This window comes from Cognatundibacterium crateris (assembly GCF_010078235.1).
Taxonomy (GTDB): domain Bacteria; phylum Pseudomonadota; class Gammaproteobacteria; order Burkholderiales; family Burkholderiaceae_D; genus Undibacterium; species Undibacterium crateris.
The window spans coordinates 459,799-628,440 of the sequence record NZ_JAABOS010000002.1 but is presented as its reverse complement, the minus strand read 5'-3'; the positions used below and the strand labels follow the sequence as shown (position 1 = coordinate 628,440).

165 protein-coding genes, 12 tRNA genes and 2 pseudogenes (1 of these 179 only partly in view) are annotated in these 168,642 nt (G+C 49.2%); 133 read left to right on the top strand and 46 right to left on the bottom strand.

Annotated features, from left to right (window positions below):
- Nucleotides 1-537: 537 nt before the first annotated feature.
- Nucleotides 538-999, bottom strand: coding sequence for a hypothetical protein (locus tag EYB48_RS06170; RefSeq protein ID WP_162019409.1), 462 nt, complete (start codon nt 997-999; stop codon nt 538-540).
- A gap of 419 nt (nt 1,000-1,418) precedes the next feature.
- Nucleotides 1,419-2,612 carry a tyrosine-type recombinase/integrase gene (locus tag EYB48_RS06165; RefSeq protein ID WP_162019408.1) on the bottom strand — a complete coding sequence of 398 codons (1,194 nt, stop codon included), beginning with the start codon at nt 2,610-2,612 and terminating at the stop codon, nt 1,419-1,421.
- A gap of 621 nt (nt 2,613-3,233) precedes the next feature.
- On the opposite strand from EYB48_RS06165, the gene EYB48_RS06160 reads away from it, so the two are divergent.
- From EYB48_RS06160 to EYB48_RS06150, 3 genes are all read left to right on the top strand, one after another.
- The gene (locus EYB48_RS06160) at nt 3,234-5,108 is read left to right on the top strand and encodes a potassium transporter Kup (protein ID WP_162019407.1); all 1,875 of its coding nucleotides are present in this window, start codon (nt 3,234-3,236) and stop codon (nt 5,106-5,108) included.
- A gap of 57 nt (nt 5,109-5,165) precedes the next feature.
- A tRNA-Arg gene (locus tag EYB48_RS06155) sits at nt 5,166-5,242 on the top strand.
- Nucleotides 5,243-5,397: 155 nt separating this feature from the next.
- Nucleotides 5,398-5,474, top strand: a tRNA-Arg gene (locus EYB48_RS06150).
- A 94-nt stretch (nt 5,475-5,568) separates the two neighbouring features.
- On the opposite strand, the gene EYB48_RS06145 is transcribed toward EYB48_RS06150, so the two are convergent.
- A complete protein-coding gene (locus EYB48_RS06145) occupies nt 5,569-5,973 on the bottom strand; it encodes a thioredoxin family protein (protein WP_162019406.1) in 405 nt (134 codons plus the stop codon).
- 83 nt (nt 5,974-6,056) lie between these two features.
- On the opposite strand from EYB48_RS06145, the gene tsaB reads away from it, so the two are divergent.
- The 4 genes from tsaB to EYB48_RS06125 are packed head-to-tail and all read left to right on the top strand — an operon-like array spanning nt 6,057 to nt 9,053.
- On the top strand, nt 6,057-6,749 hold the full coding sequence (tsaB, locus tag EYB48_RS06140; RefSeq protein ID WP_162019405.1) for a tRNA (adenosine(37)-N6)-threonylcarbamoyltransferase complex dimerization subunit type 1 TsaB: 693 nt from the start codon (nt 6,057-6,059) through the stop codon (nt 6,747-6,749).
- On the top strand, nt 6,742-7,209 hold the full coding sequence (gene rimI / locus EYB48_RS06135; RefSeq protein WP_162019404.1) for a ribosomal protein S18-alanine N-acetyltransferase: 468 nt from the start codon (nt 6,742-6,744) through the stop codon (nt 7,207-7,209). The genes tsaB and rimI overlap by 8 nt, the downstream gene beginning before the upstream one ends.
- Nucleotides 7,206-8,063: a uracil-DNA glycosylase gene (locus EYB48_RS06130; RefSeq protein WP_162019403.1), complete on the top strand. Its 858-nt coding sequence runs from the start codon at nt 7,206-7,208 to the stop codon at nt 8,061-8,063. Before rimI ends, EYB48_RS06130 begins: the two co-directional genes overlap by 4 nt.
- Nucleotides 8,064-9,053 carry a DUF1853 family protein gene (locus EYB48_RS06125; RefSeq protein ID WP_162019402.1) on the top strand — a complete coding sequence of 330 codons (990 nt, stop codon included), beginning with the start codon at nt 8,064-8,066 and terminating at the stop codon, nt 9,051-9,053.
- 59 nt (nt 9,054-9,112) lie between these two features.
- Here the strand turns inward: EYB48_RS06125 and lplT are convergent, their stop codons facing one another.
- Nucleotides 9,113-10,375: a lysophospholipid transporter LplT gene (gene lplT / locus EYB48_RS06120; RefSeq protein WP_162019401.1), complete on the bottom strand. Its 1,263-nt coding sequence runs from the start codon at nt 10,373-10,375 to the stop codon at nt 9,113-9,115.
- Between the two features lie 148 nt (nt 10,376-10,523).
- Between lplT and radA the strand changes: the two genes are divergently transcribed.
- Nucleotides 10,524-11,900 (top strand): DNA repair protein RadA, encoded by a 1,377-nt coding sequence (gene radA / locus EYB48_RS06115; RefSeq protein WP_162019400.1) that lies wholly within the window; start codon nt 10,524-10,526, stop codon nt 11,898-11,900.
- Nucleotides 11,901-11,927: 27 nt separating this feature from the next.
- Here radA and hpnE read toward each other — a convergent pair whose 3' ends face one another.
- Together hpnE and hpnD are read right to left on the bottom strand one after the other, a co-directional pair.
- Complete coding sequence (gene hpnE / locus EYB48_RS06110; protein ID WP_162019399.1) at nt 11,928-13,268, bottom strand: hydroxysqualene dehydroxylase HpnE; 1,341 nt, start codon at nt 13,266-13,268, stop codon at nt 11,928-11,930.
- Nucleotides 13,261-14,094, bottom strand: a complete 834-nt coding sequence (hpnD, locus tag EYB48_RS06105; RefSeq protein WP_162019398.1) for a presqualene diphosphate synthase HpnD — start codon at nt 14,092-14,094, stop codon at nt 13,261-13,263. Before hpnD ends, hpnE begins: the two co-directional genes overlap by 8 nt.
- A gap of 258 nt (nt 14,095-14,352) precedes the next feature.
- Between hpnD and EYB48_RS06100 the strand changes: the two genes are divergently transcribed.
- A complete protein-coding gene (locus EYB48_RS06100) occupies nt 14,353-15,231 on the top strand; it encodes a hypothetical protein (RefSeq protein ID WP_162019397.1) in 879 nt (292 codons plus the stop codon).
- Between the two features lie 94 nt (nt 15,232-15,325).
- Here the strand turns inward: EYB48_RS06100 and EYB48_RS06095 are convergent, their stop codons facing one another.
- The 3 genes from EYB48_RS06095 to hpnC form a co-directional block, all read right to left on the bottom strand.
- Complete coding sequence (locus EYB48_RS06095; RefSeq protein ID WP_162019396.1) at nt 15,326-16,069, bottom strand: M24 family metallopeptidase; 744 nt, start codon at nt 16,067-16,069, stop codon at nt 15,326-15,328.
- The gene (locus EYB48_RS06090; RefSeq protein WP_162019395.1) at nt 16,050-16,247 is read right to left on the bottom strand and encodes a hypothetical protein; all 198 of its coding nucleotides are present in this window, start codon (nt 16,245-16,247) and stop codon (nt 16,050-16,052) included. The genes EYB48_RS06095 and EYB48_RS06090 overlap by 20 nt, the downstream gene beginning before the upstream one ends.
- A 119-nt stretch (nt 16,248-16,366) precedes the next feature.
- Nucleotides 16,367-17,176, bottom strand: coding sequence for a squalene synthase HpnC (gene hpnC / locus EYB48_RS06085; protein ID WP_162019394.1), 810 nt, complete (start codon nt 17,174-17,176; stop codon nt 16,367-16,369).
- 263 nt (nt 17,177-17,439) lie between these two features.
- On the opposite strand from hpnC, the gene EYB48_RS06080 reads away from it, so the two are divergent.
- The 7 genes from EYB48_RS06080 (at nt 17,440) to lon (ending at nt 28,010) form a co-directional block, all read left to right on the top strand.
- Complete coding sequence (locus EYB48_RS06080) at nt 17,440-18,486, top strand: efflux RND transporter periplasmic adaptor subunit (RefSeq protein WP_328823269.1); 1,047 nt, start codon at nt 17,440-17,442, stop codon at nt 18,484-18,486.
- Nucleotides 18,483-21,572 carry an efflux RND transporter permease subunit gene (locus EYB48_RS06075; RefSeq protein WP_162019392.1) on the top strand — a complete coding sequence of 1,030 codons (3,090 nt, stop codon included), beginning with the start codon at nt 18,483-18,485 and terminating at the stop codon, nt 21,570-21,572. The genes EYB48_RS06080 and EYB48_RS06075 overlap by 4 nt, the downstream gene beginning before the upstream one ends.
- 256 nt (nt 21,573-21,828) lie before the next feature.
- Nucleotides 21,829-21,915: transfer RNA gene (locus EYB48_RS06070), tRNA-Leu, on the top strand.
- Between the two features lie 28 nt (nt 21,916-21,943).
- On the top strand, nt 21,944-23,293 hold the full coding sequence (gene tig / locus EYB48_RS06065) for a trigger factor (protein WP_162019391.1): 1,350 nt from the start codon (nt 21,944-21,946) through the stop codon (nt 23,291-23,293).
- A 16-nt stretch (nt 23,294-23,309) separates the two neighbouring features.
- On the top strand, nt 23,310-23,936 hold the full coding sequence (clpP, locus tag EYB48_RS06060; protein WP_162019390.1) for an ATP-dependent Clp endopeptidase proteolytic subunit ClpP: 627 nt from the start codon (nt 23,310-23,312) through the stop codon (nt 23,934-23,936).
- Nucleotides 23,937-24,111: 175 nt separating this feature from the next.
- Nucleotides 24,112-25,377, top strand: coding sequence for an ATP-dependent Clp protease ATP-binding subunit ClpX (clpX, locus tag EYB48_RS06055; protein ID WP_162019389.1), 1,266 nt, complete (start codon nt 24,112-24,114; stop codon nt 25,375-25,377).
- Nucleotides 25,378-25,604: 227 nt separating this feature from the next.
- Nucleotides 25,605-28,010 carry an endopeptidase La gene (gene lon, locus EYB48_RS06050; RefSeq protein ID WP_162019388.1) on the top strand — a complete coding sequence of 802 codons (2,406 nt, stop codon included), beginning with the start codon at nt 25,605-25,607 and terminating at the stop codon, nt 28,008-28,010.
- Nucleotides 28,011-28,111: 101 nt separating this feature from the next.
- Here lon and lexA read toward each other — a convergent pair whose 3' ends face one another.
- Nucleotides 28,112-28,771 (bottom strand): transcriptional repressor LexA, encoded by a 660-nt coding sequence (lexA, locus tag EYB48_RS06045; protein ID WP_162019387.1) that lies wholly within the window; start codon nt 28,769-28,771, stop codon nt 28,112-28,114.
- Between the two features lie 242 nt (nt 28,772-29,013).
- On the opposite strand from lexA, the gene rpsF reads away from it, so the two are divergent.
- From rpsF to EYB48_RS06010, 7 genes are all read left to right on the top strand, one after another.
- Nucleotides 29,014-29,382 carry a 30S ribosomal protein S6 gene (rpsF, locus tag EYB48_RS06040; protein ID WP_162019386.1) on the top strand — a complete coding sequence of 123 codons (369 nt, stop codon included), beginning with the start codon at nt 29,014-29,016 and terminating at the stop codon, nt 29,380-29,382.
- Nucleotides 29,383-29,415: 33 nt separating this feature from the next.
- Nucleotides 29,416-29,715 carry a primosomal replication protein N gene (gene priB, locus EYB48_RS06035; RefSeq protein WP_162019385.1) on the top strand — a complete coding sequence of 100 codons (300 nt, stop codon included), beginning with the start codon at nt 29,416-29,418 and terminating at the stop codon, nt 29,713-29,715.
- Between the two features lie 9 nt (nt 29,716-29,724).
- A complete protein-coding gene (gene rpsR, locus EYB48_RS06030; protein WP_162019384.1) occupies nt 29,725-30,009 on the top strand; it encodes a 30S ribosomal protein S18 in 285 nt (94 codons plus the stop codon).
- 27 nt (nt 30,010-30,036) lie between these two features.
- Complete coding sequence (gene rplI / locus EYB48_RS06025; protein WP_162019383.1) at nt 30,037-30,489, top strand: 50S ribosomal protein L9; 453 nt, start codon at nt 30,037-30,039, stop codon at nt 30,487-30,489.
- A 159-nt stretch (nt 30,490-30,648) separates the two neighbouring features.
- Nucleotides 30,649-32,040 (top strand): replicative DNA helicase, encoded by a 1,392-nt coding sequence (locus EYB48_RS06020; RefSeq protein ID WP_162019451.1) that lies wholly within the window; start codon nt 30,649-30,651, stop codon nt 32,038-32,040.
- Nucleotides 32,041-32,154: 114 nt separating this feature from the next.
- On the top strand, nt 32,155-32,781 hold the full coding sequence (locus EYB48_RS06015) for a DUF47 domain-containing protein (protein WP_162019382.1): 627 nt from the start codon (nt 32,155-32,157) through the stop codon (nt 32,779-32,781).
- Nucleotides 32,782-32,896: 115 nt separating this feature from the next.
- Nucleotides 32,897-33,907 carry an inorganic phosphate transporter gene (locus EYB48_RS06010; protein WP_162019381.1) on the top strand — a complete coding sequence of 337 codons (1,011 nt, stop codon included), beginning with the start codon at nt 32,897-32,899 and terminating at the stop codon, nt 33,905-33,907.
- 59 nt (nt 33,908-33,966) lie between these two features.
- Here EYB48_RS06010 and EYB48_RS06005 read toward each other — a convergent pair whose 3' ends face one another.
- The 3 genes from EYB48_RS06005 to EYB48_RS05995 all read right to left on the bottom strand — a co-directional run bounded on the left by EYB48_RS06005 (nt 33,967) and on the right by EYB48_RS05995 (nt 38,490).
- Nucleotides 33,967-34,725 (bottom strand): LytR/AlgR family response regulator transcription factor, encoded by a 759-nt coding sequence (locus EYB48_RS06005; RefSeq protein WP_162019380.1) that lies wholly within the window; start codon nt 34,723-34,725, stop codon nt 33,967-33,969.
- A gap of 7 nt (nt 34,726-34,732) precedes the next feature.
- A complete protein-coding gene (locus tag EYB48_RS06000; RefSeq protein ID WP_162019379.1) occupies nt 34,733-36,037 on the bottom strand; it encodes a sensor histidine kinase in 1,305 nt (434 codons plus the stop codon).
- Nucleotides 36,038-36,216: 179 nt separating this feature from the next.
- A complete protein-coding gene (locus EYB48_RS05995) occupies nt 36,217-38,490 on the bottom strand; it encodes a bifunctional diguanylate cyclase/phosphodiesterase (RefSeq protein ID WP_235934920.1) in 2,274 nt (757 codons plus the stop codon).
- A 274-nt stretch (nt 38,491-38,764) separates the two neighbouring features.
- On the opposite strand from EYB48_RS05995, the gene aroC reads away from it, so the two are divergent.
- The 26 genes from aroC to EYB48_RS05860 all read left to right on the top strand — a co-directional run bounded on the left by aroC (nt 38,765) and on the right by EYB48_RS05860 (nt 60,631).
- Nucleotides 38,765-39,838, top strand: a complete 1,074-nt coding sequence (gene aroC / locus EYB48_RS05990; RefSeq protein ID WP_162019378.1) for a chorismate synthase — start codon at nt 38,765-38,767, stop codon at nt 39,836-39,838.
- Nucleotides 39,839-40,254: 416 nt separating this feature from the next.
- Nucleotides 40,255-41,658 (top strand): 3-isopropylmalate dehydratase large subunit, encoded by a 1,404-nt coding sequence (leuC, locus tag EYB48_RS05985; protein WP_162019377.1) that lies wholly within the window; start codon nt 40,255-40,257, stop codon nt 41,656-41,658.
- Between the two features lie 28 nt (nt 41,659-41,686).
- A complete protein-coding gene (locus EYB48_RS05980; protein WP_162019376.1) occupies nt 41,687-41,809 on the top strand; it encodes an entericidin A/B family lipoprotein in 123 nt (40 codons plus the stop codon).
- A 23-nt stretch (nt 41,810-41,832) separates the two neighbouring features.
- Nucleotides 41,833-42,480 (top strand): 3-isopropylmalate dehydratase small subunit, encoded by a 648-nt coding sequence (leuD, locus tag EYB48_RS05975; RefSeq protein ID WP_162019375.1) that lies wholly within the window; start codon nt 41,833-41,835, stop codon nt 42,478-42,480.
- A 93-nt stretch (nt 42,481-42,573) separates the two neighbouring features.
- A complete protein-coding gene (gene leuB, locus EYB48_RS05970) occupies nt 42,574-43,647 on the top strand; it encodes a 3-isopropylmalate dehydrogenase (protein ID WP_162019374.1) in 1,074 nt (357 codons plus the stop codon).
- Nucleotides 43,648-43,702: 55 nt separating this feature from the next.
- Nucleotides 43,703-44,830 carry an aspartate-semialdehyde dehydrogenase gene (asd, locus tag EYB48_RS05965; protein WP_162019373.1) on the top strand — a complete coding sequence of 376 codons (1,128 nt, stop codon included), beginning with the start codon at nt 43,703-43,705 and terminating at the stop codon, nt 44,828-44,830.
- A gap of 297 nt (nt 44,831-45,127) precedes the next feature.
- A complete protein-coding gene (locus EYB48_RS05960) occupies nt 45,128-47,959 on the top strand; it encodes a motility hub landmark protein FimV (protein WP_235934917.1) in 2,832 nt (943 codons plus the stop codon).
- Between the two features lie 84 nt (nt 47,960-48,043).
- Complete coding sequence (truA, locus tag EYB48_RS05955; RefSeq protein WP_162019372.1) at nt 48,044-48,862, top strand: tRNA pseudouridine(38-40) synthase TruA; 819 nt, start codon at nt 48,044-48,046, stop codon at nt 48,860-48,862.
- Between the two features lie 165 nt (nt 48,863-49,027).
- Nucleotides 49,028-50,821: a translation elongation factor 4 gene (gene lepA / locus EYB48_RS05950; protein WP_162019371.1), complete on the top strand. Its 1,794-nt coding sequence runs from the start codon at nt 49,028-49,030 to the stop codon at nt 50,819-50,821.
- On the top strand, nt 50,818-51,723 hold the full coding sequence (gene lepB / locus EYB48_RS05945; protein WP_162019370.1) for a signal peptidase I: 906 nt from the start codon (nt 50,818-50,820) through the stop codon (nt 51,721-51,723). Before lepA ends, lepB begins: the two co-directional genes overlap by 4 nt.
- A 75-nt stretch (nt 51,724-51,798) precedes the next feature.
- Nucleotides 51,799-52,194, top strand: coding sequence for a DUF4845 domain-containing protein (locus tag EYB48_RS05940; RefSeq protein WP_162019369.1), 396 nt, complete (start codon nt 51,799-51,801; stop codon nt 52,192-52,194).
- A 12-nt stretch (nt 52,195-52,206) separates the two neighbouring features.
- Nucleotides 52,207-53,052, top strand: coding sequence for a ribonuclease III (rnc, locus tag EYB48_RS05935; RefSeq protein ID WP_162019368.1), 846 nt, complete (start codon nt 52,207-52,209; stop codon nt 53,050-53,052).
- 8 nt (nt 53,053-53,060) lie between these two features.
- Nucleotides 53,061-53,963, top strand: coding sequence for a GTPase Era (gene era, locus EYB48_RS05930; RefSeq protein WP_162019367.1), 903 nt, complete (start codon nt 53,061-53,063; stop codon nt 53,961-53,963).
- A gap of 18 nt (nt 53,964-53,981) precedes the next feature.
- Nucleotides 53,982-54,812 carry a DNA repair protein RecO gene (gene recO / locus EYB48_RS05925; protein WP_162019366.1) on the top strand — a complete coding sequence of 277 codons (831 nt, stop codon included), beginning with the start codon at nt 53,982-53,984 and terminating at the stop codon, nt 54,810-54,812.
- Nucleotides 54,809-55,459, top strand: a complete 651-nt coding sequence (locus EYB48_RS05920) for a hypothetical protein (RefSeq protein ID WP_162019365.1) — start codon at nt 54,809-54,811, stop codon at nt 55,457-55,459. Before recO ends, EYB48_RS05920 begins: the two co-directional genes overlap by 4 nt.
- The gene (gene acpS / locus EYB48_RS05915; protein WP_162019364.1) at nt 55,456-55,851 is read left to right on the top strand and encodes a holo-ACP synthase; all 396 of its coding nucleotides are present in this window, start codon (nt 55,456-55,458) and stop codon (nt 55,849-55,851) included. Before EYB48_RS05920 ends, acpS begins: the two co-directional genes overlap by 4 nt.
- Before the next feature lie 61 nt (nt 55,852-55,912).
- Nucleotides 55,913-57,787: an excinuclease ABC subunit UvrC gene (gene uvrC, locus EYB48_RS05910; RefSeq protein ID WP_162019363.1), complete on the top strand. Its 1,875-nt coding sequence runs from the start codon at nt 55,913-55,915 to the stop codon at nt 57,785-57,787.
- A 119-nt stretch (nt 57,788-57,906) separates the two neighbouring features.
- Nucleotides 57,907-58,497 (top strand): CDP-diacylglycerol--glycerol-3-phosphate 3-phosphatidyltransferase, encoded by a 591-nt coding sequence (pgsA, locus tag EYB48_RS05905; RefSeq protein ID WP_162019362.1) that lies wholly within the window; start codon nt 57,907-57,909, stop codon nt 58,495-58,497.
- A 50-nt stretch (nt 58,498-58,547) separates the two neighbouring features.
- Nucleotides 58,548-58,623, top strand: a tRNA-Gly gene (locus EYB48_RS05900).
- Nucleotides 58,624-58,652: 29 nt separating this feature from the next.
- Nucleotides 58,653-58,728, top strand: a tRNA-Gly gene (locus EYB48_RS05895).
- A 29-nt stretch (nt 58,729-58,757) separates the two neighbouring features.
- Nucleotides 58,758-58,833 (top strand) — tRNA-Gly (locus EYB48_RS05890).
- A 29-nt stretch (nt 58,834-58,862) separates the two neighbouring features.
- Nucleotides 58,863-58,938: transfer RNA gene (locus tag EYB48_RS05885), tRNA-Gly, on the top strand.
- A 29-nt stretch (nt 58,939-58,967) separates the two neighbouring features.
- Nucleotides 58,968-59,043: transfer RNA gene (locus tag EYB48_RS05880), tRNA-Gly, on the top strand.
- A gap of 29 nt (nt 59,044-59,072) precedes the next feature.
- Nucleotides 59,073-59,148: transfer RNA gene (locus tag EYB48_RS05875), tRNA-Gly, on the top strand.
- Between the two features lie 82 nt (nt 59,149-59,230).
- Nucleotides 59,231-59,304, top strand: a tRNA-Cys gene (locus EYB48_RS05865).
- 166 nt (nt 59,305-59,470) lie between these two features.
- Nucleotides 59,471-60,631 (top strand): site-specific integrase, encoded by a 1,161-nt coding sequence (locus EYB48_RS05860; protein ID WP_162019361.1) that lies wholly within the window; start codon nt 59,471-59,473, stop codon nt 60,629-60,631.
- A 495-nt stretch (nt 60,632-61,126) separates the two neighbouring features.
- Here EYB48_RS05860 and EYB48_RS05855 read toward each other — a convergent pair whose 3' ends face one another.
- A complete protein-coding gene (locus EYB48_RS05855) occupies nt 61,127-61,489 on the bottom strand; it encodes a hypothetical protein (RefSeq protein WP_162019360.1) in 363 nt (120 codons plus the stop codon).
- A 90-nt stretch (nt 61,490-61,579) separates the two neighbouring features.
- The gene (locus EYB48_RS05850) at nt 61,580-61,993 is read right to left on the bottom strand and encodes a helix-turn-helix domain-containing protein (RefSeq protein WP_162019359.1); all 414 of its coding nucleotides are present in this window, start codon (nt 61,991-61,993) and stop codon (nt 61,580-61,582) included.
- Between the two features lie 644 nt (nt 61,994-62,637).
- On the opposite strand from EYB48_RS05850, the gene EYB48_RS05845 reads away from it, so the two are divergent.
- Nucleotides 62,638-63,078: a hypothetical protein gene (locus tag EYB48_RS05845; protein WP_162019358.1), complete on the top strand. Its 441-nt coding sequence runs from the start codon at nt 62,638-62,640 to the stop codon at nt 63,076-63,078.
- Nucleotides 63,079-63,174: 96 nt separating this feature from the next.
- Here the strand turns inward: EYB48_RS05845 and ssb are convergent, their stop codons facing one another.
- From ssb to EYB48_RS05820, 5 genes are all read right to left on the bottom strand, one after another.
- Entirely contained in the window at nt 63,175-63,651 is a 477-nt protein-coding gene (ssb, locus tag EYB48_RS05840; protein ID WP_162019357.1) for a single-stranded DNA-binding protein, read from the bottom strand.
- Between the two features lie 73 nt (nt 63,652-63,724).
- Nucleotides 63,725-65,491 carry a hypothetical protein gene (locus EYB48_RS05835; RefSeq protein WP_162019356.1) on the bottom strand — a complete coding sequence of 589 codons (1,767 nt, stop codon included), beginning with the start codon at nt 65,489-65,491 and terminating at the stop codon, nt 63,725-63,727.
- Nucleotides 65,492-65,562: 71 nt separating this feature from the next.
- Nucleotides 65,563-66,786 (bottom strand): hypothetical protein, encoded by a 1,224-nt coding sequence (locus tag EYB48_RS05830; RefSeq protein ID WP_162019355.1) that lies wholly within the window; start codon nt 66,784-66,786, stop codon nt 65,563-65,565.
- 33 nt (nt 66,787-66,819) lie between these two features.
- Nucleotides 66,820-67,641, bottom strand: a complete 822-nt coding sequence (locus EYB48_RS05825; RefSeq protein ID WP_162019354.1) for a RecB family exonuclease — start codon at nt 67,639-67,641, stop codon at nt 66,820-66,822.
- A 124-nt stretch (nt 67,642-67,765) separates the two neighbouring features.
- Nucleotides 67,766-68,161 (bottom strand): helix-turn-helix domain-containing protein, encoded by a 396-nt coding sequence (locus tag EYB48_RS05820; protein ID WP_162019353.1) that lies wholly within the window; start codon nt 68,159-68,161, stop codon nt 67,766-67,768.
- 245 nt (nt 68,162-68,406) lie between these two features.
- Between EYB48_RS05820 and EYB48_RS05815 the strand changes: the two genes are divergently transcribed.
- From EYB48_RS05815 to EYB48_RS05605, 45 genes are all read left to right on the top strand, one after another.
- Nucleotides 68,407-68,685, top strand: coding sequence for a hypothetical protein (locus EYB48_RS05815; protein WP_162019352.1), 279 nt, complete (start codon nt 68,407-68,409; stop codon nt 68,683-68,685).
- 7 nt (nt 68,686-68,692) lie between these two features.
- Nucleotides 68,693-68,938, top strand: coding sequence for a hypothetical protein (locus EYB48_RS05810; RefSeq protein ID WP_162019351.1), 246 nt, complete (start codon nt 68,693-68,695; stop codon nt 68,936-68,938).
- A gap of 390 nt (nt 68,939-69,328) precedes the next feature.
- Entirely contained in the window at nt 69,329-70,105 is a 777-nt protein-coding gene (locus EYB48_RS05805; RefSeq protein ID WP_162019350.1) for a hypothetical protein, read from the top strand.
- Nucleotides 70,105-70,887: a hypothetical protein gene (locus EYB48_RS05800; protein ID WP_162019349.1), complete on the top strand. Its 783-nt coding sequence runs from the start codon at nt 70,105-70,107 to the stop codon at nt 70,885-70,887. The genes EYB48_RS05805 and EYB48_RS05800 overlap by 1 nt, the downstream gene beginning before the upstream one ends.
- Nucleotides 70,887-71,123: a DUF7696 family protein gene (locus EYB48_RS19575; protein ID WP_456243315.1), complete on the top strand. Its 237-nt coding sequence runs from the start codon at nt 70,887-70,889 to the stop codon at nt 71,121-71,123. Before EYB48_RS05800 ends, EYB48_RS19575 begins: the two co-directional genes overlap by 1 nt.
- Nucleotides 71,124-71,209: 86 nt before the next feature.
- Nucleotides 71,210-71,653 (top strand): hypothetical protein, encoded by a 444-nt coding sequence (locus EYB48_RS05795; RefSeq protein WP_202927680.1) that lies wholly within the window; start codon nt 71,210-71,212, stop codon nt 71,651-71,653.
- A gap of 70 nt (nt 71,654-71,723) precedes the next feature.
- On the top strand, nt 71,724-72,152 hold the full coding sequence (locus EYB48_RS05790; protein WP_162019348.1) for a hypothetical protein: 429 nt from the start codon (nt 71,724-71,726) through the stop codon (nt 72,150-72,152).
- Nucleotides 72,149-72,784: a beta clamp domain-containing protein gene (locus tag EYB48_RS05785; protein ID WP_162019347.1), complete on the top strand. Its 636-nt coding sequence runs from the start codon at nt 72,149-72,151 to the stop codon at nt 72,782-72,784. The genes EYB48_RS05790 and EYB48_RS05785 overlap by 4 nt, the downstream gene beginning before the upstream one ends.
- 15 nt (nt 72,785-72,799) lie before the next feature.
- Complete coding sequence (locus EYB48_RS05780; protein WP_202927679.1) at nt 72,800-73,546, top strand: phage antirepressor KilAC domain-containing protein; 747 nt, start codon at nt 72,800-72,802, stop codon at nt 73,544-73,546.
- A 53-nt stretch (nt 73,547-73,599) separates the two neighbouring features.
- Nucleotides 73,600-74,766, top strand: coding sequence for a DNA-methyltransferase (locus EYB48_RS05775; RefSeq protein WP_162019346.1), 1,167 nt, complete (start codon nt 73,600-73,602; stop codon nt 74,764-74,766).
- Between the two features lie 183 nt (nt 74,767-74,949).
- Nucleotides 74,950-75,246, top strand: a complete 297-nt coding sequence (locus EYB48_RS19515; RefSeq protein ID WP_235934915.1) for a hypothetical protein — start codon at nt 74,950-74,952, stop codon at nt 75,244-75,246.
- A 54-nt stretch (nt 75,247-75,300) separates the two neighbouring features.
- Nucleotides 75,301-75,693 carry a Ref family recombination enhancement nuclease gene (locus EYB48_RS19510; RefSeq protein WP_202927678.1) on the top strand — a complete coding sequence of 131 codons (393 nt, stop codon included), beginning with the start codon at nt 75,301-75,303 and terminating at the stop codon, nt 75,691-75,693.
- Nucleotides 75,694-76,377 (top strand): helix-turn-helix domain-containing protein, encoded by a 684-nt coding sequence (locus EYB48_RS05760; RefSeq protein WP_162019344.1) that lies wholly within the window; start codon nt 75,694-75,696, stop codon nt 76,375-76,377.
- Nucleotides 76,378-76,719: 342 nt separating this feature from the next.
- Complete coding sequence (locus EYB48_RS05755; protein ID WP_162019343.1) at nt 76,720-77,436, top strand: terminase small subunit; 717 nt, start codon at nt 76,720-76,722, stop codon at nt 77,434-77,436.
- A gap of 101 nt (nt 77,437-77,537) precedes the next feature.
- Nucleotides 77,538-78,965 (top strand): hypothetical protein, encoded by a 1,428-nt coding sequence (locus EYB48_RS05750; RefSeq protein ID WP_162019342.1) that lies wholly within the window; start codon nt 77,538-77,540, stop codon nt 78,963-78,965.
- 101 nt (nt 78,966-79,066) lie between these two features.
- Nucleotides 79,067-79,390: a hypothetical protein gene (locus EYB48_RS05745; protein WP_162019341.1), complete on the top strand. Its 324-nt coding sequence runs from the start codon at nt 79,067-79,069 to the stop codon at nt 79,388-79,390.
- Nucleotides 79,391-79,595: 205 nt separating this feature from the next.
- Nucleotides 79,596-80,024 (top strand): hypothetical protein, encoded by a 429-nt coding sequence (locus EYB48_RS05740; protein ID WP_162019340.1) that lies wholly within the window; start codon nt 79,596-79,598, stop codon nt 80,022-80,024.
- 7 nt (nt 80,025-80,031) lie between these two features.
- Nucleotides 80,032-80,922, top strand: a complete 891-nt coding sequence (locus EYB48_RS05735; protein WP_162019339.1) for a hypothetical protein — start codon at nt 80,032-80,034, stop codon at nt 80,920-80,922.
- Complete coding sequence (locus tag EYB48_RS05730) at nt 80,919-81,371, top strand: hypothetical protein (RefSeq protein ID WP_162019338.1); 453 nt, start codon at nt 80,919-80,921, stop codon at nt 81,369-81,371. The genes EYB48_RS05735 and EYB48_RS05730 overlap by 4 nt, the downstream gene beginning before the upstream one ends.
- Nucleotides 81,368-81,901, top strand: coding sequence for a hypothetical protein (locus EYB48_RS05725; protein ID WP_162019337.1), 534 nt, complete (start codon nt 81,368-81,370; stop codon nt 81,899-81,901). The genes EYB48_RS05730 and EYB48_RS05725 overlap by 4 nt, the downstream gene beginning before the upstream one ends.
- On the top strand, nt 81,898-82,116 hold the full coding sequence (locus tag EYB48_RS05720) for a hypothetical protein (RefSeq protein ID WP_162019336.1): 219 nt from the start codon (nt 81,898-81,900) through the stop codon (nt 82,114-82,116). The genes EYB48_RS05725 and EYB48_RS05720 overlap by 4 nt, the downstream gene beginning before the upstream one ends.
- Nucleotides 82,113-82,766, top strand: a complete 654-nt coding sequence (locus EYB48_RS05715) for an ASCH domain-containing protein (RefSeq protein WP_162019335.1) — start codon at nt 82,113-82,115, stop codon at nt 82,764-82,766. The genes EYB48_RS05720 and EYB48_RS05715 overlap by 4 nt, the downstream gene beginning before the upstream one ends.
- Entirely contained in the window at nt 82,763-83,080 is a 318-nt protein-coding gene (locus tag EYB48_RS05710) for a hypothetical protein (protein ID WP_162019334.1), read from the top strand. The genes EYB48_RS05715 and EYB48_RS05710 overlap by 4 nt, the downstream gene beginning before the upstream one ends.
- The gene (locus EYB48_RS05705; protein ID WP_162019333.1) at nt 83,077-83,649 is read left to right on the top strand and encodes a Lar family restriction alleviation protein; all 573 of its coding nucleotides are present in this window, start codon (nt 83,077-83,079) and stop codon (nt 83,647-83,649) included. The genes EYB48_RS05710 and EYB48_RS05705 overlap by 4 nt, the downstream gene beginning before the upstream one ends.
- Nucleotides 83,646-84,179 (top strand): hypothetical protein, encoded by a 534-nt coding sequence (locus EYB48_RS05700; protein WP_162019332.1) that lies wholly within the window; start codon nt 83,646-83,648, stop codon nt 84,177-84,179. Before EYB48_RS05705 ends, EYB48_RS05700 begins: the two co-directional genes overlap by 4 nt.
- 19 nt (nt 84,180-84,198) lie before the next feature.
- Nucleotides 84,199-84,474: a hypothetical protein gene (locus EYB48_RS05695; RefSeq protein WP_162019331.1), complete on the top strand. Its 276-nt coding sequence runs from the start codon at nt 84,199-84,201 to the stop codon at nt 84,472-84,474.
- Nucleotides 84,475-84,479: 5 nt separating this feature from the next.
- Nucleotides 84,480-84,710 (top strand): hypothetical protein, encoded by a 231-nt coding sequence (locus tag EYB48_RS05690; protein WP_162019330.1) that lies wholly within the window; start codon nt 84,480-84,482, stop codon nt 84,708-84,710.
- Entirely contained in the window at nt 84,707-84,931 is a 225-nt protein-coding gene (locus tag EYB48_RS05685) for a hypothetical protein (protein ID WP_162019329.1), read from the top strand. The genes EYB48_RS05690 and EYB48_RS05685 overlap by 4 nt, the downstream gene beginning before the upstream one ends.
- A gap of 90 nt (nt 84,932-85,021) precedes the next feature.
- Nucleotides 85,022-85,366: a hypothetical protein gene (locus EYB48_RS05680; RefSeq protein ID WP_162019328.1), complete on the top strand. Its 345-nt coding sequence runs from the start codon at nt 85,022-85,024 to the stop codon at nt 85,364-85,366.
- A gap of 216 nt (nt 85,367-85,582) precedes the next feature.
- Complete coding sequence (locus EYB48_RS05675) at nt 85,583-85,990, top strand: hypothetical protein (RefSeq protein WP_162019327.1); 408 nt, start codon at nt 85,583-85,585, stop codon at nt 85,988-85,990.
- Nucleotides 85,991-86,970: 980 nt separating this feature from the next.
- A complete protein-coding gene (locus EYB48_RS19360; RefSeq protein WP_268895117.1) occupies nt 86,971-87,096 on the top strand; it encodes a hypothetical protein in 126 nt (41 codons plus the stop codon).
- 35 nt (nt 87,097-87,131) lie between these two features.
- Nucleotides 87,132-87,626 carry a hypothetical protein gene (locus EYB48_RS05670; RefSeq protein ID WP_162019326.1) on the top strand — a complete coding sequence of 165 codons (495 nt, stop codon included), beginning with the start codon at nt 87,132-87,134 and terminating at the stop codon, nt 87,624-87,626.
- Between the two features lie 477 nt (nt 87,627-88,103).
- Nucleotides 88,104-88,427, top strand: coding sequence for a hypothetical protein (locus EYB48_RS05665; protein ID WP_162019325.1), 324 nt, complete (start codon nt 88,104-88,106; stop codon nt 88,425-88,427).
- Complete coding sequence (locus EYB48_RS05660; protein ID WP_162019324.1) at nt 88,428-89,861, top strand: hypothetical protein; 1,434 nt, start codon at nt 88,428-88,430, stop codon at nt 89,859-89,861.
- Complete coding sequence (locus tag EYB48_RS05655) at nt 89,862-90,515, top strand: hypothetical protein (protein ID WP_162019323.1); 654 nt, start codon at nt 89,862-89,864, stop codon at nt 90,513-90,515. It begins immediately after the preceding gene.
- Between the two features lie 17 nt (nt 90,516-90,532).
- Nucleotides 90,533-91,393, top strand: a complete 861-nt coding sequence (locus tag EYB48_RS05650) for a hypothetical protein (protein ID WP_162019322.1) — start codon at nt 90,533-90,535, stop codon at nt 91,391-91,393.
- A gap of 9 nt (nt 91,394-91,402) precedes the next feature.
- Nucleotides 91,403-92,143, top strand: coding sequence for a hypothetical protein (locus EYB48_RS05645; RefSeq protein WP_162019321.1), 741 nt, complete (start codon nt 91,403-91,405; stop codon nt 92,141-92,143).
- Nucleotides 92,140-92,607 carry a hypothetical protein gene (locus EYB48_RS05640; RefSeq protein WP_162019320.1) on the top strand — a complete coding sequence of 156 codons (468 nt, stop codon included), beginning with the start codon at nt 92,140-92,142 and terminating at the stop codon, nt 92,605-92,607. Before EYB48_RS05645 ends, EYB48_RS05640 begins: the two co-directional genes overlap by 4 nt.
- A 77-nt stretch (nt 92,608-92,684) precedes the next feature.
- Nucleotides 92,685-97,394, top strand: a complete 4,710-nt coding sequence (locus tag EYB48_RS05635) for a phage tail-collar fiber domain-containing protein (RefSeq protein ID WP_162019319.1) — start codon at nt 92,685-92,687, stop codon at nt 97,392-97,394.
- A 231-nt stretch (nt 97,395-97,625) separates the two neighbouring features.
- Nucleotides 97,626-97,946, top strand: coding sequence for a hypothetical protein (locus EYB48_RS05630; protein WP_162019318.1), 321 nt, complete (start codon nt 97,626-97,628; stop codon nt 97,944-97,946).
- A gap of 89 nt (nt 97,947-98,035) precedes the next feature.
- Complete coding sequence (locus EYB48_RS05625; protein ID WP_162019317.1) at nt 98,036-98,212, top strand: hypothetical protein; 177 nt, start codon at nt 98,036-98,038, stop codon at nt 98,210-98,212.
- Nucleotides 98,196-98,507, top strand: coding sequence for a hypothetical protein (locus EYB48_RS05620; protein ID WP_162019316.1), 312 nt, complete (start codon nt 98,196-98,198; stop codon nt 98,505-98,507). The genes EYB48_RS05625 and EYB48_RS05620 overlap by 17 nt, the downstream gene beginning before the upstream one ends.
- 8 nt (nt 98,508-98,515) lie before the next feature.
- Complete coding sequence (locus EYB48_RS05615) at nt 98,516-98,824, top strand: hypothetical protein (RefSeq protein WP_162019315.1); 309 nt, start codon at nt 98,516-98,518, stop codon at nt 98,822-98,824.
- Nucleotides 98,824-99,840: a hypothetical protein gene (locus EYB48_RS05610; protein WP_162019314.1), complete on the top strand. Its 1,017-nt coding sequence runs from the start codon at nt 98,824-98,826 to the stop codon at nt 99,838-99,840. Before EYB48_RS05615 ends, EYB48_RS05610 begins: the two co-directional genes overlap by 1 nt.
- A gap of 3 nt (nt 99,841-99,843) precedes the next feature.
- The gene (locus tag EYB48_RS05605; protein ID WP_162019313.1) at nt 99,844-100,350 is read left to right on the top strand and encodes a hypothetical protein; all 507 of its coding nucleotides are present in this window, start codon (nt 99,844-99,846) and stop codon (nt 100,348-100,350) included.
- Here EYB48_RS05605 and EYB48_RS05600 read toward each other — a convergent pair whose 3' ends face one another.
- From EYB48_RS05600 to EYB48_RS05590, 3 genes are all read right to left on the bottom strand, one after another.
- Nucleotides 100,351-100,716, bottom strand: coding sequence for a hypothetical protein (locus tag EYB48_RS05600; RefSeq protein ID WP_162019312.1), 366 nt, complete (start codon nt 100,714-100,716; stop codon nt 100,351-100,353).
- Nucleotides 100,717-100,734: 18 nt separating this feature from the next.
- Nucleotides 100,735-101,031 (bottom strand): hypothetical protein, encoded by a 297-nt coding sequence (locus EYB48_RS05595; RefSeq protein WP_162019311.1) that lies wholly within the window; start codon nt 101,029-101,031, stop codon nt 100,735-100,737.
- A 132-nt stretch (nt 101,032-101,163) separates the two neighbouring features.
- Entirely contained in the window at nt 101,164-101,433 is a 270-nt protein-coding gene (locus EYB48_RS05590) for a hypothetical protein (RefSeq protein WP_162019310.1), read from the bottom strand.
- Nucleotides 101,434-101,685: 252 nt separating this feature from the next.
- Here EYB48_RS05590 and EYB48_RS05585 point away from each other — a divergent pair, with 252 nt between their 5' ends.
- From EYB48_RS05585 to EYB48_RS05570, 4 genes are all read left to right on the top strand, one after another.
- Nucleotides 101,686-102,585 (top strand): LysR family transcriptional regulator, encoded by a 900-nt coding sequence (locus tag EYB48_RS05585; protein WP_162019309.1) that lies wholly within the window; start codon nt 101,686-101,688, stop codon nt 102,583-102,585.
- An 82-nt stretch (nt 102,586-102,667) separates the two neighbouring features.
- Entirely contained in the window at nt 102,668-106,288 is a 3,621-nt protein-coding gene (locus tag EYB48_RS05580) for a defense against restriction DarA-related protein (RefSeq protein ID WP_162019308.1), read from the top strand.
- A gap of 5 nt (nt 106,289-106,293) precedes the next feature.
- The gene (locus EYB48_RS05575) at nt 106,294-113,022 is read left to right on the top strand and encodes an SNF2-related protein (RefSeq protein WP_162019307.1); all 6,729 of its coding nucleotides are present in this window, start codon (nt 106,294-106,296) and stop codon (nt 113,020-113,022) included.
- An 8-nt stretch (nt 113,023-113,030) separates the two neighbouring features.
- Nucleotides 113,031-113,459 carry a hypothetical protein gene (locus EYB48_RS05570; protein ID WP_162019306.1) on the top strand — a complete coding sequence of 143 codons (429 nt, stop codon included), beginning with the start codon at nt 113,031-113,033 and terminating at the stop codon, nt 113,457-113,459.
- 53 nt (nt 113,460-113,512) lie between these two features.
- Here the strand turns inward: EYB48_RS05570 and EYB48_RS05565 are convergent, their stop codons facing one another.
- Nucleotides 113,513-113,899 carry a hypothetical protein gene (locus EYB48_RS05565; protein WP_162019305.1) on the bottom strand — a complete coding sequence of 129 codons (387 nt, stop codon included), beginning with the start codon at nt 113,897-113,899 and terminating at the stop codon, nt 113,513-113,515.
- Nucleotides 113,900-113,960: 61 nt separating this feature from the next.
- The gene (locus tag EYB48_RS05560; protein ID WP_162019304.1) at nt 113,961-114,209 is read right to left on the bottom strand and encodes a hypothetical protein; all 249 of its coding nucleotides are present in this window, start codon (nt 114,207-114,209) and stop codon (nt 113,961-113,963) included.
- Between the two features lie 176 nt (nt 114,210-114,385).
- Between EYB48_RS05560 and EYB48_RS05555 the strand changes: the two genes are divergently transcribed.
- Genes EYB48_RS05555 through EYB48_RS05545 form a run of 3 tightly spaced genes read left to right on the top strand, consistent with a single transcriptional unit; the run spans nt 114,386 to nt 120,098 of the window.
- Nucleotides 114,386-115,939 carry a hypothetical protein gene (locus tag EYB48_RS05555; protein WP_162019303.1) on the top strand — a complete coding sequence of 518 codons (1,554 nt, stop codon included), beginning with the start codon at nt 114,386-114,388 and terminating at the stop codon, nt 115,937-115,939.
- Nucleotides 115,940-115,941: 2 nt separating this feature from the next.
- Nucleotides 115,942-116,778 carry a hypothetical protein gene (locus EYB48_RS05550; RefSeq protein WP_162019302.1) on the top strand — a complete coding sequence of 279 codons (837 nt, stop codon included), beginning with the start codon at nt 115,942-115,944 and terminating at the stop codon, nt 116,776-116,778.
- Between the two features lie 2 nt (nt 116,779-116,780).
- A complete protein-coding gene (locus tag EYB48_RS05545) occupies nt 116,781-120,098 on the top strand; it encodes a VgrG-related protein (protein WP_162019301.1) in 3,318 nt (1,105 codons plus the stop codon).
- 123 nt (nt 120,099-120,221) lie between these two features.
- On the opposite strand, the gene EYB48_RS05540 is transcribed toward EYB48_RS05545, so the two are convergent.
- Entirely contained in the window at nt 120,222-120,515 is a 294-nt protein-coding gene (locus EYB48_RS05540; RefSeq protein ID WP_162019300.1) for a lysozyme inhibitor LprI family protein, read from the bottom strand.
- Nucleotides 120,516-121,123: 608 nt separating this feature from the next.
- Between EYB48_RS05540 and EYB48_RS05535 the strand changes: the two genes are divergently transcribed.
- The 17 genes from EYB48_RS05535 to EYB48_RS05455 all read left to right on the top strand — a co-directional run bounded on the left by EYB48_RS05535 (nt 121,124) and on the right by EYB48_RS05455 (nt 134,582).
- On the top strand, nt 121,124-122,053 hold the full coding sequence (locus EYB48_RS05535) for a Rha family transcriptional regulator (RefSeq protein WP_162019299.1): 930 nt from the start codon (nt 121,124-121,126) through the stop codon (nt 122,051-122,053).
- A 151-nt stretch (nt 122,054-122,204) separates the two neighbouring features.
- Nucleotides 122,205-122,702 carry a hypothetical protein gene (locus EYB48_RS05530; protein ID WP_162019298.1) on the top strand — a complete coding sequence of 166 codons (498 nt, stop codon included), beginning with the start codon at nt 122,205-122,207 and terminating at the stop codon, nt 122,700-122,702.
- Nucleotides 122,703-122,710: 8 nt separating this feature from the next.
- Entirely contained in the window at nt 122,711-123,163 is a 453-nt protein-coding gene (locus EYB48_RS05525) for a hypothetical protein (RefSeq protein WP_162019297.1), read from the top strand.
- 3 nt (nt 123,164-123,166) lie between these two features.
- The gene (locus tag EYB48_RS05520) at nt 123,167-124,060 is read left to right on the top strand and encodes a hypothetical protein (protein WP_162019296.1); all 894 of its coding nucleotides are present in this window, start codon (nt 123,167-123,169) and stop codon (nt 124,058-124,060) included.
- Between the two features lie 56 nt (nt 124,061-124,116).
- Nucleotides 124,117-124,689 (top strand): hypothetical protein, encoded by a 573-nt coding sequence (locus EYB48_RS05515; protein ID WP_162019295.1) that lies wholly within the window; start codon nt 124,117-124,119, stop codon nt 124,687-124,689.
- Between the two features lie 9 nt (nt 124,690-124,698).
- Nucleotides 124,699-125,190, top strand: a complete 492-nt coding sequence (locus tag EYB48_RS05510) for a defense against restriction DarA-related protein (protein ID WP_162019294.1) — start codon at nt 124,699-124,701, stop codon at nt 125,188-125,190.
- A 324-nt stretch (nt 125,191-125,514) separates the two neighbouring features.
- Nucleotides 125,515-127,176, top strand: a complete 1,662-nt coding sequence (locus EYB48_RS05505; RefSeq protein WP_162019293.1) for a hypothetical protein — start codon at nt 125,515-125,517, stop codon at nt 127,174-127,176.
- 71 nt (nt 127,177-127,247) lie between these two features.
- Complete coding sequence (locus EYB48_RS05500; protein WP_162018859.1) at nt 127,248-127,841, top strand: hypothetical protein; 594 nt, start codon at nt 127,248-127,250, stop codon at nt 127,839-127,841.
- Between the two features lie 28 nt (nt 127,842-127,869).
- Complete coding sequence (locus EYB48_RS05495) at nt 127,870-129,480, top strand: hypothetical protein (RefSeq protein ID WP_162019292.1); 1,611 nt, start codon at nt 127,870-127,872, stop codon at nt 129,478-129,480.
- A gap of 51 nt (nt 129,481-129,531) precedes the next feature.
- The gene (locus EYB48_RS05490) at nt 129,532-130,341 is read left to right on the top strand and encodes a hypothetical protein (RefSeq protein WP_202927677.1); all 810 of its coding nucleotides are present in this window, start codon (nt 129,532-129,534) and stop codon (nt 130,339-130,341) included.
- A gap of 123 nt (nt 130,342-130,464) precedes the next feature.
- Nucleotides 130,465-131,235: a hypothetical protein gene (locus tag EYB48_RS05485; protein ID WP_162019291.1), complete on the top strand. Its 771-nt coding sequence runs from the start codon at nt 130,465-130,467 to the stop codon at nt 131,233-131,235.
- A gap of 2 nt (nt 131,236-131,237) precedes the next feature.
- Nucleotides 131,238-132,008, top strand: coding sequence for a hypothetical protein (locus EYB48_RS05480; RefSeq protein ID WP_162019290.1), 771 nt, complete (start codon nt 131,238-131,240; stop codon nt 132,006-132,008).
- Nucleotides 132,009-132,245: 237 nt separating this feature from the next.
- Nucleotides 132,246-132,533 (top strand): hypothetical protein, encoded by a 288-nt coding sequence (locus tag EYB48_RS05475; protein WP_162019289.1) that lies wholly within the window; start codon nt 132,246-132,248, stop codon nt 132,531-132,533.
- Nucleotides 132,533-133,009: a hypothetical protein gene (locus EYB48_RS05470; RefSeq protein ID WP_162019288.1), complete on the top strand. Its 477-nt coding sequence runs from the start codon at nt 132,533-132,535 to the stop codon at nt 133,007-133,009. Before EYB48_RS05475 ends, EYB48_RS05470 begins: the two co-directional genes overlap by 1 nt.
- 25 nt (nt 133,010-133,034) lie before the next feature.
- Nucleotides 133,035-133,391, top strand: coding sequence for a hypothetical protein (locus tag EYB48_RS05465; protein ID WP_162019287.1), 357 nt, complete (start codon nt 133,035-133,037; stop codon nt 133,389-133,391).
- Nucleotide 133,392: 1 nt separating this feature from the next.
- Nucleotides 133,393-134,073 carry a hypothetical protein gene (locus tag EYB48_RS05460; protein WP_162019286.1) on the top strand — a complete coding sequence of 227 codons (681 nt, stop codon included), beginning with the start codon at nt 133,393-133,395 and terminating at the stop codon, nt 134,071-134,073.
- Nucleotides 134,070-134,582: a hypothetical protein gene (locus tag EYB48_RS05455; RefSeq protein ID WP_162019285.1), complete on the top strand. Its 513-nt coding sequence runs from the start codon at nt 134,070-134,072 to the stop codon at nt 134,580-134,582. The genes EYB48_RS05460 and EYB48_RS05455 overlap by 4 nt, the downstream gene beginning before the upstream one ends.
- Before the next feature lie 96 nt (nt 134,583-134,678).
- Here the strand turns inward: EYB48_RS05455 and EYB48_RS05450 are convergent, their stop codons facing one another.
- The 11 genes and pseudogenes from EYB48_RS05450 to EYB48_RS05400 all read right to left on the bottom strand — a co-directional run.
- Nucleotides 134,679-135,134: an MreC domain-containing protein gene (locus EYB48_RS05450; protein WP_162019284.1), complete on the bottom strand. Its 456-nt coding sequence runs from the start codon at nt 135,132-135,134 to the stop codon at nt 134,679-134,681.
- A complete protein-coding gene (locus tag EYB48_RS05445; protein ID WP_162019283.1) occupies nt 135,131-135,334 on the bottom strand; it encodes a hypothetical protein in 204 nt (67 codons plus the stop codon). Before EYB48_RS05445 ends, EYB48_RS05450 begins: the two co-directional genes overlap by 4 nt.
- Before the next feature lie 728 nt (nt 135,335-136,062).
- On the bottom strand, nt 136,063-136,557 hold the full coding sequence (locus tag EYB48_RS05440) for an HD domain-containing protein (protein ID WP_162019282.1): 495 nt from the start codon (nt 136,555-136,557) through the stop codon (nt 136,063-136,065).
- A complete protein-coding gene (locus EYB48_RS05435) occupies nt 136,554-137,036 on the bottom strand; it encodes a hypothetical protein (RefSeq protein WP_162019281.1) in 483 nt (160 codons plus the stop codon). The genes EYB48_RS05440 and EYB48_RS05435 overlap by 4 nt, the downstream gene beginning before the upstream one ends.
- A complete protein-coding gene (locus EYB48_RS05430; RefSeq protein ID WP_162019280.1) occupies nt 137,033-137,740 on the bottom strand; it encodes a hypothetical protein in 708 nt (235 codons plus the stop codon). Before EYB48_RS05430 ends, EYB48_RS05435 begins: the two co-directional genes overlap by 4 nt.
- A complete protein-coding gene (locus EYB48_RS19055; RefSeq protein WP_202927676.1) occupies nt 137,733-138,383 on the bottom strand; it encodes a hypothetical protein in 651 nt (216 codons plus the stop codon). Before EYB48_RS19055 ends, EYB48_RS05430 begins: the two co-directional genes overlap by 8 nt.
- Entirely contained in the window at nt 138,380-138,889 is a 510-nt protein-coding gene (locus tag EYB48_RS05420; protein ID WP_162019279.1) for a hypothetical protein, read from the bottom strand. Before EYB48_RS05420 ends, EYB48_RS19055 begins: the two co-directional genes overlap by 4 nt.
- Nucleotides 138,886-139,293 (bottom strand): hypothetical protein, encoded by a 408-nt coding sequence (locus EYB48_RS05415; protein ID WP_162019278.1) that lies wholly within the window; start codon nt 139,291-139,293, stop codon nt 138,886-138,888. The genes EYB48_RS05420 and EYB48_RS05415 overlap by 4 nt, the downstream gene beginning before the upstream one ends.
- Nucleotides 139,290-141,167 (bottom strand): DNA cytosine methyltransferase, encoded by a 1,878-nt coding sequence (locus tag EYB48_RS05410; RefSeq protein ID WP_162019277.1) that lies wholly within the window; start codon nt 141,165-141,167, stop codon nt 139,290-139,292. The genes EYB48_RS05415 and EYB48_RS05410 overlap by 4 nt, the downstream gene beginning before the upstream one ends.
- Nucleotides 141,164-141,433 (bottom strand): hypothetical protein, encoded by a 270-nt coding sequence (locus EYB48_RS05405; protein ID WP_162019276.1) that lies wholly within the window; start codon nt 141,431-141,433, stop codon nt 141,164-141,166. The genes EYB48_RS05410 and EYB48_RS05405 overlap by 4 nt, the downstream gene beginning before the upstream one ends.
- A 1-nt stretch (nt 141,434) precedes the next feature.
- Nucleotides 141,435-142,049 (bottom strand): annotated as a pseudogene (locus EYB48_RS05400) (recombination-associated protein RdgC); the annotation flags it as partial.
- A 192-nt stretch (nt 142,050-142,241) separates the two neighbouring features.
- Here EYB48_RS05400 and EYB48_RS05395 point away from each other — a divergent pair.
- A tRNA-Val gene (locus EYB48_RS05395) sits at nt 142,242-142,317 on the top strand.
- Nucleotides 142,318-142,355: 38 nt separating this feature from the next.
- Nucleotides 142,356-142,432, top strand: a tRNA-Asp gene (locus EYB48_RS05390).
- A 547-nt stretch (nt 142,433-142,979) separates the two neighbouring features.
- On the opposite strand, the pseudogene EYB48_RS05385 reads toward EYB48_RS05390, so the two are convergent.
- A pseudogene (locus EYB48_RS05385) lies at nt 142,980-143,892 on the bottom strand (recombination-associated protein RdgC).
- 59 nt (nt 143,893-143,951) lie between these two features.
- Between EYB48_RS05385 and EYB48_RS05380 the strand changes: the two are divergent.
- The 4 genes from EYB48_RS05380 to EYB48_RS05365 all read left to right on the top strand — a co-directional run bounded on the left by EYB48_RS05380 (nt 143,952) and on the right by EYB48_RS05365 (nt 147,972).
- Nucleotides 143,952-144,596 (top strand): DUF6622 family protein, encoded by a 645-nt coding sequence (locus EYB48_RS05380; RefSeq protein WP_328823272.1) that lies wholly within the window; start codon nt 143,952-143,954, stop codon nt 144,594-144,596.
- Between the two features lie 91 nt (nt 144,597-144,687).
- A complete protein-coding gene (gene argS, locus EYB48_RS05375; RefSeq protein ID WP_162019273.1) occupies nt 144,688-146,400 on the top strand; it encodes an arginine--tRNA ligase in 1,713 nt (570 codons plus the stop codon).
- A gap of 97 nt (nt 146,401-146,497) precedes the next feature.
- Complete coding sequence (locus tag EYB48_RS05370; RefSeq protein ID WP_162019272.1) at nt 146,498-147,136, top strand: SPOR domain-containing protein; 639 nt, start codon at nt 146,498-146,500, stop codon at nt 147,134-147,136.
- A gap of 80 nt (nt 147,137-147,216) precedes the next feature.
- Nucleotides 147,217-147,972, top strand: coding sequence for a thiol:disulfide interchange protein DsbA/DsbL (locus EYB48_RS05365; protein ID WP_162019271.1), 756 nt, complete (start codon nt 147,217-147,219; stop codon nt 147,970-147,972).
- Between the two features lie 132 nt (nt 147,973-148,104).
- Here the strand turns inward: EYB48_RS05365 and EYB48_RS05360 are convergent, their stop codons facing one another.
- Nucleotides 148,105-148,647 (bottom strand): carboxymuconolactone decarboxylase family protein, encoded by a 543-nt coding sequence (locus EYB48_RS05360; RefSeq protein ID WP_162019270.1) that lies wholly within the window; start codon nt 148,645-148,647, stop codon nt 148,105-148,107.
- Between the two features lie 140 nt (nt 148,648-148,787).
- Between EYB48_RS05360 and EYB48_RS05355 the strand changes: the two genes are divergently transcribed.
- From EYB48_RS05355 to EYB48_RS05340, 4 genes are all read left to right on the top strand, one after another.
- Entirely contained in the window at nt 148,788-149,666 is an 879-nt protein-coding gene (locus tag EYB48_RS05355; protein ID WP_162019269.1) for an AraC family transcriptional regulator, read from the top strand.
- Between the two features lie 108 nt (nt 149,667-149,774).
- On the top strand, nt 149,775-150,569 hold the full coding sequence (locus EYB48_RS05350; protein WP_162019268.1) for an SDR family oxidoreductase: 795 nt from the start codon (nt 149,775-149,777) through the stop codon (nt 150,567-150,569).
- Complete coding sequence (locus EYB48_RS05345; RefSeq protein ID WP_162019267.1) at nt 150,566-151,363, top strand: helical backbone metal receptor; 798 nt, start codon at nt 150,566-150,568, stop codon at nt 151,361-151,363. The genes EYB48_RS05350 and EYB48_RS05345 overlap by 4 nt, the downstream gene beginning before the upstream one ends.
- A 246-nt stretch (nt 151,364-151,609) precedes the next feature.
- On the top strand, nt 151,610-154,000 hold the full coding sequence (locus EYB48_RS05340; RefSeq protein ID WP_162019266.1) for a TonB-dependent receptor plug domain-containing protein: 2,391 nt from the start codon (nt 151,610-151,612) through the stop codon (nt 153,998-154,000).
- Nucleotides 154,001-154,134: 134 nt separating this feature from the next.
- Here EYB48_RS05340 and EYB48_RS05335 read toward each other — a convergent pair whose 3' ends face one another.
- The 3 genes from EYB48_RS05335 to EYB48_RS19505 form a co-directional block, all read right to left on the bottom strand.
- Entirely contained in the window at nt 154,135-154,551 is a 417-nt protein-coding gene (locus EYB48_RS05335) for a response regulator (RefSeq protein WP_162019265.1), read from the bottom strand.
- A 68-nt stretch (nt 154,552-154,619) separates the two neighbouring features.
- Complete coding sequence (locus EYB48_RS05330) at nt 154,620-159,431, bottom strand: response regulator (protein WP_162019264.1); 4,812 nt, start codon at nt 159,429-159,431, stop codon at nt 154,620-154,622.
- 69 nt (nt 159,432-159,500) lie between these two features.
- Nucleotides 159,501-160,163 (bottom strand): methyl-accepting chemotaxis protein, encoded by a 663-nt coding sequence (locus tag EYB48_RS19505; protein ID WP_235934939.1) that lies wholly within the window; start codon nt 160,161-160,163, stop codon nt 159,501-159,503.
- A 1,012-nt stretch (nt 160,164-161,175) separates the two neighbouring features.
- Between EYB48_RS19505 and EYB48_RS05320 the strand changes: the two genes are divergently transcribed.
- From EYB48_RS05320 to EYB48_RS05310, 3 genes are read left to right on the top strand one after another with little or no spacing between them, the layout of a single operon-like run.
- Nucleotides 161,176-161,796, top strand: a complete 621-nt coding sequence (locus EYB48_RS05320) for a hypothetical protein (RefSeq protein ID WP_162019262.1) — start codon at nt 161,176-161,178, stop codon at nt 161,794-161,796.
- An 18-nt stretch (nt 161,797-161,814) separates the two neighbouring features.
- On the top strand, nt 161,815-162,414 hold the full coding sequence (locus EYB48_RS05315) for a GNAT family N-acetyltransferase (protein ID WP_162019261.1): 600 nt from the start codon (nt 161,815-161,817) through the stop codon (nt 162,412-162,414).
- Nucleotides 162,401-162,700, top strand: coding sequence for a helix-hairpin-helix domain-containing protein (locus tag EYB48_RS05310; protein WP_162019260.1), 300 nt, complete (start codon nt 162,401-162,403; stop codon nt 162,698-162,700). The genes EYB48_RS05315 and EYB48_RS05310 overlap by 14 nt, the downstream gene beginning before the upstream one ends.
- Here EYB48_RS05310 and EYB48_RS05305 read toward each other — a convergent pair.
- Nucleotides 162,697-164,586 carry a glycoside hydrolase family 13 protein gene (locus tag EYB48_RS05305; RefSeq protein ID WP_202927675.1) on the bottom strand — a complete coding sequence of 630 codons (1,890 nt, stop codon included), beginning with the start codon at nt 164,584-164,586 and terminating at the stop codon, nt 162,697-162,699. The genes EYB48_RS05310 and EYB48_RS05305 overlap by 4 nt on opposite strands.
- Before the next feature lie 457 nt (nt 164,587-165,043).
- On the opposite strand from EYB48_RS05305, the gene EYB48_RS05300 reads away from it, so the two are divergent.
- Nucleotides 165,044-166,135 (top strand): catalase family protein, encoded by a 1,092-nt coding sequence (locus EYB48_RS05300; RefSeq protein ID WP_202927674.1) that lies wholly within the window; start codon nt 165,044-165,046, stop codon nt 166,133-166,135.
- On the opposite strand, the gene EYB48_RS05295 is transcribed toward EYB48_RS05300, so the two are convergent.
- The 3 genes in view from EYB48_RS05295 to EYB48_RS05285 are tightly spaced (at most 21 nt apart) and all read right to left on the bottom strand, a layout consistent with a single transcriptional unit that may run on beyond the window.
- The gene (locus EYB48_RS05295; RefSeq protein WP_162019259.1) at nt 166,119-167,741 is read right to left on the bottom strand and encodes a Dyp-type peroxidase; all 1,623 of its coding nucleotides are present in this window, start codon (nt 167,739-167,741) and stop codon (nt 166,119-166,121) included. The two genes, EYB48_RS05300 and EYB48_RS05295, sit on opposite strands and share 17 nt — an antisense overlap.
- Nucleotides 167,742-167,762: 21 nt before the next feature.
- Nucleotides 167,763-168,464 (bottom strand): hypothetical protein, encoded by a 702-nt coding sequence (locus tag EYB48_RS05290; RefSeq protein ID WP_162019258.1) that lies wholly within the window; start codon nt 168,462-168,464, stop codon nt 167,763-167,765.
- Nucleotides 168,457-168,642, bottom strand: the 3' portion of a protein-coding gene (locus tag EYB48_RS05285) for a hypothetical protein (RefSeq protein WP_162019257.1). The gene runs 483 nt beyond the window's last position; 186 of the gene's 669 nt are visible here — the last part of the coding sequence; its start codon lies off the right edge, out of view — the gene reads right to left on this strand; the stop codon is at nt 168,457-168,459. Before EYB48_RS05285 ends, EYB48_RS05290 begins: the two co-directional genes overlap by 8 nt.

Genomic DNA, 168,642 nt, shown 5'->3' with positions numbered 1-168,642 from the left:
AGACTCTACATCTTTATCGTACTAATTTGGGGGGGGTAGGTCAAAGGGGGAAAGTCCCCCTAAATTTAACGATGGAACACTTCAACCTGATTGTGAACAATTATTTTGGCGTATTGAGGCTGCTACGTGGGAGGAGGCAATGGCAATTTATCATCTACGTCAAGGTTGGGAAGCATATAAACCTGATGGAAATGCTTCACCTTGAGGTTCCCTCGATATTTCGTCTGCCATCAGTGCCAAAGCGCATATTGGGTGAATTCAGCTAGCACTTTAATCAATCTGCTAGCACCATGAGTATGGCCGATGATCAACGGTTATAAAAAGGCCGCCTAGCCTTAAAAATAATGCCAACTTGTAAAGTTGGGCGTTGAAATGGGCAAAAGGAAATAGGCTGTCAGTAATTTTCTTGGGTTAAAAATAAGGTGAAGCAGCCTGAAAATTCGCAATCAAAATGATGTGCCTAAAGTGGAGCAAACTGGTGCTACGCCGCTTTAGAGCGCAGTATCCAGAGAGCGATGGGGGAAGTTGAAAGCAACGTTAGGTATCGTGCACTTCATGGGCGCGGGCATCGATTTCGAATGGAGCATTGTGGTACCCAACCGTAACAATTTGCTGAAGGTAAGTTGGGAGAAATGCTGCAATTGAACCAGCCTGCTCATACTGAAACGCATGGCGAAACTCATGGGACAGAAGCCATTTAGTGCGATGTCCATGACATATATAGATCCCGTAACCAAAAGTCATGCCGATCATATTTGGCCCGAGGAGTCCAGTTGCGAGGGCTGCATGCTGCAACACTGGGTCTTCCGGCAGAGGAAGCTGTGGGACTTCAGCGACGCGAATAAGTTCTGGGTGCATTACTCCTACACCTCGAGCTACGGAAAGCAGAGCGTCATTTAGGGGCTGGCCAATTTTTCCAATTGAAGAGCTTTGAGCCTCAGCCCAAGCAATGGCTTTTGGAATTAGTAACGGTAGAGCTGAACGAAGATCATATGTCATGGTTATGTCTAACTCGTAAGTTCAATGGCTATCGAAGGCGTCCCGCTGGAGTGAATTGTTAGGAGTGTTTTTTTTTTGCAAAAAAAGAAAGCTATTTATTTACTCTGTTTAGGCTTAGAAGGCTTGAGAGCGTGTGTATTGCCAGGAGTTTCTTTATTGTCTCGTCGACGTTGATCAGGCTTGCCTGTCGATTTGGCAATCGGTTTTGGTCCAGGCTTAATTGCCATAACACTCTCCTTAAATTTACGGTACATGGCATGGCATGGAAACGAAGTACCATGTTAGCTAACGTTTAGAATATACAGATGCAGGTTTATCTCGATTTGCGAAAAGTATATATTAAATGATAATAATCTATAAATCAATGCATTGGTTAAGTAGCGTAGCCTGCAACAAGGCAGGCTATCGTCATAGCTATCTTAACTGAGAATAAATTGTGACCAAGCCTCCATCATTGGTCGTCGTTGTTCCAGTAAATCCGTCCGGTGATAAGCTGCTTCCACCTTGTTTTGTACCGTATGTGCCAGTGAGCGTTCCGCCAGATCGCGTGGATATCCCTGTTCACTACACCAGTCCCTAAAGCTCGAGCGAAACCCGTGAGCGGTGGCAAAGCGGTCTGCAGTATCGCTTTTTGCCTCGACCCTGCGCAAGAAACTGGTCAGTGTCATGTCTGAGAGTTCCTTTTGATCGCGCGGTGAAGGAAACACCAGTTGCTCATGTCGACCATGTTGATTTCTAAGAATCGTCATTGCACGTTCTGACAAAGGAACACGATGCGGTAGCTGGGCTTTCATACGTTCTGACGGGATGCTCCATATTGCATTTGCCCAGTCGACTTCAGCCCAGGTCATGCCGCGTACTTCACCAGAGCGTGCTGCTGTCAGAATCAGAAATTCCAACATAGGGCGCGTGACATCATAACGTCCCTCTGTATGCAATTCAGCTTTCACAAAAGCAGGTATCTCTTTCCAAGGCATCGCTGGCTGATGCTGGGTACGAACGGCTTTTGAGGGCTGCTGTGGAAGTAAATGATCCACGACATCTACAGGATTAGAACTACAAAATCCATGTGCCCAACCCCAGGCCATCGTTGCGTGGAGTCTCTGTTTTAATCGACCGGCTGTTTCAGCTTTACTCAGCCATATTGGGCGTAGTGTATCTGCGATATGTCGTGGTTGAATCTGGTCAAGTGGAAATTTTCCCAGTTTGGGAATTGCGTATTGGGTTAGCGTGTTAATCCACTGTTGACCATGTTTCTTGTTTTTCCATCCGGGCAGTAACTCTGAATGGAGAGTAATCACAGCCTCGTGGAAGGTGGGAATCACTAATTTCTGAGCCTCTATAGCTTTTTCTTCGAGCGGGTCGATACCTTGGGCAAGCTTTTCTCTTAAGGCAGCGGCCGCTTTTCCGACTTGTGCGATTCCTACATCAGGATAGCTGCCCAATCCGGCATTTCGTCGTTTTCCTGTAATTGGGCTGACATAACGTAAGACCCATTTTCCGCAGCCTTTCGTTTTTGCAGGGATTAATGACAACCCTGTTATGCCGCCATGGGGAAGGGCGGGAGAGTCAGGCTTGATGTTTCGTGCTTTAGCATCGGTGAGTATCGCCATAATGAGTCTTTGTCCTCAATTAATAGTTACCAATCAGTATGCCATCTGGTATGCCATTTTGTGTTGGAATAGGGAAGATTGGGTTGGAATGCATTGGAAAGTAAAAATGTTTAAGTGTATGATTTTTATAGGTAAAATTGGAATTTATTGGAAAGTGTTGGACAGTTTTATAGCGGCCACCGTCTCCGCCAGTGATTCGTAAAAATGCCCGCTAATGCGGGCATTTTTATTTGCATTGCTGGTTCTCTTCTTTTTTCATCATCTTAAATTCCCCCTATCTTCATCTTGCTCTGGGTATTGAGTAATTCGCACAGAGTTAAGCCCGGCATTGCCAACTGCCGTTGAATTCATTGCGATTGCAAATCCTCAGGAATGTATTGTTGCGCTCAGCATGATGCGTGATGATGGTCTGAATCTCTGCTTATTTCTGGCTCAGTGCTGATGCGGTGCTTGCATCCTGATCTGGCCTGGGCCTCAGACTGCTTGCCGGATGTAAATGTAAAGTTTATTTCTTGAAGTGTTGCGTAAATATTTCATATATTTGTTTTTTTATTCTGTACTATTGAATTTCAAACCGGAATCACCTATTGTGCAATGCACCAATAATTACAAGGTACGCAATTGGAAAATCAACACGCAAAAAGCAGCATGGCAGGATTGACGCTGGCTGCAATCGGTATTGTTTATGGTGACATTGGCACCAGCCCGCTGTACACGATGAAAGAGATGTTCTCCAAAGAGCATGGAATTCCCCTCACTGAAGCGAATCTGTATGGTGTGGTCTCCCTGATTTTGTGGGGACTCATCATCATCGTTGCACTGAAATATGTGACTCTGATCTTGCGAGCGGATAACCGCGGCGAAGGCGGTATCATGGCCTTGACGGCGATGGCACTGGAGTCAGTTGGTAAGCAATCGAAATGGCATTTCACTCTCTTTGTGTTGGGCTTGTTCGGTGCAGCTTTGTTCTATGGAGATGGGGTGATTACCCCTGCAATTTCCGTGCTCTCTGCAATAGAGGGGCTGGAGGTGGCGACGCCCGCATTTCAGCCGTTTGTGGTGCCGATCACGCTGGTTGTGCTGATTTTGCTGTATGCGGTTCAGTACAAAGGAACTGCTGGGATAGGTAAATGGTTCGGACCTGTCATGGTCATCTGGTTTGCTGCATTGGCGGCGATGGGCGTGTACAACATCCTCAAGATGCCACAGATACTGGCTGCATTGAATCCTGTCTATGCGCTGCATTTCATGGGCAATTATCATCTGGCTTTCCCGGCGCTGGCTGCTGTTGTGTTGGCATTTACCGGTGCGGAGGCCTTGTATGCAGACATGGGACATTTCGGGCGTCAGCCGATACGCTTCGCCTGGTTTATTGCGGTATTTCCAGCGCTGGCTTTAAATTATCTGGGGCAGGGTGCTTTGTTGTTGTCCAATCCTGCAGCAGCTGAAAACCCGTTTTATCAACAATTGGGTTCCTGGAGTATCTACCCTCTGGTGGCTTTGTCAGCAGTTGCTACGGTGATTGCCTCTCAGGCGACGATTTCTGGTACTTTCTCCATGACTAAGCAGGCAATTTCTCTCGGAATTTTGCCACGCATGGAAATCATGCATACATCCGCAAGAGAAATCGGTCAGATTTATATTCCAGCCGTGAATTGGATGCAGTTAATTGTCGTGGTTGCTGCGGTGGTGGGTTTTGGATCTTCCTCAAATCTCGCATCGGCCTATGGTATTGCGGTAACTGGCACGATGTTGGTGACTTCGCTACTGACATTTTTTGTGATTCGCTACGGCTGGAAATACAATTTATTACTGTGCATCCTTGCCACTGGCTTTTTCCTGTTCATCGATTTGGCCTTGTTCTCGGCGAATGCACTTAAGTTCTTCCATGGTGGCTGGTTCCCGGTGGTGTTGGGTATCGTGATGTTCACGGTGATGGTGACTTGGAAGCGTGGCCGCGAGCTCGTGTTTGATAATCTGAAAAAGCACGCAATCCCGCTCGAAGAATTTTTGCAATCCTTATTCGTCTCTCCGCCAACGCGGGTGTATGGCACGGCTGTGTTCCTCCGTGGTGAGGCAGATGGTGTGCCACATGCCTTGTTGCACAATCTCTCGCACAACAAAATTCTGCATGAGCGCGTGGTGTTCCTGACCCTGTATAACCGTGAAATCCCTTGGGTGCCGTTTTCTGAGCGTGTGAAGGTTTCCAGTCTGGGCAATGCCTGCTATCAGGTCGATGTATTCTATGGCTTCAAAAATGAACCCGATATTCCTGCTGCGCTGGAATTGTGTGCTCAGCATGGTTTAACGTTCGAGCCTATGGAAACTTCGTACTTCATCTCCCGTCAGACGATTATTTCCAGTCCTGGTAGTGGCATGGCGGCATGGCGTGAGGGCTTGTTTGTGGCGATGTCACGCAATGCGCGTGATGCAGCGGATTACTATCAAATCCCAAGTAATCGCGTTATCGAAGTGGGCGCGCAGGTCGAAATCTAAATTAGTTGGCGCAAAGACTTACTTTCTGCAGGGGTCTTTGCTATAATCTCAGCTTGCGCGGCTGTAGCTCAGCTGGATAGAGTACTTGGCTACGAACCAAGGGGTCGTGGGTTCGATTCCTGCCAGCCGCACCAGATTCAAGGGACTAGATGCAAATCTAGTCCCTTTTTTCGTTGTGCCGCTCAAAGCGATGACGGCTTTATGCCTGAGTGATGTGCCGGATTTTGCGCAAGATTAGGAATCTGGGGCTAGTAATTTTGTATGGCATCGTGCTATACTCTTTGTCTTCGCGGCTGTAGCTCAGCTGGATAGAGTACTTGGCTACGAACCAAGGGGTCGTGGGTTCGATTCCTGCCAGCCGCACCAGATTCAAGGGACTAGATGCAAATCTAGTCCCTTTTTTCGTTTTTGGAGCGAATTAAGCGCCCATCCCTCAGGTGAAGGAATAGGCTGGAAATGCTTACTGCTGATCCAGTATCAATTGCCTGAGATCCCAGTTGTCTGGCGCGTTTTGATTCAGTGAGCTACGCTTGAACGATCTGACCTGGCCGGCTTGCAGTTCGCTGGCTATAGAATTCAGCAGACGGTGCAGTTGCGTGGTGTCTGGCAGCATAGTGCCCAGAAATTCCACATTGCTGTCTAGTTGTATCAGCAGGGTGGGGAAGTTTTCAATCTCGACCTCATCCACCAAGTGCGCTTCGTCTTCGATATCTATCCATGCAAAGCATTTATCGGGGTGTTTTTTTGCCAGTTCATCAAACTGCTCGCGATAGGCATTGCAGGTATCGCACCAGGCTGCGCACAAACAGGCAACCAGCCAGCGCGATTGTTGAAGTTGGGTTTGTAAATCCTTGAGTTCTTGCATGAGTATGGTTTCGCGGGATAAATCGAGGGCAGCGCAGGCTGGAAATTTCCACCTCCACCGCCCGGACACAGTAAAATAAGCGTATGACTACGATTTTAGCAATAGAAACCTCAACAGAGTTTGCGTCAGCCGCAATTATCAGCGCGCGTGGCCGCTTTATCCGTGAATTATCGGGCGTAGAAACGCATTCGAAAGGCATCATACCCGCTTTACAGAGTTTGCTGGCGGAAGCCGGTGTGCAACTCAGTGAATGCGATGCACTGGCTTTCGGTTGCGGGCCAGGTGCTTTCACCGGAATCCGTACCGCTTGCGGCATTATTCAGGGTATGGCCTATGCGGCCGATTTGCCTGTGTTGCCAGTGGTTAGTTTGCGTGCCATGGCACAGGCAGCGGCCAGCCACGCACCAGACAGCGAGCTGGTTTGCTTGCTGGATGCGCGTATGGGCGAGAACTACTGGGCGCAATATCGCAACGTAAATGGCGCGCTGAGTGAGACCGCTCAGCCTGAACTGTTGCGCCTGGAAGAGGGTGAATTGTTGCAGCGTTGCGCGTCTTTGAGGGCGGTAACGGTGGTAACTGGTAACGGTGTTTCAGTACCCGATGATTTCCCTTATCCGGTGTTGTCTGTGATGCCGCATGCGCGTGAAGTCGCAGAACTGGCATTGCAGGATTTTATGCAGGGACTGGCTCAGCCTGCCTCGCAGGCACAACCTTTGTATCTGCGCAATAAAATTGCGCTTACTACGGCTGAGCGCGCACTGAAAGGCCATGTCTGAGATGGCGCAACAATTTGCCGTTTCCAGACTGACTCTGGCCGATGTGGATGGTCTGCTGCCGATAGAGCAGCAGTTATACAGCCATCCCTGGACGCGTGGAAATTTCACCGATTCGTTTACCAGTGGATATGACGCATTTTGCCTGCGTGATCCGGATGCCGGTGTCATTGCGTATTGTGTGGTGATGGCTGTGGTCGATGAATTACATCTGTTGAATATAACGGTCGCAAGTTCTTTCCAAGGCCAGGGCCTGGCGCGTCAGTTGCTGGATCATGTTTTCAGTCATGCAGCGCAGTCTGGAATGGAATCCGTATTGCTGGAAGTCCGGGTCAGTAATCTGCGTGCCATTCAGGTTTATCAGCAGGCTGGCTTTGTCGAGATAGGGCGCAGAAAGGCTTATTATCCGGCGCAGTCCAACACCCGCGAAGATGCGATCGTTATGCGAAGGAGTCAGGGATGAGTGCGGCCAGCTCGCTGTTGCAGGTAAAGTTTTTGAATGAAATGGGCCTAGGTCCAGTTTGGTTCCCGCTCGATGTTAACGCTGCGGTGCAGGAGGGGCAAGCGTTGGCAGATCAAGCTCACTGTCAGGAGCCGATGCCGGATGCTTTACCAGCTTTGATCGCAACTTCTGCACCCCTCAACGCCAACGTGGAAGCTGATGCAGAATTTGTAGCAGGCCTGCCGCAATCTGCAACGCTTCCTGAGCTTGTAGTTGCTCCTGCACAGACAGTGTCGCCAATGCAGATGGGCTGGGCTGAACTGCAGCAGACTGTTGCAGCTTGTCGCGCTTGTGGCTTGTGTGAAGGTCGTCAGCAAACGGTGTTTGGTGTTGGTGACCAGCGTGCGCCCTGGTTATTTGTCGGTGAAGGTCCGGGTTACAACGAAAATATTCAGGGTCAACCCTTTGTCGGCGCTGCCGGCCAATTGCTGGACAATATGCTGAAAGCGTTAGGTGTACAGCGAGGACAACGTGCCTACATCGCAAACGTTGTCAAATGCAGACCGACCGATGATGCTGGCAAGGACAGACCGCCTAGTGCAGAAGAGATTGCAGCCTGTCTGCCTTATTTACAGCGCCAGATTGCGCTGATACAGCCTCAGGTCATTGTGGCGCTGGGAAAAACTGCTGCAGTCGCTCTGTTGGGGCTGGATATGAATACGCCGGTAGCACAGTTACGTGGCAGGCAGCATGTGTTTGAAGGAATACCGCTGATCGCAACCTATCATCCCGCCTATTTACTCAGAAAGCCGCTGGATAAAAGTAAGGCCTGGCAAGACTTATGCATGGCAATGCAAGTCATGCAGCAGAATTGAATGACCGCGCTCACTTTTCAGCAGACTTTTCACGCAGAATGGGGAGATGTGAGTGATCCGGATCTGCGTGCCTTGATCTGGTTGCTGACTTCCCCGCATTTGCTGAGCGTGGATGCATGCTGGCATGGCGCAGATGTGCGTGCGGTTTTTTTGTCGGAACGGGATGTGCGGGCTGACATACGGCACATTCTGAGCGCAGCTCAGGCTTTCAAGAGTTTGCTCGCCGGGCATAAGGCGACACGACGCTTGGGCTTGTATGCGGAAAATTTGCTACACGCCTATTTTCAATTGATGTATCCGGGCACTCAGCGTGGCCTGCAGATCCATGATGCGCAAGGCAGAACACTAGGGGAGTTTGATTTTCTGATTCCTGAGCAAGCGCGCTGGACGCACTGTGAGCTGGCCACCAAATTCTATTTATTTCATCCTGCTACAGCAGATAGCAGCGGGCAGAAGCCGGATGTTTATGATTATCTGGGGCCCAATCTGGCAGATAGTCTGGGTGCCAAAATGCATAAGATTATTCACAGTCAGATGCGACTCGGGCAGCAGCCTCAGGCCTTGGAGAGGCTGGGGCGGGTGCCTGATCAGGTCAGCGCTCTGATTAAAGGCTGGTTGTTTTATCGCGAGGCAGATAATCAGCATTTGCCGCAAGTCAGGGGTGTGGCAGCAGATCATTGCAAAGGGAAAATCTGGACCTTAGAGGAATTGCGCCAGCAAGCGGATTGGGAAGGCTGTCTGCTCGATCGCCTGGAATGGCTGGCGCCTGCCGGAGTCGATGCTGCGCGATCTGTCCGTGCTGTGGATTTGATAGGGGTGCTTAGCGCGCAATTTGCAGTTTCCGATGCGCCTTTAATGCTGGCCAAACTCAGGCGCGATGCGACTGGTTATGCATGGGAATACGAGCGTGGTTTTGTGATCCCGGATAGCTGGGGGGAGCGTGCCACAGCTGCGTATGCTCATCGTTCTGACCGGGATAGTCGTCCTTGAGTCTGACGCTCACATCACTTCAAACAGGCTGATAAGTTTGTCTGAATTGATGTGAGGCCCTAGTGCTTGTGTTCGCCTATCAGCGCCAGTGAGTCAAATTCTTTTTGATTCGCTGCATGTCTTTTCATGACCAGCAACATGGTGCCAGCCACAAATAAACCGAATAGTACGATGACTGTTTTTACGTGCAGATCCAGTGACACCATCAAAGCATATAAGCCCAGCATGACCAGTACCGACAGATTTTCATTGAAATTCTGGACGGCGATCGAGTGACCTGCACTCATCAGCACATGACCGCGATGCTGCAACAAGGCATTCATCGGTACCACAAAAAAACCGGCCAGCGCACCAACCAGTATCAATAGTGGGTAAGCAATGATGATGTTGTGAACGAAGATCATGGTGGTGACGACCAGGCCCATCGCTACACCCAGTGGCATCACATTCAGGGACTTTTTCAGCGGAACGAAGCGCGCCGCTGCCACTGCGCCGATTGCAATTCCAATCGCAACTACACCTTGCAGCACAGCCGCTTTGTTCAATGGTAAGCCCAGCGATTCTCCTGCCCACTTCAGCACGATAAATTGTAGCGTTGCACCAGCGCCCCAGAACAGTGTCGTAACGGCCAGCGATATCTGACCTAACTTATCGCGCCACAAGGTGCTGAAGCAATGCCCAAAGTCTGCGATCAACTTGATCGGATTCGGTTTCTGATGCTCGTAGCGTGCACCTGTGTCAGGTATGCGCAAATTGAACAGGGCGGCAAGTACATACAGTGCGGTGATTACACAGAGTGCGGCTTCAGTGGGTGTGTTGATGGAGAAGTCGATGAGTGGGAAGTCAAAATTCAGTAGTGCTGCAGACACCCTTGGGTCGATCAGTGAGCCACCCAGTACGGTACCTAAGATGATGGAGGTGACAGTTAAGCCCTCGATCCAGCCATTGGCTGCCACCAGTTTTTCAGCCGGCAGTAATTCAGTCAGGATGCCGTATTTCGCCGGTGAATACGCCGCAGCGCCAAATCCAACCAGTGCGTAGGCAATCAGCGGATGAACATGAAAAAACATCAGTGCACAGCCACCGACCTTAATCAGATTGGTGATGAACATCACCTTACCCTTAGGCAGGGCATCTGCGAAAGCCCCGACATAAGCGGCCAGCAGCACGTAGGACAAAGCGAAAAACAATTTGAGCAAGGGGGTCATCCAGCCCGGGGCTTGCATGGAAATTAGTAACGCCATAGCGGCGATCAGCAGCGCATTGTCGGCTAGCGAAGAAAAAAACTGCGCCGCCATAATCGTATAGAAACCGCGTTTCATGCTTATTATGTGCCTGTTACAAAGTGTTATCGGTCTGCTTTATACCATGAAAATCTGCAGGATCGGCTGAAATAGCGCAGGCTAATTATTCAATACTGGTTAAAATATCAGTGTTTATTCGGGAATCCTGAAAGTTACGGCAAAAGATATGGCAAAAGCGAAGACCAATTACACCTGCACAGAATGCGGCGGAATTGTCAATAAATGGGCTGGACAGTGTCCTTCCTGCGGTCAGTGGAATACGCTGGTGGAAACCCTCGTTGAAAGCGCGGGCAACCGTTACTCGGCCAAACCACAAAGCCTGGCGCAGACTGCGCCTGTCCTCAATTTGTCGGACATTGAGGCTGCCGATGTGCCGCGTTTCAGCACCAGTATTGAAGAGTTTGACCGCGTCCTGGGCGGTGGTCTGGTGCCCGGTGGTGTGGTATTGATTGGCGGTGATCCGGGCATCGGTAAATCCACGCTGTTATTGCAAGCTCTGGCCAACCTGGCGCGCTCCAAAAAAGTCTTGTATGTGAGTGGTGAAGAATCCGGCGCTCAGATTGCCTTGCGTGCGCACAGGCTGGGCATAGAAACGACCGGGCTGGCCTTGCAGGCAGAAATTCAGCTCGAAAAAATCCTCAATACATTATCAGATCATCAGCCTCAGGTGGTGGTGATTGATTCGATACAGACGCTGTATTCAGATGCGCTGAGTTCTGCGCCGGGTTCGGTAGCTCAGGTGCGTGAATGTGCGGCACAACTCACGCGTGTCGCAAAAACCATGAATGTCACCATGATCTTAGTTGGACATGTGACCAAAGAGGGCGCCTTGGCCGGGCCGCGTGTGCTGGAACATATCGTTGATACGGTCTTGTATTTTGAAGGCGATACCCACTCCAGTTTCCGTCTGGTGCGTGCGATCAAAAACCGTTTTGGTGCGGTCAATGAGCTGGGCGTGTTTGCCATGAGTGAACGTGGTTTGCGCGGTGTATCCAACCCCTCAGCCTTGTTCCTGTCTCAGCATGACACTCAGGTCGCCGGTTCCTGTGTGATGGTGACACAGGAGGGAACACGGCCCTTACTGGTGGAAATTCAGGCGCTGGTTGACAGCTCACATGCGCCTAATGCACGCCGCCTGTCGGTTGGGCTGGAGCAGAATCGTCTGGCGATGTTGCTGGCTGTATTGCACCGGCATGCCGGGGTGGCGGCCTTTGATCAGGATGTGTTTATCAATGCAGTAGGCGGTGTCAAAATTGCTGAGCCGGCGGCCGATCTGGCCGTGCTGCTGGCGATCAACTCATCGATGCGTAATAAGCCCTTGCCGCGCCATCTGGTGGTGTTCGGTGAGGTTGGGCTGGCCGGTGAAATCCGTCCTGCGCCACGCGGTCAGGAGCGTTTGCGCGAAGCCGCGAAACTGGGCTTTACCGTGGCGATGATTCCAAAAGCAAACGCGCCTAAACAAGGCATTGAAGGCTTAAGGATTATCAGCGTTGACCGGATTGACGAAGCGATGAGTAAGATCCGTGATCTGGATGATCTGTGAACTGATTAATTCGTGATGCAGCCTTGCTCATCGGTGCGCATCGGCAATCAGCAAGCGTGCTGCTGTAATGCCGCTGCGCACAGCACCTTCTAAAGTCGCCGGATAGTCACCGGCGGTGTAATCGCCTGCCAGATAAATGCCGGGCACAGTGCTGCGGTTGTCCGGTCTGCTTAAGTCGGGGCGACACAGATAGGTTGCGCGTTTTTCTGTGATGATTTGGGACCAGGTCGGGTGGAGTAGGTCAGGGTCTTGCAGGGATTCCGCCAGTTGGTGAGCGACCTGGATTGCCAGTTCTTCATGCGTCAGTTCCAGTGTCTTGGTCGGTGCGCTGATGACGACCGCCAGCAAGCCTGCCTGCGCAGCATGTAACTGGCCGCGATCAAATACAAACTGACCCCAGTGCGCGCGTTCTGGCAGCTCGCGCAAGGCGAACATGGGACGCGCCAGGCGCATTTCCGATCCATATTGCAGATAGACGGTAGTGATGGCTGCATAGTCGTAATCGGGTATGGCCTTGGACTCTGACCCGGTGAGCGGATTCAGCAGGCGCGCTGCATTCTTGCTGTCAGTCGCAATCACCACCCGGTCTGCCATGTAAGTGCTGCCATCGCTGGTATGCAGCGACCACCTGGCGTCGGCGTTAGCCTGAATTTGCCTCACTGCGCAAGACAGCTGGATGTCTGCCCCTTTGTTTTTCAAATAGTTCATCGCAGCCTGAGGTAGTAAGCTACTCAGATCAAGCACAGGCAACAGCATGTCGGAAGCGCTGCGGCTGGCTCCCAGACTATCTCTGAGCACATTCAAAAACACCTGCGCCGATGCCTGTGGTGCCGGTGTGTTCAGAGCTGCGACACACAAGGGATTCCACATCAATTCTGTTAAACGTGGAGTCTGTTCGAAGCGAATCAGCAATTCCTCTACGCTGCAATCCTGGTGTAGCTGCCAGCCCATCCAGCGTGCTGTCGTCGAAAAGCGCGCCAGTGCCAGTTTGTCTTCAAGTCTGAGGCCACGTGCGCGCCATAAGGCCATCAGTAAATGTAAGGGTGCAGGCCAGTCAGATGCCAGAAAATGCATGCCATCAGTAGCGGGCGGGTAAATCATTTGCAGCGGCAGTCGTTTGAATAACTGCTCAGGTTTCAGCCCCAGTTCACGCATTAAAGCCAGGCTGTCACGATAAGCGCCTAACAGGATGTGCTGGCCGTTGTCCAGTGCATAGCCCTGAAGGTCAACCCGTCGCGCACGTCCGCCGGCGTGGGCGCTGGCTTCTAGCAGGCGCACTGTATGTCCGGCCTGCGCCAGTTTGACCGCTGCACTGCAACCAGCCCAGCCTGCGCCTATCACTGCGATATGGAGTGCGGAATTAGCCACGGATATAGGTTTTCCAGGCCAGCCAGAGCTTACGGATCGGTGTCAGTGAGATGCGTTGTGTGAGCACGTGAAAGCCATCACGCTGAATTTCGACCAGCAAGGCGCGGTAAATCGCCGCCATGATCAGGCCAGTACGTTGCGCCTTGCGGTCTTGGGCTGGTAACAGGGCGAACGCCTCGTCATACAGCTTTTGCGCGCGCTCATACTGAAACTGCATCAGCGCTTCGAATTGCGCACTATGTCTGGCATTCAGTATGTCTGCGGCGGTGACTTTAAATTCCTGTAATTCATTGACTGGAAGATAGATGCGGCCTTTGCGTGCATCTTCACCGACATCGCGAATGATATTGGTCATCTGGAATGCGAGCCCCAGTTTTTCAGCAAATTCTTTCGTCTGCGGATGCGTAATGCCGAAGATACTGGCTGACAGTACGCCGACAACACCTGCCACATGCCAGCAATAGGTTTGTAAGCCTGCAAAATCCAGATAACGGGTCTGATTCAGATCCATTTCCATGCCATCAATGATGGCGAACAGGTGTTTGCTATCCAGCTGAAAGGTCGTCATGTGTGGCAACAGCGCCTTGGTCACAGGATGTGTAGGCTGCTGATCCAGCATGGCTTGCAATTCTTTGCGCCACCAGCCCAGTTTGGATCTGGCGACCATGTCGTCTGTGCTTTCGTCGACCACATCATCGACCTCGCGGCAGAATGCATACAAGGCGGTGATCGCATGCCGGCGTTCTGTCGGTAAGAACAGGAAGCTGTAATAAAAACTGGAGCCACTTTGCGCCGCTTTTTGCTGGCAATATTCGTCAGGAGACATGCTGTATCGGATAAGTAGTCGGCACAATGCCGGATAAAGGCGCTATCCTAACAAACTGCAAACAGAACAACAAACAGAACAGCAGCTCGAACCACTGTCAGTGAAAGATTAGATGGTACTTTTGGTAGCACAGACGTCTAATTCGTAGAATTATTCGACCAAATTCATATAGAACGTATAATATCGGGCTATAAAAGTCATATGCCTCTCATCTTGTCAGGCGTGTTTTCACCAATTTTACTCATCCGGATGAAGATCTTGAAAAAAACAAAATTTTTTGGAATGGCGTGTGGCCTCTGTGTCGTATTAGCAGGTTGTGGTGGCTACGTGTATACCTCGATTGGCGGTACTGTGACTGGTTTGGGGAAAGATGGCACGAATAGCCTGACTTTGCAGAATGAGCGCGGTTTTTTTAAGACTATGACTGCAGATGGCACGTTTGCATTTGATGTCGCCAGCAATGCCAGCTACGCGATTACAGCGGCTGCACAGCCTAAGCTGGTTAACTGCAATATCGCTGGTGGCACAGGAAAAATGACGGGTGAAGGGGTTAATAATTCAGTGGCCGTGACTTGTGTACCTAATGTGCAATTAAAAGGTACGCTCAGTGGCTTGCCGGATGCGGGCAATATTACGCTAAACACCAACACGACTGACACCGTTAAAAATACTTTGCAGGATTACGTAGAAACAGTTTCCACCAACGGTGCTTTCCAGCTGACAGGCAAATATGTCGCGCATGGTAAGCCATATGTAGTGAGTGTTTCTCTGCCGCCTGCAGGTCGTTTTTGCTCAGTGACGAACGGGTCGGGTACGGCCGATAATGCCAAGCCAGATGCTGCCGCCAATCTTGGGGTCAGCTGTGTGCCAGCCGTACCGGTCGGATTTACCGTCAATGGTTTGAATGCAGGTTCTTCGCTGACGTTGTCAAATACCTTTGGAAGCAAGGTAGATCAGCGCCTGGTGAGTGCAATCGGTATTTATTTCTTCAACTGGAGCCTGCTTGACGGTACGGCTTATTCGGTGAAGGTGGATACCCAGCCTGCGGGACAGACCTGCACGGTGCAAAATCCAAGCGGGACGGTTAGCATGAGTAATCCGGCGGCATCCACGAAAATTATTGTAAATTGCGTGTGATACATTTGGTTTTTAGCCTGTTTTTCAAAAAACAGGTAGTTTTAAACAAAAAAGCAGCTGCGTAGGTAGCTGCTTTTTTGCTTCTGATGTTGCATCAAAGTTCTTCGAGCGCCCCGGATTGATTGAAGAAAAAAATACCTTCATGTTTGAAACCCCAATGCCCGCCTTTCAGGCGCACGAAGGGTTCAAAACTAAAAAAATCAACCGATGAGAGTGATGCCTGATTATTCGCCTCAATAAACTGCCGATGTTCTCTTGAAGTTGCGATACTGTGACCGACATTATTGCGATAATCCAAATTCACAAAACCACTTTGTCTGATGCGCAAATTGGCCCAGTCAAACAACTGGCCGAAAGTATAGTCAGGTCTCGCAATGCGCAGCAAGTGAGCCTGCATGGCTTGTACAAAACGCAGTCCATTCTGAAACTCCAGCGACTGGGGTTGCGAAATGACCCGGCCGTTTTCCACGGGAAACGAGCGTGCAAAGTCGCCCCAGCATTCTTCATCAAGCGGACTCAGATCGACGGTGATCAGATTGGTTTGGCCAACCAGCTCAGCCTGCGGCTGGTAAGTTTTTCCTGAGACCGACATACAGCTGCGCGAGCCCAGTAGCACCAACGCATGGCAATCATAGTACCAAGTGTCGGTATAGCCCTGTTGCTGCAATAAGCTTTTCGCTTTTTCAGCAATCGTTTGCTCATTGTCGCTGGCGTCTATCATCAGAGGCAGTGCCGCCAGTACGGACTTGGCCGCGTTTTGCACGGCCCTTTGTCTGGCGATTTTTTGTTCACTTGGCATGGCGCTGAGGGGAACTGGCTTATTTTGCAGGCTTGTCATTGCTGTTTGTGACAGCTTTTACGCCAGCAGCGGTCACATCGACAGCAGTGCCTACGACGGCACTGCCTACTTTGACGGTTGTGGAGACAGCAGCATCAGCAATCGCAATGACGGTACATCCATTCAGCATGATGAGGCCGCAGGCAAGCAGGGCCAGGCGTTGGAAAATGGATTTCATTGGATTTCTTTCTTAGCGTTAAACTCAGTTGGGAAGATAGTGTGCACTGAATGATGATGAACGGCAAGATTTGCCTGCGATGTTAGCGTCTTGAGGTAAGGGCTAAGCGCTCGTTTGTGCTACATACGCATTGCGCGCCAGGCCAATACAGGAAAGTCTGATTTTTTGATAACAGGGCGATGCCGGTAAATATCGTAGTTAGCCTGTTCTATGCGCTCAAGTATCAACAATCCACCCTGTACAACGAAGCGTAACTCCCAGCCTATCCGGCCGCCGAGTGCTTTGCACAGCGGGCTGCCTGATAGCAGCATAGTTCTGGCACGCCCTGTCTGGAACTGCATCAATGCTTGCCAGGATTTATTGACGATCTTGCTTTGTATGTCTGTTTCTGAAACCTGAAACTCGCGCATATCGTCCAGCGGCAGATAGATACGCTCTTTGTTCCAGTCGATCCCAATATCCTGCCAAAAATTGATTAATTGCAAAGCGCTGCATATGGAATCGGATTGTTGCAGGCTGAGCGGATTCACCTGCTGATACAGGTGCAGCATGAGTCTGCCGACTGGATTGGCAGAGCGTGCGCAATAATCGCTTAACTCAGAGAAACTATGGTAACGTTTCTTGACCACATCCTGGCTGAATGCAGAGAGTAAGTCGCGCAATGCTTGTGCTGGCAACACATGTTTCAGCATGTGTGGCACTAATGCACTCACCAGTGGTTGCTTGCACGGCACGCCAGATTGCATGCGAATCACGTCCTCATCCAGTTGCTGGAGTTGTTGCAAGCGCCATTCAGAGGAATAGTCTCCTTCGTCGGCAATGTCATCTGCATATCGTGCAAATGCATAAATGGCATGAACGGCTGGCCTCAAGTGGCCCGGAAGTAGCAGTGATGCAACAGGGAAATTTTCGTAATGATCAACAGACATGGTGCGCAATAATATTAATGACCGAAAAGTCATTGGCAAAGAATGGATGGATACATATAATAACTAACCTTTGAGTCAGTAATTAAGTTACCTTGTTATTTTGATATAGCTACCTCGTTCAGCCTGCATAGTAAAGGAAAACTCCAGTGTTAACACCAGAAAAGCCAAATCTCATGAAAGGCTACGCGCCCCTGCGGTTGCCGTTTGCTCTTGCCCTGTCTGTCGTGTTGGGACTGAGTGCTTGCTCCAAAGCTCCAGAGAAGGTGGAGATAATACGTCCGGTTCGCGCCATCGTCGCCGGTGTCAGTGATAGTTCTGCTGCGTTGGAGTTATCCGGTGAGGTGCGTCCTCACATTGAATCCAGGCTGGGTTTTCGGGTGCCAGGCAAAATACTGGCAAGGAAAGTGGAGTTGGGGTCGGTTGTTAAACGCGGTCAGGTCCTGATGCAACTTGATCCTCAGGACATTGCGCTGGCACAGTTGCAGGCTAAGGCGGCACTGAGCTCTGCGGAAAGCAACCGCGATCTGGCTGCTGCTGAACTGAAACGCTATCAGGATTTACGTAGTAAGAATTTTGTAGCTGCTTCCGTGTTGGATAGTAAAGAAGTCGCCTACAAGGCAGCGCAGGCTACATTCGAACAAGCGCAGGCATCTTATAAAAACCAGTCAAATCAATCTTCTTATACCAGTCTGGTGGCGGATATCGATGGCGTGGTGACGGCCTTGGAAGCTGAGATTGGGCAGGTCGTAGCGGCGGGTACGCCTGTGGTTCGGGTTGCTCAGTCAGGTGCGATGGATGTAGTCGTCGGTATTCCGGAAAACGCGATTAATTCGATTAAGCAATTTAGTGATATCCAGATCAGATTATGGGCGGACAGTGGCAAAGTCATCAACGGAAAAATCCGTGAATTGTCGCCGCTGGCCGATCCGGCAACCCGCACCTACCTGGCAAAAATCAGTTTGCCGGCTGATGCGCAGGACGTTCGTCTGGGTATGACGGCAACTGTGAGCCTGCGTACCGGCTCGGCTCAGGAAGTGATTCGTTTGCCTATGACTGCATTGTTTCAGGAGAAAGGCGTGAGTTCGGTCTGGGTGGTGCAGGATGGCGTGGCTAAGCTGGTTCCGGTGCAACTGGGCGCCACGTCTGGTGAAACTGTCGTCATCGCAAATGGCATTGTCAAAGGTCAGATGGTGGTAACGGCTGGCGTCAATTTGTTGAAGCCAGGTCAGAAAGTCAGCATTCTGGGTGCAGCAGTAAAGCCAGCCGCCAGTGTTGATGCGGGCGCTGCATCGGTGGGAGTGGCTAAATGAGTTCTTCCGGTGGATTTAATTTATCACGTTGGGCGCTTGAGCATATTCCGCTGACCCGGTATCTGATTGTGGTGCTGCTGCTTGGCGGTATTTTTAGCTATGGCAAGCTGGGGCAGGATGAGGATCCGCCTTTCACTTTCCGTGCTATGGTGGTGCGAGCGATCTGGCCGGGCGCTACCGCGTTGCAGATGGCGGATCAGGTTACTGATAAGCTGGAAAAAAAGCTCCAGGAAACGCCTTATATAGACAAAATCCGTAGCTATTCAAAGCCAGGTGAAACCGTCATCATCCTGCAGTTGCGTGAGTCTACTCCACCTAAGGAAACGCCTCAGGCCTGGTATCAGGTACGTAAAAAAATCGGCGACATTAAGTCCACCTTGCCTGCCGGTGTAATTGGGCCGTTTTTCAATGATGAGTTTGGTGATACCTACGGCTCTATCTTTGCATTGTCTGGCGATGGCTTCACTTATGAACAAGTAAAAGAATACGCTGATTTTGTGCGTCAGCAGTTCCTGCATATTCCTTCGGTTTCTAAGGTTGAGCTGTTTGGTGTGCAGGATGAAAAGATCAACATCGTTTTCTCGCATCAGAAATTTGCTCAGCTGGGTGTGTCATTCGATGCGATCGTGTCGCAGATAAATTCTCAGAATGGTGTAGAGGGTACTGGCGTATTGACGACATCCACCGACAATCTGCAGGTCAGAGTGTCCGGTGCACTGATGACAGTCAAGGATCTGGAAAATCTGCAACTGCGTGCGAATGGCACCACCTTCCGCCTTGGCGATTTTGCTACCGTCAAACGCGAGTATAAAAATCCGCCGCAAGACAAAATGCGCTTCAATGGAAAGGAAGTGCTTGGCCTCGGTATCTCGATGGAGAAGGGCGGCAACATTATCGACCTGGGTAAGAACTTACAGGCGGAAGTGAGTAACCTGAAGGCCAAGCTGCCGGTAGGTATCGTGCTGGAGCAAGTCACGAATCAACCGGATGCGGTGAAGGCATCGGTCGGTGAGTTTGTGCACACCCTGATCGAGGCGGTGGTAATCGTGCTGGCGGTCAGTTTTCTGTCACTTGGGTTGCATACTAAGCCTTTGCGGCTGGATGTCTGGCCGGGTCTGGTGGTGGGCTTGACGATACCGCTGGTGTTGGCGATTACCTTCCTGTTCATGCATATTCTGGAAATTGATTTGCATAAAATTTCGCTGGGTGCATTGATCATTGCGTTGGGTTTGCTGGTGGACGATGCGATCATCGCGGTTGAAATGATGGTGCGTAAAATGGAGGAGGGTTTCTCCAGATTTGATGCTGCTACTTTTGCTTATACCTCGACCGCTATGCCGATGTTGACGGGGACTTTGATCACTGCGGCAGGCTTCCTGCCTATCGGTCTGGCTAAATCTGCAGCCGGTGAATATACCTTCTCTATGTTTTCAGTCAATGCGCTGGCGTTGGTAATTTCCTGGCTGGCGGCGGTGCTGTTTACTCCTTATCTCGGTTATTTGCTGCTGAAAACCAAGGCGCATGCAGTTGGTGATCACTCTCACGAAATTTTTGATAGCCCGTTTTACAGCCGATTCAGGAAAATCGTGAGCTGGTGTGTGGAGTGGCGCAAAACGACCATAGTGATTACTTTGGGCGTGTTCGGCTTAGGTGTATTTGGTTTTAAGTTTATCGAACAGCAGTTCTTCCCGGACTCCAGTCGTCCTGAGTTAATGGTGGAGATGTGGTTGCCCGAAGGGTCTTCTTTCCGCGCAACCGAAGCGCAGGTCAAAAAATTTGAAGCCTTCATTCAGAAGCAGGATGGCGTGGAGAGTGTGACCAGTTATGTGGGTACCGGTAGTCCGCGTTTCTACTTGCCGCTGGATCAGATTTTCCCGCAAACAAATGTGTCTCAAATTGTTGTGTTGCCAAAAGATTTGAGGGCGAGGGAGGCGCTGCGCCTGAAAATTGTCGATGCGTTTAAGACGGAATTTCCTGAGGTGCGTGGACGCGTTAAGTTGCTGCCTAATGGTCCGCCAGTGCCGTATCCGGTGCAATTCCGCGTGACTGGACTGGAGGTCGCGAAAGTGCGTGAAATCGCAGATCAGGTTAAGGAAGTCATGCGCGCCAATCCGAATACGGTGGGTGTCAACGATAACTGGAATGAATCGGTCAAAGTCATCCGTATCGATCTCGATCAGGATAAATTGCGGGCACTGGGAGTCACTTCGCAAGCGGTTATGCGCGTCACTAACACCGTGTTATCCGGAACCACAGTAGGGCAGTTCCGTGATGGGAATAAGCTGATCGACATGGTGGTGCGTCAGCCTGTGAATGAAGCCGCAACCATAGATGCTTTGCGGGTGGTGAATGTGCCAACCGCGGCCGGTAAGGCGGTTCCTTTATCTCAGCTGGCTAAAATTGGTTTGGTCTGGGAGCCTGGTGTCGTTTGGCGTGAAGGGCGTGAGTGGGCGGTAACGGTGCAGTCTGATGTGGCAGATGGCATTCAGGGGCCTACAGTGTCTTCGCAAATTGCGCCTAAGCTAAAAGATTTGCAGGCAGCTTTGCCGGCAGGTTATAAGGTCGAGCTGGCTGGTGCAGCTGCTGATAGTGGCAAGGCGCAGCAATCTATCGCTGCCAATGTGCCGCTGGTGATTTTTATCATCTTCACTTTGCTGATGTTGCAGCTGCATAGCTTCTCACGTTCGCTGCTGGTGTTTCTGACCGGGCCGCTGGGCTTGGCTGGTGCTGCCATGGCCTTACTGCTGCTGCACCGTCCTTTCGGTTTTGTAGCGCAACTTGGTGTGATTGCTTTGTTTGGCATGATTATCCGTAATTCGGTCATCCTGATTGATCAGATTGAGCATGATATCCGCGAGGGCGTGCCTGCCTGGGATGCAGTCGTAGAGTCTGCTGTGCGCCGTTTCCGTCCGATTATCCTGACGGCGGCAGCGGCGGTGCTGGCGATGATACCTTTGTCCAGATCGGTATTCTGGGGGCCAATGGCAGTCGCGATTATGGGTGGCCTGATCATCGCAACAGCATTAACTCTGTTGTTCTTGCCTGCCTTGTATGCAACCTGGTTCCGGGTTGAAAAAACGGCCTGAGCCAGCCTGAATCAGCCATGCGCAGACTGCGTTCTGCGCGTGATGGTGTGGCAAATCGGTGTGTTAGCGATGATTTGCCGCGTTTTTTTGAAAATGCTTTAAAAAATAAGGCACAGCAATACAAAATCCAGTAGAATATCGGGCTGGAGTTGTAATGCCACATGCATTAGTTTTGGGCGACGCTTGAAGTTCGGGTCGCCCTTTGCTTTTTTGCTGATGCAAGATTTTTGTGTCGGTATGTAACTTAACTCATCCCGCGAGGATGGCGAAATTGGTAGACGCACCAGGTTTAGGTCCTGACGCCAGCAATGGTGTGGGGGTTCGAGTCCCCCTCCTCGCACCACAGAATTTTTACTATTTGGACGATTTTCATGGCAACTGCAGTCGAAACTTTAGATAAATTGGAGCGCCGCCTCACGATTTCTTTTCCTATCGCTGATGTGAAATCAGAAGTTGAAAAGCGTTTGAAAGTGCGTGCCCGTACAGCAAAAGCGCCTGGCTTCCGCGCTGGTAAAGTCCCGATGAAAATGGTGGCTGCACAATACGGCTATCAGGTAGAAACTGAAGTCCTGAACGATAAAGTAGGTCAGGCATTTGCACTGGCTGCAAATGAAAACAATCTGCGTGTAGCAGGTTACCCTAGCATAGAGCCAAAAACTGGCGAAGGCGTGGCTGAGGGTAACGTAGCATTTGATGCGACTTTTGAAGTGTATCCGGAAATCGTTATTGGCGACTTGTCTGGTGCAGAAGTTGAGCAAGTTAAATCTGATGTGACTGATGCTGAAATCGATAAAACGATCGATATTCTGCGTAAGCAGCGCGTACATTTCCATGTAAAAGGCGAGCAAGGTGCACACGGTGACGGTGGTGCAGACCAGTCCGCACAAAACGGTGACCGCGTAACAGTAGATTTCGTTGGTAAGATCGACGACGTTGAATTCGCTGGCGGTAAAGCTGAAGGTTTTGTATTTGTATTGGGCGAAGGCCGTATGTTGCCTGAGTTCGAAGCAGCAACGCTGGGTCTGAAAGCTGGCGAGTCCAAGACTTTCCCACTGGCTTTCCCTGAAGATTACCATGGCAAGGACGTTGCCGGTAAAACTGCAGAATTCACGATCACAGTATCCAAAATTGAATGGGCTCATCTGCCGGAAGTTGATGCAGATTTCGCTAAAATGCTGGGCGTAGAAGATGGCAATATCGAAAAAATGCGCTCTGACATCAAAGAAAATCTGGAACGCGAAGTGCGTGGCCGCGTAAAAGCGAAAACCAAAGAAAGCGTCATGGACGCGCTGGTTAAGACAGTTAGCTTTGATGTGCCACAATCTCTGGTTGCTCAGGATACCGAGCGTCTGGCGGAGATGACTCGTCAGGATATGGCTCAGCGTGGCATGAACGTTAAAGACGTTCCATTCCCTAAAGAGCTGTTCGCTGCACAAGCTGAACGTCGCGTCCGCCTGGGTCTGATTCTGGCTGAACTGGTGAAAACCAACAGCCTGCAGGCAACTGCTGATCAGATCAAAGCTCAGGTTGAAGATTTTGCGCAGAGCTACGAAGATCCTCAGCAAGTAGTAAAATACTACTACAGTGATCGTAATCGTCTGGCGGAAGTGGAAGCCCTTGTTTTAGAAGAAAACGTCGTTAACTACGTTTTAGGTAAAGCTAAGGTCGCTGATAAGCAATTGCCTTTCGACGAACTGATGGGTAATAACGCTCAGGCTTAATTTAAAAGGAAATCACATGACAGGCATCATCCGTAATTCGGCGTTGGATACAAATATGCTGGGCATGGTGCCTATGGTGGTAGAGCAGAGTGGGCGTGGGGAACGGTCGTATGACATTTACTCGCGTCTGCTGAAAGAGCGAGTCATATTCATGGTGGGTCCGGTTAATGATCAGACCGCCAATCTGGTGGTGGCGCAGTTGCTGTTTTTGGAAAGTGAAAATCCTGAAAAAGATATTTCGCTCTACATTAACTCTCCTGGTGGATCGGTTTCAGCCGGCATGGCCATCTATGACACCATGCAGTTTATCAAGCCGGATGTGTCTACACTGTGTACTGGTATGGCGGCTTCGATGGGAGCTTTCCTGCTTGCCGCCGGCGCAAAAGGTAAGCGTTTTTCCTTGCCGAACTCGCGTATCATGATTCATCAGCCTCTGGGCGGCGCCCAAGGTCAGGCTTCAGATATCGAGATCCAGGCCAGAGAAATTCTTTACTTGCGTGAGCGTCTGAATGGTATTCTGGCAGAGAAAACCGGACGTAGTCTTGAGCAGATAGCCAAAGACACTGATCGTGATAATTTCATGTCGGCGGATGTAGCGGTGGAATATGGTTTGATCGATAAAGTTCTTACTCACCGCGCCTGATGTTAATGAGTTGTGTAAGCGCCCGTTCCTCTCAGGTACGGGCGTTTTTTATTTCGGAATGGAAAATGCGGAGTCTGCCCAATTCAGTGATGACGTTTCGGTGACGAAATGGCTTTTTGCGGGTAATATGCAATCCGTTCAGCTTCTTTAATTTTGACTATTTTCTATTCGTACCATGCCCGATAAAAAATCCTCCAGTGGTGAAAAACTGCTCTATTGCTCTTTCTGTGGCAAGAGCCAACATGAGGTGAAAAAGCTGATTGCTGGGCCTTCCGTTTTCATTTGTGATGAATGTATAGACCTGTGCAATGACATCATTCGTGATGAAGTGTCTGAGGTCGATAATATTGCGAATGCGAAGACCGAGCTGCCTACACCAAAAGAAATCACCAGCCTGCTGGATCAGTATGTGATTGGTCAGGAGCATGCTAAGCGGATTTTGGCTGTTGCTGTCTACAATCATTACAAGCGCCTCAAACATCTGGGTAAAAAGGATGATATCGAGCTCGCGAAAAGTAATATCCTTTTAGTTGGTCCTACCGGTTCAGGCAAGACTTTGTTGGCACAGACCCTGGCGCGCATGTTGAATGTGCCGTTCGTGATTGCAGATGCTACTACGTTGACTGAAGCAGGTTATGTCGGTGAAGACGTCGAAAACATCATTCAGAAATTGCTGCAGAATTGCAATTACGAAGTGGAGAAGGCACAGAAGGGTATCGTCTACATTGATGAAATCGATAAGATTTCACGTAAATCGGACAATCCTTCCATCACCCGCGATGTGTCGGGTGAGGGTGTGCAGCAGGCTTTGCTGAAGCTGGTTGAAGGTACGATGGCTTCAGTGCCGCCGCAGGGTGGCCGTAAGCATCCAAATCAGGACTTCATACAGATAGACACCACCAATATCATGTTCATTTGCGGCGGCGCATTTGATGGTTTGGCGAAAATTATTTCTGATCGTTCTGAGCGCAGCAGTATCGGTTTTGCGGCTAGTGTGAAGAGTCAGAGTGATCAGTCGGCTAGTGAGATATTGCAGGATGTGGAAGCGCAGGATCTGATCAAGTTCGGTTTGATTCCTGAGTTGATTGGTCGTTTGCCTGTAATTGCAACGCTCAATGAGCTGACTGAAGAAGCCTTGATCCAGATTTTGGTTGAGCCTAAGAATGCGCTGATTAAGCAGTATGCGAAATTGCTGGAGATGGAAGGGACCGAACTCGAAATTCGTCCGGCTGCCTTACAGGCAATTGCCAAGAAAGCGATAGCGCGTAAGACCGGTGCGCGTGGTCTGCGCTCTATTCTTGAGCATGCGCTATTGGATATTATGTATGACTTGCCTAGCCATCAGAATGTGGAGAAGGTCGTGATTGATGAAAACACCATCGTCAATGGCGCTAAACCTTTGTTGATTTACCATGAGCAGGCTAAAGTCGCTGGTGCCTGATCTGCGCATCACAGTTGTTGCAAAAAAAGGGGAGCTAACTCCCCTTTTTTGTTTGTTTTCAGCGGGATTTTCCGTTTCACAGTAGAATGTATTTAAACCAAGGGCTTCAATCGTAAAGCTACCCGGAGACTGCTCTGCGTGGCTTTTTTTATTATTTTTTTGATGGTGGGCTTGTGTTTTAGCCTTGTGCGCCAACATTGTTAACCAGTATTTTTGAAAGGTGCGCCATGACGACTACTCTGATTACCGGGCAAACTCAATTGCCGTTACTGCCATTGCGTGACGTGGTTGTATTCCCTCATATGGTCATACCTTTATTTGTAGGCCGCCCTAAGTCTATCAAGGCTTTGGAAGCTGCGATGGATCAAGGTAAAAGTATCATGCTGGCGGCGCAGAAAGCTGCCGCTAAGGATGAACCGTCTGCCGATGATATTTACGAGATTGGCTGCGTTGCCAATATTCTGCAGATGCTAAAGCTGCCGGACGGCACAGTCAAAGTGCTGGTCGAAGGCAGTCAGCGTGCAAGAATCAGTCAGATCCATGATTCTGAATCGCATTTCAGCGCTGATTTGCTGCCAGTGGAATCGGATGAAGAAGATGATTCTGAAGTCGAGGCCATGCGTCGCGCCATCGTTCAGCAGTTTGATCAGTATGTGAAGCTGAATAAAAAAATTCCTCCTGAAATCCTCGCTTCCTTATCCGGAATTGATGATGCAGGACGCCTGGCTGACACGATAGCTGCGCATTTGCCGCTCAAGCTTGAGCAGAAGCAGGTCATACTCGAAATTTTCAGTGTCGGTAAACGCCTTGAGCACTTGTTAGGTCAGCTCGAGGGTGAACTCGATATCCTGCAGGTGGAGAAGCGCATCCGTGGACGTGTTAAGCGCCAAATGGAAAAATCGCAGCGCGAGTACTATCTGAATGAGCAGGTAAAAGCCATACAGAAAGAGCTGGGCGAGGGCGATGAAGGTGCGGATATTGATGAGCTTGAGAAAAAGATCATCGCGGCCAAAATGCCTAAAGAAGCACGTGAGAAGGCGCAGGCTGAACTCAAAAAGCTGAAAATGATGTCACCGATGTCGGCCGAAGCAACCGTTGTGCGCAACTACATCGATACCATCGTTGGTTTGCCATGGAAAAAGAAATCCAAGGTGAATAATGATCTGAGCAATGCTGAGAAAGTGTTGGAAGATGAGCATTACGGACTCGATAAAGTCAAAGAGCGCATCCTCGAATATCTCGCGGTTCAACAGCGTGTTGATAAGCTCAAGGCGCCTATCCTGTGCCTGGTTGGGCCTCCTGGTGTTGGTAAGACTTCGCTGGGCCAGTCTATTGCGCGCGCAACCAATCGTAAATTTGTTCGCATGGCCTTGGGCGGTGTCCGGGACGAGGCTGAGATCCGAGGTCATCGTCGTACTTACATAGGTTCTATGCCAGGGAAAATCCTGCAAAGTCTGTCTAAGGTCGGCGTACGCAATCCCCTGTTCCTGTTGGATGAGGTGGATAAGATGGGTGCGGATTTCCGTGGTGATCCATCCTCAGCATTATTGGAGGTATTGGATCCTGAGCAGAATCACACTTTCTCTGATCATTACATAGAAGTAGATTTTGATTTGTCGGACGTGATGTTTGTTGCGACCTCGAATTCTTACAATATTCCGCCAGCGTTGCTGGACCGGATGGAGGTAATACGCCTGTCGGGTTATACCGAAGACGAGAAAACCAGCATAGCCCAACGTTATTTACTGCCTAAGCAAGTCAAGAACAATGGCTTGAAAGAGGAAGAAATCAGCGTGGCTGAAAGCGCGATCCGCGACATCATCCGTTACTACACGCGGGAGGCCGGTGTGCGTTCGCTTGAACGTGAGATTTCCAAAATTTGCCGCAAAGTGGTCAAAATGCTGCTCTTGAAGAAGACCGAGAAAAAGGCAACGGTCACTTCTAAAAACCTGGATAAATATCTGGGCGTGCGTCGCTATGATTTTGGCGTGGCAGTCAAAGAGAATCAGGTTGGTCAGGTAGTTGGTTTGGCCTGGACTGAGGTTGGCGGTGACTTGCTGACGATAGAAGCTGTTTCCATGCCGGGTAAAGGTGGTGTGATACGCACCGGCACCCTGGGTGATGTGATGAAAGAGTCGATAGAAGCAGCGCGTACGGTGGTGCGCAGCCGTGCTAAACGCCTGGGTATCAAGGCGGATGTGTTTGAAAAGTCTGATATTCATATCCACGTCCCTGAAGGTGCTACGCCGAAAGACGGTCCATCTGCCGGTATTGCGATGACTACCGCCTTGGTGTCTGTGTTCACTGGTATTCCAGTCCGCGCAGATGTGGCGATGACAGGAGAAATCACTTTGCGCGGCGAGGTGTTGCCGATTGGTGGTTTGAAAGAAAAGCTGTTGGCGGCACACCGCGGTGGCATTAAAACGGTGTTGATCCCGGAAGAAAATGCTAAAGATCTGACTGAGATTCCGGATAACGTCAAAAACAAACTGGAAATTATTCCTGTGCGCTGGATAGACCGTGTTCTGGAAATCGCTCTGGAGCGTCAGCCTGTTGCCTTGTCGGATGAGGAGGTTGCGCTTGCTGCATCCTCTGCGCCAGCGCCGGTTGAGTCAGGTGTTGTGAAGCATTAATAGTTTGGAAGCGCCTCAATGCAGTTGAGGGTAGGCTTAGGTGAGTTGTAATGAAAACGCCCCGGATAGTCCCGGGGCGTTTTTTTTATTGATAGCTTGGATTAAGTCCAGCTGCGCATCAGGCCAACCGCCAGGCCCTCAAGTGAAAATAATTGTTCATCGCGCTCTATGCGTATGATGGGGTAGTCTGGGTTTTCTGGCAGTAACTCGATCAGATCGCCAGTTTTTTTGTAGCGTTTCACCGTCACATCGTCGCCTATGCGGGCGACCACAATTTGTCCGTTTCTGGCGTTGTCACTGCGTCTGACTGCGAGTAAATCGCCATCCAGTATCCCTGCGTCACGCATAGACATACCCCTGACCTTCAAAAGAAAATCCGGTTTGGCAGAGAAAATAGCAGGATCAACCGTGTAATTACTTTCTATATGCTCGGAGGCAAGAATTGGCGAGCCTGCTGCGACTCTGCCTACCAGTGGCAGCGAAATATGATTACTATTGTCTTGATTTGGTTTGCTCTTCAGCATCCCGGTGATATGACTGGATAGCTCGGACTCCAGTAAGCGTATGCCACGTGAAGTGCCTGCGGCAATCTCAATCACACCCTTGCGCGCCAGGGCCTGCAAATGCTCCTCTGCTGCATTGGTGGAGCGAAAGCCTAACTCGCTTGCTATCTCGGCTCTGGTTGGTGGGAAGCCGGTGTGGTGTATGGCATCCTTGATCAGATTGAGTATCTGTTCCTGACGATTGGTAAGCTTTAGCATGAAATATCCGTAAATTGCGCTGTACGTATGAACAGTCTGTATTTTTATACAGTGTCATTGAATCTGCAAGCGCTATTTGATCTTTTCGATACAGAAAATTCCTAAGTGTGGGTAGGCGTTTGCGCAGGGTGTTGAAATAGTTTGAGTTAACCGGGGAAACCAGTTAAAATCGTCGGCTTTCCTCTTCCTGCACTCGTCTTGACGCCGAGGCAGGCTATTTTTATTGTCCATAAGGAGAATATATGCGTCATTATGAAATCGTATTTATCGTACATCCGGATCAAAGCGAGCAAGTTCCGGCAATGATCGAACGTTACAAAGCCAGTGTTGTTGCTCGTGGTGGTCAGATCCACCGCGTAGAAGACTGGGGCCGTCGTCAATTGGCTTACATGATCCAGAAACTGGCAAAAGCACACTATGTTTGCATGAACATCGAGTGCGATGCAGAGACTCTGGTTGAGCTGGAAACCGCATTCAAATTCAATGATGCTGTTCTGCGTCACCTGACAGTTAAAATGAAGAAAGCTGAAACAGCACCATCTCCAATGATGAAAGCTGTTCAGAAAGAAGACGCAGCGAAAGCACAACGCGTTGAAGCACCAGCTGCTTAATTTCTTTATTTTTAAAGGTCGTGTGACAACCTGGTGAATCAACTAACTATAGTCGCTAAATTAATCGAAAAAGCTGCGGTGCGTTATACGCCGGCGGGTATTCCGATAGCGAATGGTGTGTTGTTGCACAGCTCTCAACAAAAAGAGGCGGGCTTATCAAGACTGGTGGAAGTTGAATTGGCAGCACTGGCTGCCGGTGAACAGTCCAAAGTTGTTTCAGATTTGCCGCTCGATGTTGAGTTTTGTTTTTCCGGGTTTTTAGCACGCAAAAATCGCAACAGCAAAAGTCTCGTTTTTCATATCACTGAAGTCGGGACACATTTACTTGATTAGGAGCCAAAAATGGCATTCGGTAAAAAATTTGATAAAAGCAAATTGAAGCAAAAGCGTCAGCAACAAAATCCTTTGTTCAAGCGTAAAAAATTCTGCCGCTTCACAGCAGCACACGTAGAAAAAGTGGACTACAAAGACGTAGACACTCTGAAAGATTTCGTACAAGAAAACGGCAAGATTATGCCTGCACGTTTGACAGGTACTAAAGCACTGTACCAGCGTCAAGTTGACACAGCGATCAAGCGCGCACGCTACTTAGCGTTGTTGCCTTACACTGATCTGCACACAGCGTAATTGACGACCAAGTATTAGGAGAAAAATATGCAAGTTATTCTGATGGATAAAGTCGTTAATCTCGGCAACCTGGGTGATGTAGTTCGTGTAAAAGACGGTTATGCACGTAACTTCCTGATTCCACAACGTATGGCACGTCGTGCTACTGCAGCTGCTATCGCTGAATTTGAAGCGAAGCGTGCAGATCTGGAAAAAGCTGCTGCTGAGAAATTGGCTGCTGCACAGGCTCAAGGCGAAAAACTGGAAGGTTCTACCGTTCAAGTTGCTCAAAAAGCAGGTGTTGATGGTCGTTTGTTTGGTTCCGTAACTAACTTCGACATCGCTGAAGCCCTGGCAAAACAAGGTTTCACAGTTGAAAAATCACAAGTGCGTCTGCCACAAGGCCCACTGAAAGTAGTTGGCGAGCACGCAGTATCTGTTGCATTGCATACAGACGTTGTTGTGAACGTGACTATCTCTGTTGTTGCTGAACAAGCTTAAGCTTCGTTCGCTTCCTAAAAAGCCGGGTTTAACCCGGCTTTTTTATTTTCTGCAAATAAATAATTTATACAATTTTAGCTTTGTTGTTATGTATACAAAGCGCAAATCGGGCTGTTTTGTGTTGTTTGGGAAATTGATTTAGCAGGTATAATGCGCGCCATGAAAGCAGCTTCTGACCCACAACTTGACGCGCTACGCGTACCTCCTCATTCCATCGAAGCAGAGCAATCTGTGCTTGGTGGTTTGTTGCTCGACAACGCGGCATGGGACCGTATTGCCGACTTCATCAGTGAAGAGGATTTCTATCGCTATGACCACAGGATTATTTTCCAATGCATGGTCAAACTGATCAACAGTTCCCGTCCGGCCGATGTAATCACCGTCTATGAAGCGCTGAGCGTGCAAGGAAAGGCGGAAGAGGCCGGTGGTCTGACCTATTTGAATGCCTTGGCGCAAAATACTCCCTCGGCAGCAAATATCCGGCGTTATGCTGAGATTGTGCGTGATCGTGGTGTATTGCGGAAATTGATCACTGTTTCCGATGAAATTGCAGGCAATGCCTTTAATCCTCAGGGCAAAGAAGTTAAGCAAATGCTGGATGAGGCGGAATCAAAAATTTTCGCTATTGCAGAAGAAGGTGCGCGCGGAGCACAGGGGTTTCAGGCGATTCAGCCTTTGCTCACACAAGTGGTTGAGCGGATTGATGAGCTGTATAACCGTGACAATCAGAATGATATTACCGGTGTCCCGACTGGATTTGTCGATCTGGATAAGATGACTTCAGGTTTGCAGCCTGGTGATCTGGTGATTGTTGCTGGTCGTCCTTCGATGGGTAAGACCGCGTTTTCCCTGAATATTGGTGAGAATGTGGCCATTGACAGCGGTTTGCCGGTTGCTGTGTTTTCCATGGAGATGGGCGGCGCACAGTTAGCGATGCGTATGCTGGGCTCGGTTGGACGTCTTGATCAAAGCCGTTTGCGTATCGGTAAGCTGTCGGATGAAGATTGGCCTAAACTGACGCACGCGATTCAAAAAATGAACGAAGCGCAGTTGTATATCGATGAAACGCCGGCATTGAGCTCGATAGAATTGCGTGCCCGTTCCAGGCGTTTGGCGCGCCAGTGCGGTAAGCTGGGTTTGATTATCGTCGACTACTTACAACTGATGTCGGCCAACGTGGCGGGTGAGAACCGGGCCACAGAAATTTCTGAAATTTCCCGAAACCTGAAAGGTCTGGCCAAGGAACTGAATTGCCCTGTGATTGCCTTGTCGCAGCTGAACCGCTCGCTGGAGCAGCGTCCAAATAAGCGTCCGGTCATGTCGGATTTGCGTGAATCAGGCGCTATTGAGCAGGATGCGGACGTGATCATGTTTATTTACCGTGATCAGGTCTATAACCCTGATTCTCCTGATAAGGGTACGGCGGAAATCATTATCGGTAAACAGCGTAACGGCCCGATAGGCAGCGTGCGCTTAACCTTCCTGGGTGAGTACACCAAGTTTGATAATTACGTGGGTTCCTTGTCTATTTACGGAGACAGCGAGTCCTGATGTAGCTGTGCATCATGTAAAGATGCACGGGTTGTGTTTTTTGTGTTTTTTGTTTTCGACCAATTGAATCCATGAAATTGGTTCTTGTAATTTTCTATTTTCAGTGAGAAAAAAATGTTTGGACGTTTGATGCCTACCGAAGGCAAATTCTTTGAGCTTTTCAACCAGCACGCTGATTTGTGTGTCAAAGGTTCTAAAGAAATGCTGGCTTTGATGACCAATTTCGACGATCTCGAAAACCGTGTTCATGCGATAGAAGGTATAGAAAAACAAGCTGATGCGGTGACTTACAATACCATCGAGTTACTGCATAAGACATTTATCACGCCGATAGACCGCGATGATATTCATAAACTCATCACACGCATGGATGATATTCTGGATTTGTTGGAAGATGCAGGACAAACCATCTCCCTGTACGACATCCGCGAAATCACGCCAGAAGCCAAGCGCCTGGCTGAACTGTGCCTTGCTTGTGCTGAAAAAGTCAAAGCAGCGGTGGGCCTGTTGCATAACATGAACAATTCGCGCGAAATTCTGACGATTTGTGAAGAAATCGACAGGCTGGAATCGGATGCGGATCATGTGATGCGCGCAGCGATGTCCAAGCTGTTCCGCGACGAACCTGATGTGCGCAATCTGATCAAACTCAAAGCGATCTACGAGATTCTGGAAACTGTGACTGACCGTTGCGAAGACGTTGCGAATATCATCGAAGGCATTATTGTAGAGAACGCGTAATTTTTCCTCTTGGATTGTGTTTGACCGATCAGCCTGCGGGCTGATCAAGATTGATTGATCGGGGCCGGTAGTTTTTGCCGGCGCTATATAGAGCAGATAGAGCAGAGTAAATTTCATGCAAACTTTACAAATTAGCATTTATGTCATCGCAGGCTTGGTCGTGCTGGCATTGCTATTTGATTTTATGAACGGCTTTCACGATGCAGCGAATGCGATCGCAACTGTCGTTTCAACCGGTGTTTTGAAGCCGCAAACCGCGGTGGCGATGGCGGCCTTTTTTAATGTCTTAGCGATCGTTGCTTTTCCGTTGACGGTGGCAGCTACCGTTGGTAAGGGAACTATACAGCCTTGGGCTATTGATCACTATGTGATTTTTGGTGCTTTGGTCGGAGCCATTTTCTGGAATTTGGTGACCTGGTATTTTGGTATTCCATCTTCATCCTCGCATGCACTGATTGGTGGCATGGTCGGAGCTGCTGTTGCCAAGTCTGGTACATCCGCCCTGGTTTCTGCTGGATTGTGGAAAATCATCAGCTTCATCGTGCTATCTCCTTTGCTCGGTTTCCTGCTGGGTTCTCTGATGATGTTGCTGGTCTCCTGGCTATTCGTACGTTCCACACCGATGAAGGTCGATAAATGGTTCCGTCGTCTGCAACTGGTGTCGGCGTCCATGTATAGTCTGGGACATGGTGGTAATGATGCGCAAAAAACCATGGGTATCATCTGGATGTTGCTGATTGCTGGTGGGTATTCCAGTACGCATGACGCGATGCCACCGATGTGGGTGATCTTGTCTTGCTATGCGGCGATAGGTATGGGTACTTTGTTTGGTGGCTGGCGTATCGTGAAAACCATGGGTCAGAAAATCACCAAGCTGAAACCTGTTGGTGGCTTCTGTGCTGAAACTGGCGGTGCGATTACCTTGTTCATTGCAACCGCGATGGGTATTCCAGTGTCAACCACGCATACGATTACCGGTGCGATTGTTGGCGTAGGCTCTTCACAAAAAATGTCGGCAGTACGTTGGGGTGTTGCGGGCAATATTGTGTGGGCCTGGGTGCTGACGATACCTGCATCTGCGTTTGTCGCAGCGATCGCCTGGTGGATAGGTAAGCAAATTCTGTAATAAAAAAACCGGAGTCAAATCCGGTTTTTTTATGTCTGCTTACCTGGTGGGGGAGGGTGTCACATTTGTTTGAACAGATGTACAAAGCTCCTGCTGACTTCCAGCTTTTCAGTGGACCCCTTAATCTGCACCAGATGGCGTCCGCGCAGATCTCGCACCACGCCTGAAATGGCTTTAGCATTGACTAGCGTGGAGCGGTGAATTTGCCAGAACAGTGCTGGATCCAGTTCTTCAGCCAGGTCGCGCACGGGCTTTCTGATCAGTGCCTCATAGTTACTGGTTTGTACCCGGGTGTATTTCTCATCTGACTGGAAAAACAAAATTTCTTCTACCGGGATCAGGCGCAGCTCCTGACCTATCGATGCCTGTATCCACTGCAGATAAGCCGGTTTGCTGGCAATGCCCATTTGCTTCGCCAGTTGTCCGAGTAGCTGACTCATGTCCGCAGGCTGAGTCTGTGTCTGTAAGCGTGCTTTGAGGCGTTCTATGGTCTTGCCCAGGCGCTCCAGATCTGCAGGCTTTAAGACATAATCGACTGCACCATGCTCAAAGGCCTGAATCGCATACTGATCATAGGCTGTGATGAATACGATGTGGGTCTGGTTACCTATCTCTTTGGCTGCTTCAAGGCCAGTCTTAATCGGCATACGGATATCGAGAAACACCAGGTCAGGGCGATGTTGAGCGACTAGCTGTATCGCTTCTTCACCATTTTTTGCTTCGTCCAGTATCTGTAATTCAGGCCAGGCTTGTTCCAGGCGCGACCGTAACTGGTCGCGCATCAATCGTTCGTCATCGGCAATAATCGCGGTTGGCATAGGCTATTCAATGGGCTAATTCGTAAGGAATTTCTATCGTGACACAGACACCGCTAGGCTGGTTAGGGGTAATGATCATCTGTGCTTTTTCTTTATACAATAATTTCAAGCGTTCGCGGATATTTTGTAATCCCAGCCCAGTGCCATTGCTGGGCATAGCGCCAAAGCCCAGGCCATCATCGGTCACAGAGACACGCAATTTACTATGAGCGACCTCAACCCGGAACTGGATAGTGCCACCTTCTGCCTTGCATTCCAGGCCGTGCTTGATGGCGTTTTCTACCAGTGATTGCAGCATCATGGGTGGGAAGGAGGCGCTTCTTAAACCTTCCGGCATGACAAAGTCTATGTTCAGACGTTCCTCCATGCGCATTTTCAGCAGATCCAGATAGGATTTGATCATATCTGCTTCGCGCCCCAGATTAGTGGTGGAGGCGTTTTCCCGCATTTGTGGCAACACCGCACGCAAGTAGCTGATCAGGCAGCGCTGCATGGCTGCTGCACGCGGTGGATCTGTTTCTATCAGGTGTTCCACCGAGGCCAGGGTGTTAAATAAAAAGTGCGGTTCAACTTGCGCCTGCATCATCTGCATTTGCGCTTCACTTACCTGGCGCAGCAGCGATTCCCGTTCTGCTGCGAGTCCTGCTTCTTTAGCTTTTTCTTCCGCGCGCACCTTGCCGCCCATCAGAATCTTCATGCCAAACAGACCGAAGATGGCCAGCAGCACAAAATTGGCGAACCATTTTGATGAGGTTTTCTTATAGCTTCTGACTTCTTCATCGGCGGCATCGGCGACTGCATTATTGATTTCATTGCTGATCTCACGCGCGACTTCTGGCGGCAACTTAATATGGATATCGTCGCCAGTCCTGATTTCATGCGCTCCCGGTTGTACCGGCGCTGCAGGAGTTGCAGGTGCTGCCGGCATGCCAGATGAATTGATCGTTCCTGGTTCAGTCAAAACTCTGATCCCATTTTCGTCAATTTCTATCTGTTTACCTTTGCCATCATTGCCGGGCTTGCGGATGCGGATGCCGGTCTCGTCTATATCGATATTGGCATCGCCTTCTATGGTGTGTGAATTCTTTTTACTTTTCTTACTTGGACTTTTGCTGACAACAATGTTCTCTTCAGACGTGAATATGGTGTCTTGCAGGATGGCACCTGCAGCCATGAGCAGAATCGCAAAAATGAAGAACTTCCACCAGGATAGCTGTGTTACCCATGCGGCAGTTTTATCAAAGCTGCGGCTCAGCCAGCCACTGAAATCGCTGAGTAATGTTTTAAGCGTGTCTGCTGTGTTTGGATTCATGATTTACTCTCTTCTAAAGGCGCGCGTCTATCCTGCATCAGGATTTCCGGTGCTAAGCAACTTAGCTATTCTCTACTCTAGAGAAATGTAAGTTGCTTTGCCACGAGATTGCGATAGGGAGTAAAAATCCGGGGATAGAATGCCAATCAGAGAAACTCCGTCGCATGTAATGCACAGAGTCAGCTTTGATTTAAGCTCAGATTTTGCGGCTGGACGCGTTGCTGCAGCCAGGCGCGCAAGTCTTGCTGGGTCAGTGGTTTTGCATAGAAATAGCCTTGTGCGAGGAAGCATCCGTATTCTTGCAGGGTGTTGGCCTGCATCTGGTTTTCTACGCCCTCAGCAATGATGGTCAGGCCCAGATTCTGACCTAACTGGACGATCATTTTGGCGATACTGCCTTCACTGGCATCTTGCTGAATATCATTGACAAACGCGCGGTCTATCTTGAGTTTGTCGACATCCAGTTTTTGCAGGTGACTCAACGATGAAAATCCGGTTCCGAAATCATCAATCGAGATGTTGACCCCGAGTTGCTTAATCTGATGCAGTGTTTTGATTAGCAAGTCCGGATCTTTCATCGCCATGGATTCGGTGATTTCCAGCTCCACAAATTCAGGTGGTGCCTTGGTGTCCTGCAGTGCTTTGTGCAGGGATTGCATAAACAAAGGATGCGAAAACTGTGCTTGCGAGACATTGATCGCCATTTGAAATTCTGTGTATCCCATGCTGCGCAGATGAACCAGTTCATACAAGGCGCTGCGCAGCACCCATTCGCCGATGTCGACGATCAGGCCAGAATATTCAGCGATAGGGATGAACTGATCCGGAGGAATAAATTTCCCCTCGTCGGTACGCCAGCGCAACAGCGCTTCCGCACCCAAGGCTTTACCAGTACGCATGTCTATCTGTGGCTGGTACACCAGGAACAGACGCTCATGTTCAAACGCAGCGCGTAAAGCGTGCATCAGCAGAACCCGTTCCCGGATTTCGACCCCCATGCTGCGGGTAAAGTATTCATAACCGCCGCGTTGATTGGTCTTCGCACGTTTGAGTGCAATATTGGTGTCTTTTAAAGCTTCAGAGCCATCACCTTCATAGTCGCCGAGTTTGATCAGACCTATCGTCGCCGACAACTGCACGTCCTGATGATCGACTTGGAAAGGTGTAGTAAAGAGTTTGAGTATTGTATCTGGATTGACCAGATCCTGATCGCCCAGTAGCGCAAACGTGTCGCTGCCGACCCTTGCCAATTGACATTGTGTGCCGAAGTGGTTGAACAGTCGCTGTGCCACCGCATACAGAAGTAAATCGCCGAACTGATGTCCCAGGGCGTCATTGGTTTCCGCAAAGTGGTCGATGTCGATCAGTGACAGCGCACTTTTTTCTTTGAGCGGCGAACTCAGGGTTTCGTTTAATGTCTGCAGTAACTTAAGGCGATTCGCTAAGCCGGTCAGCAAATCATAAAAAGCATAGTTATGCAGACGTGAATTCAAAATCACATTGTCCAGGCCGACCGAAACGTTACCGCAAAAAACCTCAAGCAGGCGCCTGTCCATTTCGTTCAGTTGTAGCCCGTTTTCAAGAAACAGCGTGAAGTCTTTTTTCTCTGCATTATTGAAATACAGCGCGGTCATGTCCGCTTCATAAATACTCTGCTTGCTGCTCAGCGAGCGGCTGACCAGGCTCAGCACGCTGGGTCGGTCTAAATCGGCCAGCGATCTGTCCACCAGATGGGACATGCCAGCCGTAGATGCGATGATGCGCAGATCGTTGACCGTATTTTCATCACCAAGCGGGTTTTGCCGCGCACAGACAAATCCCTCCGTATCCAGATTAAGTAACCCGGTAATTTGTGTTAAAACGCCGGAGGCAAAATTTTGCAGACCATGTTTTGCCATCAGTTCTGTGCTGGCATTGATGATCATTTCCAGGCCGCGGCGGCTGGCACTGATGGAGCAAATCTGTTCGTAGGAGCGGATGGCGGAGGTGACGGCGGTATAGAGTTTGGTACGCGTTAACTCGGATTTTGTTTTGTAGTCGTTAATATCATAATCGCGAATGGCGTCAATTTCTGGCGCGTATCCTGGCTGGCCGGTGCGAAGAATGATGCGAACGTCAGCCAGTTGCAGGGTTTTTCTGATGTAATTGACTAACTGCAGGCCGGCATCTTCATGCTCCATCACCACATCAAGCAAAATGATGGCGATGTCTTTTTCTCTTTGCAGAATTTCCCTTGCCTCTGCAGCGGAATAGGCATGGACAAAACTCAGGGGGCGATGTTGTATTTCCAGGCTGCCCAAAGCAAAAGTCGTCGCGGAATGGACATCAGGATCATCATCGATAATCATGATTCTCCAGCTCGCCTGGGTCTGCGACGCTGCCGAAAACTCATCGTGATCTGGTTCATCAAGGAAAACCAGGTCGTCTTCGGTAGATTGAATCGGTGAATTCATCGGAAATACAGCTCCATACTGGACGTTTTTTTGTGTTGGACGGTTGAAATCATTCCTTGCGGAACTATGACATTAAAAACGATGCCAGCCAAGTCTTAAGTTTTTTTATTTGGCAATAATAAAACACTCTATATGTCTGAGTGGCCTCAATTGTTGAATTATTTTGAATTTGCTAACGACCAGTCAGTGTTTTCCAGAGTTTGCCTGCATGCTGGATTCCGGAACACTGTTAGAATGCCCCATCTATCCTACTAACCTGAACTGCAAAAGAATTATGTCTGGTAATACATTTGGAACCCTGTTTACGGTAACTACCTTTGGTGAATCGCATGGTCCGGCGATTGGTTGTGTGGTGGATGGTTGTCCACCGGGGCTGGAATTGTCCGAGGCTGACATACAGCTGGAGCTGGACCGGCGCAAGCCAGGTACTTCGCGCCATGTGACGCAGCGGCAGGAGCCGGATACGGTAGAAATTTTGTCCGGTGTGTATCAAGGTAAAACAACCGGAACCCCGATTGCGCTGCTGATACGGAATCAGGATCAACGTAGTAAGGACTATGGCAACATCACTGAGACTTTCCGCCCGGGGCATGCTGATTTTACCTACTGGAATAAGTACGGTATCCGCGATCCGCGCGGTGGCGGGCGTTCATCGGCGCGCCTGACTGCACCCGTGGTTGGTGCTGCAGCGATTGCAAAAAAATGGCTGAAACTCAAGTTCGGTACTGAGTTTAAAGGTGGTATGACGCAACTTGGTGATATCGCCATTCCGCTGGAATCCTGGGAGCATACAGCTGCCAATCCTTTTTTTGCACCGACTGCAGATCAGACCTTGATTACACGTCTGGAAGATTACATGGATGCCTTGCGTAAGGATGGTGATTCTATCGGCGCAAAAATTGATGTGGTGGCGCAGAATGTACCAGTGGGACTTGGGGAGCCGATCTACGATAAGCTGGATGCTGAAATCGCCTACGCCATGATGGGTATCAACGCGGTCAAGGGTGTGGAGATCGGTGCCGGGTTTCGCTGTGTGGCGCAAAAAGGCTCTGAGCATGGTGATGAACTCACACCTGACGGCTTTTTGTCGAATAACGCGGGTGGTATTTTGGGCGGCATCTCAACTGGCCAGGACATCACTGTATCGATCGCGATTAAGCCGACTTCATCGATACGAACCCCGCGTCGCTCGGTGGATAAGGATGGCAATCCCGTCATGGTGGAGACTTTTGGGCGACATGATCCCTGTGTTGGTATCCGTGCTACGCCAATTGCAGAGGCAATGCTGGCACTGGTGCTGATGGATCATGTGCTGCGTCATCGTGCTCAATGCGGCGATGTCGTCTGAGACTGACAGGGTTGCCTAAGGCCTGGTTGTCTGTCTGGCCGTGGACTAAGCGTCTAACGGCCCCGTTCATCCTGATGCCTGCTACCTGATACTGGTGCAGGCATTGCTGGCGCCAGCCAGATTTTTGGCCAGATTTCTCATTGCTTTCCTCATCTGATATCCCCGCAGTTTGTTCGGTAGGTTTTCATTGCGAAATATTGAACGGAATTTGCGCGCAGTCCTGGAAAAATACCATTCAATATTTGGCATATAAGCTAATAGCTGATTTTTATATTGAATTTCCTTGCACCATTTTGGCTGCTTTTTTGGTTCCGCATCGCACAATTGTGGCATAATCAAATGCGAAAAAAATGTAAGTCCACTCTTCTTTATCATCTTTACACTCTCTATTTAGAACACACTTCAGGCTTCAGATTATGCTCAAAACGCTCTATGACAAATTATGGGAATCTCACCTTGTTCATTCCGAGGATGATGGCACTGCAATCCTATACATAGATCGTCATTTGCTACATGAAGTCACTAGTCCTCAGGCTTTCGAAGGTTTGAAACTGGCTGAACGTCAGCCATGGCGTAATGCGGCTAATCTGGTCGTGGCCGATCATAATGTGCCGACCACCAATCGTGCCGGTGGCATAGAAGATCCGGTTTCACGGCTGCAGGTGGAAACGCTGGATGCGAATGCGCGCCAGTACGGCCTGACTTATTTCGGAATGAATGACAAGCGTCAGGGCATCGTGCATGTGATCGGACCTGAGCAAGGTGCAACGCTACCCGGCATGACGGTCGTATGCGGTGACTCGCATACTTCCACTCATGGTGCGTTTGGCTGTCTGGCGCATGGTATCGGTACCTCAGAAGTGGAACACGTGCTGGCAACCCAGACACTGATCGCCAAAAAATCCAAATCGATGCTGGTGCAGGTTGACGGTGTCCTGTCTAAGGGCGTTACCGCTAAAGACATCGTACTGGCAGTGATCGGTCGTATCGGTACTGCTGGCGGCACTGGCTATGCGATAGAGTTTGCCGGAACCGCAATCCGTGCTTTGTCGATGGAAGGCCGCATGACCATCTGTAATATGGCCATTGAAGCCGGTGCACGCGCCGGTATGGTCGCGGTTGATCAGACTACGATAGATTATGTACATGGTCGTCCATTCTCGCCGGTGGGTCCGCATTGGGATCGTGCGGTTGAGTACTGGAAAACGCTGCATTCCGATGCTGGCGCAAAATTTGATCTGGTCGTCACATTGAACGCAGCTGAAATCCTGCCGCAAGTGACTTGGGGCACGTCGCCGGAAATGGTGGTGGCTATCGATGCGCGCGTGCCTGATCCTGATCTGGAAAAAGATCCGGTCAAACGTGATGCGATAGAAAAAGCACTGGTTTATATGGCATTGAAGCCAAACACAGCGATTTCTGATATCCGGATTGATAAGGTCTTTATCGGTTCCTGCACCAATTCCCGTATCGAGGATTTGCGCGAAGCGGCTGCAGTGGTCAGAGGTAAATTCCGCGCCTCAAACGTCAAGCTGGCGATGGTTGTGCCTGGCTCGGGTTTAGTCAAAGAACAAGCTGAACGTGAAGGCCTGGATAAAATTTTCCGTGATGCTGGCTTTGAATGGCGCGAACCGGGATGTTCTATGTGTCTCGCGATGAATGCCGACCGGCTGGAACCGGGTGAGCGCTGCGCTTCCACTTCTAACCGCAATTTTGAAGGACGTCAGGGGCAGGGCGGTCGCACGCATCTGGTTTCTCCGGCGATGGCAGCTGCGGCTGGTATTGAGGGGCACTTTGTTGATGTGCGCCGCGTATCCTGATTCTGCAAAATAAGTAAAAGGAAATAGCATGAAAAAATTATTCGCTCTGATCCTCTGTGCTTGCACCCTGTCAGCTTGCAATACCGTGCAAGGTATTGGTAAGGATGTCAAAAAAGCCGGTGAGGCAGTTGAGAACGCAGCTAAAAAATAAGAAAAATACGACTGGTTAGCTATATGGAAAAATTCACTTTATTAAATGGCCTGGTCGCTCCTATGGACAGGGCGAATGTCGACACAGATGCGATCATTCCCAAGCAGTTCCTGAAGTCGATCAAACGTTCCGGTTTCGGTCCTAATCTGTTCGATGAATGGCGTTATCTCGATCACGGCGAACCGGGTATGGATAACAGCCAGCGTCCGCTGAATCCCGATTTTGTCCTGAATCAGCCACGCTATCAGGGCGCTTCGGTGCTGTTGGCGCGTAAAAATTTCGGCTGTGGCTCTTCACGTGAGCATGCGCCCTGGGCGCTGGAACAGTTCGGATTCAAGGTCATTATTGCGCCAAGTTTTGCAGATATTTTCTTTAATAACTGCTATAAAAATGGCTTGCTGCCAGTTGTGCTGAGTGAGGCGCAGGTGGATCAGTTATTCAATCAGGTCAAGGCTTTCCCTGGCTTCCATCTGGTGGTCGATTTGAGTCAGCAGATTGTGAGCACCACCGATGGCGCGCTCAGTTTCAATTTCGAGATAGATCCTTTCCGCAAATACTGCCTGATGAATGGTCTGGATGATATTGGGTTAACGCTGCGTCATGCAGACAAAATCCGCGCGTTTGAAGAACGTCATTTGCAAGCGCAGCCCTGGTTGCAAAACACTATTTAAACGGATTGGTATCCAGTCGCAGCATACAGTGCATGTCTGGTTCCAGTTCTGTCTATCTGCCGCACAGCCGGCAGCTTAAGGAAAAAAGAAAAAATGAAAATTGCAATTTTGCCCGGCGATGGTATTGGTCCTGAAATTGTAGAGCAGGCAGTGCATGTACTCAATGCACTCGATGAACAGTTTGAAATGGAGACTGCGCCGGTCGGTGGTGCAGGATATGAGGCATCGGGCCATCCTCTGCCTGAAGCTACCCTGAAGCTGGCGCAGGACGCGGATGCAGTGCTGTTTGGTTCAGTCGGTGACTGGAAATACGATACGCTGGAACGTGCATTGCGCCCTGAGCAGGCAATCCTGGGCTTGCGTAAAAATCTGAAATTGTTCGCTAATTTGCGTCCTGCGATTTTGTATCCTGAGCTGGCGGGTGCTTCTACACTGAAGCCAGAAGTGGTGTCCGGACTTGATATTCTGATTATCCGTGAACTGACCGGCGATATTTATTTTGGTCAGCCACGCGGTGTGCGTGAATGCCCGGATGGCCCGTTCAAAGGTGAGCGCGAAGGTTTCGACACCATGCGCTACGCTGAAACAGAGATCCGCCGTATTGCGCATGTCGCTTTCCAGACCGCGCAGAAACGTGGCAAGCGGCTGACCAGCGTCGATAAAGCGAATGTATTGGAAACTTTCCAGTTCTGGAAAGATATCGTGACCGATGTGCATCGCGAATATCCTGACGTCGCGCTGGATCATATGTATGTTGATAACGCAGCGATGCAATTGGTGCGTGCACCGAAGAAGTTTGACGTGATCGTGACTGGCAATATGTTTGGCGACATTTTGTCGGATGCGGCAGCGATGTTGACAGGTTCTATCGGCATGTTGCCGTCCGCGTCGCTGGATGCGAACAATAAGGGCTTGTATGAACCTTCGCATGGCTCGGCGCCGGATATCGCGGGCAAGGGGATTGCTAATCCGCTCGCAACTATCCTGTCGGCGGCGATGATGTTGCGTTATTCGCTGAATAAGGCAGAGCAGGCTGACCGTATTGAAGCGGCTGTCAAAACGGTGCTGGCGCAGGGTTTGCGTACGCCGGATATTTACGAAGCTGGTACCACTAAGGTGGGAACGGCAGAGATGGGGCAGGCAGTGGTGGCGGCGTTAGCGCGTTAAAGTCGCCAGAGGCAATTGAAGCAGGAGCAGGCTATCCTGCAATTTAAAGGGAAAAATGATGAAACTGGTTGGTTTAGTTGGTTGGCGTGGCATGGTGGGTTCGGTTCTGATGCAGCGTATGCAGGAAGAAGGCGATTTTGCGCATATTGAACCCGTGTTCTTTTCGACATCAAATACTGGCGGTCAGGCGCCTGCGATGGCAAAAAATGAAAAGACACTGAAAGACGCAAATAATATTGATGAGCTCAAGAAGTGCGACATCATTATTACCTGCCAGGGCGGCGACTATACCAATGCAGTTTTCCCGCAATTGCGTGCAGCTGGCTGGAATGGTCACTGGATCGATGCGGCTTCCAGTCTGCGTATGAATGATGATGCGGTGATTGTGCTGGATCCGGTTAATCTGCCGGTGATCAAGGATGCGCTGGTCAAAGGTCAGAAAAACTGGATCGGTGGTAATTGCACCGTCAGCTGTATGCTGATGGGTGTTGGCGCTTTGTATAAGGCGGGTCTGGTTGAGTGGATGAGCACCCAGACTTACCAGGCCGCGTCCGGTGGCGGCGCTCAGCATATGCGTGAACTGCTGACTCAGTACGGCAGCTTAAATGCAGAGGTAAGGGATTTGCTGGATGATCCTAAGAGCGCGATTTTGGAAATCGATCGCAAAATCATCGCTAAACAGCGCTCCTTCTCCGACGTGGAAACGGCAAATTTCGGCGTTCCGCTTGGCGGCTCTCTGATTCCTTGGATTGATAAAGACCTCGGCGATGGCATGTCCAAAGAAGAATGGAAGGGCATGGCTGAAACCAATAAGATATTGGGCCAGGGCGAGGCCTTTGGATCGCAAGCTGTTCCGGTTGACGGTTTCTGCATCCGTATAGGTGCTATGCGTTGCCATAGCCAGGCATTGACCTTCAAGCTGAAGAAAGATGTGCCGGTCGCAGATATCGAGGCCATGATCGCCGCAGATAATGAATGGGTGAAGGTTGTGCCCAATACCCGTGAAGACAGTATCCGTGATCTGACCCCGGTTGCTGTTACTGGTACGATGACCATTCCGGTCGGACGTATCCGTAAATTAGCCATGGGCCCTGAGTATGTGGGCGCATTTACGGTCGGTGATCAGTTGCTGTGGGGTGCGGCGGAACCATTGCGCAGAATGTTACGTATTTTGATAGATTGATCAGATCGTTACATCTGGTAGCAAATTAAGTGAAAAAAGGGGGGTGTTTACCTCCCTTTTTTTATGATCTGTTTCTGTCTGGCGATTTACAATAGAGAACTTCTGTTAAATGGCTGCAACGTTTCCAGGGGATAGAGTGCAGCATACTGGCGTAATGTATTTACCCTGTGTATAAATAGCGTTAAGCTTGCACGGCTATGTGGCTAATGTTATCGTGAAACAATATTTGTTTCTTTTGGCTAAACTAGCTTATCCCAGCGAACCTCTGTTCGCCAAATTCCCAATATGTCTGACAAAATGCATAAACAAAAAAGAACATCTGTGATTTCTCTGGGACGCAAGGCCTTAGGCGTTGCTGTGGCTTCGACTTTAATGGCGATGTCTAGCGCGCACGCTACCGGCATGGGGCGACTGACTGTACTGTCCGCTCTCGGACAGCCGTTGAAAGCTGAAATTGAGCTGACCTCGCCTAGCAAAGATGAAATTGGTGCCTTGGTGCCGAAACTAGCCTCTGCAGATGCGTATCGTCAGGCAAATATAGAATTCAATGCCGCTCTGTTATCACTGCGTTTCGCGATTGAACCCAAGGGTGCGGGTTATGTGATCAAGGTCAGCTCGACCCAGGCGATGAATGAGCCATTTGTTGATATGTTGTTAGAAATGACATCTTCAAACGGTAAATTGCTACGTGAATACACCTTCTTGCTGGATCCTGCTGAGCTCAGGAATGGACAGTCGCCGCAAGTGGCGCAACCCAATCTGGTTGCGGGCAAAGCTGCGCCGGACGCGGGTAGTCGTAGTTCTCAGGCGCCTGCGATCGCTATTCAGCCCTCAGCAGCAAAAAAAAATAGTACCGCGCCTGCAGCGCCAGTGCAAAAGACTGGTACCGAGCATGTCGTCAAGCCTGGTGATACTCTGAGTAAAATCGCTGGTAACTATAAGCCTGATGGTGTGTCGCTGGATCAGATGCTGGTCGGTTTGTATCGTGCGAACCCTAATGCATTTACCGGTAAAAACATGAATCGCCTGCGCGCGGGCCAGATTCTGGTGGTGCCGGATGCAGATGCAGTCAAATCCAGTGCTGCAAGTAATGCCGAAGCCCATTCAGTGGTGATGGCGCATGCGGCTGACTTTAACTCTTATCGCGGTAAGCTCGCGGAGCAGGTTGAACGCGCACCTGCTGAAAAGCGTAATGCTGGTAAGCAAACGGCGAGTGGGTCCATCACGGCGAAAGTGAAGGAGTTACCAACTCCAACCGGTGATTCACCGGATAAGCTGAAGCTCTCTAAAGCAGCTCCGGCCGATGCTAAAGGCGGTAAAGGTAAGGGTGCTGCGGAAGAAGATAAGATCGCCAAAGAAAAAGCCACGGCTGAGGCCAATAGTCGCCTCAAAGAGTTGGAGAAAAATGTAGGCGATTTGCAGCGTCTGCTGGATGTAAAGAACAAGGATCTGGCTGCGAAAGAAGCCGAGCTGGCATCTAAAGCGAAACAGCAGGATAAGGCCGCTGCGGCTGCTCCGTTGGCTGCATCTGCTGCGGATAAAGCGAAAGCGGTCGCCCCGGTGCCTGCCGTTGCGAGTGCAACTGCTCCGGCTTCTGCAGCCAAAGCGCCTGACAGTGTCTCCGCTTCGGCAAGTGCGTCAGCGATGGCTTCTGCGCCAGTGCCTGCGGTCTCAGCCAGTGCGGCCAGTGCCACCGATGCCTCAGCCAGTGATAAGCCGGTCGTGCGTCGTAAGCCTGTGCCGCCACCACCACCTCCGGCTCCAGAGCCAAGTTTCTTGGAAAGCATATCAGACTGGCTGATGCCAGCTATTATCGCTTTGGTCGCAATACTCGGTGGCGTTGGTTTATGGGCCAGCCGCCGCAAGAAAAAAATGCAGCAATTCGAAGACAGTATTCTGACTGGCTCCAGCATGAAGGCGAACTCCATGTTCGGCTCTACTGGTGGGCAGAGTGTGGATACCAATAACAGTGTCTTTAATTCGAATTTTGCTCCTTCCGCCAGTCAGCTCGATGCGAACGAAGTTGATCCGGTCGCTGAAGCAGATGTGTATATCGCCTATGGTCGCGATTCTCAGGCAGAGGAAATCCTGAAAGAAGCCTTGCGTACTCAGCCAGACCGCCATGCTGTGCGTCTCAAATTGCTGGAAATTTATTTTGCGCGCAAAGATACCAAGCAATTTGAGCGTCTTGCCAGTGAGTTGTATGGCATGACCAGCGGTGCTGGCGATGAATGGGCGCAAGCTGCGTCTATGGGCGTCTCGCTGGAACCAGGTAACCCCTTGTATGCGGGTGGTCAGCTGAAGCAGGACACGGCGATAGGCGGAGGGTTGGGTAATTCGACTCAGCCGCTGGAAGATCTGGATCCTGATGCCTTGCTGGCTAACTCTTTGTCACGCGATATGTTGGAAGCGATCAGTATTATCGATACCGCATCCCATGCGGAAAATAAAGATACCGCTGGTCCGACGGCGAATGTAGCGGCAGATTCCGCGCAACAGCTGGATGCTGGCGCGCTGGATTTTGATCTGGGTCTGGATCTGGCTGAGGTGCCGCAAATCCCTGAGCCAGTGGCGGCTGCTACTAAGCAGGAACCAGAGCCGGTGCCTGAGGTGGATTTTGGTACTATCGATTTTGATTTTGGTGGTGCGAAACCGGTCGCTGAAGTTGCTGCAGTGCCTGAGCCAGTCGCTGTGCCAGCCGAAGACAGTAATGCGCTCGATTTTGATCATGTCGATTTGGGTGAGCTTGATTTTGCCTTGTCTGACGCAGGTTCTGAAGCAGCAGTCAGCCATGTCGAAGAGCCTTTGTCTGTGCTGACACTGCCTGCTGAAGAGGAGCTGTCGTCTGATGTGCCTGAAGCTTCTGCTGCGCAGCAAGATGCGGATCATGCCTCGGCGTTTGAGTTTGATTTGTCTGGTATCAGTCTGGATCTGCCTTCCGATGCGCCTGCTGCAGAGGCTCACGCAGAGGAAGATAATGCGGAGATGTCAACCAAGCTGGATCTGGCAGTGGCTTATCAGGAAATTGGTGACAAAGAGGGCGCTAAGGAATTGCTGGACGAAGTCCTGAAGGGCGGTAGTGCTGCTCAAAAAGATAGAGCAAATGCCATGTTGTTGCAGTTGGCATAAAACAGGGTAAACTCTGGACGGGCGCCACGATAGTTGGCGCCCGTTTTTCTTTTTTGCGTAAGTCATATTTTGGGAAGAGTGTTTGTGAAGCGATTAGTATTGGGAGTGCAATATGATGGCCAGGGGTGGCGCGGATGGCAGACGCAGCCCTCTGGAGATACTGTGCAGGATGCGCTCGAACGTGCATTGCTCCGCTTTACCAATCAGGAAATACGTACTTTATGTGCTGGTCGTACCGATGCCGGCGTGCATGGGTTGGAGCAGGTCGTGCATTTTGATACCGAACTGAGTCGTACTCCGTATTCCTGGGTTAATGGTGTGAATGCCTTTTTGCCGCCTACGGTTGCGGTGCAGTGGGCTAAAGAGCTGGAGTTCGACGCTGAGGATCAGAATCAGTTTCACGCACGTTTCAGTGCACGTGCCAGAACCTATCATTATGTGTTGCATAACAGTAAAATCCGTTCGCCAATGTGGATAGGGCGGGCAGGTTGGGTATTCCGGCCGCTCGATCTGGCGCTGATGCAGCAGGGGGCTGCGCATTTGCTGGGTGAGCATGACTTTTCTGCATTCCGCGCGGCCGAATGTCAGGCCAAAACACCGGTCAAGCATATGTATGAAATACAGATACGCCAGCATGGCGAATTGTTTGTATTTACCCTCAAGGCCAGTGCCTTTTTGCATCACATGGTCAGGAATATTGTCGGCTCCCTCATTTTTGTCGGGAGCGGAAAACGCGCACCGGATTGGATGGCGGAAGTGTTGGCCAGCCGCGACCGCAGTGTTGCAGCGCCCACTTTTATGCCGGATGGTCTGTATCTGGCCAAAATTGATTATGAAGAAAAGTGGATGCTGCCCCAGCCAGAGGCAAGGCTAATTCCTGGTTTCTTGTCGCTTTTGTCCTAAATGCGTCTTGTTCTCTGGTAAATACTCGGTTTTCGGTCTTGAATTCCGGTAAAATGGCGCTTTGCAAAACCCAAACAGAAGGCGCTCGCCTGGGGAAAGTTGCCCAGACCGGAGCGCTTTTTTTTAGCCGGTACCGCTTCACATATAGAATTTTTAGCAACCTCAATGAATAACATCCGGAATTTCTCTATCATCGCCCACATTGATCATGGTAAATCAACGCTGGCGGATCGCATCATTCAATTATGTGGTGGTCTGTCTGACCGTGAAATGGAGGCGCAAGTCCTAGATTCGATGGATATCGAACGTGAGCGCGGAATTACGATTAAGGCGCAGACTGCCGCTTTGCATTACAAAGCACGTGATGGTCAGGTGTATAACCTGAATCTGATTGATACCCCTGGTCACGTCGACTTCAGCTATGAAGTGAGCCGCTCCTTATCTGCGTGTGAAGGCGCATTGCTGGTGGTGGATGCATCTCAGGGTGTGGAAGCGCAAACCGTAGCGAATTGCTATACCGCGATTGAGCTGGGCGTCGAAGTGGTGCCTGTGCTGAACAAGATAGACTTGCCGTCCGCAGATCCAGCCAATGCCTGCTCCGAAATCGAAGAAGTGATCGGTATTGATGCGACCGAAGCAGTGCACTGTTCTGCTAAGACCGGCTTGGGTGTGGCCGATGTACTGGAATCCCTGATCGCAAAAGTGCCGGCACCTAAGGGTGATCCGACTGCGCCTTTGCAGGCATTGATCATCGACTCCTGGTTTGATAACTATGTCGGTGTGGTCATGCTGGTGCGTATCGTCAACGGTACCCTGCGTCCAAAAGATAAAATCCTGTTCATGGCAACAGAAGCCCAGCATCTGGTTGAGAGCGTCGGTGTGTTCACACCTAAGTCCCTGAGCCGTGATCAACTGACAGCTGGTCAGGTGGGCTTCGTGATTGCCGGTATTAAGGAATTGAAGGCTGCGAAAGTCGGCGACACCATTACGGTCGCGAACAACAAGGCTGCTGAACCTCTGCCTGGCTTTAAAGAAGTACAACCTCAGGTGTTTGCCGGTTTGTTCCCGGTCGAAGCGAATCAATACGATGCTTTGCGTGACTCGCTGGAAAAGCTCAAACTCAATGATGCGGCGCTGATGTATGAGCCAGAAGTATCGCAGGCCTTGGGTTTTGGTTTCCGCTGCGGCTTCCTGGGCTTATTGCACATGGAGATTGTGCAGGAACGCCTGGAACGTGAATTTGATATGGACCTGATCACCACCGCACCGACCGTGGTGTATGAAGTGGTGATGGCCGATGGCAGTATCGCGATGGTGGATAATCCATCTAAGATGCCTGAACCATCGCGTATCGAGGAAATCCGCGAACCTATCGTGACGGTTAACCTGTACATGCCACAAGAGTATGTCGGTTCTGTCATTACCCTGTGTACCCAGAAACGCGGTGTGCAGATGGATATGAGCTATCACGGCCGCCAGGTCAAGCTGACCTATGAAATGCCGATGGCAGAAATCGTGCTGGACTTCTTTGATCGCCTGAAATCCACCTCACGCGGCTATGCGTCCATGGACTATGAGTTCAAGGAAAACCGCGCTGCTGACGTGGTCAAGGTCGATATGCTGATTAACAGCGAAAAAGTCGATGCGCTCGCCATTATCGTGCACCGTGCGAACAGCCAGTTCCGTGGCCGTGCAGTGGCTGCCAAAATGCGTGAGCTGATTCCGCGTCAGATGTTTGATGTGGCGATTCAGGCTGCGATTGGCTCTAACATCATTTCCCGTGAAAACGTGAAAGCCTTGCGTAAAAACGTTTTGGCTAAATGTTATGGCGGCGATATCAGCCGTAAGCGTAAACTGCTGGAAAAGCAAAAGGCTGGTAAGAAACGGATGAAACAAGTCGGTTCTGTGGAGATTCCACAAGAAGCATTCCTGGCGATTTTACAAGTGGACGAGAAATGAAATTTGCATTCATTCTGGGTAATTTCGCCCTGATATTGTTTGTGTTGACAGTCGGTACGGGTATAGTCTGGTGTCTGGATAAATTTGTATTTTCCAGGCAGCGTCGCGCTGCAGCAGATAAGGCTCTGGCAGAATTTGATGCACGGGTCGCCAAGCTGACTGCAGATGGTGTCAAGATGGAGCAGGGCAAGCGCGCTGAGCTGGAAGCGAATCTCTTGCGTCAGCCAACCTGGATCGAGTACTCAGGCAGCTTCTTCCCGGTGATAGCGATGGTGTTTTTTCTGCGCTCGTTTTTGTTCGAGCCATTTAAAATCCCTTCCGGCTCCATGATGCCTACACTGCTGATTGGTGATCTGATATTGGTGAATAAATTCACTTACGGCATACGTCTGCCAGTGATCAACAAAAAAGTCATCGATCTCAATCAACCACAGCGTGGTGATGTGATGGTATTCAAGTATCCGCTGGATCCGACCGTAGACTACATCAAACGTGTAGTTGGTATACCTGGTGATAAAGTAGAGTACAAAAACAAGCGTCTGAGCATCAATGGCAAGCCTTTGCAGTACGAGCAATTACCAGATTTTCTGGATCAGATCAGTTATTCGAAGCAGTTAAATGAAAATCTGACTGGCGTATCTCATCGCATCCTCAATGATGAAACACGTCCTGCGTTTGTGAGTGATCCAATGAATTTTCCTTATCGTCAGAACTGTAGTTATGATAGTGAGGGCTTTACCTGCGTGGTGCCAGAAGGCCATTACTTCATGATGGGCGATAATCGCGATAATAGTGCTGATGGCCGTATCTGGGGCTTTGTGCCGGATGAAAATATCGTCGGCAAGGCTTTCTTCGTCTGGATGAACTTCGGCGATGTGAAACGTATAGGCAGCTTTCATTAAGTCCTAGAATAAATGTTTGAATAAATGTTTGAATCAATGCTTGTAAAAGCGCTTGGATAATCGGGAGAAAACAATATGAAACAGACCGGACAACAAACTTTGAAATCACAACAAGGTATTTCCTTGTTTGGATTGATTTTTTCCTTGGGCGTGATCGTCCTGATCGCGATGTTGGCGATGAAAGTGGTGCCGACTGTGATTGAGTACACCTCGGTAAAGAAAGCGATTATGTCGGCTAAGAATGCAGGCACGACCGCAAATGAAATCCAGACTGCTTTTGATAAACAGGCTGAAGTGAGCTACATCACCTCCATCTCTGGTAAAGAGTTGCAGATTTCCAAAGGCGATGAAGGTGTCGAGGTCAGCTTTTCGTATCAAAAGAAAATCCCTCTGGTCGGGCCAGCCAGCTTATTGCTCGAGTACCAGGGAACAACGGCAAGTCGTGGTGTGATCGCGAAAAAGCCAGAATAAGCAGACAGACGTATGAATCTTCAACTATTGCAAAAGAGACTGGGGCACCAGTTTAATAACCCCGCTTTATTGCAGCAGGCATTAACGCATCGTAGTCATAGCGTCACGCACAATGAGCGCCTCGAATTCCTTGGGGATTCGGTGCTCAACTGTGTGGTGGCGTCGCTGTTGTTTGATAGTTTTGCCGACATCGACGAAGGCGATTTATCGCGTGTTCGCGCCAATCTGGTCAAGCAGCAATCCTTGTTTGAAATCGCTCAAAGCATAGAGTTGTCGCAATTCCTTCGTCTGGGTGAAGGCGAGCTCAAATCCGGTGGCTTCCGTCGCCCGTCTATCCTGGCCGATACGCTGGAAGCCTTATTCGGTGCGATTTTCCTCGATGCGGGATTTGACACAGCCAAGCGCGTGATCGAGGCGCTGTATCAACCGATTATGGCCACCGTCGACCCGACTACCTTGGGTAAAGATGCCAAAACTTTGCTGCAGGAATTTTTGCAAAGTAAGAAAATCGCACTGCCACAATACAATGTGGTCGCGACCCATGGCGCGGCACATAATCAGGAATTCGAGATCGAATGCCTGGTGCCTAAACTCGATATTCAGGTATTTGGTACCGGTGGCAGTCGCCGTGCCGGCGAGCAGGCCGCAGCTAAACTTGCGCTGGAAACCGCTATTGCTGCGTTGGCCAAATCCCCCGCTGCACGCAAGTCCAAGCCCAGAAGTGCACAATTAAAGTTAGCCGGTATCGCGACGCCGCAGCAGGATAATCCTGCGCCGTCAGAAAAGCCGGCATCGCAGCAAGAACCAGGCGCAACAGATAAAGCGCCTGCCGCGAAATCCCATCCTAAATCAGCCTGAGTCTTCCCATGAATGAAATCACAGACAACCCAGAATTTCGTTGTGGGTATATTGCCATTGTTGGTCGTCCTAATGTCGGTAAATCGACTTTAATGAATGCGCTGATCGGCGCCAAGGTCAGCATCACTTCGCGTAAAGCACAGACTACCCGTCATCGCATTACCGGCATACAAACCAAAGATCAGACCCAGTTTGTCTATATCGATACGCCGGGTTTTCAGACCCGCCATTCGAATGCGCTGAACCGCACGCTGAACCGTACGGTCACCACCACCTTGACTGCCGCCGACGTGATTTTGTACATCATCGAAGCGGGTACGTTTGGCCCGGCTGATCAGCAAGTGATAGAGCTGCTGCCTAAGAACGTTCCCTGTATCCTGGTGATTAACAAGTCCGACCGCATCAAAGATAAAGCCGTCATGATGCCGTTCGCTCAGAAGGTCGCTGCCGCGTTCCCGTTCACTGCGATTGTGCCGGTGTCTGCGACGCTGCGCTTCCAGCTGGAAAATCTGGAGGGTGAAATCCGCAAATATCTGCCGGAACAGCCACCGATGTTCGGCGAAGACGATATCACTGACCGTAGCGAAAAATTTCTCGCAGCTGAAATCGTACGCGAAAAATTATTCCGTTTCGTCGGTGATGAGCTGCCTTACACCAGCACCGTGCTGGTTGAAAAGTTTGAGCAGGAAGGCAGTTTGCGCCGCGTGTTTGTTGCGATTCTGGTGGATCGTGATGGCCATAAATCCATGGTCATTGGTAACAAAGGTGCGCGCCTGAAAGAGATTTCCACGCAGTCCCGTGTCGATATGGAGAAGCTGTTCGGTGGCACTGTGTACCTGGAAATCTGGGTCAAAGTGAAATCAGGCTGGGCCGATAATGAAGCCGGTTTGCGTGCTTACGGCTACGAGTAAATTGCTGTCCTTGAGGTGATGAATCCCACAACGGATGCAGTGACAGAGGATCTTGCAGATTACCTGCAAGATCCTCTGCGCATTTCAACGCCAGTAAAAAAACGCAACTCCTCTGCCGTCTCGGCCAGTGCACCGCGTGAGCGAAAAATTTTGCAGCAACCCGGCTTTGTGCTGCATGCGCGCCCCTACAAAGAAACCAGTCTGATCGTTGATGTGCTGACGCGCGATTTCGGCCGCATTGCGCTGGTTGCGAAAGGTGCAAAACGACCACACTCGCAGTTGCGCAGCGTATTGCAGACTTTCCAGCCGCTGAACTTATCCTGGATGGGCAAGACCGAGTTAAAAACCCTGACCTCGGCTGATTGGGTGGGCGGCATGCTGCCCTTAGAAAAATCGGCGCTGGTATGCGGTTTTTATCTGAATGAACTGATCATTAAGTTTCTGCTCAAAGACGAGCCGCATCCTGCTTTGTTTGATCAGTATGTCGCCACCATTAATCAGTTAGCACATGGCGAATCCGCACCCGTGGTGCTGCGCCAGTTTGAGCTGGTTTTACTACGCCAGTCCGGCCTGCTGGGTGATATTCATCTGTGTACCGAACAGCGTGCACCCGTGCAGCCCGAGCTACATTATGTACTCGATCCGCAAGCTGGCACGCGCCCGGCGCGGCCTGGCGATCATTTCCCGGTATTGAGCGGAGCTTGCTTGCTGGCGATGGCGGATGGTGATTACAGCCTGCCGGAAACTCAGTTTCAAAGTAAGATGCTGATGCGCTTTTTACTCTCACATCATTTACACGGCGCGGTACTCAGTACCCGCCAGCTTTTGATCGATTTGCAGAATTTATGATGATACATCCTCCTTTGCATTTGCCGGATTTGTGTATCGACCTTGATCCGGTCTTGCTCGCCTTGCTGAATGATGCAAACCCGCAGTCTGTGTGTGAGCAACTGATGCGCGATGCGGTGTACGCGGGTGCCGATCAGTTCAGTCTGGATCTGGCTGTAGCCAGCCTGACGCTGACAGCTGAAGGGGTGCAGAGCTTGCTGCGCACATGTCCGCTGCCGGTGTTTGTGTATGCGTCTGCACAGGATGCTTTGGCACAGAGCTTATGGCAACAGGGCTTAATCGCAGGACAGATCACGCCAGAGCCGGTTGCAGACGCGCCGTGGGTGGCCGTAGCCAACCCGGATAGCGCAGCTTTGCAGGCTGCACATGTGCAGGGCGCGCGCAGTGTGTTGCTGGAATTGCCGCAAGAAGGCGAGCAGGCCGTGGCCGATGTCACTGCGCTGTGTAGCGCTGCCACGCAAGCTGGCATCAGTCTGCGTTTGCCGCTGGGTTCAGTTCAGCAAATGGCTGCAGTGCGTAGTTTCCCTTGCTGTCGCGTGCTGGAGTTAGGACAGGGTTTGCTGGCGACTGCATTGCTGTCAGGCTGGGGCAGTGCGGTGGCTGCCGCCAAAGCGGAGCTGATACGCCTGTATGGTCCGCAGCCATGATTTACGGCATAGGCAACGACATCACCCGGGTAGACCGCATGCAGCTTGCCTTGCAGCGTTCTGGCCCCAGATTCGCGGAAAAAATTCTGGGTGCGCAGGAATGGCAAATCTACCAGCAACGCGCAGCCCAATCGGAACTGCGTGCCATGCATTATTTAGCGACCCGTTTTGCAGCCAAAGAGGCTTTTGGTAAAGCGATAGGTACTGGTGTACGTCTGCCGATGACCTTGAAAAATCTGCAGACGCTGAATGATGCGCAGGGTAAGCCGGTGCTGCATTTTTCCGATACGCTGGCCAGCTGGATGCAGACGCAGCGCCTGAAGGCGCATGTGTCGCTCAGTGATGAAAAAGAATATGCGCTGGCTTTTGTCGTGGTGGAAGCAGAGCGCTGAGCCTGTCGCCTGGTAACCACCATTTCGTACGCAAACTGAGTCGTTTTACTTAGTACCCATCATGACAGAGAATGAGCAGCAAGCTGACGGCAGACAACAAGTGCTCGATACCGTCGCAAAATTACCCCACTTGCCCGGCGTGTACCGCTATTTTGATCAGCAGGATCAACTGCTGTATGTGGGTAAGGCGAAAGACTTAAAAAAGCGCGTCACCACCTATTTTCAAAAGACCTTATCCAGTCCGCGTATCGCCATGATGGTCGCGAAAATCGCGCGCATGGAAACTACGGTGACACGCAGCGAGGCCGAAGCCCTGATTCTTGAAAATAATCTGATCAAGGCACTGCGCCCGCGCTACAACATTCTGTTCCGCGACGATAAATCCTATCCCTATCTGAAAATCAGTCAGCATGCCGCGCCGCGCATGAGTTACTACCGTGGTGCGGTCGATAAAAAACATCAGTACTTCGGTCCATTTCCATCGGGCTGGGCGGTCAAGGAGTCGATGGAGATCCTGCAGAAAGTTTTTTTGCTCAGGAATTGCGAAGACAGTGTCTACGCCAATCGTACCCGTCCTTGCCTGCTGCATCAGATCCATCGCTGCAGCGCGCCTTGCGTGGGTCTGATCACGCCTGAAGACTATCTGCAAGACGTGACTAATGCTGCGGATTTTTTGCGTGGGCGGCAGCTGGAAGTGCTGCAGTCTTTGGAAAAGAAAATGCTGGCTTACGCTGAGCAGCTCAAATTTGAACAGGCGGCGCTGGTACGCAATCAGATGTCTGCTTTATCCAAAGTTTTGCAACAGCAGAGTATGGAAACCAGCGGCAGCGCCGATGTCGATATCATCGCTGTGATCGTGGAAGGTGGCCGTGCCTGCGTGAATCTGGCCATGATACGCGGTGGGCGGCATCTGGGTGACCGTGCCTATTTTCCGACTCATGTCGATGAGGTGCAGACGACTGCCGAAGACAGCATAGAAGCCGAGGTGCTGGCTGCCTTCCTGGCGCAGCATTATGTTGAGCAATTCATTCCGGCCACCTTAGTCACCAATATCGAATTGAATGCGCCTGATCTGATGCTGGCGCTGACCGAGCAATGTGGTCACAAAATCCACCTGAGTTTTCAACCACAGGAGCAGCGCCGCATCTGGCTCGAGATGGCGCTCAAAGGTGCGCGATTGGCGCTGGCACGCCTGTTATCCGAACAGGGTTCACAACAGGCCCGTACCCGTGCGCTGGCCACCGTGTTGGAACTGGATGCGCAGGATCTGGAAACGATACGGGTCGAGTGTTTTGATATCAGTCACACCCAGGGTGAGGCGACCCAGGCTTCGTGCGTGGTATTCCATCATCATGCGATGCAGAATGGCGAATACCGGCGCTTCAATATCACGGGTATCACGCCTGGCGATGATTATGCCGCCATGCGCCAGGTACTGACACGGCGTTATGCGCATTTGTCAGGGCAGAGTGAAACGGCTGAAAATCGCGTCATGCCTGATGTGGTGTTGATCGATGGTGGTAAAGGGCAGGTCGAAGTCGCGCGTCAGGTATTTACCGAGCTGGGTCTGGATTGCAGCCTGATCGTTGGCGTTGCCAAGGGTGAAGGGCGCAAGGTCGGGCTGGAAACGCTGGTATTCGTCGATGGCCGCCCTGAGCAGGAACTGGGCAAAGAATCTGCCGCACTGATGCTGATTGCACAGATCCGCGATGAGGCACATCGCTTCGCGATTACCGGCATGCGTGCCAAGCGGGATAAGGCGCGCCAGACTTCACAGCTGGAAGATATCGAAGGCGTGGGGCCAAAACGACGTCAAAAATTACTCAGCCGTTTTGGTGGTCTCAAGGGCGTGGCCGATGCGAGTGTGGATGAATTAGCCAGTGTGGAAGGAATATCGCACAAACTCGCCGAAGAAATTTACAAGCGATTGCGATAGACAAATATAATGGGCGGAATTTCTTATAAAAAAACGGTGAAATCAGCACTGTGCGCGGCACGCAAAAGCGGTAGTCGCTGCCATGCTGAACCACTGGCCCGAACCTCATAACAAAAGTCATGCCCTTAAATTTTCCGATACTGCTGACCTGGTTGCGCGTCGCACTGATTCCTTTGGTGGTCGGTGTTTTTTATTTGCCGGATGCGTGGCTGAGTCCCTTCCATAAGGGCCTGGCCTCGACCATCGTATTTATCGTGGCAGCGGTGACGGATTGGTTTGATGGCTTTCTGGCGCGGCGCTGGAATCAGACTTCCTCGTTTGGTGCTTTCCTCGATCCGGTGGCCGACAAGCTGATGGTGGCTGGCGCTTTGCTGGTGCTGGTGCAGCTGGACAGGGTGAATGCCGTGATCGCGTTTGTGATCATAGGGCGCGAGATCACCATCTCTGCATTGCGTGAATGGATGGCGCTGATCGGCGCCTCGAAATCGGTAGCGGTCAGCTCGCTGGGTAAAATTAAAACCACGGCGCAGATGATCGCCATTCCTATGCTGCTGTATTACGACATGCTGTTTGGTATCGATACTGTGCTGATCGGTTCTTGGTTATTGCTGGTGGCCGCCGTGCTGACCGTCTGGTCGATGTGCTATTACCTGAAAAAAGCCTGGCCCATGATCAAGGAAAGCACAGAGCAGCAGGACAAAGTGAGTTAGCCCGCTTGACATAATTTCGGAGTGCTATATAATTTTGGTCTTTCGTTAATGCGGGAATAGCTCAGTTGGTAGAGCGCAACCTTGCCAAGGTTGAGGTCGAGAGTTCGAGACTCTTTTCCCGCTCCACTTTCCCCACACAGCAGGCAACAGTTAATGCGGGAATAGCTCAGTTGGTAGAGCGCAACCTTGCCAAGGTTGAGGTCGAGAGTTCGAGACTCTTTTCCCGCTCCACTTTCCCCACACAGCAGGCAACAGTTAATGCGGGAATAGCTCAGTTGGTAGAGCGCAACCTTGCCAAGGTTGAGGTCGAGAGTTCGAGACTCTTTTCCCGCTCCACTTTCCCCACACAGCAGGCAACAGTTAATGCGGGAATAGCTCAGTTGGTAGAGCGCAACCTTGCCAAGGTTGAGGTCGAGAGTTCGAGACTCTTTTCCCGCTCCACTTTCCCCACACAGCAGGCAACAGTTAATGCGGGAATAGCTCAGTTGGTAGAGCGCAACCTTGCCAAGGTTGAGGTCGAGAGTTCGAGACTCTTTTCCCGCTCCACTTTCCCCACACAGCAGGCAACAGTTAATGCGGGAATAGCTCAGTTGGTAGAGCGCAACCTTGCCAAGGTTGAGGTCGAGAGTTCGAGACTCTTTTCCCGCTCCAGATTAAATCGGGGAATACGTTCCCCGTTTTTATCAGAGCAGTAGTGATGTATTTCGCAGCGTAAGCTGTGAAGTATCTCAAAGGCGGGGTAGCAAAGTGGTTATGCAGCGGCCTGCAAAGCCGTAGACGCCGGTTCGATCCCGACCCCCGCCTCCAGTAAATAAGTAGTAAAATCAAAGACTTAGCCCACTCACGAGTGGGCTATTTTTTTATCTATTCCCGCCTAATCGCCCCTAATTGGGTGTTTATCCACCCGGAAAAAGTGGCTATCCACCCGTACATAATTTTTGTTGGACGTTGACGTGAGTTGAGAAAATAATCTATGGCTACAAAGAGACAGAAGAATAAAGGATGGGAATACGTCATTAAGCGCAAGTCATTATTGGCTAAGCCGCTATATTTGACATTTGCTGATGAGGCTGAGGGTGATTCGTATGTAGCAAAGCTTGAAGCGCTGCTAGACCGTGGGATCGTTCCGCAAGAGCTCTTTGCAAAAAAGTCAGAGCACAACACAATTGCTGACCTAATTAAAGAGTACCTGGTCGCAAATTCAGTGCCAGATTCAGATGAGAGGCTGCTCAATGTTCAATATGCCCGCATTGGTGAAGCAGAGTTAAAGAGAATCGATTACGCCTGGGTTGAGAAGTGGGTGTTTGCAATGAAGGTCGAATATAACCTTTCGCCTGATACTATCCGGCATCATGTCGGGGCTCTTGGTCGCTGCTTTGATTGGGCTGGTAGGCGAAATATAGTGCCGCTTGTTATAAACCCGATTAGGCAACTACCAAAGCGGTACGCGCAGTATTCAGATAGAGATGTCGCTGCAGCGCGAGCATTTGATGGTGAGCATGCAGAGAAAAGTGACGACAAGCGTGATCGCCGGCTGGAGCCCGGCGAAGAAGAGCGAATTCGCTCAGTAATGGCTAGAGATAAGCCAAGTCAGCGCGAGCGCCCACTTGAGATGAATTATCAGGCGGCAATTGAGCTTATTTTTGATTTGGCTCTAGAGTCCGCAATGCGGATGCGAGAGATGTTTTCTCTAACACTCGATCAGATATCTCTAGAGAAGAAGACTATATTTCTCGATAAAACAAAAAATGGCAATAAGCGCCAGGTACCGCTTTCTCGTAAAGCAATTGCTTCGATCAGTTCGTACTTGGAAATTGTTAGTAGTCAAAGCCGGGGTATGGCGGGATTCAACCATCAGAATGACTTGCTTTTCCCTTGGCTAGATGGCTTTGATGGTTTGTCGCTGCGCCAGACCACATCAAAGTTGTCGCGGCAGTTTGCGCGAATATTTGATGCCGCTGGGTGTGGAGATTTACGATTCCACGATTTGCGCCATGAGGCTACATCAAGATTATTTGAGAAGACAAATCTTAGCGACTTTGAAATTATGAAAATTACTGGGCACAGCTCAACTAGGATGCTAGCTCGCTATGGAAATCTGCGCGCCAGTAATCTTGCGGATAGGCTCGGTTAATTCCTTGTCATCGGAAACTGGTAGACCTCGGCCTTGTGATTTGCCTTTTTAATTGCATACTCTTTTGCAACTTCTGCCGAAGTCAAGATTAAGCTTTTGTGAATTTCATCAGACATTCTGAAGCATTGAATTAATTCAACTTCCTGATCTGATAATGGCGAAACTAAATCCATGTTCGGCTCTACTTTTAGTTGTTGTTCGGATAGCCCGAATTTTAACCGAAGCCGAATGTGGCGTATGTTATTTGTGAGTATTGAATGCTTAATCTAATTGAATACCGAACAAAGATGTTGCAATATAGTCTATGACACCTACAATCACCAAGGAGGCCAGGGTGCAAGCGAAAATTCTAATAGATGCGCCTCTCCGGTCAAATTTATCAAACCCGAGATAATTCATCAGCAAAAGAAAAGTTGGTATAAACAAACATATTCGTATCCATTTCATTTTTCTGCCCATACCTCATATTTTTGACGTCTATTGTAATTTGATATTTCACTTACCATTAAGGTGTTGCGCAATGAACTCTGCGCGTCTTTCTGACTCTAATTCGCGCCGGATTTCTTGAATTTTCTCAACGGCCTCATTAAATTTTTTGATAGTCATGCCATTTATTTTCTTTGCTGCTATTGCAACTGCTGCATTCTTAAGGTTGTCCGTGTAGACGATTGCGCCAGTTTCAACATGCGTAACTACCCATGCATTATCATAAAGATCAAGCGACTTATGTAATGCAAAATTTTGATCCTTCATTTTTGTCTTCACTACCTCCGCGGGGATAGTCCAGAGGCGGCCATTCAAATCAATCAAATTAAGGCTAATGGATTCGCTTGCATCTTCTGTTTTGGTAATGTTCATTTTGTATATCCAAATTAAAAAAAGCGATCATCACTCGATGTAGGTGAAATCGCCGCCGATATAGCTATCGTCTTGCTCTAAGCATGTCAGTTAATTTTGATACGCGCTCAAATCAGGCAGCACGCGCTTTCTGCTGACTTTTGGAGCCCCCTTAATCATTACGAGGGAGCTTTCTGGAAACTTTTCTTTTGGTTTCTTTTCATCTGCTTCTTTTTTTCGAACCGCTGTCTGTTTTGAAATTTCATTCCTCAAATAAGAAATAACATCTTCCTTCAAAAATACCCATGCACGGCCAATCTTTGCGCCCGGGATCTCTCCAGATATCGCCATTTCACTAACAGTTGATTCATTGACGTGAAGTAAATCGGCGCATTGTCTAATATTTAATGAATCTGACATTGTGATTAAAAAAATGCAAATATGAATTTTTATTGATGCAAGTGCGGGTGCAATCGGGCTTCTAGCTCTTAAATTGGCTAGCCAGCAAAAAAGCAATAAATTCATTTTAGCATAAAAAAAGCCGTATAAGGTTACTCTTAGCCTTGTCGTTTCGTTGGGAAATTTATTTGTATAACACTTTGCAGTAAAATCAGATTTAGGAATGTGGAACTACGCTGCATTTAGGTTTGCAACTTTGGTTTTGGCCGGCCTTGGGGAGCACTGTCTGGCGATCGCATACATCCCAGTCGCAGCGCAACCAAACTAGATGCAGTCTGCTTTATCCAACGGTCTATCATCAGACGACGTTGTCCTACTGCAAGATAGTGCATCTGCAAGGAGACTGCCTGGTAGCCCGAGGAAAGTGCCTATTCAGTACGAGGAAGGTATAGCTGAAATGAAGAAAGCCGCCCGGAGGCGGCTTTCAGTGTTAATTGTCGGAACGGCGCCCGCAGTATCCAAATAGCCTAAGCTAGTGGAATCCTGAGTTGGTATCAAAACCAACACCACGTTCAAGTGAGTACTACACATGGCCCCACTTTTGCTAAATGCGCCTCACCTTGTTGCCACTACAGCGGACGCTTCGTCATCAACGACAAACATAGTGTAGCACATCTTACTCAAAAATGAGCAAGTCAAAGTAAATCGTACGTATATCCTCAGCATGGAGGATAATTGCTACTTCGACATAAACTTATGTATGGTGGCATGTGTCAGACATATTGGGCTTCTGGACAGTTAATGGTTCAACAACTTTCGGGGTGATGCCCGGTAACATCATTCCCGGGGTGGTCGCCCCTCTGCCAATCAAGTTGCAACAGGGAAATGCTTACTGGGGGGCGGAGCATATACAAAAACGGCATGGCCAATGGCTCATAAACAACAACCATACAGTAGCGAGTATGGTTTACTTTAAATTGAGCCAGTCTGGGACAGTTTATTCTGCGGAAGAGCACGATAAAAGTAAAATTCGGCTAAACCTCAACCCAGCAGCGCTGCTGGTGCTCAAATACATCTCCAACGGACAGTTTCTGAGTATTACCTCACTGTATCTAAAAAACAGTGTGCCGGATGGAACGCAGCTTGGTCGCTATATTGGAGGCGGAAATCCACGCGCCCCACGGGTCACCCCTGTATTCGCGCCTCCTTAGGCCGGTCGTCAATAATGTAGTCCAAACTGCTACGCCGCATTCAAATTGGCATGGTATTTTTGTATGTAAGCGGTTGGGGATAAATACCCAAGCCGCTCAATAGGGAATATCGTCATCCATATCCGAGAAATTCGGGGCTGGGCGTTGTGCCGGGGCTGGGCGTTGTGCCGGGGCTGCCGGGCGTCGGGCTGGGGTGGGTGCGCCGTAGCCGTCGTCCATGCCTGCGTCGCCCATACCCTGGCGGCTGCCTAACATCTGCATGGAATCTGCTTTGATGTCAGTTGCATACTTTTCCACGCCGTCTTTATCGGTGTATTTGCGGGTACGCAGGGAGCCTTCGACGTAGACCTGGGAACCTTTTTTGAGGTACTGCCCAGCGATTTCTGCCAGCTTACCGAAGAAGGTAATGCGGTGCCACTCGGTCTGCTCTTTCTTTTCGCCTGTCGCTTTATCTTTCCAAGTGTCAGTGGTCGCGACCGTGATGCTGGTCATTGCATCGCCACCCGGTGTGAAGCGAGTATCGGGGTCTTTCCCCAAATTCCCGACGATAATTACTTTATTTACGGACGCCATTTTTTTTGCCTTTCATATTGAAGCGGGAGCCTGCCCCCGCCTATTAACATCTCGATCGCGCCAAGTTATTGCTCTATGCAGCTACAAGCGATTGCTGTTGCGTATCTTGTTCATTTTCGCCATTTATCATCCAGACTAGCTGGCAGGTTGAAGGCAGTTTTGGCTTATCCTTCATTGTTCCAAAAACTATGGCAGAATCAATCGATCCCGACGCTGTTATTTCCTCAAGCCATGCGATCATATCGCTACGACCTTCTGCATTAAGACAGTCGAAACGATCCAGCATGATAAGCTTCAGACCTGAGAATTTCGCAATCACTTCGGCTAGCATCGCATCACAGCGCCACTTTTCCGACTCAGAGCAGAGTGAGTAAGGGCGGTCGCCATAAAAAACGCTCATGTTTTTGTCTACTGAAACAGGATGCCAGTACGATATTTCTGATGACTTTGCCAGCGCTTGATTAAACGGAGCAATCGCATTTTCCAGAAGTTTGCTCGGTATTCCCTCTGGGGAGAGTTGCTCGGCAATTTTTGAATATGCCAGGACATCTAAGTGATGGCGTTTTGCATCTTCAGTTTTTTTTCTGGCTTCAGCCTCTGCAGTCAATAAGGCGTCATAGTTTGCTTTTTCTAGCTTCAGCTTGCTCAGTTGCGCGTTGATAGCATCCAGCGCTTTGCGCTCGGCCGCTATGCTTTCTATAGTTGGTGCGTCAGAATTCACACCATCAGCCAGTAATTTGAGTTTAGATTTTGCATCCTCTGCATCCTCTACTGCATTTTCGCTAGCGATAACCGCAGCTTCGAGCAATTTTAATTTTCGCTCCATGCCGGGAAGCTTTTCTTGAGCAGCAGGATCAATGACTTTCTCTGGCGCACGATATTCGGAAAGAGCACCATCAGCTATTGTTAATACTACAGAGCAACAAGGGCATGAGTAAGTAGTGACTTGGATTTCACCGCTTGCAAGTTCGCGCACCGCGGCAATTTCCGCCTGGAAGTCGGCCAGTGCTTTGCGGTCGTTCTCGAGCGATTCTTTTGAAAAAGGCAGTGTCGCTGCGATAGCTGATAACTCATCCGCTTTGCGCTTGATTGTTGCAGCCTGCTGCATTTCAGCCTGCAATTTGCCGATTGCTATAGTTCTTTCTTCGATTTGTTTAGTATGATCAACGATGCTCTGATTGATTGCGTCAATATTTACAGCAGAATTGTCTAAGCCGGCAGGCAATGTATTCTCCCAAGTTTCAGCCTTGTCTGACCCGTACACCTCTTTGGTTACGCTCTTCCATAGAGTGCGCGAATCCTTAGCTTTTTCTTTAGCTTCTTCCTCTGCTGCTTTGAATCCTGACGCAAGCAAAGGGAGTATTGAAGGTAGCTTGCTCTCATCACAGCCTTCGTCGATCAGCATTTTTTGCACAATCCCGATCCCAGTCTTCACTTTCATCATTTTGTACAAAAATTTGCGACGTTCATCACTATCAGCTGAGCTAAAACTTCCTGTCAGGCAGTAGGGCATTGCTAATTGCATCAACTCGGCATCGTTCATCGAAATGCCGTCGAATGCAAAATTGTGCGTTCCTTTTGGTAGTGAGATCGATGCCTGTCCGCCCTCAAACTGCACGACAGCTATACCCTTTTTCTGATCATCAGATACCAGCTTTGAGAAGTCTTTTTTCAAGCCGACACGAGTATAGTTTTCGCTCATTGCTTGATAGATAGCTTCGCAGGTACTTGATTTTCCGCTGTAATTGTCGCCCGCAAACACGATAACCGGAGCCTTAGTGCAAACGCTCACGCTTTTAGCGCCGAGGATATTTTGTACTTCAATTTGTGTGATCTTCATTTTTCTTACCTTGATTTCGTTGACTATGTTTTATCAGGGCTTTTTATTGTCAGCCCTGGAATCTTTCTTGATTAGCTGCCCATGTCTACCGTATTTGAGCGGGTGCGGCGCGCTGGCGTTGCTAATTGCTCTGCTTTTTGCCGCTTATCGGCCACCATTGTGCGAATCTCTTCAGCGTCATCCGGGTGCATACTGCGGGCATAGTCCAGTGCTTCTTCAAGAGACCCCTTTTCTACAAGAGACATTGCATATTTATAGTCATCAGCTGCTTGTGCATCGGCGCCAGGTGATGCTGGTGAGTCGTGATTCGATGCATTGGCCGCATCAGTAGATGAGGTCGCCCCTTTGGTTTGTGCTGACGTTTCATTGATTTTTGGCTCGGAATATTCTTTTGTGGCTTCGGCTGGGCGTGAAAGTTCTTTTGCCTCAACATCAGTTACATCTTCCTGATTTGTGCGTGCTGCCGGCGCCGCGGCTGTTTTACGCAATTGCTCGATGTTCGCGGCATGAGTTCCATCGGGCTGCGGCGTGATGTCAATTACAGTATCTTGCAATTCTTCTGTAGTTTGTCCAAAGCCCATCAGAACGTCCGGTGCATTAAGGCGACCAAAGAATGTAGCTGCACGGTACTGAAGCATTTGGAACTTCATTTCAGTTTGCCACTTACTGCCGTTTTTCGCGTACCAGCCTTCCTCAACTGCCATTTTCATTGAAACGGGAATGGATTCAATTTTTTCGTCCACACGGTGCCCATTTTCTATCGGGTACGCCCACGCAATACATTCCCAATTTTCGATATCGACACTCTTGTCGACCATGTTGTATCGGCCGTCGTCTTTATTCCAAGTCGTTTTTTCTTTGTACTTGGCACTGATCATTCCAAGGCTGCGCAGCGTAAAGCGCAATGGAGTAAATCGGCGTGATGCGTTGATAGCTGCGATAACGAACTGAGCAGACCAACTCAGTTTCCCTTCAATAACGTGTGCATTCTGCATGACTGCTGAAATAGAAAATCCGGTAGATTCCGCAGTTTCAATTGCTACGATGCAATTGCCGATGGCGTTAGGGTTCTCAATGAGATTAGTTCCACTCTTGTCTTTTTTTTCCACGTAGTCACGGAATGCGGATGGAACAGCATTGCTTGATGCGTAAGTTTTTGCGAGTTTGTGTGCCAGTTGCAGTCCGGACAGTGTGAACATATCCAAGCGTGATTCTGGTGCTTGCGTTTGCGCTGCGATAGTTCGCAGTTCAGATGTGGATTTTGCTGCCGCTGCATCTTGCTGTACGTGTGTCATATTTAACTCCAGTTAGTTGGTGAAAGTTGCTCGTTATTTACCTTTGTAGGGGCAGCGCGAATAGCCCGCACAATACTTTTTGCTACATAAAATTGATCGTGGATTTGGTGGAAAAAAACCTTCTTTCAGCATTTTCCCTGCCATATCCAGCATTCCATCTACCTCATCAGTGCCCAGCAGTGCTGTTTTTACGTCCTCAACTTCAGATATCGCGATCGTTGCATTCCGGCCAGTACTTAATCCAATTATCTCTGCAGGAGCATCAAAGACCGTTTGGGCTGCTTCTTCCGCAAGTAATGTGTAAATGCCTAGTTGGATGTGATGATTTGCGGTTGAGGCCACTGCCTCCTCGTGATCCTCGAATCCGACCTTAACCGCCATTTTCCCGGACTTCAAATCTGATATGCCAAGCCTTCTATCCTCGGTTCTCCGGATCCTGTCAGTTGATCCGGTCAATTTGATAACGCCATATTTCGTCTGGACATTCAGTGGTGGGCAATGTAATTCGACTGCAACATATTCCCGCGTTGGCGCAATCTCTATGCAATATCTTGTCGTTAACTTGATAGCTTTTAATTCCATTTCACGGTGCATCTTGACGCTGTCCCACTGCACTTCCTCATTCGGGTTATTCAATGCATCTATGGTTATTTCTACAGCAGCGGAAACCTCCGGTGTTTCTCCGTTCATTCTCGCTTCATCAAAATATGCAGTTCCAGCATGTATTGCTGTACCCGTTGCAGATAAGCCATTTGATGGGCTTCGTATCCCCTTTATATTGGTGTAATACCAGGATAGCGCGCAGTCAAATAAGCCGATACAACTCGATGCCCTAATTGTTCCTATTGTTTTCATGTGTAATCCGTTAAATGAGGTCAGTTTATATAGGATATTAAATTCTGTAAAGGCTTAAAATAGTATTATATGGCTATTTGATGGTAAAAGAAAGCGCCCAGAAAAATGGGCGAACTATGAAGCCTTAGGAATCTCCGCGGTTATGCTCAGAAATTACGTGTTTAATAAATCCTTCTACGCGGATTTTTTCGTAGTCCGGAAGGCGAGCGTATTTTGACTTATCATAATTAATAAAATCAGCGCTTGATCTCGCAATCAGGTCAGAGACATCGCGGCCAAAGGTACTTGCAATACTTTCTAGTACGTCCAGGGTTGGAGATGTTTGCTTATTCAGTATTCGGCCGATTGTAGTTTGCCCAACGCCGGATGCCATTGCCAGCTTGGCCTGGGTATCCAGCGCGATGTTGTCGCGCATCCATTCATCAAGGCGTCTTGCAACTGTGCCTCTCAGGTCGGATGGTGTTCTTTTTGTTGGTGCCATAATCGAATGATCTTCGTGGGTAGTATCTATTTGTGTCATTGCTATATCCGTGGGTAATATTATGCGTTTTAGCCTAGCCTTGCAAGGCTACTTATATTCTTAATGTAGTTTTGCACAGAGCGATTAAATTTATCTACGGTAAAAACAAATAGGAATAACCAAAATGTTATCAAAATTACTCTTTTTTATTTTTGCCTAAAAAGTCGCAAGCATTGCAAAAAAATTCGTTTGTGGGTTAAAATTACCGCATAAGGGTTATTTGCAATCCGATTTATGAGGTAATTATGGCAAAGCAAGTTAAACAGGTAATAATCGGTGAAGACCAGCTTGAATACGTTCTGAAAAACGGAAATGTTCACTACTACATGGAGCGTGATCAGTTTTCGAAAGACAGCAAGGTTCCGAAGAATACGCTGAACAAAATCATGCAAGGCACAACAAAAGACCCATCTGTGCGCAATGTTCGTAAAATGTATCTCGCTTTGAAAAAACGCGAGGCGGCTATTTTGTTGCGTGACACGCGGCACCAAGAAAACTTGCAAAATGTTCCTGTCGCGATGTGAGTAAAACATGGGTGTAAATACTGATGCTGATCCGGGTAAGCTGAACGATACAGCTACTTGGCATAGTGGTGAATTGGTACCAGATGTAGTCGGAATGTATGAGAGAGATTCGACAAATACTGATGAGCGTACAGATCGAATTTTTAGCTATTTCGATGGCGAGGTCTGGAGAATTGGTGATGATTCAAAGGATACGAAAGTATCAGAGACAGCATCAAAGCATCAGTATTTACCATGGCGAGAAATTCGCTAGTCATAGTAATTGATGATGCACATCCTTAGAAAAGGGTGTGCTTTTTTTCGCGCTCGCGATAGCCATAAATGGCTTGAAATATTGATTTTTGTGTTTTTTTGCGGCAAATGTTGGTTGTTGGTAATGGGTGACATTTGCGGCCACCGCTTAATGGCTAGGAAGGCATGCCAGGTAGTTACACGCCTTCCAGAAATTTAGCAATTTTTTTGAAAGTTGAATGGGTGTCTCATGCGTGACTATGGAAAAGTTTATTCGGCATTTTGGACGAGTGAGGATACGCGTGCGCTTAGCGATGACGCTAGAACCTTGGCGCTCTATCTATTGACGTGTCCACATGGAAACATGCTTGGATGCTTCAGACTACCTTTGGCATACGCTGCTGAGGATGTTATGTGGGATATTGAAAGGGTATCGAAAGGGTTTGATGAGCTGACTTTTAAAGGGTTTATGCACCGTTGCAAAAGGACTTCATGGGTTTTTATTCAGCATTACTTGAAGTGGAACCAGTTTGAGAACCCAAATGTCGGTATCGCAGCTGGGAAAATGTTTGATGCAATAAGCCCGCCAAATGAGGTTAAAGCTATGCTGGCAAAGGCTCTTCGGGCTTTTAGCTCTGTGTTTCCGGTGGTGAAATTGGACAATTTTGAAGAAAAATATAAGGTGCCTGATAACCCTTTAGGAACCCTTTCGGACTCAGCTTTAAAACCAGAACCAGAGCCAGAACCAGAACCAGAGTCAAATAAAAACAATGTCGAGCTAAAGCCCGACGACGTGTCGACTATTTTCGATTTCTGGAAAAAAGTGATGGATTCGCCCAGGTCGGCTCTGGATTCCAAGCGAAAGGGTCTGATTCGTTCTGCGCTGAAGAGCTATTCGCCATCTGACATTTGTTTGGCTATCCGTGGATGCAGTAAAACTCCTCACAACATGGGGAAAAATACGCAGGGGGTGAAGTACAACGGCCTCGATGTGATCTTGAAGAGTGGGGACAACATTGACCGATTTATTCGCAATGACAAAGAGCTTTCGGGTCAGATGGGTGGCAGTCGGGCTGAAACGATTGAAGAAAAAAATGCTCGAATTGAACGTGAGTTCCTTGGTAGCCCGGATGTCACCGGCATCTGCGGAGTTGATGCTGTTCCGGCGTTGGAAATGGGGAGGACGTGATGCTTGATACGGAAAAGCCGGAGTTCCTACAGGCGCTGCGCCTATGCTTCGGCGCTTATGACAAGTCTATTCCGGAAACCTCGCATACTTGGTGGGATTTGCTGAGTCCGTATCCGCTGAAGGTGGTGGCTTCTGCATTGGCAATGTACGTTGTGAATCAGCCGGAATTTCCTCCGATTCCTGCAGCGATTATGAAGCGATGCAGAGAGATGGATGGGCGCCCGGGGGATGAGGAGGCTTGGGCTATCGCTTTGCGCAGTAAAGACCAGCGGGAAACTGTTGTTTGGACTGCGGAAATGGCCGAGGCGTTTGGGTTGTGTGAATCAATTTTGAATGTCGGCGATAAAGTCGGGGCTCGCATGTCCTTTAAAGAAAATTACAACCGCTTGGTTGCCAATGCTCGAATTCGCGCAGTCCCCGCCTCCTGGTCTGTGTCGATCGGCTTTGATAAAGATCGGCAAAGAGTCGCAATTGGTGATGCCCTTAGAAAGGGGCTTATTCGCAATGACAGCGAGTTCGCTCAGATTCTGCTTAATAGCCCCAGCACTCCAATTTTGCCGATGCTTTCAGCGCCGCCAGGTGCAGATGCCCAGAAAGATTATGAGCGGGAAAAAATCCAAGAAAATATACGACGAATGCGCGATCTGATATCGGGTATGGAGCCAGCAGATCAAAAGATCCACAGGATTTCTGAGGCTAGAATCGCTGCAGATAGAAAAGCACTGGAGCGCGCAAAAGCAGATGCAAAGAGAAAAACGATGCAATATAGGGAGCTACAGTGATGCGGCCATTCAATCTTAGTGAGCAATATCGCCATGAGTGCGAAGTTCGACTTCTGTGTCGGATGAGGTTGCAGTCGCGGAAATCATCTGAAGTTTCGGCATACCTTGAACTTGTTGGAAAGCGGCGCGGCGAAGAGGCCAAAGGTAAGTTAAACGGCGATTTTGTCCAGCAATTTAGCATGGGAAACGTTGGCAAGTGCGGTGTCTGGCTTGAAGCAAAAAATGTATTGGCATGACTAAAAATAGCCACAAAAGGCTTAAAAAATGCTAAAATGAATAATTAGGTCGAGAGGTATCTTGAATGGCTGGTAATGGAATTCGAATGTCTGTCAGCGAGTTCAATGCGTTGCAGTCAAAGGGGCGCCGCAGTGGGGCTAAGCAGCAAAGTGGCTCTAGCGCTGAGAAGACGATTGCTGCGAGGGATAGGTTTTTTTCTATCGGGCGAATTCCAAAAAGCCAAATGAACAAAACTGAAGCCGAGTATGCAGAAATTCTCGATAGGAAAAAGCTATCTGGTGAGGTTTTGGACTGGAAGTTTCATCCGATGAATATTCGGCTTGCTGACAACACGTTTTACGAGGTCGATTTCTTGGTCGTGATGGCGAATCTTGAGCTTCAGATTCACGAAACAAAGGGTTCATATACAACTCAGGTTGGTAACTTGAAGATCAAATTATGCGCAGAGGTGTTGCCCTGGTTTCGATTTATCAAGTGTATCAAACGTGCCAAGAAAGATGGTGGCGGGTGGGAGTTTCAGAATTATTGAAGTCGTTAGCTTTAGAAAAAGCTACATGATTTTATGGATCCGGCATAACAAATAATTTGAAGAATATCTGATGAATATGAAAAAAAATATTCCAAACCCTGGGTTGGCATTGATTGCTAGAAAGCAGCCATTGGGCAAAGCTGACGCCGATAAAATTGAGCTGATGTATTTGATTCATTTTGACACCCTCAAGCGAAATGCTTGTGGTGAAGTCGGGCGGAATCATATTGCTTTTTCAGTAGTAACTGGCATGTTTTTGGCGCGGATGACTAGGCATGCTTATCTCGACTCTGTTGCCGCAGCTGCATACGAATCGCTGCAGAAGGCATGGAAAAGAAGTGGCGACATACTGACGCTGACGACGGGCGAATACAAGAATTTATGCGCTTTCCATTCGTTCTATTTCAAGATTTTGCCCAATATTGAAACGGGTCTAGTCTCTGACTGCGCACGTTCTGCGCATCATCTCCTTGATCAGAATGTAAGGGTGGCAGCGTGAGCATTATTCAATTTCAGGCCAAATACATAAAAATGCTGAACTCCTTTGTCGCTAAGGGTGGTGCTCGTTATTACCTGGAGGGTGTTTTTATTTCCCCTCACAAGGATGGCGGTGCCGTATTGGTGGCTACAAATGGGCATGCGATGCTCTGCATCCGGGATGTTCTGGCAATCTGCGATCAAGAGATTAACTGCCGGATTGATTCGGATGCCGTTCGTAAGAGTGCTAAAAATTCACAGATTAAAGCCGGTGTTATGTGTCAAGTAGACACCGAAACGCAGCGTCTTATGTTGCTTGATGGCACATTTGAAATATACGTTCAGCCAAACAAGTGCTTGATTACCGGTGCGAAGTACCCGGTCTATCAGAGGGTGCTACCTGATTTCGCGGCGCTTACTGAGAAAGTGCCACAGGCTATTTCCATGAATGTTTTGGCGCATTTGTTTGGAATGGGGCTCAAGGACACTCGTATGCAGTCTGTTCGTTTTTGGAGTAGCGGTGATGAAAGTTCGCCTGTGATTGTTCAGTTTGGACTCGTTCCAGAAGCTGTTGCAATCATGATGCCAATGCGTGCTGTTGAGTGTTGCATGGATGGTCTTCTGAAGTTGGCTAAACATTTCCCCAAAGAATAATCAGGAGTATTTTTGATGAGTGAGTCAATTGTTACTTGTTTGTCGAATGGTCAGCTAGTTACAACATCCATCGATATTGCAAATGGGTCTGAACTCGATCATTCAAGTGTAATTAAGCTTGTTCGTACATATCTCGCAGATTTGGAAGAATTTGGCTTGGTCGGATTTGAAATCAGACCAAGATTGCCTGGCTCGCATGGCGGCGGGAATACCGAATATGCGCTATTGAACGAGCATCATGCAACATTGTTGTTTTCGTACATGCGCAACACCGAGGTTGTACGAAAGTTTAAGGTGAGGCTTGTCAGGGTGTTTTTTGAGATGCGCAACCAGCTTTCTGAAAAGGTATTTAGCGCCCCGAAGACGATGACAGAGGCCTTGCGGCTGGCACTTGCTCAGGCAGAAATTATTGAGGAGCAGGCTGCACAGATTGAGGCTACTAAGCCCCACGTTGAATTCGTAGAGAAATACGTTGACGCAACCGGCTCTAAGGGATTTCGGCAGGTTTGCAAGCTCCTTGGGGCAAATGAGTCTGATTTTAGGCGGTTTTTGAATGCGCGCCACATCATGTACAAGCTTGGCGACGGTTGGACTCCCTATCAGCCACACATTGACTGTGGACGTTTTGAAATCAAAGCTGGGACATCGAGCACTTCCAACCACGCATTCAACCAGGCTAGATTCACTCCAAAAGGTATCCATTGGATTGCCGGTGAATGGGCAAAGTTCCAGGTGAAAGATGCCTGTCCTACAGCCGTATAGTTGCGCCTACAATTATTCAAAAATGATTAAAACAAGCAAAAAAAGAATAAGTTATGAGTGAATATGCATTGCATCTTGGGGACTGCGTAGAAATAATGAAGAGATTCCCTGATAACAGCGTTGATTCAGTTGTTACCGATCCTCCTTACGAGATTGGATTTATGGGAAAGTCTTGGGACGCAAGTGGTATCGCTTATAACCCACAAATGTGGGCTGAAGTACTACGAGTGTTGAAGCCAGGCGGTCACTTACTGGCCTTCAGTGGTTCTCGTACTTATCACCGCATGACGTGCGCAATTGAGGATGCGGGCTTCCAGATACGCGATCAAATTATGTGGGTTTATGGGTCAGGATTCCCGAAGTCCAGAAACCTTGATGGGCAGTGGCAAGGCTGGGGCACCGCACTCAAGCCAGCACACGAGCCGATCTGTGTAGCGCGAAAGCCACTTGTCGGTACCGTGGCTGCGAACGTCCTGGAGTATGGCACGGGGGCGCCGAATATTGATGGGTGCAGGGTTGGTGATGACGCAGTAAAGACCCGCATCAACACGGCTATTCAAGGTGGTAGATTTTCCGCCGGTGATGGGCGTGGGCTTAGCCAGGAAGTTAGTGAACACGTCGGCCGCTGGCCGGCCAACTTAATCCACGACGGCAGTGATGAGGTGCTAGCCGCGTTCCCAGATGCGAAAGGCCAGCAGGGGAAAATTACTGGAAACGAACCAACTGCAAATGGTTTCAGTGGTGCAGTCAAATTCGGAGGAATGATTGGTCGTATTGCATCGCACGAACCTCGTATCGAGCTTGAAAAAAGTGCTGCCCGCTTTTTTTACTGCGCTAAAGCTAGCCGTAAGGATCGAAATGAAGGGCTTAAAAGTGGTGACGTTCCAGCTGTATCAACAAATGCAACTATGCGAGAGCGTGAGGATGCCGATTGGTCTGCGCGCAATGGAAACTACCATCCAACTGTCAAGCCGACTGAACTGATGAAATACTTGTGTCGCTTAGTCACCCCAGCGGGCGGAATCGTTCTTGACCCATTCATGGGGTCAGGAAGTACAGGCAAAGCAGCTGGTATCGAGGGATTTGATTTTATTGGTATCGAGTTATCTCCCCAATATTTGACTATTGCTGAGGGGCGCATTCAGAAGTCTTTTGAAAAAAGTAGATGTTTGTCGAATATAGGGAGCGCCCCTTTAGTTCAGCGGGATTTCTTCTTATAGACGTCTATGCCAAAAGTTTCACTTGTCTATTTTCTCCCCCCTGGTAGGTCGCAAGCCTGTCTAGTCCCATCAACACAGAAAGACCTAAAGGTCATTTCTAGGATCCAGCTTAGCCATGGCGATGTCGTCTCGTTCGATATAAAGAAGGAGCGCAACGGGAAGCATCATCGCCTGGTATTTCTTATGCTTCACTTCGTCTTTGAGAATCAATGTCGGTTTGACTCCGAGGATGCCTTGCGTTGGTTCTTGTCAATGCAAACGTCATTTGTCCGTGAGTATGTCGATGCTGCGACAGGTGAGGTTATTCGGGTACCTCGGTCATGGAGTTATGAAGAGATGGATGAGTTCGATTTCTCCTCGCTGCATAGTGAACTTGTAGACGTGATCATCAAATTTTTCTATCCAACAGAGAATGAAAGATGGCTTAAAAATTCTGTCAATGAGCTCGCTTTTTTGGATGGAGTGATGTCATTTATTTGACTAGCAAAACCCGTATTAAGCTATAATTATGCATAAACGAATATTAAGTTTGTTATGCTTAAAAGATCAGGATTCAAGAGCCGGGGCAGTGGATTTAAGGCTGCTGCTGGCGAGCTAAGGCGCTCGAAATTTAAGAAAAAACACACCAAGCGCAAAGAGGGCTATTCAAATCCAGATTATATGTCGAAGGTCGCCGCATTGGGCTGCGCAATATGCGCAATGCTTGGGTATGGGTGGGTAGCGTGCGAAGTTCACCATAGGCGCACGGGTACTGGTGGCGGGCGGCGAGCCAAGGACACTGATACATGCCCATTATGTCCCAATCACCATACTGGTTCAGATGGGATACATCAGGGCAGGAAAAACTGGGAACTCAGGTTCGGTGTTACGGAGCTGGGGTTGATAGAGGAAACGCAACAAAAACTAGGTTTTATAAGTGAGAGCTGAATGACACGAGTGATGCCTGAACTACACCCAATTGCCAACTTTCGCCGCGGTGCGGCTGCTCGCTTGGCATCTTCATTTCCGGAAGAGCCCATAAATGAAGTTGTGCGTAAGCGATTGATCCATGCTCGCAATTTAAATCGGCTTGACCAGATCGAAGCATCGCAACTCCTCGGGTACAAAAATTCATCCGCGCTCAGTAAGGTTGAGTCCGGATTTGCGAAGATACCTAAAGACTTCCTCATAAAAGCAGCGAAAGCATACGGCGTCAGCATGGATTACTTGATGGGGTTGCATGATGAGCCCGAGCGTGATCCAGAGACTGCGGAGCGTATGGCTATTCTCCGGGCTGTGCGAGAGCAGATCGCCGCGCAGAATGACCGAATGGTTACTGTTTTGCTTGCCAATGCTGCAGATATGACCCCGATGCAGGGGTATATGAGTAGCTTGCTCACATCAATGAATAAATGCTTCCTGGCGTTCGATACGGTTTGTCGTAGGAACTCACAGTTTGAAGAAGATGTAATTGCAGGCTCAACACTTCAAAGTGCTATTGATGAGGCGCACGCAGTTGTGCAGGCAGCAAATAAATTCATGGAGCGCCGGCAGGCACTCGTTTCCAATCGCGTCAATATGAGTCAGGCCAATAGCGATGAGGGCATGCTGGATCTATTTGGCGGCCAGTAGGGATAGGAATCAATGACTGATTGCCTGTTTTATTCGGCTGATGAAGCGGCGCAGTGTGCGCTGGAGTGGTGCTCTGTGCATCCAGGGTGGCAAAGGATATGTGATGTAAAGGATTTGGATACCCTTTACAAAGCCTTCTCAGAGATTTCGCCAACCGTTCGGGATTATTGGAACGGTAGAGGCGGGGAGCTGGAATGGCGACGTAATGCACTGCCTGTCCCGCGTTATGTCTATGGGTACGTATCTGGCGCGGGGGTGTTCTATAAATCAATTAGTTCTGTTCCAATGCACCATAGCTCAATGATGGTGTTTCAAACATCAAAATAGAAGTAAGAGGTATCTATGCCCATCAAGAAAACTACTGAGACTGATTCTAAAGACCGGGTACCTGTAAAATCGCAAAATAAGGCTACCCCTAAACGGTCATCAACTACGCCGAAAGCCAGTAAATCTGCGACTCAATCGAAATCGCAAGAAAAAAAGCCCATAAAAAAACCAGATAGTAAGCCAGCTACTAAGCGGCGCACGTCGACAGAAAAGGTGCTTGACCCATGGCGCCCGACAAAATACAAGCCAGAATACTGCCAGATGATGCTGGACTACTTCAATATTGAGGTTCACCGTGAGGTTGAGGTCGAAGTTAAGCCTGGCGTTTTCGAGAAGCGGCATATCACAAACACTTTTCCTACCATCACAAGGTTTGCGTCGAAAATCGGCGTAAGTAGAGATACTTTGTATGAGTGGGCATCGAAAAAAGATGAAAAAGGTAATTTAGTCCATCAACTCTTTTCCGACACGCTCACGCGATGCCAGGATCTACAGGAGTCATTGATGGTCGAGGGCGGACTATCTGGCGCATATGAAAGTCGCGTCCTGGTATTCATGGCGCCAAATCTGACGCGTCTAAAAAACAAAGTTGAGAGTGTTGCTGAGGTAGCGTTGACGGTCACTAGTACTGAAAAACTGAACGAAATCTACGACCAAAAAATGGCGGAGATTAAATCTAGTGCCGCAGCTGCATCGGGACGATATGAACGACTTGGATTGAATCAAAAGTAATGGCCGTAGCAAAGAAAAGTATTCTTGATGATCCGCGATACCTCCCGTTTGTTGAGAGGTATTGCGTTGATATAACGCGGTTTTGCATTGAAGTGATAGGCATGACACCAACCTTTCAGCAAGTCGAAATGTTTGAGTCTGTTGCTCCGTTTGGATCCAGAACTAGCGTCACATCGGGACATGGTACCGGTAAGACTGGCGGATATTCTGTTATCGCGCTGTGGCACTTATTTTGCTACTACACGTCAAATACATTTTTGCATGCTCCGAAGTTAAAAACCATTACCGATGGCGTTTGGAAGGAATTCGCAGCCCGTAAGACTGACATTCAAAAAGGTGCGCATGCTTGGATTGCGGATTACTTCGAGATTGAGAACCAGCGGGTCTATATCAAGGGCTTCAAGTTAAATTGGTTTATCTCGCCCAGGTCGGCGCCAAAAGGAAGTCCGGAGAACTTGGCCGGTGCCCACAATTACGCGCTGCTTTGGCTGCTTGATGAGAGCTCCGGCATTCCGGATGCAAACTGGGGTGTTATATCTGGATCGATGACAGATGCGCGAAATCGGGCGGTATGCGCATCCCAGCCAACTCGTCAGAGTGGTTTTTTCTATGACCAGCATCACTCCTTATCGAAAGAGGAGGGCGGTGTATGGAATGCCCTAAGCTTTAGCTCTATAGATTCCCCGCTTGTGTCTGATGAGTTCTTGATTGAGAAAAAAGCGCAATACTCGCTCGAGGAATGGTTAATCAAGGTGGTCGGCCAGTTCTGCGAGTTAGCAGGGAAGTACCTGACCGGTGCTGCATCTATTGAGGCTTGCGTAGGAAAGCAGGTCATTAGAGATGATGAGGAATATGGATGGTTTCTGCTAAGTGATATCGGTGGTGGCGGATATCGCGATGATACCGCTCTGATTGCTGCAAAAGTAATAGGCCATGGCGAATACGGCGCCGATGCGCGCAGAGTACAGATAGTCAGCGTGCCTCTTTGCTCAAACTCCAAAGACCCAAGCGACGTTTACGGCGACATCATTGTACAGTCGGGAAATCTGTCCAACTCTACGGCGATTATCGACGGCGGCGGCATTGGACTGAGCGTTATCAAGCAACTTGAGAAGAATGATTTTACGAACTTCGTTAAGGTGCTTTGGGGCTCGCCAAACTTCAAGACTGAATACAAGGAGCGGTATGTCAACCAGCGTGCGCAGGCATGCTGTGGCATCGCTCGTGCTGTCCAGGAGGGGCGCTTCGGGATTAATTCAGATATTCCAAAGTCAATAATCAAAAAGCTCATCAAACAAGGATCAAGAATCCCTTATCACTACGACGAGAAGGCGCGTCGCTATATTGAGAAAAAGGCGGACATGGCTGCTGACGGAATACCGTCTCCGGACTTGTGGGATGCATGTTCATTTGCATTTCTTGAAAATGCTAACTATCTGATCGCCGAGAGTGGTGCGAGCAGCGGCATTGTGGGTAGTGCGATTGAAAAGGCAGAAGCTGTTGCAGATGAGATGTTTGCGGACGCATAAAAATAAATAGCCATAAAAGAGTTTTTTTAGTTCCAAAAATAGCCTTATATGGCTATAATAAGTTTTATCAGGATTTAATTTGAACTTATTTAGGAACTCTCATGCTTGGAAATGCTGTTGGCCGCATGTCGGATGCTGACTTTTTCGATAGTGCTTTAATTTCGGTTGGCGCTGGTATTTTGGCAAATTCACCGAAACATTTAATGTTGAATCCCCAGGATATTTCTGAGACTGCAGCGACAGTCGCACTCCGAATGGTCGGTGTTAGAAATTCCAAATCTCTGGATCAGGCGCCAACCCGCGAAGCGGTTGTCAGCCAGTTGCATGACTTGGTTAAGTCGATCTTATGCAGCGATGTATCCGCAGAGCAGCTGAGAAAGTCTATTGCTTCTTCGTGCGCGCTTTTAGCCGAATTCGGGATATAAAACCCATGAAAGACATTATTCTTCTAATTTTGGCGCTGCTTATGTTTTGTACAGTTTCCTATGAAATAGGAAAACGGTCGCGTGAGCATTTGGCACCTATCGCCTCCTGCGATTTGCCAAAGCCGGATGAGTTGGCGTGTGCAAAGCATTGGTTTCGCAGCACGAACCTGGAAGAAGTTAAGCGTCGGGTTTGTGGGAGGAAATAATGGGTGCGATGAAATTCAACTCGCCTCGCGCACAGCTGCGGATTAAAAGGATCTGCGCCTTTATGTCCATCCCCAGGACTGTTCAGGAGGTGTCGGAGCATATCTGCATCTCTCGTCGCTGGGCTACCGGCTACATCTCGTTCCTGCGCGCTAACAAGCAAATTCACATAATTTCGTGGTCGCACATTGGTCAAAAGCACGATCTCTATCAGCCGGCATTCATTGTTGGCTCTGGTGCCGATGCAGCAAAGCCGAGAGCAATGACCGGCGCTGAAAAATCAAGGAAGTACCGAAACAGGCTTAAGCAAGACGCTGATCGCTTTGATGCATTTAATGCCCGGCGTAGAGCGATGCGTATTAAGCCGCGCCGGGATCAAATGGTGTCGGCATTTTTTGGCAGTCAACAGAGTGATTTTTTAAAAGGATAACTATTCAATGGAAATATCAAACACTTTGGACATGGTGTCTGCGCTCATACCAGTCCAGCTTCTTCAAATTGGCAAGTTGATTCGTGAGCAGAATAACCAGTTCACAGATCAGCCAATGTTTGTTGTCCAGGAAAAGCGCGAGTACATCGGCAATGCTGAATACCAAGATTGCAGAATCGAGTGGCGGCATGATGGGGATAGCGATCATGCAGAGGTATCTGATACGCGAGCTGCGCGTCTCGAAGCTATTTTCAGATCAACCGGTGAAGTTGCCGATGGTTATGACAGGCATGAATTAATGCACGTGTGGGAAACCGTTGTTGCTTGTTTTACCGAGAAAGGGTGCCAGGACTATCTTGCCGCAAATCGACATAACCACAGCGGTGAGTTACGTATCTACGCCGACGGCAGCTTTCGGAATTTTGAGTTTCAGTTACTTCGCAACTGGCTTATGTCGCTACCCGAGCCAATTTCTGAAAGCGAAAAAGCGAGCATCGAGCAAGAAAAGCTTAAGCGCGTTGAGCATGTGAACGCTGTGATTCTTGCCATATCGAGGCATGGCCGACGCTTCTTTTGGAGTTATGCCAATGAGGCCGCCGCAGAAATGTCCATTAATCAAGCTGGCGCGGTGGTGTTCAAGTGCGGGCATACAGACACAATTTCTCTGGTATCGAATAAAGATGGCGCCATGCATAACTTTACTCACGGAGGCACGCTGAGATCCCTGGTCATCGCGTTTGCTGAATATATTCATGCCGGCGAAAAACTCCATATCGACAATATCGGGCTGCCCCGGGGTGGCGACAGCTACATCTGGGGCTATTCAAAAGATGAGGTCGAAGCAGTGCTTGCAGAAGTCAAGGGTTCGCCGATGTTTTATGGGGAGGTATCAAAGTGAACTACGAAAAATTCAGAGAGCAGTGCGCGAAGGTTGCAGATGCTCAATCTGAAGCATATCTGCGATCAATACATAACGAAGTAAGCCATTTATCCAAGAATAATCTTAGAAGATCGTCGGAAGTTGCAAAATTAATTTCAGATGAAATCCGCGCCCTTCCCCTGCCGGAAGTGACTCAGGAACCAGCGCTGTATATCAGTCGCGCTGCAAAGGATTGGATTGAATCAATTGGAAGTAATGTAAGCGTAAAAATGGAACTTACATTTATGACTGACGGTACTCGTCCTAGTCATTCAATTCCAATGTACTTTGAGCCTACCAATGATGACGCAGCAGCCCTGCGCAAAGAGAACGAGCAGTTGCGTGATGAGCTTGCAACCTGGAAGGCTGCATTCAGCAATCTTGATCAGATCAATAAGGATGTAGCACTGAAAGGCGGTGCAGCATGAGCGGCCAGATTGCATCAATAGAGCCTGGTCACCTCGAGTTGCTAAATCACACGCTTGGCCTGACAGAGTGGAATCGAACTCCAAACAGAAATTACTTCATGACCGGTGAAAACAGTAGCGATTTTCCCAGACTGACGGCACTCGTTGACGCCGGCATGATGACAATGCGGCCGAATGCAGAATGGCTAGGTGGTGGCTTCTACTTCGCTGCTACAGATTATGGCCGCAAATATGCAATTGAAATGTTGCCTCCGCCGAAAAAGAAGACTCGCTATGACCAATACCTATCCTCAGAGTGTGTTGAATCATTCCCTGAGTGGTTGGGTATAGACATACCTGAGCGTGAATATAACTGGGATTGCTGGGGCGAGCAAAAAAATAAGGTCAGATTTAAATCGCGCCGTGGTACCGGTGAGTGGTGCAAGACAATAAAGGAAGCAAAAGTCAGCTACAAAGCGGCGATCAAGCGTAACAAAGAAGTCGAGAAGGAGAGATTAAAGGCATGGGGAATAGGGGTTACATCAGCATGAGAACTTTTCATATTTATATGCCGATCAGCGCCGCGGAACAGTCCACCGATGCCGAATTGGAGTCAATGTTCCCTGGCGATGCCAAAGAAATCCGCGGGCAGCTGGATAGCATGAAGAAGCAAGGCATGGAGGTTATACCTTCGGAAGGCTGTGACAACCAAGATGCAACAGGACGTTGCCTGGGGCACTCAAATAGTAAAGGAGGTAATCCATGAATGAGAATCCAATCGCGTTTATTGGCGAGATGGTGAGCGCAATCTTAGACGGGCGCAAAACGCAAACACGCCGTATTTTAAAAGTTCAGCCAACGGTAACTGAAAGCCGCCTTCGCGAGTTGGGCGCATGGAACCCTGATTTAACGCTCAGCCAGCATGTTAATCAGGCGTGGCAGGCTGGATTTATCTGTGTGAAATGTCCACTTGGTGAAGTTGGGGATCAGCTATGGGTTCAAGAAGACTTCGCTCTTTCTGTAATTGATCCTGACGGCGGCAGTCCTGAGGATGAACCAGAAAACTATGACGTGATTTATCGCGATGGGGACGTTCCACTCGGGGGATGGACTGATGGAGCTGGCAATGCAATCCCTGCGCCGTGGCAGGGAGCCAGCAATATGCCGCGCTGGGCAAGTCGCATACGCCTTGAAATTACCGATATTCGCATCGAGCGCCTAAACGACATCAGTGAGGCTGATGCTATCGCAGAAGGCCTTGAGCTTACTCTGCGAGGCTGGAAGTCAACCAAATATCAGCATGTTTTTTACACCCCGCCAATCATGGCATTCCAAGATCTTTGGGGGTTCACCGGTGGCGATTGGGATGCCAATCCATGGGTTTGGGTTATTTCTTTTAAGTGCGTGCAGTCATGAGCGAAATTCCATCCGCTTATCGTGAGGTGATACGAACTGCGCGCAAAGAACATAAATGCTGCGAATGTCGCGGCGTGATTCAGCGCGGCGAAAAGTATCACTTCCATTCTGGAATATGGGATGGGGAGACTCACTCGTTCAAGGTATGCGCCGACTGCACAGAATTGCGTCAAATGGTTATTGATGATTGCCAATTGTGTCCAGATGAAAGCCCTGGTTTTTCTTGTCTAGGGGATGATCTTGAGGAGTGGCATTTGGAAAGATTCAAAGAAATTCAAATAAAGCGTCTGTCATTGAAAGGTGATGCAACATGAATAAATTAAAACCTTGCCCGCACTGTGGCAAAGAGCCAATCATTAACCACATAGAGCCTCACCGCCATTCAATGCAATTGGGTGGGTTCAAAATGCCCGATCATCCTGGCTCTTTCACAATCGAGTGTTGTGGCGGCATGATCCATGACACATTGGATGCCGTTACGTCCATGTGGAATACCAGATCAGTTTTAGGGCTGCTGGCTGAAATTTCAGGTCTGCTTCAGCCTGGCGAAGTGAATGCTGGGCTTATTTTGGATGATCGGCCTTACTTTTTGGTGCTGGTACCGCAAAAGCCGAATTCAAAACTGCGCTGGGCGGACGCAATGGAATGGGCTAATTCCATTGGATTTGAGCTACCCACACGTCGAGAATTTTCGTTGTTGCTGGCAAATTGCTCTTTGCAATTTGACGCAGATTCTTACTGGAGCAGATCACCGAGCGCCCACAACGACGATTATGCCTTTATGCAGCGCTTCCACGATGGTAACCAGAGCAGCAACCAGAAGTCCAGAGAGTACTTAGCCCGTGCAGTCCGCCGCATTTATCTTGATGAGGTCGAAGCATGAAGGTCAATGTCACGACATCAACGATCAAGAAACTCAAAATCACAGAAGTGGTACGACTTGACCCTATCGATGTGATGCTGGAGGACACCGAGCCAGGCAAAGGCCGCATTGTTATCTGCTGCTATACGAAAGCGTGGACTGCCTCATGGGGGTGCATGGGGGAGCGAACGATTGCCCAGTTCTTCTGCAGTTTTGATGAGCACTATCTAGCCAAGAATCTCGATACAGAGATATCAGCAACAATCGAAGATGGCGATGCGATTGTTCCTGCTGCGAAGAAAGAAATATGCAAAATGCGCCGCGAGCGCGACATAAGAAAAAATGCCGCTCGTCAACTATGGGAGAGCTTGGACGATATCGACGGGCTCACAAACGTAGAGCTGTGGACTCACTCAAGCATTTTGGCACCTATTTTCGGTGAAGATTGGTGGCACTCAATGCCATCGCGCCCGAATCCGGATTATGAGTACCTATGCAAAATTATCGCCGCAGTTCAAAGCGGCCTTCGTATGGATGAAGTGAATTCTTAACAAATAAGTGAGTATAAAAATGGAAAAATTTAGCAAACTAATTCAGACAAAACATGGAAATAATGAGCTGCTTAACGAAGTAATTTCTTCGTTGCGCCTAAGAAATGATGCCGCGCTGGCTCGACTGTTGGGCGTGGCTCCACCGGTTATCAGTAAAATCCGTTCATTCCGACTGCCTATTGGATCCGTAATAGCTATTCGAATTCATGAAGAGAGCCGTTTCAGCATCAAGAAAATTAAAAAACTGATGACTGGGCAGCTTGGCGGGGCGGAAAAAACAGGTTGCGAGGAGTAACTTCGATGATTACTACAGAACTGTATAAAAATGCTGAATGCGCAGCTGTATGGATGGCGCGTGGCGATGACTTCAAAGAGGCTGACGCAATACGTAAGCTTATCTCTGAGCACAAGGAAATGAAATTGACTTTGGAGAAAATTGCTAATTCCGGTAATGATGGAGGTATGTTGCCTGGTCAGTGTATCTCGTATGCGAATGAGGCCATTACGAAGATTAGTAGGGGTGCCTCGTGAGTGGAATTGAATGCCCGTACTGCGGCGCTGAACTGATCCATGATGATGTGTTTGGGCGCCTGGCTGGTTTCGGCGATGGCAAGATCAATGGCACTATTTACCGTTGCCCTAATGGTCGCAACCAAGATGAAACGTGCGAATCATCGTGCTTTCACGTTGCCGGCAGCTTCTATGCGTACCATGAAGGCGATACCTCGTTAAAAGAGGGTTATCCGTGCTGATGAGCGACAAAAAATAATCCTCAAATAGCCAAATACGGATATAATAAGCATTAAATGAATTATTAACTAGCCACAAAGGAGGGTTCTGAAATGTCAGCGTTCATTGTTTTTGGTGTTTCGTATTCATCACTGAGGCCGATTGCTGATGCGTGTATAAAGCGCCAAATTGCAAAGGTGCGAAAAGAAGACAAGGACTTCACAATGTCCCAATCTGATTTCAATGCTGCTGTAGAGGTTAAGCAGGGCGAACTGTTTAACGGAAAGCGTAAAGCAAAGCCAATTAGCGCGCCGTTTGGAAGTCCTCACCCTTGCTCCGACTATATCAGCGTCGCGGAAAAGACCGGAAAATTCAAAGATATGTTAATCATGGTTCGCGGTGACTCAATAAAGGGCGAGGATAAATGGAAGCCCTACATGATCGCTAATGGCCGTTAGAGTGCTGGTATTTATTTGCTCTTAAATATGCAAATACGGGTTTAAAAATGCAAAAATACAAGAAAACTCACTCGTTTGAAGAGGTTAAGTCAACATCAAAGATGAGCGACTTGATGACTAATCCGGCTATGAGCGCCGGCGAGGCCAGGGAAGCGAATCGCCGTCGCGTTAGTGTCCGAAGATTAATCGAGGATCGAAAGATTGAGAGAGGGTCTTATGTGTGAGCAAAGTGTTGTTGTAGCTCCGATAGAAAGCGCATCTTACGAGATTGATGCGCTAAACATGGAGTTGGCGGAATTAATTGGATGGACGGACATTCAATTTAAGGGAGGTTTCTTCTTCGGCGCGCCTCCTGCCAACTGTTCTTTTGCAGAATTTATGCCGCATTGCATGATGCCATCTTGGACTAGATTTACCCATGATGCTATTTCGCTTCAAACGGAACATTTCTTGACTGTAGGTGTGGGCGCAATTAGCGTGTCTGTGAGCTCTCAATCCGAAAAGAACTTAGGTCAAGTTACGTTAAAGCACATGAATTTTTCGTCCAAAGACGAGTGCGTTCGACATGCAATTGTCAGGTTCGTCATTAATAAGTTAAAAGCGGAAAAATTTAGTTGCAAATAATCATAAATGGCTAATATAATTCTCAAATGGATTGCGCATCTTTGTTGAGCGCGTTGGAACTCTGAGAAAAGCTACTTGAATCAGCAGAAAAAACAATTGCTGTAGCCGATCCGGCAGAAAGGCCGGAGCCAAGAAGTTAGGGGGCAGCACTGAAGGAAGTGCAGAACTAGATGCAGAAATATTCGACTCGCAAATCACTTAGCAGTTTTGGTGCGAGCTGTGAACTAGGGAGAGGAAATGAAGTTGTGGGTAAATGTGACGACAACCACACGCGACTCGGTATCGCAGTAATCCGACAAGCTGGTATCAAGTCCAGACCCCCTAACTTGTTGGTGAAGGCGAAAGCATGACTCTGTTGTAGCGCCAGAATTGCAGCAGAAAAGAAAGTGGATGAACAAAATGACTCGCCCTGAGCAGGGAGCCTCACAACTGCCCCGTTCCGACTCCGGTGTCCGAAAAATCCGGCTGGTAGCTCTCCGCCAGCGAAGTATTAAAGGAGAGGCCACACAAAAGCGGAGGCGTGGAAAGCAGACACGCAGAGCAAAGTTGCTGCGCTCACCTGAAAAAGCACAGTAGATCGAAGTAAAAATTGGCGGCAATCGGTATCGATCCCGACCCGCATGCAGGTAAAGGCTTTGTCGGCCTTTGAGGATAGTAGGAGTAGCGCCCTACCCGCTTCTGTGTGGTGTTGTAAGTAGTAGACCCCTAGCGCGTCGCAAGACTGGATTGCCTCTGAAAGCGAAGGGATAAGAGCCGGTGTCTGGCGACCGGCAGGAGGCTAGTAACTCATAGTCATTAAGAGTATTGCGCGCCACACCTAACCTGGCCGGGTAAGAGTCAGGAACCACACAGAAGCGGCGGCGAATAGGCGTACTGCGCAAGGGAGGTGGGTAGCACTGTGCACGGTGTCCACTGGCTCTAGTGGTTCTGGGATCGTCACGACCAGAGGCCGCTTCTGTGTGGGGGAATTGCGCAGGCTGATGCGCTACGTAATAAGCAGAAAACAAGTCGTTGCCGGGGATGGCGCAAAAGCTGGCGCACTGACCTTACTGCACGGCATGCCGGAAGAAGGCAGTGCCGGCCGCCACATAGAAGTAGAAGCCTGATTTTATAAACTTAACCCAATCAGATAAGGTGTTATATGCCTCAAAATTATCGACAAACAAACCTCAGTGGCGTTTCATATCGTCGCTGCATGCGATTCGTAGCGGAAAACAGCTTTGGTCAAACTCCAACTGTTCACTTCCTCGAGGAAGATCGCGTAGTTTTGGGTGATAAATCGATAGGCAACCAAGTGGACAGTATCATCGTCCAATTCGTTGACCCGCAAAAGAAATTCCCGTTAATTAACCAGGAAACGGGTGAGGAAACAGGAAAAACAATGACACATGCTGAGTTTCATCAGGCATGCGCCTCCCTTTATTTGTCGTCGGCAAAAGAGCGCGATGAAAAAGCACTTGCAATGGAATTGAGCGTAAAGGCAGATGCTGCCGCCGTTGAAAAGCAGCGCCAAGAAATGGCTGCGCTCAAGCTGAAGCAGGCTGAGGAGGCGAAAGCCGCCGCTGATAAACAAGCTGCAGATGCTAAGGCTGACTTGGATAAATTGAACTCTGCTTCAAAGCAGGGTCAGCAATAAAATTTGTTGGTAATCCCCTCGTACTCGGATCGAGGGCTGCGAAAGCAGGTGATATTCCACCATGAGCTTGCATGGTAAATCTGGGGTCAAGAGGAGCAGTGCGAAGGTCTTAGTAACTCGGGGCTAGCCTAATTCGTGCAAATTTTTTTTAGGATATGAATGCTTAGATTAGTGATGAGGTTTTTTTTGATTGTTGCCTTCTCCCCGGCAATAATTGAAGGTCTCTTGTTTAGCTATATGCATTATTGGAACAGGCCGGAACTCTGTATTGCTGAAACGGAGCATATTGCGAGACCGATTCAGCTGGAGTACGGCTAGTTACATAAACCAGAGATCGCCTAGGGAATGGATAAAACCTAGGAACTGAATAGAATTGGATGGCCTAGCCTGAATGAAAAGCCTGCATTGTTGCAGGCTTTTTTGTTTTCAGGGAAAACGCGGAAATTTTGGTATGAAAGCACACATGATAATTGAGGAATGAATTCATCAAAGCCGATCATTACAGCAGTAGACATACAGGGCATGGTTCGCCATTGGCTCGCCACGCCGGTTGGCTCGTATCTTGGCTCCGATTACGGGAATGACGTTAAGTCTTTTTTGCAGTACCCAGAATCTGCGGGTATGTCTCAGTCACTTATTGCAAAAATGCGGCAAGACATCCCGGTTCTGAGTGCTCTTCCGAATGGCGCAATTAATATTTATTACCAAGATATTGAGCCCGACAAGCGATTGCTCATAGTGGATATTGCTGGATCCATGATTTCATCGGATGGGGTGAGCGTTACAGTGGGAGGTAGATAGATGCATACGAAGCAGGATTTTCTGAACGTTATTGAGTCGACCGTAGCGCAGTACCCTTCTGTGGCTGCGCTGTATCAGGCGGGTGATCCGCGAATTTTGCAAGCGCAGTCAGCAATGGCTCAAATGTTGGCGATGTTATCCCAGCAAATGGAAATTGGGATGATGGAGCCATTCAGTAAAACTCGCGATGCCACTGTTTTGGCCGACGCTGCGCTAAAGGGATTGGTTCCTATGTCGCTGCCATCGCGTGTTCGTGTGAAGGTCTCAAATAGCTCAAGCTCTCCATATCAGCTGAATAGTGGACGGGCATTGATTGACTCCAGCGGAAATCTGTATGAAGTTGATTTGCCAGTGACGGTTCCGCCAGGCTCAGACGGTTTCGCAGAGCTCGTTCAGGCTCAGACGCGAACCTTTGACCATACCGTTTCTGTTTCTATGCCGTTCTACAAGGTCGAAGTCCCCGCCTCGACTGATGGAAAAACGATCTGCGGGATCAGGTTAAAGGACTCTGGAGGAACTGAATACAGATACTCTCGAGAGTTCACAAACGTAGCCAGTGGTGATGCTGTATTCAATATTGAATGCGATGAGTACCGGAAGATATTTATTGTGCTCGGATACGATCAAGTGATTGGTCATCAGCCAAAGGCCGGTGACGTTTATTCGGTACTTGTCCGTGAAACGTCAGGTGAAATCCAAGTTCCATCTGGGAGTCCATTTTCACTGCAGTATTCCTACACTCCGCAGGACGCTCAAATAAAGATATCCATGGATGCGCTTTTAGTTGCAGGCGCAAACCCTATGGACGTGCCAACACTTCGTGAGCTGTGTAAATACCCGGCCGCATACGACTCAAGCGCCGTATTCCTGGGTGAGTTTGATTTTTTAATCCGCAGAAACGTTCCAAATCTTAGATTCTTATCTGTCTGGAATGAGTCTGTTGAAGAGTCGGTTCGCGGTGCAAACGTAAGCAACATTAATACGTTGTTCATCTCATTTTTAGAGCCGATTGGCTCGTCCCGGGCGGCTATACAGGAGATGATTCGCAATGTTGTTATCGATGCCGATGACTCATTCAAAGTGGCATTCGTTGCCCCAGTTATTTCTAACGTTGTTGCAACCGTGAATGCATCGGTCGCAAGGGTCAATGATACAGAGTCGGTTCGTCAGAGCATCAGGGATGTGTTGCTTGCAGAGTATGGCGCCTCATCGCCGGCTGTAAGGATAGGAATGAGCATGCCAATGTACAAGCGAGTCTATGAGCTGCTAAGGGAAAAGGTTCCAGCACTGCAGGATAACGGTGCTGATTTCACCGTAAATATAGCTCCGATTGCCGGAGCTCAACTGCCGGAACAATTTCGCTTTATGACGGCGGATAGCCTAACTATCAACGTCACTCGGGCAAATTACAATCTCAATGGATGGGGTATGTAAGTGATCGATTCGCATGATGTGGTCAGTCTAAATCCGCTCAAAAAGAGCAATGATTTTGACTCTATTGAAGAGGAACTGAAAGCTCAATTCATTGGCATATTTGAGTCATATTTGCGCAGCAGCGAGCGCGACATCAATGTGCTTGGCGCGCCGCACTTGGGTAGGCTGGCACTTATTGAGCGAAATGTTAGTCGCGAGGGCTTGGCACTGATTAACTCAATTGACCCGGCAATGAGGTACCTGCTGAAAGCATGGAAGGCGAGAAACCCAAAGCGGGGCATGCATTTTCTGCGAACTTACTTGCAGTTGATTTGGCCGAATGGGTGGGTGGTCGATCAGATGTGGCATGACAAGTTAAAGCAGTACCCAGCGGGCATTGTTGCGCGGTCAAAAATCACATCTGAGGATCCAAACTCGACGCACTACCTGACAAGTCGTATACGCATTTCTATTGATGGTGACGCCAATCAAGCGGCTGGAATTGGTGGATCAGAGGTTTTTTCTACAGTGTTGCCGGCATTGCGATCGGTAACTCCGGCGAAGTTTGTGATCGACATTACCGTGCTTAAGCGAAGTGCTTCATCCCTGGCGTTTGCAAATGGGGTGGAGTTGCGCAACCTGGCGGTTTTTGACTGTGCAGCGGTAATTTTATAGGGTTTAAGGGTGAATATATGAGCGGCAAGCCATCTAACCAGACAGGGATTATCAAATACAACCTGAAGGATCGCGGAAGGAAATTCAGAGGTAAAGAGCGCAATTTCGATATCCCGGCAATAGTTCGAGCTATTAATAGCGGGGCTACTCAGGAGAAGGTAAAGCATCGTGATATGTTTGGGTACTACGGGCATTGGCCTCGCATCAAATTCGGATTGAATCCCGCGGAGGGTGGCATCGTAGATGGGCGTCATGTATCGATTGAGCCAGCCATGGTAACGATACACCTAAAAGCATACGACGACGGAACCATTGAGCATGAGGCTGAATTCCTGGATACAAATTCTGGCAACTTGGCTCAGCGTCTTTTCGCAAGGAAGACGGGCGGTTTTAGTTCGGCAATAGATGAGTTAAAGCCTGAATTTTATGGATTTGACTATGTCTTGGAGCCAAATTTCACTACAAATCGTGGTTATGAATTGTCGCTGGATAGTGTTGGTTCGTCCGGAATGACTCTGGACGATATTGGCAATTTTGTCGCTGATGAGTACAACCGGCAATTGATTGGAGTGCTAAAGCTCCTTGATAGTCTGAATAACGAGCATGCAAATGCCCTGGATATCGTGGCTAAGCTGACTGCTGAAAATGAACATTACCTCAGTCTAATTTCGTCATCTCGCGGAGCTGGGGTTGCTCTCGATTCACTTTCGTTTGAGTCTATTAGCCCGCTCGTGGTGGATAAAAATAGTGCGCACCGGTTAATGGGTGATATCGCTTACTTTAAGGATGCTCCGCTCTTTGGGGTTGAAGTGCCTGGTGAAAATAAGGCAAAGAAGGTTGATGAAAATGACCGTATCACCAATCGCTTCATTCGATAGGGATTGCATATGAACGAGTTGAAAGTAGGTTTTGGGCATTACATGGCCGGATTTTATTCTCGCTTATCCCCGACTACTAAGGCATTAAGTGAGTTTGTATCCCGAGGCTTATCAAAAAGCATCGTCTATGCTCCATCAAGAATGGTGGACGCTGTTGAGGATATGTTGGCATCATGGCGAAAGAATGATAATTCAGGTACCGGCGCCGTCTCCCCATTTTTGCCGGTAATTATCATTGCTACTGCAAAGGATTACATGCCTGCGACAGGCGACTACTCTATTCAGCATGCAAATCCAGTTTACGTAACTCTTCCTGATGACAAAAAGGAGCGAGTGTTTAAGATGCGCCAAATGGTGGGAGACCGCCGCGCTCAGGTTGCCATTTGTGCCGCTGATGAGCCAACTGCGCGTAGCATTGCTGCTCAATTTTCCCTTTACATATCCGATCCGGCAAATAGAACTTTTTCTGCTCCGTACCGGTTCGCGGGGTTTGATTTGCCATTTCCAGTGAAGTTGGAGACCATCGATGCCCCTGCGATGAATATTGAAACAGAGCAGAAAAACCTGACAATTTTGGCGATGGACTTATCGCTACGCGAAACAATCCCGATATTTGACTTCCCCCGGGATGGAGAGTTGCACGACGGTCGCGGAGTGGTAGGTGACTTCAATAACCCATCTGGATACCAGGTCACATCTCAATCTAAATTGCTGGACAAAGATACTGGCGTAGTAGTGGTGACGAAATGAATATTCAGGCTGTGATAAGTGGATTCCAAGGCAGGCCATGCACCGTGTATGCCTATTATGACGAAGAGTCAGATGTTCTCGTTATCAGCAAAGAGGCTGCAAGCCGGTCAGACCGCTTCAAAGATTGCTTTTTGATCTCTAATATTGATCTGCCTGAGCGAGATGCAGTTTTTGCTCCAGAGGACTTTAACGATGCAATCACACATTTTTTCGAGATGATTTGTGATTCTAAGTTGACGATTAAGGATGCCGCATCCAGGTGCAATCCAACTAATAGCATTGAAAAAGATGGGGTAAATGAAAATGGCAAGAGAGCCTACCGGATATCCCCTGAAACATCCAATGGTCAGGTAGCGGTACTTTCTATCGTGTGGCACGTAAAAAATGCAAGAACGGTATGCAAGGTACTGGACATGCAAGATCGTTTTGCAGACCTCCAGCTTGGAATGATGATGACGATCTAAACGGAAAAGTGGCGCTGCGTGCGCTCCCCGACTAATTCAAAATGCCTGTATCACTTATCCGGATAGGCGTTTCTTTTATGTCGAATTCAATCCCACTTCAACCCGCAATTACTCAAGCTGGGTTGGCCGCAACAAAAACTGCTAATGGTTTAGGGGTTTCCCTGGCGATTACCCATATCAGTTTTGGTACCGGGCAATACAATCCGAGCGGAAAAGAAGTGGCATTGCAAAATGAAATAAAGCGATCGCCAGTTTCTGGCGGTGGAAGTGTAAGTGCAACGCAAATCCAAGTCCATGCTGAGGTCGCCGCAAGTGAAAATGCTGCTTTTTGGTGTGGTGAAATTGGATTCTGGGCTGGAAATACACTGTTCGCAGTATTCAGCTCTGCAAATAAGAACATTATGTTCATTGCGGACAAAGTTACTACGATGGTTTCATACGCCATCAATTTATCCGTATTGCCAGCAAACGCCGTCACTGTCACTGTTGATTCAAGCATTTCAATTGCGCAGAGCCTTGTTGGCGCGCATGAGTCTGCGCAAAACCCACATCCTCAGTATCTCAAATATAAGGGCGAGTATGCTCGCCGCGATGCTGACTCAGTTGTTTCTCCTGGATACTATTTGGAGCGATATGATGGGGCATCATCAACATCTCTTATTATTGACAGTGGGGGTTCTACCGGCGCGGTACAACAACGCTTCGAATATGACGGAGGTATGCTATACAGAAACAAGCGCGACTCAACCAATTGGACTGAGTGGAAGGCTGTATGGCACTCAGGAAATCTGCGAAATGTTAGCCAGCTCGCAAATGATGCTGGATACGCAAAAAAGGTAAGTCCTACATTCACAGGCACAGTTGCCACTATTGGTGGTGAAACCCTGCGTTCAATCGGTGATTTGTCATTCCTTTCTTTTTGGAACAGCGCAAATGATGCGCGAGTAGGCTATTTGCAGGGGATTGCTGGATCACGCGTTCAATTGATGGCTGAATCTGGACATATTCTCGCCTTAGGAGCGAACGGAAAAACTCCACTTGTTGTGAATAATAGTGGAAACGTAACAGTAAACACTAGCGACAATGGCATAGACTCGCTGCAGGTTGGTGGGGATATTAGCTTGTCCGGAGCTGTAAAGCTATCAGCTTTAGCCAGCAGTGACTTCGTGCGAATTCCTGTACCTGAAGGGGCGGCAGACAGAAGCCAAGTAGCCAGCGCAACAGGCGCAATTCAGATCCTTATGCCGGTCGGATACCTGAATTCGATGCTTATAATGCGCGTTAAGATTTATGACTATACATCTAGCGGATACTATGAGCTGGGTATAGCTGGCTACGCTTACGCTGGTTCGAACGAAAATACCTGGTTGAACTGTGCGGCTTCATTGATCAGTGCGGGAAAGGTTAAATCCTTCAATGTGCGTTTCGGTAACGTAGCGGGTAAATTGGCCATCTGGATTGGCGAATTAGCCTCTACGTTTGGATATCCGAACGTTGAAGTATCTGAAGTATTTGTAGGTCATACCGGTCAAAGCGCAAGCTTTGTAAAAGGCTGGAGTGTATCAAGCGGGGTAACGTCATTTGGGCAGGTTCAAGTCATTACACGGACAGCCTCAAATGCGGCAAATGCATTTTCTTTAAATGGCGCGGTCGAGAGTGAAGCCCCGACAAATGGATCGATTGCGAAGCGGACTGCAGAGGGTTATCTGCAGGCTAATCGCCTGCACACTACCCAGCTGGACGAAAACCACGGTGTATCCTCGGTATATACAAACAATGGTGTAGACGGCTATTTACGGCGTAACTCGATAGCTGATTTTACGAGCAAGCTTTCTGGCACTGCACCAATTGCCATTACAGGTAATGCGGGTACAGCAACTTCAGCAAGGTACGCAACTGTCACAGACGGCGCACGTGATGCAAACGCGATTTTGCCAAACGGCCAGGCATACAGCACACGCTGGGATTTCGTCACAGCAACTTCCGCCAGCATGGGTGGATACTACGCTGGAGTAATGACTGTCTCACCATTCCAGGGGGCATCTATAGGTGGCGGTGGGGCTTCTTATCAGTTAGCCTTTGGCGGAACCGGCCATGATGGATTTGGCCTACCTCAGATGAAGATCCGCAAGGGTATCGACACGGTTTGGAACAGTTGGTACGAGCTGTGGCACTCAGGAAATCTGCGAAATGTTAGCCAGCTACTAAATGATGTCGGGTACCGAACGACAGCAGCTACTTTTATTGATATTTCCAGCATAGATAGCGCTATAGCGCCGGGCGAATATGTAGTCGATATGCACGGATATTCAACTGGCATGACAGTATTTGTCAGTGGGGGTAGCACAGGGATTGTTCAGCAGGTTTTCACTCACGGCGGAGGAATGCAATTCCGCAACAAGACGGACAGCGCAAGCTGGACACCATGGAAAACTGTCTGGACGAACGAGAACCTGAAAAATAATAGCCAGCTGGCGAATGACTCTGGCTACATTACCGCTTCAGGCAGCGCGGCTAGGGCGCGAGGCTTGCAACGTAGCGATACGGCTCCGGATGCCTTCAATGTACAGAGTTGGTGGGATGGTACAAATTGGTACTTGAAAGGGTTTAACGATACTATTTTCCACGCTGGTGTGAGAGTAGCGGTAGCTGATGCTGCGACAGCGCTTGGAGGGTTGGCGCGTACAAATGGTACAGACGGCTGGTTTAGATCCACAGGTAACGCAGGCTGGTTCAGCGAGTCGTACAACGTAGGCATTTATGCGATTGAGCCGGGGACGATTAGGACATACGGCGGAGCAAACTTTCATGCGGCAGGCTATGTGGCCGGAACAAACCTGACCAGTGCTACCCAAGCATTGAATCTCGATGTGACAAAGCCGTCAGGTCTGTATCACTATGATGGTGCCATCACTGGCACTAAACCACCCTTCGCTTCGGGTAATTACCGAACAATTGAGATTGGCTACGGAACTCGTTATACGCAAGTCGCGTTCCCTTGGAATGATGACTCCATGTACTTCCGCCGACAGCAGGATACCTGGAAACCATGGGTGAAGGTAACCACCGACATCCAAGTGCCGATTGTTTCAAAGCGGACGCGATACCACTCCGATGATGGAACCAGCATCAACAGTGCGTTTTCAGAACACGGCTTTGACTACAACACGGCGGGTTCAGGCGTAACAGGAGCGTTCTTTAACTTCGGCCAGCTGGGCGCACTTGGCAATAATGGAGCGAGCAATTACCAGTGCCAAATGGTTTCTGCGTATGGTGACCCAGCTGGGGTTTTAAAGTTCCGTACACAAAATGGTGATGTCGGTGCGTGGAACCCGTGGCGCACAATCTGGCACGATGGCAACTTAACTCTCACGACTACGGGTTTGCCATTATCTGTACTCCAGCTGGATAGCAGCGGTACTGCTAATATGCGCAGCTTATGGCTTAATCAAACAGATGGTGTAGGGGCGGGTGTTTATCTATATCCATCAGTAGCCACAACTGGATCATACTCTCAGCCGTCATACGGGATTATGTTCGCTCAAACTGGATCGTTCGGTACGTATGGGGCAGTCAACAACGACTGGGCTACCTATTTCACGATGACGAGTGATCCGGGTCGTGGTTGGATTTTCCGTAACGTTGGCAATGGCGGAAAAAACGTAGCGTCAATTAGCAATACGGGCGCGGCAAGCTTTGATGGTACCGTCTCGTCTAGCGCTACAGAAGCGCTTCGGCTTAGAAATGACAATGCGTTTGTCGCATTTGTCAATGACGACGGGACGCGTAATGGTTATATACAGTACATGAAAGGTAGTTACGCGCAGTTCATGCAAGAAAATGGCATTGGAATGCGCTGGGGAACTGCCGGACAAGCATGGATGACGCTTACGCCTTCTGGCCGTCTGCTACTGGGGGGCAATGATAACGGTGTCGACAAAATGCAAGTCGCTGGCAGTCTGTCAGCCAGTGGCGGCTATCGAGGGACGTGGTTGATTCCGGATGTGCGGGCAAATGCTGCGACACCAAACAATTATCAAAACTTCGCAGCAACTATTGAATTCAAAGAATCTAACAAAGTTGACAACCCACCTATCAGTGCAAACAACAACTATAGCTACATATTAACTGTTGTTGGCTATGAGTCATCTGGCAGCGCGGGCGGTGGAACACCGGTGCAGGTTTCGTTCGGTGATGGGCTGTCAGTTCGCCAGGCAAATAACGGTAGCAGCTGGGGCGCATGGCGCAAGCTATGGCACGATGGCAACCTGAACAAACTCAGCCAGTTGACCAACGACATGGGGATTTTCCCATCCGGGACGCGAATGCCGTTCGCGCAATCATCTGCACCTACCGGTTGGGTGCAGGATGTTTCAGATAAATCAGATAACCGACTTCTTCGCGTTGTCAACTGGGTAGGTGGCAACGTTGGGGGCGTTCATAACCCGGTAATAAATAATGTTGTTCCAGCGCATACGCACGGCTTTACAACTGGGTGGCAATCCTCCGACCATAACCATTGGCTGAATGACCCTGGACATGCCCATGCCCCCGCCAGAGGTGGTTCATTTGTGACGCAAATGCCGAACTATTCCGGCGATATCAACGGCGTTGGTGGTGGGAATGCGACTTACAACGGAGGTGGCACGACAGCTGCGACAGCGACAGGAATGACGATGAACGGCATCTCCGCTAGTCACTCCCATACCGGTGGCACTGACAACGGATCGTCACAGACGAACTGGGAACCTCGCTACATCGACATGATTATTTGCGTGAAGGTTTAAGAAAATGGAAAAAGACATTATTACTGGATTTCAGTGGGGAGATGATATGTCCTTTATCGGCACATATGATTTCGAAAATAATAAGGATCAAGTGCGCATACATCTGCCACCTAGAACGACTCTAGTACCGCCGCCAAGCAATTTGGCTGTGGATGAGGAGGCTGCCTGGGATGGTGTGAAATGGATTGTGCGCAGACTGTCCTTATCTCACCTACCGGACAGGTATTGAAAATGGAACTGAAAACAGTCTTAACATGCCCGCTTGGCAGTAAGTGCCAAGAAATTCGAGATGGCGCGATTCATCAATGCACCTGGTTGACTAAGTTGGCGGGAAAAAACCCTAGTACCGGTGAAAATGTTGATGAGCATGGTTGCGCTATCACATGGCTGCCGCTGCTTTTAATTGAAAACTCACAGCAGCAGCGCGGTACCTCAGCCGCGATTGAATCGTTTCGCAATGAAATGGTTGCGGCAAATGAAGGTAATCAGCGCATCCTTCAAATTACAGCTGGATTGCTGGCTCCCCCACAACTGAATATGGTCGAAGGGTAAAAATATGGACAGCCAAGTAGCTGAAAGTAGCTGAAAGTAGCGCTGGAGTTGCGGTCAGCGCGCATCACGTGCTCAAAGGAAGTATCGGTGTGGCACCGCAAATTCCAGCCACTTTTGTGTTTTGTCCTTCTGGACACGATTCTCCAATTTTGAAGATCGATGAAAAAGGTATGACTTACAAGGGAACTTTGATTGAAGATGCCGGCGAAGCACACAAGGCGTTCATTGAAGTAATGAAACTGATGCGTAATGGAGTTCATCGTTAAAATGGAAAAACTGCTCGCAATCATCGGCGCAATTCCAGCCGACAAGCAAGGCCATGCCCTGATAGGCGCCATTCTTTTTGCGCTATCAAATTTAATTTTTTCATTCGCGGTGCCGTCGCCATGGTGCGGCATTTACTCTTTGTTGGGGGTGTGCCTTGTTGGCTCATTAAAAGAGCTCTATGACGCATTCAATCCTGATAAGCATACGTGCGATTTTTGGGATTTTTTTGCAACTGCTACCGGTGGCGTAATCGGATTCATCGCGACTATTCCATATCAAACTACTTTGCTTTAAAAAATCTGATGTCTATTGAGAGAAATACTGCGTCAGTATCGAAGTTTTTTCGAATAGTACGGAATTTTTCAATTCAAACCCCCGTGTGGGGAACAGCAATCCGGTACTTTACAAAGCCAGATGAGCGCTTTGATCTTACCCTTGTATCGCGGCGCGTATATGGGCGGGTCGATGAATTCATCGTAATTATGGCGGCTGCCGGGCTCGATTCTGTGGAGCAGGCTTTGCCGGAGCAGTTGCTGGTATTGCCAACAGAATCCCAGTTGATGAAAATGAAAATTGATGCCGGGTATGAAAATGATGCGAGTGCTAGATAATGCCTAGAGTATCCAGAGTCACCCCCGAGCAATTACTGGCAATTTCGCGAATCCGCGGCAGCGCGGCAGAGGCCGAGCAGCTGCGCAAGATGGATGCGCAGAGACGTTCTAATGCATCAAACATTATTAATCCCCATGAGGTAAAAGGGGATTACGATGCCGGACGATTGCTGATGACCACCCTTAACGGTGAAATCAGGCCAATTACTCATGAGGATTTGGCAACGTTCAGGAAGCACGTCAAGTCAGTTGGTGGGCGCTTAAAAAAGGGACTGACAGCTCAGCAAATAATAAATCTGTCGCGTAAGGAAGATCGAGAGCGTGCAAATGAGCAGATTCACATGGCGGTTCCAGCGGGAACGAATAAAGGGACAGTTCGATTTATAACAAATGCGAGCAAAGACTCAAACGTTACCAGGCACCACGTATCGGTCGAGTTGGTAAATTACGAGGCTGCCGTCGCATCTCCAACTGATCCTAAAAAGCTGGCGCAATGGTTGGTGAAAGAAAGTCCATTAAAATACGACTGCGATTGCGGCCGTCACACGTTTTGGTACCGCTACATCACGACGATCGGTGGGTTTAATGCTGGCCGGCCTGAAAACGGGTACCCAAAGCTGAAGAATCCCAATTTGGCCGGTGTCGCGTGTAAGCATGTGCTGCGTGTAATGCATGAGCTTTCAAAAAATATGAACATCCGCAATGTTATTGCAGAGATGATCGACCGCGGTCAGCGGGGAGCAGCTAAAAATAATGGTGTAATTACCCAGAAGAAGGCCGCAGAAATTGCCAAGATGCAAAAGGCAAGGAAGCGGGAGATTTCAGCAAGTGACATTAAAAAGCCGTCAAAGGCACTTACTAAACTTGCAGCGAAAAAAAATAATAAGGGGGCATCAAAGCGGCCGGTAGATAGCGAGCAGGCTTTGTTTGATGCTCAACGCAATCTGAGAAAATTACTGCAGTCTGGATTGATATCTCAAGCCGACTTTAACGTTTTGGTGAAGGCCAATAGATAAAAGATGTTGAATTCAATTCCAAAACAAATTGCTAAGGGGGCAAGATCAGTCACCCTTAAACACCCAAATGCATTTGATTGTGATGCGTATCGAAAGGTGCTGTCCAGAGGTTCTGATGGGCAAATGGGGGGTGTTCCAACTATGGGTGGATTGGGAGTCCTAGATTCAGAGGATGAGGATGATGTTGATTGGCATTTGCTTGGCGACTGCAAAATGCTTCAAGTCGGCACATTTGAGCCTTCAAGCTTCAATGACAGGGAAACGACACTAGACGTTAAGTATACTCAGATGATTGCCTTGATTGAGTCCCTGGCAGATCCTGATACGAAAGAATATTTTATTGCCGATAAGCATGATGTTATTTTTATAAATATCAGCGAATCTGTGGCAATTGGCTTCGAAATTGTCGATATTATTGGCGATATAAATATCGCCCCCTATACAAGAAAGTATGTACTCGAAAAACGGGATGAACTTCTGTACGTGAACGGATTTAAGAACCTTCCGTGACTACGCCTTCTCTGTCGCCCCAGTGGTATTTGGGCGTGCGGCAGAAAGGTATTCTTTGAAAAGCTCCTTTATCTCGTAGTGAGGTTGAATTTCAAGATTGAAGCGGATCTCGTTGCCAGGCAGATTTTTGCGTATCGATTCAAAGTACAGTTTGTTCCCACGCTCAGGAACTGCTCCTAAAACTTGGTTGATAACTTTCAACCCGGCATCTGTATCGCCTTTTATGTGCAGAAGGCACCCAAGGGAAAACATATCGACAAACACCATGAAGTGCTCAGGGTATTGCTTCAAAATGATCTGATGGAGGCGCATTACAGAGCATTCATGCTCATCGGTAGGGCTCTTGGTAGTTGGTTGGTTGCTCATGGCTATTTGATCGCTTTGTTAGTCTTTGTCGTTTTGATGTTCAATTGCTGCATAAACGCTAGCTGACATCCTATCTGGAACATACCTTCCATGTATGCGCTGAACGAAGCCATCCTCTGCTCCTTTGCTTACCAATACAAGTTTAAGATCAATGCCATCTGCGGTGACTATTAAATAGCCATTCTTTGCGCGAACTGCCTTAAACCCGGAAAACTCGCTTTCTGATTCAACGGCTTCTACTAGGCCGGCGACATTTGCGGCATCGCATGGGTCTGCTGCATCGAGCCATTCATCGAAATTCGTGGTTGATTGCATTCTTTCCTCACTCAGTTGATTGATTGCTGATTATTCTGATTTTTATAATAAAAAGTAGCAATGATTATATTCAATCAAAAAGCATCCCTGGATGTAATTTTAGATTGGGATGCTTTTTTATTAACTGGTACTTTATCCGACATTCATAAGGCGAATGGCTGGGTTCCAACTTTTGACGTCGACGGCACCATCAAATGAGGCAGTAATAAAATCAGTCAGCGAGATGACGAACCCGTCCATGAATTCTAGCGGCTGTTCTTTTGCAAACCCAATATAGCTAGCCACCGCAGATTGACATTCGTTGAAATCCAACTGTGAGTCGGTTTTTGATTTTAATGCCGCGATAAGGGATTTTGCAGCATGCATGCCAAGAACTTTTTGATTTGCAGATAATTGATTCATTTTGAGTTTTCACTGAAAGTTGTTTAAGTGGTATTGCTATGTCTCATTGACGGTTTTCATAGGCACATTGCTTCTTTGGAAATTAAGTTGTTGCAAAATGTATCTATTCCGACAATTTAAATGAAAATCTTGACAAGGAAGTTGAAACTTACTCAAATTGATTTGAGCAAAGTTTGAAAAATTGGTGTTTAGATATTTCAATTGCTCACAAAATGCACAATTATTTCAAGCTTTAAAATAGCATTTTCATTGGTGCCGCGATTTACATTTACAGATTTAGAGTTAATTATTGCCTTATCTACCGAACGAAATTTGACGGATGTTGCTGATAAACTAAATGTTACAAATTCAGCGATTAGTCATAGGCTAAAAAATCTGGAATTTATGTTAGGGCAGCCGATATATAGGAAGTCTGGCGGCAAAAAACTTACTGACGCCGGCGAACGTTTGCTCGAGGCGGCGCTGAGCATCATGCCGATCGCGGAACTGGCCGATCAGGATATTGAAGAAATAAAAAACAAGTCAAAGTACTTGAGGGTTGGCGGCATGCCATCTTTATTGATGGATGATGTCCCTAATATTTCTGAAAGGATGAAGATTGATGCGCCAAGTTTCGGCATTGATTTCATCGACACAGAGACAAATTATGGCGCAGCCAAGGCAGTGCTTGATAACTTGTGTGATCTCGCACTCGTATCTGAAAAGATAGATATCCCCGGCATAAGCCTACAAAAATATAGAAGCGCAAGATTGCATGTGCTTGCTCAATACTCGCATCCACTCGCGCATGAAAAAACTGTCCCACTGCATAAAATAGTTGCGCACCCGATGATTGGCGTTCAGGGTGAGCATGGCGCGTCAAAATTGATTGATGCGGAACTGTTAAGGATGAAAATAAAGGCTAAATATTCAGTTGTTACCCATAAAACTGAAATCCAAGCGTCTCTCGTATCAAGAACGTCTATGGGTATTGCGGTAATGAGCGCTTCGACGGCAAAGCGATTCTCTACGATCTATCCGGTGCGCGCCGTTCCAATTGAGGGTGATTGGGCTATTGAGGACTTCTACGTGTGCGATAGGATCGATGCAAGGTTGAATAAGGATGCCAGGAAATTTGTAGAGCACCTGAAGCAGTTATTTTCGCCGGTTTGAATCCGTCGGCATCATTAGGAAAATCTGCGAAATCTCTGCTGCCGCTCGTCCATAAACTAGAGCCTCAATAATCGGGGTCGCTATGGATAAATTTTCAGAAATTGAAGCGGGTGCGCACAGTGGCGCGATGGGTAATAACAATTTGCCGGAGCCTACAGATGGACAGAAGGTGGCCGGAAACTACAAAATGGGGCGCATCTCACTGCACGGCATGAGAATCGCCATTGAGAATCCACGCGGATCCGTACGTAGCGGCGTCAATCAAGCGACCGGTGTGCAGTGGTCAAACCGAATGGCAGCCCACTACGGCTACATTGAGGGCACCACAGGCGCAGATGGTGACGGTATTGATGTATTTATCGGATACATGCCTGAATCTACAAGAGCGTTTGTCATCAACCAGATTAATCCGAATACAAAGGAGTTTGATGAGCATAAGGTAATGCTCGCATTTCCTGACGCGGAGGAAGCAAAAGCGGCCTATCAGGGGTCGTACGATCGCGGATGGGCTGGATTTGGAAATATGATTGAAGCCTCAGTCTCCCAGGTAAAGTGGTGGGCTAAAAATGGGGATATGACGCGCCCATTGGTTAGCAGTTCACTGCCAGTAAATGGATATGAGGATATGTCTATTCCGGAGTGGGTTGACGGCGATGAACACGGCGGTTTCCCCCTCAACGCTTCTCTTGATTCAGTTCTGTATGATATCCGTCGCCACGACCAGGCCGGCCTAATGTTTGATCCTATCGAAGTGATGGACATTATCTCCGATGCAGATGAAGTGGTCGCGCTTGATGCCCTGGTGATTCCATTCTCTCAGATGGAGCGGAAGCTATCACAAATTAAAGCGGTGATGGAACGATCTGGGAACGATGTCAAGCCGATCGCAATGCAAATTACTGACCCTTTCAAGCAGCACGGTGTAACTAACGTTGCAGCAGTTTTTGAATTGTCTGATGGGCAGACAATCAGTGCCTTTTTCCATAACCCTGACAATACTCCCAATAAGCTTGCCCCTGCGGATGAAATGATCTCTTGGAAATGGCTGCTGAATAAAAAAGACATCACGATTGTCGTTGCCCCTGAAAATGGCAATGAATTGAATCCTCGTGAAGTTGCCCGGCGAATTATGCGCCTGGCAGAGAAAAATTCTTCGTCCTTTCAGCGCGCCAATATCAAGCGTACTGAGCGCATGGGGAGAATTGCGTCGTTAAAAGAATCTGTTTCATCCAAAGAAGTTGAACTGTCTGAGCTGCAAAAAATATTAGCTAAGAAAAAGGAAGAACTTGAAAAGCTAACTGCCGGTAAGTCGCCTGCAGAGCCAGCAGATCCAATTGATTTGGTGCGCAAGGCAACTTCGCTTGGCAAGCAGGCTTTTGCTGATGGAAAGCGGCGCGCCCCAGCCCTGAACTCTGAATTGATGGATTTGCTATCTGGGCTGAAGGTTGGCGAGTCAGGGGGGATATTGCAGGCCTACATTAGGGCTTGGGATGCGGCAAATTTTGCGCATCACATTCCAGAGGCGTTGCTTGCCGAGAATGCGCAAGCCGAAGCTTTGCCTTCTGATAGCCAAAAAGAGGTAATTAAAGCTGAAAATGAACCGGTTACGGTTGCAGAGCCGCCGAGCGAAGTGTCGCCTAATCCTGAGGTTTCTACTGATTCGCTTGAAGCTGCAAAAGTGATCATGCAAACAGCTGACTTCAAGTCAGCGTTGGCCGCCATGAAAAGTAGCGCGAACTTCATTAATACCATCGACAATGGAGGTAACAAAGGCTACAACCGCAGCTTATTCGTCAGTAGCATTTCAAACAAAATGAAAGTGAAGGCGAAAAATAGTCCTTTGACTGCAGCGCTATTGCTGGCGGCGCTATTTGAAATGCAGGGCGATTTCAAGAAGCCCGCAGTCACCATGGCTAATGGAATTTGGAAGTTGGTTCCGGATTGGGAGCAGTACTGCGTACTTTTTAAAAAGCAGGATGCGAAACCTATTGCCTCTGCGGATGAAGGCCAGGTACAAACGCCAAGCCGCAGTGCCGTGATCGTGGTTGGCAGTGAACTCGGTAGCTTTCCGGATACACCAGAAGGGATAAGGGAATTACGCTCAGCTGCTAAAAGCTATCTCATGGGGCTTCGTGGCGAGTGGGTTGATTGTGCGTCGATTGGCCGCAAAGTCGAGATTCGTACCCGAGGCATTAAAGAGATGATGTCTTTCTCAGCTGATGCGCGAAAACTGAAAATACTGTCGTCTATTAAGTCGATTATCGCGACCGCATTCGATCCAAAAACAGAAGAGAATTTCAAAAAGGACAAAAAGCCCCATGTAATTTCTTACCTGAAGCTGAAAAACATAGTTGAGCTCGCTGGCGAGTCGATTTCTGTTGATGTGGTTATCGAAGAGGATGATAAGGGATTGCTGCACTATGACATGCTGCTTGATGCTGGTGTCGTAGATACAAAAACGGCACTCGATTCCTCAAGCGCCGCCTCTGTATCGGGAGTTTCCACGAATCACAATTCCGCGATTACCGACACCTTTAATATAAACCCAGGCGAAACGGAAGTCAACGCCGTTTTTGACTCGGTATCGGGTATGGTGTTGAATCTGTTTATTGTCGGTGAAAAGCCGGAAATCATTGAGGTTGATCCGGCGGCGCGCATTCAGTTGGCGATTGATGACCCAATCGATAATCAAGCTTGGCTGCTGACGCCTGACGAGATTAAGGCTCTCTCAGTAGATGACTACGAGGCCATGCAGTCAAAGCTTACAGCGGAGAATTGGCACTCTGAAGCGCTTATCGTAAAGGCTGCACGCATCGGTACGTTAGAGCAATGGACGGAAGCTAATTCCATAGAATTTGAGCGTGATTTAAAGGGAAGTTTGACGGCAGATTTGTCTGTTCGGCGTGATGCGCTTGAAGCTGCATTGCAGGCAAACGGTGGGGGCGAATTAAACGATCAGGGTTCTTCGCCATTGGATGTCTTTGAGGGTTCCGGTGGCGAGGCATGGCAAGTAACGTGCGCCAAATGGAAGGAGTTAATGCGAGGCCACTTTGCGTTTATTGGTCAAACATGCGATCGCACGGATGAGGATAGATTCGCCGAATTTCATCGTGGCGCAGTAAAGTCAGCACTTGATTCCGGAAAGGCCGTTTCGGACGACGTTTTAGCCGACTACCCTGGCATGAAAGCGGAGACGCAGCAGGAAAAGGATGCTCGCTATGCCGAAGCAGAAACTAGGCTGGAAAATTTCATAAGTCATGCCGCCGGCGAGGATGTTGACGTGAAAGCCAATGCAGCGACGGAGCCAAATTCCATAATTGATCCACAAACCAATACAGATCCTGATCCAGTTTTGTCGGCGCCAGGCGGCGAGATGTCTAATCCGCTTGAAGAAGCCGCAGTAATTTCGCACGATTCAGAGCCGGGAGCGGATTTTGATACCCCTGAATCCATCCTTAACAGTGCTGATATTGAAGAGCCTGCGCAACTTCCAATCCAAAATCAATACGCCGACGATGAAGCGTTTATGCAATCTGTTATCGACGGAAAAGCTGATATTTGGGAGGCTGACTTGGCAGGTAAGCTGGAGGCTATTCTTGGTCGCGTTTCTAGCGATGTGGCAATGCAGGCTTTGTGGATGAAAGCTATTAATGCCTACTCATCGCAAGCGCTGGCACTGGCTCAAAAAACAATGAATGGCTAAAGCAGATGGATGAAAATCTCGGTGGTAAAGACCTCTCTATTAACGTGGATGCTGCCGGGGTTTCTCCGGCATTTTCGTGTCCTGAATCAATTCCTACTGAGAAGAGTGGCGTTTCTTCGATAGTCGACGGCACCTCTTTATTGGGCAATTTAACTGATGCCGAAATAGAGTTTTTTACTATTCCAGCTCTGGATGATGCAAGCAGCCCAATTGAATACTTGAAGTTGACTTCAGAGTTGATGCAGTTGCTGCCAAAATTTGTGGCTCTAAAAGCTAGCGATGAACTGGCTGATAAGGTGGCGTTGATGAAGGTCACTGCTCGAGCCATGGAAATTCAAAAACTTCTCGGTGGAAATGCTCGCGCTGAAGCTGAGCCGGCACCAGATACCTCCATCTATTTCGAATTTAACCAGGACATCAAGCCAAGCCAGCGGCAGAAAGATAACCGCGCCGCGATCAATCTTCTGGCCGACATCAAGCAAGGAAAGGTGGATGGAGCTACGCTGACCGGTGAGCAGAAGCAAATATTAGCCAAGTACTCCGGTAACGGTGGTGGCATGACGGGTGCCGACGGTTTGAGTGGTTCCCAGTACGAATATTACACGCCAAAGCCTTTGGCACAGGGTATCTGGTCACTCATGGAAGAGATGGGTTTTGCTGGCGGTAAGGTGTTAGACCCCAGCGCCGGTACGGGCATCTTTGGTGCGACCTCGCCAAAAAGTGCCGTAATTGACGCTATCGAACTGGATGAAACTTCCGGCATGGTCAATAAATTGGTGAATGGCAGTGCCAAAAATAACGTCACGATCAGTGCGTTTGAGGCGATTGCTGCCAATACGCCGGATGAAACCTATGACGCGATTGTGACGAATGTCCCGTTTGGCGACAACTCGGCGCGGGGCAAGGAAAAGCTGAAAGATCCGCGCTATCAGAGCGAATCACTGGAGGCTTATTTCATTCTTAGAAGTTTAGAAAAGCTACGCCCAAACGGATTGGCTTGTTTTGTCACGAGTAAGGCTTTTGTGGCTAATGCTAGCGAAAATAGGCTGAGGTACCGCGCCTCGCTCAAGGCGGAATTTCTGGGTGCGTACCGCTTGCCGAACAAGATGTTTGATGCAGCCGGTGCCGATGTAACGACAGATGTGATCGTATTCCGTAAATTCAGCCGCGAAGCCAGCGAAAAGATACAGGAGCTGGTGCAACAAAACCCCGACAAGCTGCATGAGTGCAATGTGCTCTGGGATGAATTCCTGGTGGGTGGCTATTTCAAGGGCGAAGGCAAGCGCTTCATTCTCGGCAAGACTGAAATGGGCAAAGGGCGCTTTGGTGACGTAGAGAAGGTGATGAGCGATGATAGTATTGCCAATATCTCTCGGCTCTTGCGCAAGTTCCCCGATTCCCGCATTGACTGGCAGGCGTTGAACGCTGCCCCTACCGCGCCCATCGTGTATAGCGATGGCGATGCTATCGCGGTTGCCGGTCGCACAATGACCTACAAAAACGGCGTATTCGTCCCAGTTCCGCTGACTGAACAAGATGTTGAAATCGTTGACATCAACGAAAGCCTGTTCTCACCGCTGCAAGCCGTCAACAAAGGCGCAACCTGGGCGGACGCCGCGAAGTTGCACAAATACCTAACCGACAAAGCCGACTATAAAAACATTCCGACGTGGATCAAGTCAGTTGTACCTAGCATCAGTTCATCTATCGTGCTGGCGGATCAGGCTGCCGTATTCGATGCGCTGAAAACCGCTTTTGCCTTGCAAGATGTGGTGAATCAGCATGTGACCGAGGAGCCGTTCAATTATGCCGAGGCTTACCCTGAGCTGTCCAAGTCCATCCGCCTGAACGTAAAAAACGTCAAGCGTATTCCTTCCTCTGTCCCTAAGCAGGTACGCGATGTGGCTTCGCTGCTTGGTATCTGGTACATCGCCAAGACGCAAAGTTTCCGCGACCGCTGGCTGGGTACTTCGCTGGCTGAGGTAGTTATCAACGAACTCAAGCCAACGCAAAAATACGAGCTGGCTAAGTATGAAGCGGCGAATGATGCCGGTTTTGTGCCATTGGATCATTTGACTGAAGTAATGGGGGAGGGGTTTGATCCATTAGAGTCGAATGAGTGGTGTGTGTCTGGCGATGGTAAGGGCGTTATGTCTGCCGATGATTACTATGCCGGGAATTATGCGGACTTCATCGCCAAAAATAACCAGGAAATCGAGCAAACCAGCGACCCGGTATTGCGCGAAAAGCTGGTGCGCCAGCGCCAGAATGCGCAAGATCGCCTGATTCGCACCGATATTAGCGCGCTAACACTGAACCTGAACACGCCCTATGTAGACGTATATCGCAAGGTGGAATTCCTACGTAAATACGTGCATCCGGGCTTTTCGGTGTTGGCAAACGGCAATGCACCGGAAATCGCCTTCGATGGTAAGAAGGCCAAGGGCATGACGGATAGCCAGCTGCGCAACATGAAGCGCTTTGCCGACTACTTGAAGCGAGGCGTGTTGAGCACGCTGACCGATAAGGATGAAAAGGCGGCAAACGCTAATCTGGACGCGTTGCGCACTGAGCAACTGAAGCAACTCATCACTCAGACTAACCAAAAATTTGATGCCTGGTCAAAATCCAATACTGGCGTTCAATCCAGTCTGAAGGCGCAATTCGATAATCCTCAAAACCTATTCTTTCGTGAAGTAGACGATAACAGCCCACTTGCGATAGACGGTTTGAACCAAGGGTTTCAGCCGCACGACTACCAAAATGCCGCTATCCGACGTTATGCCAAGCGTATGAGCGGTATTTTGGGGTTCGATGTTGGGCTTGGCAAAACAGCGACCTCCCTGATTACGATCCAGCATATACAGTCTATCGGCGCGAAGAAAAAGACCGTTTTCGTTGTGCCAAATTCGACATTGACAAACTGGCGCAAAGAAACAATTAGCTGCTATAAGTCAGTGGATGACTGTCTTTTTGTTGGTTTGGACGTCGACACGGATGGCAATGCAGCGATGAATTCGTCCAATTACGCTCGCGACCTGAATACCATACTGGAGAATAAACATCGTAAAATCTTCATGACGTATGAAGCGTTCAACATGATTCCGCTGCGCGCCAATACGATAGAAGAGTACGAAAGCTACCTCGGCACTGTCGATTATTCCTACAATTCCGGCGACAGCAACAGCAAGGCTGCGGCGATCGCCAAGGAAGGAAAGCTGAAGGGAGTGACGAAGATTGGCGCTCAAGGTTCTGCCGCCGTGCCGTTCTTCGAGGATATGGGGATAGATTCCCTGGTGACTGATGAAGGTCATTCGTTTAAAAATTCCAAGGAAACAGTCGATTTTAAGCAGGCCAAGTTCTTGTCTGACCCGAGCACATCCGACCGTGGCATGGATATGCAGATGAAGACTTGGTATATCCGCGGCAAGTCCAAGCTAAAGGATGGTGTTCTGATCCTGACTGCGACACCGATTACCAATAGCCCGCTGGAAATTTATTCTATGCTGACACTGGCCGTCGGCGAGGAAGAGGTCAATCGCCGCATGGGTGGTGTGCGCGGCGCAGATGCCTTCATGGAGGCATTTTGCGATATCTCCGAAGAAGAAGTTACCTCGCTGGCTGGAACCGATAAGCTGCAGCGCGTTTTCCGTGGCTTGCAAAACACCAATCTGCTGCGTGATGTACTGGGTCAGATTTGCAACATTAAGACCGCCAAAGAAGTTGATTTGAAAATTCCGGATGCAGATGAAATCGCGACCTCTGTTGAGTTACCGCCCGATGTTGTGGCGCAATTGCAGATGCTCCAAAAAATTTACAGCATTGCCTCGAAAATGGCGCGTGGCAACAAAGATGTATTGCCGGAAGAGGAGGAACTGGTGGCGCGCTATCAAGCCATCAGCAAGGAGCCGATTGACCTGATCGGCCATCCGTTCAATTTCATCAACAAGGTAAGCAAACTGATTGCCGACCCTGAGTTGGCGCGGCAAACGACCGTCTACGTGTATAACGATAGCCAGGCAGACATCGCCGAGAAGGCCGTCGCCGAATTCAATGGCAAGAAATTCACCGAGGAGCGCAACCGCCCATCGCTGACGCAGGATGAGTCCTCTATTCTGAGCCGCAAGATCAAGAAGTCCGGCGCGGATAGCGGGCAGGATGATGTCGAAGTGCTCAAGGTGCTGGTAGTGGCGAAGATTGCCGGTGATAAGATCGTGATTGACACGGAAAATATCGATACGCAAAACAAGTTCCTGAAGATCGCGGACAAGCTCAAGCTGAATCTTGATGTGACGATATCGCCTAAGCTGGCAGCATTCCTAGATAACTTCCAGGCTGAAAACGGCAATCCAAGGGGTAAGGGCAAGGCTAAGCAACTGGTGTTCTGCGACATGCTGTCTCTGCACAATAAGCTGAAGATCATGCTGAAAAACCGCTGCGGCATTGATCCTGGCAAGATAGTCATTGTCAACGGCGTGACCATCTCGGACGCCGCGGACATGCAGGATACGCAGGACGGTTTCAATGCGGAAGGCGAGGAAAATAAGTATCGAGTCGTGGTCGCTAACAAAAAAGCGGAAGTTGGCGTGAACTATCAGAAAGGTACGCAGGCCATCCATCATCTGACGGTGGGCTGGACGCCGGATAGCATCCACCAGCGCAACGGGCGCGGTGTGCGCCAGGGTAATTATGTCGGTCGTGTAGCTATCTACCACTACGATGCTGACGGCACCTTTGACGAATATAAGCGCAGCATCGTCAGCAAGAAAGCTGACTGGATAGGCGAACTGATGGCGAACAACGGCAGTAACAAAGTCAAGATTGCCGGCGGCATATCAAATTCTGACGTAGAAATGCTTGCTGAGGCTGCCGGCAGTGCAGAGGGTATGCGTAAGGTGCGCGAGAAAATTGCGCGCCGCGAGGTCGTCGAGCGCAAGCGTGCGGCCAAGGATGCATTGACAGCAAATATAGAAACCATGCTGGCACAGCGAGAAATAATCGCCAAATATCCGACTGCGAATGCGTTTCTTGCCGAAATGGTGGCGGATGCAGCCGAGGCGTATCAAGCCTTACGCTCTGCTGCGGCGAGAAAGTCCGTTATCGATGACTCTGACGATTCAAAGGCGATTGGGCGCGCAACTGATGCGCTGGCGAAGGCGCAGGCATCATACGACAGACTGATCGCACCTATCAAGGCATCACTGGCTCCATCGTACGGCGCAAACACGATAGAAAAGCAGTTTGATAGCTACGGCTGGCTTGAGCATTCTCGTGGATCCCGCGTGCGTGACAAGGTTAGCCGAGACAACATCATCAATGACGTGTCCAGGAATGCGCTGGGCACTTTTAAAATCCTTGAAGCATCTATTGTCATGCAGGAATGGCAGCAAGAGGTCAGCATTGCCGAATCGCTGGCGACGGATTCTGAGGCCAAGGCGCGCACCCTTTGTGCAGACGCTGGCGTATCCTTTGGACGCATTGACCAAGCGAAAGCAGGCCAGTCGCGCATCATTCGTGGGCAAATCGTCGGCACCGGTGACTTTGTAATTGATCGCAATGATACGTTATGGGTTGTTTCAAACGGAGAAACATCCGAATTAAGATCTATTGGAAGTGATGACTTCAAAGGGCGTGTTTCGGATAATAGCGTGTTGTTCACCGGAAAAATAATCACTCAAGAGCATCCTGATCAGGAAGTTTATTTCGAGACAGTGTCGCGTGCGGTCGATATCGACAATGCGCTCATTAAGCGCTTTGATGGAGGTCTTCCAAAAGAAGGGCTGAAATATTTATATTCTGCATACAATCTCGATGTCAGGGCTAAGCTGGCAATTCGTCCAAATCTACGAGTAAGGGCTGAAGTTGTTCGTTTTGACGCTCCCAAGTATCAGTACGTTATTAAATCTGGTGCTGATAAGTCGATTGCTCTAATCAAGAGTATTGCGGACTCTCAGGCTCCGGATGTCACTTTGGTTGGGGGGGAGTACGGGAAAGATGATGTTCTTGTCGATGAGGCTGTCCGTGTCGAACAGTACGGCATGCCGCAGACCGCAGATGTCACTTCAGAGTTGGTTAAGTATGCGATCGCAAACGGGTTTCAGGTGAGCGTAGCGGCGGTGAACGCGGCTGCCTACTCTATTTCTACTGAGTACAGCATCATCCTGTATTTAAAATCTGCAATGGAAAGAAGTGGTAAGCGCGTGAATGAGGCGGACTTAGCTCAGTCAATCATGCAAACGCAATCGGTTGACGAGTTGGATTCGTTGATGTTGAGTACGTATCGAACGACATATTCTGCATTGGATTGGGAAGATCCGGCCATAAGTGCGAGCTTATCAAATTTCTATAGCTACTCTGTTAAAAATGTCTATGGAAAAAAATACAAGGAGTTGACCGAGCCGCCGAAGGTCGAGGAAGTTAAGCAGGACGAAGTTGTATCCGCAATCGAAAGTGGCGCATCAACTGAAGTTTCTCCACCAGGCGGGAACTATGTTGCAATCATCGGAAACACTTTCCCATTCAATAAAGATGAGAGTTTCCGTACTATGGCGCAATCTCTTGGAGAGGAAATTGCCTTTAAGGGAGCAAAGCGTATCGCACCAAAGGATGCTGGAATTGTTGCGAAGTTGCCAGGTGCGCCTATCAATTCTTGGGTTACAACACGAAGATTTTATAACTGGCTTCTTGAAAATCGCGCAGATAAAGTCCGTCAATTTAACGTTTCAATCGCATAAGGTACAGCATGATGAAAGCATTTGTGAACTATCTCCCTGATCAGGGGTATCTGCGCGACAAGCTGGCGGATTACCGGCATGAGTTCGAAACTCGCTATCCAGGTAAGTCGCATAGCGATTTCATGGCGGAGGTCATGGTACGGCGGATTCAATCAAGTAAAGCAGCATATTTGCGCTATGGCGCATATTGGTGGGCATTGAAGGCCGCATTGATCGAGAAGGGCTATGACTTTTCCGGTGTTGGCGAGCCCATAATTGAAATGGTGTACACCGGTTTAAATGAATCCGGGTTGTTTGATCCTGATGTGACCATGGTAGCTGCGTTTGAGTTTGCAACTTGGTATGACGCTACCCAATTCCAGGGCGTACGTGAATTTGACTTATTTGGAGATGGTGAATTCTGGTCGCTTTATGATGAGAGCATGGAATTTCTCTGATCGGCAATAAGAAATCTCGCAGCTATATGTACGCTGCGAGATTTGATTCTTCATTAGTTTCCAAGCCAAACTCGTTCAAGGTCAGCCCAATCATAAAGTTGACTAAGCATGCCGTTCAAGTCTTCCAGTGCCGAATAGTCTTCACAGTCGATAAAACTATCTGCACGGAGGCTTTCCATACCCTCGACAATTTCAAGCAATTCCGAATCACACTCGTCATTACTCAAATCGAGAAATTTTGCCGGAATTTTGGAGCGCAGAACAGCCGCTATTTCATTTGCAACACTGGCGGCATGTTCTTCTGACTCATTTTGTGGGTCGCGACGAAGAATATGCTTGATGTTTATTGTTCTATCCCATACAGGCTTCCCTGCAGCTCGCCGTTGCGATGCCAAGTTATGGGTAGAAACGATTTGACCTATGTTTCTCGCTGGTATCATTTTTGTGACTTACTCCAAATGTGTTAGTGAATAAATGTCCATATAGCCTTGTGTATTCAGATCAGTGAGGATTGATAACGTCAGTATTGCATTGAATTGCCCAGGCCATCGCACCGACTTCTTTTTGAACGCCTAAAGCTTTTTCCTCGCTAGCCTTTACGCCTTGATAAAGCAACGTGCCGTCTGCATGCACCAGATCGCATTGCGTAACGACGGTAGCGCGCCGTTTGCTGCAGAAATATTCATTTACACGCATGAACGTTAACGCGTTGTCACTCATCCACCTTGGTTTTGGTGCTTGTTTTTGCATATTCGGGCTCCTTAAAAATAAATAGGTAAATTCAATTGAGAATAATAGTAGCCATAAATGGCTTTTGCGGCAAGGTATTTTTATTCTCTTTGAGTTGTGTTGAATGGGAAAATTGGGCTTAGCTAGATGCATTTGACCACGCAAAATGACGCTATACCATTGGGGAAGCCTCATCTATGCCAAACGCAGTTGATAAATCAAAAATTGGGATATTCAGTAAATTAGGTCAGTCGGCAAAGACTTTTTTTAACCGTAATATAGTTCCCGCGCAACAAATCTCTGAGGCCGATGGCTTTACATTCAATGGCGGCACCACGATTTCTGCGCTTCTCGGCAGTGGTCGTCGGGTAGCAAAGGCAAGGCAATCTATCTATGAAAAATGGTCATTCATGGAGGGTGATCCGATAGTAAGTAGTGCCCTGATGCTGCTGGTCACATCTGCACTTGGTGGACATGAGACTACCGGTGATGTCGTTTTCATTGAAAAGACCCCAATTGCCGAAAAAGACAAGAGGCTAGGCGCAATTGCCGATGAAATTTCAGCCGATTTATCATCCTTATTTAATCGGGTTGCTTACACGTCTGCATATAACGGCGCGGCATTTGGTGACTCTTATGCTCGTATCTATTCTCATCCTGGCATTGGCGTAACCGATTTATATGTCGATGAATTGGTGCGGCCTACACTGGTTCAACCATATGAGCGTGGCAGTAGAACGGTTGGGTTCATGATTTACTCAGGGCAAAAGCTGGTAGATCGCCTGCAACTTGACCAAATGGCGCGCCTGAAGATGCCTCGCACGTTATGGGTGCCGCAATACTCGGTAGTTGAAAAAGCCTTTCGGATGACCCTTCAGGAAGATGATGAAAAAAAATTGCCTATTCTTCCTGGCATGGTCGGCGGCTCGTTCCTCTATCAGGCAGAGGAGGCATACGACAATCTGTATGCATCGTTGCTCGGTTTGCTTGGTCAGCGCTGGATGGATTCCATTGATGAGCAAATGATTAGCATCAACATGCAATCGATGACCTCAGGTCAACAAGACAAGTTCCTGAAAACCTTCACCACGATGTTGCGCGCATCAAAGCAGCGTGCAGAGGACGCAGTTAAGAATGGGCGTCCAGTGATGGAGCGCATCCGGCATTTAATACCGGTGTTTAACGAAAAGCAGGTTCAAACTATTTCGACCGCTCCAAACGGTGCGGCTGGCCGGGGTGGCACGATTAGCGTTGAGGACATCATGCTTCATGCCCGAATGCTGAGTGGCGCGCTGGGTGTTGATCTTTCCATGCTTGGATTCGCTGACCAGTTGTCCGGTGGGCTTGGCGACGGGGGCTTCTTTCGCGTTAGCGCGCAAGCGGCCGAACGGGCTCGAGGAATTCGCCATGCCTTATCTGAATTCTTTTACTCAATCATCGATATTCACACGATGAAGCGGTACGGCATTGTTTTTGAGCCAAGCAATCGTCCATACAAAATTAATTTCTATGGCTCGATTTCCGCTATGGAGTCGGAGAAGGCAAAGACGAAATCAGAGGCGCTAAACAGCGCAGCACTGTTCGTCCAGGCGCTGCAGCAAATGAAGGATCTTGGTCTGCCAAAAAGTATTTTCCAATCGATCCTTGCTAATCAATTCCTGTTGGATGAGGAACTTGCGAAGCTGTATGCAGAAATTGCAGATATTAAGCCGGAGATTGACGACGGTAAAGATGGCGAATATGCGGAGTAAATATGGGGCTGTTTGATAATGTTTCGCAAAAGTTGCAAGGTGCGAAAGGGGCGGTGCTCAGTGCTGGCTCCAGCATAGCTCAGGCGCAATTAAAGAAGCACCTTCCGGCCGGTGCGGGTGGTTTGATTGGCGCGGGCGCCAGGCTATTGAGCGGGAACGTGAACGGCGCAATAGCATCTGCGATTGGTGTTGGTATGGGGGCGCTTCGTAAAAAGTCGTCTATTGGCGCCGACATAATTGATCAGATGCTTTACATGCAAACGCCTACTCCGTGTTTTGGAGGGATATCGCCATCTGAGGCTAAGCGTATATACGACGGATATGCGAATACTGATTTCGCAAGGAAAAATCTTTTTCTTATCGAGGTCACTGATGTTAGTCCTGCCGATGACGATTCTGGAATGTATATGGAGGAGGGTGGGGTTACCGGCACCTTCAATATGTTTGCTACAGAGGTTTCATATTCCCCGTGGACTTTGACGGGCGAGAAGCGAAAAATTGGCTCTACCTCTGTTGATTCGCTCTCGGCATCTGAGCCAATGGATATGCGCATTACAACACTTGATGATGCGAACGGAACTTTGAAAAAATGGTTTGTCGGGAAATGTAAACAGGCTGTCCCCAGCGACGGAACAGTAGGGCTTCCAGCTGATTTCCTAATAAAAATTCGACTGGTTCACTCATTCATTACAGATGAGTCTGGGGGCGCAGATGGGTATGTTGATACTGTCTATGTACGACCGGGCAATATAGATATGGAGCTGTCCCGTAGAGATAGCGCGATGCAAGAACTGGTGCTGACCTTTGTTCAGTTTGATAATTATTTCCCGGTGACATAAAAATGGCATTAAAGAGCGATAACCTCGGATTCCTTATGGGTGAGCCCGTTGACTGGGCAAAGGCAATCTCTATTTGGAACGATATACGTGCTGATGTAGCGGCAATACGCTCCGCAATGGGTGCAAATCAGGCTGCCATGAATTCGGTTATTAAGTCGAAGGCTGCAAATGACTCTACGGTAGTTCCAGTTGATTTGAAAAAGAAAAGTGATGTGACTTTGCACCAGGTCGCGCAAAAAACTTCCACGATAAACGTTGAGAATCCGGACTCAAAAAAAGCTATCGATGAATATTTATCGCAAATTAAGCCCCGTGAACGAGATGCGTCTGGGAGATTTATAGCAGCATCAAAGCCTAGTGGTGAAAATTTAATAGCGCAGGAAATTTCAAAGTCGGCGGCCTCTAATAAGTCGATGCTGGAGAAAATAGACCGGGCGGCGAATGGCCGATTTTTAAAGCGCAATGAAGTAGGGGATCCGGACGGCGGCACGTCAAACGGAGGGTTGAAGCATCTTAAATCAGCTGCAGTCATGGCTGTAGATGCTGGCAAATCAATGATGAGCCAAGACTTTGATCCGACTATCGCCGCTGCGAACGAGATGAAGTCTTTACTGGCTCCAGTCGGAAAAATTGCAATTCCAATGGCACGCGGGGCAATACGACTTGGCCGGAGTGGCGCCGCAGGGGTAAGTTCCACAGCAGCGGCTAGAACTGACAATGGTTCTGATATGTCCCTGCGTATTGAGAAGCGTAAGCTTGCATGGTATCAGCAGATATGGGGCGCTCTCACCGACATTCGGCGTGGTGATGAAGATCAGGGTAAGGCAATCCAGAAAAAGCTGGACGCTCTTGGAGATCGCACAAAGCTTGGCGCTGCCGGTAATAGTTCATCTGGCGTTGGAAGTTTCCTGGGAATGCTTTTAGCGCCGCTATTAAACTTGTTGAGGAGAGTTCCTGTAATAGGCGGACTGATTCCATCGTTTGGTAGCGCGCCGAAAAAGGGATTAGTTGAACGTGCGAAAGATGCTTTAGGCGTAGGAGGGAAGGCCGCTGAAATTGGCGCAAATTCTTCAGCAGCCGGGGGCGCAGTTGCTGCGGAGGCCGGCGTAGCAGTCAAATCTGCTTCTAAGCTGGGGCGATTAGCTGGTGGTGCAGGGAAGTTGCTGAAGAAAGTCCCTATATTGGGTACGTTGCTTACTCTCGGCGGCATGGCGATGGATGCGAATGCGACTGAAGCTGACTCCACGCTAACTGATGACCAGAAAAAGGACAGGCATATAGAAAATGTGTCAGGCACGGCAGGTTCTGTCGGCGGGATGGCTGGCGGTGCCGCGCTTGGCGCGACCATCGGCACTTTTATCTTACCTGGTGTTGGCACTGTTATAGGCGGTCTGCTTGGTGGTTGGCTAGGAAGTGTCGGCGGAGAAATCGTAGGTAAGGAGATCGGCGGATGGGTCAATGACCTACGCAAGTCCGATATGCCGAAGCGAATAATGTCGACCTGGAATTCAATGACAGAACTGATTTCGTCTGGCTGGAACTCTGCTGTTATGGGGATCTCGAGTACATGGGACGCCGGCGTCAAAAAATTCAATGACTATTTCGAAGATGTTTCGAAAACCGTCAGTAAGACATTCGGGGTTGTTATTGATGCGGTCAAGGGGTTCCTCAAAGATAAATTTGGCCTCGATATTGATAAGGTTATCGAGGATGGTAAGAAAAAGGCCTCAGAAATTGTTGATGGAGCATCAAAAAAGGTAGGTATTGTCAAAGATGCCGTAATTGAAAAGGCGACTCAAGTTAAAGAGGCATCGGCTCCAATAATTGAGAAGGGCAAAGATGCAATTGACGGAGCGGTCGCCGCAGCCGCTAATACTCGCGGCGGCAGGGCTGCAATCGCAGCTAGCAGCGCAATTGTTGATGGTGCACGGAGTTCTGGAAATTGGATTTTAGGGCAAACATCAAAAATGTTTGAGTCTGGAAAGGCCGGAGCCGGGGCTGTTTCAACTGGGCGCGGAGACAATGGTGGCGTTTCATACGGCACCTATCAACTCTCTTCGAAAGCTGGTACGGTAGATAAATTTTTATCATCTACTTCATATGGGGATACCTTCAAAGGGTTGAAGCCAGGTACGAAGGAATTTAGCGATAAGTGGAAAGATGTTGCTAAAACTGACCCAAAATTTGAATCTGCACAGCATGATTTTATAAAAAGCACTCATTATGATCCAGCAATGAGCGGTCTTAAAAAATCAGGTATCGATCTGTCAGATCGTGGCTCTGCTGTTAAAGATGCAATTTGGTCAACCAGTACTCAATTTGGCGCTGGAAGCGATAAATCAAAAACTGGTGCAGTATCAATGGTCAAGTCGGCCTTGGGTGACAAGGATCTCGCAAAAATGAGTGACGCAGATATTGTTTCTGCGATTCAAGACTATAAAATAAAGAATAATGATGTATTGTTTGCAAGCTCTAGCAAAGAGCAACGAGCGGGGACTCTTGCTAGGGCTAGTAAGGAAAAAGATCGGCTACTTGAGTTGGCGTCATACCCATCTGGATCTCTTTCGAAGGCATCTACAGAAGGAGTGACTACTAGCGATAAAGGATCTACGCCTGAATCTGCAATTCCATTGGATGCCGCCATTCAACCTACTGCGGCTACATTAGCTAAACAAGGGGCGATAATTCCAGATGTGTCGGATGTAAGTGCGCCAAAAGAATCGCCAAAAGATGTCCGGAGATTTGGGATGACGTACGATAATTCTGAGTTTGCATCGTTATATAAAAAGAAAGACGGAACACAAAATACGCCGGTACTTGGAGGAGAGTCCATTGCAGACAAGATTAGTGATAAAGGCATTGACCCCATGTCGCAGGATGCAATGTTCGCTCCATCTCTTCCAGGTGCCGCGCCTAAATACAGCGAGCCGTTACCGCCCTCTGACGTATCAAAACGATCATTCGCTCCAATTCCTTACTATGAGCCAGATGAAGATGACGATGATGAGGTTGCTCCAACAAAGATTGGGAATAGCGCCGTTACGAATTATGGGGAATCTCCAATTTTGAGCGCGCAACCGGTTGCCGTCCCTTCTATGCCGGCCATGCCTAGCATTCCTGAAATGCCAAAAATGCCAGCACAGGCCAGCGCAATTCCTGAGGCTCCGTCGTCAAGTGTTATGACGCAAATATATGGATCGGAAAAACAAAGTCCACTGAGCGTCAAAGTTGATAAGGGTGATATCGGTCAAGACATCAAAGATAGAGGCATTGCGCATATCGCAACCGGTGGGATAGGTGGGAATTGGCGCGGCGGCTAGGCAATCGAATATTTTGCAACAAAAAGCGTATTACTTTTTATACGCTTTTTGTTGCTTTAATTTGCCATCGAAAGTCAAGAGGGCAGGCCGCAAGTGGCGCATTCAATCAACTTCCGATTAAAGTTAATTTCCTGAAATTAGCTTTAATTCAGATGCTCTTGCTGCCGTTAATTTTAACTTGCAAGATGATGCATTCAGTATTGATGATGTTCCGCCATCTGCGTCAATGTATGAGTCGCAATTGGTATCTCGGTACTTTATCCAGGCTCTCTGGGCATCAAGAATCCTTTTTCTTCTTTCATTCGATACGACTTTCATCACCTGCTTGTAGTTTATGTTTAGCAGCTTGTCTTGCCTTGTGAATTCATCATCATTGCATGCAAGCATTTCAGTGGTTATACCATCCGATTTACTCATGCAAATCTCATAATCCTTTGTGAAAGAGGCCTCTTCAGAATAGGCTGATGTTGAAGTGAAAATTAGGGTTGAAAGAAGAAATGCGTAGCGAATCGGTTTCATAAATATAAATGTTATTGTGATTCACTGATTATAAAATTACCTATCAATAATTGCTAATTTGATTATTTTGTGGTTAATAAAATTCATATATAGATTTTTTTTTGCTGGCAAGTAGGTATCGCTAAGAAGCGGGTGGTTTAATGTACTAATAAATAAAAAAATGAAAACATATTGTGTTGCCAAAATTATTCATATATGGCTATAATTGCGCCGAAAAAGCCTAATTTTTGATTGGTTTGACATTTGCACTTCTAAGGAATAAGATTTCTGCATCGCTGATAAAGAGGCGATCGGGAGTGGAGTCCTGAAACCAAAATGGGCGCGAAGCCTACATCATGTCGGCTTTTTTTTCGCGTGGCGCAGCTGTTACCTATGGGGGGCTGTGCGAGGGAGTCGTAAGGCTCGCTAGTTTTCCTTTTGGCTAGAACTCCAACCTCGTACAGTCTCCCACCCCAAATTGGAGTTTGGAGTGGTTGATCTCTGAAATCAATCAAAAAGGTGCCACTATGTCTAATTCCACATCATCCGCAGCTCTTGCAACTTCCATTGTTTCTATTACAAACGACCGTGCGGTTACTAGCAGCAATTTAATTGCTGAAAAGTTCGGCAAGCGCCATGCGGATGTGTTGCGTGCAATTTCAAAATTGGAATGTTCATCGGAATTCACTGAACGCAATTTTGCGCTGAGTGAATTTTATGATTCAACAGGAAGAAAATTGCCTTGTTACGTAATTGCAAGAGATGGCTTCATGTTCCTTGCTATGGGTTTCACTGGTAAAGACGCTGCTAAGTGGAAGGAGGCTTACATTGACGCGTTTAACAAGATGGAAGAGGAGTTGGCGAGAATTTCAGGCCAAAGTCGCGCCCCATATTCTGTAAATTCACATGACGTTTTGTCTGCTGACCAGGCTGAAGAAATTCGCATGACGTTGAAAGCAACATGCGACCACCTCCCTAAAGATAAGCAGGCCACTTTTATGGTCAAGGGATGGTCAAGGCTAAAGTCGCATTTTGGCGTCAACTATCGCGAAATTCCAAAGGCAGAGTACTCCGAAGCTTTATCTCTGATAACGCGATACGCTGCTGAATGGGAGTTGCTTGAGTCGCCGGCAATTTCACCGGTTGAGCAAAAAAAATACTCTTATCCAAAAGAAATGCTTATGCAGCCTCATTTTTGCGGAACTCGTGAGGATGGGTCATTGAAGCTTCCAAAGCTCGATTTACGCACATTTGCAAATGCAAGGTTTTCTTCATCAATCGCTAAATTATTGGAAGAAATGCATCAGGATGGGCACAATGTCGATGCCCCTTATATTGAGTTTATGGCGATCCAGTCTGGGGTTAAGATTCTTGATTCCCAAGTAGGCGCGCTATCTTTAATTGGGACTTCTGCTGGTAATGAAGCATTAAAAATGCTATTCCGACAAACTACTTAGTATTGAAATACGCACTAGCCCCGAAGAAATATCGGGGCTTTTTCATTTCTAAGGCATCTTATTCCATGCGTTTTTTGGAAAAGTCGCGGACTAAATCGCTCCCCCTCTCCTTAAAGTAAAGACTTTAGACATTTCCCATTTAGGAGGGGCAATGACAATTTCTGCATTAAATTTACTCAAGGGTACTTATGGCTCGATTCGAGCTATGGGTGATAAGGTAATTTCCTCAGACGGCGCACTCGAAATCGAGGGTTTTGAGGACATGTGGATGCTGACGAAGCAGTTTCCATGGCCTGTTATGTCGTCGGGTGGCGAAATTGAAATTCCAATGCCAATGGGAATGAATTCAACTCAGCCGCAGCAGACTAAAATCTACCATCAAGGGGCGATTACGCTGTTCGAAACAACCGCAAATCACGTTTCGGCCATGATGCTGTCCCAGCTTCGAAGCGGCGCCCGCTTCAATGCAAAAGTCTATGAGGGCGTTCCAGAATCGTTCATACGTGCCAAACGAATCGTCGACTGCTTCTTGGTCTTGGATAACCCTGACCGAGATTGGGAGAACCGATCCCAGGTTATGACAATTACAGGGACTATTCATTTCCACTATTTCGGAGATGATATTCCTGGTAATCGGGCGCCTGTCTAATTCGCCCAATGGAATCCATAAGCATTAATCTACTCGCGGAGTCGCTTCTTACCAAAGAGCGACCGCTTGGTATTGTTTTGGATGCCCCGGTAGTGATTCAGCAGGCAGTAAATGCAGCTCGCTTTTATGCAACTTTTGGTGCTATCGAAAGTAAGTTGCCTGCTGACGCTCTACTTGGAACCGATCTAAGCGATGCATCCTCCCCATGCTTCAATTCATTGCCTGTTCCTCCGACAGATTGGGTTGATTCGTCGACAAAACTAAGTCAGCACGAGTGGGGGATTATCAAGCCACTCTTCATGCTTTACGTTGAGCGCGAGAATGCAATTTACCTTGAGGCTTCTCGAAACCTTGGTGTTGACGTGTACGGTAGAACGACATCAGAAATACAGAATGACATTGTTCAGTATGAGCAAATCATGCCAAGCCTTGCTTTTTTTCAGCCGATTATCTCAATTTGAGTTATGAATATAACCCTTCAAAATGGGAGCGTTTTGCCTGGCGACATGGTTATTTCCGCGGTTTTGCGGACTGATCTTTCACCGGTTCCGGCCTCTTTGGAGGTGACTCTTAGGGGATCTGAGGAAATTGATAAGCAGGCCGTAGAGGGGAATTTTCTCATTGCGGGAAGCTATAACTATGAATTTCAGATAATCAAGGTTGAGAAGTCGAATGATGTAGCAGGAGCTCAGGGAAAGGATGTTTATCCACCGCTAAGCATTACTGCGCTATACCGCCCATGTCACAAAATTTCATTTCGTAGAAGCTCAGCTGTGATTAAAGAGGGTGCAACGCTTGGTGAGGTTTACGGGGCGTGCGGGGCTTCTGTGCGGATCGAATCTGACTTCTCTATCAAAAAATTCTCTTGCTTTATCGGTGGTGTGCCAAGTTATCACATAGCAGTATCTCTCCAGGAGGAGGGCGGCGCAGTGTTTTTGGATAAGGGGAGTGTGCGATTTCTTAGGTTGGAGGATCTGTTTAAGCAAAAGTCCTCGATCACTATATCTGAAGATGCCGCGCAAGAAATCGCGAGTGGATTTTTAGAGCGGCACGAAATCCCTTTCTTTTACTCTTTAGATGAGCAGGGAAAATTTGTTTTTGGCAATAAGTCAAAAGTACGGGCGGCTCAGTATCAACCCCGTACTGATTCAAGGCTATTGCGCAACCTATCAAAGGCCATCGTAACAAGAAAGATCGCCCGATTAGACTTCTCGCCATCGATTAACGCGGGAAGCATCATCACTGTTGGGAAAAATGATTATGTCGTTATCACGGCGGCGCACGCATTCATCAGTGGAACTGACGGCGAAGGTGTTGATACTTATTCAAAATTTTGGCTTGGAACTCTGGAGGGGTAACAGTGCTGGCTAATTTAATACCTGCTGTGGTTGATTCATATAACCAAGTTACACGCATGTGTCGTATTCAGATCGATGGCATTACCGATGGCGCAGAAGTATTGCCGCAGGCGGAAATCTTATATCCGATTGGCGATAAGTCGCAGCATACCGAGCTCGAGATACTGAAGGGTGATCTAGTTTGGCTCGCATTCCAATTCGGAGATCCAAGGTACCCAGTAATAGTTGGTAGCCGGGCTAAAAATACTGGAAATATGCTTGATTGGCGGAAATATCATCATGCCAATATTGAGCTAAATGCTGACGGGACAATGTATTTCAAAGTTGGGAAGCTATTTCATGTGGTTACGGACAAGGCAATAGTAGAGGCCAATGAAATTACTGTGCTTGCCAATGACATTTTAGTTGAATGTCCGAAGACGAAATTTACCGGTGCCGTGGAGGTTGACGGATTGCTGACGTACAAGGGCGGCATGGCCGGCTCCGGATCTGCGGGCGGCGGGGCATCAGCGCGGATTAACGGAAGTATCGAAGTTACCGGCGGTGACGTGTTGGTCGATGGCATTGGTACGAAATCGCATCATCACGACGAGCACGATGGTTACAGCACAAGTAAGTCAAGAGCATAAAGGGATCATATGGGGAAAGTTTTACTGAATTTTTCAGAGATGGGAAGTGCTAAAGATGCTTCGACAAAAGCAATAAGAAAAGCATTTCTAAGGGCTGGTGCAGAGGTTGCACAAGCAGATATCTTGCCTGGGTTGAAAAGAACATCAGGAATAACTTACCGGGAACTGCAGCTGATTTTTTCGGATAGTCAGACGGTTACTCTGATGGTCAAGCAGTCTGGGGACATTTTCCAGGTGAAGTTGAATGGGAAAATAATTCCAATCAAGAACCAAGATGACCATCAAGAGGCAGCAACCGAACTTGCAGCCAAAATGGAGAGTGGGCGCACTTCATTTCAGAAGAGGTTAGCTAGCATAAAGGTGGCATTGCCTGCTGCGATAAAGACTTCAGTAGTAAAAATCGAGGAGTCTTTACAGACCCGCCTCGGCGCTCTGAATGATGCAATCGCAGAAGTTAATGAACAAATTGCTGCAATCGATAGTAAATTGAATGTGGGTTAATAATGGCTGATATCGTTGATATGGTTGTTGATTTTTCTGAGATTGAAGTAAGCCATCGGCTGCGTCAAATTCGAAAGGCAAAGGCACGGGTGCCTTCAAAGGTTCAAGTCACCGAGTGCATAAATTGCTTTGAGCAGAGTAGTACCATTTTTTGCAGCGACGAATGTCGTCAGGACTTTGAGTATCGTAAGGCTCGCCAACAGGCTTGATTTTGGAAAAATACGAAGTTTCCTACTCTCGACAAGTTTGAAAATTGATTTTGCAAGTATTGCGTGGGATGTCTCGCGCAAAAGCAAAAATTTTTAAACTTTTTGAGAGGCAAATATGGGTGAGCAATCCGCACAATACAATAGCAAGGACACAGTCCAAGTTGCTGAATACGTCTCAGGACTGAAAGAAAACTCCATTGGCAGCAGTGGTACTTTTGATTCTGCTGCAGCTATGGAATATACATCGGCAAGCCAAGCTAACTCCGTTGTACCTGCAAAATTACAGGTCATTCTGGATGAAATGCCGAAAGAAAATGCTGACCGCATCGTTAAGGGTTTGCTTGATGGTGTTGCATCGTACGAGCGCCAGCATGGCGTGGCTCCGACTGCAGACGTTATCGAATCTGCGATTCACCAGGCATATGCTACGACAGAAGAAGCGCGTAAAAAATACACGCTGGACTCTGCGAGCAATGCACATTCTGACCCACTGTCTTTGCAACCAAACCGCGCAGTAATTGCGATTACAGCTGCCATTTCTGAAGCCATCCCGGTTGCAAACTATATGGCTGCAGACATTGGATCGAATCAAGCGAAGTTGATCATTGTCTCCCATACGGCCGGCAATCAATTTGGCGGATACAAGCAAAATGACATTATGGACGGCATCAACAGTGGCCGCGCATACATCAATTCTGCTCGCTGCCACTCGCTTACTCGAACAGCTGATGCGTTTGGCGACAAAATTACCGCAAACCAGATTTCTTCTGAATTGTGCGACCAGAACGGTAGCCCGGTTAAATTGATGCGCGGACGTACGCAAATCTACATCAACGGATTCTTCGCAGCTCGCGAAGCAAATGGATCTGGCTCTGCCTCTGCATCGGCCATCGTTGGTGGCGTCACGATTGGCGGCGTTCCATATTTGATTTCCGGCACAGTGAATCTGGATACTGGCGTGGTCGCAATCACTACCGATACACCATTGCCGGCAAATACGAAGGTAGTAGCTGAGGGCTTTATTGACTTTGAGCGTTCGCCTGGCACTATTCCGTTCATCAGTACCAATGCCACCTCGTTTGATTTGTACGCAAATCCGTGGAAAGTTAATACTGAGCAAACCATCGACACTCGTACCCAGTTCTCAAACGAGTTAGGTCTGGATCCAGCTGCAGAATCGATGTTGGCAATTCGCAATCAATTTGCAAATGAGCGTCATTTCAATGTTCTGCAAAAAGCGGCTCGCCTCGGTTCGACCAATAACATCACCTTTGATTTCAACTGGTCGAACTTCGGCCTGCAAAAAACTCGCGCACAAATCTGGCAAGACTTCGCAGCGATTCTGAATGCGTCATCTCAGCAAATGGCTGAAGACACTATGGATCATGGCATTACCCATTTGTATGTTGGCAAATCCATGGCTGCTAACTTGCAAACTGCTGATGCAACGATTTTTGAACCATCCGGAATCACAGCGCGACCAAGCATTTACCGCCTTGGCCGACTCTTCGGTATGTACGAAGTTTATTACAACCCTCAGGCAGTTGAAGCGAATGGTGGTGCGTCGTCTCAGGTTGTATGTATTGGTCGCTCTACACAGGTTGCGCGCAATCCATTCGTCCTGGGTGATGCTGTTCCTCCGACTATCATTCCTTTGACCGCAACCCGTGATCAAGTTTCTGGCGCTGGTTTCTATGCCCGTAACTTTACGGCAGTGAATCCGCACCAGCCATCCGCAGCCGGTTGTGCGCTGATTAACATCATCAATCTGAAGTAATAGCAAGCTTCAAGTCGACTAAGAACGCAGCCATGCTTTGGTATGGCTGCATCATAAAAGAAAGCAATGATATGAAAAAAACCATTATTTTGTGCGGCCTGAATGCGAGTTTGCTATCCCTTGCTGTTCAGAAGGCAGTCGCCGATTTCTCGGATCAAGGCTTCCCATTGGAAATTGTCGTGGTGAATAACACTCCGCTGAACTTTCAAATTCCACAGGCAGGCGCTGAAATTACTTCAAACCTCGGTGAGTTGAACGCCACTAATTTGACGATTCAAACCGAAGACCAATTGAAGCGAGTTTTATCAGATTTCGAGCAGCTGCTTGCGTTGAATCAGTATGAATCGGCGCTGGAAATCTATCTGAAAGAAGAATTTGCGCGCTATTCGATTCCTGAAAGTGAGTCGGGTCTGGATTTGAAGGTTGGCGATACGCAAATCAATGAAGTTGCTAATGGTCAAGCAATCTCAGATCCAGACGGCGCGGCTGGTGAAGGTACGTCCGGCAATGACGCGTCCGGAGAGGGTATCTCTGAAGCGAAATCGGAGGGCGCGTCCGGAGAGGGTATTTCTGAAGCGCAATCGGAAGGCGCGGAAGAAGGTAGCCCTGAGGGTTCTGTAGGTTCAGAAAATAAATCTACCAAAGCATCTTCAAAAAAGAAATAAATCAAACTTACTCAAAGGAGAGTAAATAATGGTTACTCCATTTGTTCGACAGCTCGGTTATCAATCTGGGGTTCAATTGAATCCGCTGAAAGATAATTCAGACTCACCTGACTCCGGCAATTCGGATCAGGTTTTTGCATTAGTCATGCGCGCAACTCGTGGCCGCATCGATAAAGCATTTGAAGTTTCTCGCAGTAAATTTACAAGCAAACTCGGCCGCGGCGAACCATTGCGCAACAGCGTACTCAATGAGGCGCATATCCATGTTTCTGAAGCCCTGGACAATGGCGCGTATAAAGTTATCGTATCACGCTTGGTACCCGCTGCTGCAGCGCTCAGCTACATCGTTCTGACGCTTGATAATTCAAGCAATCTGGCGGCTTCTGTTTCGCCTACAATCCCAGCGACGCCGTATTTGCTGGCTATCCAGCATTTAGAGTGCTTCAATGATGGCTTGATTGTCGATCTTCATGCTGACCAGTTTTTGTCTGCCGGCGCACCGGTTCCAAATAGCATCGTCACATTAAAGTTACGTGATGCGTCGGGATCTTTGCTGTATGAATTTACCGGATCGCTGACACCTTCGCAGGATGACTTTGGCAGAAGCCAACTCCTAACTGATGTTGTTGAGCGCAGTACGTCTGATGTTGTTGTATCCGTTGGCAGTGTTACTGCGATTCCTGTCGCAAGTAATGCGTATGGGCGGGACGCAAACGGAAACAGCAAAATTGCAACGACACCGGTGCAAATCTATTTCAACGAAGGTGGCACCGGATATTCGAATGCTGACTATCAGCGCGCAGTAAATGCACTGAAGAATACCGATTTGCAGTACGGCTATTTGGTCTCCGGCGGAAATCAGGCGGCAGCACTGCTTTCTAAGTTGGCGTTATTGGCTAAAGATACCAATACACAGCTTGCTATTGATCTTGATGGTTCTTTGAGCCCATCAGCAGCAATTGCGCAGTTAGCTCAGTTGAATATCGATTCTCACTATGTTCATGCTTACTGGTCGCCGTTGAAATCGGATGACCCTTTAGGCATCAATGGGAAAGTCTTGATTGGTACGGCAACTTATAACGTAGCGTTGCGCTGCGCTCGAAATGCGCAAAAAAACGCCAAAGGTTTTGCGCCGAAAAACTTCCCAATTGCTGGTAAGGCATATCCACTGAATCGTACAGGCATTGTCCCGGTTTACATACCATCTGAGCCGGAAGACAGTGACCTGGCGCAGGCAAAGATAAACCAAGTTAAATTCCAGACATACAACGGTGGCGGTAAATATGTGTTCGTGGATAGCTTGACATGCGCACAAGTAAGCACCAGCTTTAAAAAGCTGATTTCTGTCGCCGAAATGTCCAGCTCTATTGATAACTGGGTGAGCATGTTTGGTAAGGAAATTTTGCAGTTGCCCATGTCGATTTCAGTCAAGAAGACGCAGGATTTCTTAAAGGCCTTATTTGAAGGCGCACAGTCATCCGGCTGGATAAAAGAGTCTGAGGATCTTGGTGGGGCAGCATTTCAATTTGCAGTTGCGCCAAATCAGCAAAAGCCCGCTGATCTCATGGATATTTCGTACTCGTTACGGTATGACGGCACGACCCGTCAAATCACCATCTCTCAAACACTGTCGCGATAATCGATGCCCTCCCTGGTTATCCAGGGAGGATTCAACGTAGAAAGGAAAGAAATGGAACATCCATCTGCAAGTATGATCCGTGGGATGCTCGGATCCGGTAAGCCGAATTTGCCGGCTCAAAAGCAAGTAACGAATGCTGTAAAGGCTGCACTAGATTCAGTCGATGGCAGCGAAAAGAAGGCAGTTCCTGGCACGAATGCAGATTCCCCTGAGACGGCGTCCATCTATGCAGACACAAACATCAGGCTGTTGGTAGCAGCAACGATCCAGCAATGGGTTGAAACGGACGATCTTGAAGATGATGAGTCACTTCCTGACCGGTTGTTGATGATGTTGGTAGGTATTGCTGATGCGAATCAGGATGGCGAATTGGATGATGATGAAAGTGCTGTTTTGGATATGGCGCTTGAAACAGCATGGGACTATTTGCTCGGTAAGGGCGTTACTGATGATGATTGCTCTTTGCTTCTCAATGATTGGGATGCTGATGCCGCAATTCGTATTTCTGACGTTGTGGCTGCAGCATTGCCTGACGGCGATGACCTCGCAAGTGACGATATTGACGAATTCGCTTTTGGTGATGACGAGCAAGGTGCGGTATTTGACAGTGCCGGCACAAAAGAACCAGGCACCGAAGATGACGCATCAACCGAAAATGCCGCACTCGATGCTGTGTACAAAAAAACCCTGGTTATTCGCCATGGTAAGAAAGTCCGCATTAATAAGCGGGTGAGCGGCAAAGTTCGATTATCTGCAAAACAGAAAATCGGCATCCGCAAGGCACAGTTGAAGTCGCATTCAGCAAGAGCAATCATGCGTCGCATGAAATCGAGAACCATTGGTAATCGAATGGGTATGTAATTTTGCTCATTTTTAAAAGCCACCTAAAAAACAAGGTGGCTTTTTTCTTGGAAAACGCACATTTATTCGGGGGTGTCGGTACCGCAAACTAATGCCAAGAATCCAAAACCGATCTCTACCGACATGCCAAATATTCGAGAAACAAAACCAGATAACGCATTCTCATCTGAATGGATGGGAATGAGTGAATATTTGATAGCAAAAATATTCCAGGTAAATAGTGATGGGATTAGAGAGGATACGCTTTCTCCAGAGGTTCACGCTCCATTGATCGAATCGGAATTGGAGGCAACGCTAAATTGGCAAAGCCCTTTTGAAAACTCAAGCGCAGATCAAAAAGCCCCGGCGCTGGTAGCTATGCTCCAGTCGGGCGCAATTATTCCATTTTTGAAAGATATAGGCGTAATCGACAAGGGTGGATCTGGTGGTGAAATGGGGGCAATTGAGCGGAACATCAACGAGTTTAAGGGTAGGACGGGCATTACAAAATTGAATTCGACTCAGATTTTTACTGGCATGCCTCCAATCAGAATCACCGCCTCACTATTATTTCGCGCATATCGAGACCCAATCAATGAGGTTGAAACGCCCCTCAAGCAGCTATGGGATTGGGCTTTGCCGGAGAAGTTGAGTCGAGATAGTTTGGCCGCTCGCGCAAAAAATTCTGCATCAAACACACAAATGGCACTCCTTCCATCAAAGGCTCCCACTATGGTTGGCCTTCAGTACAAGCGCCGATATTACGCGCCGCTAGTCATTGAGAATATTCGTGAGCCTTTAAATTCACCTATAGCTTCCGATGGCTATTACACGGAAATTGTAGTCCCAGTTACGCTTTGTAGCCTAACTGCGCTTGATAAAGATGATATGGCGCGAGCCATGAATGGAGTGTAAGCGTGATTAACTTTTCTCCTCTACGTACAAAGCGCCTATCTATTCGCCTGAAAGAGTTGTCGATTGGCGATGCGATCAGGCTGGTTGCAATTCCTGAGCACATGAATGAGTCAGCTATGACTGAGTTCATTGCGAAGGTAATTGATTCTGCAGAGCCCCAGGGTAATTTCCATGTAAAAAACCCATTGAAGATGACCGTTCAAGAGCGATCGTTGATCGTTGCGCATTATATTGCGCACGTAAATGAAGCCGGCGATCCCGATTTTCAGCTTGGCGGGGGGCGCTACTCCGATTTCTTAATTGGCGTAGATGTTCCGGAATTCCCTATTGAAGTTGGTGAAGTGGGCGAGGACATTTGGTCTATATCCCCTTTGTTTGGTGGTGCCGCTGAAGCTATAGAGCAACTACATGGCGAAATACCAAATATGTCCGGCCGGTACCACTGGCTCACCGGCTGCATAGCAGCTCAGCTAACGCTAAAGACGGAAACCCCGCCAGATCATGCAGATGCGTTTTCGGACTATGTCCAATGGCTGAAAAACAAAATGACAGTGCTATCGAATTATCCTGAGTCTCAATTCGTTGAGTTGCTGGGGTTATTTCTTGCTGGGAATAAAAAAATTGAGCATCTATTTCAGACGGAAGTAGATGATTTTGGCATTGTTGTCTTACCTAAGAGTCAGGAGGCCGGAGCATCAAAATTGTCTCCGGTGCGATTTCCAGTATGTTCCTGCATCAGCGACATTGCGAAACGACTTGCGGGAAAACCTTAGCGGATTGGCTGTAAATTTAAGTTTATATTCTGGCACATCGTATCCAGATGCATTGCGCTGTCCAACCTCCGAGGTTCGGGATTTTTTTGGATCAAAAGCGTTTGATGCTTGGCGAAAAAATAAAGATGCCGAGCAAAAAATGCAGGTTGCCCTTATAGAGCGAATGGATAACGTAGTGCGTGCGATAGTTGGTTTTGGCAAACAATTGTCTCGAAGATGAATTTATGAAAGTGCCGCATGGGTGAAAAGAAAATAGATACAGAAGCAGAGCGCGAAAGCCGTCTTGCGAAGGTAATTGTTGATGCCATGCACGCGAAGATGGCTGAGGGCGCAATACCGAAAGAAAAGCATGATGAAGACCATGAGTTTATTGCAAAGCTTCGAAATGATGACGAGCAGCGTAAAAAGTGGCGGCTGGCAATTATCGAGAAAGTTGTAACAACGGTCGCTGGTTCTATCGTAATAGGCATTCTTGTTTTCGTGGGTAGCGCGGTTTGGAGTGCAATTAAAGTGGGGCTGAAATAATGAGAAATTTTCTACACGAGATAGCTGATCGCTTATCGAACGACTCGGCATGGCATAAATTGCTTGCGACCCTCGTCATTATTTGCATTACCGCGACCGCATCACTGCTCGGTTTTGTTGCGTACAGGACTACATACCCTGAGGCGCTTTGGCGCGTATCGAGCCCGCTCAGCGTTGAAACTTACCGTTCCAACGGTATTGCTCACATCAAATATAAGCTTGGCTTAGTGGCTCTAAGTGATTTCACCGGACGGTTTGATAAGCAGATGAATTGCTCTAGTGGTAGTGCGGATCTATCAGACTCGTTGCGCGAAATAAAGCAAGGCAGCTATGAGATCGTGCGACATTCTCTTGTGCCTGTGACGATCCATCCTGGGGATGTCTGCACTCTGGAAATAGGCATTACAAATGACGTTCCATTTGCGATGTCCCACCCTAGGAAGGTGGTTAGTTATGCAACATTTGTTATGAATTGATTTATTTGGGTAAATGGAGGTGATTATGGTTAAAAGATTATTCTTTCGTACAATGGTTTTCTTTATGCTAACTGTTGCGGCATTTGTATCGATTGAGGGCATTGTTCAGTTAAGTGCCAGCGGCATTTACAGCGTCGGACAAATGTTCCCGGAGATAATTTATGTATTAGTCGCCCTTGGGATATTGGCTTGGGTCGAAATTTCACTGATGTGGTTTCGTATTTTCCTAACGCCAAAAATTGACTTGCAGAACATTGCTGAATTGGCCGAGGCCACATCCCCAGCGGCGCTGTATTGTGCGCATCAATTTGCATGGGCAATACGCATCGGAGCGTTCCTTTTTCTGTACTGGATGCAGGTATCAGCGCATTTCGGGGGATAGTATGAGACCGAGGCTACTAAATGTAGTTGCTTTGACTGCTTTGCTTCCTTTATTTAGTGCTGTGTCGCATGCTGGCAGTATCCTTCCGGGGGAGTCTGAAAAATTACTTCCAATTATGCGGGGGGAGATTGAGCATTTTTGGCCTGATCTGGCGCGCCTCGAGTTTATTCCGGCGGCAACAGAGCAGGAAAGTTTGAACCGGATCCGTGCAGAGCTTAAAACATCGCGTGAATATGGTTGTGGAATTGGTCAATTTACTCGAGCTTATAAGCCTGATGGGTCGGTAAGGTTTGATGCTTTAGAGGAAACGAAGCGATTAGACCCCTCTCTAAACGGATGGACTTGGGGGGATTGTTTCAACGTGTCATACCAGGTTAGAGCCGTTGTTCTTAAATTACGCTCTCATAACCGGGCATGTACGTCAATTATGCACGACAGTGACAATTCTCTTATGTGTGCTGCGGCTCAATACAACGGTGGCGCTGGTAGCGTCAATAAGCGGATTCGATCTTGTCGAATGACGCCTGGCTGCCAGCCGGGCATATGGGCAGGAAATCTTGAAAACCAATGTCCTCAATCTCGGATAAAAGTTGCTGGCTACGGTGAAGATTTTTGTACTATCAACAGCAAGTATCCAGGCAGAGTATTTGCCCGGATGCCTAAATACATGGGGCGTATATGACATATGGCAAATACATTCTTATCATCATCGCTATAAGTATTTGTTCCTATTCTGCCGGCGAATACTTTGGAGGCATCGCTGGGATGGAGAGGGAGAAAGCCTCTTGGGAAAAAAAAGACCGTGATCGCATTCTGCGCGAGAGTTTAGCGTTGGTCGAAAAAGATGCTCAAAATAAGGCTGAAGAAGCCATTAAAGCCGGGAAGATAAAGCAAGAAAGACTAAATCGTGAGGAAATGTATGGCGCACTTAAAACTAAATATGACAAAGTTATTGCTGACGGTCGCACTAGCATCATTGGCGGCCTGCGCGTCCCAAAGTCCATCTGTGAAGGCTTTGCCGCAGGAGTCGAAGGCGCCAGCACCGGCGGAGATGTCGAAAAAACGACTACCCGACTCCCTAGAGATGTTGAGGAGCGTCTTTACCGATTCGCAGAAGATCGAGACAAAATAATCATTGACTTTGAATCGTTCAAAAATGAAGTCCGAATCAGCAAATGCTTTGCTGAATAAAAAAGCCCGCACTCTTTATTGAGTTGCGGGCTTTCAACTTTGTTTATCTGCGAATTAGTGATCTTTAGAGTTAGGGCTTGGGGGCGCGACGGCGGCTCATGCTACACCGCCTTTACTGCTGTCGAGCACAGATTTGGCATAAGCGTCGATGCTTTCCAGTTCGTCCGATAAGCAGCCAAGTTCATCGCGTCTCATAGAGGCGAAAGCGTGGTATTGCTCCAGTGCGTTTCGCAACTGCTCATTCTCAGCGCGTAGCTCTTCAACTGTAGGCTCATTGCGCATTAATACAATTTCCGTCATTAAACGCATAATTTCACTGCGCGCTTGCGCCTTAAATGGCTGCTCAAGCGGAAAGCTGACCAGATTCCAGGTTTCGCCGAGAACGTTCAAAACGCGCTCATTAAACGTGTTGCCAATAGAGAGCCGAACATCAGGTAGGGGAATGGCGCGGATTGCGTTGGCGCATACATCAGCGCGGTTTCGGAGATCATCGGATATTTGCTCATCGCAAACCTTTGCACATTGCTCTCTTGGTTGTTCTAGTTGGTTCATGCTGTACCCGCTTTCAAATTTTCAATAGCTGCCGCGATTTCACGCGGCCAATTTCCGCAATTCATTTCCTTGCCGTTATCGAGCACAATACAAGTGCCGTGCCTGCCGTTGTAATCGATTAGGTGCCAGGAAAGGATGCGCTCTGCAAGGACGTAATGCGGATGCCCTGCGCCGTATGGTTTGAGTTCGATGGGCGTCATAGCATTACCTCCTCTACAGACCCCTTACGCATCGCTGCCAGATCGCGCAGCGTGTACCCCATTTGATATCCCATCCGCTGATGGCCTGCTGACTTACGCCAGCCAAGATAACGCCCTTCACGCTTGTTTCGGCTGATCAGGTTTCGTATATTGGTCATAATGGCGCCACCTCCGGACGACCGGCCAGACCGCAGTAGCCTCGTGTTGTTGGGTGACGATCACCTGCGCTGCTCTTTAGCCCTCCCGGAACCCAGCGCCATGTGGCGCACTGGTCTGCGATGCAGCGGCAGATTGCGGGAACGCGCACGCCGCCCATTGTGTCGGTGTTGCAGCCGCTTACGATGTGATGGTCTTCTGTAATTGCGACCAGACCGCTTACTTTCGCAGTTTCGCGGCGGACAACTTCATGGCGCACAACCCGTACCGTCGGACACCACAGTTCTTTGGCTTGTTCTCTTGTGTGGCTCATATACGACCTCCATTTATTTTGTTGTGTATGTTTCTAATCTTGCTCCTTATGTCGATTCGCCGCTGCTTAGCGTTGCCCGATGGCCTGAAGTCACAATATTCAAGATACGCCTTTGTATTGCAGCATGGACAGCCTATGTCGCCTCCGTGATAGAGCGCTCCGCCTGGCTCATCGCAGCTATCAAGATCCCAAAGGTAGCCGTCAATGCAAGTTGCATCCTGATAAGTAGCACCGAAGTGCCTTCCTTTGTATCCGCAGCTCATGCTGCACCGCCTATCTGATCGCGTGCAATAGTCAATAGTAATGGGTTGGCTTTAGTCATAACGTCCAGCAGCAGCCGCTTTTCATCCAGATACGTGACAGCGAATTTCGGGTCGTGCATCACAATGCTGGAGGTGTTGCTGATCATGTCTGCGCATTTGATTGTTTGCACCCATCCAGGTGCCGCAGCCAATCGAATGCGCGACGCGGCTTTCCGCTCCGCTCGGTTGCCCTGTTCCATGTCAGATAAGAATTCGACAGCCGAAGCAACACCCACGCCGAAGCGATCATTAATTTCTTCAATGCTCACGCCTTGATCTTCTACGCAATCGTGCAACCACGAAGCTGCGATTGATAAGGGCGATTTATCGACCGTCGCCACAATGCCTGCGACTTCCGCCAGATGGTCGGCGTATGGGTTGCCCGTGTACTTGCGAACTTGGCTCTTATGCTTTTCACGTGCGAAGAGCATTGCTTGGTATGCTACGTTCATGCTGCACCGCCTTTCTTGATGTTGACTATCGCGGAGTGTGCAGCCTGTACATCTTCTAAGCCTTCAAACCCGATCAGAAGTCGGTACCCGGGAAGATTCGACTCACTCATTACATAGCACCGCTTCGATAGAGTGCTCAATAAGTCGTCAGACAACTTGCGCAGTTCGGTATTCTCTTTGTGAAGTGCTTCGGTGTATGGCGGCGCGGTGTAGACTTGATGCACTTCCGTGCAACTTTTGACTAGCTTTGCTTGGTCGTTGCATTCTTTGAACGAGGCATAGATTTTGTTATCTGCTCGCATTTTTCCAATGCCCCACAAATAAACAAAACCAATCGGCTCTATAGGTTTTTGATCAGGAAGGGGCAAGGCGCGAATTACGTCTGCGATTTGTTTTGCGAACCAAGATTCGCCCATTTCACCTTTTATCGCCTCATAACACGCGACGGCGCATTGCTCGCGCAATTGTTCGTAGCTCATGCCACACCGCCTTTCAGTGCTATGCAAAGTTCCTTATCTATGGACTCTACATATTCCACATCTTCGCGCTGTTTCCCGTAATTGATACAATCATTGCAAGTCGGGGAAATATGACAGCTGCAGTTAGCTTCCGGTGGGCTGGCATAATCCAGTAGCACCTCAATTGCGCTTCGCGCAGAGTCAATGACGCTTTTCAATTGCTGATTCTCATTGCGCAGTGCAATTTCACGATCCACAGCATTGCATATGTCGCCATAGGATGCTGACCAGTAAGGGTTGTCACTGCTGATACGGTCTTTAACTGATTCCTCCGTATTCATCAGTGCCGCTGTGGCACAGCCTGCCAAGCGCATGCGCTCTTTTTCCAGCTGGGCTTTGAGTTCGGCATTCTCTTGGCGCAGGGCTTCGGCCTGATCGCACAACTGCTCGTTTTGAATTTTCAGGTCTGATTCAATCCGTCTGCAAATATCATGTCTTGATCCGTCTTTTTTAACCGCATGCTTTTCCAGATCGGTAACTGATGGGACTGGCAATACATTGAGTTTTGCTACAGCGGCAATAAAATAATTATCGATTGCTTCTTCCCGTGTATTGCCAAAAGCATAGTTTTCACTGGTTTGCAGGTCAATAAACCCTTCGCCTTTGGCGCACCACATATTTCCGTCTTTTTCAACCGTAACAACCGCTTGTTTTTCATTAGTCATTTTCAACACCTTCCAGCGCTGCATTGATGCGCTCCATAGTTTCATAGTCCGTCTCGCTGGCAACCTCCGGGAATTGATCCTGGTACCATTGCAGTCCGTTCTTTGCCAGCTCCAGCACTTCGCGCAGTTCGGCTATTTGCAGCAAAAGGCTTTCTTTTTCAGACTGCAAAGTTTCATTAGCAAGTAAAGAAACGTTTCGATTTAAACGAAGCTTCAATTTTCTGTTTTCCACTTCCAGGCTAACTAATTCTTGCGGTGCCATAAAGAAAGGTCTGGATATTTCGTCAATGCCATTGAAAAAAACATCCTCTTCGTTTACGCAATCCTGCCCCCATAATAAATTGCCATTTAAATCTGCTTTAAAATAGCCGGATGGTTTATGTGCCACTTCAGGCGGCGGCAGGGCATAACGTCGCACCAAATCGTTTCTTAAATCTGGATGGCTTTCCGCGCACGCAATTGCATATGCTGCCAGTGCCGCTTTTGCGTGTTGGTCATGTTTCACGTCCAGAACAAAATATTCGCACCCGCAATGCTTTTGCCCTGGCGCGTCTTTGCCGTCTGTGCGTGCAACAATGAATTTTTGAAACAGTCCTTGCTGTTCAGCTGGCTTGGTTTCGTCGCGTTGTGGTAATTGGCTCATGCTGCACCGCCGTCATCGTTATCAGCATCGTCAAAAAGTGGGATCCAGCCCTCCTCAGGATATTCTGCGTCACATGCGTAAAGCCCCGGCTTCATCCGTATGTTGTTATCGCCAATCGGGGCATACTCGGCTGGTAGGAAGGCTATTCGAGCGCTGCTTTCGTGGTCATCTCGTGCATCGGCATCGGCAAATACAAAGTCCAGCACTTCTTGCAGCTGAGCGGCAGTAATTTCTAAACCGTGGATTGATTTCCGGTTTAATTTGGCAATTTCCTCTTCCAGTGATTTAATATATTGGGCTGCTTCGTATGCAAGTAGTGCTGTTACTGTCTCTGGAGCATATTCGTTGACGTTCGCAAGCAACTCCGAAATCAATTCATCTGATTTTCTTGCTGTATTTAGATTTGTCACCGGTAATGCTTTGATTAACCGATCAAATTGGTAGGCGCCAGGCGTGGTTCCAGTGCCTACTGTTTTATTGCCAATGTGCTGTTGAAGGTTGCTCATTTTTTACTTTCTAAATGGATTTTTTCTCGGAATTCTGTCTGGCTGTAGCCTACGGAAATCCAGTGTTGAATAGCCTCGTTGACGTACTGGACGCCCAATTCTTCCGATACCTTGTAGCTATCGCAGTGAGTATGTCCGTAGCGCGGTTCGCGAAACACGCCATATGCTGCAAGTGCCTGCAGCCTACGATTCGCAGTTCCGCGTGTTACACCCCAGACAATTGCCATGCGAACGCCTAGGACTCCGCAATACTGGCCGGTAATCTCTTTATCTGAGATGATTCTGTACTTCTCACCAACATACCGGCTCAATGCGTAATTGCGTGCCACGGCTTTAACTTCGTCGTGGAAGTCCGCTAAGTAAGTTTGCTGTTTGCCAGTTATTCTCTCGGATATTCGTTTCATGCAACCCTCGCCAATTGCTTTTCATGTTTGAAGTTCGCAATTGCCAAGGCCTTCGCCTGATTTGGCGAAACGCTATTGCCGCACATGCGTACTTGAGCAACTGTTGAAAGTGGTATGCGAGGAACCTCCAAAGGGTTCGCTACCTGAATGCCATCTGAAAACAACAAGGAAGGATTGGGTATCTCGTCAATGATGTACGTAGACGGGAATCCTTGTGCGTTGAATAATTCCCTCGCTTTGAGCATGCGTAAGGTAATATCGACCAAAACCCACCATTGACCGGAATGATAAAAAATCACCATTTCAGCAGGCTTAGTAAAATATTCCGGCAAATGGGTATGCAGTAATTTCGCACATAGGCGAGCTCGCTCCCGGTGTTCTTCATCCAGGCAATCGGCGGCAATTTGGACAGTCTGAACAAGTCCCATGCGGGCTTTCGTCGGTAATGTATGCATCGGCTCAGTAAGACCTTGCCATTGACCTCCGCTAGAGTAGTACTTTATGCAATATGCCATTACTAGGCGCTGGTTACTGCCAGAACTGGTAATCGTAGAAACTGGCTCATCAACACCCCTACCATCACCATCGTAAAATCCCCCATTGGCCTGCTCAAGAAATGCTGCAATTAGACTTTTATGTACTCCATCACTTATCTCATCGTTCAATTTAGGCTCGATTTTTAGCGTCTCGGCGCACTGCCTTGCTCGCTCTCCATGACCAATTGTGACCAAGTGGGCAGATGTTAGGCCATGATGAGTTCCGCCAGCGGAAATTGTGGATAGCGGAGCATTGATATCATGCCCCCCAAGATGCGCTTCGCTAGTGCCTCGCATTGGCGTTAGTGTGGGAGCGACGACAGAAAAGTGACCGCCTTTCACTTGTGCGCACACAGTACGCAGTGGGGCGTCTGCTGGCATAGTGCGCTGACTGCTTGCATTTGCGTGCTCATTTAAGAAAGGAGCAAGAATAGGGCAGTTGAAATTTTCCTTAGCGATAGCTCTTAACGGATTGCCTATTGACATAGGGTTGGCAGAAATGGTTTGCTCACTTGTGCTGACTATGAATGGCTTTGCTGAGGTCAGTACGTGGCGCAAGAGTCCTTTGGCTATCCTGCGTTCTGTATTAACTACCAGTGGGCGCTTTCGACTGAAAATACTTTGCGCAGGAATGCTAAAGTCTATGCACTGAGCAGCAGTTGCCCATGGCAAAAGCTTGCGTGCGAGTACAGCGGGATTTGTTGGAGCGCCATAAGCATGGTCAGGCCAACCAATCTTGACCCCGTCACGTCGAGCAACAAGAAATAATCGCTTGCGAATTGTCGGGGCGCCGTCATTGCAGGCGCGCAGCTCTCGCCAGTCAACCTGATATCCGTGTCCGCGCAGTTGACGAACGAAAGACTCAAAGGTCTTACCCTTTTTAGATGGATCTGGCCTGGCCTCTCCACTAGCGTCAATGATGAGTGGCCCCCAATCCTGGAACTCTTCAACATTTTCCAGCATGATCATGCGAGGCTTGCACTTTGCTGCCCAGCGCATCCCGATCCAGGCAAGACCACGTATCCGCTTCTCGACTGGGGTGCCGCCTTTTGCCTTGCTGAAGTGCTTGCAGTCAGGTGATAGCCAAACTAAGCCTACCGGCTGGTTATTTGTTACCTTAATTGGATCTACATCCCAAACACTTTCACATATGTGCATCGTATGCGGATGGTTTATGGCATGCATTGCAAGAGCTTCAGGATCGTGATTAATTGCGATATCGACCGGCCGCCCAAGCGCTTGCTCTAATCCTTCGCTAGTTCCACCTCCGCCAGCAAAATTGTCAATGATCAACTCATGGGGGAATCCGAGTTGCATCGTAAAGTTATCGCGCCTCATGCGGCCACCTCGTTGCAGTTGGATGAATCGGCGCGCTTGATGACTTCTGACTTGCATGCGTAATAGCCAGGAGATGTCTCAGTTATTTTGCCGTCCTCCATCATTCGCTTGATGATTGCCTCGGCAGTTTCAACATCTGCAATTAATATGCTTTCGCTGGCTAACGTTTTTGCTGAAAATGGCATGTTCGCTGAACTCATTGACGCAATACGCAGGGCTTCAGCATAGAGCTCTGCGTAAAACTGAACCAAGTCTAAGTCGCACATCTCACTTCCCCTCAATTGATGTAGGGGACGGCTCGCTACCCAGCGCAAACACCAGATCATCGATCAGAGTTGCCAATTCACCCGTCATGAGCGCGAAATCAGCATCAAAACGCTCTTCTTCATTCATACCCTTATCCTGGTCATCATCCAGCACATCCAGTGGCTTAATGCGTTTGATGGTCAGGGCATCGGTCAGCACGAAACTGACGCGATCATTCCAGGTCAGTGCAAGCTTTGTGCATTGCTTGCCGTCTGCTATGTGCCCGCTAATGTTGTTCGGTTCCAGCGTATGACGCACATAGCGCACGGTGGCTTTATCTTCATTCGCACTCTTGAGCTCAGTGTCCTTATCGATAGTGAAGCCTTTAGGTGCCTCGTTGCCAGCCAGCCAGGCTGTCATTGCTGTTTGTGGACTAATGTTTACGCGTAGGCTCTCCAGCGGGATCTTGTCGCAGCATTTCAGCAGTAACTTGATGACTTCATCGGCGCGTGCTGAGCTCGATGCATCAATCACTAACCAATGGTTGATGGTATCGATCCAGACGTGCGTCAAGCGCTTTACGCCGAATGCTCGCGGCATCAGCTCATCAGTCACGCGCTCTTTCAAATCCTTCATGGCCNCCCCTCGTTACGTTTGTAACGGGGGGTTTTGCTTTAAGTGAAAGCCTAGGTTTTTGCAGCAGATTACGCGGTGTTAAGCGAAAAAATGCAGCGAAAGACTAGACAAGAAGTGAAAATATGATGTATAATTTTGCTTCTGTTGACGTTGGTGACAAACGTTAAATAGTTTATCTGACTAAGCAAATATGGGTGCTTAGCTCAGTTGGTAGAGCGGCGCCCTTACAAGGCGTAGGTCGGGAGTTCGAGCCTCTCAGCACCCACCACAGATAAACGAAGAAAACAGAGCCAGTTTTAAGGTTTAGGAGCGGTAGTTCAGTTGGTTAGAATACCGGCCTGTCACGCCGGGGGTCGCGGGTTCGAGCCCCGTCCGCTCCGCCAAGTTAAAAAGCCAAGCGTAAAGCTTGGCTTTTTGCTTTTCTGCTTCAGTATTTGCTGCATTAAAGTTACATTAAAGTTGCGTCAAATACGGCATAGCAATCTCACTCTTCTCGGCCGCCCTATCCGCATCGTCTTTTCCCTACGCTAAAGCACTGTTATTCAGTCTGGAACCAGGGGCTACAGCTACGGTAGCACCAGCTTAGCTACTCTGTGCATTCTGCAGCCAATGACAGCAACACAGCCATGGATGCGTATCGCATCAGCAGTCAGTTGCGCCCGACGCTGCGATGCGATCACAGCACGAACACCGCAAAGCATGGCCTATACAGGCACAAGGCACTGAAATCAGAGGGATAGATGCATACGGGAATAGCGCTGCGTTCAGCTTGCTGTCTGCAAGCTCAAATGAAGTAAGACGGAGGAGGATTGTCGTACGCCAGGGCTCGTGTAGTGTGCACGGCCTGAGTTGAGAGCGATTGTAGGATGCGGGGGACTGAGTCTTCAGTCGCGGCGCAGCCAGAGATGACTGCACCGCTGAGAGCCGTGTTTAACTGCTTTGTGCTTCGCCATCCAGCGCGAATACCAGATCATCGATTAATGTCGCCAGTTCACCCGTCATGAGCGCGAAATCAGCGTCAAAACGTTCTTCTTCATTCATGCCTTTATCCTTATCATCATCCAGTACATCTAATGGCTTGATGCGCTTGATGGTCAAGGTATCGGTCAGCACGAAACTGACGCGGTCGTTCCAGGTCAGCGCGAGCTTGGTGCAGAGTTTGCCGGCAGCGATATGCTTTTGTATATCATCCGGTTCCAGCGTATGACGTACATAGCGCACGGTGGATTTATCTTCATTTGCACTCTTGAGTTCTGTATCCTGATCGATAGTGAAGCCTTTCGGCGCCTCGTTACCGGCCAGCCAGCCTGTCATCGCGGCTTGTGGACTGGTTTTGACACGCAGGCTTTCCAGCGGGATCTTGTCGCAGCATTTCAGCAGCAGCTTGATGACTTCATCGGCACGGGCCGGGCTCGATGCATCAATCACCAGCCAGCGGTTGACGGTATCGATCCAGACGTGGGTTAAACGCTTGACGCCGAATGCGCGCGGCAACAGCTCATCAGTCACACGCTCTTTCAAATCCTTCATGGCTNNNCTTCATGGCTTTACGGCCTGGTGCAAAGCCTTGTTGCTCTTCAAGTTCCAGCGCGCGCGCCTTAGTCACCTGGTTAATCACACTGGAAGGCAGCAGCTTCTTTTCTGTCGCCAGCGAGATCAGGAACTGTTGATTGACGCTGTGTACCAGCAAGTCATTATTACGTGGCGAGGCCCAGCCCTGGCTCTGCATTTCATTGGACGCACATTGCGAAAAAGAAATTCTGGCGAGTTGCGTATTGAGCTCGTCCGCGCTGATGTTCCAGGGCGCATTCAGACGAAATACCTGTAAGTTCTTAAACCACATAGCTGATCCAAACAATGAAAAGCTGACATTCTACACGTGCGGCGGCGGCAACTGACGCCATCCGGACTGCGCTTTGCGACTCTAACCGTGACTCCGTCGCATTTTGCTCGCACTGTGCTTGCCAGCTCGCCATACTGACTCCATCGCAATCAGTCATCACCAACACCAACAAGGAGATCATCATGCTGCAGCAAATTCTGAGTCATACACCAGTCTGGGTTTGGGTCATTCTGGCAACTTTATTGTATTTTGGTAGCCTGGCAAGCCGTGACCGTGTGCAAAACCTGCGCCGTCTGACTATATTGCCGGTGATGATGGCTTGCTTGTCTATCCAGGGGCAGTTGCAGCAATTCGGCTGGAACGCACTGGCTTTGCTGAGTTGGGCCGGCGCAGTCTGGCTGGGCGCACAAATAGCCATACGTATGGCCAATGCAGACAATCTGCGGGTGGAATCTGCCAGCCATATCTGGGTGCGTGGCAGCTGGCTGCCGCTGACGCTGATGATGCTGATTTTTGTGGGTAAATACGTGCAGGGTATAGTCTTTACAATGCAGCCGGCTTTGGGTGCGGATACTGGCACGATTCTGGTTTGCAGTATCGCTTTCGGACTGCTGAATGGCATTCTGTTGAGCAAATTATTACGTGTACGCCAATTACTGAAGAAGGCACAACCAGCAGCCGCACTGCAAACCGCATCCGTCTGAATTTCCAAACGGACATGGCGCGGGGGAGACAGTATAATGTTTGCTGTTCTCATTCCATTTCATTGCCAATAAGCAAAGAATATCCTGTGCCATGTTAGCTCAACAAAAACAAGACTTACTGAATCTTTTGCAAACCGCTGTTGCTCCTGTGCTGGAAGGCAGTGATCTGCAACCAGCCATCCTGCTGGAGCGTCCACGCGATCCTTCACACGGTGATGCAGCTTGTAATATCGCCATGCAGATCGCTAAGCCTTTGCGCAAAAATCCACGTGAGCTGGCCACCCAGATCGTTGCCAACATCGAAGCACAACAACATCCTCTGATCGCTGCGGTCGAGATTGCCGGACCTGGCTTCATCAATATCCGTCTGGCGACAGCAGCCAAGCAATCGGTAGTACGTACCGTGTTGCAGCAGTCTGCCGCATTTGGTCAAAGTGCACGCGGTGCCGGTAAAAAAGTAGTGGTGGAATTTGTGTCTGCCAATCCAACCGGACCTCTGCATGTAGGCCATGGTCGCCAGGGCGCGCTGGGTGATGCGCTGGCGGCACTGCTGCATGTACAGGGTTTCGACGTCACGCGCGAATTTTATTACAACGATGCCGGCGTACAGATCGGCAATCTGGCACTGTCGGTACAAGCGCGTGCCAAAGGCTTTGCGCCTGGCGATGCGAACTGGCCAGAGTCTGCTTACAACGGTGATTACATCGCTGAAATCGCACGCGATTTCCTGGACAAGAAAACCGTCGCAGCCAGCGATGGGGTACCGGCCACCGCCAGCGGCGATGCGGATGACATCGATTCTATTCGTCAGTTTGCAGTAGCCTATTTACGCCGTGAACAGGATACTGACCTGCAGGCTTTCGGTGTGAAGTTCGATAACTATTATCTCGAATCTTCTTTGTACAGCGACGGTAAAGTCGAATCCGCAGTGCAGGCCTTGATCGCTGCCGGCAAAACCTATGAGCAGGATGGCGCGCTGTGGCTGAAAACCACGGAATACGGCGATGACAAAGACCGTGTGATGAAAAAATCAGATGGCACTTACACCTATTTTGTGCCTGACGTTGCTTATCACGTCACCAAGTGGGAGCGCGGTTATCGCCAGGCCATCAATATTCAGGGCAGCGATCACCACGGCACCATCGCACGGGTACGCGCAGGTTTGCAGGCATTGAACGTCGGTATTCCTCAGGGCTTCCCGGATTATGTGTTGCATAAAATGGTGACGGTCATGAAGGACGGCGCCGAAGTCAAAATTTCCAAGCGTGCCGGTTCCTACGTGACCGTACGTGATCTGATCGAATGGTCGGGTAATGGTGATGAAGTACGTGGCCGTGATGCGGTCCGTTTCTTCCTGATCTCACGTAAGGCAGATACTGAATTTGTATTTGACGTGGACGTGGCACTGGCCCAGTCTGACGAAAATCCGGTTTACTACGTGCAGTATGCACATGCGCGTATTTGCTCGGTACTGGCGCAATATGCGACTGATGAAGCCGCGTTCGCGCCGCTGGCACAAGTCGATCTGTCGCCGCTGACCGCACCGCGCGAAGCCAGCTTACTGGCCAAGCTGGCAGAATATCCGGAAATGCTGGAAAAAGCCTTAGACGAACTTGGCCCACATCAGGTCGCCTTCTACCTGCGTGATCTGGCCGGTGAGCTGCATAGCTATTACAACGCTGAGCGCGTGTTGGTTGACGACGAGGCGACTAAGCTGGCACGTCTGGCGCTGATGCTGGCCACCCGCCAGGTCATCCGCAATGGCCTGAGCCTGATCGGTGTATCCGCACCCAACAAGATGTAAATAATACGCAGAACTGGCTGCCAGCCCAGGCAGGATGCGGGATGGCAGCCAGTGACAGCATATGAATATTTCTGGCAACATCAATTTCCGGAGACGCATGAAAGCACATTTCACAACTTTGGCCCGCCAGCGTGGTAACACGCTCACAGGCATCATCATAGGTCTGGTGATCGGTCTGGGTATTGCCGTGGCCGTCGCGCTACTGATTACCAAGTCCTCCACGCCATTTACCAATAAAGGTGGTAAGGACAAACCGGATCAGCCGCTGACCCAGCTACAAGATCCGAATAAGCCGTTGTATGGCAATAAGGACGCGGTCAAAGAAGCGAATAAAGATGTGCTGAAAGACGCACCGAAAGCGGCAGATCAGAATGCCGTGGCCGTTAAACCAGCCGACAGCAAGATAGAAGTCAAACCGGCTGCGGAAAAACCAGCGACTGCAGACAAGCCTGCAGAGAAGCCGGCGGAAGTGGTCAAGATCGATCCGGCGGTGGAAGATAAATACACCTATTACTTGCAAACCGGTGCCTTCCGCGAAGTGAATGATGCAGAAAGCGCGCGTGCCAAGCTGGCCCTGATCGGCTTTGAAGCAAAAATCAGCGAGAAAAATTCTGATACCGGCACCATGTACCGGGTCAGGGTGGGGCCGTATCCAAATGCAGAAACAATGAACCGTAACCGCGCTAAGTTGTCAGAGAATGGCGTCGATGTCGCGATCGTAAAAACCCTCAAATAAGATCGTTCGCTTTGCCGGGTCTGCGTCAGAACACCTGTCATGGCGGATGATGGATTTCAATGATTTAGTAAAGGAAGCATATGCGAGTTTTGCAACAACTGTTTCGTGGTGTCGTGATCGCTGGTTTGAGTATGGCAGCAGGTCTGGCACTGGCTACACCGGCAGCGCCCGAAGCGGGCAAGGAATACCGTGTACTGACCAAAGCTCAGCCAGTCGAAGCGGGTAAGAAAATCGAAATCACCGAATTCTTTGGTTATTTTTGCCCGCACTGTAATGCACTCGAACCACTGATCGCTGAATGGGTTAAAAAGCATAGTGATCAAATCGTGTTCAAACGTGTGCATGTGAATTTCCACAGCCTGGTCACGCAACAAAAATTGTTCCTGACGCTGGATACCATGGGCAAGCTGGAGTCGCATCATATCAAGGCCTTCAATGCCTATCATGTGGACCGTAACCGTTTGCAGACTGATGCTGACGTGATGAATTTTGTGGCCAAGTCCGGCCTGGATAAACAAAAATTCAGTGAAATTTATAACTCTGCTTTCAGTATGCAAAGCAAGGTCGCACGCCTGAATCAGACTCAGGAAGCGTATCAGGTAGACAGTGTGCCTATGATCGCAGTTGACGGACGTTATGTGACTTCTCCATCGCAGGCAGTGTCCGGTGTGGGCCGTGTGACTGAAGACATGCAAAACCGCGCTGCGTTGCAAGTGTTGGATTTCTTGCTGGCGAAAGCACAGAAAGAAAAAGGCATTAGCCCGGCCGGTAGCAGCGCTCCTGCAGCTTCTGCAACACCGGCCGCCCCTGCACAGACACCCGCTAAGAAGAAGTAAGCTCATTTTCAGACGCCAGCCTGTCTTCGCATGCGACAAGAAAACCCGCACCAGCCTGGCTGCTGCGGGTTTTTTCTTGTGCCAAACGGATAGGCTTGCGATGTCGGCCGCTATCCGTTTGACCTCAGCCTGTCAGACCGGATTCAATGCGACCGCCGGGAAATCCAGAGGCACATCGAGCGCAATATTGATGTAGTTGGTGAAGATGTTCAGCGCGACATGGGCCAGAATCTCGACGATATGTTCATCGTCAAACCCTGCACTGCGTAATTGCACAAAATCCTGTTCATTCACCTGGGCGCGCTGTTTCACCACTTTTAAGGCAAATGTCAGTGCTGCTGCGGTTTTTGGATCCGCTGACTGCCCTGCCTGTGCTGCAGCCATCTGGTCTGCGCTGAGACCCGCATTTTTACCTAGCAAAGTATGCGCCGCCAGGCAGTATTCACAGGCATTGCTCTGTGCAATGGCAACCGCAATTTGCTCTCCCAGCTGAGGTCCGAGCACTCCTTTACCCAGTGCACCAAATGCAGCCCACATGCTGCTCAGCGCCGCTGGTGAATTGGCCACCGCGCTGAACATATTGGGTGTGCTGCCAAAGGCTTGTTGTATCGGAGCCAGCAGTGCCTGGCGTTGTGCAGTGGTAGTGGCGGATTGAATCAAAGCGACGTGGGACATGATATTTTCCTTTGCAAAAACAGAAGATGAATTGATCGTCGGTCAAATAAGACAGTGCGGAGTGCACAGAGAGCAGTGTGCGCGTTTGATGTGTATGATTGGTATCTTTACGTCTTAGATATGTATCTAATCATCCAGATATGGCTAAACAAACTTTACCCGCACTAGACCGGCTGTCGTCCTTGCTGGAACATTTTCCGGTCACGGCGAACCTGTATTTTTCAGGTGCGCTGTGTGGTGTGACACAGTTTGATGCGCAAGCGGGACGCGGATTTTTTCATGTGTTGCGCAAGGGAGAAATGCGGCTCACGCATCATGCCGGCGCCGGGGTATCGCGCAGCATAGACATCACTGAGCCCAGCTTAATTTTTTATCCGCAGGCTTTGGCGCATCAGTTTCATAATGCACCGGTGGATGGGGCCGATTTCACCTGTGCCTCGGTGTACTTTGCAGGTGGTGCCTCACATCCGCTGGTCAGGGCATTGCCGCCGCTGATCGTGTTGCCGCTGGCAGCTGTGCCTGGCCTCAAAGCCGTGCTCGATGTGTTGTTTCAGGAAGTCGATCAGGTGCGCTGTGGGCAGCGTCTGATTGCTGACCGTTTGTTTGTCGTGGTATTGCTGCAGCTATTGCGCAGCTTGCTGGATCAGGCCTCTGAACAAGGCATTTCTGCCGGATTGATTTCCGGCCTGGCTGATCCGCAACTGTCACAGGCAATCACAGCGATACATGACAGTCCGCAATTAGCCTGGACGCTGGAGCAGTTAGCCCGGAAAGCAGCGATGTCACGCAGTGCGTTTGCGAGTCGCTTTAAAAAAGTAATGGGGGTGGCACCAGCCGCCTATTTGACTGAATGGCGTATCGCAGTCGCCAAAAAGCAGTTAATGCAAGGACAGGCAGTGAAAGTGATCGCTCCCGCACTCGGCTATACCAACGCATCGGCACTCAGCCGGGTGTTTACACTGCAGACAGGCTTGTCGCCACGGGCCTGGCTGGCAGCGAATACATCTGTGCGTGATTGAGTTAGCCAGGTAGGCGACACAATATAGATTTTTTGTAGCAAGATTGTTCAGCGAAGTAAAAGCTGACGTATATTCCAGCCTCGGCCTTGTTAGCAGATTGGATTTCAGATGATGAATGTGTTTATTACCGGTGCCTCTTCCGGTCTGGGTGCGGCGCTGGCGCGTAGCTATGCGCAGCAAGGCGCGCGGGTGGCGCTGGTCGCGCGTCGCCAGGCTCAGCTGGAACAGATAAGGCTGTCGCTGCCACATCCTGAGCGTCATTGTGTTTATGCGCTGGATGTGACCGATCATGCCGCCTTACGGCAGGCCGCACAGTCCTTTATCGCCGAAGCCGGGGCGGTGCAGGTGGTGATTGCGAATGCAGGGGTCTCGATGGGCACACTGAGTGCACATCAGGAAGACTATGCGGTGTTTGAGCGTATCGTACAGACCAACCTGATGGCGACCGTAGCGACCTTCAGTGCCTTTATCCCCCATATGCAGCGTATCGCGGGACAGCAGGCTTGCCGTCTGGTCGGCATAGGCAGCGTGGCCGGTATCCGTGGCCTACCCGGTGCCGAAGCCTACAGCGCTTCGAAAGCAGCAGTCATCAGTTATTGTGAGTCGCTGCGGGTAGAACTGGCACGCGATGGCATACGTGTGGTGACGATAGCGCCGGGTTACATCGATACACCCATGACCCAGGTGAACACCTTCCCCATGCCCTTTCTGATGCCGGCTGAGCGCTTTGCCACGCAGGCTGTTAAGACCATCGCCGCTGGCAGTTCCTATCGCGTGATTCCATGGCAGATGGGGATAGTTGCGAAGCTGTTACGGCTGTTGCCAAATCCGCTGTATGACTTTATTTTTTCACGTACACCGCAAAAGCCCAGACAGTCAGACAATCAGGAGCCACGCGCATGAGCCAGTTGTTTACCGACGCCATAGGACAACAGCATCCTGTGTGCAATGCAGAACAGGCACGCATTGTGAGTCTGGTTCCCTCACTGACGGAATTGCTGATCGATCTGGGCTTACAACAGGCACTGGTGGGGCGTACCGGATTTTGTATACATCCGGCTGATCAGGTCGCTGCGATTCCTAAAATTGGTGGTACCAAGGATGTGAATATCGCCAAAATCCGTGCACTCGCGCCTACCCATCTGTTCGTCAATATCGATGAAAACACGAAACCGGTGGTGGATGAACTCGCGACCTTCGTGCCGCATGTGGTGGTCACGCATCCATTAGCGGTAAATGATAATCCGGCTTTGTTCCGGCTGGCTGGTGGCTTGTTTGGGCATAACGCACAAGCCGAAGCCCTGTGCGCACAGTTCGAGGCAGCGCGGCAGGCCTTGGCTGACTGCGCCGCACATAGCAGACCGCAGCGCGTGTTGTATTGCATCTGGCAAGATCCGTGGATGACGGTGTCGGCCCAGACTTATATCGCGGATATGTGTCGCCAAATCGGCTGGCAGCAAGTGGCGATACCGGACAACGATCAGCGTTATCCAAGTTTCAAGTGGACGTCAGCTCTCTGCGCCGAGCTTGATCTGATCCTGTTGTCGAGTGAGCCCTATCGCTTTACTCAGCAGCATGTGGATTTACTGGAGCGCCAGACTGGCCTCCCGGTAGAGCTGGTAGATGGCGAAATGTTTTCCTGGTACGGCAGTCGCAGTATTGCTGGTTTGAAATATTTAACGTCTTTTTGTCGTTAAAAATGAAAAAAAATACGTCAAAATACGGGAAACATACGTGTTTTCCGCATAAAAGACGTAAATTTACAACGCATCGATTGACACTGCTTTAGCTGCAACCGGATACTGAAAAATCTTGGAAACTGCCGCAAATAGAGGTCAGTGACAACGAATTCTGCGCAAAAAATGTGAAGAAAAGCAGACTGCAGTTGGTGGTTTCCTGTCCCGATTCACGCTTTTTTTCAAGGAATTCCGGTTATGAAACCCATGTGTAAAGCAATTCTGCTGGCGCTGTATGGTGTTGGCGGTATGGCTGCAGCAATCCCATTCGCGGCGTTGGCGCAAACTGCTACCCCCGACAAATCGGCCGAAGCGCCGATACAGACTTTAACCATAGTCGGTTCACGCAAAATCAATTCTTCCGCTACTGAGACACCGGTACCAGTTGATTTTATCTCCGTCACAAAATCCGCCGAGCAGGGCGGCCAATTCGATCTGGCCCAGACGCTGGCCAATATTTCACCTTCGTTTAACTCTACCCGTCAGACCGGTGCCGATGGCGCGGATCTGGTCGATTCTGCTGCCTTGCGCGGACTGGGTTCAGATCAGACGCTGGTACTGGTCAATGGCAAACGTCGTCATACTGTGTCGCTGGTGAATCTGTTTGGTGCGCGTAATCGTGGAAACACCGGTACCGATTTGAATGCGATTCCGGTGATGGCAATCAGTAATATCCAGGTTTTGCGCGATGGTGCGGCAGCTCAGTATGGCTCAGACGCGATTGCCGGCGTGCTTGATATCAGCCTGAAAAAAACGCTGGGTTGCGAAGCCAGTTTTGGCTATAGCCAGTATTCGGCCGGTGATGGCAAAAACTATTTGCCTTCCGCCTATTGCGGCGTACGCATAGGTGAAAAAGGTGTGTTGGGGATTACCGCGGAATACACCGACCGTGGCCGTTCCAACCGTGCTGATCCTGGCAATCCACGCACTATCGGCGACACCAAAGTCACCGGACCTACCGTCTATCTGAACGGTGAAGTGCCGAATGGCGGCGCCGATAAATTCTATTTCACCCTGGGTGCCCAGCAACGTAAGGCATCGTCTGCCGCCTGGGCGCGCGGCGGTATCGGCAGTGATGATATTCCGTCCCGTAATTCCGCCGCCATGTATCCGAATGGTTTTGTACCGTATATCAATGGCGATATTGATGATATCTATGGCATAGCCGGTTATCGCTGGCGCATCGGTGAATGGAATGCCGATGTGTCGCAGACCTATGGTAAGAACCAACTGCGCTATAACATCAGCAATACCCTCAATGCCTCGATCGCGAATAAAGATTTGCTCAATGGCGGCAAAGGTATCAGCCCCAGCCAGTTTGATGCCGGTGGTTTTTCATTCTCCCAGGCCACGACCAATCTGGATTTCAGCCGTTTCTTTGACGGCTTTATGGAAGGTGTGAACGTCGCTTTCGGTGCCGAATACCGTCGTGAAAACTACAAGATATTTGCCGGTGAACCTGGTTCGTATAACGACGTGGACGGCGTGGGTATCGGTGGTAATGGCGGCAGTCAGGGCTTCCCCGGATTCCAGCCTGGCGACCGTACTGACCGCAACCGTAACAGCGTGGCCGCCTATGTTGATATCGAAACCGATGTCACTAACCGCTTCAAAGTGCAAACCGCCTTGCGCGGTGAACGCTACAGCGACTTTGGCTCCACCCTGACCGGCAAGCTGGCGCTGAGCTATAAGGCGATGGACGCGATGTATCTGCGCGGCTCGTTGAGCACAGGCTTCCGTGCACCGTCTTTGCAGCAAGTCTTCTTTTCTTCCACTTTTACCGACTTCATCAGCGGTGTGCCTATGGATGTGGTGCTGGCACCGAATGGTGGTCCGGTCGCCAATGCAGCGGGTATTCCTAAGCTCAAAGAAGAAAAGTCTAAGAATTACACGTTGGGCCTGACATTTAAACCCAGCCAGCAACTGAGCATGACGGCAGATTTCTACCGTATCGATATTTCTGACCGCATCGTCTTGTCCGGCCGTTTTGATGCCAATAATTACCCGGCACTGGGTGCGACCTTATCCGCACTGGGTGTGGGTCAGGCGCAGTTCTTTGTAAATTCTATTAATACCAGAACCCAGGGTCTGGATTTGACCGCATCCCATAAATCTGATCTGGGTGCGGGCAAACTGACGACATATTTCGGCGCGAATTTCAGTAAAACCGAAGTGACCAAGGTCTCGGCACCGCCTTCACTCAAGGGCTTTGAAAACGTCTTGTTGTCTGAGCGTGAACGTCTGTTTATCGAACAGGGCGGGCCACGTGTGAAAGCCACACTCAGCTTCAATTATGAGCAGGGCCCATGGTCCAGTGAATTCAAAGTCATCCATTATGGTTCGCAGACTTTGGGTACTTTCTCAGGTACAGAAAATGGCGTACCGAATGCCTATTACGAACCTAAGACTTCGGCGGATGTGGCACTGACTTATGCATTCAATGACACAACCAAGCTCACTGTGGGTGGCACTAATATTTTCAATGTCAAACCGACCCGTCAGAATCCGAATGAAACCGATAATGGGTTTTACTACGACAGCGTACAGTTTGGTTTAGGTGGTGCAGCTTACTTCGTCAAACTCTGGAAAAAATTCTGATCTACACAATCTGAGCCTGGTGTAAGCCGGGCAAGTGTAGCGGATCAGGCTAAGGAAAAAGGGGCGTTTCGCCCCTTTTTTTTATGCAAATTTCTTCTGCCGTTGCGGGCAGTGAAGTGCAAAGCCTTAAGCACTCAGGTCACGGGACTAAGCTTATCCATCGCGCCTAATAAAGCTTCTTTTTGCAGCGGTTTCTCTATCGTTCCCAAAAACCGCAGTCTGGCCAGCTGAGCCACCAGCGACGCTGAGTACAGCACTTTGGCACCCTGGCCTGACATCAGGATGACGCCACCGTGAAAATGGCGGTCACCCAGTAATTTCATCATTTCAAAGCCGTCGATATCTGGCATCTGGATGTCACATAAAATCAGATCCGGTAAAAATTTGCCATGTTCCAGCGTCAGTATGGCGTTTTCGCCACCCAGCGCAGTCTGGACTTTGTTGATTCCTAAATCGTTGAGTAAGTCAGAAATAAATTCGAGCTGAAAGTCATCATCATCGATCACCATTACACCCAGATGTGCGTAACTTTGTTCCCCGTGTTGCGTCATTGTGAACTCCTGTATTTCCAATTGATGTACCAAGCCTGAAGGGTTAGCCAGCTGCCGCTGTGACCCGCTTACGAAGTGGAATTGATCGATTTATTTGTCTGCAGTTTTTCATCCCAATTGATTTTCCACGCTATAAAATCTTTACTCGCCATCGGTTTGGCGATGAAATATCCCTGCACTTCATCGCAGCCCGAATTGGCGATTAAATCCCAGTCCTGCTGTTTTTCCACACCTTCCGCCACCAGATTGAGGCGGAAGATTTTTCCTAACTGAATACTCGAACCCAGGATGGCACGTGCGCCCTCATCTTTGGTCGCACCATTCACAAAAGCGCGGTCCACCTTGAGTTCAGTGACGGGTAACTGCTTGAGATTTTCCATGGTCGAGAATCCGGTGCCGAAATCATCAATCGACAGACCAAATCCTTTTAAACGCAGACGTGTCAGTATCTCCAGACTCAGGGTCAGATTTTCCATCAGCCTGCTCTCAGTCAATTCCAGCGTGATGTGATCAGGCGTGACACCGGCGGCCAGCACGATACGTTCAAATTCCTCGGGCAGATCCAGCTGATCCAGGTCATCCATAGAGACATTGACCGACACCTTGAAATCATGTCCCTGCTGCAGCCATAGCCCTAACTGCTGCGCTGCTTTTTTCAAGACTTCATGTGTGAGCACATCAATCATGCCATGCGCTTCCAGTACCGGCACAAAGCTGGCCGGGCCGATGATGCCGCGTTCGTGATGACGCCAGCGTGCCAGGCATTCTGCACCCACCACCCGTTTGTCATGTACCGAGACCTTGGGTTGGAAAAATACTTCTACGCAGTCTTCGGCAAGACCTTGTTGCAGCTCGGCCAGCGTCAAAACCGCTTCTGTCTTGTACGGCACCTGACGTGGCAGGCTTTGTTTTTGTTGTACCAGTGCCAGCTCCAGCAAGTCTGGTAGCAAGGGTTTTTTCAACGCAGCGAGTAAACGCAAGCCATAAGCACGTACCAGGCTCTCAGCCGCTTTCAGTAAGTTATGATCCACGCTACTGATCAGCACGATGGAACCGGTATAGGATTGCTCAGCTACCAGGCGCAGGAAGCTAATGCCATCCATGCCATTCAGATGCAGGTCACACAGAATAATCTCGGGTTGATAGGTGCGTATCATGGTTAAAGCCTGATGCCCGTCCAGACAAGACATGATGCGGGTCACGCCCAGCTTACGCAGACAGGCGCAGGCAATATCGAGATGACTGGGATCGTCTTCCAGAACCAGCACATGCAGATCGGAAAAGTTATTAGCGTGGTTGGGCTGCGCGCTGGTATTTTGCTTCACTTTGCCTGCCGTCGCTTCTTCCAGATACTGATGTACCGCCTTTTCTATGTCGATGAACTCATGATGCAGCCACTGTATCAGGGATTGCGCCTCGTCCAGGTTAGGCTGAGCGCGCAGCATTTCCAGCTTGTGGCAGGCATCAGCAAACTGATGTGCACCGACAGTACGGGCACTGGATTTAAGCTTATGTCCTAGCGCCGCAATCAGTTGTATATCCTTGCTCTTGAAGGCTTGCTCCAGATCTTGCAGACCATGATCGGCCGATTCGATAAATTTCCGCGCGAACTTGCCGATTTTTTCAGGATGATTACCCAGTTGTTTTTCCAGTACCCCCAGATCAATACGTGAAGTCTGGCTGGAGTGGAAGCTGGCCGCCTGTTCTTCCAGATGGGCTAAGGGCTGGTCCTGCGGCAAATGACTGAGCCAGCGCAGTATGGTAGTGAACAACACTTCCGGAATAAATGGCTTGGCGATGAAATCATTCATCCCGGCACCCAGACATTGCAGCCGGTCTTCGTTCATCGCATTGGCGGTCATCGCGATCACCGGCAGATGGGCAAATTTATCCTGCGCGCGTATTTTGCGGGTCGCCTCCAGGCCATCCATGACTGGCATCTGTATGTCCATCAGTATGCAATCGACCGCCTTGTCAGCCAGGATATCCAGCGCTTGCTGACCATCACCTGCCAGTAATACCGTCAGATCTGCGCTTTCCAGTAATTCCGATGCGATTTGCTGATTGAACTGATTATCGTCGACCACCAGTACCGTAATACGTTCGCGCTCATTGACCAGCAAACGCAGCTTGGTATTACTCATATTTTCTTCCAGCGGCTCAGGTGGTGCGACTTCCTGTTTCGCTGCGGATAAATGGACGGTGCACCAGAAGGTACTGCCCTTACCGACCTCACTGTTGACGCCAACATCACCGCCCATCAGACGGGCCAGTTGCTTGCTGATCGCCAGACCCAGGCCGGTGCCGCCATATTTGCGCGTGGTGGAGCTGTCGGCCTGTTCAAAAGAACGGAACAATTTGCTTTGCTGCTCCTCACTCATCCCTATACCGGAATCCTGCACTTCGAAACGCACCAGCCAGCCATCGGCTGCATCATTCACTTTACGCGCCCGGACCACAATTTCTCCACTCTCGGTGAATTTCAGTGCATTGTTGGTGTAGTTAATGAGGATTTGGCTAAGACGTAAAGGATCGCCGTGCATGTGATTGGCGAGCACAGGATCGACATCAAAATTCAGGACGATATTACGGCCTATCAGCTTATTGCTCATCATGCTGGCGAGATTATTGAGTATCTCATCGAGCCAGAAATCGACTGATTCCAGCGTCAGCTTGCCAGCTTCAATTTTAGAAAAATCGAGGATATCGTTGACGATATGTAGCAGGTGCTGACCGGACAGCTGGATTTTTTTCAGGTAATCGCGCTGTTTCGGATCGGATGTCGCAGCCATCGCCAGATAAGTCATGCCCAGCACGCCATTCATCGGGGTGCGGATTTCATGACTCATATTCGCAATGAAATTGCTCTTAGCCTCATTGGCCGCCTCTGCCTGCAGCCTTGCCTGTGCCAGCTCTGCGGTACGGCTGACCACCAACTCTTCCAGGTGATGTCGGTGTTTATCGAGCTCTTCGCCCAGCCTTTTTTTGTCGGTAATATCTTCCTGCACCGAGACATAATGCGTAATGCTGCCATCTTCCTGACGCAGCGGGGTGATGATCGCATACTGGATAATCTGGCTACCGTCTTTACGCTGATTAACAAATTCGCCTTTCCAGATTTGTCCCCGCTGCAGCGTAGCAAACAGATGTTCACGCTGCTCCTGTCGCAAGCTGCGGGTCCCTATCATCGCCGGTGTTTTTCCTATCAGTTCTGCTCTGCTATAGCCGAAAGTTTTGACAAAGGCTTCGTTCACATATTCAATCTGATATTGCACATTGGTGATAATGATGGTTTCCGGACTTTGCTCCACTGCCAGCGATAATTTGTGCAGTTGGGCTTCGGCTACTTTGCGTTCAGTGATGTCCTGAATCTGGAAAACAAAATGGGCGGCTTTGCCATCTTTACCCCGCACCACACTCACATTCAATTGCGTCCAGATATCATGCTGGTCGCGATGCAGATAACGTTTTTCCAGCTGTAAAGTGGGACGTATACCTTTAATCACTTCCTGTAACAGCGCACGGTCAGTCACATTGTCGGATATCGGTGCAATCAGATCAAAGCCTTCGCGCATGAAATCGGCTTCGCTCCAGCCCAGCATGTCGCAGAAGGCGCGGTTCACTTTCAGGAAGCGCATGTTGAGATCAATCAGCGCCATTCCTATCGGTGACGCCACAAAGGTTTGCTCCAGTTGCGCATCGCTTTCATGCTGGCTGGCTTCTGCCAATTTGCGCTCAGTGATGTCCTGCACGATGCCGGTCAGGCGTTCCACCCGGCCGCTTGCATTGATCAAGCGGTTACCAGGCATCGCCCAGATATAGCGGACTTCGCCATCCGGCAGAATGATGCGATACTCAAAAGGCTGCGCCAGGCTATGCTGTTTAAAGGTATCTGTTTGTCGCGCCGATATTTTTTCCTGATCATCCGGATGCACGGTTTCCCTGATCATGCGCTGGATATCACCTTTGTAGCTGGACAGATCGCGCTTCCAGATACGCATCATTTCATCTGACCAAGTCACTTTATTATTGTCCGGCTCCCATACCCAGTGTCCGACATGTGCGGTCTGTTCCGCTTCACGCAAATCCAGTTCACTCTGGCGCAATGCTTCTTCGGTGCGGCGGCGTTCTGAAATATCCCGGGTAACGGCCAGCACCATGGTGTCTTCATGCACATTGTCGCGGATAGGAACGGCATGGGTTTCCAGCCAACGCCGGCTACCGCGTAAGCCGGTAATTTCAAATTGCAGCAGTCCATTGCCACCTGCAATCGCAGTTTGCATCAGCGCACGAAAATCATCGCGATATTTAGGCGCGACAAAACTGATCAGGGTGTGTTGACGTACACTTTCCAGACTATCTGCTTCCAGCATCGCCAAACCGGCGGAATTCATTTCCAGCAAATCACCGTTCGCATTGACGACTTTTACGCATTCCGGTTCGGCTTCAAAAATCGCACGCAGCCTTTGCTCGCTGCGTTTTAGCCTGGCTTCGGCCTGATGTTTGTAGACAGCCAGTTCGAGCGAAGTACGTAGCTCGCGATCAGTAAAGGGTTTGATGATGTAGCCGAATGCTTCTGATTGTTTGACTCTGGTGAGGGTTGTATCTTCGGCGTCACCGGATAAAAAGACGACCGGGATTTGCTGTTGCGAGTGGATAATCTGGGCGGCTTCGATGCCATCCATTTGCCCTGCCAGCATGATATCCATCAGCACGATATCAGGTTGTAATTCCGTGACCAGTGTGATCGCTTCTTCACCTGTGGTAGTGGCTCCCACCGCGTCAAAGCCCAGTAACTCCAGTTTGAGCTGAATTTGCAATGAGACCAGTTCGTCGTCTTCGACGACCATGACCTTTGATCTTTGTTGGGGTGCAAGCATACATACTCCACTGCAAAAATCGTTTCAGGCACTGCGAACTGGCCTGGGCTTCAATCGGAAATCGCGCGTTTAAAAGAAAGTGATTTCGGTCTCATTCTCTGTACTGGCATCGTCCTTGCCATGATTCCGGTATTCATCCTGCATCGTGTAAGTCGTCTGCAACTCTTCCAGCCAGACCGATGTCGCAGGCAATTCACCAGGCCCGGCGTGAGCCACCTGTTGCTGCAGTTTCTGTATGTCTGTGCGTACCACATCCAGCATTTGTCCTATCCGGTCCTGGAATTGCAGACTGACCAGAGATTCTTCGATATTGCCACGTATCGCACCACCATGTATCAGCAGCTGTTTGGCGGTATCGCCCATACTTTCAACGTGCGACAACACATCCTTGACGACGTGCCCGGAAATTTCCAGTATCTGGCTGTCCTGGCTGGCGGTACGATCGGCCGTGTTCAAGGCGGTTTGCATCACGGCGGATACATTTTTCACCCGCTCTCCCATGCGCCGCCCGGTTTCAGCGGACAGATGGGACAGCTTGCGTACTTCACCCGCCACCACTGCAAAACCACGTCCGTGTTCGCCTACCCTTGCTGCTTCAATGGCGGCATTAATTGCGAGCAGATTCGTCTGGGCGGCAATCTGGCCGACCTCATGTGCCATCGTATCGAGCTCTTTAGTCGATTTCGCCAGTTCACGTATGCAATTGAGCAGCTCATCTTTGCTGGCGATCATTTTTCCTAAAGAGTCAATCACAGGTGTCAGTTCTTTGCGGCAGAGCTGCAGCAGGGTGATAGTCGCATCATTATTCTTGTTCAGTGACATATTGCTGACGTTGCCGAAGCCTGCTGCATCAAGTTCGCTGACCATATGCATGAAACTGTTGATCAGGTTGCCAATTGCAGATTCAGTTTGTTCACGTACTGATTGCACATGCTTTTCCCATAGCGGCAGCACATGGTGCAATAAATTGGCGAGTTCTTCATCTTCCTGAACTGACGGTGTCACACGGTGTAGTGTTGGCTCATCTGCCTGGTCGGTCTGCGTAGTCTGTACCGCACGGAAAAACAGATAGCTGGCGCTAAGTAAGATGCAAGCTAGCGCCAGACTGCTGAACAGAGAGAAATGTTGCCAAAGTAAAATCAGGCTGGACAAAGTCAGCAGTGCAAAAGCGATGCTGACTTGACTATGCTGGCGAAGCGAAAAATTCCACATATTACATTTCCCAAATGAAATACGACGTGAACTTCTACTTACTTAACGGAGCGATGTGAGAGTCTGAACTTAGTCTGTGTGGGAAAGGAATTCCCAGGAAATTCTATGCATCCCAGAAATATATTTCTTTAGGGATTTTTTCCTATCGTTCTATTTTGGACATATTCCAACGAATTGCAATCATTTTGTTATCAAAATTAGCAATAAAATGGAATGCACTAAATCAACAAGTTGTAAAAAAGAGATTATGATTGCACTTATTGCCATTACTTTTTAATTCAAATAGTTTCAGTATTCTTCGATTATTCCGAATAATGCAATAAGGAAACACTCTGCCAGCAAGCGATAAGGCTGTGGTGTATCTCGCGCAGCTTCCGAACGTATTTCCTTCAGGTGTGCTTGTTTTCCGGTAGTCTTAGCACTTGGCGTGGTTTCTACTGTTTTGGACAAAAACAGTGCGCGTCGCGTATTGTGGATAACCGGGACCTGCTAACAGGCCCTGGCCATTTATTTAATTCTTTCCTGCTTTCTTATGCTTCCAGAAAATTCTTCTTTCGCCCAGTCGCCTGCTGACAGCCAGGTGCCAGATTCCGTCATTCCTGAAAAGCAGTTTTTTGTTGTTTCCACCAAGAAATTTGCGATCATGACACTCGCCACCATGGGTTTGTATGCGACCTATTGGTTCTACCGTAACTGGCGCGCTTACCGTGAGTCCAGCGGTGACGATGTCTGGCCAGTGGCTCGCGCGATATTCAACATCTTCTTCACTCATGCTTTGTTCCGTGAAATAGCAGGCAGCCGCCCTCAGCTGGAACAGCTGGCGAGTTGGAATCACCGCTTTCAGGCGCATATGATCGTGTTACTGACGATCTTGATGCGTATTTTTGACCGCATGGCGGGCAAGGGAATTGGTGTGCCTGTGACTGATTTGCTGTCGCTGGCTTTGCTGATACCGTTCACCCTGTTTTTGGTGCAGGTGCAAAGCAAGATAAATCTCGCGATGCGTGATCCTGAAGGCCAGCGCAATGCCCGTTTTGGTGTGGCCAATGTGATCTGGATAGCGCTCGGTATTTTGCTGTGGCTGTCGGTGTTGGACGATATGACCGGCGGCTTCAGTTCTGGTTCCGGTAGCCCGGGCAGTGTGATTATTTAATGCAGACCGGAGTCAGCGATGCAGGAATTCCAGCAGCATGATTTTGCCCAAGTGCGTTTAAGTACAGCGCGGCTGGAATTACGTCCTATGCAGATGGATGATGCCGATGCCTTGTTTGCGATGTGTGCTGATGCCGAGTTTGTGCGCTACTGGAGCGAACCGGCCTGGCAGCACCGGGAGCAGGCTGAGCGTCGTATCCAGCGTGATCTGGATGCCTTACCGCGTGGCGATTATCTCTGTCTGGCTATCGTACGCAAACAGGATGGCGTCTGGCTGGGTAACTGTAGCTTGTTCAGTTTCCTGTGGGAATGCCGCCGCGCTGAGATCGGCTATGGCCTGGCGCGTCCTTACTGGGGGCAGGGCTATATGCAAGAGGCCTTGCAGGCTTTGCTGGCCTATGGCTTTGAGCATTTGCAGTTACACCGTGTCGAAGCGGATATAGATCCGGCTAACCGCGCGTCCGGACAGTCCTTGAAGCGACTCGGTTTTGTGCAGGAAGGTTTGCTGCGCGAACGCTGGATTGTAGATGGCCAGGTGTCTGATTCCGCGCTCTTTGGTTTGTTGCAGCCTGACTGGCTGGCGCTGCAAACGTCAGCAGCCAAGCATGCATCCGTCTAAGGTCAGACGCGAGGCGTTGCATGCGCTGACCGATTTACCGAATATCGCTGCCGCCGGCGCGGCCGATTTACGTCTGCTGGGCATCACCCATCCTCAACAGCTGATTGGTGCATCTGCACTGGACCTGTATCAGCGGCTATGCCTGATGAGCGGACAACAGCATGATCCCTGTGTGCTGGATGTGCTGTTGTCGGTCGTTGATTTCATGAATGGGGCAGAGGCGCAGTCCTGGTGGGCCTATACCAGCCAGCGCAAGCAGATGCTGGCTGCACTGAAATCCGTTTAGGGTTTGCTTAGCTCGAATACCAGCACACCACGCGCCGGTACGTTCAGTGCCTGCGATAAATCGACTTGCTGGCCGCTGAACAGCTCGCGGCCACGCGCACCGGCTGGCAGGATTTCAGCATATCTGTTAAGTGCGATCTGGCTGGCGCTGTTGTTCTTATTCATGAACACCATCACCTGTTGCTGGCCCAGTGTACGTGCATAGCTGTAGACGCCGTTTTCCGGTGCGAAATGCATCAGTTTTCCGCGATGAATTACGGGCTGATGTTTGCGCCAGTTGAGCAGAGTCCTGAGCCAGCTTTGCGCATTTTTCTGTGCCTCCGTCAGACCTGCACCTGTGAAGGCATTGACGGCATCCCCGCTCCAGCCGCCGGGAAAATCACGCCGCGCCGCGCCGTCATTTCTCTCTTTGGCACTGGTCATCAGTATCTCGGTACCGTAATACAGTTGTGGTGTGCGTGGCATAGTCGCGAGATACACCAGCGCCATCCGTGTCAGATCCCAGTCTTCATTGAGCACCGTGTACAGGCGGCTCAGATCGTGATTGCCTTCAAACAGTACCAGTCGGGCCGGGTCAGGATAAAACTGGTCATTGACCAGAGCTTCATACAGGCTGTTGAAACCGGCATTCCAGGATTCACTGGCACTCAGGGCCTTCATCAGTGCATCCTGCAAAGGGAAGTCCATCATACTGGGCATAGAAGAGACATAGCCATCCGGATTCACTTTGCCGCGTAACCAGCGCGCTACGACATTGGGATTGGTGCTCCATTCTTCACCGACCATAGTGAAATGCGGGTACTCCTGCAAAATGCGGCGCGACCATTGCGCCAGAAAGCCGGGATCGGAATAGCTATAAGTGTCGGTGCGTATGCCGGACAGCCCGGCGTACTCTATCCACCAGATACTGTTCTGAATCTGATATTGCGCCAGCACAGGATGGGCATTGTTCAGATCCGGCATATGCGCACTGAACCAGCCCTGAGTAAAATTCTGTTTATCCACACTGGCGGCATAGGGGTCGCTGACTGTGGTACGCGCATGTGCGGTCGGCACGAATTTGCCCTGGTAAGTGATCCAGTCCGGTGCTGGCAGATCGCGCATCCACCAATGCTGATCACCAATGTGATTCAGCACGACATCCTGGATTACGCCTATGCCGTGGCGGCGCGCCTGCTGTACCAGTTCCCGGTACTCTGCATTGCTGCCTAGCCGCGCATCGATGCGGTAAAAATCGGTCGCTGCATAGCCATGATAGGAATACTGAGGCTGATTATTTTCCACCACCGGCGTCGGCCAGATCATGGTGTAGCCCATGTCGGCGATATACGGCAGATGTTGCTGTATGCCAGCCAGATCACCGCCATGGCGGCCTGCGCTGTCGTCGCTGCGATCCAGTTTGTCAGTAAAACCGGTCAGCACGTCATTGGCCGGATTGCCGTTCGCGTAGCGGTCAGGCATCAGATTCAGGATCACATCCTGAGGGCCAAAACCACGGCGCCGGGCGGAGCCCGGTTCTCTTGCCTTGAACTCATAGTCGGTCTCCGCCTTGATTCGGCCGCTGCCATCAACAAAGCGAATATGCCGTTTGCCTGCCCGCATGGCGGCACTGAGTTCCAGATCGATGATCAGGTAATTCGGATTCGGCATAGCCTGTACTTTTCGCACGCTCAGGCCTGTGCCACTGATTTGTGGTCGCGTCAGCCCGATCTGATCCCCATGCACCATCAACTGCAGCTGGCGACTCTGCATGCCGGACCACCAAAATGGTGGTTCTATCCTGTCCAGTGCCGCCAGTCCGCCCGCCAGCGTTGGCAGGGTACTGAACAGCGCGGTGCAGCAAAATAGTGTTTGTGCACTTCGGTACAGACGGCTAAGTGTAAACATGATGTCTCCTGAATGTAGTTTTGTTACATAATTGCCGTGTATTGTAAGAAGAATTCTCTGCTCCGCAACCAAATTGACGATCATATTTGCGATTTCCTGTCGCAATTTAAGTCTATGCGTGGATTGATGTAATAAAACTAGTTATTGAGAACTGAGTTTCGGGAAGAGGATGTTTTTGCCTGAAGAAAAAGAAACTTCAGAATCTGTCTTTGCGGCGCATCAAATGATGGTGCAAAAATTGCTAGTGAATTTGAAACTGTGTAGTATCTGTAAGACTTAGCGACAATGTCTACGCACGCTCGCCGCAGTGACAGTTGCTACGCATTGATCATTGACCAGAAATCCGCCCAGCCATCAGTTTCTTCCCTTAGTGTGTTATTTCTGAATTCAGGCTGGCAGAACCCGAAATTCTATGCAGCATGCATGTTGATATGCCCGGAAACAAGAAAGGATAGCTATGGCGTCGCCACCTCTTGCAACTGAACAAATTCCGCCGGATGAAGCACATTACATCAATGATTTACGCAAACGTCTGAAGGCAAAAATTCAGCGCGAATATCCGCAAGGTGTGATGCGCAGGGATGCGCATCCTAAGATGCATGGATTGGTCAGGGCGTATTTCATCGTCGAGCCGGATCTGCCAGCAGATTTGCGCGTCGGCGTCTTTCAGGAGCCTCGCAGGTATAAATCCTGGATACGCTTTTCCAATCAGAATGGCACGATACAGCCGGATATCAAGAGCGACATCCGCGGCATGGCCATCAAACTGATGGGGGTGCCAGGCAAGAAATTGCTGGAAGCGGAACAGGATGCGGAAACCCATGATTTCATCCTCATCAGCACCGATGTGTTTGTGACGGCCAATGTCAAAGAATTCGCGGGTCTGATCAAGTCTATGACTAGCGGTGTCTTGTCCACCATCTGGTATTTCCTGACCCATTGGCGGGTCTCGTATAACCTGTGGCATTCCATGCTGAAGTTTGCCAATCCTCTGCATATTTCTTATTTCAGCACCACCCCTTACCTGTATGGTGACAAAGCGGTTAAGTATGCCGTCGTACCCAGCACCAAGTCGATCGACCACTTACCGGATCAACCTAAAGATGATTTCCTGCGCCGTGCCATGATCAAGCAATTGTCGAAAGAAGATGCGGTATTCGACTTCATGATACAGGTACAGACCGATGCGGAAAAAATGCCGATCGAAGATCCGGGCAAATTATGGCCAGAGACGCTGTCGCCATTTATTAAGATCGCCACCATCCGTATCCCGCGCCAGAATTTCGATTCTGAACCGCAGCGTGATTTCGGCGAAGAGCTGTCATTTACGCCCTGGCATGCACTGCCTGAGCATCGCCCGCTGGGAGGCATTAACCGTGCGCGTAAAATCGTGTATGACGCGATTTCGGCATTCCGGCACGAGCATAATCACACCCCGCGTAAAGAGCCGGACAGCTGGAATATTCCCGGCGTGGACCCGCTCGATCAGCAGACCCAGGCCAGTCGTTTTTTATGGGGTAATACCACCAGCTTTACGTCGGATCAATAACGCCGCGTGCGATCATCCTCAGTGCGGTCATGCTGGGGATGAAAAAATATTCGCCGCCACGGGTTTCCACGAAGCGCGGAATACGCGCCAGGATGTAAGGTGCATCCTCGCTGGCCGGATCAACCTGCAGCACCGCCTTACTCGCAAAACGCGGATCGCTGCTGTGATTGCCGAGTATGATTTCCTTATCGTTGGCTGCCTTGAAATCATTGCCGTAATTAATCCACTGCTGCTGCACGAATTCAAACTGCCGGTTAATGTCGGCATTCAGCATCATGATGATGATGCCGTGATTGCCGTCATCGCGCTGGCGGTCACGTACGGCACCGTAAGGCAGGCCACGGCGCAGGATACGGCGCCGGTTGACCAGTGCGCCTGGCGTGTCAAACGCACCTGTGATACGTTTCAATGAGCCGGGTGGATCGCCGGGATCACGTCCCATTTCCAGCGAGGCACGCGGATTAATGCGGCGCAGATGTGAACTGAACGGGCATTTACCACCGCTCATATCGGCATCATAGGTAAAGTCACTCAACATCCTGTCCTGCTGTTCCGGCGTGGCCGTCGCAAAGCGCGCATCGAAGGCCTGTTTAGCTGCTGCATCTGGCGCTGATACCAGCGGCGCACCGTTATCGCGCCAGCGTCCGACAAATTTCGCTGCCAGTAATTCCGGACCACCAGGATATTTTTTTCCTTCCTGTTGCAGATATTTTTCGAAGCTTGCTACGTTTTCATGCAGCTTGCGATACACCATATAGGTGCCGTTACGTACCAGCAGGATAGGCAAGGGTGCGGGCGGATACTCATGTGCCTCATCCACATGACCGAGCAGGAATTCACCGGTCGCCAGCGGTGCCCAGCTGCCGTCTGCCATCTGTTTGCCACGGCCACGTACGCGGTCCGCATCGTAAGGCACGCCTTCAAACACCGGATCACCGATGCCATCGGTATAGCCGAAATGTTCTTTGGCGGTCGGCATGCCGTTTTCCATCACCAGGTTCACTTCCTGATAATCGAGCAGTTCGCCATTGTCACCGCGATTCCCGCCGAGTATTACCACCCCGCCTTCACTGTGCCGGACTTCGTCCAGCAGCCATTGATAGCCTTGTTCCAGAAATTCAGTACAGCTTTGCATGGCTTGTGCCACACCCGCCACATCGGCTGTGGCTGGCGCTGGTGCGCGCGCATTCAGCAAGACCGTGATGTGTACATCTTTCTCGCGCGTGACCCGGTTGTCACGCCAGATCGGGTCCCAGCGTTCCGGTGAACTCGGGCCATCATCACCGAGAATATCGCGCCTGTGCTTCATACCTTCAATAAATTCCGGCGAAAAATCGACTAGCGAGGCGCGTGGCAATTCCAGCTCTTTCAGACCCTGATAAGTGAAGGCGATATTCACGGCACAATCCGGTGGCTGTATCGCATTTGGTCCGCTGCCCCAGTTGACGGCGGTAGTCACGCGCTGAGTGATGCGTCCTACGAATTGACGTGCGCGGGCGCTGTGGCGGATATTCAGAAACACATAGCGGCCTTTGGGATAACCAAAGCGTGCGTAAGCGCGCAGGATATGGCCTTGGATATCGGATAAATCCAGTTCTTGAGTCATGGTCTTGTTCCCCGTATGGCGTTACAGACGATATTGTCCCGGAGCCCAGGTCGGGCTTTGCACATGTTCCGCCTGCACTTTGTGCATGAACTCGCGGTAGCGGGCGCGCAGTTCGGCGGCGGGTAAGCCCTGATGGGCGGTGGCAAAACGGGCGAACTCCTGTTTCAGATACAGCGCTTTGAGCTGTTCCGCCAGCGGCAAGTCATTCGAGCCCACAAAGAACAGCGAAGTCTTGAGCTGGCATTGCCGTATATAGGCTGTGAAACTGCGCGCATCCTGCACCCGTTCAAAGCCATAGCAGTGTTGCCAGACTTCGCGTATGCGCTGGTTGATGGCTTCCCACATGCCGCGTAAATAGGCATCCGGCTCACCCGAGGGACCGCAATGAAAATTGGTGGTGAATACCAGATAGGCCGATTGCAGATGCTCTTCGACCGGCATTACACTGCGGCGCAGACCATCCGGTACCACCGGCAGATAATCCGACCAGGTATCCGGCGCGCAGCCGCCAGGCAGGGATTCAGTGACCACATCGTCCAGCACGAAAAAGCGACACAGATAAGTCTCAGGCACCAGTGCCATCGGGCTGTTGAATTCCTGATTCCAGCTTTGCAGCAGATCGCGGACCAGATCCGCATGCGAGATTTCACGTCCCGCCACCAGACCATTACGGATAGGGGAGAGTACGGTCAGACCGTAAGCATTACCAAATACATTAGCCATGAGGACGCTCCTGATCGAGTTGACCCGCGTGCCAGCGCACCCGCTTCTCCACCTGCGCGGCAGACATACTGATGATGGGGGTCGGGTGCATTTCACCCAGATCATGCTGCAGACCGCGCAGCAAGGCCTTATACCGTCTTTCAAACTCTTGGTCGCTGCCCTGATCGACTGTGCGGTT

Coding starts and splice junctions, on each gene's coding strand:
- EYB48_RS06010 (WP_162019381.1), top strand. CDS start 32,897: ATGCAAACTTTACAAATTAGCATTTATGTCATCGCAGGCTTGGTCGTG.
- rpsR (WP_162019384.1), top strand. CDS start 29,725: ATGGCATTCGGTAAAAAATTTGATAAAAGCAAATTGAAGCAAAAGCGT.
- EYB48_RS05795 (WP_202927680.1), top strand. CDS start 71,210: ATGTCTGTCAGCGAGTTCAATGCGTTGCAGTCAAAGGGGCGCCGCAGT.
- EYB48_RS05305 (WP_202927675.1), bottom strand. CDS start 164,586: ATGTTTACACTTAGCCGTCTGTACCGAAGTGCACAAACACTATTTTGC.
- EYB48_RS05435 (WP_162019281.1), bottom strand. CDS start 137,036: ATGAGCTACGAACAATTGCGCGAGCAATGCGCCGTCGCGTGTTATGAG.
- EYB48_RS05790 (WP_162019348.1), top strand. CDS start 71,724: ATGAATATGAAAAAAAATATTCCAAACCCTGGGTTGGCATTGATTGCT.
- tsaB (WP_162019405.1), top strand. CDS start 6,057: ATGACTACGATTTTAGCAATAGAAACCTCAACAGAGTTTGCGTCAGCC.
- EYB48_RS05645 (WP_162019321.1), top strand. CDS start 91,403: ATGAACGAGTTGAAAGTAGGTTTTGGGCATTACATGGCCGGATTTTAT.
- leuD (WP_162019375.1), top strand. CDS start 41,833: ATGGAAAAATTCACTTTATTAAATGGCCTGGTCGCTCCTATGGACAGG.
- EYB48_RS05750 (WP_162019342.1), top strand. CDS start 77,538: ATGACACCAACCTTTCAGCAAGTCGAAATGTTTGAGTCTGTTGCTCCG.
- EYB48_RS05550 (WP_162019302.1), top strand. CDS start 115,942: ATGGGGCTGTTTGATAATGTTTCGCAAAAGTTGCAAGGTGCGAAAGGG.
- asd (WP_162019373.1), top strand. CDS start 43,703: ATGATGAAACTGGTTGGTTTAGTTGGTTGGCGTGGCATGGTGGGTTCG.
- EYB48_RS05995 (WP_235934920.1), bottom strand. CDS start 38,490: ATGAATTCACCGATTCAATCTACCGAAGACGACCTGGTTTTCCTTGAT.
- EYB48_RS05295 (WP_162019259.1), bottom strand. CDS start 167,741: ATGACTCAAGAACTGGATTTATCCGATATCCAAGGCCATATCCTGCGC.
- EYB48_RS05360 (WP_162019270.1), bottom strand. CDS start 148,647: ATGTCCCACGTCGCTTTGATTCAATCCGCCACTACCACTGCACAACGC.
- EYB48_RS05760 (WP_162019344.1), top strand. CDS start 75,694: ATGACACGAGTGATGCCTGAACTACACCCAATTGCCAACTTTCGCCGC.
- lplT (WP_162019401.1), bottom strand. CDS start 10,375: ATGAAACGCGGTTTCTATACGATTATGGCGGCGCAGTTTTTTTCTTCG.
- EYB48_RS05530 (WP_162019298.1), top strand. CDS start 122,205: ATGACAATTTCTGCATTAAATTTACTCAAGGGTACTTATGGCTCGATT.
- EYB48_RS05455 (WP_162019285.1), top strand. CDS start 134,070: ATGACATATGGCAAATACATTCTTATCATCATCGCTATAAGTATTTGT.
- EYB48_RS05595 (WP_162019311.1), bottom strand. CDS start 101,031: ATGCAATCAACCACGAATTTCGATGAATGGCTCGATGCAGCAGACCCA.
- EYB48_RS05745 (WP_162019341.1), top strand. CDS start 79,067: ATGCTTGGAAATGCTGTTGGCCGCATGTCGGATGCTGACTTTTTCGAT.
- EYB48_RS05315 (WP_162019261.1), top strand. CDS start 161,815: ATGCAGGAATTCCAGCAGCATGATTTTGCCCAAGTGCGTTTAAGTACA.
- EYB48_RS05310 (WP_162019260.1), top strand. CDS start 162,401: ATGCATCCGTCTAAGGTCAGACGCGAGGCGTTGCATGCGCTGACCGAT.
- EYB48_RS05445 (WP_162019283.1), bottom strand. CDS start 135,334: ATGACGCCCATCGAACTCAAACCATACGGCGCAGGGCATCCGCATTAC.
- EYB48_RS05800 (WP_162019349.1), top strand. CDS start 70,105: ATGCTTGATACGGAAAAGCCGGAGTTCCTACAGGCGCTGCGCCTATGC.
- era (WP_162019367.1), top strand. CDS start 53,061: ATGAATGAAATCACAGACAACCCAGAATTTCGTTGTGGGTATATTGCC.
- EYB48_RS05485 (WP_162019291.1), top strand. CDS start 130,465: ATGCCAAATATTCGAGAAACAAAACCAGATAACGCATTCTCATCTGAA.
- EYB48_RS05350 (WP_162019268.1), top strand. CDS start 149,775: ATGATGAATGTGTTTATTACCGGTGCCTCTTCCGGTCTGGGTGCGGCG.
- EYB48_RS06005 (WP_162019380.1), bottom strand. CDS start 34,725: ATGCCAACCGCGATTATTGCCGATGACGAACGATTGATGCGCGACCAG.
- leuC (WP_162019377.1), top strand. CDS start 40,255: ATGCTCAAAACGCTCTATGACAAATTATGGGAATCTCACCTTGTTCAT.
- EYB48_RS05940 (WP_162019369.1), top strand. CDS start 51,799: ATGAAACAGACCGGACAACAAACTTTGAAATCACAACAAGGTATTTCC.
- EYB48_RS05680 (WP_162019328.1), top strand. CDS start 85,022: ATGTCAGCGTTCATTGTTTTTGGTGTTTCGTATTCATCACTGAGGCCG.
- EYB48_RS05695 (WP_162019331.1), top strand. CDS start 84,199: ATGGAAAAATTTAGCAAACTAATTCAGACAAAACATGGAAATAATGAG.
- EYB48_RS05620 (WP_162019316.1), top strand. CDS start 98,196: ATGGAGTTCATCGTTAAAATGGAAAAACTGCTCGCAATCATCGGCGCA.
- EYB48_RS05805 (WP_162019350.1), top strand. CDS start 69,329: ATGTGGGATATTGAAAGGGTATCGAAAGGGTTTGATGAGCTGACTTTT.
- EYB48_RS05290 (WP_162019258.1), bottom strand. CDS start 168,464: ATGGCTAATGTATTTGGTAATGCTTACGGTCTGACCGTACTCTCCCCT.
- EYB48_RS05755 (WP_162019343.1), top strand. CDS start 76,720: ATGCCCATCAAGAAAACTACTGAGACTGATTCTAAAGACCGGGTACCT.
- EYB48_RS05835 (WP_162019356.1), bottom strand. CDS start 65,491: ATGAAGATCACACAAATTGAAGTACAAAATATCCTCGGCGCTAAAAGC.
- acpS (WP_162019364.1), top strand. CDS start 55,456: ATGATTTACGGCATAGGCAACGACATCACCCGGGTAGACCGCATGCAG.
- EYB48_RS05615 (WP_162019315.1), top strand. CDS start 98,516: ATGTCTATTGAGAGAAATACTGCGTCAGTATCGAAGTTTTTTCGAATA.
- EYB48_RS05545 (WP_162019301.1), top strand. CDS start 116,781: ATGGCATTAAAGAGCGATAACCTCGGATTCCTTATGGGTGAGCCCGTT.
- EYB48_RS05810 (WP_162019351.1), top strand. CDS start 68,693: ATGGGTGTAAATACTGATGCTGATCCGGGTAAGCTGAACGATACAGCT.
- EYB48_RS06090 (WP_162019395.1), bottom strand. CDS start 16,247: ATGAAATCCATTTTCCAACGCCTGGCCCTGCTTGCCTGCGGCCTCATC.
- EYB48_RS05825 (WP_162019354.1), bottom strand. CDS start 67,641: ATGAAAACAATAGGAACAATTAGGGCATCGAGTTGTATCGGCTTATTT.
- EYB48_RS06000 (WP_162019379.1), bottom strand. CDS start 36,037: ATGAATCCAAACACAGCAGACACGCTTAAAACATTACTCAGCGATTTC.
- EYB48_RS05920 (WP_162019365.1), top strand. CDS start 54,809: ATGATGATACATCCTCCTTTGCATTTGCCGGATTTGTGTATCGACCTT.
- clpX (WP_162019389.1), top strand. CDS start 24,112: ATGCCCGATAAAAAATCCTCCAGTGGTGAAAAACTGCTCTATTGCTCT.
- EYB48_RS05580 (WP_162019308.1), top strand. CDS start 102,668: ATGGATAAATTTTCAGAAATTGAAGCGGGTGCGCACAGTGGCGCGATG.
- EYB48_RS05600 (WP_162019312.1), bottom strand. CDS start 100,716: ATGAGCAACCAACCAACTACCAAGAGCCCTACCGATGAGCATGAATGC.
- EYB48_RS05565 (WP_162019305.1), bottom strand. CDS start 113,899: ATGATACCAGCGAGAAACATAGGTCAAATCGTTTCTACCCATAACTTG.
- EYB48_RS05495 (WP_162019292.1), top strand. CDS start 127,870: ATGGTTACTCCATTTGTTCGACAGCTCGGTTATCAATCTGGGGTTCAA.
- lexA (WP_162019387.1), bottom strand. CDS start 28,771: ATGCTAAAGCTTACCAATCGTCAGGAACAGATACTCAATCTGATCAAG.
- lon (WP_162019388.1), top strand. CDS start 25,605: ATGACGACTACTCTGATTACCGGGCAAACTCAATTGCCGTTACTGCCA.
- recO (WP_162019366.1), top strand. CDS start 53,982: ATGAATCCCACAACGGATGCAGTGACAGAGGATCTTGCAGATTACCTG.
- EYB48_RS05830 (WP_162019355.1), bottom strand. CDS start 66,786: ATGACACACGTACAGCAAGATGCAGCGGCAGCAAAATCCACATCTGAA.
- EYB48_RS05515 (WP_162019295.1), top strand. CDS start 124,117: ATGTGTCGTATTCAGATCGATGGCATTACCGATGGCGCAGAAGTATTG.
- EYB48_RS05440 (WP_162019282.1), bottom strand. CDS start 136,557: ATGAACGTAGCATACCAAGCAATGCTCTTCGCACGTGAAAAGCATAAG.
- EYB48_RS05335 (WP_162019265.1), bottom strand. CDS start 154,551: ATGACGCAACACGGGGAACAAAGTTACGCACATCTGGGTGTAATGGTG.
- hpnD (WP_162019398.1), bottom strand. CDS start 14,094: ATGTCTCCTGACGAATATTGCCAGCAAAAAGCGGCGCAAAGTGGCTCC.
- EYB48_RS05540 (WP_162019300.1), bottom strand. CDS start 120,515: ATGAGTAAATCGGATGGTATAACCACTGAAATGCTTGCATGCAATGAT.
- EYB48_RS05740 (WP_162019340.1), top strand. CDS start 79,596: ATGGGTGCGATGAAATTCAACTCGCCTCGCGCACAGCTGCGGATTAAA.
- EYB48_RS05705 (WP_162019333.1), top strand. CDS start 83,077: ATGAATAAATTAAAACCTTGCCCGCACTGTGGCAAAGAGCCAATCATT.
- EYB48_RS05340 (WP_162019266.1), top strand. CDS start 151,610: ATGTGTAAAGCAATTCTGCTGGCGCTGTATGGTGTTGGCGGTATGGCT.
- EYB48_RS05560 (WP_162019304.1), bottom strand. CDS start 114,209: ATGCAAAAACAAGCACCAAAACCAAGGTGGATGAGTGACAACGCGTTA.
- EYB48_RS05460 (WP_162019286.1), top strand. CDS start 133,393: ATGAGACCGAGGCTACTAAATGTAGTTGCTTTGACTGCTTTGCTTCCT.
- EYB48_RS19055 (WP_202927676.1), bottom strand. CDS start 138,383: ATGAGCCAATTACCACAACGCGACGAAACCAAGCCAGCTGAACAGCAA.
- EYB48_RS05980 (WP_162019376.1), top strand. CDS start 41,687: ATGAAAAAATTATTCGCTCTGATCCTCTGTGCTTGCACCCTGTCAGCT.
- EYB48_RS06095 (WP_162019396.1), bottom strand. CDS start 16,069: ATGACAAGCCTGCAAAATAAGCCAGTTCCCCTCAGCGCCATGCCAAGT.
- EYB48_RS06125 (WP_162019402.1), top strand. CDS start 8,064: ATGACCGCGCTCACTTTTCAGCAGACTTTTCACGCAGAATGGGGAGAT.
- rplI (WP_162019383.1), top strand. CDS start 30,037: ATGCAAGTTATTCTGATGGATAAAGTCGTTAATCTCGGCAACCTGGGT.
- EYB48_RS06020 (WP_162019451.1), top strand. CDS start 30,649: ATGAAAGCAGCTTCTGACCCACAACTTGACGCGCTACGCGTACCTCCT.
- EYB48_RS05665 (WP_162019325.1), top strand. CDS start 88,104: ATGAATTCATCAAAGCCGATCATTACAGCAGTAGACATACAGGGCATG.
- EYB48_RS05815 (WP_162019352.1), top strand. CDS start 68,407: ATGGCAAAGCAAGTTAAACAGGTAATAATCGGTGAAGACCAGCTTGAA.
- EYB48_RS05405 (WP_162019276.1), bottom strand. CDS start 141,433: ATGTGCGACTTAGACTTGGTTCAGTTTTACGCAGAGCTCTATGCTGAA.
- EYB48_RS05470 (WP_162019288.1), top strand. CDS start 132,533: ATGAGAAATTTTCTACACGAGATAGCTGATCGCTTATCGAACGACTCG.
- EYB48_RS05345 (WP_162019267.1), top strand. CDS start 150,566: ATGAGCCAGTTGTTTACCGACGCCATAGGACAACAGCATCCTGTGTGC.
- EYB48_RS05430 (WP_162019280.1), bottom strand. CDS start 137,740: ATGACTAATGAAAAACAAGCGGTTGTTACGGTTGAAAAAGACGGAAAT.
- EYB48_RS05475 (WP_162019289.1), top strand. CDS start 132,246: ATGGGTGAAAAGAAAATAGATACAGAAGCAGAGCGCGAAAGCCGTCTT.
- EYB48_RS19360 (WP_268895117.1), top strand. CDS start 86,971: ATGCGCTACGTAATAAGCAGAAAACAAGTCGTTGCCGGGGATGGCGCA.
- EYB48_RS05860 (WP_162019361.1), top strand. CDS start 59,471: ATGGCTACAAAGAGACAGAAGAATAAAGGATGGGAATACGTCATTAAG.
- EYB48_RS05590 (WP_162019310.1), bottom strand. CDS start 101,433: ATGAATCAATTATCTGCAAATCAAAAAGTTCTTGGCATGCATGCTGCA.
- EYB48_RS05690 (WP_162019330.1), top strand. CDS start 84,480: ATGATTACTACAGAACTGTATAAAAATGCTGAATGCGCAGCTGTATGG.
- EYB48_RS19505 (WP_235934939.1), bottom strand. CDS start 160,163: ATGATCGCCAGCAAAGATGAGCTGCTCAATTGCATACGTGAACTGGCG.
- EYB48_RS05675 (WP_162019327.1), top strand. CDS start 85,583: ATGTGTGAGCAAAGTGTTGTTGTAGCTCCGATAGAAAGCGCATCTTAC.
- EYB48_RS06130 (WP_162019403.1), top strand. CDS start 7,206: ATGAGTGCGGCCAGCTCGCTGTTGCAGGTAAAGTTTTTGAATGAAATG.
- EYB48_RS05775 (WP_162019346.1), top strand. CDS start 73,600: ATGAGTGAATATGCATTGCATCTTGGGGACTGCGTAGAAATAATGAAG.
- EYB48_RS05660 (WP_162019324.1), top strand. CDS start 88,428: ATGCATACGAAGCAGGATTTTCTGAACGTTATTGAGTCGACCGTAGCG.
- EYB48_RS05465 (WP_162019287.1), top strand. CDS start 133,035: ATGGTTAAAAGATTATTCTTTCGTACAATGGTTTTCTTTATGCTAACT.
- EYB48_RS05630 (WP_162019318.1), top strand. CDS start 97,626: ATGGAACTGAAAACAGTCTTAACATGCCCGCTTGGCAGTAAGTGCCAA.
- EYB48_RS05570 (WP_162019306.1), top strand. CDS start 113,031: ATGATGAAAGCATTTGTGAACTATCTCCCTGATCAGGGGTATCTGCGC.
- EYB48_RS05700 (WP_162019332.1), top strand. CDS start 83,646: ATGAAGGTCAATGTCACGACATCAACGATCAAGAAACTCAAAATCACA.
- EYB48_RS05725 (WP_162019337.1), top strand. CDS start 81,368: ATGAGCGGCCAGATTGCATCAATAGAGCCTGGTCACCTCGAGTTGCTA.
- EYB48_RS05855 (WP_162019360.1), bottom strand. CDS start 61,489: ATGAACATTACCAAAACAGAAGATGCAAGCGAATCCATTAGCCTTAAT.
- rpsF (WP_162019386.1), top strand. CDS start 29,014: ATGCGTCATTATGAAATCGTATTTATCGTACATCCGGATCAAAGCGAG.
- EYB48_RS05780 (WP_202927679.1), top strand. CDS start 72,800: ATGAGTGAGTCAATTGTTACTTGTTTGTCGAATGGTCAGCTAGTTACA.
- leuB (WP_162019374.1), top strand. CDS start 42,574: ATGAAAATTGCAATTTTGCCCGGCGATGGTATTGGTCCTGAAATTGTA.
- EYB48_RS05555 (WP_162019303.1), top strand. CDS start 114,386: ATGCCAAACGCAGTTGATAAATCAAAAATTGGGATATTCAGTAAATTA.
- EYB48_RS05300 (WP_202927674.1), top strand. CDS start 165,044: ATGGCGTCGCCACCTCTTGCAACTGAACAAATTCCGCCGGATGAAGCA.
- lepA (WP_162019371.1), top strand. CDS start 49,028: ATGAATAACATCCGGAATTTCTCTATCATCGCCCACATTGATCATGGT.
- ssb (WP_162019357.1), bottom strand. CDS start 63,651: ATGGCGTCCGTAAATAAAGTAATTATCGTCGGGAATTTGGGGAAAGAC.
- EYB48_RS05535 (WP_162019299.1), top strand. CDS start 121,124: ATGTCTAATTCCACATCATCCGCAGCTCTTGCAACTTCCATTGTTTCT.
- rnc (WP_162019368.1), top strand. CDS start 52,207: ATGAATCTTCAACTATTGCAAAAGAGACTGGGGCACCAGTTTAATAAC.
- EYB48_RS05320 (WP_162019262.1), top strand. CDS start 161,176: ATGCTTCCAGAAAATTCTTCTTTCGCCCAGTCGCCTGCTGACAGCCAG.
- EYB48_RS05670 (WP_162019326.1), top strand. CDS start 87,132: ATGCCTCAAAATTATCGACAAACAAACCTCAGTGGCGTTTCATATCGT.
- clpP (WP_162019390.1), top strand. CDS start 23,310: ATGACAGGCATCATCCGTAATTCGGCGTTGGATACAAATATGCTGGGC.
- radA (WP_162019400.1), top strand. CDS start 10,524: ATGGCAAAAGCGAAGACCAATTACACCTGCACAGAATGCGGCGGAATT.
- EYB48_RS05610 (WP_162019314.1), top strand. CDS start 98,824: ATGCCTAGAGTATCCAGAGTCACCCCCGAGCAATTACTGGCAATTTCG.
- hpnC (WP_162019394.1), bottom strand. CDS start 17,176: ATGTCTGTTGATCATTACGAAAATTTCCCTGTTGCATCACTGCTACTT.
- EYB48_RS05525 (WP_162019297.1), top strand. CDS start 122,711: ATGGAATCCATAAGCATTAATCTACTCGCGGAGTCGCTTCTTACCAAA.
- EYB48_RS06015 (WP_162019382.1), top strand. CDS start 32,155: ATGTTTGGACGTTTGATGCCTACCGAAGGCAAATTCTTTGAGCTTTTC.
- EYB48_RS05640 (WP_162019320.1), top strand. CDS start 92,140: ATGAATATTCAGGCTGTGATAAGTGGATTCCAAGGCAGGCCATGCACC.
- EYB48_RS05330 (WP_162019264.1), bottom strand. CDS start 159,431: ATGCTTGCACCCCAACAAAGATCAAAGGTCATGGTCGTCGAAGACGAC.
- EYB48_RS05575 (WP_162019307.1), top strand. CDS start 106,294: ATGGATGAAAATCTCGGTGGTAAAGACCTCTCTATTAACGTGGATGCT.
- EYB48_RS19515 (WP_235934915.1), top strand. CDS start 74,950: ATGCTTCACTTCGTCTTTGAGAATCAATGTCGGTTTGACTCCGAGGAT.
- EYB48_RS05715 (WP_162019335.1), top strand. CDS start 82,113: ATGAATGAGAATCCAATCGCGTTTATTGGCGAGATGGTGAGCGCAATC.
- EYB48_RS06170 (WP_162019409.1), bottom strand. CDS start 999: ATGACATATGATCTTCGTTCAGCTCTACCGTTACTAATTCCAAAAGCC.
- EYB48_RS05505 (WP_162019293.1), top strand. CDS start 125,515: ATGGGTGAGCAATCCGCACAATACAATAGCAAGGACACAGTCCAAGTT.
- EYB48_RS19575 (WP_456243315.1), top strand. CDS start 70,887: ATGCGGCCATTCAATCTTAGTGAGCAATATCGCCATGAGTGCGAAGTT.
- EYB48_RS05710 (WP_162019334.1), top strand. CDS start 82,763: ATGAGCGAAATTCCATCCGCTTATCGTGAGGTGATACGAACTGCGCGC.
- EYB48_RS06145 (WP_162019406.1), bottom strand. CDS start 5,973: ATGCAAGAACTCAAGGATTTACAAACCCAACTTCAACAATCGCGCTGG.
- EYB48_RS05500 (WP_162018859.1), top strand. CDS start 127,248: ATGAAAAAAACCATTATTTTGTGCGGCCTGAATGCGAGTTTGCTATCC.
- EYB48_RS05450 (WP_162019284.1), bottom strand. CDS start 135,134: ATGAACCAACTAGAACAACCAAGAGAGCAATGTGCAAAGGTTTGCGAT.
- EYB48_RS05520 (WP_162019296.1), top strand. CDS start 123,167: ATGAATATAACCCTTCAAAATGGGAGCGTTTTGCCTGGCGACATGGTT.
- uvrC (WP_162019363.1), top strand. CDS start 55,913: ATGACAGAGAATGAGCAGCAAGCTGACGGCAGACAACAAGTGCTCGAT.
- EYB48_RS05490 (WP_202927677.1), top strand. CDS start 129,532: ATGGAACATCCATCTGCAAGTATGATCCGTGGGATGCTCGGATCCGGT.
- aroC (WP_162019378.1), top strand. CDS start 38,765: ATGTCTGGTAATACATTTGGAACCCTGTTTACGGTAACTACCTTTGGT.
- EYB48_RS05820 (WP_162019353.1), bottom strand. CDS start 68,161: ATGACACAAATAGATACTACCCACGAAGATCATTCGATTATGGCACCA.
- argS (WP_162019273.1), top strand. CDS start 144,688: ATGTTAGCTCAACAAAAACAAGACTTACTGAATCTTTTGCAAACCGCT.
- EYB48_RS06165 (WP_162019408.1), bottom strand. CDS start 2,612: ATGGCGATACTCACCGATGCTAAAGCACGAAACATCAAGCCTGACTCT.
- tig (WP_162019391.1), top strand. CDS start 21,944: ATGGCAACTGCAGTCGAAACTTTAGATAAATTGGAGCGCCGCCTCACG.
- pgsA (WP_162019362.1), top strand. CDS start 57,907: ATGCCCTTAAATTTTCCGATACTGCTGACCTGGTTGCGCGTCGCACTG.
- EYB48_RS19510 (WP_202927678.1), top strand. CDS start 75,301: ATGCTTAAAAGATCAGGATTCAAGAGCCGGGGCAGTGGATTTAAGGCT.
- EYB48_RS05960 (WP_235934917.1), top strand. CDS start 45,128: ATGCATAAACAAAAAAGAACATCTGTGATTTCTCTGGGACGCAAGGCC.
- EYB48_RS06075 (WP_162019392.1), top strand. CDS start 18,483: ATGAGTTCTTCCGGTGGATTTAATTTATCACGTTGGGCGCTTGAGCAT.
- EYB48_RS05635 (WP_162019319.1), top strand. CDS start 92,685: ATGTCGAATTCAATCCCACTTCAACCCGCAATTACTCAAGCTGGGTTG.
- EYB48_RS05510 (WP_162019294.1), top strand. CDS start 124,699: ATGGGGAAAGTTTTACTGAATTTTTCAGAGATGGGAAGTGCTAAAGAT.
- EYB48_RS05735 (WP_162019339.1), top strand. CDS start 80,032: ATGGAAATATCAAACACTTTGGACATGGTGTCTGCGCTCATACCAGTC.
- EYB48_RS05370 (WP_162019272.1), top strand. CDS start 146,498: ATGAAAGCACATTTCACAACTTTGGCCCGCCAGCGTGGTAACACGCTC.
- EYB48_RS05850 (WP_162019359.1), bottom strand. CDS start 61,993: ATGAATTTATTGCTTTTTTGCTGGCTAGCCAATTTAAGAGCTAGAAGC.
- EYB48_RS05605 (WP_162019313.1), top strand. CDS start 99,844: ATGTTGAATTCAATTCCAAAACAAATTGCTAAGGGGGCAAGATCAGTC.
- lepB (WP_162019370.1), top strand. CDS start 50,818: ATGAAATTTGCATTCATTCTGGGTAATTTCGCCCTGATATTGTTTGTG.
- EYB48_RS05415 (WP_162019278.1), bottom strand. CDS start 139,293: ATGAAACGAATATCCGAGAGAATAACTGGCAAACAGCAAACTTACTTA.
- EYB48_RS05650 (WP_162019322.1), top strand. CDS start 90,533: ATGAGCGGCAAGCCATCTAACCAGACAGGGATTATCAAATACAACCTG.
- rimI (WP_162019404.1), top strand. CDS start 6,742: ATGTCTGAGATGGCGCAACAATTTGCCGTTTCCAGACTGACTCTGGCC.
- EYB48_RS05420 (WP_162019279.1), bottom strand. CDS start 138,889: ATGAGCAACCTTCAACAGCACATTGGCAATAAAACAGTAGGCACTGGA.
- EYB48_RS05410 (WP_162019277.1), bottom strand. CDS start 141,167: ATGAGGCGCGATAACTTTACGATGCAACTCGGATTCCCCCATGAGTTG.
- EYB48_RS05365 (WP_162019271.1), top strand. CDS start 147,217: ATGCGAGTTTTGCAACAACTGTTTCGTGGTGTCGTGATCGCTGGTTTG.
- EYB48_RS05355 (WP_162019269.1), top strand. CDS start 148,788: ATGGCTAAACAAACTTTACCCGCACTAGACCGGCTGTCGTCCTTGCTG.
- EYB48_RS05720 (WP_162019336.1), top strand. CDS start 81,898: ATGAGAACTTTTCATATTTATATGCCGATCAGCGCCGCGGAACAGTCC.